The 229337-nt window shown below is 61.6% G+C and carries 203 protein-coding genes, 7 tRNA genes and 3 pseudogenes (2 of these 213 cut by a window edge); 113 read left to right on the forward strand and 100 right to left on the reverse strand.

Going from position 1 to position 229337, the window contains the following annotated elements; translation table 11 throughout:
- Positions 1-543, forward strand: the 3' end of a protein-coding gene (locus C8D72_RS00290; protein WP_115852439.1) for a glycosyltransferase. 927 nt of this gene lie to the left of the window's left edge; only the last 543 of its 1470 coding nucleotides appear in the window; the start codon falls outside the window, past its left edge; it ends in the stop codon at positions 541-543.
- Positions 544-563: 20 nt separating this feature from the next.
- Here C8D72_RS00290 and C8D72_RS00295 read toward each other — a convergent pair whose 3' ends face one another.
- From C8D72_RS00295 to C8D72_RS00305, 3 genes are all read right to left on the reverse strand, one after another.
- A complete protein-coding gene (locus tag C8D72_RS00295; RefSeq protein ID WP_115852440.1) occupies positions 564-1241 on the reverse strand; it encodes a TVP38/TMEM64 family protein in 678 nt (225 codons plus the stop codon).
- Between the two features lie 229 nt (positions 1242-1470).
- Complete coding sequence (locus tag C8D72_RS00300; protein ID WP_115852441.1) at positions 1471-2304, reverse strand: DODA-type extradiol aromatic ring-opening family dioxygenase; 834 nt, start codon at positions 2302-2304, stop codon at positions 1471-1473.
- A 25-nt stretch (positions 2305-2329) separates the two neighbouring features.
- On the reverse strand, positions 2330-2767 hold the full coding sequence (locus C8D72_RS00305) for a DoxX family protein (protein WP_115853552.1): 438 nt from the start codon (positions 2765-2767) through the stop codon (positions 2330-2332).
- A 103-nt stretch (positions 2768-2870) separates the two neighbouring features.
- Here C8D72_RS00305 and C8D72_RS00310 point away from each other — a divergent pair, with 103 nt between their 5' ends.
- A complete protein-coding gene (locus C8D72_RS00310; protein ID WP_170140446.1) occupies positions 2871-3770 on the forward strand; it encodes a LysR family transcriptional regulator in 900 nt (299 codons plus the stop codon).
- Between the two features lie 9 nt (positions 3771-3779).
- Here C8D72_RS00310 and C8D72_RS00315 read toward each other — a convergent pair whose 3' ends face one another.
- From C8D72_RS00315 to C8D72_RS00325, 3 genes are all read right to left on the reverse strand, one after another.
- A complete protein-coding gene (locus tag C8D72_RS00315; RefSeq protein WP_115853553.1) occupies positions 3780-4601 on the reverse strand; it encodes a M90 family metallopeptidase in 822 nt (273 codons plus the stop codon).
- 177 nt (positions 4602-4778) lie between these two features.
- Positions 4779-4988 carry a hypothetical protein gene (locus C8D72_RS00320; RefSeq protein ID WP_115852443.1) on the reverse strand — a complete coding sequence of 70 codons (210 nt, stop codon included), beginning with the start codon at positions 4986-4988 and terminating at the stop codon, positions 4779-4781.
- Between the two features lie 105 nt (positions 4989-5093).
- Positions 5094-6656 (reverse strand): bifunctional GNAT family N-acetyltransferase/carbon-nitrogen hydrolase family protein, encoded by a 1563-nt coding sequence (locus tag C8D72_RS00325; RefSeq protein WP_115852444.1) that lies wholly within the window; start codon positions 6654-6656, stop codon positions 5094-5096.
- 217 nt (positions 6657-6873) lie between these two features.
- On the opposite strand from C8D72_RS00325, the gene C8D72_RS00330 reads away from it, so the two are divergent.
- On the forward strand, positions 6874-8235 hold the full coding sequence (locus tag C8D72_RS00330) for a Na+/H+ antiporter family protein (RefSeq protein WP_115852445.1): 1362 nt from the start codon (positions 6874-6876) through the stop codon (positions 8233-8235).
- Positions 8236-8350: 115 nt separating this feature from the next.
- On the forward strand, positions 8351-9046 hold the full coding sequence (locus C8D72_RS00335; protein WP_115852446.1) for a glutathione S-transferase N-terminal domain-containing protein: 696 nt from the start codon (positions 8351-8353) through the stop codon (positions 9044-9046).
- Between the two features lie 161 nt (positions 9047-9207).
- Here C8D72_RS00335 and C8D72_RS00340 read toward each other — a convergent pair whose 3' ends face one another.
- Positions 9208-10113: a LysR family transcriptional regulator gene (locus C8D72_RS00340; protein WP_115852447.1), complete on the reverse strand. Its 906-nt coding sequence runs from the start codon at positions 10111-10113 to the stop codon at positions 9208-9210.
- 105 nt (positions 10114-10218) lie between these two features.
- On the opposite strand from C8D72_RS00340, the gene C8D72_RS00345 reads away from it, so the two are divergent.
- A complete protein-coding gene (locus C8D72_RS00345) occupies positions 10219-10815 on the forward strand; it encodes a flavodoxin family protein (protein ID WP_115852448.1) in 597 nt (198 codons plus the stop codon).
- A 72-nt stretch (positions 10816-10887) separates the two neighbouring features.
- The gene (locus tag C8D72_RS00350) at positions 10888-11925 is read left to right on the forward strand and encodes an aldo/keto reductase (protein WP_115852449.1); all 1038 of its coding nucleotides are present in this window, start codon (positions 10888-10890) and stop codon (positions 11923-11925) included.
- Between the two features lie 127 nt (positions 11926-12052).
- On the opposite strand, the gene C8D72_RS00355 is transcribed toward C8D72_RS00350, so the two are convergent.
- The 6 genes from C8D72_RS00355 to C8D72_RS00380 form a co-directional block, all read right to left on the reverse strand.
- Positions 12053-12817 carry an RNA methyltransferase gene (locus C8D72_RS00355; protein ID WP_115852450.1) on the reverse strand — a complete coding sequence of 255 codons (765 nt, stop codon included), beginning with the start codon at positions 12815-12817 and terminating at the stop codon, positions 12053-12055.
- Positions 12810-13304 (reverse strand): GNAT family N-acetyltransferase, encoded by a 495-nt coding sequence (locus C8D72_RS00360; RefSeq protein WP_115852451.1) that lies wholly within the window; start codon positions 13302-13304, stop codon positions 12810-12812. The genes C8D72_RS00355 and C8D72_RS00360 overlap by 8 nt, the downstream gene beginning before the upstream one ends.
- 134 nt (positions 13305-13438) lie before the next feature.
- On the reverse strand, positions 13439-15079 hold the full coding sequence (groL, locus tag C8D72_RS00365) for a chaperonin GroEL (protein WP_115852452.1): 1641 nt from the start codon (positions 15077-15079) through the stop codon (positions 13439-13441).
- A gap of 58 nt (positions 15080-15137) precedes the next feature.
- Positions 15138-15431: a co-chaperone GroES gene (locus tag C8D72_RS00370; RefSeq protein WP_115852453.1), complete on the reverse strand. Its 294-nt coding sequence runs from the start codon at positions 15429-15431 to the stop codon at positions 15138-15140.
- A 163-nt stretch (positions 15432-15594) separates the two neighbouring features.
- Positions 15595-16080, reverse strand: a complete 486-nt coding sequence (locus tag C8D72_RS00375) for an FxsA family protein (protein ID WP_170140447.1) — start codon at positions 16078-16080, stop codon at positions 15595-15597.
- A gap of 224 nt (positions 16081-16304) precedes the next feature.
- Positions 16305-16571 carry a ComEA family DNA-binding protein gene (locus C8D72_RS00380; RefSeq protein WP_115852455.1) on the reverse strand — a complete coding sequence of 89 codons (267 nt, stop codon included), beginning with the start codon at positions 16569-16571 and terminating at the stop codon, positions 16305-16307.
- A 162-nt stretch (positions 16572-16733) separates the two neighbouring features.
- Between C8D72_RS00380 and pyrF the strand changes: the two genes are divergently transcribed.
- On the forward strand, positions 16734-17435 hold the full coding sequence (gene pyrF, locus C8D72_RS00385; RefSeq protein WP_115852456.1) for an orotidine-5'-phosphate decarboxylase: 702 nt from the start codon (positions 16734-16736) through the stop codon (positions 17433-17435).
- Positions 17436-17443: 8 nt separating this feature from the next.
- Here the strand turns inward: pyrF and lapB are convergent, their stop codons facing one another.
- The 3 genes from lapB to C8D72_RS00400 form a co-directional block, all read right to left on the reverse strand.
- Entirely contained in the window at positions 17444-18634 is a 1191-nt protein-coding gene (lapB, locus tag C8D72_RS00390) for a lipopolysaccharide assembly protein LapB (RefSeq protein WP_115852457.1), read from the reverse strand.
- Positions 18635-18940, reverse strand: a complete 306-nt coding sequence (locus C8D72_RS00395; RefSeq protein WP_115852458.1) for a lipopolysaccharide assembly protein LapA domain-containing protein — start codon at positions 18938-18940, stop codon at positions 18635-18637.
- A gap of 135 nt (positions 18941-19075) precedes the next feature.
- Positions 19076-19372 carry an integration host factor subunit beta gene (locus tag C8D72_RS00400; protein WP_115852459.1) on the reverse strand — a complete coding sequence of 99 codons (297 nt, stop codon included), beginning with the start codon at positions 19370-19372 and terminating at the stop codon, positions 19076-19078.
- 207 nt (positions 19373-19579) lie between these two features.
- On the opposite strand from C8D72_RS00400, the gene C8D72_RS00405 reads away from it, so the two are divergent.
- Positions 19580-19873: an FAD assembly factor SdhE gene (locus C8D72_RS00405; protein ID WP_115852460.1), complete on the forward strand. Its 294-nt coding sequence runs from the start codon at positions 19580-19582 to the stop codon at positions 19871-19873.
- Positions 19854-20246, forward strand: coding sequence for a hypothetical protein (locus tag C8D72_RS00410; protein WP_115852461.1), 393 nt, complete (start codon positions 19854-19856; stop codon positions 20244-20246). Before C8D72_RS00405 ends, C8D72_RS00410 begins: the two co-directional genes overlap by 20 nt.
- On the opposite strand, the gene C8D72_RS00415 is transcribed toward C8D72_RS00410, so the two are convergent.
- From C8D72_RS00415 to uvrC, 12 genes are all read right to left on the reverse strand, one after another.
- On the reverse strand, positions 20237-21376 hold the full coding sequence (locus tag C8D72_RS00415) for an FUSC family protein (RefSeq protein ID WP_115852462.1): 1140 nt from the start codon (positions 21374-21376) through the stop codon (positions 20237-20239). The genes C8D72_RS00410 and C8D72_RS00415 overlap by 10 nt on opposite strands.
- A gap of 156 nt (positions 21377-21532) precedes the next feature.
- Positions 21533-22558, reverse strand: a complete 1026-nt coding sequence (locus tag C8D72_RS00420) for a dipeptide ABC transporter ATP-binding protein (RefSeq protein ID WP_115852463.1) — start codon at positions 22556-22558, stop codon at positions 21533-21535.
- Positions 22555-23556 (reverse strand): ABC transporter ATP-binding protein, encoded by a 1002-nt coding sequence (locus C8D72_RS00425; protein ID WP_115852464.1) that lies wholly within the window; start codon positions 23554-23556, stop codon positions 22555-22557. Before C8D72_RS00425 ends, C8D72_RS00420 begins: the two co-directional genes overlap by 4 nt.
- A 71-nt stretch (positions 23557-23627) precedes the next feature.
- A complete protein-coding gene (locus C8D72_RS00430) occupies positions 23628-24566 on the reverse strand; it encodes an ABC transporter permease subunit (protein WP_115852465.1) in 939 nt (312 codons plus the stop codon).
- Positions 24567-24581: 15 nt separating this feature from the next.
- Positions 24582-25592, reverse strand: a complete 1011-nt coding sequence (locus C8D72_RS00435; RefSeq protein ID WP_115852466.1) for an ABC transporter permease subunit — start codon at positions 25590-25592, stop codon at positions 24582-24584.
- Positions 25593-25985: 393 nt separating this feature from the next.
- Positions 25986-26921 (reverse strand): S66 peptidase family protein, encoded by a 936-nt coding sequence (locus tag C8D72_RS00440; RefSeq protein ID WP_115852467.1) that lies wholly within the window; start codon positions 26919-26921, stop codon positions 25986-25988.
- A 67-nt stretch (positions 26922-26988) separates the two neighbouring features.
- On the reverse strand, positions 26989-28584 hold the full coding sequence (locus C8D72_RS00445) for an ABC transporter substrate-binding protein (protein ID WP_115852468.1): 1596 nt from the start codon (positions 28582-28584) through the stop codon (positions 26989-26991).
- A 388-nt stretch (positions 28585-28972) separates the two neighbouring features.
- Positions 28973-29059 (reverse strand) — tRNA-Leu (locus tag C8D72_RS00450).
- 64 nt (positions 29060-29123) lie between these two features.
- Positions 29124-29197, reverse strand: a tRNA-Cys gene (locus tag C8D72_RS00455).
- Positions 29198-29260: 63 nt separating this feature from the next.
- Positions 29261-29335: transfer RNA gene (locus tag C8D72_RS00460), tRNA-Gly, on the reverse strand.
- Between the two features lie 84 nt (positions 29336-29419).
- Positions 29420-29968 carry a CDP-diacylglycerol--glycerol-3-phosphate 3-phosphatidyltransferase gene (gene pgsA / locus C8D72_RS00465; protein WP_115852469.1) on the reverse strand — a complete coding sequence of 183 codons (549 nt, stop codon included), beginning with the start codon at positions 29966-29968 and terminating at the stop codon, positions 29420-29422.
- 71 nt (positions 29969-30039) lie between these two features.
- Positions 30040-31875, reverse strand: a complete 1836-nt coding sequence (gene uvrC, locus C8D72_RS00470; RefSeq protein ID WP_115853554.1) for an excinuclease ABC subunit UvrC — start codon at positions 31873-31875, stop codon at positions 30040-30042.
- A 172-nt stretch (positions 31876-32047) separates the two neighbouring features.
- On the opposite strand from uvrC, the gene C8D72_RS00475 reads away from it, so the two are divergent.
- A tRNA-Ala gene (locus C8D72_RS00475) sits at positions 32048-32123 on the forward strand.
- 461 nt (positions 32124-32584) lie between these two features.
- Positions 32585-33028: a CBS domain-containing protein gene (locus tag C8D72_RS00480; protein ID WP_115852470.1), complete on the forward strand. Its 444-nt coding sequence runs from the start codon at positions 32585-32587 to the stop codon at positions 33026-33028.
- Between the two features lie 152 nt (positions 33029-33180).
- On the opposite strand, the gene C8D72_RS00485 is transcribed toward C8D72_RS00480, so the two are convergent.
- The 3 genes from C8D72_RS00485 to C8D72_RS00495 form a co-directional block, all read right to left on the reverse strand.
- Positions 33181-33384 (reverse strand): putative motility protein, encoded by a 204-nt coding sequence (locus C8D72_RS00485; protein WP_115852471.1) that lies wholly within the window; start codon positions 33382-33384, stop codon positions 33181-33183.
- Positions 33385-33437: 53 nt separating this feature from the next.
- Positions 33438-33668, reverse strand: a complete 231-nt coding sequence (locus C8D72_RS00490) for a hypothetical protein (protein ID WP_115852472.1) — start codon at positions 33666-33668, stop codon at positions 33438-33440.
- A gap of 117 nt (positions 33669-33785) precedes the next feature.
- A complete protein-coding gene (locus C8D72_RS00495) occupies positions 33786-33989 on the reverse strand; it encodes a hypothetical protein (protein ID WP_115852473.1) in 204 nt (67 codons plus the stop codon).
- Positions 33990-34160: 171 nt separating this feature from the next.
- Here C8D72_RS00495 and C8D72_RS17285 point away from each other — a divergent pair, with 171 nt between their 5' ends.
- A complete protein-coding gene (locus C8D72_RS17285; protein ID WP_147301483.1) occupies positions 34161-34709 on the forward strand; it encodes a hypothetical protein in 549 nt (182 codons plus the stop codon).
- A gap of 143 nt (positions 34710-34852) precedes the next feature.
- Here the strand turns inward: C8D72_RS17285 and argF are convergent, their stop codons facing one another.
- Complete coding sequence (gene argF / locus C8D72_RS00510) at positions 34853-35770, reverse strand: ornithine carbamoyltransferase (protein ID WP_115852476.1); 918 nt, start codon at positions 35768-35770, stop codon at positions 34853-34855.
- Between the two features lie 394 nt (positions 35771-36164).
- Between argF and grxD the strand changes: the two genes are divergently transcribed.
- On the forward strand, positions 36165-36512 hold the full coding sequence (gene grxD, locus C8D72_RS00515) for a Grx4 family monothiol glutaredoxin (RefSeq protein WP_115852477.1): 348 nt from the start codon (positions 36165-36167) through the stop codon (positions 36510-36512).
- A gap of 123 nt (positions 36513-36635) precedes the next feature.
- On the opposite strand, the gene rnt is transcribed toward grxD, so the two are convergent.
- Entirely contained in the window at positions 36636-37298 is a 663-nt protein-coding gene (gene rnt, locus C8D72_RS00520) for a ribonuclease T (protein ID WP_115852478.1), read from the reverse strand.
- Between the two features lie 255 nt (positions 37299-37553).
- On the opposite strand from rnt, the gene C8D72_RS00525 reads away from it, so the two are divergent.
- From C8D72_RS00525 to C8D72_RS00545, 5 genes are all read left to right on the forward strand, one after another.
- On the forward strand, positions 37554-38774 hold the full coding sequence (locus tag C8D72_RS00525) for an argininosuccinate synthase (RefSeq protein WP_115852479.1): 1221 nt from the start codon (positions 37554-37556) through the stop codon (positions 38772-38774).
- Between the two features lie 115 nt (positions 38775-38889).
- Entirely contained in the window at positions 38890-39210 is a 321-nt protein-coding gene (locus C8D72_RS00530) for an HlyU family transcriptional regulator (RefSeq protein WP_115852480.1), read from the forward strand.
- A 47-nt stretch (positions 39211-39257) separates the two neighbouring features.
- Positions 39258-40979 (forward strand): SulP family inorganic anion transporter, encoded by a 1722-nt coding sequence (locus tag C8D72_RS00535; RefSeq protein ID WP_115852481.1) that lies wholly within the window; start codon positions 39258-39260, stop codon positions 40977-40979.
- 112 nt (positions 40980-41091) lie between these two features.
- A complete protein-coding gene (locus tag C8D72_RS00540) occupies positions 41092-42168 on the forward strand; it encodes a tRNA-queuosine alpha-mannosyltransferase domain-containing protein (RefSeq protein ID WP_115852482.1) in 1077 nt (358 codons plus the stop codon).
- Between the two features lie 116 nt (positions 42169-42284).
- Positions 42285-43685 (forward strand): Gfo/Idh/MocA family protein, encoded by a 1401-nt coding sequence (locus C8D72_RS00545; RefSeq protein WP_211308740.1) that lies wholly within the window; start codon positions 42285-42287, stop codon positions 43683-43685.
- Positions 43686-43733: 48 nt separating this feature from the next.
- Here C8D72_RS00545 and nth read toward each other — a convergent pair whose 3' ends face one another.
- From nth to metG, 4 genes are all read right to left on the reverse strand, one after another.
- Positions 43734-44372, reverse strand: coding sequence for an endonuclease III (gene nth, locus C8D72_RS00550; protein ID WP_115852483.1), 639 nt, complete (start codon positions 44370-44372; stop codon positions 43734-43736).
- Between the two features lie 41 nt (positions 44373-44413).
- On the reverse strand, positions 44414-45433 hold the full coding sequence (rsxB, locus tag C8D72_RS00555; RefSeq protein ID WP_115852484.1) for an electron transport complex subunit RsxB: 1020 nt from the start codon (positions 45431-45433) through the stop codon (positions 44414-44416).
- A 116-nt stretch (positions 45434-45549) separates the two neighbouring features.
- Complete coding sequence (locus C8D72_RS00560; RefSeq protein WP_115852485.1) at positions 45550-47139, reverse strand: sensor domain-containing diguanylate cyclase; 1590 nt, start codon at positions 47137-47139, stop codon at positions 45550-45552.
- Between the two features lie 172 nt (positions 47140-47311).
- Positions 47312-49396 (reverse strand): methionine--tRNA ligase, encoded by a 2085-nt coding sequence (metG, locus tag C8D72_RS00565; RefSeq protein WP_115852486.1) that lies wholly within the window; start codon positions 49394-49396, stop codon positions 47312-47314.
- Between the two features lie 116 nt (positions 49397-49512).
- On the opposite strand from metG, the gene C8D72_RS00570 reads away from it, so the two are divergent.
- From C8D72_RS00570 to C8D72_RS00585, 4 genes are all read left to right on the forward strand, one after another.
- The gene (locus C8D72_RS00570; protein WP_245955100.1) at positions 49513-49977 is read left to right on the forward strand and encodes an ASCH domain-containing protein; all 465 of its coding nucleotides are present in this window, start codon (positions 49513-49515) and stop codon (positions 49975-49977) included.
- Between the two features lie 8 nt (positions 49978-49985).
- On the forward strand, positions 49986-50390 hold the full coding sequence (locus tag C8D72_RS00575) for a DoxX family protein (protein WP_170140448.1): 405 nt from the start codon (positions 49986-49988) through the stop codon (positions 50388-50390).
- Positions 50391-50457: 67 nt separating this feature from the next.
- Positions 50458-50775: a YkgJ family cysteine cluster protein gene (locus C8D72_RS00580; protein WP_115852488.1), complete on the forward strand. Its 318-nt coding sequence runs from the start codon at positions 50458-50460 to the stop codon at positions 50773-50775.
- Positions 50776-50851: 76 nt separating this feature from the next.
- Positions 50852-51523 carry a spermine/spermidine synthase domain-containing protein gene (locus tag C8D72_RS00585; RefSeq protein ID WP_115852489.1) on the forward strand — a complete coding sequence of 224 codons (672 nt, stop codon included), beginning with the start codon at positions 50852-50854 and terminating at the stop codon, positions 51521-51523.
- A 404-nt stretch (positions 51524-51927) separates the two neighbouring features.
- On the opposite strand, the gene C8D72_RS00590 is transcribed toward C8D72_RS00585, so the two are convergent.
- Positions 51928-53304: an NAD-dependent succinate-semialdehyde dehydrogenase gene (locus C8D72_RS00590; RefSeq protein ID WP_115852490.1), complete on the reverse strand. Its 1377-nt coding sequence runs from the start codon at positions 53302-53304 to the stop codon at positions 51928-51930.
- Positions 53305-53494: 190 nt separating this feature from the next.
- Between C8D72_RS00590 and C8D72_RS00595 the strand changes: the two genes are divergently transcribed.
- Positions 53495-53956, forward strand: a complete 462-nt coding sequence (locus C8D72_RS00595) for a tellurite resistance TerB family protein (protein WP_115852491.1) — start codon at positions 53495-53497, stop codon at positions 53954-53956.
- A gap of 56 nt (positions 53957-54012) precedes the next feature.
- Positions 54013-54990 carry an alpha/beta hydrolase gene (locus tag C8D72_RS00600; RefSeq protein ID WP_170140449.1) on the forward strand — a complete coding sequence of 326 codons (978 nt, stop codon included), beginning with the start codon at positions 54013-54015 and terminating at the stop codon, positions 54988-54990.
- Positions 54991-54996: 6 nt separating this feature from the next.
- Here the strand turns inward: C8D72_RS00600 and C8D72_RS00605 are convergent, their stop codons facing one another.
- Positions 54997-56112, reverse strand: a complete 1116-nt coding sequence (locus tag C8D72_RS00605; RefSeq protein WP_115852493.1) for a serine hydrolase — start codon at positions 56110-56112, stop codon at positions 54997-54999.
- A gap of 58 nt (positions 56113-56170) precedes the next feature.
- Positions 56171-57298 (reverse strand): serine hydrolase, encoded by a 1128-nt coding sequence (locus tag C8D72_RS00610; RefSeq protein WP_170140450.1) that lies wholly within the window; start codon positions 57296-57298, stop codon positions 56171-56173.
- Positions 57299-57475: 177 nt separating this feature from the next.
- On the opposite strand from C8D72_RS00610, the gene arfB reads away from it, so the two are divergent.
- The 3 genes from arfB (at position 57476) to dcd (ending at position 59597) form a co-directional block, all read left to right on the forward strand.
- Complete coding sequence (gene arfB / locus C8D72_RS00615; RefSeq protein WP_115852495.1) at positions 57476-57886, forward strand: alternative ribosome rescue aminoacyl-tRNA hydrolase ArfB; 411 nt, start codon at positions 57476-57478, stop codon at positions 57884-57886.
- Positions 57887-58036: 150 nt separating this feature from the next.
- Positions 58037-58843: an iron-sulfur cluster carrier protein ApbC gene (gene apbC, locus C8D72_RS00620; protein ID WP_115852496.1), complete on the forward strand. Its 807-nt coding sequence runs from the start codon at positions 58037-58039 to the stop codon at positions 58841-58843.
- Between the two features lie 187 nt (positions 58844-59030).
- The gene (gene dcd / locus C8D72_RS00625) at positions 59031-59597 is read left to right on the forward strand and encodes a dCTP deaminase (protein WP_115852497.1); all 567 of its coding nucleotides are present in this window, start codon (positions 59031-59033) and stop codon (positions 59595-59597) included.
- Between the two features lie 17 nt (positions 59598-59614).
- On the opposite strand, the gene cadR is transcribed toward dcd, so the two are convergent.
- Positions 59615-60046 (reverse strand): Cd(II)/Pb(II)-responsive transcriptional regulator, encoded by a 432-nt coding sequence (gene cadR, locus C8D72_RS00630; RefSeq protein ID WP_115852498.1) that lies wholly within the window; start codon positions 60044-60046, stop codon positions 59615-59617.
- Positions 60047-60164: 118 nt separating this feature from the next.
- Between cadR and C8D72_RS00635 the strand changes: the two genes are divergently transcribed.
- Positions 60165-62609: a heavy metal translocating P-type ATPase gene (locus C8D72_RS00635; RefSeq protein WP_245955101.1), complete on the forward strand. Its 2445-nt coding sequence runs from the start codon at positions 60165-60167 to the stop codon at positions 62607-62609.
- Between the two features lie 30 nt (positions 62610-62639).
- Here C8D72_RS00635 and C8D72_RS00640 read toward each other — a convergent pair whose 3' ends face one another.
- Entirely contained in the window at positions 62640-63611 is a 972-nt protein-coding gene (locus tag C8D72_RS00640) for an alpha/beta hydrolase (protein WP_170140452.1), read from the reverse strand.
- A gap of 267 nt (positions 63612-63878) precedes the next feature.
- Between C8D72_RS00640 and C8D72_RS00645 the strand changes: the two genes are divergently transcribed.
- Positions 63879-64979, forward strand: a complete 1101-nt coding sequence (locus C8D72_RS00645; RefSeq protein WP_170140453.1) for a YncE family protein — start codon at positions 63879-63881, stop codon at positions 64977-64979.
- A gap of 113 nt (positions 64980-65092) precedes the next feature.
- A complete protein-coding gene (locus C8D72_RS00650; RefSeq protein WP_115852501.1) occupies positions 65093-66238 on the forward strand; it encodes a YncE family protein in 1146 nt (381 codons plus the stop codon).
- Positions 66239-66374: 136 nt separating this feature from the next.
- Here C8D72_RS00650 and C8D72_RS00655 read toward each other — a convergent pair whose 3' ends face one another.
- Positions 66375-66767, reverse strand: coding sequence for a hypothetical protein (locus C8D72_RS00655; RefSeq protein WP_115852502.1), 393 nt, complete (start codon positions 66765-66767; stop codon positions 66375-66377).
- A gap of 268 nt (positions 66768-67035) precedes the next feature.
- A complete protein-coding gene (locus tag C8D72_RS00660) occupies positions 67036-67326 on the reverse strand; it encodes a hypothetical protein (protein ID WP_115852503.1) in 291 nt (96 codons plus the stop codon).
- 276 nt (positions 67327-67602) lie between these two features.
- Between C8D72_RS00660 and C8D72_RS00665 the strand changes: the two genes are divergently transcribed.
- The 5 genes from C8D72_RS00665 (at position 67603) to speB (ending at position 71767) form a co-directional block, all read left to right on the forward strand.
- Positions 67603-67977, forward strand: coding sequence for a winged helix-turn-helix domain-containing protein (locus C8D72_RS00665; protein WP_115852504.1), 375 nt, complete (start codon positions 67603-67605; stop codon positions 67975-67977).
- Between the two features lie 127 nt (positions 67978-68104).
- On the forward strand, positions 68105-68887 hold the full coding sequence (gene modA, locus C8D72_RS00670; protein ID WP_115852505.1) for a molybdate ABC transporter substrate-binding protein: 783 nt from the start codon (positions 68105-68107) through the stop codon (positions 68885-68887).
- Between the two features lie 36 nt (positions 68888-68923).
- Positions 68924-69622 carry a molybdate ABC transporter permease subunit gene (gene modB / locus C8D72_RS00675; RefSeq protein ID WP_115852506.1) on the forward strand — a complete coding sequence of 233 codons (699 nt, stop codon included), beginning with the start codon at positions 68924-68926 and terminating at the stop codon, positions 69620-69622.
- Between the two features lie 36 nt (positions 69623-69658).
- Complete coding sequence (gene modC, locus C8D72_RS00680; RefSeq protein WP_115852507.1) at positions 69659-70723, forward strand: molybdenum ABC transporter ATP-binding protein; 1065 nt, start codon at positions 69659-69661, stop codon at positions 70721-70723.
- 147 nt (positions 70724-70870) lie between these two features.
- Positions 70871-71767, forward strand: coding sequence for an agmatinase (speB, locus tag C8D72_RS00685; protein ID WP_115852508.1), 897 nt, complete (start codon positions 70871-70873; stop codon positions 71765-71767).
- Position 71768: 1 nt separating this feature from the next.
- Here the strand turns inward: speB and C8D72_RS00690 are convergent, their stop codons facing one another.
- Positions 71769-73343, reverse strand: coding sequence for a sensor domain-containing diguanylate cyclase (locus tag C8D72_RS00690; RefSeq protein ID WP_115852509.1), 1575 nt, complete (start codon positions 73341-73343; stop codon positions 71769-71771).
- A gap of 330 nt (positions 73344-73673) precedes the next feature.
- On the opposite strand from C8D72_RS00690, the gene C8D72_RS00695 reads away from it, so the two are divergent.
- Positions 73674-74969, forward strand: a complete 1296-nt coding sequence (locus C8D72_RS00695) for a purine-nucleoside phosphorylase (protein ID WP_115852510.1) — start codon at positions 73674-73676, stop codon at positions 74967-74969.
- Positions 74970-75061: 92 nt separating this feature from the next.
- Here the strand turns inward: C8D72_RS00695 and C8D72_RS00700 are convergent, their stop codons facing one another.
- Positions 75062-76978: a metallophosphoesterase family protein gene (locus C8D72_RS00700; protein ID WP_115853558.1), complete on the reverse strand. Its 1917-nt coding sequence runs from the start codon at positions 76976-76978 to the stop codon at positions 75062-75064.
- Between the two features lie 173 nt (positions 76979-77151).
- Between C8D72_RS00700 and C8D72_RS00705 the strand changes: the two genes are divergently transcribed.
- Positions 77152-77730 carry a histidine phosphatase family protein gene (locus tag C8D72_RS00705; RefSeq protein WP_115852511.1) on the forward strand — a complete coding sequence of 193 codons (579 nt, stop codon included), beginning with the start codon at positions 77152-77154 and terminating at the stop codon, positions 77728-77730.
- Positions 77731-77809: 79 nt separating this feature from the next.
- On the opposite strand, the gene cra is transcribed toward C8D72_RS00705, so the two are convergent.
- Entirely contained in the window at positions 77810-78811 is a 1002-nt protein-coding gene (gene cra / locus C8D72_RS00710) for a catabolite repressor/activator (protein ID WP_115852512.1), read from the reverse strand.
- Positions 78812-79033: 222 nt separating this feature from the next.
- Between cra and ptsP the strand changes: the two genes are divergently transcribed.
- From ptsP to C8D72_RS00730, 4 genes are all read left to right on the forward strand, one after another.
- Positions 79034-81886 carry a phosphoenolpyruvate--protein phosphotransferase gene (ptsP, locus tag C8D72_RS00715; protein WP_115852513.1) on the forward strand — a complete coding sequence of 951 codons (2853 nt, stop codon included), beginning with the start codon at positions 79034-79036 and terminating at the stop codon, positions 81884-81886.
- Positions 81883-82818: a 1-phosphofructokinase gene (pfkB, locus tag C8D72_RS00720; protein ID WP_115852514.1), complete on the forward strand. Its 936-nt coding sequence runs from the start codon at positions 81883-81885 to the stop codon at positions 82816-82818. Before ptsP ends, pfkB begins: the two co-directional genes overlap by 4 nt.
- 91 nt (positions 82819-82909) lie before the next feature.
- Positions 82910-84673, forward strand: a complete 1764-nt coding sequence (locus C8D72_RS00725; RefSeq protein WP_115852515.1) for a PTS fructose-like transporter subunit IIB — start codon at positions 82910-82912, stop codon at positions 84671-84673.
- 177 nt (positions 84674-84850) lie between these two features.
- Positions 84851-86314, forward strand: a complete 1464-nt coding sequence (locus C8D72_RS00730) for a sodium-dependent transporter (protein WP_115852516.1) — start codon at positions 84851-84853, stop codon at positions 86312-86314.
- A 100-nt stretch (positions 86315-86414) separates the two neighbouring features.
- Here C8D72_RS00730 and betT read toward each other — a convergent pair whose 3' ends face one another.
- Positions 86415-88484 (reverse strand): choline BCCT transporter BetT, encoded by a 2070-nt coding sequence (gene betT, locus C8D72_RS00735; RefSeq protein ID WP_115852517.1) that lies wholly within the window; start codon positions 88482-88484, stop codon positions 86415-86417.
- A 281-nt stretch (positions 88485-88765) separates the two neighbouring features.
- Here betT and C8D72_RS00740 point away from each other — a divergent pair, with 281 nt between their 5' ends.
- Positions 88766-89329 (forward strand): O-acetyl-ADP-ribose deacetylase, encoded by a 564-nt coding sequence (locus C8D72_RS00740; RefSeq protein WP_245955102.1) that lies wholly within the window; start codon positions 88766-88768, stop codon positions 89327-89329.
- Between the two features lie 391 nt (positions 89330-89720).
- Positions 89721-90251: a gluconokinase gene (locus C8D72_RS00745; RefSeq protein WP_115852518.1), complete on the forward strand. Its 531-nt coding sequence runs from the start codon at positions 89721-89723 to the stop codon at positions 90249-90251.
- 75 nt (positions 90252-90326) lie between these two features.
- Here C8D72_RS00745 and C8D72_RS00750 read toward each other — a convergent pair whose 3' ends face one another.
- The 10 genes from C8D72_RS00750 to C8D72_RS00795 all read right to left on the reverse strand — a co-directional run bounded on the left by C8D72_RS00750 (position 90327) and on the right by C8D72_RS00795 (position 102234).
- Positions 90327-91247 carry a Gfo/Idh/MocA family protein gene (locus C8D72_RS00750; RefSeq protein WP_115852519.1) on the reverse strand — a complete coding sequence of 307 codons (921 nt, stop codon included), beginning with the start codon at positions 91245-91247 and terminating at the stop codon, positions 90327-90329.
- 57 nt (positions 91248-91304) lie between these two features.
- Complete coding sequence (locus C8D72_RS00755; RefSeq protein ID WP_115852520.1) at positions 91305-92360, reverse strand: aldose epimerase family protein; 1056 nt, start codon at positions 92358-92360, stop codon at positions 91305-91307.
- 91 nt (positions 92361-92451) lie between these two features.
- Positions 92452-93870: a sugar porter family MFS transporter gene (locus C8D72_RS00760; protein WP_115852521.1), complete on the reverse strand. Its 1419-nt coding sequence runs from the start codon at positions 93868-93870 to the stop codon at positions 92452-92454.
- A 200-nt stretch (positions 93871-94070) separates the two neighbouring features.
- Complete coding sequence (locus C8D72_RS00765) at positions 94071-94826, reverse strand: FadR/GntR family transcriptional regulator (protein ID WP_115853560.1); 756 nt, start codon at positions 94824-94826, stop codon at positions 94071-94073.
- Positions 94827-94914: 88 nt separating this feature from the next.
- Entirely contained in the window at positions 94915-95799 is an 885-nt protein-coding gene (locus tag C8D72_RS00770) for an SMP-30/gluconolactonase/LRE family protein (protein WP_115852522.1), read from the reverse strand.
- 65 nt (positions 95800-95864) lie between these two features.
- Positions 95865-96521: a hypothetical protein gene (locus C8D72_RS00775; RefSeq protein WP_115852523.1), complete on the reverse strand. Its 657-nt coding sequence runs from the start codon at positions 96519-96521 to the stop codon at positions 95865-95867.
- A 49-nt stretch (positions 96522-96570) separates the two neighbouring features.
- Positions 96571-97500: a 2-hydroxyacid dehydrogenase gene (locus C8D72_RS00780; RefSeq protein WP_115852524.1), complete on the reverse strand. Its 930-nt coding sequence runs from the start codon at positions 97498-97500 to the stop codon at positions 96571-96573.
- Between the two features lie 48 nt (positions 97501-97548).
- Positions 97549-98496, reverse strand: coding sequence for a magnesium/cobalt transporter CorA (gene corA, locus C8D72_RS00785; RefSeq protein WP_115852525.1), 948 nt, complete (start codon positions 98494-98496; stop codon positions 97549-97551).
- Between the two features lie 115 nt (positions 98497-98611).
- A complete protein-coding gene (locus C8D72_RS00790; protein WP_115852526.1) occupies positions 98612-100132 on the reverse strand; it encodes a chemotaxis protein CheW in 1521 nt (506 codons plus the stop codon).
- A gap of 2 nt (positions 100133-100134) precedes the next feature.
- Positions 100135-102234, reverse strand: coding sequence for a methyl-accepting chemotaxis protein (locus C8D72_RS00795; RefSeq protein WP_115852527.1), 2100 nt, complete (start codon positions 102232-102234; stop codon positions 100135-100137).
- A gap of 312 nt (positions 102235-102546) precedes the next feature.
- On the opposite strand from C8D72_RS00795, the gene doeA reads away from it, so the two are divergent.
- Together doeA and doeB are read left to right on the forward strand one after the other, a co-directional pair.
- The gene (gene doeA, locus C8D72_RS00800; protein ID WP_115852528.1) at positions 102547-103734 is read left to right on the forward strand and encodes an ectoine hydrolase DoeA; all 1188 of its coding nucleotides are present in this window, start codon (positions 102547-102549) and stop codon (positions 103732-103734) included.
- 72 nt (positions 103735-103806) lie between these two features.
- A complete protein-coding gene (doeB, locus tag C8D72_RS00805) occupies positions 103807-104814 on the forward strand; it encodes a N(2)-acetyl-L-2,4-diaminobutanoate deacetylase DoeB (protein ID WP_115852529.1) in 1008 nt (335 codons plus the stop codon).
- Here doeB and C8D72_RS00810 read toward each other — a convergent pair.
- A complete protein-coding gene (locus C8D72_RS00810; RefSeq protein ID WP_115852530.1) occupies positions 104811-105710 on the reverse strand; it encodes a DMT family transporter in 900 nt (299 codons plus the stop codon). The genes doeB and C8D72_RS00810 overlap by 4 nt on opposite strands.
- Positions 105711-105822: 112 nt before the next feature.
- Here C8D72_RS00810 and C8D72_RS00815 point away from each other — a divergent pair, with 112 nt between their 5' ends.
- From C8D72_RS00815 to eno, 4 genes are all read left to right on the forward strand, one after another.
- Positions 105823-106305, forward strand: a complete 483-nt coding sequence (locus tag C8D72_RS00815; RefSeq protein WP_115852531.1) for an Lrp/AsnC family transcriptional regulator — start codon at positions 105823-105825, stop codon at positions 106303-106305.
- Between the two features lie 84 nt (positions 106306-106389).
- The gene (locus C8D72_RS00820) at positions 106390-108072 is read left to right on the forward strand and encodes a CTP synthase (RefSeq protein WP_115852532.1); all 1683 of its coding nucleotides are present in this window, start codon (positions 106390-106392) and stop codon (positions 108070-108072) included.
- On the forward strand, positions 108059-108922 hold the full coding sequence (gene kdsA, locus C8D72_RS00825) for a 3-deoxy-8-phosphooctulonate synthase (RefSeq protein WP_115852533.1): 864 nt from the start codon (positions 108059-108061) through the stop codon (positions 108920-108922). The genes C8D72_RS00820 and kdsA overlap by 14 nt, the downstream gene beginning before the upstream one ends.
- Positions 108923-109127: 205 nt before the next feature.
- Entirely contained in the window at positions 109128-110423 is a 1296-nt protein-coding gene (gene eno / locus C8D72_RS00830; RefSeq protein ID WP_115852534.1) for a phosphopyruvate hydratase, read from the forward strand.
- A 567-nt stretch (positions 110424-110990) separates the two neighbouring features.
- Here eno and fdxA read toward each other — a convergent pair.
- Both fdxA and mutS read right to left on the reverse strand, forming a co-directional pair.
- On the reverse strand, positions 110991-111314 hold the full coding sequence (gene fdxA, locus C8D72_RS00835; protein ID WP_115852535.1) for a ferredoxin FdxA: 324 nt from the start codon (positions 111312-111314) through the stop codon (positions 110991-110993).
- A gap of 166 nt (positions 111315-111480) precedes the next feature.
- Positions 111481-114033: a DNA mismatch repair protein MutS gene (gene mutS / locus C8D72_RS00840; RefSeq protein ID WP_115852536.1), complete on the reverse strand. Its 2553-nt coding sequence runs from the start codon at positions 114031-114033 to the stop codon at positions 111481-111483.
- A 239-nt stretch (positions 114034-114272) separates the two neighbouring features.
- Between mutS and C8D72_RS00845 the strand changes: the two genes are divergently transcribed.
- The 9 genes from C8D72_RS00845 to C8D72_RS00885 all read left to right on the forward strand — a co-directional run bounded on the left by C8D72_RS00845 (position 114273) and on the right by C8D72_RS00885 (position 121570).
- On the forward strand, positions 114273-114776 hold the full coding sequence (locus C8D72_RS00845; RefSeq protein ID WP_115852537.1) for a CinA family protein: 504 nt from the start codon (positions 114273-114275) through the stop codon (positions 114774-114776).
- Between the two features lie 145 nt (positions 114777-114921).
- Positions 114922-116001 carry a recombinase RecA gene (gene recA / locus C8D72_RS00850; RefSeq protein WP_115852538.1) on the forward strand — a complete coding sequence of 360 codons (1080 nt, stop codon included), beginning with the start codon at positions 114922-114924 and terminating at the stop codon, positions 115999-116001.
- A 99-nt stretch (positions 116002-116100) separates the two neighbouring features.
- Positions 116101-116547 (forward strand): regulatory protein RecX, encoded by a 447-nt coding sequence (locus C8D72_RS00855; RefSeq protein WP_115852539.1) that lies wholly within the window; start codon positions 116101-116103, stop codon positions 116545-116547.
- Positions 116548-116820: 273 nt separating this feature from the next.
- Positions 116821-119427, forward strand: a complete 2607-nt coding sequence (gene alaS, locus C8D72_RS00860; protein WP_115852540.1) for an alanine--tRNA ligase — start codon at positions 116821-116823, stop codon at positions 119425-119427.
- Positions 119428-119457: 30 nt separating this feature from the next.
- Positions 119458-120705: an aspartate kinase gene (locus C8D72_RS00865; protein WP_115852541.1), complete on the forward strand. Its 1248-nt coding sequence runs from the start codon at positions 119458-119460 to the stop codon at positions 120703-120705.
- Between the two features lie 208 nt (positions 120706-120913).
- Positions 120914-121111, forward strand: coding sequence for a carbon storage regulator CsrA (gene csrA, locus C8D72_RS00870; protein WP_115852542.1), 198 nt, complete (start codon positions 120914-120916; stop codon positions 121109-121111).
- A 112-nt stretch (positions 121112-121223) separates the two neighbouring features.
- A tRNA-Ser gene (locus C8D72_RS00875) sits at positions 121224-121316 on the forward strand.
- Between the two features lie 70 nt (positions 121317-121386).
- Positions 121387-121463, forward strand: a tRNA-Arg gene (locus tag C8D72_RS00880).
- A gap of 30 nt (positions 121464-121493) precedes the next feature.
- A tRNA-Arg gene (locus C8D72_RS00885) sits at positions 121494-121570 on the forward strand.
- A 120-nt stretch (positions 121571-121690) separates the two neighbouring features.
- On the opposite strand, the gene C8D72_RS00890 is transcribed toward C8D72_RS00885, so the two are convergent.
- The 4 genes from C8D72_RS00890 to C8D72_RS00905 form a co-directional block, all read right to left on the reverse strand.
- On the reverse strand, positions 121691-122716 hold the full coding sequence (locus C8D72_RS00890; RefSeq protein ID WP_245955171.1) for a tRNA dihydrouridine synthase: 1026 nt from the start codon (positions 122714-122716) through the stop codon (positions 121691-121693).
- 153 nt (positions 122717-122869) lie between these two features.
- Complete coding sequence (locus C8D72_RS00895; protein WP_115852544.1) at positions 122870-124501, reverse strand: gamma-glutamyltransferase family protein; 1632 nt, start codon at positions 124499-124501, stop codon at positions 122870-122872.
- 68 nt (positions 124502-124569) lie between these two features.
- Complete coding sequence (locus C8D72_RS00900; protein WP_115852545.1) at positions 124570-125202, reverse strand: IMPACT family protein; 633 nt, start codon at positions 125200-125202, stop codon at positions 124570-124572.
- Position 125203: 1 nt separating this feature from the next.
- Positions 125204-125692 carry a LexA family protein gene (locus C8D72_RS00905; protein ID WP_115852546.1) on the reverse strand — a complete coding sequence of 163 codons (489 nt, stop codon included), beginning with the start codon at positions 125690-125692 and terminating at the stop codon, positions 125204-125206.
- 308 nt (positions 125693-126000) lie between these two features.
- Here C8D72_RS00905 and smc point away from each other — a divergent pair, with 308 nt between their 5' ends.
- The 4 genes from smc (at position 126001) to C8D72_RS00925 (ending at position 133476) form a co-directional block, all read left to right on the forward strand.
- The gene (gene smc / locus C8D72_RS00910; protein WP_115852547.1) at positions 126001-129501 is read left to right on the forward strand and encodes a chromosome segregation protein SMC; all 3501 of its coding nucleotides are present in this window, start codon (positions 126001-126003) and stop codon (positions 129499-129501) included.
- A 221-nt stretch (positions 129502-129722) separates the two neighbouring features.
- On the forward strand, positions 129723-130979 hold the full coding sequence (zipA, locus tag C8D72_RS00915) for a cell division protein ZipA (RefSeq protein WP_115852548.1): 1257 nt from the start codon (positions 129723-129725) through the stop codon (positions 130977-130979).
- 164 nt (positions 130980-131143) lie between these two features.
- Positions 131144-133204 carry an NAD-dependent DNA ligase LigA gene (ligA, locus tag C8D72_RS00920; RefSeq protein WP_115852549.1) on the forward strand — a complete coding sequence of 687 codons (2061 nt, stop codon included), beginning with the start codon at positions 131144-131146 and terminating at the stop codon, positions 133202-133204.
- Positions 133201-133476: a YheU family protein gene (locus tag C8D72_RS00925; RefSeq protein ID WP_115852550.1), complete on the forward strand. Its 276-nt coding sequence runs from the start codon at positions 133201-133203 to the stop codon at positions 133474-133476. The genes ligA and C8D72_RS00925 overlap by 4 nt, the downstream gene beginning before the upstream one ends.
- A 75-nt stretch (positions 133477-133551) precedes the next feature.
- Here C8D72_RS00925 and C8D72_RS00930 read toward each other — a convergent pair whose 3' ends face one another.
- Positions 133552-134862: a 2-hydroxycarboxylate transporter family protein gene (locus C8D72_RS00930; protein WP_115852551.1), complete on the reverse strand. Its 1311-nt coding sequence runs from the start codon at positions 134860-134862 to the stop codon at positions 133552-133554.
- 361 nt (positions 134863-135223) lie between these two features.
- On the opposite strand from C8D72_RS00930, the gene C8D72_RS00935 reads away from it, so the two are divergent.
- Both C8D72_RS00935 and C8D72_RS00940 read left to right on the forward strand, forming a co-directional pair.
- Positions 135224-136879, forward strand: coding sequence for an ATP-binding protein (locus tag C8D72_RS00935; RefSeq protein ID WP_245955103.1), 1656 nt, complete (start codon positions 135224-135226; stop codon positions 136877-136879).
- A gap of 52 nt (positions 136880-136931) precedes the next feature.
- A complete protein-coding gene (locus C8D72_RS00940) occupies positions 136932-137639 on the forward strand; it encodes a response regulator (protein ID WP_115852553.1) in 708 nt (235 codons plus the stop codon).
- Here C8D72_RS00940 and mnmC read toward each other — a convergent pair.
- The 3 genes from mnmC to C8D72_RS00955 form a co-directional block, all read right to left on the reverse strand.
- Positions 137636-139666 carry a bifunctional tRNA (5-methylaminomethyl-2-thiouridine)(34)-methyltransferase MnmC2/FAD-dependent 5-carboxymethylaminomethyl-2-thiouridine(34) oxidoreductase MnmC1 gene (mnmC, locus tag C8D72_RS00945; RefSeq protein ID WP_115852554.1) on the reverse strand — a complete coding sequence of 677 codons (2031 nt, stop codon included), beginning with the start codon at positions 139664-139666 and terminating at the stop codon, positions 137636-137638. The genes C8D72_RS00940 and mnmC overlap by 4 nt on opposite strands.
- Before the next feature lie 194 nt (positions 139667-139860).
- Positions 139861-140160 carry a YciI family protein gene (locus C8D72_RS00950; protein WP_115852555.1) on the reverse strand — a complete coding sequence of 100 codons (300 nt, stop codon included), beginning with the start codon at positions 140158-140160 and terminating at the stop codon, positions 139861-139863.
- Between the two features lie 2 nt (positions 140161-140162).
- Positions 140163-140738 (reverse strand): septation protein A, encoded by a 576-nt coding sequence (locus C8D72_RS00955; RefSeq protein WP_115852556.1) that lies wholly within the window; start codon positions 140736-140738, stop codon positions 140163-140165.
- Between the two features lie 296 nt (positions 140739-141034).
- On the opposite strand from C8D72_RS00955, the gene C8D72_RS00960 reads away from it, so the two are divergent.
- Together C8D72_RS00960 and C8D72_RS00965 are read left to right on the forward strand one after the other, a co-directional pair.
- Positions 141035-141907 carry a PHP domain-containing protein gene (locus C8D72_RS00960; protein ID WP_115852557.1) on the forward strand — a complete coding sequence of 291 codons (873 nt, stop codon included), beginning with the start codon at positions 141035-141037 and terminating at the stop codon, positions 141905-141907.
- 34 nt (positions 141908-141941) lie between these two features.
- The gene (locus tag C8D72_RS00965) at positions 141942-142562 is read left to right on the forward strand and encodes an L-threonylcarbamoyladenylate synthase (protein ID WP_115852558.1); all 621 of its coding nucleotides are present in this window, start codon (positions 141942-141944) and stop codon (positions 142560-142562) included.
- An 84-nt stretch (positions 142563-142646) separates the two neighbouring features.
- On the opposite strand, the gene C8D72_RS00970 is transcribed toward C8D72_RS00965, so the two are convergent.
- Positions 142647-143663: an ion transporter gene (locus C8D72_RS00970; RefSeq protein ID WP_115852559.1), complete on the reverse strand. Its 1017-nt coding sequence runs from the start codon at positions 143661-143663 to the stop codon at positions 142647-142649.
- Between the two features lie 251 nt (positions 143664-143914).
- Here C8D72_RS00970 and C8D72_RS00975 point away from each other — a divergent pair, with 251 nt between their 5' ends.
- Positions 143915-145753 (forward strand): EAL domain-containing protein, encoded by a 1839-nt coding sequence (locus C8D72_RS00975; RefSeq protein ID WP_115852560.1) that lies wholly within the window; start codon positions 143915-143917, stop codon positions 145751-145753.
- 53 nt (positions 145754-145806) lie between these two features.
- Here the strand turns inward: C8D72_RS00975 and C8D72_RS00980 are convergent, their stop codons facing one another.
- A complete protein-coding gene (locus C8D72_RS00980; RefSeq protein ID WP_115852561.1) occupies positions 145807-146718 on the reverse strand; it encodes a CYTH domain-containing protein in 912 nt (303 codons plus the stop codon).
- A 103-nt stretch (positions 146719-146821) separates the two neighbouring features.
- Between C8D72_RS00980 and C8D72_RS00985 the strand changes: the two genes are divergently transcribed.
- From C8D72_RS00985 to glrR, 6 genes are all read left to right on the forward strand, one after another.
- On the forward strand, positions 146822-147502 hold the full coding sequence (locus C8D72_RS00985) for a TIGR00153 family protein (RefSeq protein WP_115852562.1): 681 nt from the start codon (positions 146822-146824) through the stop codon (positions 147500-147502).
- A 46-nt stretch (positions 147503-147548) separates the two neighbouring features.
- Positions 147549-148814, forward strand: a complete 1266-nt coding sequence (locus tag C8D72_RS00990) for an inorganic phosphate transporter (RefSeq protein WP_115852563.1) — start codon at positions 147549-147551, stop codon at positions 148812-148814.
- A 188-nt stretch (positions 148815-149002) separates the two neighbouring features.
- On the forward strand, positions 149003-150340 hold the full coding sequence (gene argA / locus C8D72_RS00995; protein ID WP_115852564.1) for an amino-acid N-acetyltransferase: 1338 nt from the start codon (positions 149003-149005) through the stop codon (positions 150338-150340).
- 741 nt (positions 150341-151081) lie between these two features.
- Positions 151082-152584 (forward strand): sensor histidine kinase, encoded by a 1503-nt coding sequence (locus C8D72_RS01000; protein WP_115852565.1) that lies wholly within the window; start codon positions 151082-151084, stop codon positions 152582-152584.
- 2 nt (positions 152585-152586) lie between these two features.
- Positions 152587-153156 (forward strand): hypothetical protein, encoded by a 570-nt coding sequence (locus C8D72_RS01005; RefSeq protein ID WP_170140454.1) that lies wholly within the window; start codon positions 152587-152589, stop codon positions 153154-153156.
- A 36-nt stretch (positions 153157-153192) separates the two neighbouring features.
- Complete coding sequence (glrR, locus tag C8D72_RS01010) at positions 153193-154551, forward strand: two-component system response regulator GlrR (protein ID WP_115852567.1); 1359 nt, start codon at positions 153193-153195, stop codon at positions 154549-154551.
- On the opposite strand, the gene xseA is transcribed toward glrR, so the two are convergent.
- Positions 154552-155883 carry an exodeoxyribonuclease VII large subunit gene (gene xseA / locus C8D72_RS01015; RefSeq protein WP_115852568.1) on the reverse strand — a complete coding sequence of 444 codons (1332 nt, stop codon included), beginning with the start codon at positions 155881-155883 and terminating at the stop codon, positions 154552-154554.
- Positions 155884-156179: 296 nt separating this feature from the next.
- On the opposite strand from xseA, the gene guaB reads away from it, so the two are divergent.
- Together guaB and guaA are read left to right on the forward strand one after the other, a co-directional pair.
- Positions 156180-157646, forward strand: a complete 1467-nt coding sequence (gene guaB / locus C8D72_RS01020) for an IMP dehydrogenase (RefSeq protein ID WP_115852569.1) — start codon at positions 156180-156182, stop codon at positions 157644-157646.
- A gap of 150 nt (positions 157647-157796) precedes the next feature.
- Positions 157797-159371, forward strand: a complete 1575-nt coding sequence (gene guaA / locus C8D72_RS01025) for a glutamine-hydrolyzing GMP synthase (protein ID WP_115852570.1) — start codon at positions 157797-157799, stop codon at positions 159369-159371.
- 50 nt (positions 159372-159421) lie between these two features.
- On the opposite strand, the gene C8D72_RS01030 is transcribed toward guaA, so the two are convergent.
- Positions 159422-160051 (reverse strand): LysE family translocator, encoded by a 630-nt coding sequence (locus tag C8D72_RS01030; RefSeq protein WP_115852571.1) that lies wholly within the window; start codon positions 160049-160051, stop codon positions 159422-159424.
- A 103-nt stretch (positions 160052-160154) separates the two neighbouring features.
- On the opposite strand from C8D72_RS01030, the pseudogene C8D72_RS01035 reads away from it, so the two are divergent.
- The 3 genes and pseudogenes from C8D72_RS01035 to C8D72_RS17295 all read left to right on the forward strand — a co-directional run.
- Positions 160155-160304, forward strand: a pseudogene (locus C8D72_RS01035) (GMP synthase (glutamine-hydrolyzing)); the annotation flags it as partial.
- 121 nt (positions 160305-160425) lie between these two features.
- A complete protein-coding gene (locus C8D72_RS17290; protein WP_147301485.1) occupies positions 160426-161238 on the forward strand; it encodes a protein kinase family protein in 813 nt (270 codons plus the stop codon).
- Complete coding sequence (locus tag C8D72_RS17295; protein WP_147301486.1) at positions 161235-162020, forward strand: hypothetical protein; 786 nt, start codon at positions 161235-161237, stop codon at positions 162018-162020. The genes C8D72_RS17290 and C8D72_RS17295 overlap by 4 nt, the downstream gene beginning before the upstream one ends.
- A 273-nt stretch (positions 162021-162293) precedes the next feature.
- Here C8D72_RS17295 and C8D72_RS01045 read toward each other — a convergent pair whose 3' ends face one another.
- Entirely contained in the window at positions 162294-162890 is a 597-nt protein-coding gene (locus C8D72_RS01045) for an NUDIX domain-containing protein (RefSeq protein ID WP_115852573.1), read from the reverse strand.
- 106 nt (positions 162891-162996) lie between these two features.
- Here C8D72_RS01045 and C8D72_RS01050 point away from each other — a divergent pair, with 106 nt between their 5' ends.
- Positions 162997-163752, forward strand: a complete 756-nt coding sequence (locus C8D72_RS01050; RefSeq protein ID WP_115852574.1) for a DeoR/GlpR family DNA-binding transcription regulator — start codon at positions 162997-162999, stop codon at positions 163750-163752.
- A 132-nt stretch (positions 163753-163884) separates the two neighbouring features.
- Here the strand turns inward: C8D72_RS01050 and C8D72_RS01055 are convergent, their stop codons facing one another.
- The gene (locus tag C8D72_RS01055; protein ID WP_115852575.1) at positions 163885-165057 is read right to left on the reverse strand and encodes an MFS transporter; all 1173 of its coding nucleotides are present in this window, start codon (positions 165055-165057) and stop codon (positions 163885-163887) included.
- 112 nt (positions 165058-165169) lie between these two features.
- Between C8D72_RS01055 and C8D72_RS01060 the strand changes: the two genes are divergently transcribed.
- On the forward strand, positions 165170-166027 hold the full coding sequence (locus tag C8D72_RS01060; protein ID WP_115852576.1) for a helix-turn-helix transcriptional regulator: 858 nt from the start codon (positions 165170-165172) through the stop codon (positions 166025-166027).
- Here the strand turns inward: C8D72_RS01060 and C8D72_RS01065 are convergent.
- Positions 166001-166495 (reverse strand): GNAT family N-acetyltransferase, encoded by a 495-nt coding sequence (locus C8D72_RS01065; RefSeq protein ID WP_115852577.1) that lies wholly within the window; start codon positions 166493-166495, stop codon positions 166001-166003. The two genes, C8D72_RS01060 and C8D72_RS01065, sit on opposite strands and share 27 nt — an antisense overlap.
- A 48-nt stretch (positions 166496-166543) precedes the next feature.
- Between C8D72_RS01065 and C8D72_RS17485 the strand changes: the two genes are divergently transcribed.
- The 3 genes from C8D72_RS17485 (at position 166544) to C8D72_RS01075 (ending at position 169173) form a co-directional block, all read left to right on the forward strand.
- Complete coding sequence (locus C8D72_RS17485; RefSeq protein ID WP_170140455.1) at positions 166544-166708, forward strand: hypothetical protein; 165 nt, start codon at positions 166544-166546, stop codon at positions 166706-166708.
- 287 nt (positions 166709-166995) lie between these two features.
- Positions 166996-167997: an arabinan endo-1,5-alpha-L-arabinosidase gene (locus tag C8D72_RS01070; RefSeq protein WP_115852578.1), complete on the forward strand. Its 1002-nt coding sequence runs from the start codon at positions 166996-166998 to the stop codon at positions 167995-167997.
- Between the two features lie 171 nt (positions 167998-168168).
- Positions 168169-169173: a virulence RhuM family protein/type II toxin-antitoxin system death-on-curing family toxin gene (locus tag C8D72_RS01075; protein ID WP_115852579.1), complete on the forward strand. Its 1005-nt coding sequence runs from the start codon at positions 168169-168171 to the stop codon at positions 169171-169173.
- A 40-nt stretch (positions 169174-169213) separates the two neighbouring features.
- Here the strand turns inward: C8D72_RS01075 and C8D72_RS01080 are convergent, their stop codons facing one another.
- On the reverse strand, positions 169214-170722 hold the full coding sequence (locus C8D72_RS01080) for a DUF2252 domain-containing protein (protein ID WP_115852580.1): 1509 nt from the start codon (positions 170720-170722) through the stop codon (positions 169214-169216).
- Positions 170723-170979: 257 nt separating this feature from the next.
- On the opposite strand from C8D72_RS01080, the gene C8D72_RS01085 reads away from it, so the two are divergent.
- Positions 170980-172668: a mechanosensitive ion channel family protein gene (locus C8D72_RS01085; protein ID WP_245955104.1), complete on the forward strand. Its 1689-nt coding sequence runs from the start codon at positions 170980-170982 to the stop codon at positions 172666-172668.
- A gap of 353 nt (positions 172669-173021) precedes the next feature.
- Here the strand turns inward: C8D72_RS01085 and C8D72_RS01090 are convergent.
- From C8D72_RS01090 to C8D72_RS01105, 4 genes and pseudogenes are all read right to left on the reverse strand, one after another.
- Positions 173022-174251 (reverse strand): annotated as a pseudogene (locus tag C8D72_RS01090) (PQQ-dependent sugar dehydrogenase); the annotation flags it as partial.
- A gap of 44 nt (positions 174252-174295) precedes the next feature.
- The gene (locus C8D72_RS01095) at positions 174296-174721 is read right to left on the reverse strand and encodes a DUF2231 domain-containing protein (protein ID WP_115853561.1); all 426 of its coding nucleotides are present in this window, start codon (positions 174719-174721) and stop codon (positions 174296-174298) included.
- 245 nt (positions 174722-174966) lie between these two features.
- Positions 174967-176361 (reverse strand): ATP-binding protein, encoded by a 1395-nt coding sequence (locus C8D72_RS01100; protein ID WP_147301487.1) that lies wholly within the window; start codon positions 176359-176361, stop codon positions 174967-174969.
- 14 nt (positions 176362-176375) lie between these two features.
- The gene (locus tag C8D72_RS01105) at positions 176376-177155 is read right to left on the reverse strand and encodes a response regulator (RefSeq protein WP_115852583.1); all 780 of its coding nucleotides are present in this window, start codon (positions 177153-177155) and stop codon (positions 176376-176378) included.
- Positions 177156-177261: 106 nt separating this feature from the next.
- Between C8D72_RS01105 and C8D72_RS01110 the strand changes: the two genes are divergently transcribed.
- Positions 177262-179574, forward strand: coding sequence for a TonB-dependent siderophore receptor (locus tag C8D72_RS01110; protein ID WP_211308741.1), 2313 nt, complete (start codon positions 177262-177264; stop codon positions 179572-179574).
- A 118-nt stretch (positions 179575-179692) separates the two neighbouring features.
- On the opposite strand, the gene C8D72_RS01115 is transcribed toward C8D72_RS01110, so the two are convergent.
- Positions 179693-180955, reverse strand: coding sequence for an MFS transporter (locus C8D72_RS01115; protein WP_115852585.1), 1263 nt, complete (start codon positions 180953-180955; stop codon positions 179693-179695).
- A 204-nt stretch (positions 180956-181159) separates the two neighbouring features.
- Positions 181160-182353: a GGDEF domain-containing protein gene (locus C8D72_RS01120; RefSeq protein WP_170140456.1), complete on the reverse strand. Its 1194-nt coding sequence runs from the start codon at positions 182351-182353 to the stop codon at positions 181160-181162.
- A 302-nt stretch (positions 182354-182655) separates the two neighbouring features.
- Between C8D72_RS01120 and C8D72_RS01125 the strand changes: the two genes are divergently transcribed.
- Both C8D72_RS01125 and C8D72_RS01130 read left to right on the forward strand, forming a co-directional pair.
- Entirely contained in the window at positions 182656-183069 is a 414-nt protein-coding gene (locus C8D72_RS01125; RefSeq protein ID WP_245955106.1) for a YqaA family protein, read from the forward strand.
- A 122-nt stretch (positions 183070-183191) separates the two neighbouring features.
- Positions 183192-184724: an AbgT family transporter gene (locus C8D72_RS01130; RefSeq protein WP_115852587.1), complete on the forward strand. Its 1533-nt coding sequence runs from the start codon at positions 183192-183194 to the stop codon at positions 184722-184724.
- A gap of 67 nt (positions 184725-184791) precedes the next feature.
- On the opposite strand, the gene C8D72_RS01135 is transcribed toward C8D72_RS01130, so the two are convergent.
- Positions 184792-185679, reverse strand: coding sequence for an aldo/keto reductase family oxidoreductase (locus C8D72_RS01135; protein WP_115852588.1), 888 nt, complete (start codon positions 185677-185679; stop codon positions 184792-184794).
- A 314-nt stretch (positions 185680-185993) separates the two neighbouring features.
- Between C8D72_RS01135 and C8D72_RS01140 the strand changes: the two genes are divergently transcribed.
- Positions 185994-187994 (forward strand): mechanosensitive ion channel family protein, encoded by a 2001-nt coding sequence (locus C8D72_RS01140; RefSeq protein WP_115852589.1) that lies wholly within the window; start codon positions 185994-185996, stop codon positions 187992-187994.
- A gap of 83 nt (positions 187995-188077) precedes the next feature.
- Here C8D72_RS01140 and C8D72_RS01145 read toward each other — a convergent pair whose 3' ends face one another.
- The gene (locus C8D72_RS01145; RefSeq protein WP_115852590.1) at positions 188078-188461 is read right to left on the reverse strand and encodes a winged helix-turn-helix transcriptional regulator; all 384 of its coding nucleotides are present in this window, start codon (positions 188459-188461) and stop codon (positions 188078-188080) included.
- A gap of 176 nt (positions 188462-188637) precedes the next feature.
- Between C8D72_RS01145 and C8D72_RS17710 the strand changes: the two are divergent.
- From C8D72_RS17710 to C8D72_RS01215, 15 genes and pseudogenes are all read left to right on the forward strand, one after another.
- A pseudogene (locus C8D72_RS17710) lies at positions 188638-188883 on the forward strand (NAD(P)-dependent oxidoreductase); the annotation flags it as partial.
- Positions 188884-188894: 11 nt separating this feature from the next.
- Positions 188895-189254 (forward strand): NAD(P)-dependent oxidoreductase, encoded by a 360-nt coding sequence (locus tag C8D72_RS17715; protein ID WP_281271595.1) that lies wholly within the window; start codon positions 188895-188897, stop codon positions 189252-189254.
- Positions 189255-189281: 27 nt separating this feature from the next.
- Positions 189282-189749 carry a nuclear transport factor 2 family protein gene (locus C8D72_RS01155; protein WP_115852591.1) on the forward strand — a complete coding sequence of 156 codons (468 nt, stop codon included), beginning with the start codon at positions 189282-189284 and terminating at the stop codon, positions 189747-189749.
- 40 nt (positions 189750-189789) lie between these two features.
- The gene (locus C8D72_RS01160) at positions 189790-190515 is read left to right on the forward strand and encodes an SDR family oxidoreductase (RefSeq protein WP_115852592.1); all 726 of its coding nucleotides are present in this window, start codon (positions 189790-189792) and stop codon (positions 190513-190515) included.
- A 163-nt stretch (positions 190516-190678) separates the two neighbouring features.
- Complete coding sequence (locus C8D72_RS01165) at positions 190679-191278, forward strand: TetR/AcrR family transcriptional regulator (RefSeq protein WP_115852593.1); 600 nt, start codon at positions 190679-190681, stop codon at positions 191276-191278.
- On the forward strand, positions 191275-192504 hold the full coding sequence (locus C8D72_RS01170; RefSeq protein WP_115852594.1) for a multidrug effflux MFS transporter: 1230 nt from the start codon (positions 191275-191277) through the stop codon (positions 192502-192504). The genes C8D72_RS01165 and C8D72_RS01170 overlap by 4 nt, the downstream gene beginning before the upstream one ends.
- Positions 192505-192596: 92 nt before the next feature.
- Positions 192597-193463, forward strand: a complete 867-nt coding sequence (yghU, locus tag C8D72_RS01175) for a glutathione-dependent disulfide-bond oxidoreductase (RefSeq protein ID WP_115852595.1) — start codon at positions 192597-192599, stop codon at positions 193461-193463.
- 176 nt (positions 193464-193639) lie between these two features.
- Positions 193640-195031, forward strand: a complete 1392-nt coding sequence (gene hemG, locus C8D72_RS01180; RefSeq protein ID WP_115852596.1) for a protoporphyrinogen oxidase — start codon at positions 193640-193642, stop codon at positions 195029-195031.
- 104 nt (positions 195032-195135) lie between these two features.
- Entirely contained in the window at positions 195136-196095 is a 960-nt protein-coding gene (gene phnD, locus C8D72_RS01185; RefSeq protein WP_115852597.1) for a phosphate/phosphite/phosphonate ABC transporter substrate-binding protein, read from the forward strand.
- 64 nt (positions 196096-196159) lie between these two features.
- A complete protein-coding gene (gene phnC / locus C8D72_RS01190; protein WP_115852598.1) occupies positions 196160-196975 on the forward strand; it encodes a phosphonate ABC transporter ATP-binding protein in 816 nt (271 codons plus the stop codon).
- The gene (gene phnE, locus C8D72_RS01195) at positions 196972-197778 is read left to right on the forward strand and encodes a phosphonate ABC transporter, permease protein PhnE (RefSeq protein ID WP_115852599.1); all 807 of its coding nucleotides are present in this window, start codon (positions 196972-196974) and stop codon (positions 197776-197778) included. The genes phnC and phnE (C8D72_RS01195) overlap by 4 nt, the downstream gene beginning before the upstream one ends.
- Positions 197775-198587 (forward strand): phosphonate ABC transporter, permease protein PhnE, encoded by an 813-nt coding sequence (phnE, locus tag C8D72_RS01200; RefSeq protein WP_115852600.1) that lies wholly within the window; start codon positions 197775-197777, stop codon positions 198585-198587. Before phnE (C8D72_RS01195) ends, phnE (C8D72_RS01200) begins: the two co-directional genes overlap by 4 nt.
- A gap of 285 nt (positions 198588-198872) precedes the next feature.
- Positions 198873-200150: a dicarboxylate/amino acid:cation symporter gene (locus C8D72_RS01205; protein ID WP_115852601.1), complete on the forward strand. Its 1278-nt coding sequence runs from the start codon at positions 198873-198875 to the stop codon at positions 200148-200150.
- Positions 200147-201307: an N-methyl-L-tryptophan oxidase gene (gene solA, locus C8D72_RS01210; protein WP_115852602.1), complete on the forward strand. Its 1161-nt coding sequence runs from the start codon at positions 200147-200149 to the stop codon at positions 201305-201307. The genes C8D72_RS01205 and solA overlap by 4 nt, the downstream gene beginning before the upstream one ends.
- Positions 201304-202146, forward strand: a complete 843-nt coding sequence (locus tag C8D72_RS01215) for a putative RNA methyltransferase (RefSeq protein WP_115852603.1) — start codon at positions 201304-201306, stop codon at positions 202144-202146. The genes solA and C8D72_RS01215 overlap by 4 nt, the downstream gene beginning before the upstream one ends.
- 75 nt (positions 202147-202221) lie before the next feature.
- Here C8D72_RS01215 and cyoD read toward each other — a convergent pair whose 3' ends face one another.
- From cyoD to C8D72_RS01235, 4 genes are read right to left on the reverse strand one after another with little or no spacing between them, the layout of a single operon-like run.
- Positions 202222-202569 (reverse strand): cytochrome o ubiquinol oxidase subunit IV, encoded by a 348-nt coding sequence (gene cyoD, locus C8D72_RS01220; protein ID WP_115852604.1) that lies wholly within the window; start codon positions 202567-202569, stop codon positions 202222-202224.
- Positions 202566-203210, reverse strand: a complete 645-nt coding sequence (locus C8D72_RS01225) for a cytochrome c oxidase subunit 3 (RefSeq protein ID WP_115852605.1) — start codon at positions 203208-203210, stop codon at positions 202566-202568. Before C8D72_RS01225 ends, cyoD begins: the two co-directional genes overlap by 4 nt.
- Entirely contained in the window at positions 203207-205312 is a 2106-nt protein-coding gene (locus C8D72_RS01230; protein WP_115852606.1) for a cbb3-type cytochrome c oxidase subunit I, read from the reverse strand. The genes C8D72_RS01225 and C8D72_RS01230 overlap by 4 nt, the downstream gene beginning before the upstream one ends.
- Complete coding sequence (locus tag C8D72_RS01235) at positions 205309-206256, reverse strand: cytochrome ubiquinol oxidase subunit II family protein (RefSeq protein WP_170140457.1); 948 nt, start codon at positions 206254-206256, stop codon at positions 205309-205311. The genes C8D72_RS01230 and C8D72_RS01235 overlap by 4 nt, the downstream gene beginning before the upstream one ends.
- Positions 206257-206532: 276 nt before the next feature.
- Here C8D72_RS01235 and C8D72_RS01240 point away from each other — a divergent pair, with 276 nt between their 5' ends.
- On the forward strand, positions 206533-207063 hold the full coding sequence (locus C8D72_RS01240; protein ID WP_115852608.1) for a nucleoside deaminase: 531 nt from the start codon (positions 206533-206535) through the stop codon (positions 207061-207063).
- On the opposite strand, the gene yejK is transcribed toward C8D72_RS01240, so the two are convergent.
- Positions 207060-208058: a nucleoid-associated protein YejK gene (gene yejK, locus C8D72_RS01245; protein WP_115852609.1), complete on the reverse strand. Its 999-nt coding sequence runs from the start codon at positions 208056-208058 to the stop codon at positions 207060-207062. The genes C8D72_RS01240 and yejK overlap by 4 nt on opposite strands.
- Positions 208059-208303: 245 nt before the next feature.
- Positions 208304-208495 (reverse strand): hypothetical protein, encoded by a 192-nt coding sequence (locus C8D72_RS01250; protein WP_115852610.1) that lies wholly within the window; start codon positions 208493-208495, stop codon positions 208304-208306.
- A 234-nt stretch (positions 208496-208729) separates the two neighbouring features.
- Here C8D72_RS01250 and C8D72_RS01255 point away from each other — a divergent pair, with 234 nt between their 5' ends.
- On the forward strand, positions 208730-209320 hold the full coding sequence (locus tag C8D72_RS01255; RefSeq protein WP_115852611.1) for a BPSL1445 family SYLF domain-containing lipoprotein: 591 nt from the start codon (positions 208730-208732) through the stop codon (positions 209318-209320).
- A gap of 82 nt (positions 209321-209402) precedes the next feature.
- On the opposite strand, the gene C8D72_RS01260 is transcribed toward C8D72_RS01255, so the two are convergent.
- Positions 209403-210131, reverse strand: coding sequence for a YebC/PmpR family DNA-binding transcriptional regulator (locus C8D72_RS01260; RefSeq protein ID WP_115852612.1), 729 nt, complete (start codon positions 210129-210131; stop codon positions 209403-209405).
- Between the two features lie 210 nt (positions 210132-210341).
- On the opposite strand from C8D72_RS01260, the gene dbpA reads away from it, so the two are divergent.
- Together dbpA and C8D72_RS01270 are read left to right on the forward strand one after the other, a co-directional pair.
- Complete coding sequence (dbpA, locus tag C8D72_RS01265) at positions 210342-211748, forward strand: ATP-dependent RNA helicase DbpA (RefSeq protein ID WP_115852613.1); 1407 nt, start codon at positions 210342-210344, stop codon at positions 211746-211748.
- A gap of 99 nt (positions 211749-211847) precedes the next feature.
- Entirely contained in the window at positions 211848-212720 is an 873-nt protein-coding gene (locus tag C8D72_RS01270; RefSeq protein ID WP_115852614.1) for a PA4780 family RIO1-like protein kinase, read from the forward strand.
- Here C8D72_RS01270 and C8D72_RS01275 read toward each other — a convergent pair.
- From C8D72_RS01275 to C8D72_RS01285, 3 genes are read right to left on the reverse strand one after another with little or no spacing between them, the layout of a single operon-like run.
- Positions 212710-214629, reverse strand: a complete 1920-nt coding sequence (locus C8D72_RS01275; RefSeq protein WP_115852615.1) for a putative bifunctional diguanylate cyclase/phosphodiesterase — start codon at positions 214627-214629, stop codon at positions 212710-212712. The genes C8D72_RS01270 and C8D72_RS01275 overlap by 11 nt on opposite strands.
- A complete protein-coding gene (locus C8D72_RS01280; RefSeq protein ID WP_115852616.1) occupies positions 214626-215162 on the reverse strand; it encodes a heme NO-binding domain-containing protein in 537 nt (178 codons plus the stop codon). Before C8D72_RS01280 ends, C8D72_RS01275 begins: the two co-directional genes overlap by 4 nt.
- Complete coding sequence (locus C8D72_RS01285) at positions 215159-215818, reverse strand: DUF4142 domain-containing protein (RefSeq protein ID WP_170140458.1); 660 nt, start codon at positions 215816-215818, stop codon at positions 215159-215161. Before C8D72_RS01285 ends, C8D72_RS01280 begins: the two co-directional genes overlap by 4 nt.
- Positions 215819-216075: 257 nt before the next feature.
- Here C8D72_RS01285 and C8D72_RS01290 point away from each other — a divergent pair, with 257 nt between their 5' ends.
- Positions 216076-216645 carry a GNAT family N-acetyltransferase gene (locus tag C8D72_RS01290; RefSeq protein WP_115852618.1) on the forward strand — a complete coding sequence of 190 codons (570 nt, stop codon included), beginning with the start codon at positions 216076-216078 and terminating at the stop codon, positions 216643-216645.
- Positions 216646-216749: 104 nt separating this feature from the next.
- Positions 216750-217106: a DUF3817 domain-containing protein gene (locus C8D72_RS01295; protein ID WP_245955107.1), complete on the forward strand. Its 357-nt coding sequence runs from the start codon at positions 216750-216752 to the stop codon at positions 217104-217106.
- Here the strand turns inward: C8D72_RS01295 and C8D72_RS01300 are convergent.
- Positions 217091-218011 (reverse strand): AraC family transcriptional regulator, encoded by a 921-nt coding sequence (locus tag C8D72_RS01300; RefSeq protein ID WP_115852619.1) that lies wholly within the window; start codon positions 218009-218011, stop codon positions 217091-217093. The genes C8D72_RS01295 and C8D72_RS01300 overlap by 16 nt on opposite strands.
- 239 nt (positions 218012-218250) lie before the next feature.
- Here C8D72_RS01300 and C8D72_RS01305 point away from each other — a divergent pair, with 239 nt between their 5' ends.
- Both C8D72_RS01305 and tadA read left to right on the forward strand, forming a co-directional pair.
- Complete coding sequence (locus tag C8D72_RS01305; RefSeq protein WP_115852620.1) at positions 218251-219318, forward strand: NAD(P)-dependent alcohol dehydrogenase; 1068 nt, start codon at positions 218251-218253, stop codon at positions 219316-219318.
- Between the two features lie 120 nt (positions 219319-219438).
- Positions 219439-219900, forward strand: a complete 462-nt coding sequence (tadA, locus tag C8D72_RS01310) for a tRNA adenosine(34) deaminase TadA (protein ID WP_115852621.1) — start codon at positions 219439-219441, stop codon at positions 219898-219900.
- Here tadA and C8D72_RS01315 read toward each other — a convergent pair.
- Entirely contained in the window at positions 219888-221885 is a 1998-nt protein-coding gene (locus C8D72_RS01315) for a sensor domain-containing diguanylate cyclase (RefSeq protein WP_115852622.1), read from the reverse strand. The genes tadA and C8D72_RS01315 overlap by 13 nt on opposite strands.
- Positions 221882-223369 (reverse strand): membrane-bound lytic murein transglycosylase MltF, encoded by a 1488-nt coding sequence (gene mltF, locus C8D72_RS01320; protein ID WP_115852623.1) that lies wholly within the window; start codon positions 223367-223369, stop codon positions 221882-221884. Before mltF ends, C8D72_RS01315 begins: the two co-directional genes overlap by 4 nt.
- A 267-nt stretch (positions 223370-223636) precedes the next feature.
- Between mltF and purL the strand changes: the two genes are divergently transcribed.
- A complete protein-coding gene (gene purL, locus C8D72_RS01325; RefSeq protein ID WP_115852624.1) occupies positions 223637-227536 on the forward strand; it encodes a phosphoribosylformylglycinamidine synthase in 3900 nt (1299 codons plus the stop codon).
- Between the two features lie 91 nt (positions 227537-227627).
- Here purL and C8D72_RS01330 read toward each other — a convergent pair whose 3' ends face one another.
- Together C8D72_RS01330 and C8D72_RS01335 are read right to left on the reverse strand one after the other, a co-directional pair.
- Positions 227628-227948, reverse strand: a complete 321-nt coding sequence (locus tag C8D72_RS01330; RefSeq protein ID WP_115852625.1) for a putative quinol monooxygenase — start codon at positions 227946-227948, stop codon at positions 227628-227630.
- A 78-nt stretch (positions 227949-228026) separates the two neighbouring features.
- Positions 228027-228440: a hypothetical protein gene (locus C8D72_RS01335; protein WP_115852626.1), complete on the reverse strand. Its 414-nt coding sequence runs from the start codon at positions 228438-228440 to the stop codon at positions 228027-228029.
- A gap of 86 nt (positions 228441-228526) precedes the next feature.
- Here C8D72_RS01335 and radD point away from each other — a divergent pair, with 86 nt between their 5' ends.
- Positions 228527-229337, forward strand: the 5' portion of a protein-coding gene (radD, locus tag C8D72_RS01340) for a DNA repair helicase RadD (RefSeq protein ID WP_115852627.1). Its footprint extends 1004 nt past the window's final position; only the first 811 of its 1815 coding nucleotides appear in the window; its start codon is at positions 228527-228529; the stop codon falls past the right edge of the window.

The raw sequence follows: 229337 nt of genomic DNA on the forward strand, positions 1-229337 counted from the left end.
ACCGGCGTGCGCGAGGTGCTTTCCCACGAGCGCAACGGTCTGTTGCTGCCGGAACAGGACGAGCAGGCATTTGCCCGGGCGCTGGGAAGGCTTTCGGACTCGACGTACTGCCAGAGCCTGCGGGAGGGGGCGATTGCCACGGCGAAGGACTTTGATACCTGCAAGTGCGCCGATCAGTGTCTGGCGGTCTATCAGGGGCTATTGGCAGCGCACCGGACACGGGTGTCGCAGTCGGACAGCGATCAGACGACCTGGGAGCAGGCCCGGGGGCGTCTCGAGGCGGAGTGGAATCTTTTGTGTCACCGCGGCACGGTGCTGCGCCGCGTCTTTGGTGGCTCAAAGCGGGTGGCGCCGCGCATGCGCCCGGCCCCACCCACCGGCCAGCGGGTGCCGCTGGTCGAGGGCAGTCTGACCCCGATGAGTCGCGGGCATGATCTGCGCCCCAGTGCCAGCACCTCGATCACCCCCGATGAGGTCACCCTGATGCAGCTCAGGGATGATCTCGAGAGCAACGTGTCGCACGCCAACGGCGACAAGTCCTGATAGCGCGGCACCGGCAGTGCTCAGATGCGCTGTCGGTGTCGTGAGACCCACCGGAAAAAAAGCCCCAGCACGACCACGCCCACCACCGCCACAACCAGCCAGACAAGATCGTCCAGACTGCGCGATCGGATCAGCTCGCCCAGCCGGCTGCCGGCCACTGTGACGGCTGCCAGTCCCGGCACGATGCCGATGACCGACCCGATCATGTAAATCCCGTAAGGCATCCGACAGGCGCCGGCGATCATGTTGGTAAAGGTGAAGGGGGCCAGCGGCAGCAGGTTGAAAACGATCATGGTGCGAATGCCGTGGCGCGAGACGCTACCGGCCAGACGCTGAATGCGATCACCGCCGTAGCGGGTCAGCAGTTCCCGGCCCAGTCCCCGCCCCAGCAGCCAGGTGGCCGTGGAGGCCATCATGGTGCCCAGCAGCGCATAGAAAAGCCCCCACCAGGGGCCGTAGATCAGACCGGTGGCCCCGACCAGAATCGTCAGCGGAAACATGATCAGGCTGCCGATCGTATAGGTCAGCATCAACGCCGGTGGCGCCCACCAGGATTCACGCAGCCGCATGGTCTCGCCCAGCCACTGCTCAAGCTTCTCGGGCGTGATGGCATCGCCCATGGCAAGCCATTGCCAGAAGCCGGCCAGTGCTCCCATGAGCACAATCACAATAATGACAAGCCACACACGCCTGGTCATGACAACGTCGTCCGCAGCCGATAAGGGCCACGAGTCTAGTCAGGCCGTGCCAGGGCATCAACCGATGTTGTCATCATAATGTCAGGATCGTGTGGCAGGGCGGGTGCGTGATGGCGCAATCGGCACAGTTGCCGCTGGTGATAACCGGCCATGCCGCGTCAAGGGATCTGACGGTGGCATGCCTTTCGGCATGCCATCGGAGGCGAAGCGGTGGCTGTTTGGCAGGGGCTCAGCGCCCGACGCTGACCAGCGAGCGTCCGTGGCGCGGCGTCTCAAAGGCATGCTCGATCGGCGCGCGCTCAAACAGATAGGCATCCATGGCCAGCGCCTGATGCGAGACGACGGCATTAAAGCGCTGCGGCTCGCGGCTGTCGCCTGCGCCCAGCGCCACGAACAGGGGCAGCAGGTGCTCCTCGGTGGGGTGGGCGCGCACCGCGCCCGGTGCCCAGCGGCGATACTCCAGCAGCGTGGCGTCATCGCGCGAAGCCATCCGGTGGCTGATCCAGCTCTGGAAGGCGTCTACATAGCCCGAAACGCCCTCCTCGGGACCGCGGGTATCGCTCAGGTTATGGGTGATGCTGCCCGAGCAGATCAAAAGCGTATCGTCTTCCAGCGCCTGCGCCAGCCGGCGGCCCAGGCGGTAGTGCCAGTCTGGGTCATGACGGACGCTGATGGACATGCCGACCACGGGAATATCGGCCTCGGGATAAAGATGGCGCAGCGGTACCCACATGCCATGATCCAGCCCCTGCCCGGGGTCGATCCAGGACTGCAGGCCGGCGGCGCTCAGCCGGCAGGCGATTTCACGCGCCAGCTGCGGGTGGCCGGGTGCCGGATAGTCAAGTGCATAAAGCGATTCCGGGAAGCCGCTGAAGTCATGCATCGTTGCCGGCTGCTGGCTGCCTGTCAGGCGAGTGGGGAAGCTCGACCAGTGTGCCGACACCACCACGATGCGCGCCGGACGCTCGAGATGACTGGTCAGCGCGAGCCAGGCGCTGGCGCTCTCTCCCTGATGCAGCGCTTCCATGGGGGAACCGTGAGAAATGAACAGAACCTGTGCCATGTCATGGACTCCGGTCGTTGAAGGGTCAGCGCTGTTGGACAAGGCGAGAGAGGGTCAGCCGGCCGTCATCCAGCAGGCTCAGCGCCAGTGCCGTGACAGCGAGAAATACCGGATATTCCCAGCCGCCGTCAGGGGCGGTGAACATCCAGCCATTGGCCAGGTGCGGCATGCTGGCGCCGATCAGTTCAGCGGCCAGGATCAACGCTACCCAGCGTACCCGAACGCCCAGAATCAAGAGCGCCCCGCCGACCAGCTCGAGTCCGGTGATGGGCCATGCCATCCAGGCCGGCAGCCCGATCGAGGCGAAAAACTCCCCGGTGCCTGCCAGAGTCCAGACCAGCAGCTTGGTCAGGCCGTGAGCGATGAACATGGTGCCCAGCGCCAGACGCAGCAGCAGGGTGGCAATATCGTGACCTGCGATGCGGGTGCTGGCAGAAGCCGCGACACTAGAGGTGGTTTGCATAAGCGCATTCTCCGAAATGTTTGAATGCGCGCAGTTTGATTGCTTCCTCGTGCAGGATAAACATGCTAATCAGAGAGTATTGGTTTTCAATTCGGAAACAATCATGGATACGGTAGCAGCCCTCAGGGTCTTTATGGAGGTGGCGCAGCAGGGCGCCTTTATCGGTGCCGCCGAGCGTTTGTCGATGTCGCGCTCCTCGGTCAGCAAGCATGTGGCCTTTCTGGAGCAGCGCTTCGGGGCGCGGCTGATCAACCGCACCACCCGACGGTTGAGCCTGACGGATGCCGGGCGGGAGGTGCTCGCGCGCGGGGAAACCATCGTGCGCGAGCTGGCAACGCTTGAAGGTGAACTGCAAAACGATCAGGCCCTGCCGACCGGCCGGCTTCGTATCAGCGCGCCGCACGCCTTTGGCATTCGCTATCTGGGGCCGATTCTGGCCCGCTATCGCAGGGATTTCCCCGCCGTGACGCTTGAGCTGGTGCTCAGCGACCGCCAGGTGGACCTGGTCGAGGAGGGCTTTGACATGGCGCTTCGCATCGGTGCGCTGGAGGATTCCAGCCTGGTGGCGCGCCGCATCGGTGACGTTCATCTAACGCTGTGTGCCTCGCCCGACTATCTGGCGCGCGCGGGCGCACCGCAGCACCCCTGGGAGCTGTCATCGCATCAGGGACTGCACTATCGCTACGCCCGTCACGGTCAGCGCTGGCATTTCAAACGGGGCGCCAACCACCACAGCGGTACACCCCAGGCCGGCGTGACGGCCAACAGCGGGGAAGTGCTGCGGGACATGGCCATTGCCGGCATGGGCATCACGTTACAGCCCGACTTTCTGCTTCATGAGGCGCTGGCCAGCGGGCAGCTGGTGCGTGTCCTGCCGGATTATGATCACGATGTTCTGGGGCTTTACTGCGTGTATGCCCATCGCGATCAGGTGACCCCCAGGCTTCGCAGCATGATCGATCATCTGCGTCAGTGGTTTGAGGACCATCCGCTGTCCCGGTAATGGTTCCGGTCAGCTCGAAGGCCTGGCGACGTCGTTGTGATCGGATTTCAGAGTGTGGAGGCGTTCCAGCGGGTTCTGGTCGAAGTAGCGCACTAGCAGGGCGTAAAGGTCGGGCCAGACGCCCTCGAGCAGATCCGGGGCACTGAAAAAATACTCGCAGCACACGGCAAAGAACTCGCTGGGGTGTGTGGCCGCGTACTCGTCAATGGCCGGTACTTCGCCGCGCTCGAGCGTGTCCTGCAGGGCACACCAGGCGCGCATGAAGGTGTCGTACCACGTTTTTGGATCAATGTGGGCCGGCAGGGCGGGCTGGCCATCGACGGCCATGTTGCCGGTCATGTCGAGCTTGTGGGCAAACTCGTGAATGATGACATTGAAGCCCTGCCAGTCGCCCGAGCGCTCGATATCCTCCAGCGACAGCACGACCGGGCCGCCCCAGGAGGTTTCCCCGGCGCGCTCATCGTCAAACTCGTGCATGACACCAAAGTCATCAAGCTCCTGCACGTGGCGACGAAAGGCGCCGGGCACCACGATGATCTCGCGGGTGTCCCCCAGCGCCTCGAGTGCCTGACGGTCCGACCAGCCCAGGCCCATCAGCGCGATCTGCGCGGCCATCTCAAGGTGGGCCTCGATGGACCACTCGACCTCGCGGGGCAGTGACAGGCGAAGCTCAAAAAGCACGCGCCAGCTGCGCATCCCCAGGCGCGCCAGCAGGGTCTCCGACAGCCCGGCCAGCAGCGGCAGGGTGGTGCAGACGTTGCGCCATGCCGCATCGGGTAACGGGTAGCGCGCCTGCCAACGCTGCCATTTCTGCTCCTGCCACCATCCCATGGTCCCCTCGCAGACAGCCTGTTGATCGTTATGATGATAATAGTCGTGATGATAGAAGAGGAACGCTCCAGGGATCATTGCAACGTTGAGAAGATCCCGCGCTGGACGTGTTGCCCCATGAAAAAGGGCCTCCCAAAGGGAGGCCCGAGACGCGATGGCGTATCCGTCAGGCTAACATCAGGTGGGCGTCCAACCGCGGCCTTTCATGCAGTCGTCATAGGTCTGATCGTTGTCGGCCTTGTTTTCCATGACCTGGCAATCGGCCTGGTCGGAGTGCAGCTGCTGCGAGGTGCCATCCGGCTTTTGCCAGTCAGGTCCACCGGCGCAGCCGCCGAGCCACAGTGTCGTGAGGGCAAGGGTCGCCCCGGTCATTAACGTCTTTTTCATCATCGCCTCCTGCTGATGGGAGAATTGGCAGGCATGCCTGCCAATCCTTGCAAAAGATTAGAACAATGGCGTGCAAAAACAACGTAAAGTTTACAACCATTTGTCTCAATAGGAATCAGGGTTGGCGCCCGACTTCCATGACCAGTCACGCCAGCGCAGATCAAAGAGGTCCTTGCGCCGGTCCTTCAGGTTGGTCACCGAACCCTCGCTTCTGACCACGCGCAGGCGCGTCAGGTCGAGATCGGAGAACATCACCATCTCGGTATTGGGCGTGGTTTCGGACATGACGGCGTCATGCGGGAAGGCGAAGTCCGAGGGTGAAAAGACCGAGGACTGGGCGTACTGGATATCCAGGTTCTCGATCGAGGGCACATTGCCGACGCTGCCGCAGGCGACCACGTAACACTCGTTTTCGATCGCGCGGGCCTGGCTGCAGTGGCGCACACGCAGGTAGCTGTTTTTGGTGTCGGTCCAGAACGGCACGAACAGGATATCCATCTCCTGCTCGGCCAGCAGGCGCGGCAGCTCGGGGAATTCGACGTCATAGCAGATCAGGATGCCCACGCGTCCGGCATCGGTCTCGAATACCCGCAGCTCGTCGCCGCCTTCAACCACCCAGTCGCGGCGCTCCTGCGGGGTAATGTGCAGCTTGGCCTGACGCTCGATATTGCCGTCACGATGACAGAGATAGGAGACGTTATAGAGCTTGCCCTCGCTGTCTTCCTCCATCATCGACCCGGCGATGATGTTGATGTTGTAGGAGATCGCCATGCGCGAGATTTCGGTCTTGAAACGCTCGGTAAAGCCGGCCAGAAAATGGATGGCCTTGATCTGATCGGACTGATCGGTCAGCCCCATCAGCGGCGTGTTGAAAAGCTCGGGAAAGACGGCGAAGTCGCTCTGGTAGTCGGCCATGGCATCGACATAGAACTCGACCTGCTGCAGCACCTGCTCGACCGAGGCGAACTCGCGCATCTGCCACTGAACGGCGCCCACTCGTACCTGGGTCTTGCGCGACTCCAGCACGCGTGCCACCGGCTCATAGAGAATATTGTTCCACTCAAGCAGGGTGGCATAGCCCTGTGAGCGCTCATCCTCGGGCAGGTACTTCTTCAAAAGCCGCTTGACCAGGAAGTCGTTGGCCAGCTGGAAGGAGAGAATCGGGTCGTAGATCTCCTTGCGCGACACCTGGTCGATGTACTGCGTCGGCGACAGTTCGGCGGCATGCTCGAAATAGTTGGGAATGCGCCCGCCGGCCAGGATGGCGCGCAGGTTCATGGAGCGACACAGGTCCTTGCGCGCTTCATACAGGCGCCGGCCCAGGCGGTAGCCGCGGTAGGCCGGGTCGATCAGCACATCAAGGCCGTACAGGGCATCGCCCTTGGCGTTGTTGAGAATGATCTCGCGATTGCCGATCAGATCATCGTACTTGTGCGGGTTGGAGAAGGTTTCATAGTCGACCAGTACGGTCAGGGCGACGCCCACAATGCGGCCTTCATCCTCGATCACAATCTGGCCGTCGGGAAATTCGGCGATCAGGCGATCAATGGTGTGCTTTTCCCAGGCCCCGCCAATGTCGTTGTAGACGACATCCATCAGCACCTTGAGTTTGGCGTAATCCTCGACTTCAAGATTGCGCAGATTGAGGTGTAGATCATCGATCGACATGGCGATCCTTGCTCCAGAAAACGTCGGTCACGGTAGCGGCCAGTCTAGCATGGGGCGGCCGAAGTACCTGAAAGGGATATCCAGCACGTGATGCAAAGCCCGGGGCGGCTCCAGGGCAGGCGTTTGTGATAGAGTGCGCGCGCCCTTTTGAACGGGGCCAAAACCATCCCGGTCCGCTGTGGTCGGGCCTCACTCTCTGCCTGTGGTTGCTGCGTCAATGAATGCCATTGTCATCTCCATTCTTGTCATGGTCGGCCTGAGCCTTGCGCGCGTGCCGGTCGTGGCGGCCCTGATCGTGGCCGCGCTGTCCGGTGGTCTCTATAGCGGTCTGTCCGTCCACGAGGTGCTTGACGCCTTCAATGACGGCATCGGCGACGGTGCCGGTATCGCGCTCTCCTATGCCTCGCTGGGTGCCTTTGCCGTGGCGCTGGCGCGCTCGGGGATTACCGAAGGCGTGGCGCGACGCTTTATCAGCGCTCTTGACGGTGAGCGCACGCGACCGGAAACGCTCAAGGTGCTGCTGATTCTGGCGCTGCTGGCAGCGGCGGTGTGTTCGCAGAATCTGGTGCCGGTCCACATCGCCTTTATCCCGATCGTGGTGATTCCGCTGCTGCCGGTGTTCAACCGCTTGAAGCTCGACCGGCGGCTGGTGGCCTGCGTGATCACCTTCGGTATTACCGCGCCCTATATGCTGCTGCCGGTGGGCTTTGGCGCCATCTTTCTCAACGATATTCTTTTGGCCAATATCAATTCAGCCGGTGAGGCCGCAGGGCTCGAGATTACCGCCGGCCAGGTGCCGCTGGCCATGGCCCTGCCCATTTCGGGCATGCTGGTGGGGCTTCTGGTGGCCGTGTTTGTCACCTACCGCGGCCCGCGTCGCTATGAGGATCGCGCCGTGGCCCATCAGGCCGATGCGGCGGCGCCCGAGAGCGGCACCGACCAGGGCGATGCCCGCGCCCGGCTCAAACCCTGGCAGTGGGGCGCGCTGGTGGTGTCGATTGCCGCCACGCTTACCGTACAGCTGTGGCTGGATTCCATGGTGCTGGGCGCGCTGGCAGGCTTTGTGGTGCTCTCGCTGGGCGGCGTGTTTCGCTGGCGCGAGCAGGATGGCGTGTTCACCGAGGGCATGCGGCTGATGGCGACCATCGGCTTTATCATGATCACGGCGGCAGGGTTTGCCAGCGTCATGCAGGCCACCGGCGAGATTGATGCGCTGGTACAGAGCGCTCACACCTTTGGCAGCAGCCAGGCACTGGCCGCCCTGATCATGCTGCTGGTCGGGCTTTTCATCACCATGGGGATTGGCTCGTCGTTTTCGACCATTCCGATCATCGCCTCGCTCTACGTACCGCTGGCGCTGAGTTTCGGGTTCTCGCCCATGGCGACGGTAGCGCTGGTGGGCACGGCCGCGGCGCTAGGTGATGCCGGCTCGCCGGCCTCGGACTCCACCCTGGGGCCAACCTCGGGGCTGGCCGCCGACGGTCAGCACGATCATATTCGCGACTCGGTGATCCCGACCTTTGTGCACTACAACCTGCCGCTGATGGCCTTTGGCTGGATCGCCGCCATGATCCTCTGAGTCCGGCGGGCAGCGCTGTCTGAAGACGTAACGTCTGTGCAGTGCGCCCTGACTGCTATAGTGGGGTGTACTGCGACAGCGCGGCTGTCGATCACGCAACGGATAAGGAGGAAGCATGGCACGCATCATGTACGATCTTTGTGGTGAAGATACGGCGCTGCGATTTTCTCCATTTTGCTGGCGCGCGGCGCTGGCCATGCGCCACAAGGGGCTGACGCTGGAAACCCGGCCCTGGCATTTCACCGACACTCAGGACATTGCCTTTTCCGGTCAGGGAAAGGTGCCGGTCATTGTTGATGAAGATGACGAAGTCGTCACCGACAGCTTCGACATCATGACCTGGCTGGATCAGAAATATCCCGGACCTGCGCTGTTCGGTGATGACATGGCGCGCTCGCGGGCCCGCTTTATCAAGCACTGGTCGGAGACGACACTGGCCCCGGCGCTGATGAAAATCGCCATTGTGGATGTGTTTTCGATCATCGATCCAAAGGATCAGTCGTACTTCCGGGAAAGCCGGGAAGCGCGCTTTGGCATGACCCTGGAAGAGTTTCAGGACACCGAGCAGGGCCTTGAGATGCTGGAAAAGGCGCTGCCGCCGCTGCGTGCCCAGCTTGAAGGCTCATCCTTCATTGATGGTGATCATCCGGCGGGTGCCGACTACCTGGTATTCGGGATGTTCATGCTGGCGTATGTGGTCCATGACGGCGCGCTGCTCAAGTCCGACGACCCGGTGGCGCAGTGGCACGAACGCATGCTGGATCTGTTCGGCGGGCTTGCCCGTAACGCACCGCGCGCTGCTTCACGCTGATCCAGGCGTTCAGGACAGGCAGGGGCTCCCTTATGGGGGCCCTTTTTTATGGTCTTTTGTTCATGACATTTTGTCGATGTCACGTCAGCGTAGGGCAAGAACGTCCTGCAAACAGCTGTGGCAAGACAAGTGCCCGGGTCCAGGGTTGCCCACTCAAGCGGCTAATCAAAATAGGGTTCCAATACACTCTCAAGCCAGATCATGAAAGCCCGGACGCGTGGGGAAAGGTTGCGCCGATGCGCGACCACGAGCGATGCCGCCAGCGGTTCGGGGCGTAGATCGGGCAGAACCTCTACCAGGTCGCCGCTTTCAATGTGGTGCGCAAGGGCCAGATAACCGGCCTGAATCAGCCCAACCCCTGCCAGGCCCGCCGCATGATAGGTCTGCACGTTATTGACCTGCATTGCCCCAGGCAGTGCCAGTGATGCATAGCCATTATCCTGCGGATATTCCCACCCATCACATCGGGCGCCGAGGGTCGGCGTGTAGTGAACCATCCGGTGCCCCTGGCTGAGCAGATCATCGAGTGTTTGCGGTAGGCCATGCCTTGCCAGGTAGCCGGGGCTCGCCGCGTTCATCATTCTCAACCTGCCCAGCGAGCGGGCGATCAGCCTGTCGTCAACGATGGGCCCGATACGGATGACACAATCGAACCCTTCCTGAACGAGATCGACCCGGCGATCCGTGCTGGACAGTTCAAGCGCCAGCTCGGGGTTCGCCTCGAGCAGTTGCGGCAGCGCGGGAATCACGACGGTCTTTGCCAATTCGGTCGGCATATCGACGCGTAGTCTCCCCCGCAGAGGGGTATCGCTGCTGGCGAACATGGACTGCATGTCCTCAGCGTCGGCCAGTAGATCACATGCGCGTTCATGGAAAGCACGACCGTCTTCGGTCAATTGCACGCTGCGTGTTGTTCTATGCAAAAGGGCCGTGCCCATCTCTCGCTCAAGCCCACGAATCACCGTCGACACCCGTCCCTTCTGGATGCCCAGACTTTCCGCCGCACGGGTGAAACTCAACATTTCCGCCACGCGGACAAAAATCAAAAGGGCCTGGAGATTGGGCATTGTTCACCCTACAGATAACAGAGCGTTCAGATCGGGATGATTTATAGCGCATTTTGGACTCAGTAGAGTATTCCATGTCGCCCACGCCTCCATAAAGGAATACCCATGAACGCCGCTACACTTCCTGTCCAAACGGTCATCGTTTATCACTCAGGCTTTGGCCACACCACGCGCATGGCGGCGGCCGTCGCCGACGGTGCAGGCACGGGGGCTGTATTGGTGGCCATCGACCCCGAGGGCAATATTGCCGACGATGCATGGCCATCCCTCGCGGGTGCTGATGCCATTGTCTTCGGCTCGCCGACCTATATGGGCGGCCCCAGCTGGCAGTTCAAAAAATTCGCGGATGCCTCCTCCAGACCCTGGTTTGCAGGCACCTGGCACAACAAGATCTTTGGCGGCTTCACCAACAGCGCGAGCATCAATGGCGACAAGCTCAACACGCTTGAGTATTTCGTCCTGCTGTCCGGGCAGCACGCCGGGATATGGGTTGGCCTGGATATCAAACCGGCGAACGTCAAGGCGTCGAAACGCGACGACCTGAATCGTATGGGTGCCTATATCGCGCCCATGGCGCAGACACCTGCCGATGCGTCGCCGGAAGAGATGTCCCCGGGTGATCTGGAAACGGCTCGCCTGTATGGCGCGCGGGTCGCATTGATCGCCGGGCAGTTTCGAGCCGGGAAGTCTCAGCCCCTCTGAGCTCACTTCGGGCCGGCGATGTCGGCCCGGCGTCATGCTGATGTTTGAACCTGCGACTCTGAAGGAGGCGCCATGAAATACAATCGACTGGGCCGTACGGGCCTGTATGTCTCCGAGCTGTGCCTGGGCACGATGACGCTGGGCGGCAATGCCGACGCGGGCATGTGGGCGGCCATCGGGGCGGTGGATCAGGCTGAGGCCAACGGTTTGATTGCCCGGGCGTTGGAGCAGGGAATCAACTTTATCGACACCGCCGATATTTACTCTTTCGGTCAGTCCGAGCGTATCCTGGGTCAGGCAATGAGAGACCTCGGCGTGGTGCGCAGCGACGTTGTGCTGGCGACCAGGACGGGAGGTGTCATGGGGCCCGGACCCAATGATCAGGGGGCATCGCGCGGTCATATCATGGATTCCATTCAGCGAAGCCTGGAGCGCCTTCAGGTCGACCATATCGACCTTTACCAGATTCACGCCAGCGACCCCGTCACCCCAATAGAGGAAACACTGCGGGCGCTGGATGATCTGACGCGTCAGGGGCTGGTCCGCCATGTCGGCGTCTCGAACTGGCACGCGGGCAGGATCGGCAAGGCGCTGGGGCTGAGTGCCGCGCTCAATGCCACACGCTTTGAAACGCTTCAGGCCTATTACTCGATTGCAGGACGGGATATAGAGCGCGAACTGGTGCCCCTCGTTATCGAAGAGCAGATGGGGCTGCTTGTCTGGTCGCCGCTTGCCGGTGGATTACTCTCGGGGAAGTTCGGCCCGGGAGCATCGACTGAGGAGGGGGCCCGGCGCAGTACTTTCGACTTTCCACCCGTGGATCTGAATCAGGCCTGGCCCTGCATCGCAGAAATACGCGCCATTGGCGATGCGCGCGGTATGTCCGTTGCCAGAGTGGCGCTGGCCTGGTTGCTTTCCAGATCCCATGTCACCAGCGTCATCATCGGCGCCAAAAGGATGGATCAGCTCGACGATAACCTGGGGGCGGTCGATGTCGTGCTTACGGACGAGGAGCTGGCGCGGCTGGAGGTTGTAAGTGCCTTGCCGCCCTGTTACCCCGGCTGGATGGTGGAGCACCAGAATGCCAGCCGGCGAGCTGTACCTTCCTGAACAATCCGGGCCTTGAAAGGTTTTTGGCAAGTGCTTCGAAGGGCTGGCACGTCCGCTTTAAAATACGCGAACACCTTCGCCCCTAATGCTGAGGCCTGGAAGGTGACTTTGCCGGACGTTTACGATGTCACGGCTTCTCGGCGGCGTCGACAAGCGCCCGAAGTGCGCCCTGCAACAGCGACAGCTCCTTGCGGGTGGGTGAGGAGCGCTGATAGAAGTTCTGCAGTCGTTCCAGCGTCTGGGCATGGGGCTGGTTGAGAAAACCGGCGTCTTCCAGTGCCGTGGCCAGTGACTGCTGGAAATGCTGCATCTGCTCACGACTTGGTGGCAGGTCCTTTTGGCGGCGGCTCTCCTGTCTGGCAGCATCCCCCTGAACCGGCTGGCGATGTCGAAAGGCGCGATACAGCTCGTGAGCGCAGACCTGAACGGCCTGAGAAAGGTTGAGAATCGGGTAGTCCGGGTTGGCCGGCAGGCTCAACTGATGAGTGCAGCAGGCGATCTCCTCGTTGGTCAGCCCCGAGCGTTCGCGGCCAAACACCAGTGCCACCGGCATGTCCTCGGCCAGCGCCATCAGCTCACGGGCCATCTCGTCACCCTCCTCGAACTGTGGCAGGGCCAGATTGCGCAGGCGGGCAGACAGGCCCACCACCGCGCCACAGTCCGCGACGGCCTCTTCGAGACTTTCCACTACTCGAGCCTGTTCCAGCAGCGCCTCGCCACCGGCGGCCATGCGGGTGGCTTCCTCATCCGGAAACCGGCGCGGATTGACCAGCACCAGCCGTTCAAGCCCCATGGTGTGCATCGCACGCGCCGCCGCCCCGATGTTGCCCGGATGCCATGTCTGCACCAGCACAATGCGAACGTTATCCAGCGTCGAGCGCGGTTCAGTCATGGTGTGCTCCCGAGTTCGCAAACGCTTTCAGGGCGTCGCCTTCGAGACGATAGGAGAGCCACTCCTTGCGGGGCTGCGCGCCGATGGCGTCGTAAAAGTCGATCGCGGGCTGATTCCAGTCCAGCACCTGCCAGTCAAAGCGCGGGCAGTGATTGTCCACGGCGATGCGGGCGAGTGCCTGCATGAGTGCCCGTCCGGCGCCCTGGCCTCTGGCACTTGAGGTCACAAACACATCCTCAACGTAGAGGCCGCGATGGCCCAGCCAGGTCGAATAGTTGAAGAAATAGACGGCAACGCCGACCGGCTGATCATCCTGCAGCGCCATCAGGGCGTAGGCATGCGGACGGTCACCGAAAAGCGTTGCGCGAATCATCGATTCATTAGCTTTCATCTCGTGCTCGGCACGCTCATAGATGGCCAGTTCGGTAATAAAACGCACGATGTCGGGGGCGTCATCGGGGACGGCAGCACGGATGGAAATTGTCATGATAGCGGGCACATACGAAGGTCATGGATAAGTGCGCAAAGCCTATCATGGACATGAAAAAAGATAGACATGAAAAAGCCCCGCATGATGCGGGGCTTTCGAAGTGGCTCGGGGAGCCGGGCTTCGGGGGATGATTACATCATGCCGCCCATACCACCCATGCCGCCCATGTCACCGCCACCGGCAGCTTCCTTCTCTTCCGGGTCATCGGCGACCATGGCTTCGGTCGTGATGATCAGACCGCCAACGGAACCGGCAGACTGCAGGGCAGAGCGCGATACCTTGGCCGGGTCGAGAACACCCATTTCGAACAGGTCGCCGTACTCGCCGGTCTGCGCGTTGTAGCCGAAGTTGCCTTCGCCGTCGCGGACGCGGTTGAGGATCACGGAGGCTTCTTCACCGGCATTGGTGACGATCTGACGCAGCGGGGCTTCCAGTGCGCGGATGGTCAGCTGAATGCCGTGCGTCTGGTCTTCGTTTTCACCCTTCATGTCGCGCAGGCGAGCGGAAGCACGAACCAGTGCGGTACCGCCACCGGGGACCACGCCTTCTTCAACGGCGGCACGAGTCGAGTGCAGCGCGTCTTCAACGCGTGCCTTTTTCTCTTTCATTTCCACTTCGGTGGCCGCACCGACGCGGATCACGGCAACGCCGCCGGCCAGCTTGGCAACACGCTCCTGGAGCTTCTCGCGATCATAATCGGAGGAGGTGTCCTCGATCTGGGTGCGGATCTGGCTGACGCGGGACTCGATGTCGGATTCCACACCGTTGCCGTCGATGACGGTGGTGTTTTCCTTGGACATGGTGATGCGACGCGCGCTGCCCAGGTGATCCAGCGTGGTCTGCTCAAGGTTCAGACCGACTTCTTCAGAGATCACGGTGCCGCCGGTCAGGATGGCGATATCCTGCAGCATGGCCTTGCGACGATCGCCGAAGCCGGGCGCCTTGGCAGCCGCGACCTTGACGATGCCGCGCATGTTGTTGACGACCAGTGTCGCCAGCGCTTCGCCTTCGATGTCTTCAGCGATAATCACCAGCGGCTTGCCGGCCTTGGCCACGCTTTCCAGCGTCGGCAGCAGCTCGCGGATGTTGGAGATCTTCTTGTCGACCAGCAGGATGTAGGGGTCTTCCAGCTCGACCGACATGGTTTCGTTGTTGGTCACGAAGTAGGGCGACAGGTAGCCGCGGTCAAACTGCATGCCTTCAACGACTTCGAGCTCGTCTTCAAAGCCGCGACCTTCGTCAACGGTGATGACGCCTTCCTTGCCGACCTTGGCCATGGCATCGGAGATGATCTGGCCGATGGTGGCGTCGCCGTTGGCCGAGATGGTGCCGACCTGGGCGATGGCGCGGGAATCGGTGCACGGCACGGCCATGCTGCGGATTTCCTCGACGGCCTTGGCGATGGCGATGTCGATGCCACGCTTGAGGTCCATCGGGTTCATGCCGGCAGTCACGCCCTTGAGGCCTTCGTTGACGATGGCCTGGGCCAGAACGGTGGCAGTGGTGGTGCCGTCACCGGCCACATCGGAAGTCTTGGAGGCGACTTCCTTGACCATCTGCGCGCCCATGTTCTCGAACCTGTCCTTCAGCTCGATTTCCTTGGCGACGGAAACGCCGTCCTTGGTGACCGTCGGTGCACCGAAGGATTTTTCCAGAACAACGTTACGACCCTTCGGACCCAGCGTTGTCTTGACGGTATCGGCAAGAACGTTGACACCGCGCGCCATGCGCTTGCGGGCATCATCGGAGAACTTGATCTGCTTGGCGGACATTACGGTAATTCCTCGATTCTATGTTCGTGTAAAAAATGACGTAGACGTAAAAGAGGTATCAGCCTTCGAGCACGCCGAGGATGTCGGACTCGCTCATGATCAGAACTTCTTCACCGTTGATCTTTTCCTTCTCAACGCCAAAGCCATCCTTGAAAATCACCTTGTCGCCGACCTGAACGTCGAGCGGGCGCGTTTCACCGCTATCAAGGATGCGGCCCTTGCCAACGGCGAGGATTTCACCGCGGGTCGGCTTTTCCTGCGCGTTGCCGGGCAGAACGATGCCACCGGAGGTCTTTTGTTCTTCTTCCACGCGACGAACGACAACGCGATCGTGCAAAGGACGGATGTTCATTTCTCACGTTCTCCCTGATTGGTTACATGAACTGCTGGGGACGATCAGGCCGCGGCGCTGGCGCCCCCGGTTTCCGGCGTGACCGGAGTATTTGGGTCGATATCACGACGTAGCAGATTAATGAGGTCTTGTGGTGACGTTTCAAGGGGGCGGGCCAATTTTTTTACTCGCGTCGATCCCTGTCATTGTCGATGATTTCGCCTTCTATTACGCGGGTTTGTGATGACTGATTCGCCGAGGTATCGCGCTCGGTCTGGGTATAGGTGTCACCGCTTTTGTCATGGTTGGGATGATAGCGGTGGACGTTGACGTTGCTGCGCATGAAACGCCCCAGAAGCGCGCTTCGGGAGAAGGGCATCAGACAGAACATGGCGATGACGTCGGTGAGGATGCCGGGCATGATCAGCAACACGCCGGCCATGATCATGGCGGCGCCGCGCTTGAGCTCAAGGCTGGCTACGCCGCCGGTGGCCATCTTTTCCTGAGCCTGGCGAAACGAATCCAGCCCTTCACGACGGATCAGGTGCATGCCAAGTGCGGCGGCCAGCACGATGACCAGCAATACCCAGGCGCCGATCAGCTTGCCCAGCACGAAAATCGAGATCAGATCCAGCAATAAAAAGAAGCCGATGGGTAACAGCAGGGGCATGATGTTTTCACACTCTCGCATTCGATGTGTTCACAGGGCTACCGTACACGCCTTGCACTCCCATCAGGGGAGGCCAGGCACGGCAGGTGTCGATAGCATGGATACTGGCATGTCAGCCACGAGAGGTATATGCCTGGATGGTGACAGGGGACAAAAGTCGGGCAGGAAGGGGCGCCATGCGTAGAGTCAGGGCGGCCGCCGGGAGGCCGCCGCCCAATGGTCGATCAGAGCTCGACGCTATCGCGCAGCTGCTCGACGGTGGTACTGCCGATACCGCTGACGCGGCTCAGGTCATCGGCACTTTCATAGGCGCCATGGGCATCACGGTCGGCAACAATGGCCTCGGCCTTTTTCTCGCCGATGCCCGGCAGGGCCGTTAGTTCGGCCGCGGTGGCGGTATTGATGTTGATGCTCTGCGGCTCGGCCATCAGTGGGGCGGACAGGGACAGCGCAGCGGTGGTCAAAAACATTGCGATCAGTTTGCGGGTCATGCCGGTTTCTCCTGTTGATAAGGTTACCTTGAGTATATCGGCAGGCGTGAATACTTATTTAGGATAATTTTATATAAAGGGTTGTGCCTTGATGGTGATTCGCGGCTATCCCGCTTGCGAGGTACAACCCTTATACTGGCGCCTCGAACTACAGGAGCCTGCATGTCTTCCCCACTGATCATCGCCCTCGATCACGCCAGTCTGGAGGCGGCGCTGCCGCTGGTAGACCAGCTGGATCCACAACGCTGTCGGCTCAAGGTGGGCAAGGAGCTTTTTGTCCGCAGCGGCCCGCAGGCATTGAAGGCGCTGCATCAGCGCGGCTTCGATGTCTTTCTGGATCTCAAGTTTCACGATATCCCCAATACGGTGGCCGCCGCCGTGCATGCTGCCGCCGATCACGGCGTATGGATGGTCAATGTCCATGCCTCGGGTGGTCGGGCGATGATGCAGGCGGCGCGGGACGTCCTTGACCGGCATGCGCTGCCCACGCATTTGATCGCCGTGACGGTACTGACCAGCATGAATGACGAGATGCTTGCCGAGACCGGCGTTGCGCGTACGGCAGGCGAGCAGGCGCTGCATCTGGCCGGGCTTGCCCGGGAGAGTGGCATGGCGGGGGTGGTCTGCTCGGCCCGAGAGGCAGGCGATGTGGCCACGCAGTGTGGCCATGACTTTCTGCGGGTGACGCCGGGTATTCGACCGGCCTTTGCTCAGCGTGATGATCAGAGTCGTGTCATGACGCCGTTTGAAGCCATGCAGGCCGGTAGCACGTATCTGGTGATCGGCCGGCCGGTGACGCGTGCCGAAAAGCCGATGGCAGCGCTTGCGGCCATCGAGCAGGAGCTTTCAACGATGAAGCCGTAGCGGCTGCGCTACTCGCCTTCCAGACCCGTGATGGGCTTGATGGTGCCCCACTGACGACAGCTGGGACAGTGCCAGTAGAGCTGCTCGCCCTGAAAGCCGCAGCTCTTGCAGCGATAACGCGCGCGCTGGGCCATGAGCTGTTCGGTATGACGCTTGAGCAGGCGCAGGTGATCAAGCTCATGTGCCGGAACCTCCTTGAGATAGAGGTCCATCAGATAGTCGATCCCGCGCAGGCTCGGATTGCCTTGAAGCTGCTCACTGACCAGGCGCGTGGCGCTCTCTACGCCATCACGGGCGTGCAGTCGCTCGGCCAGCAACAGCACAAAGGAGACGTAGGGGGCCTTTTCAATCTGATCGTGCAGGAAGTCGATCAGCCCTTCTTCATCGTCGAGCAGGTCAAAGGCGCGCTGGATGGGCGCCAGGGTGATGGGCACCATATCGCTGTCCTGATCGCGAATGCGGCGCAGGGCGCGAATTTCGTTGCGGTAGCTGCCGGCACGGTGCTCGATATCAGCATGAATCCAGTTGGCCCGTACGCAGGCCACATCGATGGAGAGCGCCTGTTTGAGATGCCGGCGGGCGGGGCCGGGGCTGCCTTCCTCGATGGCCTGCTCGGCAAGCTCGCAGTGCCAGTGGGCTGCGGCGCGCCTTAACGGTTCATCCTGACGTATCAGTTGGGGCAGGGCCACCTCCAGTGCCGCCTGCCACTCCTTCTCCCGCTCGTAGAGATCTACCACCAGCCGTTTGGCGGCCGTGGCCGTCTCTTCGTTTTCACACTGGCATATCAGGGCGTCCAGAAGCCGCTCGGCGCGATCAAGCACGCCCAGGCGCATGAAGTCGCGGGCCAGCTCAAGCTGGACCTGTTCGCTTTGTTCGGTGGTCAGGACAGGGCGCGCCAGCAGGTTCTGGTGAATCCTGACGGCACGATCGGCTTCGCCACGCATGCGAAAGAGATTGCCCAGCGCAATGTGGGTATCAATGGTATCGCCGTTGACTTCAAGCGCCTGAACGAAGGTTTCGATGGCGCGGTCGGGCTGCTCGTTGAGCAGGAAATTCAGCCCGACAAAATAGTCGCGTGACAGGTGCTGGCCGGAAAGCGCCCGGTGGCGATAGCGATAGTGCTTTCGCTCCATGCGGCCCAGCCACCAGCCGATGCCGATTGCCGCAACGAGAATAAGGAGCAGCACGGGATCCGGCATTCAGGGGGCTTCCTTGAACTCCTGAACGCGCAGGCGATCAAGCTCCTTGCGTTGTTGCTGATTGTCATGACGAGTGCGCATGAGATTGGTGCGCAGACGCAGATATAGCCCGGACATGGCGACCATCCCCAGCAGTACGCCAGCGACCAGCGCTGACAGCAGCCAAAGAGACAGCGACGCCGGCGGCAGTTCCGCCCAGATGACATCCAGCGGTACGGTCTGCTGGTTGCGCACGGCAAACAGCATGCCCAGCAATACAACGATCAGTGTGATAACAGCAAGTACCACGCCCTTGAGCCAGCGCATAGCAGATCCCTGATTTTCCCTGTCCAATTGAAGGCAGTGTAACACTGGCAGTGGCGTGCAGCGATGTTTACGGCGCTTGCCTGCACGCGTGATGAGGCAGGATAAGGAATGAAATGATGGTGATGCGAGAGGTGATCAAAATCCCTGTTCACGGCTGGCATTGACCTGCTCGCGCAGCTCCTTGCCCGGCTTGAAGTGAGGCACGTGCTTGCCGCTGAGACTGACAGGATCGCCCGTTTTGGGATTGCGTCCGGTGCGTGGCTCGCGATAGTGAAGGGAAAAGCTGCCAAAGCCGCGGATCTCGACACGCCCTCCGTTGGCCAGCGTATCGGTAATGTCGTCAAGAATCAGGCGAACCGCCGACTCTACCTCCTTGACGGATAACTCTGATTGTTGCGCGGCAATCTGTTCGATCAATTCGGACTTCGTCATCGGGGGTTCTCCATCCGTCCTGTCGGGAGCCTTCAAGGGCTTTTTGTTTGTTTTCAGCATAGCCGCTAATGTGAGATAAAACAACGCACTACATACCACCCAAAATTAATGCCGGGGGTGGCGGTCAAAGTTTCAGACAAACATGGGCGTGGCGTGCCGGCTGCGTATAATGGCGCATGGGCCATCGCCATCTGACAGGAGATCAATGTGAGTGAACCAAAAGCCTTTGATGCCACAGCGCGCAAGCGCCTTTACTGGCATTCCCGTCGTGGCATGTGGGAGCTGGATCTGATGCTGGTGCCCTTTTTCGAGAACTGCTTCGATGGGCTCAGCGACGAGGACCAGTACGCCTATCAGGCGCTGATCGCTCAGGAAGACCAGGATCTTTTCCTGTGGCTGATGCGCCGTGAAATTCCCGATGATCAGACACTTGCGCCCATTATCAAGCAGATCGTGGATTATGCCGAAAGCACCCGTACAAGTGACGTTCGCCCGCTCTAGGGTCGCGTTCGGGCTCTATCTGCTTGTCGGGAGCGCCATCGCGCTGGCCTGCGCCCTCTGGCTGTCGATGCTCTGGTCGGGAGTGGTCCTTGTCGTGCTGGGCGCACTGGGGTGGCAACAGGCGGGGCGGGTGCCGCCGCCGCTTCGCACCACCGGCAACGGTCAGTGGGAGCAGTACCGCTACGATCAATGGCAGGGAGTGACGCTCAGGGCCCCACGAGTGGGGCCGCTGTTGTGTGAGGTTTGCATCGAGCGTCGCCGTTACGCGCTCTGGTATGACATGCTGCCGCCCGAGCAGTTTCGTTGCCTGCGCCGGGCGCTTTTGACTGCTTCATCAGGCGATGACCCGTCCTCCGAACCTTCTCAGAGCTGAGCGCCATCCGGGCGCTCGTCGCTCAAACGCCTGCCGCCCACCAGGTGGTGCCGGCTGGCCCGCTTTCTGAGTCTTGAGCTGGGCAGGCGCTGGATATTGCTCAGATAGCCGACCAGGGCACGCGCCTGCCGGGCCAGCTCGCGGTTGAGCCATAGATAGCCGCTGGGGCTGAACAGGGCGCGCCCTGAAGAGGAGCGTCCGGAAAAGGCCCGATTGACGTAGCGCTGCAGATCCAGCGCGGCGATATCCAGATCGATCTCCTGACCGGTGCGGACCTGATGGGCCAGCATCGACAGGTCACGCGCCAGCTGCTGCTGTTCATCGCGCAGCCCCTCAAGACTTTCAATGATGTCGTGACCGTTGCGGGTGTCCCAGTGGGTCTCCAGCAGCAGCTCGACGGTCGAGATCATGCGTCGCTCCAGTGAGAGCAGGCTGTTGAGCTCGCCGCGGCGCAGCCTGCCTTCCTTGTGCACGGCGTCCACCAGAGCGCGCTGCTTGATCAGCTGCGAGGTGGTCTTTTTCATCTCTTCAAGCGCCTGATCGTGATCGGCTTCGGTGGCCAGGGTGTGGGCGTAATAGAGACTCGCCAGCCGGTCGAGGTTGTCGGCCAGCATGAAGCGAAAGAGATCCGTCGCCTTCTGGGGCAGCACGATGATCGTGATGATGATCCCGATGCTGGTGCCCAGCAGTACGTCAAAGGCGCGCCACAGCGCGATGGTCAGATCCTCGTTGCCATCGCCGGTGACCATCAGGATCGTGATGCCAAACATCAGCACGCTGTAGCCATAGCGTGAGGTAAAGGTGGCGTGTAGTGCCACGGCGATGGCGGCCAGGGTCAGCACCTGAATGGTGCCCGGCGGCGCGGACGGAATCAGCAGCAAAGCGACACCCAGAATCCCGCCAAGCGCAGTGCCGATCAGGCGCTGGCCGCCCTTGTCGAGCACGCCGCCGACATGGGGCAGGTTGCCCATGACCATGAGTGTGCTGACCGGCGCCCAGATGCTGTGGGGAATGTTGAAAAGCGAAATGATGAAAAAGGTGACGCTGAGCGCGATGGTGGCCCGCAGCGTGTAAAGATAGTGACGGTAACGATAGTTGAAATAGGGATCGCGAAAGCGTATGCGTGCCATGGGGCGCCGGGCTGGATAAATGAGTATGCCTATCTTATCGTCGAAGAATCCGAAAACTCGAGGAATAATCCTCCTTTACGGGCAATCGGGGCGGCGTTGCGCCGCCCCGCTGTTTATCAGGCCGTCCCGCTGTTTGTCAGACCATCTCGATATGCATCATGCCGCCCCGGTCAGGCGCTTCTCCATGATCTCCTCGGCGAAATGGCAGGCCACCCGGGCGCCTTCGACGTTGCGAAGCTCCGGGCGCTTGTCGGCGCACTCGGGGCGGGCGTGCGGGCAGCGGCGATGAAAGGCGCAGCCCGATGGCGGTGACAGGGGCGAGGGCAGCTCACCGCTGAGCGCGATCCTGGCGCGGCGCTCGTCGGGATTGACCGACGGGGTGGCCGAGAGCAGCGCCTGGGTGTAGGGGTGACGCGGCGTCGTAAACAGCGCTTCGCGCGAGCCGACCTCCACCGGGCGGCCCAGATACATGACCATGACGTTGTCGGCCACGTGTCGCACCACGCTCAGATCGTGCGAGATGAACAGATACGCCAGGCCAAACTCTTTCTGCAGGTCGTTGAGCAGGTTGAGCACCTGGGCCTGGACCGAGACATCCAGCGCCGACACGGGCTCATCGAGCACCAGTACCCGGGGGCGCAGCATCAGGGCGCGGGCCACGGCAATGCGCTGGCGCTGGCCGCCGGAGAACATGTGCGGGTAGCGGTCATAGTGTTCCGGGCGCAGCCCGACGCGGGCCAGCATGTCACGCGCCATGCGCCGACGCTCATCGGCCGGTGTCGAGGTGTTGATCACCAGCGGCTCTTCCAGAATGGTGCCGATGCGCTTGCGTGGATTGAGCGAGCCGTAGGGATTCTGAAACACCATCTGCACGTCGCGGCGCAGCGCGGCCAGGGTTTTTTGATCGGGATTGGCGGCGTCACGCCCGCCGACCGACAGTTCCCCCGAGGAGGGATGTTCCACCAGCGTCAGCATGCGGGCAAGCGTTGACTTGCCACAGCCGGATTCTCCCACCACGGCCAGCGTTTCTCCAGCGTGAAGGGTAAAGCTGACGCCGCGCACGGCGTGCAGTTCGGCGCGGCGCAAAAAGCCCTGGCGCACCTGATAGGTCTGAACGAGATCGCGCGCTTCCATCAAAGGCGCATCGAGCAGGGATTCATCAAGGATGTCGGGTCTGCTCATGGGGCGATCTCCAGAACCTCTTCATTCAGCGGATGATAGCAGCGCACATGACGTGTCCCGAGACCGGTTTCGGCATGGACGGCCTTGAGCGCCGGGCGGCTGGCGCGACAGTCCTGTCGGGCATGGGCGCAGCGCGGATGAAACAGACAGCCCTGGGGGCGGTCGTTGATGCCCGGCACCACACCGGGAATGGTCGGCAGGCGCGCGGTGCCCGGATGGCGCTCTGGCAGTGCGTTGAGCAGCGCCCCGGTATAGGGATGGGCAGGCTCGCGAAAGACATCATGACTGGCGCCGGTTTCCATCAGCTGCCCGGCGTACATGACGGCGACCCGCTTGGCGGCGCCGGCCACCACGCCCATGTCATGGGTAATCAGGATCATGCCCATGCCGCGCTCTTGTTGAAGGCGCAGCAACAGATCCAGAATCTGTGCCTGGATGGTCACATCCAGCGCCGTGGTCGGTTCATCGGCGATCAAGAGCCGCGGATTGCAGGCAATCGCCATGGCGATCATCACGCGCTGGTTCATGCCGCCCGAGAGCTGGTGAGGATAGTCATTGAGGCGCTTGCCCGGCGCCGGGATGCCAACCTGGTCGAGCAGCTCGATGCCGCGCTCGCGGCGCTGGCGGCGGCTGCCGCCTTCATGCGCCTTGATGGCTTCCAGCAGCTGAAAGCCGATGGTAAAGCTCGGGTTGAGGCTGGTGCTCGGCTCCTGAAAGATCATGGCAATATCGTTGCCGGTCAGGCGGCGCCGGGCGCGGTCGTTCAGGGTCTGCATGTCCTGGCCGGCAAAGTGAAAGCGACTGGCCTCGACCCGGGCGTTAAAGGGCAGAAGGCCCATCATCGCCAGCATGGTCACGCTCTTGCCGGAACCCGATTCGCCGACGATACCGAGCACTTCGCCTTCCTCCAGTGTCAGACTCAGATCCGATACTGCGGGGAAGGTCCCTTCATCCGTGTCGAAGGACACGCTGAGCTGTTCAATGTCCAGAAGCGCCATGGTGCTCTCCTGTTGTGAAATGGTCGACGTTTGTCGTTGTTGTCGTGTCCGTGCGGCCTCTGCCGACACCCTCAGCGCTTCAAGCGCGGGTCGAGGGCATCGCGCAGGCCGTCGCCCATGATGTTGAAGGCCAGCACCGTGATCAGAACCGCAAGCCCCGGGAAGGTCACCACCCACCAGGCCTGCAGCACATACTGGCGGGCATCGGCCAGCATGCTGCCCCATTCCGGTGTCGGCGGCTGGGCGCCCAGACCCAGAAAGCCCAGCGCGGCGGCATCGAGTACGGCGTTGGAGAAGCTGAGCGTGGCCTGCACGATCAGCGGCGCCAGACAGTTGGGCAAAATGGTAATGAACATCAGGCGAAACATGCCGGCGCCGGCCAGCCGTGAGGCCATCACGTATTCACGCTCGCGCTCGGTAATTACCGAGCTGCGCGTCAGGCGCACGTAGTGGGGCAGATAGACCACCGCAATCGCCAGCATGGCGTTAAAAAGCCCCGGACCGAGGACGGCGACTACCACCACGGCCAGCAAAAGGCTCGGGATCGACAGCATGATGTCCATCAGACGCATGATGACCGTATCAACCCAGCCGCGCAGAAAGCCGGCCAGAAGGCCCAGCAGCACGCCGATGCCCAGTGACAGTGATACCACGATGACGCCGATGGTCATCGATAGTCGCGCGCCGTGGATCAGGCGACTCAATATGTCGCGGCCCAGATCATCGGTACCCAGGATGAATCGCCACGTGCCGCCGTCCTGCCAGAAGGGCGGGGTGAGCACACTGTCGCGAAACTGCGCGACCGGCGAGTAGGGCGCGACCACATCCGCCAGGCAGGCGATCAATACGATCAGCGCGATAATGACCATGCCGACCAGCGCGGCGCGGTTGCGGCGAAAGCTGCGCCATACATCACGCAGTGGAGAAGGCCGCTTTGGCGTGCTCTCGGTCGTGGTGTCGTCATCGAGTTCCGGCACAGCGGCCGGTGGCTGAGGGGTAACCTGTGTCATGTGTGGCCTCCAGGCTCAGCGACTGTTGCGAATGCGGGGGTTGATCAGCCCGTAGAGCAGATCAACGATCAGATTGACCACCATGACGATCAGGGCAATCAGCAGGATGCCGCCCTGAAGCGAGGGGTAGTCACGCCGTCCGACGGCATCGATCAGCCACTTGCCGATACCGGGCCAGGAAAAGATGGTTTCGGTGAGAATGGCGCCGGAAAAGAGCAGCCCGATCTGCAGCCCGATCACCGTGGTGACCGGAATCATGGCGTTACGCAGGGCGTGAATGGCGATGATGCGCCAGGGCGAGAGCCCCTTGGCGCGGGCGGTGCGGATGTAGTCCTCGCCCAGCACCTCAAGAATCGACGAGCGGGTCATGCGCGCGATCACCGCCAGCGGGATGGTCGCCAGCACGATGGTGGGCAAAATCAGATGGCGCAGGGCATCCGTGAAGGCCCCGGGCTCGCCGGACAGCAGCGTATCGATTAGCATGAAACCGGTCGGCGTCTCGATCCAGTAGTTTGATGACAGCCGCCCCGAGACCGGCGTCCAGCCCAGAATCCCCGAGAAGAAGATGATCAGCAAAAGGCCCCACCAGAAAATCGGCATCGAATAGCCGGTCAGCGAGGTGCCCATCACGGTGTGATCGATGATCGAGCCGCGCTTGATACCGGCAATGACGCCCAGCGGAATCCCCAGCGATACGGCCAGCAGCATGGCGCAGAAGCCAAGCTCGAGTGTGGCCGGGAAAAGCGACAGAAACTCATCGAGTACCGGGTTGCTGCTGATCAGCGAATGGCCCAGATCGCCCTGGGCCAGATTGCCAAGAAAGCTTAGATACTGCTCCCAGAGCGGGCGATCAAGCCCGAGTTCTGCCATCACCTGAGCGTGACGTTCGGCCGAAATGCCGCGCTCGCCAGCCATGATGGCGACCGGGTCACCGGGAATCAGATGGACCAGCGTGAAGGTGACCAGCGTGATTCCCAGCAGAGTGGGGATCAGCATCAGAAGTTTACGAAAGACAAAGCTCAACATAGGGTTATTCCGCCGCCGCGAACGTGTGATCCGTACCTGTCAACGCCGCGCCAACGCGGCCTGTAAGCCGGAAGACGAGGTGATCAGCAGGGGTGGGCAGGCAATGAGAGACGGCGCCGCGCCAGCGCGTGCCGAATTCATGCTTGAAGCCTTGGATGAGGTTCAGCCGTTGCCTGACCGAGAGAGGCGGGCCGCGGGCGTGGCGCGAAGGGTCAGGCGGGTCTTGTAGAGACGACGGGTCGAGAGCGCGTTGGTCATGGTCATGTGTCCGTACTTGTTATTGTTGCTGCTGCAGCGAACCTGCCTCGTAAGCAGGGCTTCAGTAAGGGATAGACCCTATGCGATTCCAGTGAGACTGTCCATGCCCGCAATGGTGCATGGACAGGCGCAAAACTAGAGGGTGCTGGCAGGCGACCAGTCAAGCCCGGAGGCATCCAGTCGCGCCGTCTGGCCCACCGGCCAGGCCCGGTTGTGCTCGCCGTGACCGAAGGGCAGATGGTGATAGAGCGCGATATCGTGCGGTGCCAGCCACTCCTCAAGCACCGCTTCGATGCTGCTGTCACCAGAATCGCACCCGGTAAAACTGCCCAGACAGACCGCGTTCAGGCGGCTGGCATCCAGACTTTCCAGTAACTGGCACAGGCTGCGCTCCAGCCGATAGAGCCGCTCGCCCACGTCTTCCAGCATCAAAATCGAGCCTTCCGGCACGTGCAGCGCGGCCGGGGTGCCGGCAACGCTTGCCAGCGTGGTGAGATTGCCGCCGATCAGTACGCCTTCCACTGGCGCCGTGGGGCCTGCCGCGTGTTCGGCGCTCATGTGTCCGCTCTCGCCTGCCAGCAGCGGGGCGATGCTGGCCATGGCCTCAAGGCGTGCCTGTCGTTCCAGACCATCGGTCTGCTCACACAGGGCGAGTTCGGTGGCGACCGGCGCGTGAATGGCACGGCGAACGCGGGCGTGAAACGCGCTCAGCAGCACACTGATATCGGAGTAGCCCAGAAGCGGCACATCGGGAAGCGCGTCCCAGTTGATGTGATCGATGAGCTGGGCACAGCCGTAGCCACCGCGCAGGCACCACACGGCGGCCACGTCTGCCAGATTGAAGGCGGCGTGAAAGTCTTCAAGGCGCTGTTCGACGGTGCCGGCCAGATAGCGATGCCGCGCGCGGGCATTGTCCATGAGGCGCGGGGTATAGCCCATGGCCGTGAGCAGGGCGCAGGTGGTGTCGATGCGCTCGGCCAATACGGCGCCGGCCGGGGCAATGAGCGCCACGAGGCGCGGGCCATCGCCCAGCGGGCGCAGCTCGGAGAGTTCAGGGATGGGTCGTGTCATGGCACCTGTCCGAAAGGCATGAAAAACCCCGCTCGAATGAGCGGGGCCATATCCTACGCCAGAGACGCTATTCCTCGATATCTACCCCGTAGAAGATGTGTGAGCCAGTCGGCTGCACCTCATAGCCGGTGACGTTGCTGCGGACCGGATCGTAGACGATCGAGTGGGCGATCGGCAGCCAGGGCATCTGATCGCGGAAGATCTCCTGTGCCTGCACGTACAGATCCGAGCGCTCGTCCTGATCGGTGGCGGTGGCCGCCTGACGGATGATGTCGTCGTACTCCTGGTTGCACCACTTGGCGTAGTTGGAGCCGTCGCGCGCGGCGTTGCACGACAGCAGCGTATTGAGGAAGTTGTCCGGATCGCCGTTGTCGCCGGTCCAGCCGAACAGGCCGGTCATGGCTTCGCCCTCGGAGGCGCGGCGCAGATACTCGCCCCACTCGTAGGAGACGATCTCGGCATTGACGCCGATGTTGCGCCAATCAGACTGGATGATCTCGGCCATGCGACGTGCATTGGGGTTATAGGGGCGCTGAACCGGCATCGCCCACAGCTGGGTGCTCAGGTTCTCGGCGCCGGCCTCGGCCAGCAGCTTTCTGGCCTGTTCCGGGTCATACGGGATTTCCTCGACGTTCTCGTCATAACCCCACAGCGTCGGCGGGATCGGGTTTCTGGCCTTCTCGCCGGCGCCCTGATACACCGACTCGATGATCGCATCACGATCCACGGCCATCGACAGCGCGCGGCGAACACGCGGGTCATCAAACGGCGGTTTCTCGGTCTGGAACGAGAGATAGCCTACGTTCAGGCCTTCGGCCGATTCCAGGTTGATGTTGGGGTCGTTGCGCATCGCTTCCAGATCGGCCGGATTGGGGAAGACCATGATCTGGCATTCGTTGGCCTGAAGCTTCTGGAAACGCACCGAAGCGTCGGGGGTAATCGAAAAGACCAGCCGGTCCAGCGGTGACCGGCCGTCCCAGTAATCCGGGTGCGCCTGATAGCGGATATAGGCGTCGCGCTGAAAGCCGGCAAAGACGAAAGGCCCGGTGCCCAGCGGCTGCTGATTCATGCGCTCGGGGTGGCCTTCCTCCATCAGCTGGTCGGCGTACTCGCCTGACAGGATCGAGGCAAAGTCCATCGCCATGTCAGAGAGGAAAGGCGCCGAGGCGCGTGTCAGATGAAAGCGTACGGTGTGGTCATCGACCTTTTCGACGCGCTCGATCAGATCCGACATGCCCATGCCTTCGAAGTACTCATAGCCGCTGCCGACCCCGTGCCAGGGGTGATCGTCCTGGAGCTGACGGTTGAACGAGTAGAGTACGTCGTCGGCGTTGAATTCGCGCGATGGCGTGAAGTAGTCCGTGGTCTGGAATTTGACGCCCTGACGCAGGTGGAAGGTGTAGGTCTGGCCATCATCGGAGACCTCCCACGATTCGGCCAGCGCCGGCTTGATTTCGGTCGTGCCCGACTCGAATTCGACCAGTCGGTTGTAGATGGTGCGCGAGGAGGCATCAAAGGTCGTTCCGGCCGTATAGTGCTGCGGGTTGAAGCCTTCGGGGCTGGCCTCCGAGCAGTAGACCAGGGTCTTGGCATGGGCAGTACCGGTGGCCGCCAGCAGCAGGCCACCTGCCAGCATCAGCCGGCGAGGGATTGTCTGAGTCATGAGCACGTCTTTTGTATATTGTTGGTTTGGACCGGTCGGGTAGGCCGGTTGTCGCCACAAGGCCGACGATGAATCAACCCTGTGGGGGTAACGTCATGACACAACGTCACGCCATGAAACTATGCCGGGGGGATATGGACTGTCAATTGCCACTATCACGGTCAGGCCTGGACCTGTATCTAATAGCGACAGCGAGGGGGTCGCAAAAGACGACATCGGCGCGTTACGTGATGCGATGGGTCAGGGCGTCATTTGAAAGCGTGAGGCAGTCAGACAAAAGGGGAGGCGTGTGTCATCCGCTGATTGAGGGCGTTGAAATAAAACGAACAGCATGAACAGAAAATTGAAATCTGAAAAAAGCGAAAGGGAAAGGTCTTGCTGAAAGATTTGGTGCCCGGAGCCGGAATCGAACCGGCACGACCTTGCGGTCGAGGGATTTTAAGTCCCTTGCGTCTACCTGTTCCGCCATCCGGGCGAGGAGTCGACGGCTAATCTGCTTGAGGCCATCTGGTGCGGCCGAGAATCAGGCAGAAGGGAAATGGAGGCTGGAGTCGGAATCGAACCGGCGTACGCGGAGTTGCAGTCCGCTGCATGACCACTCTGCCATCCAGCCTCAAAACGGTGCGGAAAACGAGATGGCGTTACTCATTGACCTGTCCGTTGATCCCGTAAGGGATGGAGCGGGAAAGGAGATTCGAACTCCCGACCCTCGCCTTGGCAAGGCGATGCTCTACCACTGAGCTATTCCCGCTCAACGGGTGCGAAATATACCGATGTGACAGAATTCTGTCAAACAAAAGCCGGCAAAAAATCGCACCCGAACCACACGTTACGCTCACATGGAACGTGTCAGTTCCGGCCATGCGGCGCGCAGGTACTTGTACATCGACCACAGCGTCAGGAGCGCGGCCAGATATAGCAGCAAGAAGCCGATCTGGGCCAGCAGGGTGCCGGGAGCAAAGCCCAGCAGCAGGATGATCGAGATCATCTGAAAGGCGGTCTTGTACTTGCCGATACTGGAGACCGAGACGCTGGCACGCTTGCCCAGTTCGGCCATCCATTCACGCAGCGCCGAGATGACAATCTCGCGACCGATGATCACCAGTGCCGGCAGCGTGAGAATCCAATCGCTGTAGAACTCGATCAGAACGCCCAGGGCGACGGCGACCATCAGCTTGTCGGCCACCGGGTCCAGAAAGGCGCCAAAGGGCGTGCTCTGGTTCCAGCGGCGCGCCAGATAGCCATCGAACCAGTCGGTCACGGAAGCGATGGTAAACAGCAGGGCGGCCAGCAGATTGCTCGAGCCGGTCGTCAGGTAGAACACGATGACCAGAAGCGGTATGAGTACGATTCTTGTCAGCGTCAAGATATTGGGGATGCTCATGGCACTATCGGTCCTGACCGGGGGTGAAACATACCTGCAAGAGTGCTGGATTCTAACGCCTGATCGCGGCTTCAGCCATGCAGTGCCTGATGAATCTGTGTAGCAAGTTGTGCATTGATGCCGGGAACGCGGGCAAGATCGTCACGAGAGGCGTTGCGAATGCCCTGCAGACCACCAAAATGGCGCAGCAGTTCGCGGCGTCTTTTGGGACCGATGCCGGGAATCTCCTGAAGGGTAGACGAGCGTCTCGCCTTGTCACGTTGCTGGCGGTGTCCGGTGATCGCAAAGCGGTGCGCTTCATCGCGAATATGCTGGATCAGGTGCAGGGCGCCGGAGGTGCTTTCCAGCGTCAGGCTGCGTTCGATGGTGTCGATAAACAGCGTCTCGAGCCCCGGCTTGCGCGTCGTGCCCTTGGCCACGCCCAGCAGCACGATGTCAAACACGCCCTGTTCCTCGAACACCTCGCGGGCCATGTTGAGCTGACCCTTGCCGCCGTCGACGATCAGAATGTCGGGCCTTGGCACATCGCCGCTCTGAATTCGCTTGTAACGGCGGGTCAGGGCCTGGCGCATCGCTGCATAATCATCGCCGGCCGCCACGCCTTCAATGTTGAAGCGGCGATAGTCCGACTTGATCGGGCCACTTTGATCAAATACCACGCAGGAAGCAACGGTCGCTTCGCCGCTGCTGTGGCTGATGTCAAAACACTCCATGCGCTGGGGCGTCTCTTCCAGATCCAGCGCCTCGGCCAGTGCCTTGAAACGGGCATTGAGCTGCTGACGACTGGCCAGCTTGGTGGCCAGATGCTGATCGGCATTGGTTTGTGCCAGTTCCAGCCACTGGGCACGGTGACCACGGACCTGATGGGCAATGCGCAGGCGCCGCTCGGCATGCTCGGAGAGCGCCTCCTGCAGAACCTCCTGATCCTCGACGGCATGCGAGGTCAGCACCTCGGTGGGCATTTCATTGCTCTGGCCCAGGTAGTACTGACTGACAAAGCTGCTCAGTAGCGCCTCGGGGGCAAGATCCAGGCCGTTGTCGGGCATGTGGTGGCGCGAACCGAGCACCCGCCCCTGGCGGATGATCAGCACGCTGACGCACAGTCCGCCCGCGCGTTCGGCGAGGGCAAAGACATCGGCATCGCCGCCGGCGGTATCCACCGACTGTTGGGTCTGCAGGCGGCGCAGCTGCTGCACCTGGTCACGCAAAAAGGCGGCCTGTTCGAACTGAAGCTCCTTTGCGGCCGTTTCCATGTCGGCGTAGAGCTTTTTCGTGACCTGGTCGCTCTTGCCTTCCATGCACATCAGCGCGTGGTTCAGGTCGCGCTGATAGTCTTCCTGGCTGATATAGCCTACGCAGGGCGCGGTGCAGCGATCGATCTGATACTGCAGGCAGGGGCGGCTTCGATGAGCAAAGACTGAATCCTCGCAGTTGCGAATGCGAAAGATCTTTTGCATCAGCGACAGGCTTTCCCGCACGGCGCCGGAGCTGGTGAAGGGGCCGAAATAGCGGCCATCACCACGCTTTTGACGCACGCGACGCAGCTCCAGCGCCGGGTAGGGGTGGCGGTCGCTGGCAAAGATGTAGGGGTAGGACTTGTCGTCCCGCAGCAGGATGTTATAGGGCGGGCGCTGCTGCTTGATCAGGGTCTGTTCCAGCAGCAGCGCCTCGGTTTCGCTGCGGGTCACGGTAACCTGAATGTCCCGAATGCGGCTGACCAGTGCCCGGGTCTTGGCGTTGAGCCCCGTATTGCGGAAATAGCTCGACAGTCGCGCCTTGAGACGCTTGGCCTTGCCGACGTAGAGGACATTCTCGTGTTCATCGAGCATGCGATAGACGCCCGGTGATTCGGTGACCGTTTTCAGAAACTGGCGTGGATCGAACGCCGTGATCACCTCATCATTCATGATGACCTCCGAAAGTGATAGTGCCTCCATTTTAACAGATATCCCCAAAAACACCGTGGCTATCCAGCTGCGTACCTGCGCCCTCATGGCGGCCCAGGCCCTTTTAATACTCATGGGACGGAAAAAGAGGGTTGACGCCTGCGTTCGGGTATCGTAAATTACGCACCGGTTCGGGGCCTTAGCTCAGCTGGGAGAGCGCAACACTGGCAGTGTTGAGGTCAGCGGTTCGATCCCGCTAGGCTCCACCAACCACATCTTCAAAAAGCCGCTTACAGCATCTCGCTGAAGCGGCTTTTTTGTGTCCGTCTGTTATCGCCTGACGCTTTTGGCTTCGACCTGGTTTTGTCCGGCTGTTTATCAGACAGGGGATAAAAGTGGCGCGTGCTGGGTCCGACGATTGCCACGCCCGCTTATCCTACGGCTGTCCCGTCGTCTCTTCATGCCCCTTTAGACCGTTTCTGAGACCGCTTCCTGCCGATATTAATCATCGTTGTCTCATGAACCCCGCTTCTGCCCCTGTGTGTTGGCCGTTCGCTGCCGATAAGAAGGGGAGGGGCAGGTGCTCGGCATGACATGCGTCTCGCAGCGACATCTCCCCCTGCAACGGCGCCCTGGTCAATGGGGCCCTTAAGGCCATCGGCTGCACGATGGGGTGATTGTCTTCGCCACCTTGTGGCTGATGCGCGGACTTGATGCAGGACACATGGACATGACCAGTAGTAAACAGGTTTCGATTGCCGACATCATGAGTCGGAATATCGTGACACTGCGTCTTGAACAGACGCTGCACGATGGTAATGAGCTGATGCGGGAACACCGTATACGCCACCTTCCGGTGCTGGATGAGCAGGGGCATCTGGTGGGATTGCTTGATCAAAAGGTGGTCCTGAAGGAGGCGTTGCGCATTGCCGATAATTTCGGTTCAAGGCGCTTGAGTCATCATCTGGGACAGATCTCCCTGAACGATGTGATCTCCAGAGAGGTGCTGACGCTATCAATCGATACGCCGCTCGTCGAAGCCGGGCAAAAGTTTCTGGCACATCGTCAGGGGGCTCTGCCGGTGCTGGACGCCGAAGGCCGCCTTGTCGGTATTCTGTCGTCAGTGGATTTCGTTCGACTGGCGGTCGCGCTGCTTGATACGTCATCGGGCTGAGCACTGCCAGGGCGGCGCCATCAGACACTCAAGGCAAGCAGGACATCAAATAACAAGTAGGACATCAAATAACAAGTAGGACATCAAATAAAAGGCGCCACCCGGGAGGGTGGCGCCTTTGTGTTACGGCGCAAGTGCAACAACCGCTGCGATCAGGCAGTGGTGTTGATGCGTGTTCCCACCATCCCTTCGGTGGCAAGCTTCGGCATTGTGTCAACCGATGACATCAGCTGCGTCATCTGCTCGGCCTTTCCATCCAGCGACTTTTTCAAAACGCTGGTCTGTACGTCGCTGGTGAGCTGGTGTTGCTGCAACGCCATTGAGGCATTGACCATGCTGTTTACGCTCATGTCCATGGACGCTCTCCTGCATCGAGTGGATCACCGCTGCACCTGCAGCGGGTGGCGCCTTAACCGATAACGGCTTCGGCGGCCTCGGGCGACAGTATCTCGAGCACTTCACACTCTGCCGCCTCGGGCGCAAGACCGGTGATTCTGACCCGGTAATAGTCATGGATGTCGTTACCGCTGGCCGTCGTGCGTGTCACGACGCTCGACATCATGTGGCATTCATCGCCGGGCTGAAGATCCGGCGGCATCAATTCGATGGGAATCCATGCTTTGGTTCCGGTGGCAAGCATAGGTCGCTCCTGATAGGCACCCTGGTCGGACAGCACAGACTGCCCGTATGGCTCTTCTTATCGGCACCAGGCGCACCGGCTTTAACATCCCTTGTTGCCACCGCACGCGGGGTGCCATCAGCTCGTGGGGCCTTCCGGTTCGGCTGGCTGAATGGCAAGTACCTCACACAGGGCTTCCACGGGCCCCATCTCCCTGACCAGCAGCGCGCAGGTCAGGTGCTCTCCGCTTTCGCGCGTCAGGCGCAGATGAAACAGCGTGCCGATGTCGGCATTGTCCGGCAGCTCTTCAAGCGCCACGACCAGTTCGTCTCCGGTGGTCATTTCGTTGCCCTGTTGGTGATGTCCGATGGAGGTATGTCCGGGGTTGGTTAACTGTAAAAATAGTCAGTTTTAACTTGCCGAGAGCCTGTCAGGTCTGGATAATTATCCATATAGGATAATTATTGTCCTATATGGTTGTGTAACACCAACATGCTCAAGAAGGAGGTGTTCATGTGGAACATGTTTTTGGGGCTCTGCGGCAGAATCCCCGTCAGGGTGTTGGTCACTCTGGCCGCTCTGGCGCTGCTGGCAGGCGGGGTCTGGGGCTTTACCCAGCGGCTGGATCAGTGGCGTCAGGCACTTTCCAGTGCCCAGGAAGATGCCCGAAGTGCGCACGAGCTTGCGCAGCGCCAGCAGCTGGTCGCGCGTGCCTGGCAGGCCCATGCCGAACATCTGGCAGAGGTGGGCGCCAGTCGTGAGCGACAGCTTGAAGCAAATCAGCAGGCACTGGCCGGCAAACGACAACAGCTGGAGAGGATAATCAATGATGACCAGACATCAAAGAAATGGGCTGATCACGCTGTGCCTGACGGGGTACATCAGTGGCTGTGTAAGCTCCCCACCACAGACGACACCGGTGATGGTGCCGCCCCCACCCATGCCCCGCTACCTGACGCAGCCGCTGCCAGCCCCGACAGGGATCGACGACATCCGCACCAATCAGGACCTGATCATACTGCTGACGGATTACGAACAGCTTCGGCGGCGCATGAATACTGATCGGGAGAGTGTGCAGAAGCTCTGGGAGGGCATGAAGCTGTCGATGACCAGCGAGATTGCCACAAAAGACAGGGACATCGATGAGCAGGATGAGTAGACAACCATCGACGTCATCGCCCGTGCGATGACGTCGAACAAGCGTCTCAGTCGACGCGACCGACCATCAGAAACTCCAGCAGTGCCTTCTGGGCGTGCAGTCGATTGCCCGCTTCCTGCCAGACAAAGGCGCGTGGATCATCCAGCAGGGTTTCGCTGACCTCTTCACCGCGATGGGCCGGCAGGCAGTGCAGGAACATGACATCGTCATCAGCGGCGTCCAGCATTGCTTCGTTGACCTGAAAGCCACTGAACGACGCCATGCGCGCCGCCTGCTCCTCTTCCTGACCCATGGAGGCCCAGACGTCGGTCGTGATCAGGTGCGCGCCTTCAACTGCGGCACGCGGATCGCGGAAGATCTCGACGCGCGAGCCGGCGGCTTCAAGAATGTCCTGATCGGGCTCGAAACCTTCAGGGCAGGCGATGCGCAGATTGAAGTCAAACTGGCGGGCGGCGTTGATCCAGGAGTGGCACATGTTGTTGCCATCGCCCACCCAGACCGCTGTCTTGCCCTTGACCGGACCGCGGCACTCGGTCCAGGTCTGCACGTCGGCCAGCAGCTGGCACGGATGATAGTCATCGGAGAGCGCGTTGATGACCGGAATGGAGCTGGCATCGGCGAAGGACTCGATGCTTTCATGCGAAAAGGTACGAATCATCACCGCATCGACCATCTCGGAGAGCACGCGAGCGGTATCGTCCACCGGTTCACCGCGTCCCAGCTGGCTGTCGCGCGGCGACAGAAACAGCGCATGGCCACCGAACTGGGTCATACCGGTTTCAAAGGAGACACGGGTACGGGTGGAAGACTTTTCGAAAATCATGGCCAGCGTTCGATTTTTCATCGGCGTGTACACCGGGCCGTTTTCGGCCAGTTCACGCTTGATGGTGATCGAACGATCGATGAGATAGGCCAGTTCCTGAGGTGACAGATCCATCAGGGTAAGAAAGTGGCGAAGGGCCATGTCTCGATGCTCCTGTAGTGCATAACGTTACGGTGATTGAAACGTCGCAGAGCGCCACACCGGGCGTGACGCTCGAAAGGGAGTTGCCTTGTGACGGAGTGCCCCCGTATTCCCGAGCGACGGGCCTTGCGGTGTTGATGCTGCATGAGTGTTGGAAAACCAACGAAAAAGCGCCGCACGAGAGCCTGCGGCGCTTTGAAATATTGCCATTGTCGATGGCGTGAGACGGGTCTTGCTGCACACCGTCGTCCCCATTCATCCTAACCAGAGCCTTTTGGGTGCGCAACTTCATGTGGTTGCCACACCTTGATCCGGGCTGATTTAGCCCCCATGTCGGCGTACACTGAGGCCAGAACATTCATGGGCGCTTGAAGCCCCCTCCTGGAGACCGAACATGAGCGAGACACTCGATACCATCAAGCAGCAGATCAGTGAAAACAGCATTCTGCTTTACATGAAGGGTTCACCGCAGATGCCGCAGTGCGGTTTCTCCGCCCAGGCCGTGCAGGCGCTGATGGGCTGTGGCGAGCGCTTTGCTTTCGTCAACATCCTGGACAACCCGGATATTCGCACCGAGCTGCCCAAGTACGCCAACTGGCCCACCTTCCCACAGCTGTGGCTCAACGGCGAGCTGGTCGGCGGCTGCGATATCATCGTCGAGATGTATCAAAACGGTGAGCTGGCGCCGATGGTCAAGCAGGCGGCTGGCGATGCCGCACCGCAGGAAGGCGACAACGCCTGATCCTGTTTTGTTTGACAGGTCCGTGCGCAGGGCAGGTTGACTGACCTCCGGTCCGTGAACGTTAAAAACCCCGCCTCCCAGGATGCGGGGTTTTTTAATGTCGACTGCACGGGCTGATATGAGTCAGTCGCCGTCCATGCTCTGCTCGCGCAGTGCCAGATCCCAGCCGCCCAGATCCTTGAAGCGGTTGACGATGGCGCAGAAAAGATCGGCGGTGCGCTCGGTATCATAGCGCGCCGAGTGGGCTTCCTGGCTGTCAAACGCAATGCCCGCAGCGCGACAGGCGCGGGCCAGAACGGTCTGCCCGTAGACCAGCCCCGACAGCGTTGCGGTATCAAAGCTCGAGAAGGGGTGGAAGGGGTTGCGCTTGATGCCGGCCCGTTCAACGGCGGCATTGAGAAAGCCATGGTCGAAGGCGGCATTGTGACCGACCAGGATGGCGCGGTTGCACTGATGGGACTTGATTGCCTTGCGTACCGGGCGAAAGATCTCCTCCAGTGCCTCTTTTTCCTTGAGCGCCGCGTTCTGGCGCAGCGGGCTGTCCAGGCGGATGCCGGTAAAATCGAGGGCGGACTGCTCGACGTTGGCGCCCTCGAACGGCTCGATATGAAACGAAAAGGTCTCATCGGGCAACAGATTGCCCTGTTCGTCCATGGTCAGCGTGACGGCCGCTATCTCGAGCAGCGCATCGGTGCGCGCATTGAAGCCGCCGGTTTCCAGATCGACCACCACGGGCAGAAAGCCGCGAAAGCGACCGGACATGAGTTTCGGGACAATATCGCTCATCGCCGTGTTCTCCTGTCGCAGACAGCAGAAGAGGCCATGGGAGTCGGGGACGCGTGTAACCGGGCAGGGCCCGCAGATATGGTGACCGGCACAGGAAGCCTTCTGGTCGAAAGATGAATTCAGTGTGTAGGATCGCAGTGTAGCATTGTGCTCACTGCCAATCCCATCCATCGCACGTGACGCGGTGTTCGCCGCGATCCGGTGACGATATACTCAAGATACATTCAAAGCATGACTACGCCTTAAGGAGCCGGTATGTCCGATGTAAAAAAGGTTGTCCTGGCCTATTCGGGAGGGCTGGATACTTCCGTAATCGTCAAGTGGCTCAAGGAAACCTACGACTGTGAGGTCGTGACCTTCACGGCTGACCTGGGTCAGGGAGAAGAGGTCGAACCTGCACGTGCCAAGGCACAGGCGCTGGGTGTGAAGGAAATTTACATCGAAGACCTGCGTGAAACCTTCGTGCGTGACTACGTGTTCCCGATGTTTCGTGCCAATACCATCTATGAAGGCGAGTACCTGCTGGGCACCTCGATCGCCCGCCCGCTGATCGCCCGCCGCCTGATCGAGATCGCCAACGAGACCGGCGCCGATGCCATCTCTCATGGCGCGACCGGCAAGGGCAACGACCAGGTGCGCTTCGAGCTGGGCGCCTATGCGCTCAAGCCCAACGTCAAGGTCATCGCCCCATGGCGCGAGTGGGATCTCAACTCCCGTGAAAAGCTGATGAACTACTGCGAAGAGCACGACATTCCGGTCGACTTCGCCAAGAACAAGAAAAAATCTCCCTATTCGATGGACGCCAACCTGCTGCACATCTCCTATGAAGGCGGCGTGCTGGAAGACCCCTGGACCGAAGCCGAAGAAGAGATGTGGCGCTGGAGCGTCAGTCCCGAGGCCGCGCCCGATCAGGCCACCTACATTGATCTGACCTTCGAACATGGTGATATCGTCGCCATCGACGGCAAGGCCACGAAGCCGCACGACGTACTGTCCTATCTGAACAAGGTCGGCGGTGAGAACGGCATCGGTCGTCTGGATATCGTTGAAAACCGCTATGTGGGCATGAAGTCGCGCGGCTGCTACGAAACCCCGGGCGGCACCATCATGCTGCGTGCCCACCGCGCGATCGAGTCGATCACGCTGGACCGTGAATCTGCGCACCTGAAAGACGAGCTGATGCCCAAGTACGCCGAGCTGATCTACAACGGCTACTGGTGGAGCCCGGAGCGCAAGATGCTCCAGGCCGCGATCGATCAGTCGCAGGGCAGCGTCAACGGCGTGGTGCGTCTCAAGCTCTACAAGGGCAATGTCATCGTGGTCGGCCGTGAGTCGGAAGACTCGCTGTTTGACGCCTCGATCGCCACCTTTGAAGACGATGCCGGCGCCTATGACCAGAAGGATGCCGAGGGCTTTATCAAGCTCAACGCGCTGCGCCTGCGCATCGCTGCGAAAAAGGGTCGTCTCGACGACTGAGCAGCATGCCTGGTGTCAGGGAAGGGGCCGCTTTTCAGCGGCCCCTTTTATGTCAGACTAAACGGCACATCGCGCACGCCCGGGCGCTATCACCACCTGAATCAGGAGCTTTCTCATGCTTAAGAAACTGTTCGATGCGCTGCGGGGGTCTGGCAGTGCCACCACCGCTGACGAGCCATCTCGTCAGGTGGCCGATACCGTGGCATACAAGGGCTGTGAGATCGTCATTACACCGGCGCCGGCGGGCGGACAGTATCGCGTCAGCGCCCTGATTCGCCGGACGTATGAGGACGGCGAGCCGAAGGAGCTGCGCTTTGAGCGCTCCGACGTGCTGCCCGATCGCGACAGCTGTATCGACATGACCCGCACCAAGGCCGAGCGCTACATCGATGAGCAGGGCGAGCGGCTCTTCGAGGACCCGCATCGCCCGAATTGACGATGGATCAGAGCCCGTATCGCTGTTGCAGAGGAGTCGCATGACGCATGTCCGAGTCCGGTAGACCCGTGCTGTTGCCTGCCGTTTCGCGTTGGCGTCAGCTTTCGACAGCGGATCGCGTCAGCGATCTGATTGCGGGGCTGATTACGGCCGCGCTGCTGGTGCCCCAGGGCATGGCCTATGCCACCCTTGCCGGTCTGCCAGCGCAGGCCGGGCTGTATACGGCGCTGGCACCGCTGGTGTTGTATGCGCTTTTCGGTACCAGCCGCGTGATTGCGATGGGACCCATGGCGCTGACGTCCCTGCTGGTGGGAGAGACACTGCGCGATGCCGATATACCGTTATCTGACTACGTCGAACACGCAGCGCTTCTGGCCGCGCTGGTGGGGGGCTGGCTGCTTTTGATTCATGCCTGTCGGCTGGGGCGTCTGATCGACTTTGTCAGCCCCAGCGTCATGCAGGGCTTTACCACCGCGTCGGCGCTGATGATCGTGCTCTCGCAGACCGGCGATCTGCTTGGGATCGGCGACGCGGCCGGCAACGCCGTCGACCGCGTGCTGACGCTGGCCCGATCACTGGACGATATTACCCCGGGGGCGGCACTGTTTGGCGGCAGTGCCATGGTGCTCTTGCTGTTGATGCGTCGAGGGCTGTCACCGCTGCTCAAGCGCCTGGGCCTGCCGGAGGCGGCGGCCACGGTGCTGGGCAAGACCGGCCCGCTGATCGTTTTGATTCTGGCGCTCGTGCTGGTGCCGCTATGGCCCGGCACGCTTTCGCAGGTCGGTCAGATTCCTGCCGGGCTGCCGCTGCCGGCGCTGCCAACCCTTACCCTGACAGGCGTGGACGCGCTTTGGCTGCCGGCGCTCGGGATCGCGCTGATCAACTACGTCAGCGCCATTTCGGTGGCCCAGACGCTGGCGGCCAAACACCGCGAGCGGCTCTATCCGCAGCGCGAACTCTGGGTGCTGGGCGCGGCCAATCTGCTGGCGGCCCTGACCCGCGGTTTTCCGGTCACCAGCGGGCTGGGGCGCGCGGTGGTCAACGACCAGGCCGGCTCGAAAACACCGCTGTCATCGCTTTATGCCGCGCTGGCGCTGATGGTGGTATTGCTGTTTGCCACATCGCTGTTTGCGCCGCTGCCGCAGGCCGTGCTGGCCGCGATCGTCATTCAGGCGGCCATCCCGCTGGTCGACCCGGGCCCCTTGTGGCGGGCCTGGCGCTATTCACGCGGTGACGGCCTGGCCTGGCTTGCCGCCTTTGCCGGTGTCCTGCTGCTGGGGGTCATGCAGGGGCTTTTAGCGGGAGTGGGCATTGCGCTGGCGCTGCTGCTGGCACGCACGAGCCGACCGCATATTGCCGAGATCGGCCAGCTGCCCGACGGCGGCTTTCGCAACTGCGAGCGCTTTGACGTCGAGCGCCTGCCGCATCTGATGCTGGTGCGACCGGATGCCAACCTGCACTTTGCCAACATGGGCGCACTGGAGCGCTGGATCAACGAGCATCTCTCCGTACGTGACCAGGTGACCGACATGGTGCTGGTGCTCAGCAGCGTGACCCACATCGACGGCGCTGCGCTTCACGCTCTGGAAAGTCTGGATGAGCGTCTGGCGGCGCAGGGGATCGCTCTGCATCTGGCCGAGCTGCGCGGACCGGTACGTGATCAGCTGCGTCATACGGCCTTCATGAGCGATCACCGCCCGCGGGTCTTTTTTACCTGTGCTGCTGCCTGGCAGGCGCTGTCAGACGACGGCATCGAGTTCAATATCTAGGCCGTAGGCCGCCGGGCTGACCACACCAGACGCGCGGCACTCTACAATGGGGCCCTTTGCTTTCTGAGGGCCCCGTTGTCATGTCTTTACTGTCACTGCCGGTACGCCGGCCATGAAGGCGCTTTTGCTATCGGCCTACGCCGCCGACAGCCACCGCTATTGGGCGTGCGGTCTGATGGCCCATCTGGACGCCATCGACTGGACGGCCATCGAGCTGGCGCCGCGTCACTTTCAGTGGCGCGTGCGCGGCAACCCCCTGAGTTTCATGAGCGAGCATGACGAGACGCTCTCGCACTCCTTTGATCTGATCGTGGCCACCTCGCTGGTGGATCTGGCCACGCTGATCGGGCTCTACCCGCACCTGGGGCGGGCCTGGCGCGTCGTCTACTTCCACGAAAACCAGTTCGCCTATCCGCTGGGGCCACAGCAAACGCGGCGTATCGAGCCGCTGATGGTCAATCTCTACAGCGCGCTGGCCGCCGACCGGGTGCTGTTCAACAGCCAGTGGAACCAGGACAGCTTTTTTGAAGGCGTGGACGGGTTTTTGAAGAAAATGCCCGAGCGGGTCACCCCCGTGCGGCTTGAGACGCTCAAGGCGCACTCGGAGATTCTACCGGTGCCACTGTGGCCGCTTGAAGAGGTACCCTCGGCCGGGCAGGGGGCGCCGGCACGGATTGTCTGGAACCACCGTTGGGAATATGACAAGAATCCGGAGGATTTCTTCGCCGCACTTGAAACGCTCTCCGACAAGGGGCTCGAGTTTGAACTGGTGGTGATGGGCCAGGTCTTTCGAAAGACCCCTGAGGTGTTCGAGCAGGCCCGGGCGCGTCTGGCCCGTCACATTACCTGCTGGGGGCACCAGACGCGGGCACGCTATCTCGAGGCGCTGGGCCGAGGCGGCATTGTGGTCTCGAGTGCCTGGCACGAATTCCAGGGCCTGGCCGTGATGGAGGCGGTTCAGCATGGCTGCGTGCCACTGGTGCCGGAGCGACTGTGCTTCCCTGAGTACTACGCGCCCGAGTATCGCTATGACGGCAGCCGCGAGGCGCTGATCACACGCCTGGCGCAGTGGCTGACAGCGCCCGACACGCGCCCGAATCCGCCTGACCTCGGCGTCTGGACCTGGCCGCAGATGGCCGAGCGATACCGCCGATCATTGGATGGATCGCCCGGGGCGGGCGCAGATTAACTGCCCCTGAAGCCCGGCGGCGCGAGCATCTGGCCGGTCTGTCTATTCTGACAGGGGGCGCGGGCGACACGTCAGACGCTGCCCGCGTTAACCGTCATGGATACAGGGAGTGTGTTATGAGCGAGCAGGACCACCATCACGTCGATCGTGATGAAGAGGCCACCTTCAGCATTAACCGTCGTCGATTCCTGCAGGGTTCCAGCGGGGCGCTGCTGGCAGCCGGTGCTCTGGGGCCCGCCTTTGCGCACGCGGCGGCCAGCGGCGAGGGCAGCGCCCGCAGCGGTGGCCGTCAGGCATCCAATGGCCAGACGTTCGATTTTGGCAACGGCGCCACGGCGCCGGAAGGCATCAGCTCGGTACCGGCGTCGGCGACGGGACGTCCGATGCCGACGCTCGATCAGTATGACCCGGTCGCGCCCGATGAGCGTCTGGGCTGGGCGGTGGTCGGTCTTGGCGATTTTGCGCTCAACCAGATCCTGCCGGCCTTTGCCAACAGCACGCATTCACGGCTTGCCGGACTGGTCAGCGGCAACGCCGACAAGGCGCGCCAGATAGCGCAGCAGTACGGCGTGGCCGAGTCCGGCATCTACAGCTACGACAACTTCGATGAGATCAGCGATAACGATGACATCGATATCGTCTACATCATCCTGCCCAACGCCCTGCACGAGGAGTTTACCGTTCGCGGGGCGCAGGCCGGCAAGCACGTGCTGTGTGAAAAGCCGATGGCGCCGACGGTCGAGGCGTGTCAGCGCATGATCGAGGCCTGTCGCGACAACGACCGCAAGCTGATGATCGCCTATCGCGAGCAGTTCGAGCCGCACAACCTGGCGGCGATCAAGGCCATTCGAGAGGGCATGGTGGGGGACGTCAATCTACTGAGCGTCAATGCCGGGGTGTCACTCGACCCGGAGGCGCCCTCGGCGCAGTGGCGCCTCAACAAGGCGCTGGCCGGTGGCGGCTCGCTCTACGACATCGGCATCTATGCGCTCAACGCCTCGCGCTATCTGCTTGGCGAAGAGCCGACGCAGGTGTTTGCGCGCATCCACAGCCGTGAGGATGACCCGCGCTTTGCCCAGGTCGAGGACAACGTCGCCTTTCAGCTGATCTTTCCGAACGGCGCCGTGGCCAACTGCACCTCGTCCTACTCCACGCCAAAAAACAACGAAGCCAGCGTGTTCGGCACGAAGGCCTGGCTGCGCATGGCGCCGCTGTCAAACTACTACAATCATTGGCTGATCGTGGATGATGGCAACCAACGGATCGAGCCGTCCATTCAGGAGATCAGTCAGTTCGCCGCTGAAATGGATCACCTGTCACGGTGCGTGCAGGACGACACCGCGCCGCACGCCTCGGGCGAGGAGGGCATGCAGGACGTTCGCATCATTCGCGCCATTTATGAATCGGCCGCTACCGGCGAGATGGTCAGCATCGAATCGGATTACGAACGCGATCCCAACCTTTTGATCGCGGACAGCCCCAACCTGCCAGATGTGTGGCAGCAGAGCGACAGCTAAGCATATGAGATACGGCCAGCGTCCACCGCGGGCGCTGGCCGTCGTGGCTCAGGCCGGATCAACCTTGTCCCTGTACTCGCACAGATCCTCGATCACGCAGCTGCCGCAGCGCGGCTTGCGCGCCACGCACGTATAGCGGCCGTGCAGGATCAGCCAGTGGTGGGCGTCACGCTTGTAGTCCCGCGGCACGACCTTCAAAAGCTTCTGCTCGACCTGGTCAACATTCTTGCCCGGGGCGAGATTGGTGCGGTTGGAGACGCGAAAGATATGGGTATCCACCGCAATGGTGGGTTCATTAAAGGCCGTGTTGAGAATCACGTTGGCGGTCTTGCGGCCGACGCCGGGCAGCGCTTCGAGCCCTTCGCGGGTACGGGGCACCTCGCCGGCATGATCGCGCAGCAACAGCTCGCACATCGCGACCAGATTTTTGGCCTTGTTGTTATAAAGCCCGAGCGTTTTGATGACTTCCTTCACGCCCTCAAGACCAAGATCGACGATGGCCTGCGGCGTATTGGCAACGGGAAAGAGCCGCGCGGTGGCCTTGTTGACGCCTACATCGGTGGACTGGGCCGACAGCGCGACCGCCACCAGCAGCTCAAAGGGTGATGACCAGGCAAGTTCGGTCGTGGGTTCCGGGTTGGCTTCTTTCAGGCGGCGAAAGATTTCGCGGCGTTTGTCGTTGTTCATCAGCGCTGGTCTAAAAGTGAAGTAACAGGGCGGTGGTGCATTCAGTGACGCTCGGCGTTGTCCAGTGCCTGACAGGCGTCCTGCCAGGTTTTCTCGGCGCGATCGATCAGGGCCTGTGCTGCCTCGATATCTTCCGGGCCGCCCTGACGTCTGGCATGGGCGAGCTGACGGTTGGCCAGTGCCAGTCGCTGCTTGGCCGCCGAGCGAGCGATGCGCAGGGAGTTGAGAGAGCTCGATGAGGCGGTGTCCTGTGCGCTGTCGGTTGACCCAACGCCCGTATCACCCTGCGCCTGAAGATCGGCCAGCTGCTGACGCGCACGCTCAAGGGCGTTCTGGTCCTCCTGATTGGCGGGATCGGCACTTAGACGCTTTTCCAGCCGGCGCACGGTGGCGCTGATGGCCGCCTTTCTGGCCCGGGCATTACCGGCGGGCCTTGAGGAGGCCGGTGCGCTGGTGGAGGGCACATGTTCGCTCTGTTTGCGGTCATCACTGCGCGACTGCTGACGGGCTCGCATGCGCTCGCGGCGGCGGGCGTCCTTCTCCTGGCGCTGGCGCTCGAGGCGGGCATTGCGGTGTTCAAAGCGCCGGCGGCCCTGCTCGGCGCGTCGCGCCAGCCAGTCCTTTTGTTCGCGCTCATCGCGGGTGGCCTGCCAGCCCGGGTGCGCCACGATATCGATACAGTCCACCGGGCAGGGGGCGACACAGAGTTCACAGCCGGTACATTCCGCCTCGATCACCGTATGCATCTGCTTTGACGCGCCCAGAATGGCATCCACCGGGCAGGCCTGAATGCACTTGGTACAGCCGATGCATTCGTCTTCACGAATCACGGCGGCCTTTGGCGATTCGGCGTCTACCTCCAGCGGCACGACAGGGCGCGCCAGCAGTTCGGCAAGCTCTGCGATGGTTGTCTCGCCACCCGGCGGGCAGCGGTTGATGGCCTCGCCCTCGACAATGGCTTCGGCGTAGGGGCGACAGCCGGGATGGCCGCACTTGCCGCACTGGGTCTGGGGCAGCAAATGATCAATATCGGTGACGGTAATGCTGGCAGAGGCGCTCATGCAGATGGTCGACGGGCCCGGAAGTGGTAATCGTTGAAAGTGAGACGATTATACCCGCAATGTCGCCTGCTTCGAACCCGGCGCTGCAATCCCTGCGCTGCTGCCTGGGCGAGCGCCTAGAGGGTTTGGGACTGGTACCAGGGCTCTCTGATGCGTGCGCCCACCTGATTGCGGCCCGCCTGTTTGGCACGGTAGAGGCTTTCATCGGCCAGGCGCATCAGCTCGGCCGGCTGACAGGGCGCCTGAGGCAGACTGATGGCCATGCCGGCGCTGATCGTGACGTGGTCGGCCACCGGTGAGGGCTCGTGCTGCAGGGCCAGACCGGCCACGGCCAGGCGCAGCTGCTCGGCCATGCGCCAGGTCCGCTTGCGCGTCACATCGGGCAGCACCACGATGAACTCTTCGCCGCCGGCGCGCGCCACGATTCCCTGATCATCCACAACCCGATCGAGAATGCGCGCCACCCGCGTCAGGCAGTGATCGCCTTCCGGATGACCGTAATGATCGTTGTAGGCCTTGAAGTAATCGATATCGATAATGATCAGGCCGACGGCGTGGTGGTTCTGGTTGGCCTGCGTCAGTGACTGTACCAGGTATTCATCAAGGTAGCGTCGGTTGAGCAGGCCGGTGAGGTGGTCGCGATGGCTCAACTGTTCCAGCGAGTCGGTACGTGCCTTTTGATGCATTAAAAGATGCTGAAATTCACGTGCCAGACTGCCGAGCTCGTCACGTCGGGCAATGAGGCTGACCGGCAGGGAATCGGAAAACGACTCCTCGCGACGCTGTTCGCGGGTAAAATGGGCAAGCCTGCGGGTCGGCGTCAGAATAATGAGTTCCAGAAGGCCAAGAATCACGATCACCACGGTGAGCAGGACACCGATGGTCCAGAGCATGGCGAAATTGAACGAGGCCGCATTGGCCACAAACTCCCGTCGCGGCAGCGTGGCCTGCAGGGAAAGCTTGTTGTCCCCCGGGGCGGCATCAAGCCATCGGATCGCCAGCAGCTGGTCGTCGCTGATGCGAATAATGGGCGGTGGCTTGACGATCAAATCCGGATGCAGAATCGGTTCAATGGAGATGTCGACGCCGGTCTGATCGCGAGTGGACTCGAACCAGGCGCGATCCATACTGCGCACCACGGCGAGCCAGCCCAGCGGGGGAGCATCGCCGCGTTCGGTCGGCACGATGGGGCTGGTGGCGATCATGGCAGGGGCAGGCACGCTCAGAAGCCATTTATCCAGCTCAGGACGCTGGTGGCGCACATGATCCTGTACCACGGAAAAAATCGGTGACATCCAGCGACAGCTGTCGGCCGCCGAGCTGCAGGTACTGTACTGATCCGTACTGCGATCGTAACCGGCCATCCAGGCCGGCGAGCCATCCATGCGCATGAAGATCATCATCATGTAATTCATGTCATGAAACATTTCCTGACTGAAGCTCTTCTCGACAAACTCTGGCGTATTCCCCCGCATGAAATCGTAGGCATCATCCCAGCTGGCCCAGTCACGGGTCTCGGCGCCCAGCTTTTTCAGGTCGCTCTGCCATGCGCTCTCGACCCGCCCCATTTCCTTGGCCACATAGTCGTCTTCACGCGAGAGCAGACTCGGGTAGACCAGAAAGTGCGCAATGCTCCACAGCGCCAGCAGGGCGAGACCCGCCACCAGCACCAGAGACAGCAAAAATCGAAACCGTAATGAATGCATGCCGTTGGATATCCATTTCCACCTGACATGACCCGGCCAGGAAAGGCGGGCAACCCTTGTCAGCGTACGGACATATCGGCATGTATCGTGATTTTTGAAGACGCGAAGGTGATGAAAAAAAGGCGCCGACCTCCTCGGAGGTCGGCGCCCCTGTTATCGGATTGCGCCGGTATCAGCTCACGCGGCTACCCGGCGTTGCGCCGCTGTCAGGGGAGAGCAGATAGATACCGTCGTCATCTCCGGCGGCAAGCACCATGCCTTCTGACAGGCCAAAGCGCATCTTGCGCGGTGCCAGATTGGCAATCATCACGGTCAGCCGACCCGTCAGCGCCTCGGGGGCGTACTGGGCACGAATGCCGGAGAAGACCGTGCGGGTCTCGCTGCCGATATCAAGCGTCAGCTTCAAAAGCTTTTTGGCCCCTTCGACATACTCGGCCTGTTCGATGCGGGCGATGCGCAGGTCGACCTTCGCAAAGTCATCGATGGTGATTTCCGGTGCGATGGGTTCGATGTCGGCAGCCGGTGTGCCGGCCGCGCCATCACCCGGCGCCACTGCGGCACCTGCCTGAGCGGCCTTCGCATCGTCCTTGAGCTTTTTCTCCACCGCGAGATCTTCCTTTGACGCCTCGATCATCTGATCGATTTTATCGCTCTCTACGCGGGTCATCAGCGGCTTGAACTTCTCGATCGGGTGATCGGTCAGCACGGTGGTGCGGCTGGCCCAGTTCAGTGTCTTGAGGTTGAGGAAGGTGCGGGCACCCTCGGCAAGCCGCGGCACGATCGGCGCGAGATAGACCACCAGCTGGCGGAAGAGGTTGATGCCCACCGAACAGATATCCAGCACCTCCTGCTCGCGGCCGTCTTCCTTCGCCAGTGCCCAGGGCGCCTTGTCGGCGATATAGCCGTTGGCGTCATCGGCCAGTGCCATGATGCGACGCACCGCGCGGGCAAATTCGCGCGCCTCGAAATCGGCCGCGATGGCTTCGCCTTCATCGATAAAGCGCTGTACCAGCTCGGGTTCGGCGCAGGTTGCGGACAGGCGCCCGCCGGATTTTTTCACAAAGCCGGCGCAGCGGCTGGCGATGTTGACCACCTTGCCGACCAGGTCCGAATTGACGCGGGCGGCGAAGTCCTCGAGGTTGAGATCCAGATCGTCCACGCCGGCGGTGAGCTTGGCGGCGAAGTAGTAGCGCAGGTACTCCGGATTCAGGTACTGCTCATAGGTTTCGGCCTTGATGAAGGTGCCGCGGGACTTCGACATCTTGGCGCCGTTGACGGTCACGAAACCGTGGCAGTTGACCCCGGTGGGCGTGCGAAGGTTGGCGCCTTCCAACATGGCCGGCCAGAACAGCGCGTGGAAATAGACGATGTCCTTGCCGATGAAGTGATAAAGCTCGGCGTCACTGTCCTTTTTCCAGAAGCGATCAAAGTCGATGCCTTCACGCTCACAGAGCTGCTGGAAGCTCGCCATGTAGCCGATCGGCGCATCCACCCACACATAGAAGTACTTGCCCGGGGCATCGGGAATTTCAAAGCCGAAATAGGGCGCATCGCGGGAGATGTCCCAATCGTTGAGGCCGGCCTCGAACCACTCCTGCAGCTTGTTGGAGATCTGCGGCTGCAGGCGTTCCGAACGCGTCCACTCCTTCAAAAACGGCTCGAATTTGGGCAGCTCGAAGAAGTAATGGGTCGAACTTTTGACCACCGGCGTGGCCCCCGAGACCGCCGAGACCGGATTGAGCAGCTCGGCCGGCGTATAGGTCGCACCGCACGCCTCGCAGTTGTCGCCGTACTGATCCTCGGTGTGACACTTGGGGCAGGTGCCCTTGACGAAGCGGTCGGCCAGAAACATGCCGCGCTCGGGGTCATACATCTGCTCGACGTCGCGCGTGGCGATAAAGCCGCCATCGCGCAGGGCGCGGTAGATGCGCTCGCTGTGGACGCGGTTCTCTTCCGAGTGGGTCGAGTAGTAGTTGTCAAAGGCCACCCCAAAGCGGGCGAAGTCGGCCTGATGCTCGGCGTTGACCCGGTCGATCAGCTGCTGGGAGGTAATGCCTTCCTGCTCGGCGCGCAGCATGATGGCGGTGCCGTGAGCGTCATCGGCGCAGACGTAGTGACACTCATGGCCGCGACTTTTCTGAAAACGCACCCAGATATCGGTCTGGATGTATTCCAGCAGGTGGCCCAGATGGATCGAGCCGTTGGCATAGGGCAGGGCGCTGGTGACCAGAATCTGGCGCGTGGCGTTGTTCGACATGGTGGCTGGAAGATTCCCGTGACGAACCCGCGGGCGCCGGTATCGACTGCGCCCAGGGGTGGATAGACTGTAAACTTGACCGGCGATTGTAGCATCGATAACCGGAGGCGTTGAGCGTGACACCTGCCCAGTGGCGGTTTTTCCAGCGTTACCGTGATATTTCCGAAGCCGATGCGCATGGCCGACAATGTCGGGTGATCGCAGAAGCCTTCGGCGATACCCCTGAGCTGATCGATGAGTGCGCTCGTTTGATCGATGCTCGAATCAAGCAGGCCAGCTGCGGCTGGATTGAATCCTGGCGGGTTGAAAATGAGCCCCTGCCGAGAGCCGGGCAGTTGACCGTTGTGCTGGACAGTCTCGATGCGCCGGTATGCATCATCGCGCTGACGTCCGTCACGATTTGTCGATTCGATGAGGTGACGCCGGCCTTTGCGGCGCTCGAAGGCGAAGGCGATGGCAGCTACGCCTGGTGGCATCGCGAGCATCTGCGGTTTTTCCAGAATGAGGCGGCCCGTCTGGGCGCTGTTTTTACTGACGCCTCCGAGCTGGTGCTCGAGCGTTTCGAGAAGGTTTTTCCATGACGTACTCCATGCTCGCTCCTGTGACCCCTGGGCAACGCATCGGCCTTGCCATCGTTTTTAGCTGGTTTTGCCTCGGCGGCATCGCCCACTTTGTCTGGCCGGCGACGTTTGCCTCGATCATCCCGCCGGCGCTGCCGTTGAAAATGCCGGCGGTCTTCATTACCGGGGCGTTTGAGCTTGCCGGGGCGATCGGCATTTTGCTGCCGCGCTATCGTCGCGCCGCCGGGCTCGGTCTGGTGGCGCTGACCGTGTGTGTGACGCCGGCCAATGTCTATATGTGGTGGCACGCCGATGACTTCCCCCATGTGCCCGAAAGTCTGCTGCTGTTGCGACTGCCATTGCAGGTGCTGCTGATTGCCTGCATTTTGTGGTCCACGCAGCCGGCCGGCTCAAGACGTCACCGGATGTCGTAAATGCCACCGCCGCTGCGGCTTCGGGTGTGTACAATGGCCGGCCCATACTGACTGATGGCTGTGCGTCATGTCCGGTGATATCCAGCTTGAAAACATCGAGGCGCCCGACGGCGTCAGCTGCTTCAACTGCGAGGCGTGCTGCTGCCGGCTGCTCGTGATGCTCGATGATGATGACCTGGCCCGCGGGGTACCTCACGGTCTGATCGAGGAGGACGAGTGGGGCGGGGTGGTGATGCGCCAGGATGAAGAGGGCTGGTGTGCGGCGGTGGATCGCAACACCATGCTGTGCAGCATTCACCCGCGCCGTCCGCAGGTCTGCCGCGACTTCGAGGAAGCAAGCCTTGAGTGCCGCGAAGAGCGTGCGCTCTATGGTCTGGTGGACTGAGCCGCAGGCATGAAGGCGGCGTCCGGCGCGGTGTCGCCAGCCACCGTTTTTCCCATTTCTCCCTGACAGGTATTTCATGGCCAAGCTGTGTGAGATAGACACTGCCGATATTCCCGGCGGCGGTCAGCTGCGGCTTTTACAGCGCAACGACGAGTTCTCGATTCGGATCGCCGGCAAGCCCGGTGAGCTGATGAATACGCGATTGCACGGCTCCGAGGACGCCCTGGCTGAGCTGGCCTGTGACCGGGTGCGTGACAACCCCAGCGTGCGGGTGCTGGTCGGCGGGCTGGGCATGGGCTTTACCCTGGCCGCGGCGCTGGCAGGCCTGGGCGCCGAGGCCGAGGTGGTGGTCGCCGAACTGGTGCCCGGCGTGGTCGAGTGGAACCGCGGTCCGCTGGGCGCGGCGGCCGGTTACCCGATCCGCGATCCGCGCTGTGAGATCATCGTTGATGATGTGGCCGACGTACTGGCGCGCAGCGAGGGTGGTTTTGACGCCATCATGCTGGATGTGGACAACGGCCCCGAGGGACTGACCCAGCGGGAAAACGATCGTCTGTACAGTGCGCGCGGGCTTGAAGCCATTCAGCGCGCGCTGCGCCCGGAGGGCGTGCTGGCCGTCTGGTCGGCAGGGCTTGATCCGGGCTTTAGCGAGCGGCTCAAGCGCGCCGGGCTCTGTGTCGAGGAGCATATGGTACGTGCCCATCGCCCGGGCAAGGGCGCGCGTCATACCATCTGGCTGGCATGGTAGCCGCGGAGCTGAAAGCCGTAATCTGTTGGGGATGAGATCATCGAGGCATCATGACCTGGCTCACTGCTTCGCTCTGAACTAATCTAATGCCAACGCAGGAACGCGTTAACGGTCGGCTCTGATAAAGGTCGGCCTGCACTCATGACGAAGCAAGGGGCAAGACATGCGCAATATCATTTACATCATCGGTCTGGTAGTCGTGGTGCTTTTCGTTCTGTCCTTTCTGGGACTGCGTTAAACGACGGGCCACAGTCACTGGCAGACAGAGACTGCAAAAAAATGCCCCGGGGGCGGTCACCCCCGGGGCATTCGTTTTTGGCGCATCTTTTGCCACATCGCTCACGGCGTGGGGGCAGTGCGCCCCCTCATGACCGGCGACAGGGTGTCGCCGGTCATGGCCGCTTTTACTGCGCGATCATCAGTGACTTGGTGTTGACGAATTCGAGCATGCCATAGCCGCCATGTTCACGGCCGTAGCCACTCTCCTTCACACCGCCAAAGGGCAGGTTGGGCTGGGCAATGTAGTAGCCGTTGACGCAGACCATGCCGGTATCGAAATGATCGCGGGCCAGACGTACGGCGCGCTCCTCGTCTTCGGAGAAGATACCGCCGCCCAGGCCGTAGACCGAGTCGTTGGCGATGCGCAGCGCATCTTCCTCATCACGGGCACGGATCAGCGACGCGACCGGGCCAAACAGCTCGCCATCGTAGGCCGGCATGCCGGGCGTGACGTTGTCCAGCACCGTGGACGGATAGAAAAAGCCGTCCTCGTCGGGCACTTCACCGCCGGTCAGGCAGACGGCGCCTTTTTCAACGGATTCCTTCACCTGCTCGTGGAGCTGGTCACGCAGATCGCGGCGGGCCAGCGGACCGAGCTGGGTGTTTTCATCGGTCGGATCACCGAACTCGACCTGCTTCATTTTTTCAACGAAGGTATCACGGAACTGCTCATAGACGGCATCGACCACCACGAAACGCTTGGCGGCGACACAGGTCTGACCGTTGTTGGTGATGCGCCCGGTGACGCAGGTCTCCACCGCCTTGTCGATATCGGCATCCTCGAGCACCAGATAGGCGTCGTTGCTGCCCAGCTCCAGCACGGTCTTCTTGAGCTGTTCGCTGGCGGCTGCGGCAACCTTGCGGCCGGTGGCGGCGCTGCCGGTAAAGGTCACGCCACGTACCAGACGGTGCTCGGTGACCTGGCTTGCCTGCTCGTCGCGAATATAGAGCACGTTGAAAACGTCTTCGGGCATACCGGCTTCACGGAAGATCTCTTCCAGCGCTTCGGCGCAGCCCCAGACGTTGGGCGCGTGCTTGAGCAGCACGGTATTGCCGGCCATCAGGTTGGCGACGGTGTAGCGCACGACCTGATAGAAGGGGAAATTCCACGGCTGAATGCCGAAGATAATGCCGATCGGCTGATGCGTGACCAGGGCGCGGCCGCCCGGCAGATCGCGCTCTTCATCGGCCAGCACGCTGGCGGCGTTGTCGGCGCTGTAGTCGCAGATGCCCTTGCACAATTCCAGTTCGGGCGGTGCCTGGCTGATCGGCTTGCCCATCTCCTGGGTCATGAGACGCGACAGGCGATCCTGATGCTCGACCAGCAGCTCGCCGACCCGGCGGACCAGTTTGCCGCGCTCTTCAAGCGAGCGCTGCTTCCAGTCGAGATAGGCCTGATGCGTCTGCTCGATCTTCTGCTGCAGCTGGTCATCGGAGATGGTTTCGAACTCACGGATCGTCTGGCCGGTGGCCGGATTCACGGTTTTAATGGTGTTCGACACAATAACCTCCTTTGGTATGACGGAACGACCCCCAGTGTAGTGCGCCTGCCCCGGGGGCGCCGTGGTGATTACTGTCTGTCCCTTGCCTGATTCTCCAGCGTCGAATCGATTCGCGAGTCAGGCGCGCCTGTACCTTGTCCATAAGGGTGTGGCATAACGACAGGCACCCATTTTGTCAGGAGACAACCACATGCTGGATACCATCAATGAGTTCTTCGAGCGCTTGAACGGACGTTCGCCGGGGGAGCAGGACCATGAGATGACGCTGGAGCTGGCGGTGGCCGCACTGATGTGTGAAGTCATGCGCGCTGACGGTGACATGAAGGCGATCGAGCAACAGACGCTGCGCGACATGCTGCGCCGTCGATTTGATCTGGATGACAGCGCGGTGGAAACGCTGGTCGACATGGCGCATCAGGAGGTCGAGGACTCAGTGGATCACTACCAGTTCGTGCGTCTGATCCGGGACGAATATGACTACCCACAGCGGGTGGCGCTGATCGGTCGGCTCTGGCGTGTGGCCTACGCCGATGGTGCGCTGGACCCGCTGGAGGAGGCGCGCGTGCGCAAGATGGCCGAGCTGTTGTACGTCGACCATGCCGATTTCATCATGCAAAAGCTCGAGGTACAGCAGGCGCTGGGTCTGGCGTAGTATGCTTTTGCCCCTTGCTCATGTTGTTTTCCTGCCACCGCCCACCAGGATGTCCCGTGTTGTTCACTCTCTCTCTTCGTTCGGGCATGTTTTCCTGTCTGGGCATGCTGCTGGCAGGTCTGGCGTCATCAGCTGCTGCCGGGGGGGATGACGTTCCCGATACCCGGCAGCTGCCGCCTCAGGCCTATAACGGCTACCTGGAACAGCACACGGTGCCGCTCTGGGCAGGGGACGTGCCGGACGCGCAGGGCGAAGGCTTTCGTGACCGGCCCACCCTGACCATCTATCCGCCCGGGCAGCAGCCCAACGGGACGGCGGTCATCATTGCCCCCGGCGGCGCCTATCAGGTGCTGTCCGACAATACCGAAGGGCGCCAGATCGCCAACTGGTTCAACACCCGGGGCGTGGTGGCGTTCGTGCTCAAGTATCGGCTGGGGCCGGATTATCCGATGCCGGTACCGCTGGAAGATGCCCAGCGCGCCATGCGCTGGGTGCGCGCCCACGCCGAGGAGTTCAGCATTGACCCGGATCGGGTCGGCATGGCCGGCTTCTCGGCGGGCGGGCACCTGGCGGCACTGACCGGCACGCGCTTTGACCAGGGCGATACCGACGCCGATGATCCGGTCGAACGCCAGCGCAGCCAGCCCGATTTTCTGGTGCTGGGCTATCCGGCGCTGGTGATGTTCAGTGACCCGGACAGCCGGATCGATTATTGCACGCTGATGGGGCTGGATGAGTGTGATCAAAACTGGCGGGAGCGCTACCGTCCCGAGCGACAGGTTACCGGGCAGACACCCCCCACCTTTATCTATCAGACCACCAACGATGAGCTGGTGCCGCCGCAGGGCAGCATCGATCTCTATACGGCACTGGTCAACGCCCACGTGCCGGCCGAGATGCATCTTTTCGGCAACGGGCCACACGGTTCGGGGCTGGGCATGGGAAATGTCGCCCTTGATGGCTGGACCACCCTGCTGGATCACTGGCTGCGTGGTCGTGGCCTCTACGAGCGCGCGCAGCCGTCAGAGCACTGAACCGGCTCAGGCGGCGGTGTCCTCGTCGTCGTCATCATCGGGGGCGAGCATCGTCTCCGTGATGGCCTCACCGATCTGCTTGAACAGTGCTTCGGCGGGCGCGCCCTCGTCCATGTCTTCGATGCAGGCGGCAATCACGATCGCGTTGTCCGGCTCGTCCGGGCGGATCACGCCCATGTGACAGGCACGCTGGTGCTGGGTGCCGGTTTTCTGGATAAAACTCACGTCCTGCGGCAGTCCGCCTTCCAGTCGATAGCCGTCATAACGATCGATCTTGAGATTGTCGAACAGCAGCTCGCGGTGCTCCTCGTTGATCAACTCGCCGCGAACCAGCGCGGTGAGCAGGTCGGCGTAGCCCTTGAGCGTGGCGCTATTGACGCGCGTGTCGTAGTAGCGATCAAAGGCGGTGGTCATGTCATCGGTGTTTAGCGCCTCGCGATCGACGTCGAGGGTGCGCGCCAGTGCTGCCACGCGTTCATCGCCGATCGGCGCCGAGGCAATTTCGACAAGCTGCTCGCGGTCCAGCGTCCGGGCGTCGGGATGGATGTCGCCGTACACGCTGTAGCGCACCTCGGCCAGCGTGGTCAGAGGCTCAAAGTCGCTGCTGCCAAAAAAGCCCTGACGCGTCATCTGCTGAAGCTGGCCATTGAGCGTGTCCACACCGATGGCCTCGATCAGCATGTCGGTGGCGACGTTGTCGCTGTCGATCAGCATGCGCTCCAAAAGGTTGTCGAGGCTGTAGGCCTGACCGGGCTCCACCCAGAGCAGTTCACCGGCGCCATCGATGCGCTGTGAGGCCTCAAGCGTCAGTTCATCGTCCAGCGAGCGTTCGCCTGCCTCGACCTGTTGCAGCAGCACGATGGCGACGGGCACCTTGACCGCCGAGGAGAGATACCAGAGCCGGTCGCTCTTGTGATCAAGGCTCGTATCATCCGCGAGGCGGTGAACATGGACGCCCAGCGTGCCCTCTGCCTCGTTATCCAGCGTGGTAATGCGCTCGCCCAGGGTCTTCACCCAGTTCTCCTCCGGGCGCGTGTCCTCGGCGTAAAGGGCGGCGCTGGACAAGACCAGCAGGCCGGCAGTCACAAATGACCCGGTTCGGGCCGACAGGAAACGTGTCATGTTTGTTCTCGTTGTTCATGAAAGATGATTGGCCGCCAGGGCGAGCCCGGCGGTGGCATCAGCGAAAGACGCCGGATTGCCAGATGGCCTGGCCTACCTCCTTCAATGCCTGTTCCGAGCGCGCCAGCGACAGCGAGCCGCGGGTGCAGGCCACCACCGCAACGCGTTGCGGACCGTCGTCGCTGTCATGAATGGCAATGCCGCCATCGCAGAAGCGGCCGCGCTGGGTGCCGGTCTTGTGGGCAAAGGTCACCGTGTCGGGCCAGGCCGCGCGCAGACGGTTGGTGCCCGTGCGGGTGCGTGCCATGACGCCCATCAGCGCATCGGTGCTTTCGGGCGACAGCGTCTCGCCGCGTGCCAGCCGTGTGAGCAGTCGATCAAGGGCATCCAGCCGGGCGCTGTTGAGACCGGTGGCGTAGTAGCCTTCAAACGCCTCGCTTAAATCGCGGGCGCGAAAATCGCTGACCGGTACGCCAATGAAACGGCTGATCGCGGCCAGACGGGCCTTTTCTTCGCGGGCCTTGCGAATATCAACGAACTCGAGCCCGTCGAGCGCCATGGCGTTGGGGTGAAACTCGCTGTAAGCGTAGCGACGCACATCGGCAAGCGTTGTGATGCGCTCGAAGCCTTCCGGCACCAGTTCAGCCAGATGCTCATTGACGCGCTCGGCCCCGACGCGGCGAATCAGCATGTCGGTTGCGGTGTTGTCGCTGCGGGTGATCATCTGCTCGAGCAGCCAGCGCAGGCTCAGCTGCTCGCCCGCACCGTGCCAGTTGGTTTCCCCGGCGCCGTCCACATAGTCGCTGCGCTCAAGGGTCATGGTGTCATCGAGACTGAGCCTGCCGGCATCGACCTCGTCCATCAGCGCCAGCGCGACCGGTACCTTGACCATCGAGGCCAGATACCAGTTTTGTTCGCCATGAAAGGAGAAGCGGTTGTCATCGTCGAGATCGCGCACGACCACGCCGATCTCGCCCGGATAGGCGGCGTTGATGCGCTCGATATCGCCGGTCAGGCGCTCGGCCCAGTCGACTCGGGGTCTGGCATCGACATGCTCGCTCAGTGACTGCGCGATGACCTGTCCGGGCAGGGCAGCGAGCAACAGCACAGAGGCGATGAATGCGGTCAGGCGAGGGCGACCCGGTTTCTGGATGGCGGATACGGCGGTGCGACAGCGTGCTTCCATACGGCTTTGAACTTCCATGACAACGGGTGTGCTGTTATTGGCGCAAGGTGTCATGGGAGTATAGAGAGCAGACTTGTATATGATGCCTGGCCTCAGGCGCACTTAAGACATCCCGCAAATACTCCCGATGATCCGGGGGACGTATTAAAAGACCTTCGGGTCCGGAAACAGGATTTCATGCAGATATCACGTCACATTGCCATCGACGACAACGACTATGAGCTGCGCGCCATTCGCGCCCAGGGCGCCGGCGGACAGAACGTCAACAAGGTGGCCTCGGCCATTCATCTGCGCATGGACATACAACAAAGCAGCCTCGCACAGGAGTACAAGGACCGGCTGCTGGCGCTGAACGATCACCGCATTACCTCAAGCGGTCTGATCATCATCAAGGCGCAGTCCCATCGCACCCAGGAGCTCAACCGCCAGGAGGCGCTCATGCGCCTTCGAGCGCTGATCAAGTCGGTGGTCTATACCGCCAGACCGCGCAAGGCGACCAGGCCGACGCTTGGGTCCAAAAAGCGCCGGCTCGAGGGCAAGAAACAGCGCGGTCAGAAAAAGGCCATGCGCGGGCGCGTGGATCACTAAGACGAAAGATGCCCTCTGAACGGACGGCGCGTGGCCATATCCGAGTGTTTCACCTGGGATTGTCGGCGGGTGAGGGTTTATACTGTCGCTCGATCATGACATCGCAGGGTTTACAGGCGGTGTCGGCAGGAAATGGACAGGAGACAAGCAGTGCTCGAAACAGTCAAACATGTGGTGGCCGTGGCCTCCGGCAAGGGCGGTGTGGGCAAGTCCACCGTTACCGTTAACCTGGCACTGGCCATGGCCGCTCAGGGCCATCGCGTGGGCCTGCTGGACGCCGATATCTACGGTCCCAGCCAGGCGCAGATGCTGGGCATCGAACCCGGCACCCGACCCACCATGGTCGATGACAAGACCATGAAGCCGATCGAGGCGCACGGGCTCAAGATGATGTCGATGGCGGTGCTGGTGGATACCGAAACCGCCATGGTGTGGCGCGGACCGATGGTCGCCGGTGCCTTCCAGCAGCTTCTGACCCAGACCGGCTGGGGGGAGCTTGATTATCTCTTCATCGACATGCCGCCGGGCACCGGTGACATTCAGCTGACGCTGTCGCAGCAGGTGCCGGTGTCGGGCTCGGTGATCGTCACCACCCCGCAGGACATCGCCCTGCTGGACGCGCGCAAGGGCATCGAGATGTTCCGCAAGGTCAACGTGCCGGTGCTGGGCGTGGTCGAGAACATGAGCACCCACGTGTGCTCGAACTGCGGTCATGAAGAGGCGGTCTTCGGCGAGGGTGGCGGTGCCCGCATTGCGGCGCAGTACGACACCGAAGTGCTGGGCCGGCTGCCGCTGACCATGAGCATTCGTGAGCAGGTCGATGGCGGTCGCCCGACCGTGGTCGCTGACCCCGAAAGCGATGCCGCGCGCTCGTTCATGGCGATCAGCGCCCGCATCGATGAGCAGCTCGGCGCCAAAACGCGCGAAAGCGGCCCGTCGATCAGCTTCGGCGAATAACGCTCAACACCCGCAGCGGCGGCAGGTCGGGCTGGAGACTGCCAGCGGCAGGCTTTAGTCCGGCCGGACGTGCCGGTATCATGGCCGTTTTGCGCGGCATTCAGTACGGCCATCGGCCACGTTAATGTCGCGCTACCATCCCCGGTTTTATCTTTCCTATTTCAGGCATTGCGACAGGACACCCCTCGTGAGCATCAAGGCAGACAAATGGATTCGCCGCATGGCGCAGGAACACGGCATGATCGAGCCGTTCGAGTATGATCAGGTCCGCCATGCCGGTGATCAGCGTGTCATCTCCTACGGTACGTCAAGCTACGGTTACGACGTGCGCTGCTCTGATGAGTTCAAGGTTTTCACCAATATCCACTCCGCCACCGTCGATCCCAAGTATTTCGACGAGAAAAGCTTTGTGGATGTGAAGGGCGATGCCTGCGTGATTCCGCCCAACTCCTTTGCGCTGGCACGTACGGTGGAGTATTTCCGCATTCCGCGTAACGTGCTGACCATCTGTCTTGGCAAGTCGACCTACGCGCGCTGCGGCATCATCGTCAACGTCACGCCGCTGGAGCCGGAGTGGGAAGGGCACGTAACGCTCGAGTTTTCCAACACCACCAATCTGCCGGCGCGTATCTACGCCAACGAAGGCGTGGCGCAGATGCTCTTTTTCGAGTCCGATGAGGTATGCGATACCTCCTACAAGGACCGCGGCGGCAAGTACATGGGTCAGCGCGGCGTGACGCTGCCGCGCACGTAAGCCCTGCAATGGCCCGGCTAGCCCAGATGGGTACTGCTGCCGGGCTCTTCCTCCCACGACATCTCTTCCAGACCGTGCACGATGCCGCAGTCCCCCACGGGGCTGGCATGGCCGCACTTCTTTTGCAGGTTCCTGAGCTGCCCGTGCAGCTGGGAAAGCTCCCTGAGACGCACCTCGACGTGCTGGATGTGCTCATCCAGCAGCGCATCGATGGCCTGACAGTCGCCTCGTGGATCGTCCACCAGCGCCAGCAGCGCATGAATCTCGGCATGGCTCATGGCCAGCGCCCGGCAGTTGCGGATAAAGCTCAGTCGCTTGAGATGGGCCGGGCCGTAATGGCGGTAGTTGCTCTCGCTGCGGCTCGGGGCCGGCAGCAGCCCCTCGCGCTCGTAAAAGCGGATGGTCTGGCTGCTGCAGCCGGTCTCTTTTGCCAGTTCTCCAATCTTCATGGCCTGCTCCCCTGGGTGGCGTGCGCTGCTCGGTAGTTCTTGACCTTATAGTCACTATAGGGTTTTGACTGGTGACTCTCCAGGCCTGCGGGCCATCCCGAAGTTAAAAGGAGCGCGCGTGGCACATCACAGTGAGAAGTCATCGGGCAGCTTTTCTGTCTTTACGCCCGACAACAGTAGTGCATCAACGGGCGAGCATTCGCTGTGCTGCACCCCCCGGCCGCCATCCGCCTGCGGCGAATCTCAAACGCAGCCCTGCTGTGAACCTCAAGCATCGTCCTCCTGCTGCGGCTCGTCGAGTGGCCCGACAGCCTCCAGGGCCACCAACGGTTGCTGTGGCGCTGATGACACCCGGGTGCCGCCTGATGATGACTCCCTCACCGGCAGCGTGCGCGAGGGCGACCAGCTGCGCACCAGCATGCGCATTGCGCAGATGTGCTGTCCGGTCGAGGAGCAGATGATCCGCAAGCAGCTATCCACGCGCGAAGACGTTGAACGCCTGGAGTTCAACCTGTTGCAGCGGGTGCTGACCGTGGTGCACGACCCCCGGGCGCTGGAGGAGATTCTGGCCGACATTCGTGCGCTGGGGTTTGTGCCGGAGCTTGCCGACGAGCGCGGCAGGCTCGGCCGGGCAGAAGAGACGCCCGCCCCCTGGACGCCGCTGATCATGAGCGGTGTTGCCGCGTTTGCCTCCGAGGCGGTTCAGTGGATGGCAGGGCCGGTATGGCTTGCGGCGGCGCTGGCACTGGCCGCCATTGCCGGTTGCGGACTGAACACCTGGCGCAAGGGCTGGATGGCCGTGCGGCATGGCAATCTCAATATCAATGCGCTGATGAGCATTGCCGTGACCGGGGCGCTGCTGATCGGCCATTGGCCCGAAGCGGCCATGGTCATGGTGCTGTTCAATCTGGCCGAGCGGATCGAGGCGCGCTCGCTGGCCCGGGCCCGGCATGCCATCGAAGATCTGATGAAGCTGGCCCCCGAGGTCGCCACCGTGCGCCTGGATGATGGTCGCTGGGAAGAAAGGCCGGTGGCAGATATCGCGATAGGGGCGTTGATTCGGGTGCGCCCTGGCGCCCGTATCGGGCTGGATGGCAAGGTGGTTTCCGGGGCGTCCAGCGTCAACCAGGCCCCGATCACCGGGGAGAGCATGCCGGTCGACAAGGCGCCGGGAGACAGCGTCTACGCCGGGACCATCGTGGACGCCGGTGAACTTGAGTGTCGGGTGACCCGTCGGGCCGATGACTCGACCTTGGCGCGCATTATCAGTGCCGTGGAGCAGGCCCAGAGCGAAAGGGCGCCTACGCAGCGCTTCATCGATCGCTTCGCGCGCATTTATACCCCGGCGGTGGTGGCGATGGCGGCTCTGCTGGCGGTACTGCCGCCACTGCTGGCCGGCGGCGGCTGGCTCGACTGGATCTACCGGGCGCTGGTATTGCTGGTGATCGCCTGCCCCTGTGCGCTGGTCATTTCCACGCCGGTCACGGTGGTCACGGGGCTGGCCAATGCGGCTCGGCGCGGCATTCTGATCAAGGGCGGCGTTCATCTGGAAGAGGGCCGCCGGCTGGGCTGGGTCGCGCTGGACAAGACCGGCACGCTGACCCATGGCCGGCCGCAGCAGACCCACGCCGTGGTGCTGGACAGCGAGAACACTTCACGGGTGGCAGCGCTGGTGCTCGGCCTTGCCCGGCGCTCGGATCACCCGGTATCCATGGCACTGGCCCGTGCCGGGGAGGCCGAGGGTACGGTGCCCGCGCCCTTTGAGGCCATCGAAGCGCTGCCGGGGCGAGGCATCACCGGTCTCAGCGAGGGCCGGCGCTACTGGCTGGGCCATCAGGCGCTGGTGCGTGAGCGAGGCTGTCTGAGCGAGGCGCTCAAGACACAGATCGAGACGCTTGAGGGTGAAGGGCGCACGGTGGTGGTGTTGATGGATGAGACCCGAGCACTCGCCGTTTATGCCGTGGCCGATACGCTCAGGGCCACCAGCCGCGACGCGGTGAACGAGCTGCATCGTCTGGGCGTTCGCACCCTGATGCTGACCGGCGACAACCCCCATGCCGCCGACGCCATCGGGCGCAGTGTCGGCATCGATCGCATTGAAAGCGCGCTGATGCCGCAGGACAAGCTCTCGCACCTCGAGGCGCTGTCAGGGCAGGGGCGGGTGGCCATGATTGGTGACGGCATCAACGATGCCCCGGCGCTGGCGCGCGCCGATATCGGCTTTGCCATGGGCGCCATGGGCACCGACAGCGCGATCGAAACGGCCGACGTGGCGCTCATGGATGATGATCTGCGCAAGGTAGCGGCCTTCATCCGTTTGTCGCGGGCGACCCATCGTATCCTGATGCAGAACATCGCGCTGGCGCTGGGCATCAAGGCGGTGTTTCTCGCCCTCACCGTGGCAGGAATGGGAACCCTGTGGATGGCCGTGTTTGCCGACGTGGGCGCCAGCGTCCTGGTGGTGCTCAACGGGTTGCGGCTGCTGCGCCACGAGGCAAAGAGTGATCAGGACAACGCCGGCGCTGTCACCCCGACCAGGGTCTCGATGGGGGCGCATGCCTGAAGGTGACCCCGTGCCGGCCCCACGGGCCGGTCATGACAGCGTGGCACCGCTGACATCCGAAAGCGCCAGCTTGAGCGAGCGCGCCAGCGCCGCACCGTGGCCCAGGCCCTCGAGCACTTCAAAACGCGCGTCAAGATCGGGCGCGCTGTCCAGCCGGTGTGCCAGCGCCGCCAGCTGGTCGTTAATTTGTTTATCGCTGCCGCCGTTGGCGTAGGGACCGCGGCGTTTGAGTTCGGCATCGCCGCGCATTAACAGCACACTGCCGCGCCGTTCCGGCGGCCATTGAAATCGATCCGCTTCCTCGAGGACCTGATAGCCGTTCCAGTGAAGCGTGGGGCTGGCTACGTACCAGTGATCGAACAGGGCCGGGCGGGTAAACAGCGTGTGCATGACGAACAGCCCACCAAAGGAGTGCCCCCAGATCGCACGCCTTGATGTATCGATGGGCAGATCCTGCTCGGCCTCCTTCATGATGTCTTCATTCAGGAGCTTGATGAAATCATCGGCCCCGCCGCCGCGGCGCTCGGGGTGGCGGTCGTTGATGATCGCGTCCTGACCCGGCCGCTTCGGGGTGTAGTCCCACTGGCGTGCCTCGACATCAAAGCGGGCATCCGTATCGTAGCCCAGCGCAATCAGCACCGGCGGCATGGCGGCATCCATGGCCTTCAGGTCCTGCTCACCGAGTTCAGCCAGTGCGGCATTGCCGTCAAGCAGATAGATCGGCGTGTAGCCGGCCTCGGGCGGTGCCTTTCTGGGGATCGCCACCGTGATGCGGTAGTGGCGCTGACCGTCAGGGCTGGTCAGTCGATGTTCCCGGAAGTCATAAACCTCCGAGCCCTTCTCGACAATGCCCGGTGGCAGCGGCTGGTTGAAGTCAGGCCCGGGGCGTGCCGCGGTCGGCAGTGACCAGAGTGCGCCGGGCAGCAGTGAGAGCAGAGCGCCTGTCGTGGCACCCTTGAGCATTTTGCGTCTGGTGTGATTGCAGGCAGGATGCAGTGTCATATGGTCTCGCAACGATTCATGGTCTCCCCTGTGACCGCGCCACCGACCATTTGCTTCGGTGGCCGTCGGCGCGACGCTCTGATGCATGGTACCAGGTATTGCTAAAACTTTGGCGATGCCGGGTTTTTGACAGATGACAATGTTAATCGTTCTCATTTTTGAGTAAAGTGGCCGCCGAAAAGGTTAAAAAAGACTTATTTCTTGGGGTGGCGGTCGGCACTCCGGGTGCGGACGGTTACGGGATACGGCATGAACAGGGGAGAAAACATGGCGAGGGGTAACACAGGATCATCACGCTGGAGTAACCGGCTGATAGCCGCCGTGGCTGCCGCCGTGGTCATGGGGGTCATCGTTTCGACAGGGGTTGTGGCAACGCCGTCGGCCCCGCAGGTCAGCAAGAGTGTCAAGCTTGACCACGGTCTTTATGAAGCGGTTTACAGTCCCGATCAGCAGCAGTTGCTGGTGGCCGGCGGTGGCTCGCGGGGTGATGAGGATGGCGGGCGCATCTTTCGTCTGAATCCGAAAACGCTGGAGACGCTCGACACCCTTCATACGCCGCGTCAGGTGTTCGGGCTCGCCGTCGACCCGAAGCAGCATCGTCTTTATGCCACCGGCAGCCGGGATGGCTCGCTGACCATCCTTGATGATCGCCGTGGTGAGGTGCTGGAAACGCTGGTGCTGGCGGACCCGAGCCAGCCGGTCCCGGAAGGCGAGCAAAAGCATGCCGAGCCGCGCCATGTGGTGATCGATCAGGACAATGAGCGTGCCTATATCACGGCCGTGGCCAACGACGGCAGGGTCTGGGTGGTCAACACGACAACGCTTGAGCAGGAACCCACCATCGAGCATATCGGCAAGCGTCCGACCGGGCTGGTATTTGATAAAGCGCGTCACCGGCTTTATGTGACGCTGATGGGTGAGAATGCCATTGCGGTGATTGATCTCGACCAGGGAACGCTGATGGACAAATGGCCCACGACCCTTGAAGGGCCGATCGATATCGACATGGATCACAAGCGTCAGCGGCTGCTGATCACCAGTGTGCAGGCAGGCGCGCTTGAGGTAATCGATGCCGAAAACGGTAGCTCACTGGGCAGCTACCCGGCCGGTGACGGGGCGTTGAGTGTGAAGCTTGATCCGGGCAATGATCATGTCTATATCGCCAACCGCAATGCCGGTACGGTCACGGTGCTCGATGGTGAGGATTATCAGGATATTGCAACGCTTTCCACCGGTACGCATCCCAATACGGTCGCCATCGATCCGGCAACGCACCACGCTTTCGTGACCAACAAGGCCGCACGTATGGGCAAGCAGGACGACCCCGACGATGACCGGGGGAATACGGTCACCCTGATCACGCCCTGAGCAGCGGCGATGGCAACGTTGGGTTTTAACTGATAATCATTTACATTCATGTGGCAGGTTGTCACGCCTTGTGACATCCTGACTTACTGGACATTCATTGCAGGGGATTATTCATGCCGGGTATGCCAAAGACTGCTTCACGTTCGGTTCGCCTGTTGCAGGGCGCGCTCATCGCACTGGGAATTGTGACCCTTTCAGCGCCCTGGGCGGTGGCCGGTGAGCAGCCGACCCAGCAGCAAGGGACCACGCAGCAGGACGCTTCCGAGCAGATCGTGACCCAAAAGGACATTGATCAGGGGCTTTACGAGCTGGTATTCAGTCCGTCGCAGCAGTCGATCTATGTGGCAGCGACCGGTGGCTTTGGCGAGGGTGAAAGCGACAACTATGGTGAAAATGAGGGCGGCAGCATCTATCGGCTGAACTCACAGACACTGGAAGTTGAAGAGACCATCGCACTGGATCAAAAGCCCTTCGGCCTGGCGCTGAACGAGAAAACCCATACCCTGTTTGTGGGCCACACGCTGGACAAGAGCGTGACGGCCATCAATCTGGAAGACAACACGACCCGCCATCTGGCGCTGGCCACCGAGGAAGAAAAGGCCCAGGCGAAAGAGGATGATGTCTTCGGTCCCAATCCACGTCAGCTCAGCGTCGATGAGCAGAGCAATACGCTCTACATGACCGGCGTGGGTGACAAGAGCGTGCTGTGGGTCATTGATGGTGACAACCTTGCCCTGACCGATACCATCGAAGGCTTCGGCACCTGGGCGACAGGCCTGGCGGTGGATCACGACGGCCGGCGGATCTATGTCTCCACCATGAAGGACAACGCCGTGCGCGCGGTCGACATGGACAGCCACGAGATCATCGCGCAGTGGCCCACCGGTGGCGAAGGCCCGCTGAATCTGGCGCTTGATGTCGAAAGGCATCAGCTCTACGTGACCAATGCCGGCAGTGGCAATGTCACGGTGCTGGATACGCAAAACGGCAAGCTCAAGGATACGTTTGAAAGCGGTGAAGGGGCGCTGGCGCTGATGCTGGAAGGTGATCGCCTTTACGTGACCAACCGCAAGGCGAAGACAGTGACCATTTATGACCGGGACAGCCACAAGCTGCTGGATACGGTTCAGACCCCGCTGATGCCCAATAGCCTGATGGCGATCTCGGACACCTCCGGCGTCTATGTCTCCCTCAAGCAGCCACTGGATGAGAACCATCAGACCGACAAGCCCGACAGCGTCATCCATATCAAGCCCTGAGTTGTCACGGGTTGATATCACCCGCATTGAAACGGCCTCCCACTCGGGAGGCCGTTCTGCTTTCAGAGCATCTTTGCCGGGCCGGCGCTGCGGCATGATTTGTCGCCGTTGCAGGGCGCGCTGCTTCTGACATGGCTCAGTGGTCGGTATCCGTGTCGCTATCGGCGCTCCCGCCGCTGTTCACGCTGCCCCCACTGTCAGCGCTGGCACCGCTTTCAGCGCCGGTGTCGTGATCCGTGCCGGTGTCGTTATCGGCATTGGCGTCGGTATCGCTGTCCGTATCCGCTCCGATATCGGTATCGCCCCCGGCGTCAGCGACGCTGGCGGCACCGAAATCATCGGTATGCTGCTGGTTCCCGGCACCGTCGCTGTAGCCGTCGGGCTGTTTGCCCTGACCGGGGTTGATGGCATTGGGAGAGGCGTTTTCCTGAGTCTGGCTCTGCTGTTGAACGTTGCTGCTGGTATCAACGGCCAGTGCCGGCGTGGCGGCAAGCGCCAGAATAAAGGGGGCGATCCATGCTGCTTTCATGCGGTTTCTCCTGTGATCGGGTTCACCATTTAGCGTGTTCAAAACGCGCTGAACGGGGGCCCGAGATACTGCGACATCGAATGCAGGTTGCCGTGCATCCGGTAGACACAATATAGATCAGAAGAGGGAAGATGCCTGAGCAGCCAGAGAAATCTTCGGGATGACGCAGGGTGACAGGGAAATAGGAGAGTTATGTGGGGCAGGTGACAAAAACATCAGGGGGCGCAACACCGGATGCTGCGCCCCCTGTCGATCAGAGAGCTGTCGATCACGAATCCGTGTCGGTATCCGTGTCGGTATCCAGATCCATGTCGTCGTTGTCAGTATCGGTGTCCAGATCGCTGTCAGTATCCATGTCGCCGGTCTGACGCGTCATCTGGCCGCCGTTGTCTGCATCGGCGTTGCCCATGCCGGAGTCCATGTTGCTGGAAGTAGTGCCCTGCTGCTGCATCTGACCATCCTGCATCTGACCGTTATCGGTGTCAGTATCCATGTCATCGGCCAGCGCGGGAGTTGCTGCCAGTGCCAGTACGAAGGGTGCAAGCCATGTCGCTTTCATGATGTCTCTCCTGTCCTTGGGAAGAATCTCAACAGGCCCTGTAGCCTGATGACAAAAACCCTGGTTGGCTTGAGGCGAGAACGCAAATCGCAACGCTTCCAAAATTATGTATATGAATTAATTTTTAAGATTAAGTTATTGATAATAAATAAAAAAATTTTCTTACAAAAAGATTAATTCGATGGTTTTCGCAGCGGGCAGTAGGGTTTGCATGGTCTGCAGCAGTCACCGGCGCATGTTATAACGGCGACCTTCTTCTGAAGAGGTAATGTCGTCATGGCCATTGATGCGTCCGGTCCGGCAACGAAGCTTCGCCTGGTGTTTGAAGGCGGCCTCGTGCTGGGGCCGGGCAAGATTGATCTGCTGGAAGCCATCCGCGATACCGGCTCCATTTCGGCCGCGGCTAGGCAGACCAACATCAGCTATCGCAAGACACGTCATCTGATCGATGCCCTCAATACAGCCTTCAGTCAACCGCTGGTGCGCTCCAGCAAGGGTGGTGCCTCTCATGGCGGTGCCCATCTGACAGCGCTGGGTCAGGAGCTGGTGGCGCGCTATCGTCATGTCGAGCAGCAGACGATCTGTGCGGTGACGGCCCACTTCGGTGATTTTGACAGCGGTGTCGCCGACACCAGTGAGCACGCCGAATAGCCGGCTGAACGTATGCCTCCCCCGGTGATTTTCCTTCGGGATTGAGCCCTGTTTTTCGATGTGCAAAGATAAGCATATCGGGTAGGCCCCGTGCTGATTCCCAACGCCTTTCAAGGAAGAAGTCACCATGATCAGACCCCTGGCCGCACTGACGACCGCCACGCTGTTTTTGTCCTGCAACGCTGCCGGCGCCGCAGAGCGCATTGATGTTCAGGCTGCCGCCTCGCTGACGGATGTCATGAATACACTGATCGAGCAGTACGAACAGGACCATGACGTGGATATCGTGCCGGTGTATGCCTCTTCTTCGACGCTGGCGCGCCAGATCAGTCAGGGGGCACCGGCGGATGTCTATCTCTCGGCCAACGAAAAGTGGATGGACTGGCTGGAAGACCAGGGGGAGCCGATCCACGAGCGACGCGATCTGCTCAACAACCGTCTGGCACTGATCACGGCAGAAGGCAGCGATATCCAGGACTTCACACCGGACAGTGACCATCCGCTGGTGCAGTATCTGGACGACGGCGATCGCATCGCGGCAGGGGATCCGGCGCACGTCCCGGCCGGTATCTACACACAGCAGGCCCTGGTGCATCAGGGGCAGTGGCAGGTGCTCGAGCCTCGGCTGGCCCGTGCCAGCGACGTGCGCGGCGCGCTGGCGCTGGTCGAGCGTGGCGAGACGCCGCTGGGTGTGGTTTATGCCACCGATGCCATGGCGGGCGAGCACGTGCATCAACTGGGGCTTTTCCCGGCCGACAGCCATGACCCGATTACCTATCCGGCCGCGCTGATTGGCAAGGACCCGAGTCCGCAGGCGCGCGCGTTTCTGCAGTGGCTGGGCAGCGATAAGGCGGCCAGTACCTTCAAGCAGTACGGGTTTGAGGTCAACGAATCGAATGAAACGAGCTGATCGACGCCCGACTCGCGCCGATACGAGGGCGTCAATGTGCTGACACCGCTTGAAATCGAGGCTCTGCAGATCAGTCTGCAGGTCGCCGGTACGGCGCTTTTGATCATCATGGTCCCCGGCATTGCCATGGCATGGCTGCTGGCCCGCCACGAGTTTGTCGGCAAGTCTCTGCTTGATGGCATCGTTCATCTACCGCTGGTGCTGCCACCGGTGGTGGTGGGCTATCTGCTGCTGGTGGTCATGGGACGCCGCGGGGTCGTGGGTGGCTGGCTTTATGAGCATCTCGGGCTGTCGCTGCCCTTTACCTGGCAGGGCGCGGCGCTGGCAGGCGGCGTCATGGCTTTCCCACTGCTGGTGCGCGCCGTCAGGCTGTCTCTTGAAGCGGTGGACCCACGGCTTGAAGCGGCGGCCCGAACGCTGGGCGCCTCACGGCTGCGGGTCTTTTTCACCATTACCCTGCCGCTGGCGATACCGGGGCTGGTCACTGGCGCCGTGCTGGCCTTTGCCCGGGCGCTGTCGGAGTTTGGCGCCACCATCACCTTCGCCTCCAACATTCCCGGTGAAACCCGCACGCTGCCGCTGGCGCTGTATTCGCTGATCCAGACGCCCGGCATGGAAGATGCCGCGGCGCGGCTGTGCGTGATCTCGATCGTGGTGGCCATGATCTCGCTGGTGGCCTCCGAGTGGCTGGCGCGACGCACCCGGCGGCGCATGGCCGGCCGGGACCGGGGGTAGCCATGACACTGACACCGACACCGCGAGGCGACCGCCATGCTTGAGCTGTGTCTCCAGCACCGTCAGGGCGACTTTGACGTTGATGTCGATATCACCGCCCCCGGCCAGGGTGTGACGGCGCTTTTCGGCCACTCGGGCAGCGGCAAGACGACGCTTTTGCGCATGCTGGCCGGCCTGGATCGCCCGGACAGCGGGCGTATTGCGCTCAACGATCGAACCTTTGTGGATACCGACCGGCGCACCTTCGTGCCGCCCCATCAGCGCCGGCTGGGCGTGGTCTTTCAGGAGGCGCGGCTCTTCCCCCACTACCGGGTGCGCAGCAATCTGACCTATGCGCGGCGGATCACGCGCGGCGTGGCCTTTGATCGGGTGGTCGAACTGTTGGGAATCGAGGCGCTGCTGGATCGCATGCCGGGGGCGTTGTCGGGCGGCGAGGCGCGACGGGTAGCGATCGGCCGGGCGCTGCTGGCCGAGCCGGACATGCTGCTCATGGACGAGCCCCTGACCGGGCTGGACGGGGCGCGCAAGCAGGAGCTTTTGAACTATATCGTGCGTCTGACCCGCGAGATCGACCTGCCGATCCTGTTTGTCAGCCACGACCCGGAAGAACTCATGGCGGTGGCCGAGCAGCTTGTGGTGCTGGATCGAGGGCGGGTCATTGCCAGCGATTCAATGGAGACACTGCTGTTGCGGGGCGACATGGCCCCCTGGCTGGGCGGGTTTGAGGCCAGCTCGCTGCTGCATGGTCAGGTGCGCGCCCACGATCACCACTACCACGCCACGCGTGTGACGCTCGCCGATGGGCAGCGCCTGACGCTGCCATTGCTTGAGTGCCCCGAGGGGGGCGACGTTCGTGTTCGCGTGCGTCGCCGTGATGTGGCCATCGCGCTGTCACATCAGGGGGACAGCAGCTTTCGCAACCAGCTCGAGGCGGTCATTGTGTCCATGACGCCGGGGGCCACGGGCACGCTGGAGGTGACGCTGGCGCTGGGCGATCAGCAGCTGCAATCGCGCGTGACCCTGGAGGCTGGTGAAGCGCTCGGGCTCAGGCCGGGGCTTGCGGTGGTGGCACTGATTCGAAGCGTCAGCCTGGCCGGCTAGCCTGACAATTTTCCGGCGCGCCTGACGGGTCTGAAACAGGGGCGATGGCGTGTTCTGCGAAACCGTTGACCTGCCAGAGGGCCGGCCTCAGGATGCGATTTTTCGTCATCACCTTTTGTGCGTTGTACGCCGGAACAGGGGAATGTCATGTTTGGTCTGCCGTATCAGGGTATCGCCACCTTTTTGAAAGCGCCGCAGGACAGCGCGCGGCCCTTTGCCTTTCTAGGGCTGCCCTATGACTGCTCGGTCACCTTTCGCCCGGGGGCGCGCATGGCGCCCAACGCCCTGCGCCGGGCCAGCATGATGCTGACCGACGGCCGTCACCCCGAGTTCGAGACCGACCCCTGCGAGCTGGTCAGCGATCTGGGTGATCTCGATATCATGCAGGTGGGGCAGCATGACGCGCTGCGACGTATCGAGACCGGGGTCATGGCGGCATACGAGCAGGCGCCGAATCAGACGCTGTTGTGTGCCGGCGGCGATCACATGACCACCCTGGGCGTGCTGCGCGCGCAGCGTCGCCTTCAGGGGCAGCCGCTGTCGCTGATTCACTTCGACGCGCACTGTGACACCTGGGCCAGCCACTTTGGCGATGACATCGGCCACGGCACCTTCCTGCGCAATGCCATCGATGAGGGACTGGTGGCCCCGGAACGTACCCTGAGCCTGGGGCTTCGCTCGCCGGTCGAGCCGGCCACGCGGGACTGGCTGGCCGAGCAGGGCGGGCAGTGGCTGAGCTCACGGGATCTGATGCGGCTCGACGGCGAAGCGCTGGCGCAGAAGGTCCGTGACCGCATGGGCGAATCACCGATCTACATCACCTTTGACATTGATGTACTGGATCCGGCTCATGCGCCGGGGACCGGTACGCCCGAAATCGGCGGCATCACCACCATGAAGGCGCTGGAGCTTCTGGAAGCCCTGCGCGGCTTCAACCTGATCGGCATGGATGTGGTGGAAGTCTCGCCGCCCTATGACCCGCAGGAGATTACGTCACTGGCAGCGGCCACGCTTTTGTGGACGTTTATCGCCATGCGCGGCTAGCTCACGAGGGCGCAGCGCACCCCACGGCGTTGCGGCTGCTTTTCTTGATTTGATAGAGCGCCTCGTCGGCCTGTTTGATCAAGGCCTCGCCCGACAGCGGATGCTCGGGCGAGGAGATGGCCACGCCGGCACTGATGGTGACGTATCTGTGAGTCGGCGAGGGCTCATGGGGCAGGCACTGGGCCTCCATGGCCGTACAGACGCCGCGGGCAATGTCCATGGCGCGATCCAGGTCAAAATCGGGCAGCACGATCACGAACTCCTCGCCGCCGATTCGCGCCACAAGATCCGACTCGCGCTGGAAGATATCGCCAAGCGTCTCGGCGATGGTCTTCAGGCACTGATCGCCCTCCGGATGGCCGTAAAAGTCGTTGTAGAGCTTGAAATGGTCGACATCGATCATGATCAGTGCCACCGGGCGCTCAAGGCGATGCGTCAGGGAGAGGATGCGCGGCAGCTGACGGTCCAGCAGTCGCCGATTGCCCAGCCCCGTCAGGGCATCACGGTTGGTCAGTGCCTTGAGATGCGCGTTGCGTTCGTTAAGCTCCTGAATCAGCGTTTGAAACTCTCGCGCCATGATGCCCAGTTCGTCACCGCGGGCCTGTAACCAGGGCGGTGGAGCGTCCAGATGCTCGCCGGGTGACTGGCGCAGGGCGCTGGCATAGCGGGAAAGCTCGGTAATCGGGCGCAGCACCATGGCGCGAAACACCCACAGCATGATCACCATGAGCACCAGCAACAGCGCCAGCGCGCCCAGCATGGTCAGGTTAAAGCGCTGGATGCCATCGCGCAGGCCATCGCGGTCAAGACGGGTGGTCATCATGACCTGATAGCCGGGTGTGGCACTGTCGCGCAGGAGCGTGAGACGCAGGCTGTCGTCACTGATCGAATCAATGGCCACCACGGGGGCGTTGTTTCCGGCGGTCATGTCCTGACGAACGGCAGAGAGCGTCAGGGTCGAGGCCGTGTCTGCCGGGTCGAGCTGCCACTGCCCGGGCAGAAAGCGCACCAGCGTCAGCTTGCCTGAAGACAGCGTGCTGGCTCGATGGGCAATGGGCCAGGTGCTCAAAAGGCCAAATGCCGGGCTAACGCCCATGCGCGCCGTGGTGTCGGTCTCGGGCAACTGTCTCTGGATCTGGCGTACCTGGTCAAGGGCCCACTGACATTCGCCTGTCGGTGTGGCGCAGGAGGTAAAGGCGCCGGTCACGGGGTTGCGCCCGGCCACCCAGGTGACGCCGTCGTGGGCGTTGGTGATCAGCATCAGGTCGGCACCGTGCTCGTCAAACACGGCCGAGGTGATATGCGTCTGCGGGAAATCCGGCAGATGGTTTTCCATGAAATCCCGCGTGCTCGCCCAGCTGGCCCATTCATGGGCCATGTCGCTGAGCGTCCGGGCATGGTGGTCAATGCTCATCTGTAGTGCGTTGGCGTAGACGTGAGCGCTCTGGCGTTCCTCGCTGATCAGATTTGGAATCATCAGTTGATGGAGAATGAACACCAGAATGCTCATGACCAGCACCAGCATGATCGAGAGCGTGATGATGAACCTGTTGCGCAGTGAGTTCAGATAGGGCACATCGACGATTCCGGCTGATGCGATTTAATAGCGCATTAAAAAATGCTCCGGGCCTGAAAGCTTTCGTTTTTAACGGCGCTGTGACCGGAATCTTGATGCCATGACCGGGGATCGATTCCGGGGCAACGCCCCGGGGCACAGTCCCGTGACAGGCCACGGCGACAGTGGCAGAGCTGGTGCTCTAATTAAATTAATTTCAATTAGCCCGGACGGGGTTGTCATCGAAGCATTTTTTATATCCCCGTCCTGGACGACTGTCCTGACGGCATATTGCCGGGCGCGAGGATGTGAGATGATCACGACCATCTCGAGGAAACAGCAGGTTACGTCATGAGTTACCCCCGTTTGCTGGCAGCCACCCTGTTGGCCCTGCCGCTCTCGCTCCCTGCGCTGGCTGATGCGCAGGAAGACCATCAGAACAGTGCGAGCGCCGATGTGACGCAAAAAACCGATTCATCAACCACCGATGAAGCGTCTTCCCGTCGTGCGCGTGCTGATGAAACGACCTCTGAAGAGGAGGGTGGCAGCGCCGACACGGCCAGCGCCGGTGAGCCGCCAGAGGCCGATGACGGCCCGCGTCATGTCAGGGCCATGGTGATTACCACGTTCGGCCCCGAGCGCCGGGCCTGGGCCGATCGGCTGTCACCGACGCAGGAGATCAGGGTGCCCGGGCTGCACGGCTCGTTTGGCAGCGTCAGCTGCAACGATGATGATGTCTGTCTGATGACCACCGGCAAGGGCTATGCCAATGCCGCGACCTCCATTTCCACGGTGGCCTTCTCGCCGGAATTTGATCTCACCGAGAGCTGGTTTCTGATCTCGGGGGTGGCCAGTATCGACCCACATCAGGGCACGCTGGGCTCGCCCACCTGGCCGCGCTATCTGGTGGATGTCGGCATTCAGTGGGAGCTCGATGCCCGCGATATTCCCGACGACTGGACCACGGGCTATCTGAGCATCAATACCCATACGCCCGCCCAGGACCCGCATCAGGAGTACGGCACCGAGTTCTATCATCTGGATGATGCGCTGGTGGATCGCGCCGTAGCGCTGTCAAGGGGCGTCGAGCTGGCCGATAGCGACAATGCGGCGGCCTACCGTGAGCACTATGATTATGCGCCGGCCAATGAAGCGCCCAGCGTCGTGCAGTGCGACAGCGTTTCCAGCGATACCTGGTGGTACGGCAACCGCCTTGCCGACCGCGCCGCACAGCTGGGTGAGCAGGTCGCCGGCGAGGAGGCCACCATCTGCACCGGCCAGCAGGAAGACAACGCCATTCTGACCGCGCTCAAGCGCGCCGATGAGGCCGGGCGACTCCAGCGCGAGCGCACCGCCGTGGTACGCGCCGGGGCCAGCTTCAACCGTCCCTATGAAGGGCTCTCCGACGCCGATGGCCTGACCGGCTATGCCAAACAGGGCGGCTACACGCCGGCGCTGACCAACATGGTACGCGCCGGCTATCCGCTGATTGCCTCTATCGTTGACGACTGGGAGCACTGGCAGGCAGGTGTGCCGGCAAAGGCCGCGGAGGACAATGATGCAGCGGCTGCCCCCGAACAGAAGGCAACGGCAGGTGATGGCGATGAAGACGACACGGTCGGCGATGAGGAGAGCGCGTCGAACTGAGCCCCTGTGGCAACTCGGGCAGGTCTGACCACGCCCGGCACTTGCCGGGCGTTGCGCTGTCCGCCCGGCATGACACCGACGGTAAATGGCCTTCAGTCGTCGCGCTCAAAGCGCACATCATGACCGTCGCCTCCCAGCTGCATGATCTCCCGGGGGCAGCCATGCTCATCCAGACGCAGCAGTCCGATACCGGCCTTGTTGACCAGCCGCTCTCCCGGGGAGCGGCTGTCGGGCTGGCGGGGCTTGATCACCATGTGGCGGCGCTTGGTCAGCCAGTTGACGGGAGACCAGGGCGCAAACAGCCAGCGATTGATGCGATCGAAGGTATCCAGCAGGGTGTCGGGAAATTCGTTGCGGATGCCGCTGCTGGTGATCTGCCAGATGCGGGGGCTGTGATGCTGTTCTCGCAGCTGCACATCGTAGGCAAAGCTGTAGTGCACATCGCCTGACAGGACGATGAAATTCTGTGGGGTATGGCGATGGCGAAAGATATTGAGCATGACGTAGGCGGCGCTGCGGTGGGACATCCAGTTCTCGGCGTCCACCAGTAGCGGACGGTTGAGCCAGACAAACACCTGCTGCACTGTCTCGATCAGCTTGACGCCAAAGACCGGTGCCGGCGAGACCATGATGATGGCGTCGTGTCCCATGAGCTCCTGCTGCAGTTCGGTCAGGGCCTCCCAGTCCATCAGCCCCGAGGGCTTGTGCAGGCCACGTTCACTGCGCCAGCGTCGTGTGCGGGTATCCAGCACCACCATGGCAGGCCGGGTGGGCAACGTATAGTGCCAGCGCTCGAAGCGCAGCAGGGCCTCAATCAGGGCGTCATGCTGCGGCTCATCGGGCATCCGGCAGTACGCCTCCAGCTGCGCCATCATGTCGCCGTCAAAGTGCTCTGGGGCATTGCCCCAGCCCTGACAGATCAAATAGCCGATCAGGGCGTTGCCCATGATGCGTCGTGAAAAGGGATGTCCCAGTGCAGTGCGCTCCCACTGGGCGGTCAGGTTCCAGTCATCGGTCACGTCATGATCGTCAAAGATCATCCAGGTCGGCAGACGGGCCAGCACGCGCCGTACCGCGGGCAGCTCCGCGATAAAGTGATCCAGCGCGGCACGCTCCGTTTCAAAGAGTGCCGCCGTTTTGTCATCAAGGTCTGGACGCTCGATAGCGATGAGCTGCCAGGGAATGGGCGACCAGACCAGCAGATACATGGCCAGTATTTCGCCCAGGCTGATCAGATGGTTGTCGGCACCGGCCGCGGTAAAGATCGGTTTTTCCTTGCCGCGAAAGAAGTAGCGCTGCAGCAGCCGGTTGTCAGGGGTGGCCGGCAGCAGCCGATTGCGCTGGTACAGCCAGGGGGCCTGCAAAAGCGTTCGGCTGTCGCTGATTTCCGCCGATTCAAAGTGTTCGTGATAAAGCCCCAGCCGCTCCACGAGCGCATTGATGGCCAACAGCATGGGGCCTGCGACATCGTCGGCATAGATCTGGTCGCCGGTCATCATCAATAGTGATGGCCACTGCTCGGGAGTGGCGCGCCGGGCGTGCAGCTCCCGGTCCAGCCGCGCCAGGCCATCAGGAGCATCATGGTGCGGCCGACGACAGGAGCCGTGGGCGATGGAGGCCAGTGTCATGGCATGCCGCACGGTCAGCAAAGCTTCTCCCTCGTGACACAGCTGTGGCGCCCATTCGGCAATGCCATGACACTGCCCCTGGTCCTCGATCAGCAGGTCGTAGCGCAGTATCTCGCCTTCATCGAACGCCGGGCAGATGGCGACGTCGATCATGTGCACCACGGCATGTTCACCGATGCGCAGCCGGCGGCACTGAGATTCATCCAGACGCAGGCGCACTGAATGTGCCGGGTCGCGCTCAAGGATCAGCGTCAGCGTCAGGGCTTTGGAGGCCACCAGCCACAGGGTCATGCGCTCGGGCAGCAGGCGGCGCAGCATGGGGCCTGCCAGCACGTCGGGCAGGGGCTGCGGAACAATCTTTTCTGGCGCGACTTCTGACATGATCACCACGCGGACATCAGGGGTTGAAGAGGACCAGAACACGGCACCGGCAGGGTCGGCAATGACCGGTCACGGCAGGAATCGATTTTGTGTGAGCCTGAATGTGAGTGGTCGCGCTTATACTCTGCCGACTAGAATTAATTTCAATCAAGTTTGGTGTGGAGCAGCGGGGCATGAAGATCATCCTGATGCGGCATGGAGCGCCGCGGGTGCGTTTTGACGAAAAGATGGCCGCTGCTGATTTCAGACACTGGGTGGCCCGCTATCAGCTGGCGGGCCTGGATGAAGTTACGCGCTGCGATCGCGCCCTGACCATTGCCCGGGAGTGTGCGGCCGTGGTCTGCAGCGATCTGCCAAGATCGCTGGAATCGGCGCTGCGTCTGGAGGCGGGCAATATTGTCTACAGCGACCCCCTGATGCGCGAAATTGATCTGCCGCACGGCAGCGGGCGCTGGCCGACGCCATCACTGCCGACCACCTTCTGGCTGGTGGCCTTTCGCGCCCTGTGGCTTTTGGGCTATCACGGCAACGCCGAAGGGCGTCGGGAGGTCTTCAATCGCGCCGATGCCGCGGCCAGCAAGCTGGTCGAACTGGCCGGCGAGCACTGCTCGGTGCTGTTTGTTGGTCATGGCATGATCAATCATCTGCTGGCACGCGAGCTGCTTTCCCGCGGCTGGCAGGGGCCCAAAAGGCCCGGCCGTGCGCACTGGCAGTACGGTGTCTATGAGTATCAGGGCCAGGCCATCGCCTGACCCGTCCCTTGTCCGAGCCCCTGTCTTTTCTCCGAGGCCCTGTCTTTTGTTTAAGGCAGGCACTCTGGCCCGGGGCTTCTCAATTCCGGCGAATCAGGGTTCGCTCAACGTTGACGATGCCGGGGTGACGCCGGCCTTCAATGGCCTCCAGTACACTCGAGAGTGCCAGGGTTGCAATACGCTCATGATCCTGCTGCATCGAGTTGACCTTGAGGGGCAGAAAATCCAGCAGCCGGTCATTACCGAAGGTCGCCATCTGCAGAGGGTGCGCCTGCAGCGTCTCCATCGAGTATTTCGTCAGCAAAACGTCCAGCGCGCCTTCCAGCAGCGTATAGGACGCTGTCACCAGCGCCTGGGGCAGGCCGTGGTGCTCAAGATGCTCGCGCATGAGCGCCATGCCCGTCTCCCGATCGTAGCGTGCGCCGCAGTGAAGATGCGCGCGTTGCGTTGGCCCGCCATGGGCTGCCATTGCCGCCCTGAACCCTTCCCGGCGCTCAAGGGTATTGGCCAGTCCCGGCAGGGCGTCGAACCAGACAACTTCCTGCACCGCGGGTGAGAGCACGGTCCGGGTCAGGCTCATGGCGGTCCGGCGGTTTTCACTGATGATGCAGGGCATCAGCGTGTCATCGAGCGCCCGGTCCACGGCCACCACCGGCATCCCGGCGCTGATCAGACGCTGATAGCAGGCCTCTCCCGGCGGCAGGCTCGAGGCCACGATCAAGGCGTCACAGCGCCGGGCCTGCAGGGCGCTGAGCAGTTCGCGCTCGGTGTCCGGGTCATCGTTGGAGCTGACCATCAACAGCTGATAGCCCGCCCGGCGCGCCCCCTGTTCCAGAAGCTTGGCCAGCCGCGCATAGCTGGTGTTTTCAAGGTCCGGCAGCACAAAGCCCAGCGTGCGGCTGACCCCGCGGCGCAGGGCGGCCGCCTGAGCATCCACCCGATAACCGTGCTCCTCGATCACCGCCATGACGCGCTTGACCGTCGCCTCGCTGATGCGGTGCTGGCGTGACTTGCCATTGATGACATAGCTTGCCGTGGTGCGTGATACGCCGGCCAGGCGCGCAATCTCTGCAAGCGTCATGGTGTTATTTCCCGATATGAAAGGCGTGGGGCTGTCGATACGACGTAGGTCCATACCGTTGGTGCTTGATTCACCGCTCGATCTCTTTCAGCATTACGGCAAGGAAAAGGTGACACGATTCAGCCATGCTGTCATGACCTGTTTCATGCCGTTCTGCGCTCCAGGTGCCTCATTTGATGGCGCCGATCGCGCAGATTTGCCACTCACAAGGATCAATACGCCATGCTCACGCTGAAAAGTGATGCCGTTTTGCTCAATCAGCACGCCAGCGACTGGCGTGATGCGCTCCATCAGGCCGGCCAGTCGCTCATGGAGGGCGGGCTTGCCCGCGAAGGCTATCGCGATGCGCTGTTCGAGCGCGAAGAGCAGGCCTCGACCTGGCTGGGTAACGGCATCGTCATTCCCCACGGTACCCAGAAAAGCCGTGAGCATGTGCTGGCCACCGGCGTGCGCCTTCTGCAGTTTCCAGAAGGTGTCGAGTGGCACGACGGCAATCGGGTGCATTTGATCATCACGATTGCCGCGCAAAGCGATGAGCACCTGGACATCCTGCGCCAGCTCACCCACGTACTCGACCGTGAAGGCGTGGCCGACAGGCTGGCGCGCGCTGGCGACGCCGAGGAAGTCGTAAGCCTGCTGTCAAAGGCTCCGGTCACGGCACGCCTGGATGGCGACACCATTATTCAGGGGGTGCCGGCGCGCTCGTCGCTGGAGCTGACGGCGGCTGTCGCGGCACGCCTTGAGCAGCTGGGCTGCGTGGATCGCCGCTTTGTGGGCGATATCCTGGGCCAGCAGGCCATCTCGCTGGGCCAGCAGCTGTGGCTGGTGCGCAGCGCCACGGGTGTCATCCAGCCGGCGCTGGGGCTGGCCCTGCCGCAGGCGCATATCGATGGCGTGGCCGGGGTCTTCTGTCTGGCCGAAAGCGGCAACGCCCACGATGTGCTGCTCGACCGGCTGGTGAGCGTGCTGGAAGAGGGCAAGGGCGAGGAGCTGGCGCGGCTGGGACGGGATGCGCTGCTCGCGCGGCTGTCCGGCGAATCGGCCAGCGCCGAAACCGTCCGGGTCAGGGTGCGCAACGCCCACGGCCTGCATGCTCGTCCGGCCAAGCAGCTGGTCCAGATCGCCCGCGCCCAGAAGATGCCGGTGCGCGTGCGGCTGGCCGAAGGCGGCAATGAGGCGGTCTCGGCGGCCAGTCTGACCAAGGTCATCGGTCTGGGGGCGCGTCGTGGCCAGATGCTGATCTTCTCGGCCGAAGGCGAAGGCGCCCGTGAAGCCGTCGATGCCATGGCCGAGGCGCTGCGTGGCGGGCTGGGCGAAGAGGTCACGCCGCTGGGGGAAACCAGCGATGCGCGGCCGTCGCGCAACCGCCAGACCCCACGTGAGCCGGTGGTGGCACCGGCCGCCGATACGCCGCTGGCGGCCGTGCCCGCCTCCCCCGGCATGGCGATCGCCCCGGTGTTCGTGATGCGCCCGCCGGAATTTCATTACGAGGAGACCGCCTCTGACCGTCAGCTGCAAAAAACGCGTCTGGGCGAAGCCATTAGCGAGGCCGAGCAGCAGCTTGAAGAGATGATCCGCGCTGCCGGCGGCGAGGTGGCCGAGATTCTCTCCATGCACGAAGAGATGCTGGGCGACCCGGAACTTCGCGAAGCCGCCTATGAGGCGATCAACGAAGGCAAGAGCGCCGAGGGCGGCTGGTGGCGGGCCATCGATGTGGCCGCCCGCGCCCAGGAAGCGCTGGCCGATCGTCTGCTGGCCGAGCGCGCCGCGGATCTGCGCGACGTCGGCCGGCGCGTGCTGGGCAATCTCTGCGGGGTGAAGATGCCCGATCCGCCGACCCATCCCTACATTCTGGTCACCGACGATGTCGGGCCTTCCGATGTGGCGCGACTGGATACCTCGCGGGTACGCGGCATTCTGACCGCCCGCGGCGGGGCGACCTCCCACAGCGCCATTCTGGCCCGCGCGCTGGGCATCCCGGCGGTCGTCGGTGCCGGCGAGACCATCATGGCATTGGAAAACGGTATCGACATGATTCTCGATGGCGAGCGCGGCCGCGTCATTCCCTCGCCTGCCCCCGAGCGTCGTGCCCGTACCGAACTCTCCATTCGCGAGCGTGAGATCCGCGAGCGTGAAGCCTTTGGCGTGCGTTTTGACCCGGCCATCACTCTGGATGGCCATCGCGTCGAGGTCGCCGCGAACCTCGGCAACACCGCGCATGCGGCGGACGCCGTCGAGCGCGGGGCCGAGGCGGTAGGCCTGTTGCGTACCGAGTTTGTCTTCATGGCGCATCCGCAGGCGCCGGATCTGGAGACCCAGATCGCCGAGTACGCCCAGGCCTTTGACGCCCTGGGACATGATCGCGCGCTGGTCGCCCGCACGCTGGATGTCGGCGGTGACAAGCCGCTGGACTACTGGCCGGTGCCGGCAGAGGACAACCCCTTCCTGGGGCTGCGCGGCATTCGCCTGGCGCTGACCCGCCCGGACGTGCTCGAGACCCAGATTCGTGCCCTGTTGATGGCGGCCGGGGATCGACCGCTGCGCATCATGTTCCCGATGGTCAAGGACGTGGAGGAGTTCCACGCCGGCAAGGCCATCTTTGATCGCGTCCAGGCCGAGGTACAGGCACCCGATGTGCAGCTGGGCGTGATGATCGAAATTCCCTCCTGTGCGCTGCTGGCCCCGAGCCTGGCCGAGCATGTCGATTTCTTCTCGATCGGCACCAACGACCTGACCCAGTACACCCTGGCGATCGACCGCGGCCATTCCCGCCTGTCGGCCCAGGCCGACGGTCTGCACCCGGCGGTGCTGCGTTTGATTCAGCTGACCGTCGACGCCGCCCATGCCAAAGGCCGCTGGGTCGGCGTGTGCGGCGAGCTGGGGAGCGACCCGCAGGCAATCGGTGTGCTGATGGGGTTGGGTGTCGATGAGCTGTCGGTGTCCAGCCGCCAGATTCCGCTGGTCAAGCAGCGCATCCGCAGCCTGAGTCTGGAAGAGAGCCGGGCGCTGGCGCTGCGCGCGCTGGCCTGCCCGACGGCCGCCGAGGTGCGCGCCATGCTGGAGTCGCTGACATGAGCCGGGTACTGACGCTGACGCTTAATCCGGCGCTGGATCTCTCCATTCGCCTGACCGCGCTGTCGCCGGGCAGCGTCAATCGCTCGCAGGAGAGTTCGCTGACGCCGGCCGGCAAGGGCAACAACGTGGCCTGCGTGCTGGCCCGCCATGATCATCAGGTGGTGGCCGGCGGCTTTCTGGGCCGGGACAATCAGGCGCCGTTCGAGCGGGCCTTTCTCGAGTGGGGCGTGGAAGACCGCTTCGTTCGGGTCGCCGGGGAGACCCGGGTCAACGCCAAGCTGACCGAAGCCGATGGGCGCGTGACCGATATCAACGGCCCGGGCGCGCTGGTGGATAAAGCCGCCATGGCCCGTCTTCTCGACGATATCGAAGCCGGTGCCGAGGACATCGATGCGGTGGTCATCTCCGGCAGTCTGCCGCCGGGCGTGACGCCCGACTGGCTGGCGGCCCTGATCGGGCGCCTCGGGACGCAGGGGCTGCCGGTGTGGCTGGACAGCAGCGGCGGGGCGCTGGTGCACGGCGCCCGCGCGCGTCCCACCCTGATCAAGCCCAACGAACATGAGCTGGCCGAGTGTGTCGGCCGGCCGCTGGCAGACGAGGCGGCGCTTTTGACAGCCGCGCGTGAACTGCAGCGCGGCGGCATCGATAACGTGCTGCTGTCGCTGGGCGCCGATGGCGTGGTGTGGCTGTTTGATGGCGGGGCGCTGCGGGCACGTCCGCCGCGGGTCGAGATCGTCAGCACCGTCTGCGCCGGCGATACGCTGCTGGCCGGCGTGCTGCATGGCGTGCTGGAAGGCTGGCCGCGGGAGCAGACGCTGCGCTTTGCCACGGCCCTGTCGGCCGACGCCGTGCGCCGCATTGGCGTGGGGCGCTCGGATGTCGAGGACTTTACCGCCTTGTGCGAGGCGGTCTCCATCGAGGTGCTGACATGATCACGCCCCCGATTTCTTTTGAGCTGCCTGCTGATGACAGGCGCGGTCAGCATGGCGACCAGTGGTTGGCACTGGCACAGGAGTGGTTTGCATGAATATTGTTATCGTCACGGCCTGCCCCAGCGGCACGGCGACGACCTATCTGGCGGCGCGCCGGCTCGAGCAGGCCGCGCATCGGCTGGGCTGGCAGACAGCGGTCGAGATGCAGGGCCAGTTTGACCAGGCCCCCTTGAGTGATGAGCAGATTGCCGCAGCCGACATGGTCGTGGTCGCGGCCAGTCGGCCCGTCACACTGGCACGCTTTACCGGCAAGCCGCTCTATCGCGAGCGCCTGGAAGCCGCACTGCCGGACCCGGATGGTTTTCTGTCCCGCGCCCGCGAGCAGGCAGCGCCCTGGCAGGGCAGTGAGGACGACGAGGCTGAGGCGAGTGCGGCACCGGCGGCGGCCGCAGGCAGCAAGGTCAAGCGCATTGTGGCGGTAACCGCCTGTCCGACCGGGGTGGCCCACACCTTCATGGCTGCTGAGGCGCTGGCCGAGGCCGGGCGTACGCTCGGCCATCAGATCAAGGTCGAAACCCAGGGGTCGGTCGGGGCGCAGAATCAGCTCACCGAGGAAGAAATTAAAGAGGCCGACATCGTACTGCTGGCCTGTGATATCGAGGTCGATGACGAGCGCTTTGCCGGCAAGCCGGTCTATCGCACTTCCACCGGCACGGCGCTGAAAAAGTCACAGCAGACCATCAATGACGCGCTGGCGGGAGCCGCAGTGGAAAGCGAGGGTAGCGCCCCGGCCGGCGGCGAGCGCAAAAAGAGCATGAAGGAGCGGGGCGTCTACAAGCACCTGCTGACCGGGGTGTCCTTCATGCTGCCGATGGTGGTCGCCGGGGGGCTTTGTATCGCGCTGTCGTTCGTGTTCGGCATCGAGGCGTTCAAGGAAGAGGGCACGCTTGCCGCGGCACTGATGCAGATTGGCGGTGAGACGGCCTTTGCCCTGATGGTGCCGGTACTGGCGGGCTATATCGCCTACTCGATTGCCGACCGACCGGGGATTGCGCCCGGCATGATCGGCGGCATGCTGGCAAGCACCCTGGGGGCCGGCTTTATTGGCGGCATCATCGCCGGTTTTCTGGCCGGTTATACCGCGAAACTGATCGCGCAGAAGCTGAAGCTGCCGGCCAGCGTTGAATCGCTCAAGCCGATTCTGGTGATCCCGCTGCTGGCGAGTCTGGTGACCGGGCTGGTGATGATCTATCTGGTCGGCACGCCGGTGGCCGGCATGCTCTCGGCGCTGACCGATTTCCTCAACAACATGGGCTCGACCAATGCGGTTCTGCTCGGGCTGTTGCTGGGCGCGATGATGTGTGTGGATCTGGGCGGGCCGATCAACAAGGCGGCCTACACCTTTGGCGTGGGGCTGTTGTCGACCCAGACCTATGCACCGATGGCGGCGATCATGGCCGCCGGGATGGTGCCGGCGATCGGCATGGGCATTGCGAGCTTTCTGGCACGCTCGAAGTTTGCCGATACCGAGCGTGACGGTGGCAAGGCGGCCTTTGTGCTGGGGCTTTGCTTTATCAGTGAAGGGGCGATCCCCTTTGCCGCCAAGGACCCGCTGCGTGTCATTCCGATCTCGATTGTGGGCGGGGCCATGACCGGGGCGCTGTCGATGTACTTCCAGATCAAGCTGATGGCGCCGCACGGTGGATTGTTCGTGCTGCTGATTCCGGGCGCGGTCAATCAGGCGCTGCTCTATCTGCTGGCGATTGCCGTGGGCTCGCTCTTTATTGGCGTTGTCTATGCGCTGCTCAAGCCGGCTCAGCAAAAGCTCGAGGTGCCGGAAGGGGCTTCTGCCTGAGCCAGCGATGATTCATGAACGCGGCAAGTGTCCTTCAGGGGCCCCATTGGGGCCCTTTTTTGTGGGCATCCATGGAAAATCATGACGGTTTCGGGCCAAAAGGGGGGCGACACCATTACAATGCGGGCCTGATCGACAAGAGGGCCGCGCAAGGCCGACAACAGACAGGGAACACACATGACAACAAACAATGGCACCGGCGGTGTGCTCTGGGCAGGGCGCTGGGGGTTCGTACTGGCCGCGACGGGCTCCGCCGTAGGGCTTGGCAACATCTGGAAATTCCCCTACATGACCGGGGAGTACGGCGGCGGCGCCTTTGTACTTGTTTATCTGCTGTGCATCGCGGCCATCGGGGTACCGCTGATGATGGCCGAAATCGCCTTCGGGCGGCGCGGGCGCGGCAGCCCGGTCGAGGCCGTCAAGCGCGTGGTGGCCGAATCCGGCGGCGGCTCCGCATGGTCGATTCTGGGCTGGATGTCGATGATCTGCGGCTTCATGATCCTGAGCTTTTATGTGGTGGTGGCCGGCTGGTCACTGTCGTATCTCTGGAAGGCGGTCAGCGGCGGGCTCAATGCCGACAGCGTCGAGGGCATGGCGGCGATCTTTGAGGACAATAACGCCAGCCCGCTCAATCTTGGCTTCTGGAGCACGCTCGTCACGCTGGTCACCATGCTGATCGTGGGCAAGGGCGTGCAGGAAGGCATCGAGCGCAGCGTGCGCTGGATGATGCCGGGCATGGTGGTCATGCTGGCCATTCTGATCGGCTTTGGCATATTCTCCGGCGGCTTTGGCCAGGCAGTGGATTTCCTGTTTGCCTTCGAGTTCGGCCAGCTCTCCAGCGAAGGGTTGCTGGCAGCCATGGGCCACGCCTTCTTTACCCTGTCGCTGGCAGCCGGCGCCATCATGGCGTACGGCGCCTATCTGCCGGCGGGCAAATCCATTGCCCGCACGACCTTTACCGTGGCGATCTGTGACACGCTGATCGCGTTGATGGCAGGGCTTGCCATCTTCCCGATCATCTTTGCCAACGGCATGGACCCGGCCGGCGGCCCGGGACTGATCTTCATGAGTCTGCCGCTGGCCTTTGCGCAGATGCCGATGGGCACGCTGCTGGAGATCGTCTTTTTCGTGATGCTCACCATGGCGGCGCTGACCTCGGCCATTTCGATGATCGAGGCCACCATTGCCTGGCTGGTGGAGAGCCACGGTATTACCCGCAATCGGGCGGCCTGGAGTACCGGCATCGTGCTATGGCTGGTCAGTACGCTGGCCATGCTGTCGTTTAATCTGGGGGCTGACTGGACGCTGGGCGGGCGCACCTTCTTTGACTGGCTGGACTATCTCACCTCGCGCTTTTTGATGCCGCTGGGCGGGCTGGGGCTGGCACTGCTGGCCGGCTTTGCGCTCAAGGACCGGCTGCTGCGCGATGAGCTGGGCCTTTCATGGGGGGGCCATGCGCTGTGGCTGTTCATGATTCGCTACGTCTGCCCGCTGGCGATTGTGGTGATCTTTATCGATGCGCTTGGCATCATGACGCTGGAGATGGCCACGCAGTGGCCCTGGGGGCTGGCGGCACTGACGCTGTTTGTGGTGATCGGTGAGTGGCTGAGCCCGCGGCTGCGCCGGCAGCCGGCACACTGAGACCGCCTGCGCTTATATTGATGAGCGTGTGATGTCGATGAGAATGTGAACGAAAAGGGCCGCCCGTCGAGGGCGGCCCTTTTGCTTTGGCGTGATGTCTTCAGGGGGCTGGCGGCATGGCCGGATCATCCGGAATGTTGGCACTGTTGCCCGGTGCCTCACGCGTCATGTGCAAAAACTGCAGGTGGCGTTCGTACTGATCCAGGATGTCGTTGATGAGCTGGTCACGACTGAAGCCGATCAGGTTGTAGCCCTGGCTGCCTTCCAGCAGATAGACCTCAAGCCGATAGTAGCGCGACCGGGTTTCGTTGGCGCGACGGGCAAACGAGGGCATCGAGAAGGCGCGCGGCCAGATCTGATAGGTGAAGTTCTGCTCATTGCCCAGTGCGACATTGAGCTCCAGGTGCAGCTCGTTACCTTCGGCCTTGATGACTTCCGCCTCGAGGCCCTGTTCGGAAAGCTCCTGTGCCACGGCCTCCATGGCAGGGCGGGCGGTTGTGTTGATAAAGGTGCTGGCCTGACGCTGGCTGGGGAAGTGCATGGCGCGATTGAGACGCTGACGCCAGTGGCGTGTGCCGCGCTCACCGCCGGCACCGGTACGACTCGATAGACGCCCGGCAAGGCTTGCGCGATGGCTGTCCTCCTTGAAGGCCTCGCTTTTAAAGGAGCGATAAAGCCCGGCCATGACAAAAAAGATCACAAAGGAAAAAGGCAGTCCCATGATGACCACCATGCCTTGAAGCGCGGAGACGCCACCGGCCATCAACAGTGCCAGAGTGAGCAGCCCGATCGTGACCGACCAGAACACGCGCAGCCAGGCCGGCGCATCGTGATGCACGCTGGAAAGACGCGAGGTGAAATTGCCCAGCACCAGTGCCCCGGAGTCTGCCGAGGTGACATAGAACAGCATGCCCAGAAGGGTCGCCAGAGACGCTGTCCAGGTGACGCCCGGATACTGCTCGAGCAGCCCGTAGAGGGACTGTTCAGGGCTTGTCATCGCAATCTGACCGAACTCGGTGGCGCCACCCAGGATGCTCTCGATCGCGCTGTTGCCGAAAATCGAGATCCACATCAGGGTGAAGATAAAGGGAATGGTGAGAGTGCCAACCACGAACTCGCGAATGGTGCGCCCGCGTGAGATGCGGGCCAGGAAAAGCCCGACAAACGGCGCCCAGGCCACCCACCATGCCCAGAAAAAGAGCGTCCATGTGTTGAGCCAGTCGGTCGGACGGTCAAAGGCGAAGGTATTGAGCGTCATGCCCATGAAACGATTGACGTAGTCGCCGATGTTGAGCACCAGCGCATTGAGCAAAAAGACCGTGTCGCCGGCAATCAGTACATAAAGCAACAGCACCACGGCCAGAATCACGTTGAGCTCGGAGATGCGCCGGATGCCCTTGTCGACCCCGGAAACCACCGAAATGGTGGCCAGAATGACCGACAGCGCGATCAGCGCCCCCTGGACGTAAAGGTTCTGGGGCAGGTCGAACAGATAGGTCAGTCCGTAGTTGAGCTGTACCACCCCGATGCCCAGGCTGGTGGCAATGCCGAACACCGTCCCGATGACGGCGGCGATATCCACCGTGTGGCCGATGGCGCCTTCTACCCGCCGGCCAAACAGCGGGTAGAGTGCACTGCGAATGGTCAGCGGCAGGTTATAGCGGTAGCTGAAATAGGCCAGCGCCATTCCCATCAGAGCGTACATGCCCCACCCGGTAATCCCGTAGTGAAACATGCCCCAGACCGTAGCCTGACGCGCAGCTTCCAGCGTACCGCCCTCACCGGTAGGCGGTGCCAAAAATTGGGTGACGGGTTCGGCCACGCAGAAAAACAGCAGATCAATGCCGATGCCGGCGGCGAACAGCATCGCCGCCCACGACCCCAGGCTGAACTCCGGACGGGAGTGCTCCGGCCCCAGGCGGATACTGCCAAAGCGGGAGGCAGCGACAAAAATCACGAAACCCAGATAGAGGGTCGCAGACAGAAAGTAATACCAGCCAAAGGTATTACTGATCCATTCAAGCGTCGCAAAAATAACGGTGTTGGCGGTATCAGTGAAAAACATTCCCCAGAGGGAAAACACCACGATGCCAAGGGCAGAGCCATAAAAGACGATCGGGTTCAGGGCATCTTCCTGTTGCTCGGCCGTATCAATGTGTTTGACGCTCATCGAAGGATTCTCCTTGTTGACGATGCGGTAATGAATAATTCATGAACGTCGCCCTCGTGACCCGGGAGATCCCCGGGCCACGAGGGCGCTGACCCGAATTTTATTAATTGATCGTTCAATTAAAATACAGCCTTTACAGCAAGGCTTCAATTGACGTCACAAATCCTGGACCATGGCAGGGGGCAGGGCGTTGTCAGGCTTTCATCAACCATAATGAAGGTATGTTTTCATTTGAGGCCTGTTTTCGAAGGTCAGTTTTCGAAGGTCTGAGGAGAGATGCCATGACGACGCCCATGACGTACATGAGCGGCAGGCTGCAGGTGATGCAGGGCGATATCACGGCGCTTGAGGTGGATGCCATCGTTAACGCGGCGAATCACTCGCTGATGGGCGGCGGCGGCGTGGATGGCGCCATTCATCGTGCCGCCGGCCCGGAGCTCAAGAAGGCCTGCGAAGCCCTGCGTCGCGATCAGTGGCCGGACGGCCTGCCGGATGGTGAGGTGGCGCTGACGCCGGGATTCAATCTGCCGGCCCGCCATGTGATTCACACCGTGGGGCCGGTGTATGCCAAAACGATCGACAAGTCGGATCTTTTGGCGAGCTGCTATCAAAAGTCGCTGACGCTGGCCGGCGAGCAGGGGATGAATACCATCGCCTTTCCGGCGATCTCGACCGGCGTCTATGGCTATCCGTTTGATCAGGCCTGCGAGATCGTGCTGGGCGTCATGGCCGAGAGGCTGCCTCACAGTGACCTGATCGCCACGCTGTGCTTTTTTGGCGAGAAGGATCTGGAAGCCTTTCGCAACGTGGCCAGTCGACTGGGCTATCAGCGCGACCGCGGGTAAGCGGCCGCCGCACCGCGCCGGGTTGAGTGTCGCTGTGTCTGCGCCTGTGAGGTATCGGGGGAATCCTCGTCAATGCGGCGAGTGTCTTGAAAAATATCGGTACCTTAAGCAAACGTTCATTAGCGCGGCAGACTCACAATCCCGGGAACCGGGCGGGCAGACATGGAAGCCCCCGGTCAGGAAAAACATCAGGTTAGCCCGGTGCTGTGGCGCCTGAGAGCTTCATCAATGCAGAAAAGGCAAAGGGCAGCGACGTCGTTCCTGGACCAAGGTCTTGTATGCGAAAGTCGCCCCGGGACAATGGTTCGGTTGTAACCCTCTGATGCCTTTGCAAGAATGTTGCGATAACGCGCGCAGTGACGCCCTTACCCCGTAATGAGAGAGACCCGGCATGGTAAAACAGTTCGATCAGCGTCATCGGCAATCACGACGCATTCTGATCATGGGGGTCTCCGGATCCGGCAAGTCGACCATCGGCGAGGAAGTGGCCGACAGGACAGGATGTGAATACATCGACGGCGACAAGTATCATCCGCCGGAAAACATCGAAAAGATGACCAAGGGGGTTTCGCTGACGGATGAAGACCGTCAAGGCTGGCTGGAGGCGCTGGCGAACCTGTATGCGCAGCACCGCAGGGATGACAAGAGCGTCATGATCGGCTGCTCTGGCCTAAAGAAGTCCTATCGCGACATCCTGCGTCAGGGCGACCCCGATCTGGTCATTCTCTTTCTGGACGGCAGCTATGACACCATTTTGCAGCGCATGCAGGAGCGCCAGCACTTCTTCTCGCCGGAGATGCTGCAGACCCAGTTTGACACCCTGCAGCCGCCCGGCAGCGATGAGGCGATCAGCATCGATATCTCGAAGTCGTTTGATAATGTGATCGATCAGTGTGTCAACGAGCTCGAAGCGCTCGACTAGCGTTCAAGTCATATCACGACATGACAGGGCCCCGGTCGCCGACAGGCAATCGGGGCCCTGTCTCGTTAACAGACGCTATTCAATAAAGGCCTCGACGCTCTGGCGCCGCCCCAGCAGGAAGGCGTCTGCCACGTGGCGAAAGGGCGCCACGTCCACGTCACTCTGCCCTGTGCGGATCAACTCGGCAAAGCGCATGTAGAGCCCTGCATATTCGACATCCTCACCGTCTACCACGCGCTCGCCGTTGATGCTCAGCTGGCTGCCACCCTCGTCTAGGACCAGCGTGCCATCATCGGTCTCGACCGTGATCTGCCAGGTCTGCGGACCGGTCTGGCGCCAGTCAAAATCGGCGTGGATGGGCGTGTCATGAACATCGGTGAATTCGAGCGTGGCACCGATCGGTGACTGACAGTTTTCCGGCACTTCAAGCGTTGCCTCACGCAGGAAAAAGGCCTCGGGCAGCACATGCGTGGCGATCGACAGCGCGTTGATGCCGGGGTCAAAAACGCCCAGGCCGCCCGGCTCCCACACCCACTGCTGGCCCGGGTGCCACTGGCGCACATCCTCACGCCACTGAATGTCGACCCCGGTCACGCGGCGATTGGACAGCCAGTCGCGCGCCTGCTCGATGCCGGCGGCTTCACGGGCATGCCAGGTGGCATAGAGCGTCACGCCCTTGTGTTCGGCGCGCCGCACCAGGTCCTCGACTTCACTGAGGCTCACGCCCGGCGGCTTTTCCAGCAGCACGTGCTTGCCGGCCTCGATGGCAGCCACGGCCTGGCCGTAGCGCACCTGTGGCGGCGTGCACAGCGCCACGGCTTCAATGTCCGGATGGGCCGACAGCAGCGTGTCGAGATCCTGATGGTTGTCGACGCCCTCAAGCGTGGCATTGCGACTGGCAATGGCGGTCAGCTCAAAGTCCTGGTTGTCCCGCAGGGCCGGCAGATGCTGGTCCCTGGCGATCTTGCCGAAACCGGCAATGGCAATAGTGGTCATGACTTGATCTCTTGTCCTGGGTGGGCCGGCAGCCCTTCACGGCTGCCTGGCCCGGGGTTAAAACGTCAGTCGGTAGCAGGTGTGCTGGCGGTAGCGCTCGCCCGGGTCAAGCCGGGTCGAGGGAAAGTGGCTGTGGTTGGGGGCATCGGGAAACTGCTGCGCCTCCAGGGCCAGACCGCCGAAGGCCTCGATCGGATGACCGTCGTGATCCAGCAGCGTGCCATCCAGACCGATGCCGGTATAGAGCTGCAGCGAGGGCTGATCGGTAAAGACGTCCAGACGCCGACCGCTGCGCGGCTCGGTGAGCGTGGCATGGGGCTTTCCCTGCGGGGTTTTGTCCAGCACCAGCGCCACGTCATGACCGCCGGCCCGGGCGAGCTGCTCATTGGGCACCTGCTCGCGTTCGCGCGGCGTGGCGGGCGTTAGAAAGTCATAGGGGGTCTCCGCGACCGGCGCAATCGTGCCGGTCGGGATCGAGGCCTCATCAAGTACCAGGTAGTGGCCGGCGGCGCATTCGAGGCGGTGATCGCGCACGTCGCCCCGGCCGCGCAGATTGAAATAGGCGTGGTTGGTCAGACTGACGACAGTCGGTTTCGAACTCTGCGCCTCGTAGTCGATGGTGAGCCGATTGGCCTCATCAAGGCTGTAGTGGACCGTCACGTCCAGATCGCCCGGAAAGCCCATGTCGCCGTCGGGCGAACGAAGGCTCAGGGTGACGCCGATCCGGTCGGCCTCTTCAAACAGCACACCGTCAAAGCGCTGAAAACTCAGTCCTTTCGGGCCGCCGTGCAGGACGTTGCGGCCCTCGTTGGGCGGAATCCGGAACGTCTGACCATCGAGTTCAAGGCTCGCCCGGCCAATGCGGTTGGCATAGCGCCCGACCACCGCGCCGAAGTAGGGATGCGGTTTCAGATACTGCGCCGGATCATTAAAGCCCAGCACCAGATTGACCGGCTCCCCGCTCTCCCGATCGGGCACTCTGAGGGCCTGAAGGGTGGCGCCGTAATCGAGGATATCCACCTGCATGCCGGCACTGTTGCGCAGCCTGAAGCGCTCAAAGGGAGTACCGTCATCGTGCTGACCGATCCGGTCGCTTTCACAATGCAAGGGCATGAATCACTCCACGGTCGTTTGAATACAAAAGCGTTTGAAGGCGATAGCCGGGCAGTATAGAACCCATGCCCGGCTCGTGGCAGTTCGAAGCCTACCCCCGTGCCGTCTGGCCGATGTGGCGAAGCCGTCGGCCGGCCATCAGCGACTGTTCGATTTTCTCGAGCGCCACGCCGCGGGTCTCGGGCACCAGCATCAGGGTCACCGCAATGAAGGCGAAGTTGAGTGCCGCGTAGAGCCAGAAGGTGACCGCGTTGCCCAGCACGTTGATCAGCGTCAGGAAGGTGGCGCCGATGATCATGTTGGCCACCCAGTTGGTGACCGTGGAGCAGGCCACACCGAAGTCGCGCCCCTTGAGCGGCTGAATTTCGGAGCACAGGATCCAGACCATCGGCGCGGCCGACATGGCGTAGCTGACCACGAAGGTGCCGAGCAGTCCCAGCGCCAGGTACTGGGTGGTTGCCCCTTCAAGGCCGTACTCGAACAGCCCACCGAGCGCCAGCATGCAAAGCCCCATGATGGTAAAGCCGGTGTAGAGCAGCGGCTTGCGCCCGGCGCGGTCAACCAGGCCCACGGCAATCAGGGTCGCCAGCGTCATGACAAGGCCGATCACCACCGTGCCCCAGAGCTGCTCGCTGGCGCTGTCAAAGCCGGCCATTTCAAGGATGCGCGGGGCGTAATAGAGAATGACGTTGGCGCCGGTGAACTGCTGCATGAACTGCAGCGTGATGCCAAGGCCGGTTGAGCGCCGGAAGTTGGGATTGCGCTTGAAAAGCTTCCAGCCCGATTCCCCCACCTTCAGATTGTCGCGAATGCGTGACATCTCTTCATCAACGCTTGCGCTGTCACCGCCGCGCAGGCGCATCAGGACCTGGCGGGCCTCGTCAAAACGCCCGCTGCTGGCCAGCCAGCGTGGGCTGCGGGGCAAAAAGAACATGCCGAGCAGCAACAGCACCCCGGGAATGGCAATGATGCCCAGCATGCCGCGCCAGTTGCCCGAGTAGCTAAACAGGGTGTTGGTCAGATAGGCGAGCAGAATGCCGCCCATGATCATCAGCTGATAAAAGGAGATCAGCCGGCCGCGAATGTGCTCTGGCGCGATCTCGGAGAGATAAATGGGCGCCACATAGGAGGAGATGCCCACGGCCAGGCCCAGCACCAGCCGCGCCACGATCAGCATCTCCGGCGACACCGCCAGCGCCGAGAGCAGCGCGCCGGCGACAAAGACCAGCCCGCTGACGGTCAGGGTGAGCTTGCGCCCCATTTTGCGCGACAGGGTGCCACTGGCACAGGCGCCGAGGGCGGCGCCCAGCATCATGACGCTGACAATGATCTCCTGCTGGTGATCGCTGACGCCGAAATCCTGTTCGATAAAGGGCAGGGCACCGGAAATGACGCCGATGTCCATGCCAAAGAGCAGACCGGCCAGCGCCGCAACGCCACCGATCATGTAAACGGTCGACATCGACGGGCGCGCGGTGTGGCTGCGTGACTCGCCTGATGTCGCGGTCATGGATGATTTCATAAGCTACCCCGAAGGAGGTCACTGCGTGTATGGCAGATATTAAGATCAACAACAGGGTTTGTATGTTGGACATTTATTGAAAATGCTCAACATAGACTTTGGCCTCCTCGACCTTGGTCCAGGATCCGGGGCCGCTGGGTGAGGGCGATACACTGCGAGACAGGTTCGGACAGGGGCGGGAGACAGGATCAGCCGACGTGAGGGGCGTTCAGAGGCAGATGTACCGGTGTGGGCGCCGGCGTAATGTCCATGTTCAATGCACGGGCCGTATTTTCCAGCACGGTGAGGGCGGCGTGATAGGCCTCATCGGGCTGGCGCATGCGAACGGCATCCATCAGGCGCCGATGGCTTTCGAGGCTGTGACCGGGGTCAAGCGTGCGCGTATTGCTCTGCGATACCAGCAGGTGAATAGAGGGTCGCAGCACGTGGGAGAGCTGGGACCAGACGATGTTGTGAGTGGCGTAATAGAGGGCGACGTGGAAGGAGACATCGCAGTGATCATGACGTGTGGTGTCTTCCTCCAGGTGGTGATGCTGCATGCCCTCGAAGGCTTCCTCGATGGCGACCAGATCCCGGGCCGTGGCGCTGCCGGCGGCCATCATGGCCACCCAGGGTTCCACCGTCAGGCGAAAGCTCAGGATCTCGCGCTGGATCTCCAGATGCGGCCCGGCAAAGCGGGTGAGCCAGTCCGTAACGGCAGGATCCAGAATGTGCCACTGCGAAAACTCGCGCACCCGTGAGCCGTAGCCGGAAATACGCTCGATGATGCCGCCGTTGACCAGTGCGCCCAGATGACGACGTACCACGTTGCGGCTCAGGCCGGACTGCCGACAGATCTCCAGCTCCTTGGGAATGAAATCGCCTGGCTGATAGCGCCCGTCAAGAATCTCCTTGATCAGCTGATCGGCCACATGGTGCGCGTCATGGGGGGCGGTGTCTTTCATGTGATTCTCGAGGGCGGCAGCATCAGGATAAAACATATCACGGGCCGGACCCCCGATACGCAGAACCGCATCGGGGGCAGGGCGCGGCTCAGGTCGTATCGCCGCCGGTGTCTCGATAGCGATGGTCGGGCAGACCCGGTGTCGCCACACGCATGGAGAAAAGCGAGCCGGCGTCGGGATACTGATCCAGCGTGGTCTGCTCCATGCCCTGACGGGCGCAGGTGACATAGAGCGTGCGAAGATCGCTGTCGCCAAAGGCCACCTTGGTCGGGTTGGGTGCCAGCAGCGGCAGGGTTTCCACCACATTGCCCTGCTCATCGAAATGCACCACGACGCCGCCACCGTACATGGCGGCCCAGTAGTGACCGGCCTCATCGATGGCCGCACCGTCCGGTGAGCCCGGCAGGGCCAGTGCTCGGGTGTCGGCAAAGAGCTCCGGCTGGCCCAGCGTGCCCTGGTCGATATCCAGCGGATAGCGATAGATACGATGGGTCGGGGTGTCGCTGAAGTAGAGCCAGCGGTTATCCGGGCTGACCGCGAGGCCGTTGGAGATGGTCACGCCGTCAACATGCTGACGCACGTCGCCCTGGTAGCTGAAAAGCGCTGCGGTGGGCTCCGACTCCTCAGCGTTTTTGGTGCCGATCCAAAGCCGGCCATGGGCATCGCAGTAGCCATCGTTGCACCAGCTGATGTCCGGATTCTGAGGGCCTTCGACCAGCTGATGCTGTTTCTGCCCCCGGTCATCCAGCTGCCACAGACCCGAGCGAAAGGCCGCCAGGTAGCCGCCTTTATCGTTGGGGACGGCGTAGGCCAGCGGCTCGTCAAAGCGCCAGACCTGATGCTGATTGGTGTCGGGGTCAAGCTGATGCAGCTCGCCGCCCAGAATGTCGACCCAGTGAAGACGCTGCTGGTAGCCGTCCCAGTGGGGCCCTTCGCCCAGCGCCATGGTCAGTGTCAGATGGGGTTCCAGCATGTTCCCTCCGTGGTATCAGTGTTGGATGTTGTTCTCTGATGAGCGCCCGGGCCCATCAGCGTGGCCTATGGCGTCTCCAGACCGGTCAGCTTTAGCCGTGCGCTCAGTGTGCCATCGCGGAAATAGTCCGTCTGCACAAGAAGGCCCGGATAGCGTGATGTGAAATAGAAGTGCATGCGTCGATCGGGCTTGTCCGTGTCCCATGCTTCAACGTGGCGCGTCTGCCAGCGCCCCTGGGGCACCGGCATTTCCGGGTCGTCGATGACCCGCCAGGCCATGTCGCGCTCGCGCTCCTTGTGATCGATGTATTCAAACGTGCAGGGGTCGGCGCGGCGCCCGCGACACGAGGGCGCATCAAACGCCTGCCGGCTGAGGGTAAACAGCGCTGCCTGGCGGTCGGGCAGCCTGGCGAGCTGCTGCTCATCGAGCCGGTAGGTGTCACCAAAGCCGAACAGGCGGTAGCGGCTGTAAAAGCTCCAGGGCGCTACGGCGTCGTCATCGCGCAATTGAAAGCGACTGTATTCATAGCCGGTAGCGATCTTGATCGAGGCGTGCATGGTGGTGCGCCAGCCGCTTTCGTCGGGTTCGAGCTGATGGGTCATGTCGGCGTTGGGCCAGCCGTCAATGGTGAGGTGATATCGGGCCTCGAAGGGCTTGATCTCCTGCGCCTGGAGTGGGGTGGACAGCAACAGGGCTATCAGAATCAGAAAAACACGACGCATGGCGTCTCCTGTCAATCGGGGGCAGGGTGCATCTCACCGGGCCCGAGCATCAGTAGCCCGTAGCGGGATCAACGGTCCTGATGCGCTCACCGCGGGTCAGGGCAAGAATATCGGCGGCAAACTGGCGCGCGCCCTCACTCACGTCGGTGGGTGCGGCCACGTGCGGGGTCACGATGACCCGCGGGTCCTGCCAGAGAGGGTGCTGCGCCGGCAGGGGTTCGTCGGGGAACACGTCCAGCAGCGCGCCACGCAGATGATCCTGCTTGATAAGCCTGAGCAGCGCGTCCGGGTCCAGCGTGGTGCCGCGCCCGGCATTGATGACCACGGCCCCTTCGGGCAGTTGGGCAAGACGCTGCTCGTCAAGCAGCCAGCGTGTCTCGGGCGTATCCGGCAGCAGACTGACAATCACCTGCGAGGTGTTTAAAAGGGTGGTCAGTCCGGCATCGCCATGATGGGTGTCGACCCCCTCGCAGTGTTTCGGGGAACGACTCCAGCCCTGCACCTCGAACCCCTGAGCACGTATTCGCTGCGCACAGGCCTGTCCGAGCGTTCCCAGCCCCACAATGCCGACGCGCCAGGTGCTGCGATCGGCCAGCGGCTGCGCCTGCCAGTGGGTATCCAGCTGCTGGCGGCGGTAGCGGTCCATGTCCCGATAGAAGTGCAGGATGCCATAGAGCGCGTAATCGGCCATCAACCTGCCCATGCCGGCATCGCGCAGGCGAACGATTGGCACCTCCGGCAGCTCGGGAAGGCTCAACAGGGCATCCACCCCGGCGCCGGCATTGAAGATCGCCTTGAGGGAGGCATCCTGACAGGCCAGCAGCGAAACCGGCGGCTTCCAGACCACCAGGATATCGGCCGGACCTTCGCCGGCCTCCTGCGTGGTCGCGATGTCGATGTTTGGCAGGGTCGGACGCAGTTCGCGCGTCAGCGCCGCCTGCCAGTGCTGTGCCTCGGGGGCGTGAATCAGAATGCGCATGGTGTCTCCCCTTGTACGTGCCCACCAGCATCGGTCGGCATTGGTGAATCAGAGCCAGCCGCGATGCTTGAAGTACAAAAAGGGCGTCAGGCCTGAGATGAACATGACAAAAATGGCAAAGGGATAGCCCAGCGGCCAGTGCAGTTCCGGCATGACATCAAAGTTCATGCCATAGATGCTGGCGATCATGGTGGGCGGGAGAAACATGACCGAGGCGATCGAGAAGATCTTGATGATCTGGTTCTGTTGAATGTTGATAAAGCCCTGGGTCGTGTCCATCAGGAAGTTGACCTTGTCGGACAAAAACGTGTTGTGGGACATCAGGGCGTCCACGTCCTGAAGCACCTCGCGGGCCTGCTCCTGAAGCTCCGGATGGCGACGCAGATGGCGCAGCAGAAAGTGCAGCGAGCGCTGGGTGTCCATCAGACACAGGCGGATCTTGCCGACGCTGTCCTCGACCTTGGCCAGACGATCGATGGCATCCTCGAGATCGGAGTCCTCGACTTCCAGCACCTGATGGCTGACCTGTTCAAGGTCGCGGTGCATGTCCTCGACGCTGTCGGCCAGGTTCTCCACCTTCTGCTCAAAGATGGTCACCATCAGCTCCTGGGGGGAGCCGGCCTCGATCTGGCCGCGACGCGCGCGCAGGCGCAGCAGTCTGAAATCGGCCAGGTCCTCCTCGCGCAGGCTCAAAAGCCGCTGGGGCTGAAGAATGAAGGCCACCGTGGTGTTCTGGTGCTTGCCTTCGTTGCGGGTCAGAAACAGGGAGTGGACGTGGAGGCCGTCGGCGTCGGCAAAATAGCGCGCGGAAGACTCGATCTCCTCCACGTCGGTGCTGCCGGGCAGTTCCTCGGCGAGAAAGGGGGTCAGGGCCTGACGCTCACTGTCACTGGGTTCCTGAGCATCGATCCATGTGGCCTGTGACAAACGCTCGTCGAGCGCGTCGTCGGCCAGTTCGTGGATGGTATGCTGCTCAAGGCTGTAGGTCCTGATCATGATGACATTCCGGCGCAGTATAAATGGCCCACATGATCACAGAGCGGGGGGGTATTGCCAAAGACTTTAGCAATCCCTGCCCCGCGATATGACCCGCCAGGAAGACCTTTCGTTTTCAGGCAGACAGCGCCGGCGAGGCCGAGTCAATCATGCTGCAGTGATGGGATGAGTTGATATCCACCAGCAGTGCCGCCAGTGTTTCCAGACACAACACCGACAGGACTTTCTTGTGGGCCCCGGTGCCCACCACGATCAGCCGCTTGCACTGTTCAATGGGCGGTGTGCCGATTTCCTGCTCGCCACGCCAGCGAATAATCAGGCTGTCCGCCGGGGCATCGAGATACTCGATATGGCGCGCATTGTCGATCATGAAACCGACCCGGTACTCGCCGCAGGCCACGATCAGGACATCCGTGGCCGGCGTCTCATGAGGGGTGTTCAAAAGCTGGCGCAGATCAACCAGCGAAACCGCCTGGCCACGGTGTGCCAGCGTGCCGGTCCAGCCCTCATCGGTACGAGGGCTGGGCGTGAAGTCCTCCGGCATGGCGATCACTTCACTGAGCTGCTCCAGAGGGGTTACAAACTGTCCAAAGGCATCAAAATGAACAAAGGCAAAACGGCGATAGGGCACTTCCCCGCGGGTGGCATGGCCTTCCCGGGGAATATACATCGCGGCCAGCGTCAGGATGTCGGTATCCCTGGCAAAGCGTGCGGCATCCACCAGCAGTGATTCGCCCAGCTGAGGGTGGTCGATCATCCCGGCAATGGTGGCATCAGGATGGTCATGGGTCTCGGCCAGCGCCATGACGTCATCAGGGTTATAAGTCATCATTCGGATCACCTGATTCACGCACAGGGCCAGCGGTTGCTCGCGTACGGCGACCACGACCATCAACCGGCCTTCCGGGCGGGGCTGATCATCAAGCCCTGCCAGTACTCGCGGATCAAAGACCGCCAGAGTCTGACGGCGCAGCGTGGTGGTGCCCATGAAGCCGGACACGTCCATCACCGGCGCTGACAGGGTATCCAGCGGCTGAATCTCGCGCACCATGGCGGCCGGCAGACTCAACCGAATGCCACCACAGTCGATCAGCAGGGCGCGTTCGATATTGATCTTACGATCCGCAGGCTGTCGGGTGCCCGGGTGCTCTTCATGATCGTGATGTGAGGCACGCGCCAGCATCATGCCCGGCAGCGCAAACAGGGCGTCAAGGTCCAGCACGTATACCAGCCTGTCGCCATCGGTGAAGGCTGCCGGCGTCAGAGGCGTGGCGTCTGATGTGGCGTAGTCCAGCGGCTGCATATGTTCGGGCAGGACCTGAGCGATACCGTGGATGGCATCCACGCGCAGGCCGAAATGGCCCTCCTGCCAGCGCACGATCGCCACCTGATCGTCGCGCTCGCGGGTGCCCTGACTATCATCCAGTTGCAGCAGGCGTGCCAGATCGATGACCGGAATCAGCTCATCACGCAGTTTGAATGCGCCCAGGGCGAAGGCCGGTGCCATGGGCGCCGGCGTCAACGCATGGGGCAGGGCAACCACTTCGCGCATGACGTCGGTGGACAGGGCCACGTTGCTCTGGCCAATGCCCAGCACGCCGAAGGCATCCGATGACGTTGTTGGCGCTCTGGTCATGATCAGAGACTCTGGGAATCGGTGGAAGAATGGCGCTTGTCGTGCGCCGTGGCAGCGTTGAGCTTTTGAATGGCCTGCGCCACATGATCGGCATTGTCGAGCTGCGCCCGGGTGGTCCGGGTGATTTCATCCACGGCACTGCCGGTTTTCTCGATACCGTCGACAATCTTGTCAAAGGAGGTCCGGGCATCGCGCGACACGATATTGCCTTCTTCGATGCGGCGACTGGACTCGCCCAGCAGGCGATTGATCTGGCGCGTGGCATCAGATGACTTCTCGGCCAGTTTCCTGACCTCATCGGCGACGACCGAAAAGCCCAGGCCGTGCTCGCCGGCACGGGCGGCCTCGATGGCGGCGTTGAAGGCCAGCAGGTTGGTCTGATTGGCGATCTCGCCGATCACCTTGACGATGGCATCGACATCCTCGGAAGCCTTGCGGATGGCGTCCATGACCTCGACCGAGCGCGCCAGCGTGTTGCTGCCGTGACGGGCTTCTTCCTGAGTGGTATGCGCCAGCTGCTGGGTCAGCTGCGCATTCTCGGCAATGGCGTTGATCGACGTGTTCAGGTCGATGATGCTGCTGCCCATCGAGGCCGCCTGATCCCTGATGCTCTCTTCAAGCGCGACCTGCTCGGTAATATCGGTGGCAAACTTGATGATCTTGTAGACCTGGCCGCTGGCATCAAAGATCGGGTTGTAGGTGCCCTGGATCCAGACGCGCCGGCCAAACTTGCCCTGGCGACAGAAGCGGCCGCTGAAATATTCACCGTTGCCGAGTTTTTGCCAGAAGTCCCGGTACTCGGTACTGGTGACGTAATCATCGTTACAGAACATGCGATGGTGCTGGCCCTGCACTTCATCCAGGGTGTAACCCATGGTGTGCAGAAAATTGCGATTGGCGGCGAGGATGTTGCCCTTGAGATCGAACTCGATCACCGCCTGGGCGCGATCAATGGCCTTGAGGCGGCCTTCGAATTCGGCGGCTTCCCGTTTTTTGGCGGTGATATCGGTGGCAAACTTGACCACCTTGAACGGGCGGCCGTCCATATCAAGAATCGGGTTATAGGTGGCCTGCAGCCATACTTCCCGGCCATTGCGGCCCAGACGACGAAACTCGCCGCTCATGGGCTTGCCGCGATTGAGTTCATCCCAGAAGTGGCGGTAGTCATCGCTGCTGATATGGGTTGGATCACAGAACATGCGGTGGTGCTGGCCGCGAATGTCATCAAGGCGATAGCCGATGGCGCTGAGGAAATTCGCATTGGCATCGAGCACATGGCCTTCGAGATCGAACTCGATCACGGCCTGGGCGCGGCTGATCGCATTGACCTTGCCTTCAAATTCCGCGTTGGCCAGCTTGCGGCCTGTAATGTCGGTGGCAAACTTGACCACCTTGTAGGGCCGACCCACGGTATCGAGAATCGGGTTGTAGGTCGCCTGCAGCCAGATTTCGCTGCCGTCCTTGCGAACGCGCTTGTATTCGCCGTAGGCAAATTCGCCCTGCGCCAGTTCCTTCCAGAAATTGCGATATTCCGCCGTACGGATATAGGCCTCATCACAGAACATGCGGTGATGCTCACCGATGATCTCGCTGGACCGATAGCCTACCGCCGTCAGGAAGTTGTCATTGGCCGACAAAATGTTGCCATTGAGATCAAACTCGATCACGGCCTGGGCACGGTTGATCGCTTCTACCTTGCCTTCGAACTCGGCATCACGCTGTTTCTGGGCGGTGATGTCGGAAGCGAACTTGATGACCCGTACGGGGTTGCCGCTGTCATCGACAATGGGGTTGTAGGTCGCCTGCAGCCAGATCTCCCGGCCGTCGTTGCCAAAACGACGGTACTCACCGGCGTCAAACTCACCGCGGCCGAGCTTCTGCCAGAAGGCCCGATACTCGGGAGAGGCGCTCTCTTCCGGGTCGCAAAAAATACGGTGATGCTTGCCTTTGATGTCCCCGAGGCTATAACCCACTGTGGTCAGGAAGTTCTCGTTGGCATCGATAATGATGCCCTCCGGCGTGAACTCGATAACGGCCTGGGCGCGGTCGATGGCAGCGCGGAAATAGTCTTCTTTGCTGACAGTGCTGCTGGTATCGCTCATGTGAGGTCGATCTCTCAAAAAGGCGTCCTGATCACCTGCAACTCAGGGCGTTATGGAAACAGGGCAACGGTGAATACGCGTCTTGACGCCATATCGACCTGTCCATGAGGGCACTTTAATTCAAATTGATTATTGTCTGATCCTGTCCAGGCGGGGCGGACAGCTTTTGACCCAAACGCCTGGAGAGGGCCAGACTGGCTGAAGGTGGAGTGGATGGCATGGCAAGCGCGCGCGTCCTGCACCATGCTTGTTTCTGGAATGCCGTTGAATACAACAAAGGCCTGGTCGTCGCACCGGGAAAAGCGAGCGCCAATGACTGACATTGCACTTCCCTTTACACGCGAGGAGTACGCTCAGCGTCTGGCACGGGTGAGAGCGGCGATGGCGCGTGCCGAGCTGGATCTTCTGATCGTGTATGACCCCTCCAACATGGCGTGGCTGACCGGCTATGACGGCTGGTCATTTTATGTGCACCAGTGTGTGCTGATCAGTCTTGACCAGGAGCCGGTCTGGTACGGCCGCCGTCAGGACAGCAATGGCGCGATACGCACCTGCTACATGGATCCCGAGACCCATGTGACCTGGTATCCGGACTACTACGTCCAGAATCCCGACATGCATCCGATGGAGTACCTGTCGCAGTCGATTCTGCCGCAGTGGCAGTGGCACCGCGGGCGTATCGGTGTCGAGATGGACAACTACTACTTTTCGGCCAAGGCCTATACCAGTCTGCTGGCCAATCTCCCCGAAGCCACGCTGGTGGACGCCAACGGACTGGTCAACTGGTGCCGGGCGATCAAATCACCCACCGAGATTGAATACATGCGGGTGGCCGGTCGCATCGTGGATGAAATGCATGCGCGCATTCTCGACATGGTCGAGCCCGGCCTGCCCAAGAGCCGGCTGGTGGCCGAAATCTATCGGGCCGGCGTTGAAGGGGTCGAGGGCCATGGCGGTGACTACCCGGCCATCGTGCCGCTTTTGCCAACCGGCAAGGATGCGGCGGCCCCGCACCTGACCTGGGATGACGCGCCGTTTAAAAGCGGCGAGGGCACCTTTTTCGAGATCGCCGGCGTCTACAAGCGCTACCACGCGCCATTGTCGCGCACGGTGTTTCTGGGGCGTCCGCCACGAGACTTTCTGCGTGGCGAGTCGGCGCTGCTGGAGGGCATCGAAAACGGTCTCGAGGTCGCCAGACCCGGCAACCGCTGCTGTGATCTGGCCATGGCGCTGGGGGCGGCAATGGACAAGTGGGGCTTTGACCGCGGCGGCGCCCGCTGCGGCTACCCCATCGGGTTGAGCTATCCGCCCGACTGGGGCGAGCGCACCATGAGCCTGCGCCCGAGCGATAACACCGTACTGGAACCCGGCATGACCTTTCACTTCATGCCAGGCATGTGGATGGACGACTGGGGCCTTGAGATTACCGAGTCGATCCTGATCACCGAGACCGGGGTAGAAACCTTCAGCAACTTTCCCCGCCAGCTCTTCGTCAAATAGCGCGCCCGCGATCGGTGCCCGAGCCACTTTTGGAGGCACCGGGCGCGCGCACTACAGGGAGTAGCACTGCTCATGCGTCCAAGTCCCATTTCCGCCACTGTCGATTTTGATGCCGATGGCGTCCAGCACGGCTTTTTGAAGCTGCCGGTCTCCCATGACGAGTCTGCCTGGGGGGCGGTCATGATCCCGATCACCGTGGTCAAAAACGGTGACGGGCCCACGGCGCTGCTGACCGGCGGCAATCACGGCGATGAGTACGAGGGCATCACGGCGCTTTTGAAACTGGCCCGGCGCCTGACGGCCGAGGAGGTCACAGGCCGTGTGATTATCGTGCCGATGATGAACCAGCCGGCCGCGCAGGCGGGGCGTCGAACCTCGCCGATGGACCGTGGCAACCTCAATCGCAGCTTCCCGGGCGACCCGGACGGCGGGCCGACCAAGCAGATTGCCGACTATTTCACCCGCTATCTGGTGCCGATGTGCGACGTCGCGCTGGATCTGCATTCGGGTGGGCGGACGCTGGATATCCTGCCGTTTGCCGCCGCCCATCGCCTTGATGATCTTGACCTTGAGCGCCAAAGCCTCAAGGGCGCGATCGACTTTGGCGCCTCGACCGCCATCATGATGTATGAGCTGGATGCCGCGGCGCTCTACGACACGGTGGTGGAAAGCCAGGGCAAGGTACTGGTGACCACCGAGCTGGGCGGTGGCGGGACGTCAACGCCTGCAAGCATCGAGATCAGCGAGCGGGGCGTGCGCAACTTTCTGATCTTTGCCGGCATTACCGAAGGCGAGATCCAGCGTCCACCGCGCCAGCAGTATGTCGAGATGCCGGATGCCTCCTGTTATGTACAGAGCGAGCACGCCGGGCTTCTGGAGATGACCTGTGCCCTCGGTGGTCTGGTACGCCAGGGTGAGGTGGTTGCCCGCATCTGGGACATCACGCGTACCGGCGCCGAGCCGGTGGAGTATCGTGCCAGCCGTGACGGGCTGGTACTGGCGCGGCGTTTTCCGGCGCGCGTCGAGATGGGCGATACCCTGGTGGTCATCGGGGAGATGGTCGACACCCTTGAGCGCTAGCGGGCCGGCGACCGACGCCCCGGGCGGCGTTCGGCGACCACCAGCGAGACGCCGGTCATGACGATCACGGCGCCCATCACCTGGGCAGGCGTCACGGGAGCGCCCAGCAACCAGGCGCCCCCGGCCATGGTGACCAGCGGCAGCAGATTGAGAAAGATCGAGGCGCGGGAGGGGCCGACCTCAAGCACGGCGCGATTGTAGAGCACCAGCGCGACCAGGGAGGGCCCCAGCCCCAGATAGAGCAGCGCCCACAGGGCGTCGGATTCGAGCGTCAGGCGCTGCGCCTGGCCGAACTGCTCGACAATGGCCGGCGGTGTCAGGGCAAGCGTTGCCAGCAGCATCAGCGGGACCAGACTCGTATAGAAGGGCAGATCCGCCATCCAGCGTCTGACGGCCAGGGTGTAGATGACCCAGCAGCCGATGGCGGCAAGCATGATCATCTCGCCCGTGCCCCAGCTGGCAATGATCCGTTCGGGATGGCCGTTGGAGACCACCCAGACCGTGCCCAGCACCGAGATGATGACGCCCAGCCATTGACGAGGGCGCAGGCGCTCACTGAAAAAAAGCGCCATGCAGGCGGCCGTGACCACCGGAATGGCCGCCTCCAGTACCGCCACATTGGTGGCGCTGGTGTGGTGAAGTGCGCTGTAGAGAAAGGCGTTGAAAAGGCCAACGCCGCTGAGGGCGATGACCAGCAGGCCGCGCCAGTGGGGCAGGATACGACGGCGCGCACGCCATGCCCGGGGCCCCAGAAAAATCAGCACGACCAGCGTGGCGATCAGTACCCGGCCCAGGGCCAGCGTGAAAGGGGGCAGCAATTCGGCCGCCGCCTTGCCCACCAGGATATTGCCGGCAAAGAGGAGCACGACCAGCATTAACAGCAGATAGGCACGCATGTGGTTTCCAGACAGTAACAGGATGGACGGACACCTTCGCACGGCCCGGCGACCGGTACAGCCCGGGGCACCAGGCAGGCGAAGAAGGCCCCCTGACCCGACGCGGTGACCGATGAAACTCGATCAATACGATTTACGCATTCTCGACATTTTGTCCCGTGATGGGCGCATTACCAAATCGCGGCTGGCCGAAGCGATCAATCTGTCGGTCAGCCCCTGCTGGGAGCGCGTCAGACGCCTGGAGCGTGCGGGTATCATCGAGGGCTACAGTGCCCGTATCAGCGATCAGGCTCGGGTAGCACTGACCTCCGTGTGGGTGCAGATCGAACTGGACAATCACAGCATGAGCGTGTCCGAGCGTTTCGAGCGCACCATGCGTGAGACGCCGCAGGTCAGTGAATGCGTGGCCGTGGGCGGCGGGGTGGACTATCTGGTGCTGATCGAGACCGAAAGCATCGATCAGTATCAGCGCCTGATCGACCGCTGGCTCATGGATGAGCTCGGCATTCACCGCTACTTCACCTATATCGTGACCAAGTCCATTAAAAAGGCGTCATCCCCGCTGATCCGGCTTCGGGCCGACAATGCAAATTGAGCGCGCCGACGCTTTCGCGTAAACTGATCTCCCATCCTGGTCCGCCTTTCTGGCCGACCTTCGCCCAGCATTAACAGGTTCCCCATGACGACGCGATATATTTTCGTGACCGGTGGCGTTGTGTCTTCTCTTGGTAAAGGCATCGCTGCAGCTTCTCTGGCCGCTATTCTGGAAGCCCGTGGCCTGAAGGTCACGATTCTCAAGCTCGACCCCTATATCAACGTCGATCCGGGCACCATGAGCCCTTTTCAGCACGGTGAGGTATTTGTCACCGAAGATGGTGCCGAGACCGACCTTGACCTGGGCCACTACGAGCGCTTTATCCGCTCGCGCATGACCCAGGCCAACAACTTCACCACCGGTCGTGTCTATGAACACGTGCTCAAAAAGGAGCGCCGTGGTGACTATCTGGGCGGCACCGTTCAGGTCATTCCGCACATTACCGACGAGATCAAGCGCCGCGTGAAGGCCGGTGCCGAAGGCTATGACGTGGCGATGGTCGAGATCGGCGGCACCGTGGGCGACATCGAATCGCTGCCGTTTCTGGAAGCCATCCGTCAGCTGCGCAGCGAAGTCGGCTCAAGCCATGCGCTGTTCATGCACCTGACGCTGGTGCCCTATATCAAGACGGCCGGCGAGACCAAGACCAAGCCGACCCAGCACAGCGTCAAGGAGCTGCGCTCGATCGGCATCCAGCCCGATATTCTGCTGTGTCGTAGCGAAGTGGAGCTCGAGGCCAGCGAGCGCCGCAAGATTGCGCTGTTTACCAACGTCGATGAGCGTGCCGTCATCCCGATGCAGGATGCCGACACCATCTATCGCATCCCGCTGATGCTGCACGATCATGAGCTTGACGACATCGTGTGCGACAAGCTGCGTCTTGATCCGCCGGCTGCGGATCTTGGCGAATGGGTCAAGGTCCTTGATGCCAAGCTCAACCCGCTCAAGACCATCAACATCGCGATGGTCGGCAAGTACATGGAGCTGCTGGACGCCTACAAGTCGCTCAACGAATCGCTGATGCACGCCGGCATTCAGACCCGCGTGAAGGTCAATATCGACTACATCGACTCCGAAACCATCGAGCGTGAAGGCGTCGAGCGTCTCGAAGGCAAGGATGCGATCCTGGTGCCCGGTGGTTTCGGCTCGCGCGGCGTGGAAGGCAAGATTGCCACGGCCCGCTATGCACGCGAACACGGCATTCCCTATCTGGGGATCTGTCTGGGCATGCAGGTGGCGGTCATCGAGTTTGCCCGCCACGTGGCCGGCTGGCGCGATGCCAACTCCACCGAGTTTACCCACGACACCCGTCACCCGGTGGTGGGCCTGATTACCGAATGGATCACGCCGGAAGGGCGGATCGAAACCCGCGACGAGACCTCGGATCTGGGCGGCACCATGCGTCTGGGCGGCCAGAGCTGCGTACTGACCGAAGGCTCGAAGGCGCGCGAGATCTATGGCAGCGAGACCATCATCGAGCGTCATCGCCATCGCTACGAGATCAACGATCAGTTCGTGGCCGATCTGGAAGCCGCCGGCATGGTCTTCTCCGGGCGCAGCGTGGATCAGTCGCTGGTGGAAATGGTCGAACTGCCGGATCATCCCTGGTATGTTGCCTGTCAGTTCCACCCCGAATTCACCTCGACACCGCGCGATGGGCATCCGCTCTTCACCGGCTTTGTCAACGCCGCACTGACGCATCGCGCGGCGCGTACGCACAAGGCCGGTACGCGTGATCAGCAGGAGCGTGACGATGACAGGCACTGAGACAGCAGCGCAGAAAACCGTCGCCATTGGCGACATCACGACCGGTAACCAGCAGCCGCTGACGATCTTTGGTGGCATGAACGTGCTGGAATCACGGGACATGGCCATTGAGGTGGCCAATGCCTGGGTCGAGGCCACCAGGGTGCTGGGCATCCCGTATGTCTTCAAGGCCAGCTTTGACAAGGCCAATCGTAGCTCGATCCACTCCTATCGGGGGCCGGGCCTTGATGAGGGGCTCAAGATCCTTGATGAGATCAAAAGCCGCTTCAATGTGCCGGTGCTGACCGACGTTCACGAGCCGGATCAGGCGCGTGCCGTGGCCGATGTCTGCGACGTCATCCAGCTGCCGGCCTTTCTGGCCCGTCAGACCGATCTCGTGGTAGCGATGGCCAAAACCGGTGCGGTGGTCAACATCAAGAAGCCGCAGTTCGTCGCCCCGCACGAGATGCGCCACATCATCACCAAGTTCGAAGAGGCCGGTAACGACCGGCTGATTCTGTGTGAGCGCGGCTCAAGCTTTGGCTACAACAACCTGGTCGTGGACATGCTGGGCTTTGGCGAGATGAAAAAAACCGGCTATCCGGTCTTTTTTGATGTCACGCACTCGCTGCAGCAGCCGGGCGGTCGTGCCGACAGCGCCGGCGGTCGGCGCCAGCAGGTGGTAGAGCTGGCCCGGTCGGGTATCGCCACCGGCATTGCCGGGCTTTTCGTCGAGGCGCATCCCGACCCGGACAATGCGCGCTGCGATGGCCCCTGTGCATTGCCGCTGGATCGGCTGACGCCCTTTCTGGAGCAGATCAAAATGCTCGATGGGGTGGTCAAGCATTTCGATCCCATCGACATACGCTAGTATTGAAACGCCGGTCCACATGACCGGCGTTTTTTATGGGTCGGCCGTATCAGGTCGACATCGACTTTTGACCCTGGTCCAACAAGGGTCTTGAATACACTGGCATGGCAGGCAGACGACTCGCTTTCTATGCTTTCATGACGCGTTCATTCGAGTCCGGCTCGTCGGGTACGGGCCGGAAGTTTAACCAGTGAGGATGCTTTAGATGGCCGAGATTGTTGAAATACATGGACTCGAAGTACTCGATTCGCGCGGCAACCCCACCGTCATGGCCACGGTCACGCTGGCAGGTGGTATCAGCGAGCAGGCCTATGCGCCGTCCGGTGCCTCTACCGGCTCGCGTGAGGCGCTGGAGCTGCGCGATGGCGACAAGTCACGCTATCTGGGCAAGGGCGTCACCAAGGCCGTTGAAGCCGTCAATACGGTAATCCGTGAGCGCCTCAAGGGCATGGATGCCAATGATCAGCGTGCGCTGGATCAGGCCATGCTGGAGCTTGATGGTACCGACAACAAGGGCAATCTGGGCGCCAACGCCATTCTTGCCGTATCACTGGCCGCCGCACGCGCCGCAGCGGCCGAGAAGGGCATGCCGCTGTACGCCCACATCGCCGAGCTGTACGGCACGCCGGGTGAGTACAGCATGCCGCTGCCGATGATGAATATCATGAATGGCGGTGAGCACGCCGACAACAACGTCGACATTCAGGAGTTCATGATTCAGCCGGTCGGGGCCAAGAGCTTCGCCGAAGGTCTGCGCATGGGCGCCGAAATCTTTCATGCTCTCAAGAAGGTGCTTTCCGGTCGCGGACAGTCCACTGCCGTGGGCGATGAAGGCGGCTTTGCGCCGGATCTGGAGTCCAACGCCGACGCGCTGGGATCGATCAAGCAGGCGGTCAGCGACGCCGGCTATCAGCTTGGCACTGACGTGACGCTGGCACTCGACTGCGCGGCATCTGAATTCTACAAGGACGGTCAGTACACGCTCTCCGGTGAGAACAAGAACTTCACCAGCGAAAGTTTTGCCGACTACCTGGCCGATCTGGTCGATCAGTACCCGATCGTCTCCATCGAGGACGGTCTGGACGAGTCCGACTGGGACGGCTGGAAGGCACTGACCGACAAGCTGGGCGATCGTGTGCAGCTGGTGGGCGATGACCTGTTCGTGACCAACACGCGCATCTTCCGTGAAGGCATCGACAAGGGCGTGGGTAACTCGATTCTGATCAAGTTCAACCAGATCGGCTCGCTGACCGAGACGCTGGATGCGATCAAGATGGCGCGTGATGCCGGCTATACCGCCGTGATCTCCCACCGCAGCGGTGAAACCGAAGACACAACGATTGCGGATCTGGCCGTCGGCACCTGCGCCGGGCAGATCAAGACCGGCTCGCTGTCGCGCAGTGACCGTGTCGCCAAGTACAACCGCCTGTTGGTAATCGAGGATCAGCTGGGCGGCAAGGCACCCTACAGAGGGCTTGCCGAGGTGAAGGGTCAATCCTGATTTTTCGACTCTGAATCATTAAATTTAATCCGACTGCTTCTTGCAGTCGGATTTTTTATGTGTGCTCTATATATTCGACGAATCCTGGACGATTGTCTTGACCCGAGAGGGCCGCAGAACCCACCATAAGTGCATTCGGAACGATCCGATTAAGGATATGAAGTTTCCTTCCTACTTAAACATCTGATCTGCATGGTTTTTTCACTAGAAAAAAACATCTGGATCGTTATTTTTTCTGATTAGCTCTCTTTTAAAAATCTTTTTATCGATCAGCAATGCTGATCGTGTCTTCACCTGACGGCGGCAAATGGATCGCCCCGTTCAGGCAGCCGCCGACAATATCAGTTTATGGCGCGCTGAGTATCGAACGGACTCGATCTCTCAGCAGGGAAGACGCCAATGGATGTAGAGCCAATGGAAAGGCTCAAGGATGCAGGAAGCAAGGGCGGCCCGATCGGGCCGCCTTTTTTATGCGTAAAACGTCAGTGGAATCGTGAGAAGGTCGAGCACATGCAAGGGATGCAAGGGTAGGAAGTGTCGGGACGCTGGCGGCCCCGACAGAAAGGATCAGCGCGTCAGCTTGTCGATCTTGCCTGGCACACCGTTCCACTCATCGGCATCGGCAGGTGGATCTCCGCGCTCATTGATGTTGGGCCACTTCTCGGCCAGATCAGCGTTGATCTCGATGAACTTTTCCTGGCCTTCCGGCAATTCGTCTTCCGAAAAAATGGCTTCGGCCGGGCACTCCGGCTCACACAGGGCGCAGTCGATGCATTCATCGGGATGAATGACCAGAAAGTTGGGGCCTTCATAGAAGCAGTCGACCGGACAGACTTCCACACAGTCCGTGTATTTACATTGAATGCAGTTCTCGGTGACGACAAAGGTCATGTCACGAACTCCAGGGTAGCAGGCGGTCACGGCCCGTACAGGGACAGGCTGTGCTGAAAAGGGGTGTGGGGCGGCCCACGAAAGGGGCCTTATTCTAGAAGGCGCGCCCGCCCGGCGACAAGCCGCTTGTGATGAAAGCATCCTGACCGCCGGGCAGCAGCGGGCATTATTTTAACCTGTCACGCCATTCATAAAGCCACTCCTGCGCCTGACGTGGTGACAGGGTGTCCAGATCAAGCTGTGACAGTGCCTCGACCATCGGATGCGGGGCGCTGGCAAAAAGATCATCCTGCTGCGGTGCTGTCGTCTCTGACGTTGATGTCCTGGCCAATGCCTCAGGGCGTTCGCCGTCCTGAGCCTCCAGTGCCATGAGCTTTTCACGAGCACGGGCAATCACGGTGCGTGGCACGCCTGCCAGCTGCGCGACCTGGAGCCCGTAGCTCTGGCTGGCAGGGCCTGGCTCGACCCGGTGCATGAACACGATGCCGTCGTTATGTTCGGTGGCATTGAGATGCACGTTGGCCACGCCTTCGGCCTGCTCGGGCAGGCTGGTCATTTCGAAGTAGTGGGTGGCAAACAGCGTGAAGGCGCGTGTGCCGGTCAGATGCTCGGCGGCCGCCCAGGCCAGCGACAGGCCATCGAAGGTGCTGGTGCCGCGGCCGATCTCGTCCATCAGTACCAGGCTGTGGTCGGTGGCGTTATGCAGGATGCTGGCGGTTTCGGTCATTTCGACCATGAAGGTCGAGCGCCCGCCGGCCAGATCATCCGAGGAGCCGATGCGCGTGAAGATACGGTCGATCGGCCCGATCTCGGCACTTCCGGCCGGCACGAAGCAGCCCGTATGGGCCAGCAGGGCGATCAGCGCATTCTGACGCATGAAGGTCGATTTACCGCCCATGTTGGGCCCGGTAATCACCAGCATGCGGGTGGCATCATCAAAGTGCAGATCGTTGGGCACGAAAGGGTGGCTCGACACGTGTTCGACCACCGGATGGCGGCCGTCACGAATGGTCATGCCGGGCGCCTCGCGCAGTACCGGACAGACCAGCGACAGCGTCTGCGCCCGCTCGGCAAAGGCGTGCAGCACGTCCAGCGTGGCCAGCGCCTGCGCGGTGCGCCTCAGCGTTGCCAGCTCGGCATTGAGCGTTTCGAGCAGGCCGTCATACAGCAGTTTTTCCCGCGCCAGTGCCCGGGTGCGCGCCGACAGCGCCTTGTCCTCGAAGGTCTTGAGCTCGGGGATAATAAAGCGCTCGGCGTTCTTGAGCGTCTGGCGACGGATATAGTCCGCCGGTACGTCGCGCGCCTGGGCCCTGGGTATCTCGATGTAGTAGCCGTGAACGCGGTTGTACCCCACCTTGAGGCCGGCAAGGCCGGTGCGCTCGCGCTCGCGGGTTTCCAGCTGGACCAGGTAGTCGCCGGCGTTTTCCTGCAGGCTCCTGAGCTCATCGAGCTCCTCGTCGAAGCCTTCTCGAATGACGCCGCCGTCGCGGATCACGACCGGCGGGCTGTCGATCAGCGCCCGGCTCAGCGTGTCGGCAAGCGCCGGGTAGGGCACGATGTGACGGGAAAGATCGTCCAGTGCGCTGCCCCGGGCAATGCTCTCCAGGCGTTCGGACAGTGCCGGCAGCGCATTGAGGGCATCGCGAAGTCGGGCCAGGTCGCGCGGACGAGCGCTGAGCAGGGCCACGCGGGCCAGGATACGCTCGATATCGCCGATGCCGCGCAGGATGTCGTTGAAAACTTCGACATGGTCCTCTTCCCCCAGAAGCGTCACGCCCTGCTGCCGGGCGTTGATCTGATCCCGGTCGCGCAGGGGGCGATTGAGCCAGCGGCGCAGCAGCCGTGCGCCCATGGGGGTGGCGGTGGTATCGAAAACCGAGGCGAGCGTATTGTCCTGACCGCCGGCCATGTTCTGATCGATTTCCAGATTGCGCCGGCTGGCGGCATCGATGACCACCGAGTCGTCGCGGTTTTCAACGCCAATGGCGGTAATGTGCGGCAGCGCGGTGCGCTGGGTGTCGCGAACATAGTCGATCAAAACGCCGGCAGCGGTCAGTGCCCGGGTCATGTGATCACAGCCAAAGCCCGACAGGTTCTGTACCTGAAGCTGGTCGCAGAGCAGACGTCGCGACGTTTCCAGATCAAAGTGCCAATCGCTCTGGCGCTGCAGGCCGGGACGCTCATCGAGACGTGCAGGCAGAGGCAGGCTTTCCATCACCAGCAGCTCGGCCGGATCAAGCCGGTGCAGCTCGGCGAGCATGTCCCCTTCACCTTCGACTTCCAGCACGCTGAAGCGGCCGCTGGAAAGCTCGAGCCAGGCCAGCCCCCAGTGATCATTATCACCGTGCAGGGCGGCCACCAGATTGTCGCGACGCTCATCGAGCAGCGCTTCATCATGCAGGGTACCGGGAGTGACGATGCGCACGACGCGGCGTTCAACCGGGCCCTTGGCGGTCGCCGGGTCGCCGATCTGCTCACAGATGGCGACCGATTCGCCCATGCGCACCAGTCGGGCCAGATAGCCTTCGGCGCTGTGATAGGGCACGCCCGCCATCGGGATGGGGGCACCATTGGAGGTGCCGCGGGCGGTCAGCGTAATGTCCAGCAATGACGCGGCGCGTTTGGCGTCGTCATGGAAGAGTTCGTAGAAATCTCCCATGCGATAAAACAGCAGCACATTGGGGTGCTCGCGCTTGATACGAAAATACTGCGCCATCATGGGCGTTGGTTGGGACTCGGTCTTGCCTGCCACGTGAAATTGACCCTGTCCAATGACGTGTGAGGTGAAAGGCACGAGACTATCATGATCCGCTGCCTCCCCTGTATTGCTATAGTGCAGACAGTGGACGTTCCACGCTTGCCGGATGGGCGATGGCATGGCGTACCCACGTACCCATTGTCGGCAGTGATCGCGTACCATGTGGCCATCTGAAATCGATGTGATCGGCGGGAGTTGTCATGGCAACAGCATCAGGCATACAGGAGCTGGCCAGTCGATTGTGCCGGCTCTGTCAGCAGCAGCGGGTGGTGCTCACCACCGCCGAGTCCTGTACCGGTGGCGGCGTCGCGCGGGCCATTACCGATGTTGCCGGCAGCTCGGCATGCTTCGAGACCGGCTATATCACCTATGCCAACAGTGCCAAGCAGCGCCTGCTGGGGGTGTCGTCGGTCTCACTGGAGCTGTTCGGGGCGGTCAGCGAGACCGTGGTCCATGAAATGGTGCGGGGGGCCTGTCGGGACAGCGGCGCCGATCTGGGCGTGGCGATCAGCGGTGTGGCAGGACCGGGAGGCGGTACGCCGGACAAGCCGGTCGGTACCGTGTGGCTGGCCTGGGGTAATGCCACCCAGAGCCAGGCCCGTTGTTATCAGCTCAACGGGGAACGCCTTGAGGTGCGTCGCGAAGCCGTGGCCCTGGCGCTCAAGGGGCTGGTCGAGCGACTCGAAGAGAACTCCTTTGATTAAAGTGCGTCTGCACTGATGCCATGAGTATGTGATGAAATAAGTCATCAAAAAGGATATGACAGACCACCTTTTTGGTTTAAAATACTGGATAAGCATACAGTTTAATGACGTGTCAGCGTCAGGCTGACCCGACAGGAGGGCCAACATGGCACAAGATGATAATCGCTCCAAGGCGCTTAATGCAGCGCTATCCCAGATTGAGCGTCAGTTCGGCAAGGGTGCCGTCATGCGGATGGGCGATACGCCCCGCGTAGCCCTTCCCGCCGTCTCTACCGGCTCGCTCGGACTGGATATTGCCCTTGGCATCGGCGGCCTGCCCTATGGGCGTATCGTCGAGATTTTCGGGCCCGAAGCCTCGGGTAAAACCACCATTACCCTGTCCGTCATCGCGCAGGCACAAAAGCAGGGCAAGACCTGTGCCTTCATCGATGCAGAGCACGCGCTGGACCCCGCTTACGCCGAAAAGCTGGGCGTCAATCTTGATGACATGCTGGTGTCCCAGCCCGATACCGGTGAGCAGGCGCTCGAGATCTGCGACATGCTGGTACGTTCCGGCGGTGTGGACGTTATCGTGGTCGACTCGGTCGCCGCGCTGACACCGCGCGCCGAGATTGAAGGCGAAATGGGTGACTCCCACGTCGGTCTTCAGGCACGTCTCATGTCGCAGGCGCTGCGCAAGGTGACCGGACACATCAAGAATGCCAACTGCATGGTGATGTTCGTCAACCAGATCCGCATGAAGATCGGTGTCATGTTCGGTAATCCCGAAACGACCACCGGCGGCAACGCGCTCAAGTTCTATTCGAGCGTGCGTCTGGACATTCGTCGTACGGGCTCGGTCAAGCAGGGCGATGAGGCCGTGGGCAACGAAACCCGCGTCAAGGTCGTCAAGAACAAGGTGGCGCCGCCGTTTCGTCAGGCCGAGTTCCAGATCATGTACGGCAAGGGCATCTACCATGCCGGTGAAGTGGTCGATCTCGGCGTTCAGTGCAGCCTGGTCAACAAGGCCGGTGCCTGGTACAGCTACAAGGGCAACAAGATCGGGCAGGGCAAGGCCAATGCCGCCCAGTATCTTGAAGACAACCCCGAGGTCATGCAGGAGATCGAGGACGCCATTCGCGCCCAGCTTCTGACGACTCCGAAAGCGCAGGAAGAAGAAAAGTCAGCTGATGCAGAGGCTGAAGCCGAAGCACCGGCAGATGCCAGGGACGACGAGCTGCTGTAGGCCGCTATTGTCCGAAGTGGTATTTTTTAAGGGGGCACGCTCAATGGAGCGTGCCCCTTTTGCTTTAATGCATGAGACAGACAGACAGGGAGGGCGGTGATGTCACAGAGAACGCCTTATGAAGAGGCCATCGCACTGCTGGCCCGGCGTGAATATACCCGCAGCGAGCTCGAGGAGCGCCTGCTGCGTCACGAGCATGCCCCCGAGGAGGTCACGGCACTGCTGGACCGTCTGGCTGCAGACGGCTTTCAGTCTGATGCACGGTTCGTTGAGCATTTCGTGCGCTCGCGCATTGCGCGCCTGCAGGGGCCGCGCAAGATCAGCGCCGAACTGGCGGGTCGCGGTATCGAGCGCGAGATGATTGCGCAGGCACTGGAAGAGAGTGAGGCTGACTGGACATCGCTTGCCGCCGAGGCGCTCGAGCGCCGCTTTGACGGGCCCGGAGACGACATGAAGGCGCGTGCCAAACGCCAGCGCTTTCTGGCCTCAAGAGGGTTTGACGGCCAGCAGTGCAGCAGCGCCCTGCGACAGGCCTGGCCCTCATGACAACCCGACTTGGCATGTCACGCCCGGCATGAGGCAGAATGGAGCGCATGCGGAGTGTCGCACCGAGGCTCGACATACTGATACATTAAGCCGCCAAAATTCGTCTCACTGTGCGCATGAGCCTTATCGCATGAACTACAGGCGAGACCGAAAGATCATGAGGGTCGCACCTCGAGGCGCATGTTGACGACAGGTGATGGCCCTTCGGGCATCATCCGATGCATCACTCGTGGCCTCATTTAAAAGACCTGACCCACCGTTTACGGGAAGCCCATGAAAAGCGCCGACATACGACAAGCATTTCTGAATTTTTTTGAACAGCACGGCCATACCCAGGTGCCTTCCAGTTCTCTGGTGCCTGACAACGACCCCACGCTGCTTTTCACCAATGCCGGTATGGTGCCTTTCAAGGACGTCTTTCTGGGACGTGATCCCAGACCCTATGTGCGGGCAACGTCAGCCCAGCGCTGCGTCAGGGCCGGCGGCAAGCACAATGATCTGGACAACGTCGGTTATACCGCGCGCCATCACACCCTGTTCGAAATGCTGGGCAACTTCAGTTTTGGCGACTACTTCAAGCGCGACGCCATCCATTACGCCTGGCAGTTTCTGACCGTCAACCTGGGGCTGCCTGCCGAAAAGCTCTGGGTCACGGTGCATGTCAGCGACGATGAAGCCGCCGATATCTGGCTCAACGATGTGGGCGTCAGCAGCGAACGCTTCTCAAGACTTGATGAAGACAACTTCTGGCAGATGGGCGAGACCGGCCCGTGCGGGCCGAGTTCGGAGATCTTCTTCGACCACGGTCCGGAGGTGTTTGGTGGCCCGCCGGGAAGCCCGGATGAGGACGGCGACCGCTACATCGAGATCTGGAACCTGGTCTTCATGCAGTATGACCGCGACGCCCAGGGCACCATGACGCCGCTGCCCAGTCCCTCCATCGATACCGGCATGGGGCTTGAACGCATCGCTGCGGTCATGCAGGGCGTGCACTCCAACTACGAGATCGATCTTTTCAAACGCCTGCTGGCCTCTGCCGCCGAAATTACCGGCCAGAACGATATCCACCAGCCGTCGCTGCGTGTCATTGCCGATCACATCCGCTCGTGTGCGTTTTTGATCGTCGATGGTGTCATGCCCTCCAATGAGGGGCGTGGCTATGTGCTGCGTCGCATTATTCGTCGCGCCGTACGTCACGGCCACAAGCTGGGCGTGCGTGAGTCATTTTTCCATCGCCTGGTTGCGGCCCTCGATGAGGAAATGGGCGAGGCCTACCCCGAACTGCACGCGCGTCGTGAGCAGATCGAAAAAGTGCTGCTGAAAGAGGAAGAGCAGTTCGCCCGGACGCTGGATAACGGCATGCGCCTGCTCGAAGAGGCGCTGGCCAATCTCGACTCGAACGAGCTGGACGGCGAGACCATCTTCAAGCTGTATGACACCTACGGCTTCCCCTACGATTTGACCGCCGACATTGCCCGCGAGCGCGATATCGCTCTCGATGAGGCCGGCTTTCAGCGCGAGCTCGAGGCCCAGCGTGAGCGCGCCCGCGCCGCCAGTCAGTTTGGTGCCCGGCTTGAAGCGGATATCGATCTGGAGGGTGCGACCGAATTTGTCGGGCGTGACCGTCTAGCGGGCTCGGCGCAGGTGCTGATGCTGCTCAATGATCAGGGGGAACAGGTCGAGCAGCTCGAAGCCGGCCAGAGCGGCGCCGTGGTGCTGGACGAGACGCCCTTTTACGCCGAGTCCGGCGGCCAGATCGGCGATCGCGGCACCCTGACGCTACCGGGCGTCGTGTTCAACGTGCGCGATACCCAAAAGCGCGGTCAGCACTTTGTGCATCTGGGGGAGGTGAGTGACGGCGTCATGCCGGCGCAGGCCGCGGTAGAGGCCCACGTTGAGGTGCCAGCGCGTCATGCCATCATGCGTAACCACTCGGCCACGCACCTGCTGCATGAGGCGCTGCGACGCGTACTGGGTACGCATGTCCAGCAGAAGGGCTCACAGGTGGGCGATGAGCGGCTACGCTTTGACTTCAGCCACAACGAGGCCGTGACGCCGGACGAGCTCGAGCGGGTCGAGGCGATGGTCAATGATGAGGTCATGGCCAACACGCCGGTGACCACACAACTGATGACGCTGGATGAGGCGCGAAAGCTCGGTGCTCAGGCCCTGTTTGAGGCCAAGTATGGTGAAAGTGTGCGCGTGTTGACCATGGGCAGCGATGATTTCTCCATCGAGCTCTGCGGCGGTACCCACGTCATGCGCACCGGCGACATCGGTCCGGTTCGGCTGGTCAGCGAAACCGGCGTTGCGGCAGGGGTGCGTCGCATCGAGGCCATCTCCGGACACACGGCGCTGCGCTGGTTTCGTGATCAGCAGTCATTGGTCACGCGCCTGGCCGATCAGGTGCGCGCGCGTCCCGATCAGCTCGAGGCGCGTGTGGGCACGCTTTTGGAGCGCAATCGTGAGCTCGAGCGAGAGCTTGAGCGCAACCGCGCCAAACTGGCCAGCCAGGCCGGCAACGACCTGCTGGACGCCGCCGAAGAGATTGGTGGTGTGCGTGTGCTGACCCGTCAGCTCGAGGGTGTCAGCGCGAAGGAGCTGCGTGGCGTCATGGATCAGATGAAAAATAGGCTCGGTTCCGGCGTGATCGTTCTGGCAGTGGCCGGTGATGACAAGGTCAATCTGATTGCCGGCGTCACGAAGGATCTTGTGGATCAGCTCAGCGCCGGCAGTCTCGTCAGTGCCATTGCCCCTCTGGTGGGCGGTCGCGGTGGCGGTCGCGCCGACATGGCGCAGGCCGGCGGTAGCGACGTCAGTGGCGTGGACAGTGCCTTGCAGGCAGCGCGTCAGTGGGTATCCAAAACACTTGAGAAGTGATGGTCCAATACATCAACTAAAGGGACATCTATGGCGCTTTATGTACAAAAATTCGGCGGCACCTCGGTAGGCAGCGTCGAGCGCATCAAGGCGGTGGCCGAGAAGGTCAAGGGATTTCGCGACCAGGGCCACCAGATCGTGGTGGTGGTCTCGGCCATGAGCGGCGAAACCAATCGCCTGATCGAAATGGCCTCGCAGATCAACGAAGAGCCCACGCCGCGTGAAATGGACATGCTGGTCTCGACCGGCGAGCAGGTGACGATTTCGCTGCTGGCCATGGCGCTTCATCAGCTGGGCGTGAAGGCGACGTCCTATACCGGTGCCCAGATAGGCATTCGCACGGACAGTGCCCATACCCGCGCCCGTATCCAGCGTATCGAGACTGACGACCTGCGCGCCGATCTCGACGAAGGTCAGGTCGTGGTCGTGGCAGGTTTCCAGGGCGTTGACAGTGAGGGCAACATTACCACGCTGGGTCGTGGCGGCTCCGACACGACCGGGGTGGCACTGGCTGCCGCGCTCAAGGCCGATGAATGCCAGATCTATACCGATGTCGATGGCGTCTACACCACCGACCCGCGCGTATGCGACAAGGCGCGCCGACTGGAAAGCATTACGGTCGAGGAAATGCTGGAAATGGCCAGTCTGGGCTCCAAGGTGCTTCAGATTCGTGCCGTGGAGTTTGCCGGCAAGTACAACGTCCCGTTGCGCGTCCTGTCCTCTTTCGAGGAGGGCCCGGGAACCCTGATTACTGCAGATGAAGAGATTTCCAACATGGAAGAGCCGCTGATCTCGGGTATCGCCTTTAACAACAACGAAGCCAAGCTGACCGTGGTGAGCACACCCGATGTGCCGGGCGTGGCCTCGCGCATTCTGGGGCCGATTTCCGATGCCAACATCGAAGTCGACATGATTGTGCAAAACGTGGCACCCACGGGCGGCTACACTGATTTCACCTTTACGGTGGCGAAAAGCGATTTTCGCCAGACTCAGCGCATCCTGCAGGAGCAGGTGATCCCCTCACTGGGCGGGGGAGAAGTGCGCGGTGACGACAAGATCGCCAAGGTCTCGCTGGTCGGTGTGGGCATGCGTTCGCATGCAGGTGTTGCCACCCGGATGTTCAGGGTGCTGGCTGATGAGGGTATCAATATCCGCATGGTGTCGACTTCAGAGATCAAGATATCTGTCGTTATAGACGAAAAGTTCCTTGAGCTTGCCGTACGTGCACTGCATACCGCCTTTGGCCTTGACAGGGCCGATGTGAGCGAAGAGCACTAAAAATCGCGGTAATCCCGGGTAACAGGGTGGTGCTTGCGGGGCTTTCTGCCACACTGAACCAGTAATCGTGCACCGTAAAAGATGAGCAGCGGGATAACACAGGTTGGATCATGGTTCGGCTTGTCGCATAATGCCCCGCTTAATTCAATCCGGTGCACGATCTATATGAATATATGTATAGGGAAGCAGCAATGAAAAGGAGGTCGCAATGCTCATCCTGACTCGCCGCGTGGGTGAGACACTCATGGTCGGCGATGAAATTACCGTGACCGTGCTCGGCGTCAAGGGCAATCAGGTCCGCCTGGGTGTTAATGCACCCAAAAATGTCTCCGTGCATCGTGAAGAGATTTACCAGCGTATCCAGCATGAAAAGGATGACAACGACAGCGACAAGGGGCCTGTCTGAACAACGTCTGTCCGCGCGGATATCCAGCCGAATATATTGAATCATAAGATTTTTTGACTTGGGGCTGGACAGGGAAGGTTAAACTCGGTAATATGCGCGCCGTACCGATCGAGGAGAGATGGCCGAGTGGCTGAAGGCGCTCCCCTGCTAAGGGAGTATAGGGTTTATAGCCCTATCGAGGGTTCGAATCCCTCTCTCTCCGCCATTATCGGTATCGAATGTTGAAAGCCCGCTCTGACAGGCGAACACGACATTCAATCTGCAGTACTTTTGTTGCGCCCGTAGCTCAGCTGGATAGAGTACCTGACTACGAATCAGGTGGTCGGAGGTTCGAATCCTCCCGGGCGCGCCATCAGCTTCAGATGTTTCAACTGTTTTATCTGCGCCCGTAGCTCAGCTGGATAGAGTACCTGACTACGAATCAGGTGGTCGGAGGTTCGAATCCTCCCGGGCGCGCCAGATTTCAAAGCCCTGTCCGAAAGGACAGGGCTTTTCTGTGTTCTACCCTTTGAAATCCTGCGTCATGACCAGGCCGGCGTGACCGGCGCTGATCTTCAACACGTGTCGTTTTCGATGCGATCAGTCCGGTATGACCGCCGAGGTCTCCGGCAGCGGTGTCTCTTGTTGCAACGCCATCATGAAGTCCTCCAGCGCCGTAATACGCCGAAGTCGCTGGAAATGCTCACCGGCCTCACTGTCGTGTTGACGCATGATGTTGAGCCACTGCTTCAAAAGCGAGACCACGACCTTCGAGGGCAGGGCAGGGTCGATACGCTGAGCATAAGCGGCCAGAAAGGCGCTGCGGTCCTGCCAGCGCGTTGCCGGCAGGCGCTCCCCCGTTTGCTGCCAGTGACGAATGCGTCTGGCCAGCCATGGGTCGGCCAGCGCTGCCCGCCCCAGCATGACGTCCTGACAGCCGCTGACCTCACGCGCGCGCCAGTACTCTTCCAGCGTCCAGATGTCGCCGTTGACCACCACAGGTACGCCCGCCTGTTCGCGAATGCGAGCCACCCATTCCCAGTGCGCGGGGGGACGATACCCCTCGCGACGCGTGCGGGCATGCACCACCAGACGCTGAGCGCCGCCGTCCTCGGCGGCGCGGGCGCACTCAAGGGCCAGTGTCTTGTCCTCAAAGCCCAGCCGCAGTTTGGCCGTCACCGGTACACCGGTCCCTTCAAGCGCCTCATGAACCCCCTGTACGGCTCGGTACACGCGTTCGGGGGAGCGTAACAGCGCCGCACCCCCGTCATGGCGGTTGACCGTCTTCGCCGGACAGCCAAAGTTCATGTCGATCACCGGGGCACCCAGTGCCGCGGCGACCCGGGCGTTCTCACCCAGCTTGTCGGGCTGTGAGCCCAAAAGCTGAAGATGAACCGGTGTGCCGCCGGGTGTCTGGCTGTCGCGATCCAGCTCCGGGCAGATGCGCTGAAAGACCCTGGGCGGCAGACGGGCATCCGTGATGCGCACGAACTCGGTCACGCTCCAGTCAAAGCCGCCCGGTGCGGTCAGAAGCTCACGCGTGAGCGCATCGATGACGCCTTCCATGGGCGCGAGGCCGATCAGGCCGGCTCGAGAAGTGTCGGCCGTGGCGGTAGCAGGGGGCATGGCTGGCATGGCAGGAGGTCCGCGATAGTCGTGACTGGCGCCGCCATCATAGGCATGTTGGTCGCAATGACAAGCACCGCGCATCCTTTCAGAAGGTCCAAAGCTCTGCAGGCCGTGACAGCATGGCCGCAGAGCGCGCCTCGGGAAGGGGCCCTAGAGCACGGCAATGGCCGAGTCGGTACGTGGCTCGGTGCCGCCGCACAACACGCCGGTGCCCGGGTCACGAAGGATGATCTGACCGCGGCCGAAGCCTGTCGAATCAAAGGCGTAGTCGATCTCGTGACCGCGCAGCGCCATTTCGCGCAGCAAATGAACCGGATAGCCGTGCTCCACGCTGATCCGGCGCCCGCCGGTCCACTGCCAGCGCGGGGCGTCCAGCGCCGCCTGCGGATTGAGGCCGAAATCGAGCAGGTTCATCACCACCTGCATGTGCCCCTGAGGCTGCATGAAGCCGCCCATCACCCCAAAGGGGCCCAGGGCCTGGCCGTCCCGGGTCAAAAAGCCGGGGATGATGGTATGAAAGGTCTTCTTGCCGGGCGCGACCACGTTGACGTGATCGACCTCCAGGCTGAAGCCATGCCCGCGGTTGTGCAGGGCGATACCGGTGTCCGGCACCACCACGCCCGAGCCGAAGTTGTGATAGTTGCTCTGAATGAACGAGACCATATTGCCGTCACCGTCGGCCGTGGCCAGATAGACCGTGCCGCCGGCATGAGGCGCGCCCGGGCTCGGATCCATGGCGGTCTCGGTGATCTCGTTGCGGCGGCTGTCGGCGTAGCGCGCACTCAACAGATTCTCGATACAGGTGGTCATGTGCTCGGCGTGGGTCACGAAGGCGTGACCATCGGCGTAGGCCAGCTTGATCGCCTCGCACTGACGGTGCAGCACGCTCAGGTCGTCCCGGCTGTGCAGATCATCAAAGCCTTCCATGATGTTGAGCCCCATCAGCGCCACGATGCCCTGACCGTTGGGCGGAATCTCCCACACGTCCACGCCGCGGTAGGTCACGCTGATCGGGTCCACCCACTCGATTTGATGCGCCGCCAGATCGGTCGCGCGTAGATAGCCGCCGGTGGCGCGCGAAAAGGCATCGATCTTCTCGGCCAGTTCGCCACGATAGAAGCTTTCGCAGCGCGTTTGTGCCAGTGATTCAAGCGTTTCGGCGTGACGTTCGCTTTTAAACATGTCGCCGGGCTGCGGGGCGTGGCCCTCGGGCGTGAACAGCGCAAACCACTCCTGCGTGGCAGCGTCGGTAAATACCGGGCGAAAGCACTTGTCGGCGCGCTGCCACTGCTCGCTGATCGCGGGTGAGACCGGAAAGCCTTCACGGGCCAGCCGAATCGCCGGGGCCAGCAGTGCCTCGAAGGGCAGTTTGCCAAAGCGCTCGGACAGCGCCGCCCAGGCCGACGGCGTGCCGGGGACCGTGACCGGTGTCCAGCCATACAGCGGCATCTGCTCGTGACCGGCATCAAGCACGGCGTCGCGGGTCAGCGCGCCCGGGGCGACGCCGCTGGCGTTGAGACCGTGCAGCTGACCACTTCCGTCCTCATCCTGCATCCACACCAGCGCGAAGGCATCCCCACCGATGCCGTTGCCGGTAGGCTCGACCACGGTCAGCGCCGCGGCGGTGGCAATGGCGGCGTCCACGGCATTGCCGCCCCGGGAGAGAATATCGCGCCCGACCTGGGCGGCCTGAGGCTGGGAAGCGGCGACCATGCCGTTGCGGGCATAGGTGGCGCTGCGACAGGAGGGGTAGGGGTTTTGATGCGAAAAGGTGTGATGCATGAAGACGCCCTTTGGGGATTGTTGTCGGTCAAACGGCAAGCCTTGCGGTATTTCCCTGTCAGTCGCGCTCAGGCCGGTGCCGGCGGATCATCGTGACAGACCAGTCGTCCCTTGAGGCGGGAATGGAGGCCCTCGATGTCGGGGGTGCGATCCATCGGCCAGGCAAGGCCGAGCGTGACACCCTCGGCATCATGCAGCGCCTGGTCGATGGGCGCCTCGTTGAGCTCGGCCCAGCGGCGCAGCTCGTGTTCCAGCGCAAAATCCGTGGTCAGCCACAGCGCTCGGCGGGTGACGTATTCCTGCGTGGGCAGGGTCTCGAGGGCCTGCAGCAACGATTTCGAATAGGCCCGTACCAGTCCGCCGGTCCCCAGTTTGGTGCCGCCAAAGTAGCGGATAATGACGGCGCTGATCTGCCCGAGGCCGCTGCCTTCGAGCACCTGATACATGGGCCGACCGGCCGTGCCGCCGGGCTCGCCATCATCGGAAAAGCCAATGGCGTTTTGCTCACCCGGCGGACCGGCGATAAAGGCCGAACAGTGGTGCGAGGCATCGGGGTGATCCAGGCGTGCCTGATCGATCAGCTGCTGGGCCTGCTCGGGGGTTGCGGCATGGGCCACGCGAGCGGTGAAACGGCTCTTTTGTACCTCAAGGCTCTCTTCATGCCAGGGTGCGCGGGCGAGGTCGGGAATGGGGTAGCGCATGTCAGGTGGCATTAATGGGCGTGTTGGCCGGGCGACGGGCCACACCCATCACCAGCCCCAGCACCTGAATGTCATCGTTTTTCAGATAGATCGGCGCCATGGTGTTGTTGGCCGGCTGCAAACGCACGCCCGACTTGTCGATGTAGACCTTTTTGAGCGTGACTTCCTGATTGTTGATCAGCACCACCGCCGTCTCACCATTTTCAGCGGATTCGAGCTTTTCGATAATGATGATATCGCCATCATGAATGTTGCAGTCGATCATCGAATCGCCGCGTACCCGCAGCGCATAGGTGTTGCGACGCACCATGCGCGAGGGAATGCGCACCGTCTCATCGTCGGCACAGGCCTCCATCGGCATCCCGGCCGAGACGGTCCCCAGCAGGGGTACGTCTACCAGTTCGCTGGCGTCGATCTCCTCCCAGGCATCCTCAACCAGCGGAATGTTGGGCATGCGGTGCAAAAAGCGTGGCTCGGTATGGGCTGACATAAGGCAACTCCCTGCAGGGGTATCCGATGGGCTGACACATGACCGGCGACACGGGATGCGTCGTCGCAAGGATAGCGTGACACGAACGTCACCCTGAAGGGGATGCGTGCAAACGGTGTCACGAGCAAGGCTACCAGGGTAACCGAAACCCTTGGGTGGCGGTAGTCGTTGACATGGAGAAAGCGCGTCAATCGTAGTAGAGTGGCGCGCTTTGCCGCGGCGCTGTTCGGTGCCTGCGACGCCTGCGACGCCTGCGTGTCGCCGCCCGGCGCCCGCCGATTGACCTGTTCCCGGAGCTGTCCACTGGAATGCGCCTGACATCGATCAAACTGGTCGGCTTCAAATCCTTTGTCGACCCGGTGACGGTCCCCTTTGATACCGACATGACGGCCATCGTTGGGCCCAACGGCTGTGGCAAGTCCAATGTCATCGATGCCGTGCGCTGGGTGATGGGCGAATCGTCGGCCAAATACCTGCGCGGCGAATCGATGGCCGATGTCATCTTTAACGGCTCGACCGGACGCAAGCCGGTCGGTCAGGCCTCGATCGAGCTCACCTTTGACAATCGCGAAGGCAAGCTGGGCGGGGCCTGGTCACAGTACGCCGAAATCGCCGTGCGCCGTCTGGTCACCCGCGATGGTCAGTCCCAGTACTTCTTCAACGGCCAGAAATGCCGCCGCCGCGATATCGCCGATCTCTTTTTGGGTACCGGGCTGGGCCCGCGCTCCTACGCCATCATCGGCCAGGGCATGATCTCGCGGCTGGTCGAGGCGCGCCCGGAGGAGCTGCGCGCCACCCTGGAAGAGGCCGCCGGCATCTCGCGCTACAAGGAGCGGCGCCGCGAAACCGAAAATCGCATGCGTCGCACCACCGAAAACCTCGAGCGACTCGACGATCTGCGCGAGGAGCTCGACAAGCAGCTCGAGCGACTCAAGCGCCAGGCCGAGGCCGCCCGACGTTACCGCGAGCTGAAAGGGCGCGAGCATCGCCTCAAGGGCGAGCTGGCCCTGATTCGCGCCCGCGCCCTTCGTGAGCAGCAGCGCACGCGCGAGACCCGGGTCCGCGAGCTTGAAAACAGCGTCGAGCGCAACGTGCTCGGCATGCGCGAAAGCGAGAATCGCCTCGAACACTCCCGCAGCCAGCATGACGCGCTGGCAGAGACGCTGGATGCGCGCCAGCGCGCCTTCTATGACACCGGCGCGGCCATCGCGCGTCTGGAGCAGCAGCTTGAAAGTGCCCGGGCCCGTGAGCAGCAAAGCGAGGCCGACATTGCCGCCATCGATCGTGACCTGACCGATCTTGCTCGTCTGGCCGGGGAAGACGAGGTTCGCTATCAGAAAATCACCACCCGCCTTGAAGCATTGGCCCCCGAGCTGGACGCCGCGCGTGAGGCTTACGAGATGGCCGAGGCCGGGCTTGAAGAGGCAACCGAGCGCGAGCAGGCCGCACTGGAAGCCTGGGAGGCCTTCAACGAGCAGCACCAGCAGGCCACTCGCAGCGCCGAGCGCGCCCAGAGCGAGGTGCAGCGTCTCGAGGGCGTGATCAACGATCTCAATGCGCGCATTGCTCAGCGTCAGAAGCAGCGCGACGAACTGCCCGAGCAGGCAGCGCTCACTGAAGCGCGCGAGATGGCGGCCGAGCAGCTGGCGGAAATGGATCTCGAGATCGAGGCGGATGAGGCGCGACGGCTTGAACTGAGACACGCCCTGGATGACGTGGAGGCCCGGCTTCAGACGCTGGGCACCTCACGCGATGACCACCATGCCCGGCGCAGTGCCCTGCAGGGGGAGCGCGCCTCGCTTGAAGCCCTGATTCGCGCCGCGCTGGACAGCGGCGATGAGGCCCTTGATGCCCATCTGGACGCGCATGATCTTGCCGGCGCGCCACAGCTTGCTGAGCGCCTCCAGGTCGACAGCGGCTGGGAGGCGGCGGTCGATGCAGTGCTGAAGCCCTGGCTGGCGGCCCGTACCACCGATATGGTCCGCGCGCAGGCGGCGGTGCAAACCCTGGCAGGGGGCGCGCTGACGCTGGTCGACGACACTCTGTCGGCCTCTCCGGTGCCGGCGGGCTCGCTGGCGGCCCGAGTTACCGGTGCCGAGGCGCTGGGCGAAGTGCTGGGGCAGGTCAAAACGGCCGAGGATGATGACAGCGCCTGGCAAGCGCGTGAGCATCTGACGTTCGGGGAGAGCGTGATTGCGCCTTCCGGGCTCTGGCTGGGCCGCCACTGGGCGCATCGCAAAATCGATGATGACCAGACCGGCAGTGTCGTGGCCAATCGCCAGCGTCGCGATCGCATCGATGCCGAGCTTGCCGAGCTGGACGAGCAGATGGCCTTTGATGAGGCGCAGATCGAGCAGCTTCGCAGCCAGCGCAGCCGGGACAGTGAGGCGCTGGAGGCGCTCTACGCGCATCAGCGCGAGCAGCAGCAAAGGCGTCAGCAGCAGGCGCTGGAAGCCTCACAGCTGGGCACCCGGCTTGAGCATCTGCGCAGTCGTGACAGCGAGCTGGAAGAAGAGCTTGCGGGCCTGCGTGAGCAGCTCGAGGAGCAGCGTCTCAATCATGAGCAGGCACGCGAGCAGTGCGACCAGGCGCTGGACGCCCTTGAGGGCAATGACGCCCAGCGTCAGCAGCTGGAGCGACAGCGCCGTGAATCCCGCGAGGCGCGCGAGGCCGTTAACGCCCGTCTGGCGCCGTCGCGTGAGGCCATCAATACCCTGGAGCTTGAACGTCAGCGATTGAGCACGGAGCTTCAGGGCATCGAGGGTCAGCGTGCCCGCGCCGGGGATCAGCGCGCGCGTCTTGAGGAAAAGCGCGAGATGCTGCGAGCGCAGCGTGAAGAGGCGCTCGAGCCGCTTGAAACGCTGCGCGAATCGCTTGATGAGTCCCTGCATCAGCGCACGTGTGAGGAGCAGCTGCTCAACGAGTGTCGTGATGAGGCCAGTGCCATCGGCAATACCATGCGAGAGCTCGAGCAGAAGCGTCAGGAGCACGAGCGCGAGCTGGAGACGCTGCGTGAGCAGCTGGAAGCCGAGCGCATGGATGTTCAGGCGCTGCGCCTCAAGGCCGAAGCCCAGGAGCAGCAGATCACGGAGCTGGGCCACGACAGTGCGGCCCTGGAAGAGGGGCTGGCCGCCGGTGCCGGTGAGCAGGTGTGGCAGGACGAGCTCGAATCGGTCAGCGACAAGATTCGTCGTCTGGGGGCGATCAACCTGGCCGCCATCGAAGAATATGAGCAGCAGCTTGAGCGGCGGGACTATCTTCAGGGTCAGCATGATGAGCTGACCGAGGCGCTGGATACCCTCAGTCAGGCGATCAAAAAGATCGATCAGGAGACGCGCACGCGCTTTCGTCAGGTCTTTGAAGAGGTCAACGAACGTCTGGGTGAGCTCTTTCCCCGCGTGTTTGGCGGCGGGGCCGCCTGGCTGACCATGACCGGCGAGGACCTGCTGGAAACCGGGGTGGCCATCATGGCCACACCGCCGGGCAAGAAAAACAGCACCATTCATCTGCTCTCGGGCGGAGAAAAGACGCTGACGGCGTTGTCTCTGGTATTTGCGATCTTCCAGCTCAATCCGGCACCCTTTTGCATGCTCGATGAGGTGGATGCCCCGCTGGATGATGCCAACGTGGGCCGCTATGCAAAACTCGTGCGTGAGATGTCACAAAACGTGCAGTTTATCTACATTACACACAACAAGATTGCCATGGAGGCAGCAGACCGCCTGATGGGCGTCACCATGCAGGAGCCGGGCGTGTCGCGTCTGGTATCGGTGGGCGTGGAAGAGGCCGCCGAACTTGCACAGGCGTGACATCACGGGCGAACGCTTCCGGGATCCTGAATGCCGGGACCTGGCCGCGGGGAGTTTCGCAGGGATATAATCGAAGGGCGATTGCGCAATATGGCTTGTTAACGTCATATTGCTGTCATCGGACGACAACTTTCACACCGTGAAGGACATTCGTCCATTTATTCGAAAGGCGATCGCGCCATGTCCGGGTTTGGCATGGTGCCAACAACAGGCATGATTACATGGAATTGAGAGAGTGGCTCATTATCCTGGGGCTGGTTCTCGTCGCCATTATTCTGGTGGACGGTATACGGCGCCTGCAGCGCCAGCGGCGTGGCCTGCGCATGGATCTTTCACGCGATATCGATCGCAGCGCACCGGCACGCGATCAGGAAGATATCGAGCGTGAAGAGCGCATGAACTGGGAGCTGCCCAACGGCGGCGCCCGCGTGATCTCCCCGGAGGAGCACGAGTTCGATGATCGTTTCGATGAGCCCGTCATGGCGCCACGGGAGCGGGATATCGATCGTGCTCATGACGACGATGACCTTGATGATGAGCGCGATATGCCGGCCTACCGGGCTCGCGAGCCTCGTCCCGCGTCGCGTGAATTTGATGACCCCTCGGATCATGAGTACGAGGATGACGACGTGATGGACGAGCCGCCGCGTCGTCGCGATGAGTTTGCCCGTCGCCTGAAGTCGGTCTTTCCGTTCGGCGAAGGCAAGCGTGAGCCGCGCCAGGAGGCGCGTCCGACCGAGACACGTCGCGACAAGGCCCCGTCGATGTCCGAGCGCCCGGCCTATCGCGATGATGAGCTGGATGACGAGGATCCCCTCTTTGCCCGCAGTGAGCGACGCGACCCGCCGCCGGCAGAGTTCGGGTTCGACCGTGACGAGGAGGTCGCGCCGCGTTATGAGCGTGAGCCCGAATCTGAAGAGGTCGCGCCCTCGCGCGAGCAGTTTGACAGCGACCGCTGGGCGTCACGCCATCCGGTACTCGAGCGCGCGGCGCGCGGCATGATCGAAGGCGAATCGGCGCGCACGGCGCTCGCCGATGCCGAAGAGATCGTGGTCATCAGCGTCATGTCCCGCGATGAGGACGGCTTCCACGGCCCCGACCTGCTTCAGCTGGTACTGGCCTGCGGACTGCGACTGGACGACCGCGGTGTCTTCCACCGCTTTGAAACCGAGTCCAGCGAGAGCCCGCTGCAGTTTTCGATGGTCAACGTCGTCAAGCCCGGCACCTTTGACCTGGAGGTCATGGAAGAGGACGCCACGCCCGGGGTGACCTTTTTGATGCCGATGCCCAGCGCCGAATCCTCGCGCGAGGCGTTTGAAGCCATGTTTGAAACGGCCATGGTGCTGGTGCGCAATCTGGGCGGTGAGCTCAAGGACGAAAACCACAGCGTCATGACGGCCCAGACCGTCGAGTTCGCCCGTCAGCGCGTGCATGAGTTCGAGCGTCGCTGGCGGCTGCACCGTCATCAGGTGCAGTGAGGGCGTCACGGCTAGGTGTACGTGTCATGGGGGGCCTTCGGGCCCCCCGATCATTTCAGGGATGTCGCATGTCAGGGCCCTGTCGATGTTGAGGCATGCTGACCCATGTTGCTGTCGCCGGGCGTCACGCCCGATGACCCTGTCAAACGGAACAAATCACTGCCATGTGTGCAAAAAAAAGCGCTGACCCGGTTATTGATGAGATCAGTACCCTTCGTGCGCAGCTCGAGGAAGCCAACTACCGCTACTATGTCGAGGATGCGCCGAGCATTCCTGACGCCGAATACGACCGCATGCTGCGGCGGCTGCAGGAGATCGAGGCCGAGCATCCGGATCAGGTAACGGCGGATTCGCCCACGCAGCGTGTCGGTGCCCCGCCTGCCGAAGGCTTTCCCGAAGTGCGCCACGCCGTGGCCATGCTGTCACTGGATAACGCCTTTGACGAGCAGGAAGTCCGCGCCTTTGCCCGCCGGGTCGGCGAGCGGCTTGAAACCGACGAGCAGGCGATCACCTTTTGCTGCGAGCCCAAGCTGGATGGGCTGGCGGTGTCGCTGGTGTATGAAAACGGGCTGCTGGTGCAGGGCGCGACCCGGGGCGACGGCCGTACCGGCGAGGGCATTACCGCCAACCTGCGTACGCTCAGATCCATACCGCTCAGGCTGCGGGGCGATCACCTGCCGGCCCTTCTTGAAGTGCGCGGCGAGGTCTACATGAGCCACTCCGGCTTTGAGAAACTCAATGACGAGGCGCGTACCCGAGGCAGCAAGGTGTTTGCCAACCCGCGCAACGCCGCCGCCGGCAGCCTGCGCCAGCTCGACCCCAACATTGCCGCGGCCCGGCCGCTGGAGTTCTGCGCCTATCAGGTCGCCCGCATTGATGACGAGTGGCTCAAGCCCAGCCACTCGGCGTTGATGCAGCAGCTTCGTGACATGGGATTTCGCACCAGCCCCGAGATCGATGTGGTCACGGGCGCCGATGGGCTGGTCGATTTCTGCGACAGGATGGGCCGCCGCCGCGAGCGGCTTGATTACGACATCGACGGTGCCGTGCTCAAGGTCGATGACCTGCGCGCCCAGCGCGAGCTCGGCTTTGTCTCGCGCGCGCCGCGCTGGGCGATGGCCTTCAAGTTCCCCGCCCAGGAGCAGACAACGATCATCCGCGATGTCACCTTCCAGGTCGGTCGTACCGGTCGCCTGACGCCGGTCGCACGTCTGGAGCCCGTACAGGTGGCCGGCGTGATGGTCTCCAACGCCACGCTGCACAACATGGACGAGATCGAGCGACTCGATGCCCGCATTGGCGACACCGTGGTCATTCGCCGGGCGGGGGACGTCATTCCACAGATTGTCAGCGTGGTGATGGATGCCCGCCCCGAGGAGGTTCACGCCATCGAGATGCCCGAGCAGTGCCCGGTCTGTGGCTCGCGCGTGGAGCGCATCGGTGACGAAGTCGATGCGCGCTGTTCGGGCGGACTTTTCTGCCCGGCCCAGCGCAAGGAAGCGCTGAAGCACTTCGCCAGCCGCCGGGCGCTGGATATCGACGGGCTGGGCACCAAGCTGATCGACGCGCTGGTCGAGCGCGAATGGGTGACAACGCCTGCGGACCTGTTTCGTCTCGAGGCCGAAAGACTTGCCGAGCTGCCGCGCATGGCGCAGAAATCGGCCGACAACCTCGTGGCCTCGCTTGAGCGCTCACGGCACACCACGCTGCCGCGCTTTATCTATGCGCTGGGCATCACCGAAGTCGGCGAAGCGACCGCCAATGCGCTGGTGCTGCACTTTGGCGAGCTGCAGCGGATCATGGACGCCTCTCGTGAGGCGCTGGAAACGGTGGCCGACATTGGCCCGATCGTTGCCGGCCATATTCACAGCTTCTTTGCCGAGGCGCACAACCGCGAAACGATCGAGGATCTGATCCGGGTCGGGATCGACTGGGAAGAGGTCGAGGTTGGTGAGCGTGAGCAGCCGCTGGCCGGCCAGACCTGGGTACTCACCGGCACGCTCGAGGCGCTGACCCGCGATGAGGCGAAAGCGCGGCTGGTCGCGCTGGGTGCGAAAGTCAGCGGTAGCGTGTCGAAGAAAACCCATGCTGTGGTGGCTGGCGAGGCGGCCGGCAGCAAGCTTGAAAAGGCCCGTCAGCTGGGGGTCGAGGTCATGGACGAGCAGACACTTCTGAACTTTCTGGGCCAGCATGAAAGTGCCCCTTCATCGGAGAAAGCCCCATGAGCAGTGGACGATTTATAGAAGTACCCTCGCGCATGCTGCCCGCCGACACCCTTGAGCGGCTGCTGGCCGAGTTCGTCACCCGGCAGGGGTATGACACCACCGATACCGGTGAGGGCGAACGTGGCTGGATCGGCGAGGTGCGCGCCCAGCTCGAGCGCGGCGAGCTTTTGATCGTGCATGATCTGCAGACCGAGCTGACCGAGGTCATGACGCTGGAGCAGTGGCGCGCCTTTGGCCGTCAGGTCGCCGATGACGAGGAAGAGGGCGATTAACGTCCTCGGGAAACGTCAGGGATAAAAAAACGCCGCCCTATAGGGCGGCGTTTTTATTGCGGCGCAGGTGCCTTGTCAGGTAAAGAGCAGCGGCACCAGAATGCTGGAGACCAGCAGGATCAGCGCCCCGCCCAGGCGTGACGAGATCTGGGCAAAGGGCATCAGCTGCATGCGGTTGGCCGCCGACAGCACCGCCACATCGCCGGTGCCGCCCATGTTGGCCATGCAAAGCCCGGCCGTGATGGCGGATTCGATCGGATAGAAGCCCACCAGACGACCTACCAGACCCGCACCAAAGGCGGCGCCGGCGACCACGGCAAGGACGATCAGGACATAGGTGATGGAGATGGCATCAATGACCTGGCCCAGGTCGGTATAGGCGATACCAATGCCGAACAGCAGGGCAAAGGTCCAGTTTCTGGCCACAAAGCGGAACCACTGTGCCGCCGAATCGTTGATGTTTTCCGGCAGCAGGCCGCTAATCTTGACCAGCGCGACCAGAATGATCATCAGCGCGTAGGGGTGCAGCGGAATAAAGGTACCCAGAATCTCGCCGGCGACATAAAAGCTCAGGGCCGCCACGACGCCGATGCCCAGCTTGCCAAGCTCCGGCGTGGTCTCGCTTTCATTGATTTCCACACCCGGCATCATCTGGCCGTTGCCGGTCAGTGACGGGACGCGCTTGCCCAGCCCGTTGAGCAGCCCGGCAATGATGATGGCAAAGACGTTGCCCAGCGCCAGGGCCGGCACCAGAATCGAGATGTAGTAGCTGGCCGGCTGGCCCAGCAGCTGTTCATAGATCTGACTCAGCGGCACGGCGCCGGCACCCATGCCGCCGCCCATGATGGGCAGGGTGATCACGACCACGGCGTCCTGCGGCGAAAAGCCCAGCAGCAGGCCCACGCCCATGGCAAAGAGCGCTGCAAAGAGCACCGAACACAACAGCGGCAGGGCGAAGCGCGTGCCGACCTTGACCAGTACTTTTGAGTCCATGCCCAGGATGCTGCCGGTGATCAGGGCTGCGATGTAGAAGTTGAGAAAGCCGCCGCCTTTCATGAAATCGGCAATATTGTCGCTAACGGTCTGGGGTAGCCAGCCCAGATAGACCAGCGTTGCCGCACCGAAGATGGCCAGAATGGCGCCACCGCCCAGATAGCTCTTGACGATCGGCAGACGGTCGCCGATGAACCCCAACAGCTCCCCTAGGACCATCATGGCTGCCAGAGCGCCGATCATGCCGGTCGGGAGCGCGTCCAGCATCATGGCGACGATCAGTATGGCCAGAACAACGGCGAACAGGGGCAGCGATAGGCCGAAAATACGCCAGGAGGCAACGGGCGTCGTAGAGGGGGTGTTGTCTGCCCTCGCAGTGTCAGGCTGTGACATGGCAATGACCTGTTGTGTGTAAATCAGGAAACGGATGGGATAACGGATGTGCTGTGTCAGGGCAGCATCGCGATGATATAGACAAGCCTCTGACAGACTGACGCGAGGATTACGGACGCGCCGCCTGTGACCAAGTTTTATGAATTAAAGAAAACTTTTTGAAACTAATGAAAATGCGGTGCAGTGTCGGCTCATAACGCGACGCGCCATGAAATAACACCAAGGTTTAATCGCCTTTGGTCGTAATTCCGGACAGGCAGTACAACGAGACACGTGCGCGTTCTGGCACAATCGTTCTGGCACAATAGAGCAGAGATGATCAACGCTGACCCAGATGCGACCCATAGGACATGCCCCGAACGTGAATGAACATCCCTGGCCGCGTAAATCGCCGGTTCGCCTCAATACACTGGCAGCCCTGCTGGCCTTCATCACCATCATGGCGTCACTGATCGTGGCCTATGGCGTGTTCAGTGATCAACTCTGGCGCAGTATCACGCGTGTTCAGCAGGAGCGTGTGGTCAATGTGGCCACCACCCTGTCCCGCAGCAGCGAGGTGATCGAGGCGTTGCGCAGCGACGAGCCTCCATCGCCGGATTCCGACATCGAGCAGCGCATGGAAGCACTGCGCGAACTGCTCAACGTCAATTTTATTGTCATCGTGGACCCGCAGAGCATTCGACTGACCCATCCCAATCGAGAATGGATCGGCCATCATTTTCGCGGTGGCGATGAAGGCCCGGCGCTGACCGGTGAGCACTATACCTCGGTGGCGGTGGGGACGCTGGGCACCAGCATTCGTGGGTTCGCGCCCGTACGCGATGACCATGGGGATATCCTTGGTGCCGTGTCGGTAGGCGTGACGCTCTCGCATCTGGCACCGCTGCGCGAGGCGTCGCACAAGCGATTGCTGTTTCTCTTTCTGGCGATTCTCGCGATCGGCGGGCTGGGTTCGGCGTGGCTGGCACGCACCATTCGCCGGCGCCTGATGGGCATGGAACCGGATGATATCGCCCGCCTGGTGGCCGAGCGGCGGGTCACGCTGGACGCCATCCATGAAGGGGTCATCGCCGTGGACGCCGAGGCCCGCGTGACGCTGATCAACCCCGCGGCGCGCGCGCTGCTGGGGGATGTCGAGACCAATGGGATTCAACAGGGGGAAACGCTCGAAGTGCTGTTGCCCGGCAGCGGCCAGCAACCGCTCAGCGACCGGGCGATGATCAACCGCCGCATGCATTTGGGCGGGCGCGCCTTTCTGGGCAACTATCAGCCGATGCTGGCTGACGGGCAGCTGGTGGGTGCGGTCATGACCTTTCGCGACAGCCACGAGATGCAGGCGCTGGCAGAAGAACTGACCGGCGTGCGGCGGTACGCCGAAGCCCTGCGCGCCACCACGCATGAGTTCAAGAACAAGCTGCATGTCATTCTGGGGTTGGCCCAGCTCGAGGATCTGCCGGCGCTGCGACAGTATCTGCGCGAGCTGGTGGACTACCGCCACGCCGTGTCGGAATCGATTGTCGAGCGCGTGCGCGAGCCGGTGCTGGCAGGGTTTCTGATCGGCAAGCAGAGCGAGGCTCGTGAGAAGGGCATCACGTTAAGCGTTGAGGCCGAAACCCCCATCCCCCAGGCCAGTGACGGCGCCACGGTGCATGCGCTGGTCAGCATCATCGGCAATCTGCTGGAGAATGCCTTTGAGGCGCTCGATGCGCACGATGATCCCAGAGTCGCCATTCACATGGCACTGGAGTCACGCACGCTGTCGCTGCAGATTCAGGACAACGGCGCCGGTATTGCGCCCGAGCGCCAGGCACAAATATTTGAGCACGGGGTCTCCAGTAAGGGCGAGCGCCGCGGTCTGGGCCTTTTTCTGGTTCAGGAACAGATCGACGCCGTTGAAGGGAGTCTGTCGCTTTATTCCTCGCCCGGGCACGGCACGCTGATCGAGGTCAGCTACCCCTACCATCCTGCCAATGGTGCCTCGCACGCTGACGCGGCGAGCGGGCGAACACGTCAATGATCGAACACACCGGCCCGTCGGGCAGGTTCATCAGGTTCAAGAGCAGCCACGCATGAGAGTACTGATCGTAGAAGATGACCCGATGGTCATGAAACTCAATGTCGACTACCTCACAAGGGTCGGCGAGATGCAGCTGGCGGGGCGCTGCAGTGATGTGACCACCGCGCTGGTGGTGCTGGAGCGCGAGAGCGTTGATGTGGTGCTGCTGGATGTCTATCTGGGCAAGCGCAGCGGTCTGGAGATCGCCGGCTGGCTGCGCGAGCGCGATATCGACACCGACATCATCCTGATCACGGCCGCCTCGGAAACCGAGACCGTTCGCGAGGCCCGTCGGCTGGGCGTCAACGACTTTCTGGTCAAGCCGTTCGAGTTCAAGCGGTTTCGCGAGGCACTCGAGACCTGCCGGCAGCGACGCGAGGCGCTGGATGTCCTGAGTGATCAGGTCGATCAGCAGACGCTGGATACGCTGTTTCGTGCCGACAGCAATGCCCCACGGCGCCTTAACGGCCTGCCCAAGGGATTGACCGCCCATAGTCTGGCGCAGGTCTGTGAGGCCATTCTGGCGCTGTCTCAGGACGAGTTTTCCACCGAAGGGCTGGCCGAGGTGGCCGGCATGTCGCGGGTGTCGATCCGCAAGTACCTCAAGTATCTGGCCAACCTGGGGCTGCTCACCGAGTCCTTTGCCTATGGCCAGGTCGGCCGCCCTTCGTTTTCCTACCGCTGTCTGGACCGGGAGGCGCTTGAGCGCATCGTCAGCTAGTCAGCCGGCATCTCGCGACGAATGATGGCGCGAATCAGACGCCGCCCCGGATTGAGGTGATCCACCAGTGAATCGGGCAGCGGCAGGGGCTCCTCGCAGATGCGCGAGGCCAGCAGTTCGGCGACCAGCGGGGCGCTGACCAGTCCGCGCGAACCATGGGCAAGCGTCACCCACAGCCCCGACTGATAGCGACCCGGCACGTCCGGCACCCGCGTGGCATCAAAACCCAGGTTTGCGTACACCTCTTGCCACTGCGCCACCTGCGGCAGGCCCCCGGCGTAGGGAGACTTGTCGGGACTGGCGCAGCGAAGCCCGCTGCGCGAGGGCAGGGTCGGCGCGTCCTGCAGTGCCCGGGCCAGCTCGGGCAGAGTGCGCTCAAGTTCGCTCAGGTTGAAGGCGTCATCCTCGTCGCGCAGCGTCAGATCGCGATCGTTGGGCGAAAACGAGGCGCCCAGACTCTGCACACCCGCCCACGCCGGCGGGGCGTAGCCGCCGGCACAGACCACGCAGCGCGGCGACAGTGACTGTGCTGTCTCATCCAGCGAATAATGGCTGACCTGACCGCGCACGGCCTGCAGCGGCAGAAAGCCGGATGCCGACAGCCGGCTGGCCCCATCGGCGCAGGCCAGCACCACGTGATCGGCGCTCAGACGCTTACCATCACTGAGCGCCAGCACATGGCGCGCCCCGTCCTGATGGATCGCCTCAAGGGTCGCCTGGTGCTGCGTAATGCCGGGCGTTGCGGCCAGCTGCGCACAGAGCCGCTCCGGGCGCACCCAGCCGGCACCGGCATAATACAGGCCGTGGCGTACGCCCTCGGCCAGCGTCTGCCCGGCAAGCGTTTGCGCCTCTTCCCGGCTGACCCCTCGCACCATGCTCTCGGGCAACTGCCAGTGCTCGAGACAGCGCCGCTGGCGCTGGGCTTCCCGGTCGCTGGTGGCCAGCTGCAGCACACCGCTCGGGTGCCACAGCACGTGCTGCGGGTCGATCCGGTTCAGAAAGCGCTGCGTGTATTGCAGCGCGGCGAGATAGAAGCGGCTCTGGTTGTCGACCTCGGCCGCCGGGCGGATATAGAGCGCGCCCTGACGATTGCCCGAGGCGCCGCTGCCGGGCGGATTCGGGTCGATCAGCGTGACCCGCCGGCCGCGCCGCGCCAGCGCGTGGGCAACGCTGGCCCCGGCAATGCCGGCACCGATCACGGCGATGTGATCATCATGCCCGGCCGGGCGCGGTGCGGCATCAATATGCCAGGGCGTCAGGCGCCGCCGGGTCTGCTGACGTGGATGCATCGGCGGCGGTGTGGGCATGTGACCGCTGAGCATCTCGCGCTTGCGACCAAAGCCTGGCACCTTGCGGATCTCGAAGCCGGCCTGGCGCAGCCCGCGCTTGACGATCCCGGCACAGGTGAAGGTCGCAAACGTTGTCCCTTCACGACTGGCGCCGGCCAGCGCCGCAAAGAGTCTTTCCGACCACATGGCCGGGTTTTTGGACGGCGCAAAACCATCCAGAAACCAGGCGTCTACCCGGCCTTCCAGCTGTTCAAGGCTTTCAGCGGCGTCGCCAAAGTGAAGATCCAGCGTGATGCGCTCGTGCAGTACCACGCGATGAATGCCGTGCAGGGCCGGTGGCCACTGATCGATCAGCGTGCGGACCAGCGCGGCGACATCCTCGTGATGACTCAGGGCGCGCGCCAGGTCCTCGCGTGTGAACGGATGCTGCTCGGTGGAGACGATATGCAGCCGCGCCTCGGCGGGTGCCCGGGTCAGAAAGTCGTGGGCGGCACACAGCACGTTGAGCCCGCTGCCAAAGCCGGTCTCGCCGATCACAAAGGGACGGGCCTGATGCCAGTCGTGCCAGCGCTCGAGCAGATGGTTGCCGGCTAAAAAGACATGCTCGGTTTCGCGTCGGCCGTCTTCACGCGAGAAGTAGACATCACCGTAGTCGACGGCTTCAGGGGCGTTATCGTCGCGCCAATGAAGCCGGGCCGGCTGCAGGGCGAAGGGCGGCTGGTAGTGATTAGAGGACAAGGGACAATACCGGAGCGGCGTCTTGGGTGATCAAATTTTGAACGATTTCTGGCAGGCCTGTCACCATCACGCTTTGCGCAATGTGTTCGCGGGGATCGCACAATGTTGTCACAGGCTTATCCACGCAGAGTGTGCATAACAGAAATCCTGTGGATAAACGCGTGCGAGCCCCGCGAAACCGGGGCCTTTCCGGTTCAGGGCAGTACTTTTTTAAACGGTCGGACGCTGACCTGTGCATAAACGCCTGCGCCGACGTAAGGGTCGTCGTCCGCCCAGGCGCGTGCCTGCTCCAGGGAGTCGAACTCGGCCACGATCAGGCTGCCGCTGAAGCCGGCATTGCCCGGATCACTGCCGTCCACGGCGGGAAACGGCCCGGCCAGAACCAGACGCCCCTCGTCACGCAGGGCCTCAAGGCGTGCCAGGTGCTCGGGTCGCACACTCTGTCGCGCCTCGAGACTTTCATCCACATCTTCTCCGATGATGACGTAAAGCATGCTCACTTCTCCTTTCCGTAGGGATCGGTGCCCTTGATCGTCTTCTCGTCACCGGGCAGATGACGCGCGATATAAACGCCCTGGATGATGATGAACAAAAACGTCAGCCCCATCATGCCAAAGAGCTTGAAGTTGACCCAGACTTCCTCGCTGAAATGGGTAAACACCGCGATATTGACCGCGCCCATGGCCAGAAAGAAGGCCACCCAGGCCAGATTCAGGCGCATCCAGACCGGGGAGGGCAGGGTCATGTTCTTCTCCATCATCCGCTCGATCAGCGACTTGCCGCCAAACAGCGGCGAGAGCAGAAAGGCGACGGCAAAGAGCCAGTTGACCACGGTCGGCTTCCACTTGATGAAGTCGCCATCGCCCAGAATCACGGTGGCCCCACCCAGCAGCACGACCAGTGCCAGCGTGACCAGATGCATCTTTTCGACCTTGCGCCAGCGCCACCAGGTAAAGAGCACCTGCGCGATGGTGGCCGGAATCAAAACGGCGGTGGCCAGCACGATATCCTTGGTCATCTGATAGACCACAACGAAGATGGCGATCGGCAGAAAGTCGATCAGCATTTTCATACACAACACTCCTGAAAAAATGCCAGCGGCAGGGCTCTGGGCAGAAATACGGGCATTCATTGATTCCTGGGGACGTCCGGCGCAACATGGCCCGCATTCAGGGCCGTCACCGGACGGCCACGCCGTTATACCACGCAGACTTCGCTGCCACCGATTTTGCTGCTATCGATTTTGCTGCTACCGAGAGGCCAATGAACGAGCAGGATACTACATCGTTATCCCCTGACCCCGGATCGCCATCCCCTGACCCCGGATCGTCATCCCCTGACCCCGGGTCGTCATCCTTTGACCCCGGCATGAGCCTGGAGCGGGCCCGCCATATCGATCTTCACCTGCACTCCACGGCCTCCGACGGCAGGCTCTCGCCGCAGGCGCTGATGGATCTCTGTCATCAGCGCGGCCTGTCGTGCGCGGCGCTGACCGATCACGATACCATCGATGGCGTCGAGGCGGCAGCACAGCAGGCCCGGGCCCTGGGGATGACGCTGGTGCCCGGTGTCGAGCTGTCCACCCGCTGGCAGGGGGTGGGCATTCACGTGGTCGCGCTGTGGCATGGTGAGGCTCGGCCGCCGATGACCGCGCTGCTCGAACGCCTCGCCCATGCCCGTCATGACCGGGCGCTGGAAATTGCCACCCGGCTTGAGAAGGTCGGTCTTGAGAACGCTCTTGAGCGGGCACGTGAACAAAGCGGGGGTGCCCGGCTGCTGGGCCGCCCGGACTTTGCCCGCGCACTGGTGGCGGCAGGGCTGGTGCCGGACATGGCGCGCGCGTTCAAGCGCTATCTCGGCTCGGGAAAGACTGGCGATGTGAAGGTGCACTGGCCCACACTGGAAGAGACCCTTGAGAGCGTTCGCCTGGCCGGCGGTGTGGCGGTGGTGGCGCATCCGCTGCGCTATGGGCTGACCCGGCGGCGGCTGGGGCTTTTGCTGGATGAGTTTACCGCGCTGGGTGGTGAAGGGGCCGAGCTGATCAGCGGCTATCAAAACGATGACCGCGGCCGTGATCTGGCCTCGCTTCTTGCCAAACGAGGGCTTTATGCCTCGCTGGGCAGTGACTTTCACTATCAGGGCGGGGCGCTGGCCCCGGGTACCCTGAGTGCCGCACCACGCAGTCAGTTGATACCCATCTGGCAGCATCCCCGGCTGGCGCCCGCCTTTGACGGTTTGTGAACGCCATTTCTTGCCAGACCCAGGAGACCATCCCATGAGCCAGTTCTTTTCTTTGCATCCGGAAACCCCGCAAAAGCGCCTTTTGACCCAGACGCGCGAGATTCTCGAAAAGGGCGGGGTGATTGCCTATCCCACCGACTCCGGCTACGCGCTGGGCTGTCTGCCGGGCAACAAGAAGGGTGTTGAGCGGATCAAGCGCCTGCGTAACCTTGATGACAAGCACAACTTCACCCTGATGTTTCCCGATCTCAACGAGATCGGTACCTATGCCCGCATGGACAGCCCCGTTTTTCGAGTGCTCAAGGCCCACACGCCGGGCGCCTATACCTTCATTCTCGATGCCACCAACGAGGTGCCCAGGCTGTTGCTGCACCCCAAACGCCGCACCATCGGCATTCGCGTGCCCGATCATCGCATCACCCGCGATATTCTGGAGACCGTTGGCGCGCCGCTGATGAGCGTGACCTTCATCGCGCCGGACGACACGCAGCCCATGACGGATGCCGAAGAGATTCGCGACCGCTTTGGTTCGCAGCTTGATGCCATCATCGACGGCGGTGCCTGCCCGATGGAGCCAACCACGGTGCTGGACATGCGAACGCTGCCGCCTGAAGTGCTGCGCCAGGGTCGCGGGGACACCAGCGCCTTTGGCTGATCCATGGCCCTGCCAATCGATCGAGCGCATCAAACAAACCTGCAGGCCATCCTGCAGGTTTGTTTGATGACGACAGGGCGGCGGCTAGCGCTGATCCGGAGGGAGATCGTTTGACCCCGGATTGCTGTCTTCATCCGGCCCATCACGTTTGTCCGACGCATCGTTGCCGTCATGGGAGGGCGAGGTGCCGTCGCGCTCCTGCTCCAACAGCTTCATCTCCTCGTCGAGGGCGTCTCGCTCACTCTGCAGTTCCTCGATCTCGTCGTCGAGCTCCTTGCGTTTGGGATCCTCGGCTTCCTCATCGAGTCCGCTGCCGCAAAGCCGACAGTATTTGGCATCGCGCTCATGGCCTTCGTGGCCACAGCCCGGGCAGGCTTCGTCGGAATAGTGGTTACGCCGGATCGAGCGCATGACCTCGGCGGAGAAGACGCCGGTGGGCACCGCCAGAATCGAATAGCCCAGAATCATCATCATCGCCGAGATGAACTGCCCCACGGGCGTAATGGGCGAAATATCGCCATAGCCCACCGTGGTCAGCGTCACCACCGCCCAGTAGATGGACTTGGGAATGCTGGTAAAGCCGGCCTCGACCGGCTCGATCAGATAGACCAGTGCGCCGAAGACAATGACCAGCGACATGACGGTCATCAGGAACATCAAAATCTTTTGGCGGCTGCGCTCCAGGGCTTCCAGCAGCAGGTTGCCTTCGCCGACAAACTCCATCAGACGCAGTACCCGGAACAGGCGCATGATGCGCAGTACCCGGATGACCAGCAGTGCCTGGCTGCCGGGAAATATCAGACTCAGCCAGGAGGGCAGGATGCTGAGCAGATCGATGATGCCGTAGGTGCTGCGGGCATAGCGCACCGGCCGGTCCAGACAGTAAAGACGCAGCAGATACTCGACTGTGAAAATCCCCGTAAAGGCCCACTCGGCGACCATGAAGGCTTCCCCATAGCGCGCCTGCAGACTGACCACACTGTCGAGCAGGATGATGACGACGCTGACAATGATCATAATGATCAGGGCAATATCGAAGCCCTTGGCGGCTGGCGTATCCGATTCAAAGATGATCTGAAAGATACGATCCCGAAGCGTCATCTGTTTTTCGTGGGATTCGCTGCTCACCGGCGCTCCGAAGTTCTTGTGTGGAGGAAAGGCGTTTGCGCCTGTGGGGGTAACGCCGAAAAATCATGCCATGACGCTTCAGCAAACGCAGCCCCCGCCGTTAAACACAGCAATAAGTCTGACCGCTATCGCCTGCAGTATCCCGGGTCGCCCGTCGAAAGGGGTGACGAACAGTGCACGATACGGTCCGTCGCCAGTCAGCAACAACATTCACGGGGTGCGCCATGCGTCGTACGGTGCAGGCATTATGTCACGATATTCGCGATCTGGCCGATGAGCTGGCGGCAGAGTCCGCCTCGCTCGACGAGAAGCGGCTGACCCACCTGTCGACATGTCGCCGTGCCCTGTCTGACCTGCTTCAGACCACCCCGATACCTGAGAATGCCGGCGCGGCGCTGGACAATATCCCGCTGTCACAATATGAGCGCATGTTGCTGTGTGAGCATGATGTGATCTGGCACTGGGAGGCGCAAGGCGATGCCCTGACGCTGTCATCGCACTGGCAGGCGCTGTATCACGGTACGCCTGCAGACTCTCTGACGCAGTGGTGTCAGACGCTGCACCCCAGGGATCGTGACCGCGTACACGCGCTGTGCCACCAAGCGGCGTCCGCACAGGGGGTGTCGCGCGTTGAATGTCGCCTTCGTGATGGTCAGGGGCAGTGGCGTTTCATACGTCTGCGCATCGTGGGGAACGGCGCAGAGGGCCAGCCGGGCCTGACCGGCGTGGTCAGTGACATCACCCATGAGCGCTATCGCGATCCGGTGACCGGGCTTGGCAACTCCGAGCTGCTTAACCAGCTGCTGGAAGATGCTCTGGCGGATACCGCGGGCACGCGTCACGCGCTGGTCAAGATCACCATGGTCAATGCCACGCTTTTGAGCGAGTCCGAGCATTTCAATAACACCCGCGAACTGGAAACCCGCATTGCCGATCTGTTGGCCGACCTGCTGCCCGCGGGCCGTTTGATCGCGCTGCCCGGTTTCAGCTATGCACTGGTGACCCCCTTTCAGTGCCAGACGGCGCTGAAGCGCTTTCTCGAGCCGCTTCAGCAGATGCTGGGCATGCCGCTGGAAACCCCGACGGGACGCGTATGGCTCTCCCATGTGGTAGGCGTGGTGCCCTTCGATGGCGGCTGCCATGTCGGCGCGGAGACACTGAGAAAACGGGCGCGTCTGACCGTCAATAACGCTTCCGGTACGGGGGTGGGCGGTATCCATTACTACAGCGATGAGCTGTATGAGCGCGCCCGTCGCGCCAGTCGCGGCGAGCAGCTGATCCGTGCGGCACTGGCCTGTGATGGCGTGCTGTGTTTTCTGCAGCCCATTGTCAGCGTCAGGGAAGGGGGGAGGGTTGTCGCCTTTGAGGCGTTGATGCGTCTGCGCGATGGCGAAGAAGGGATCGCCCTGCCGGGGGCATTCATCGAGGCCGCCGAATCCACCGGCCTCATCCATCAGCTCAGTCAGCAGCTGATCGACAAGGCGCTGCACATTCTGGTGGACCCGGCCTTTACCGACCGCTTTGGGCAGGATTTCGTGATTAACATCAATCTATCCCGTCATCAGCTCAAGGACGTGATGCTGGTCGATGACATGATGACGCTGATTCACAAACACGGCGCCGACCCCAGGCGCGTCAATCTGGAGATCACTGAATCGGCCGTGCTGGCAGAGCCTGCCATTGCGCTGCGCAATCTGGTCCGGCTGCGCGAACACGGCATTTCCATCGCCCTGGATGACTTTGGCAGCGGTTACTCGTCGCTCTCGCAGCTGTGTGAACTGCCGTTGGACTGCATCAAGATCGATCGCCGCTTTGTGATGGATCTGGAGCATGAGCCTCGCAAGCGCCATGTGATGACCTCGGTCATCGACCTGTGCCGCCGCCTGGAGTTTCGTGTGGTGGTAGAAGGTGTCGAGGAGTGCGCCACGCTCAGGACGGTATGCGACATGGGCGCCGAGCAGATCCAGGGCTTCATCTATGCCCGGCCCATGCCGTCTCAGGACGTGCTGGGCCGGCTCAATGCCACGCTGTTACCGATGCCATCGCAGCCGGTATCGCTTTAAAACGCTAACGTCCCAACCCCCCTCGAGCGGCCCGTGAGGGTTGCCGTAATGGCCTACTGACGATACAGGCGCTGCATCAACAGCAGCCACTGTTGCCCGAAGCGTACATCCAGCCAGCCGGGGCGGGACAGCGACTCACCAAGGCGGCCGGCAAGGGTCGCCACTTCCGGGTCATCATGACGGGTCAGGTTGAGCAGTGTCTGGCGCGCGGCATACAGGAATGCCTGCTGCTGGCTGTCCTGCCAGGCATCAAGGGCCAGAATCGCCCGCTCCAGACACTGATCCGGCATGTCGAGCGCGCAGGGGGGCAGCTGCCACTGCTGCTCGCGCAGTGAAGCGGCCCGCGCTGCCTTGCTGGCGTTGGCCGGGCGCAGGGCGCAGTGCTGGGCCAGCTGATCGGCCAGCGACCAGAGGGCGCTCTCTTCGCCATCCTTGAGCTCAAGCTCGATCTCATGGATGTCGACCTGTTGCTCGCCCACGCGTATTTTACCGATATCCAGTGCCAGCTCGATGTGGCTGCCTTCGTGTTTCAGCAACCACTGGGTGCGCTGAAAGTCGGTGCGATAGACCCCTTGTAGTGCCTCTCGAACCTCGCTGTTCTCAAAGGGCGTGACGCCAAGCCCGGCCAGCCACTCAAGGTCCAGACGTTCCTCACTGCGCGGCGTTTCCCATTCACCGCGGGTGTGCAGCCCGCCTTGGCCGTCGCCGGCGGTCTTGACCGTCTGCACGAATGTCTGACCGTCGCCGCGCAGACGCAGGGCCACACGGTGCGCTTCAAGGGCCAGTTCCGGTGTGTCGTAATAGACATTGGCCAGGCGGTGCGTCTCGGGGGGCGTATCCGTGAGCAGGGGGTGGGCCATCAGGGCGTCAACGCTGTCGCGACCCAGCGCCAGCTTGAGCTCTACCTCCTGCGGGCCATTCGTTGCGTTGGTGACGGTATTGTCGCTTTGCGTGCTCGAATTCATGTGTCAATTCGCTCTATCCGGGGGCCAAACGTTAAATTTTCATGACGCAGGGAGGTCAGATAAATATACTGGTGGCGCCATTTTTCATTGCAGTGAAATCACCATGGTGTCATCCAATCCCTTTTCAGCACTGTTCGGCCGGTCGCCGTTTCAGCCGCTGCTTGAACATATCGACAAGACTGTCGAGTGCGCCGACCTGTTGCCGATCTTCTTTCAGGCGACGCTTGAGCAGGACTGGGAACGTGCCGGCGAGATTCGTAATCGCATCAGCGCAGGCGAGCATGACGCCGATGAGCTGAAAACCCATATCCGCATGAATCTGCCCAACAGCATCTTTTTGCCGGTATCGCGTTCCGACCTGCTCGAACTGATCAGTGTACAGGACAAGATAGCCAACAAGATCAAGGATATCGCCGGGATCATGCTCGGGCGTCGCATGCGTATTCCTGAAGCGATGGAGGATATCTTTCAGGAGTACCTGCGCATTGCGGTCGCCACGGTCCATCAGGCGCGCCAGGCGCTGGCCGAGCTGGATGATCTACTGGAGTCGGGTTTTGGACGCAATGTCTCCGATCTTCTGGGCGATCAGATCCGCAAGCTTCATGAACTCGAACACCAGGCCGACGATCAGCAGGTCATGATCCGGCGCCGCCTTTTTGAGCTGGAAAAAGAACTGCCGCCAATCGATGTCATGTTCCTTTATCAGATCATTGACTGGATCGGTGAGGTTTCCGACCGCTCTGAACGCGTAGGCAGCCGCCTGCAAATCCTTTTGGCCCGATAGGTGCACGCCACCATCGGGTAGTGAAGTTCGGATAACGACATTTCCTATGACCATCATCGCACAGCATGGCGAGCTCTTTATTCTTCTCGCCTGCGTTTTCGGCTTCTTCATGGCCTGGGGCGTTGGCGCCAATGATGTTGCCAATGCCATGGGCACTTCGGTCGGCTCAAAGGCCATTACCATTCGCCAGGCGATCGTCATCGCCATCATTTTCGAATTTCTGGGGGCCTGGCTTGCCGGCGGTGAGGTCACCTCCACCATTCGCAACGGCATCATCGATCCCACCCTGTTGAATGAAGCGCCGCAGTATCTGGTCTACGGCATGCTGTCATCGCTGCTCTCGGCCGCCATCTGGCTGATGATTGCCTCCAAAAAGGGCTGGCCGGTGTCCACCACGCACTCCATCGTGGGCGCCATTGTCGGTTTTGCCGTGGCCGGGCTCGGCCCCGCCTCCGTGCAGTGGAGCGCGGTGGGCCAGATCGTCTCGAGCTGGGTCACCTCGCCCTTCATTGCCGGGGTGCTCGCCTTTTTGCTGTTTCGCTCGATTCAGACCCTCATCTTTGAAAACAAGGACCCGCTGGCGGCGGCGCGTCGCTATGTGCCGGGCTACATGTTTCTGGTCGGCTTTATCGTGGCGATGGTGACCCTGCTCAAGGGCCTGAGCCATGTGGGGCTTGATCTCACCTTCACCGATGCGCTGCTCTGGGCCATGGGTGTGGGTGCGATCATTACACTGCTGGGTATTCTGCTGGAGCGGCGTATCGGCCACGAGCCGCGCAAGAACGACCGTTTCAGTTTCTCGGGCGTGGAGCGCATCTTCGGCCTTCTGATGATGTTTACCGCCTGTGCCATGGCCTTCGCGCACGGCTCCAACGACGTGGCCAACGCCGTAGGGCCGCTGGCGGCGGTAGTCAGCGTCGTACAGACCCATGGTCAGATTGGCGGCAATGCCGCGCTGCCCTGGTGGATTCTGATTCTGGGCGGCGGCGGTATCGTCTTTGGTCTTTTGACCTATGGCCACCGCGTGATCGCCACCGTCGGTACCGGCATTACCGAACTGACGCCGTCGCGCGGCTTTGCCGCAACGCTTGCCGCGGCGACCACGGTGGTGATCGCCTCCGGCACGGGCCTGCCGATTTCGACCACGCATACGCTGGTCGGTGCGGTGCTGGGCGTGGGTCTGGCACGCGGCATGCGGGCCTTGAATCTGCGCGTGCTGGGCACCATCGTGATCTCTTGGCTGGTCACGCTGCCGGCGGGTGCGGCGCTGTCGATCATCTTCTTTTTCATGCTCAAGGGCATGTTCGGCTAGACACCCCTCAAGGGTTGCAAAATGCCAGGCCGCCGTGATGTACGGCGGCCTTTTTTATGCCCCGCAATTTTTGTGCCCCGCAACCGGCGATGTCACCCGGGCCTGCGTCATGGCGCCAGCTGCTTTAAGATAAGGGAGCCTTCACAACCGTGAGGCCCCATTGATGCCTGCCTGACCATGGAGCCGCCTTGGACATCTCATTTCCCTTTGCCGACTGGTTTCGAAACTCATCGACCTATATCGATGCCCACCGGGGACGTACCTTTGTGGTACTGATCGAAGGAGAGGGGCTGACGCCCGAGCGTCGCGCACCGCTGATTCAGGATCTGGCACTTTTGCATATCCTGGGGGTGCGACTGGTGCTGGTCTTTGGCGTGCGCGCCCAGGTGCGACAGGCGCTGGAGGCGGCGGCGCTGACGCCACAGCGTCATCAGGGCCGATTCGTGGTCGATGAAGACTGCATGACGCTGATCGAGCGCGAAGTCTCGACCCTGCGTCTGGCCATTGAAGCCAGGCTCTCGCCGGGGCTGTCCAACACGCCGCTGCATGGCGTCGAGATCAATGCCATCAGCGGCAATCTGGTCATGGCCAAGCCGCTGGGCATCCGGGAAGGCGTCGACTTTCTGCGGGCCGGCGAGGTGCGCCGCGTGCGCAGCGACGCCATTCGCACCCTGCTGGATCAGCGCTCGCTGGTGGTGCTGCCGCCGTTGGGGTACTCCAGCACCGGCGAGGTCTTTGATCTGGACGCCGCTGATATCGCCCGTCACGCCGCCATTGCCCTCAAGGCCGACAAGCTGATCATCGTCGGTCGCGCCGGTGGGCTCTACAACAGCCAGGGCCGGCTGATGCGTCAGCCGAATCTGCAGGAGGCCCAGTCGCTGGTTCGTGAGCATGAAAATGCCGAGCTTGCCGAACATGTGCATGTTGCCTGCGATGCGGCGCGTCAGGGGGTCGGGCGTACGCATCTTGTTTCCTGGCAGGATCGTGATGCGCTGCTGGCAGAGCTGTTTACCCGTGACGGGGTTGGCACCATGATCACCCGTGAGCGCTACGAGCAGCTGCGCAGCGCCCGAATCGATGATATCGGCGGGCTTTTGGAGCTTTTGCAACCTCTGGAAGAGCGCGGCATGCTGGTGGCGCGTTCACGCGAGCGGCTGGAGCAGGAGATCGAGGATTACGTGGTCATCGAACGTGATGGCATGGTGATTGGCTGTGCGGCGCTGCACCCCTACCCGGAATCGGACAGCGGCGAGCTGGCCTGTGTGGCGGTGCATACCAGCTATCGTGGCGGTGAGCGTGGCGACCTGCTGCTGGACGGTGTCGAACAACGCGCCCGCGAGCAGGGGCTGACCGCACTGTTTGCCCTGACGACCCATACCCTGCATTGGTTTCTGGAGCGAGGTTTTGTGCAGGCAGACCTCGAAGCACTGCCTCAAAAGCGACGCCAGCACTATAACCCGCAGCGTAATTCCCGAGTGCTGCTCAAGACCCTGACCCCCTCCACCATGCCCAGCGCTGGTAGTTGACCCGGTACCGGTGCTGCTGTCGCTGTTTAAAGACAAAAACCAGAGCGTTTGTCGTCAACCGGAGACAATAGAAAATTTAATAAAAACAGTAATTTATATTTTATTTGCGCTGGTAATGTCGCCATATGGCGACATTTTTGGCTCGAATGACTCTCCTGTGGTAACAATCGTTGCCGATTTCTGCTGTCGAATTTGCTTAATGTCCTGTTTTATATGGAAAAATATTATGATGGCACGTTCTTGGCTATAAGTCTGGACATGGCAGTACGGCGTATCAGGATGGGCCGATCACACAATGGCTTGTCGTGATATGCCCCTGCTGGGAGCGCTCTGCAGGGAGGCATCAGGCAGCGTTGGTAGAGAGTGCCATGGCATGGATGCCATCCCCGGGCAGACTTTCAAGAGCACCGCACTGGTGGTGTTTTTGATCAGGAAGAAGCCGCAGGCGCTATCGAAAGCCTGAATGCCAATCTCGATAGCGTGGCTTCGGGCCCCTCCAGGCCCACGGTGATTTGGCCCTGCATGGTCAGGCGGGCAGGGCCATATCACCACATTACCCTTCAGTTCCCTGCGTATATTGAGAGCCGGCCCTGCCGGCTCTTTTTTTATCCGGCAGGGTAAATGAAACTGAATGAGTGAAAAGTGTATACGGACGTTATCGAACGGTGAGATTATCGGTTATTCTCTCCCCGTTCCGAAATACTCCTTCTTAACGGCTCGCCTGTCGGAGACTGTCAACTCATGGCTTCTCGAATAAAGCGTCGATGGCGTCCCAGATCTCTTCTTCAGCAGGTACTGACGGCCTTTTTGCTGGTCATGCTGCCGATCGGTGTGTTGATTCATCTCGCCGGCCAGAGCTTTTCCCAGCTTTCCGAGCTGGCTGACGTCAGTGCCCGCGAGGCAGTGGATGAAACCCGTCGTGCCCGTCAGTTGACCAATCTGTCAACGGATATGGAGCGCAGTGCCCGTCAGTATGCGGTGCTCGATGATCAGAGCCTGCTTGAAATCTACGGTGAGCGCCGCGCACGCTATAGTGATCTGCTCAACGAACACGCCGCTTTCATGGGGGACAGCCCCCTGATGCAGTCGCTGCGCCAGCAGTTGACCGTGCTGGAGACCCTCCCCGCGCCCGGGGAGGAGAGCCTGAGCGCGCAGCTGTCCGAATTCAGCCGCTTTACCTCCACCACGGAAGCGCTTGCCGAGGCGACCCGCAGGCAGGTTGATGCGCGCATTGACGAGATCCGTACCCAGGCCGATCAGGTCACCACACGCTTGTGGCAGGCCACACTGGCACTGGTCTCATTCAGTCTGGTGCTGATCCTGTTTTTCACCTGGCGTATCATTCGCCCGATTCGCCAGCTCGAGCAGCGTATTCTCGGCATCGGGGGCAACGGTGACACCGAAGAGACGCCACCGATCCAGGGCCCGCTGGAGCTGGTCAATCTGGAAGAGCGGCTTGAATGGCTGTCGGGGCGTCTGCGGGAGCTCGAGGAACAAAAGCAGCAGTTTTTGCGTCACATGTCTCATGAGCTCAAGACACCGCTGGCCAGTATCCGTGAAGGTTCGGGGCTTCTGGCCGATGGCGTGGTAGGGGAAATGAGCCAGCGCCAGCGCGAGATCGTGCTGCTGATCGATGAAAGTGGTCAGGAGCTGCAGACGCTGATCGAGCAGCTGCTGGATTACAATCTGCTGCAGCAGAATCGCCGCCTTAACGTTACGCGTTTTGACGTGGCAAGCGTCATCCATGAAGTGCTTTCCAAGCACCGGCTGGCGCTGCAGCAAAAGGGCATGGTCGTCGAGGAGCGTCGCGCACCGCTGTACTGGCAGGCCGACCGCGCCCGGACCGCGCGGATCTTGGATAACCTGATCTCCAATGCCATTGCCTACGGTGATGACGAGGGGCGGCTCTATATCTCGGCCAGTGCCGACCAGCAGCATCTGACGCTGGACGTGGCCAACAGCGGGCAGCCGATCAGCGAGCGTGACCGCGGTCATCTGTTCGAGCCGTTCTATCAGGGCAGTTCGCAGCGCAAGGGGCCGCTCAAGGGGTCCGGCATCGGACTGTCGGTCGCCGCCGAGAGCGCCCGTGCCCAGCACGGCACACTGAGTCTCATCGAGGATTCGATCAACGGCTGTGAAGTCTGCTTTGAGCTGGTACTTCCCTGGATTTTGGAAGAGGCTTCACAGGACAACCCATCTTTACCCCGGACCGCAAGGGAAAGGGCGACGATGGCAAGGATATGACAATGAAGCACAATCTGATGGCAGGCAGCGCCCTGTTGGCGACCATGCTGCTGAGCGGATGCGCCATGTTTGGCGATCGCATCCCCAGCGCCGCCGAGGAAGGGTGTATTACCCGTGGCATTCCCACCATGGTGGATGACGAGTGCCTGCTGCCGACGTGGGTCGCGTTTGGTCGCGCTGCGCAGACCGGCACACAGCAGTGGCGCGATGAAGTGCTTCAATACATGGACAGCGATACGCCCCGGGGCGGACTGGCACGTGCGGTGGTCTTTTCCCAGGAGGATGCCGAGCACTGGCCGACAGGCCTTGAGCTGTTCAAGCGCTATACCCCGCAGGCACCCGAAAGCATTCAGCCGCTGCTTGAGCAGTGGCAGCGGGATCTGGAACGTCGCACCGAACTTCAGTCCGGACTTCAATCCAGGCTTGATGCACAGCATAATCGCAGCCATCAGGGTAACAGCCGACAGCGACAGCAGATTCAGTCGCTGGAGCAGGAAAACACCGAGCTCAAAAAGAAACTGGACGCCCTGACCGCGATAGAGGAGAGCATGAACGCCAGGCAGACCCCCTGAGCGCTCCTCGCGTGTCGGGTGTGCAAGGAGACATACGTGAAAACTGCCCATCTGCTATTGGTCGACGATGACCCGAGTCTTTTGAAGCTCCTGGGCATGCGTCTTGAAAGCCGTGGCTATCGGGTCAGTACCGTTGAAAGCGGCCCCCAGGCACTGTCACTGGTCGAACAGCAGCGTCCTGATCTGGTGTTATCGGATCTGCGCATGGATGGCATGGACGGCATGGCGCTGTTTGGCGAGATTCAGTCCCGCCATCCGGGGCTGCCGGTCATCATCCTGACCGCCCACGGCTCCATTCCCGAAGCCGTCAATGCCACCCGCCAGGGGGTGTTCGGCTTTTTGACCAAGCCCATTGATCGAACCGAACTGTTTTCACTGGTGGACGAGGCGCTCATGCAGACCTCGCCTGCCAGCGATGAGGCAGATCCCGCCTGGCGCCGCGACATCATTACCCGCAGTACCGTCATGGAGCAGGTGCTCGAGCAGGCCGGCAAGGTCGCCGGCAGCGATGTCAGCGTGCTGCTCTCCGGTCCCTCCGGCTCCGGCAAGGAGCTTCTGGCGCGTGCCCTGCATCGCGCCAGCGCCCGCGCCGAACGTCCCTTCATTGCCATCAACTGTGGTGCCCTGCCAGAGCAGCTGCTGGAAAGCGAGCTGTTCGGCCATGCCCGCGGCGCGTTTACCGGGGCGGTCAACGCTCATGAGGGGCTCTTTCAGGCCGCCCACGGCGGCACGCTCTTTCTCGATGAAATCGGTGACATGCCGATGTCGCTGCAGGTCAAGCTGCTGCGGGTGCTGCAGGAGCGCCAGGTGCGCCCGCTGGGCAGCACGCAGAGCGTCGATGTGGATGTGCGCGTTATCTCGGCCACCCATCGTGACCTCAACGCGGCGATGAACGAGGGCACCTTCCGCGAGGATCTTTTCTACCGGCTCAACGTGGTCAATCTGCGTCTGCCGGCCCTGCGCGAACGCCCCGAAGACATTCCGATTCTGGCGCGCTATCACCTGGAGCTGGCCGCCGACCGCCACAAGCCATCGGTGAAGGGATTTTCAAAGGAGGCCATCAACCTGCTGGCCTCGCACGCCTGGCCGGGCAATGTGCGCCAGCTCGTCAACGTGGTAGAGCAGTGCGTGGCGCTTTCGAGCGCGCCGATCATTGCCCATGCGCTGGTGGCCCAGGCACTGGCCTCGGAGGACAACGCGCTGCCGTCGTTCAACGCCGCGAGAGCCGGCTTTGAACACGGCTATCTGGTCAAGGTGCTCAAGATTACCGAAGGCAATGTCACTCAGGCGGCACGCATTGCCGGGCGCAATCGCACCGACTTCTACAAGCTGCTCGCCCGTCACGAGCTCGACCCCAACAGCTTCAAGCCGGTGTATGCAGCAGGGCAGCTCTGATCAGCGCTTCAGCCGCCGCTTCACTTCCACCTTCAACCGGCCCTCGCCCAGACGGGCCGTGAGCACTTCGCCGGGCGTGGTGTCGTTTGATCGGCGCACCACGCCGGAGGACGATTCCAGGATCGCGTAGCCACGGCCCAGCACGGCCAGCGGGCTGACAGCATTGAGCTCGCGCATCAGGCCTTCCAGCTTCTGACGCTGGGCGTTGAGCTGGCGCTCGGGGGCGGCCATCAGGCGCTGCTCCAGCGCGTCGAGCCGTTCGCGTCGGTCGCGCAGCGTGCGCTCAGGGGAGGCCTGCTGCAGTCGGGCCTGATCACTGACCAGATGCTGACGAGACTGATCCAGCCGCCAGGTCATGGCGCGTGTCAGGCGTGCCTCGAGATCCTCAAGGCGTTGACGCTGCGCCTTCACACGCTCGCCGGGGTGGCGCAGGCGCGAGGCGGCGTGATCCAGCCGCTGGTTCCACTGATCGAGCTGGCGCTGCTGGGCGCTCGTTAGACGCTGCGTCAGAGTCGACAGCCGCTCCAGAATGTCGCGGCGATCCGGCACCAGCCGTTCGGCGGCGGCCGAGGGCGTCGGGGCGCGAACGTCGGCGGCCAGGTCCGACAGGGTGGTGTCAATTTCATGACCCACCGCGCTCATCACCGGGATCGGACTGGCCTGAATGGCACGCGCCAGGCGTTCATCGTTGAAACACCACAGATCCTCCAGACTGCCGCCGCCGCGGGTGATCAGCAGCGCATCGAAGCGCCCGTCACGCGCGGCGGCTTCCAGCGCGCGGATCATGGCCGGGGCCGCCTGATCGCCCTGCACCGGTACCGGCAGAATGCTCACCTCGACCAGCGGCCAGCGCGCCTGCAGCACGGCCAGCACGTCCTGAAGGGCGGCGCCGCTGGCGGAGGTAATAATACCCAGCTGCTGGGGCGGGCAGGGCAGTTCACGGGCGTTGTTGAAGACGCCTTCGCCCTCGAGTGTTGTCTTCAACCGCTCCAGCGCGGCCAGCAGGGCACCGCGGCCGGCCTCCTGCACGGCCTCCACGATCAGCTGATAGTCGCCGCGCGGCTCGAAGATCGAGACCTTGGCCCGAATGCGCACGCTGTCGCCTTCGCGCATGGGGGCGGCAACAAAGCGCGCCCGGTTGCGAAAGAGCGCGCAGCTGACCTGGGCGCGGTCATCCTTGAGGGTGAAATAGAGATGGCCCGAAGCCGGGCGTGACACCCGCGACAGTTCGCCTTCGACCCACACCTCGCCAAACGTGTTTTCGAGCGAGGCGCGCGCGCGTCGGTTGAGTTCAAAAACACTCAGGGTGTCGTTCGGTGAAGAGGTGGGCATGGCAGCTACCTGCAGGGTGGTTCGATTCAATGGCCATAGTTTCGCGCAGACAGTCTCGCACGAACCGTCTCGCACGGACTGTCTGGCACGGGCAGTCTGGCATGTGCAGGGATCGGTGTCTGCCGGCGTCGCCGTCCGGGGCGAGCGGCAGGCTTCAAATCCTGAAAAAGCCTGCGTGCATGGCACCAATAGCGTGGCGCTGGCGGCATGTGCGTTGTATGGGCGGGCCGCAGGCGTTAAAATGCTCGATTAATTATTTCCCGCCGCCTGTACAACCCACTCAGTGGACGCCAGTTATGCTGCGTATAGCTCAAGAAGCGCTTACGTTTGACGACGTATTACTCGTTCCCGGTTATTCCGATGTACTGCCGAAGAACGTCTCTCTGAAATCCCGCCTGACCCGCAACCTCGTCCTCAATATTCCGCTTGTCTCCTCCGCCATGGATACCGTGACCGAAGCTCGTCTGGCGATTGCCATGGCGCAGGAAGGCGGCATCGGTATTGTGCACAAGAGCATGTCGATCGCGGCTCAGGCCGCTGAAGTGCGCAAGGTCAAAAAGCACGAAAGCGTGATCGTGAAGGACCCCGTCACGGTCAGCCCCGACGCCAAGCTCACCGATCTTCTGGCCATGGCCGAAGAGTACGGCTACTCCGGCTTCCCGGTCGTGAAGGGTGAAGAGCTGATCGGTATCGTGACCGGCCGCGACATGCGCTTCCAGCCCAACTACAGCGACAGCGTCGAGGCCATCATGACCCCGCGCGAGAAGCTGATTACGGCGAAGGAAGGCACGCCGCTGGAAGATATCAAGCGCCAGCTTCAGGAACACCGCATCGAGAAGATCCTGATCGTCAGCGACGACTTCCATCTGCGCGGGCTGGTCACCGTGCGCGACATCGAGAAGGCGCGCACCTATCCGAACGCCGCCAAGGACGAGGACGGTCGTCTGCTGGTCGGCGCCGCGGTCGGCACCGGCGAAGACACCGGCGAGCGTATTCAGGCCCTGCATGATGCCGGCGTTGACGTGATCGTCGTCGACACCGCCCACGGCCACAGCGCCGGCGTGCTCGATCGCGTGCGCTGGGTCAAGGAGCACTTCCCGTCGCTGCAGGTCATCGGCGGCAACATCGCCACCGCCGCGGCGGCCAAGGCGCTGGCCGAAGCCGGGGCAGACGGCGTCAAGGTCGGCATCGGCCCGGGCTCGATCTGCACCACACGCATCGTCGCCGGTGTCGGCGTGCCGCAGATCACCGCGGTCGCTGATGTGGCCGAAGCGCTCGAGCCCTATGACATTCCGCTGATCGCCGATGGCGGCATCCGCTTCTCCGGCGATATCGCCAAGGCGATCGTTGCCGGTGCGCACTGCGTGATGGTCGGCAGTCTGCTGGCGGGCACCGAAGAGTCCCCCGGCGAAATCGAGCTCTATCAGGGCCGGACCTACAAGGCCTACCGCGGCATGGGCTCGATGGGCGCGATGTCCCAGACCCAGGGCTCGTCGGATCGCTACTTTCAGGACAAGAACGAAGGTGTCGAGAAGCTCGTACCGGAAGGCATTGAAGGTCGGGTGGCCTACAAGGGCCTGATGAGCGCCATTGTCCATCAGATGATGGGCGGCCTGCGCGCCTCGATGGGCTACACCGGCTCGCACGATATCGACACCATGCGCACCGTGCCGGAATTCGTTCGCATCACCAGCGCAGGCTTTGCCGAATCGCACGTTCACGACGTGCAGATCACCAAAGAAGCGCCGAACTACCGGAGCTGATGGCATGCGCTGCCCGCGTGGGATCATGACCCTCATTGATCGATACGCGGGCAGGGCACGTTCACCGGCTGCCGGGCAGTTCAGTATCAAGAGCGGGAGGCGAAAGCTTCCCGCTCGCTGTTTATATCCTCGCCGTAGTAGAGAGATCCCATGACCGACATTCACGCCCACAAGATCCTGATTCTCGATTTTGGCTCCCAGTACACCCAGCTGATCGCCCGCCGCGTGCGCGAGATCGGGGTCTATTCGGAAGTGCGCGCCTTCGACATCACCGAAGAAGAGATCCGCGAGTACAACCCCAACGGCATCATCCTCTCCGGCGGGCCGGAGTCGGTCGCCGAGCTGGACTCCCCGCGCGCGCCGCAGTGCGTTTTCGAGATGGGGCTGCCGGTGTTCGGCATCTGCTACGGCATGCAGACCATGGCCGCCCAGATGGGCGGCGCCACCGAAGGCTCGGACAAGCGGGAATTCGGCTACGCCCAGATCAGCGTCTCCGCCGAAGACGATCTGCTCGGTGGCATCAAGGACCACATCGGTGATCGCGGCGATGCACTTTTGGACGTGTGGATGAGCCACGGCGACAAGGTCGCCCGCGTGCCCGACGAGTTCGAGATCACCGCCTCGACGCCGAGCTGCCCGATCGCCGCCATGAGCTGGGCCGACAAGCGCCTCTATGCGGTGCAGTTCCACCCGGAAGTGACCCACACCACCCAGGGCCAGCGCATTCTGGAGCGTTTCGTGCTCGAGATCTGCGGCTGTGAGCGGCTCTGGACCCCGGCGAAAATCATCGAAGACCTCGCCGAGCGTGTCCGCGAACAGGTCGGCGACCGTCACGTGCTGCTCGGCCTCTCCGGCGGGGTGGATTCCTCCGTGGTGGCAGCCCTGCTGCACAAGGCGATCGGCGATCAGCTCACCTGCGTATTCGTCGACAACGGCCTGCTCCGCAAGGACGAAGGCGCCCAGGTCATGGACACCTTCTCCCAGCACATGGGCGTGCGCGTCATTCGCGTCGATGCCGAAGACGAGTTCCTCGGCCGGCTGAAAGGCGTTGATGACCCGGAGCAGAAGCGCAAGCTGATCGGCAACACCTTTATCGACGTGTTCGACCGCGAAGCCGCGAAGATCGACGGCGTCGACTTCCTCGCTCAGGGCACCATCTACCCGGACGTGATTGAATCCGCCGCCTCCAAGACCGGCAAGGCGCATGTGATCAAGTCGCACCACAACGTCGGCGGCCTGCCGGAGACCATGAAGCTCAAGCTGGTCGAACCGCTGCGCGAACTGTTCAAGGACGAAGTGCGCAAGCTCGGCCTCGAACTCGGCCTGCCGTATGACATGGTCTACCGTCACCCGTTTCCCGGGCCGGGCCTGGGCGTGCGCATTCTCGGTGAGGTGAAGAAAGAGTACGCCGACATCCTGCGCGAGGCGGACGCCATCTTCATCGAAGAGCTGCACAACTTTGACTGGTACCACAAGACCAGCCAGGCCTTCGCCGTGTTCCTGCCGGTGCGCTCCGTCGGCGTGGTGGGGGATGGCCGCCGCTACGAATGGGTTATCGCCATTCGCGCGGTCGAAACCATCGACTTCATGACCGCCCGCTGGGCGCACCTGCCGTATGAGCTGCTGGAGAAGGTCTCCGGTCGCATCATCAACGAGATCAGCGGCGTGTCCCGCGTGACGTATGACGTGAGCAGCAAGCCACCCGCGACGATCGAGTGGGAATGAGGGTGTAGCAGCCTGACTGAGTTGAAAAGCCCGCCAATTGGCGGGCTTTTTTATGCTCGGCTGCCGAGCAGGCGTAGGCCCATGCCGATAAACAGCATCCCGGTCAGGCGATTAAACCGTGCTTTCCAGCGTTGGCCGCTGAAGTAATGGCCGATCCTTTTAACGCCCAGTACATAACCGCTGTGCACGGTAATGACGATGCCGGCAATGGTTAGATACATGATTGCGAACTGCCCCGTCAGACCGTGCGCGTGGTCAATGAACTGCGGCAGGAAGGCAGAGAGAAACAGCAGCGTTTTGGGATTGCTGATCGAGACCAGAAAGGCCTCCAGCCACAGAGAGGAATGTCGCCGTGATGGCTCGATGGTTACCGCCGCGTCAGAGCGCTGCTTTCTGAATGACGCCAGCAGCTGCCTTGAGCCTAGAAACATCAGATATGCCGCACCGATTACCTTCAATATCGTAAACGCTACGGGAAGCGTGCTGAGCAGCGTACCGATCCCCAATGCGACTAATGCAATCGTGATGAGCTGGGCTATGAGATTGCCGGTCAGCGCAATCAACACGCCCGGCACGCCGTGGCGCAGGCCATTACGAATCACCAGCAGCACATTGGGCCCCGGCGACAGGGTGACCAGCAAATAGGCCAGAAAGAATGCCAGCCAGAGATGCAGAGACATACGGTGCTTTTCCTTGTTGTTATCAAGCGAGCCGCTGAACTGCGAGTGTGCGATGGGGAGGAGCGTTTGTCACTTATATAATAAATGGTTGCCCTGCGCGCGGGTCGAAACCATCGACTTCATGACCGCCCGCTGGGTGCACCTGCCATATGCACTGCTGGAGTAGGCCTCCGGTCGCATCATCAACGAGATCAGCGGCGTGTCGCGTGTGACCTATGACGTCAGCAGTAAGCCGCCCGCGACGATTCAGTAGGAATGAGGTTGTAGTTACCTGACAGAATGACAAAGCCCGCCAATTGGCGAGCTTTTTTGTTGTTTTTTTAAGGTGCCGTTATGATAAAAAGTAGAAAGCTATAGTTAACCAGAGAAAAGCAATGACTTTGAATGAGGGCGTTCTCCTTGCAGGTATGGAGTTGTCGAAACTTCCTTCGACATGGGGCATATATAAAGGAGATGTAGAAAAAAGTAATGGCGAAATTGTAAGTGTTTATCTTAAGCCTGCACTTCCTCCTAGGCTTGCATTTAGAGAGTTTTTTGCTGCTTTTTTTGCAAAGTTAATAGATATATCTACTCCAGATCCTTACTTGGTTTTTATTCCAGAGGATTATGGTTTGGTAATAGGAAAGCGGAATGTTTCTGGAAGTTATTGTTTTGCTATGGAGATTAAGCAATACCCAGATATGAGTCGGAATTTTTCTGGAGAATTTTTTAATAATAGAGCATTTTCAGAAAGTTTCCTTAGAAGAGGTGATGTCGCTTTAATGGGGATTTTTGATGAAATTTTATATAATCAAGATCGCCATCATGAAAATGTATTGTTCGATGGTGAAAATATATTTCTAATTGATCATGAGTATATTCTGGATGGGGATTGTGGAAATTCAGAGTTAGGGGCTAAAAATTGGATGTGGTCTATTGCAAAAAATGCAAGTGAGTTGAGTTTTAAAAGAGTGGAAAAAAAGGTTTTTGAGCTGTTGAGGATCAAGGGTTATGAAAAAATGCCGAATGTTGCTTATCATAATTTATGGAAGCAGTTGCTCGAGGTTCACAACAAGCTGGGGGTTAATAAAAGAAATGCCCTTAAGCTTGATGCGTTAATTTATTGTCGTCGTTCTAGAAACGTGTTGAGTTTAACTAGAAGGACGCACGATAGTCATAAATTAAACCAATTGGGTTTTCCTGTATGAAAGACAAAGTTGTTTTGAATTGGTGGCCAATATATTTAGAACCCATACTCGACTCAGACGAAAAAATTTGTGTTGGTGTTTGTTATGAAAGCCCGCTTGAAGGTTTTTTTTATAAAAAAACTTTAAAGAAAAGTTTGTCAGATGCCTTTTTTAAAGAGCGAAAATCTGCAGTTTCGAATTTGGCAGAATATGCATGTGAATATGCGATCGATTTGCTAAGAAAACAAAATAAAATCGAGGGTTTGGAAGTTGCCCCTGGGATCTATTTGGGTAGGAAGAGGTTGGCTGAAGGTTATGAACTCCATGAGATTCATACAAGAGTATTGCGCAAGGTTTCTTTTTTCAGTTATCTGGATTTTTATCAAAAACAAGCTGTAAGTTCGGAGGCTCAGAAAGGTTTTGCTGATTTTGTTCAAGATCATTTGCTGAAAAGAAATTCTAATTTGGCTGCCTTTTTTAATCGCCAGCTTCGAGTATCTGGAGCAGTTAGAACTTTTGATTTTGCAGATAAAGCTGGCAGGTTGGCTACTAATTTTTACGTCTTTCAAAGAAATAGTAGGATATATAAAGCTGAGGTTTCATGTTTAGAGTTAAGCATGGTGAAGAGTAGTTATAAAAAAGTTTCTTTGGTGGCAATGGTTGATCCTGATTATAATTCCAAAGCAAAAAGGTTAAGAAGCTATAAAGAAGTAGAGGGTGTGGCTGAACATTTAAATGTTTTTTTTAGGGTAGTCGAAAGCCCGGAGGAAGCAGCAAACTATTTGCAGGAAAATGCAGCTTGAAAATTTATAGTTAATTATCATTGTCGAAAAAATCTTAGTTATTACCCAGATGGCTCAATTGATGCCGCCGGCCCATGTCTCGATCTGCGCCGGAATGTAATCCTTGGAGACCACTTCAAATACGGCGCGCTGAAAGAGTGCGAGCGTGACATCGGCGTCATCAACGGTGTAACGGCAAACGAAGATAGCAGGCAGGTCGCTATGGTTTATGAGTCACAACACTTACTGACTCACCGTACGAGCTGGTGAGCCAGTAATGATTGAAGGGAAATCTCAAGCCGCACTAACCGTCGCCACACGCAGCGCCGCATGCTGCAACAGCATGATAGTTTTGCCATCGACAATCTCGCCGGTGCGAATCATCTCCAGCGCCTTATCCAGAGGTAGTTCCAGCACTTCGATATCCTCGCCTTCATCCTCAAGCCCGCCACCCTTGCCGGTTTTCAGACTGTCGTCGTAATCGGCGATAAAGAAAAAGAGCTTCTCCGTAACCGAGCCCGGGCTCATAAAGGCTTCAAACACCTTCTCGACGTGCTGAATGCGATAGCCGGTCTCTTCCTCGACTTCCGCGCGAATACGCTCCTCGGGCGAGGCGTGATCCAGCAGGCCCGCCGCGGTCTCGATCAGCATGCCGTGATGGTTGTTCACAAAGGCGGGGAAGCGAAACTGGCGCGTCAGTACTACCGTCTGTCGCTCGCGATTGAACAATAAAATGGTCGCGCCGTTGCCGCGGTCATAGGTTTCCCGGCTCTGGCGCTGCCAGGTATTGTCCCGCCGTAAATAATCAAACGTGGTCTTTTTCAACGTGTACCAGTCATCCGACAGGACTCTGGTCTCGATGATGTTTACCCGGTGCTCGGTAGCGCTCATGGTGTTTTCTCACGGCATGACAGAGAAAATCATGTTATCGTGCGGTTTCGTGCAAAAACAAGATAATTCGTGCAGAGAGTCCACTCGTGCAAAGAGCCAATAGCGCATGCTGACCCATCAACGGAAAAACGAGATTCTGGCGCGCCTGAAGCGGGAAGGGCAGGTGATCGCCAAAACCCTGAGCGAAAGCTTTGGCGTATCGGAAGACACCATCCGGCGTGACCTGCGCGAGCTGGCCGCTGATGGACTGTTGCAGCGCGTGCATGGCGGTGCGCTGCCGGCGTCTCCGGCCGTGGCGGATTTCGCCCAACGCCAGAGCATCGAGTCGGACACCAAGCGCGCCGTTGCCGCGGCCGCGGCCAAAATGGTGTCACCCGGTCAGGTGGTGATTCTGGATGGCGGCACCACGGCGGTGGAGATGGCCCGACAGTTGCCGCGGGACTTGACGGCCACGGTGGTCACCCACAGCCCGAGCATTGCCGTCGAGCTGGTCAATCATCCGGGGATCGAGGTCATCATCATCGGCGGGCGGCTGTTCAAGCACTCCATCGTGACGGTGGGTACGGCCGCCATGGAGGCGCTGTCGCACATTCGGGCGGATGTCTACTTCATGGGCGTGACCGGCGTGCACGCCACCGCCGGTTTGAGTACGGGCGATCTGGAAGAGGCCTACATGAAGCGGGCGCTGTCAGCCCATGCGGCCGAAACGGTGGTGATGGCGTCTTCCGACAAGATCAATGCCGCCTCGCCGTACATGATCGGCGAGCTGAACCTGGCCAGTAGCATCATCGTGGAAAAGAGTACGGAGGCGGCCTTGACCGAGCCGCTGGCCGCTGCCGGCGTTACGATCGTTTTGGCCTGACGCGCAAGGCGCCAGGTATCTGTCGGCTCGGATCAAATGCCTATTTTGTGCAGTGCGTCAGTACTGACTGGTTCCGGGAAAGTGGCAGCGGCTCATTGGCGGTGCCACTTTCCCGTTTTGTCAGTGTAAGCTCTAAGCTCTTGTTGGTAAGGCTGATTTCCTGCTGACTCCAAACGAGCAGACGCCCAATCCAAAAAGCCCCAGCACACCGGCCCCCACAGCCAGCCCCCACACAGGCCATCCCAGCGAGAGCCACACGCCACCGGTTCCGGCGCCCAGTGCACTGCCGAGATAGAGCGCGGATTCATTCAGCGCTACGGCCAGATGGCCATCGCCGTTGCTTTCCCGCGTCGTCATGAGTGCGCTGTTCTGCGGTACCTGTAGCGCCCAGCCCACGGCGCCCCAGATTACGACGGGCAAAAGCCCCAGCCATGAGTTCAGCGAAAGCGCCAGTGGCAGGGCGATGAGAGACAGCCCCAGCAGCGCCATGATGCCGGTGGTGATCTGCATGTTAGTGAACCGATCGGCCAGCGACCCGACCAGAAAACTGCCCAATACGCCACCTACCCCCCAGACCCACAAAAAGGGCATCACGCTCTGCGCGGTATAGGCCCTGATCAGCGGTGCCATGAAGGTATAAAGCCCGAGACTTGCCACGGCGGCCAGCAGTGAAATGCTTAAAAGCCGTACCACATGACCATCCTTTAAAATGCCGAGCTTCTGCTTGATCGAACTTTGGGCTACCGGCGACAGGGCCGGCAGCCATCGCATCAGACCGAGCAGCGCGACGGCCCCGATCAGGCTGATTAACCACAGCGCCGCCTGCCAGCCGAGTTGGTTTGCCAGCCAGAGCCCGGCTGGCACGCCAAGCACGGTGCCGCTGGCCATGCCACCCATGATGATGGCGATGGTGCGTCCGCGCTGGTGATCAAGGGCCAGCCGTGAAGCGGCGGCGATGCCCAGCGCCAGATAGGTGCCGGCGGACAAGCCTGCCACGGCGCGCAGCACCATGAGCGTGATCATGTTCGGAGCCATGGCACTCAGCGCATTGGAAACGACGAACAGCGCCAGCATGGCAAGCAGGCCGGCACGCTGACGATGGGTGGGCAGTAGCGCCACCATGATGGGTGAGCCGATGGCATAGGCGAGCGTAAAGGCCGTCACCAGCTGCGCGGCGAGTGCCGTGGTCACGGCAAAATCCTGCTCGATCAACGGGATGAGTCCCGCTGTCACGTAAGAGGCCATGCCAAGTGCGAAGGCACCGGCGGCAATCAAACAGGTAATAATGTTGGATACGGCAAACATGGGCGCACTCCGGAAGACCAGTCTCAGGTCGGTTGAGGAAAGTGAGCCGAGTTTGATGGTAGGGTGAGGGGGTTACAATTTAACCACTTATGCTATTACTACGAGTAATCCCATGACGCCTTCCCGCACGCTGGATCGCACCCGCCACGAATTGGCCCAGTTTTTGATGACCCGGCGGGCGAGGGTCTCGCCGCAGGAGGCCGGTCTGCCGACCGGACAACGCCGTCGAACGCCGGGCCTTCGTCGTGAAGAGGTTGCAGCACTGGCGGGGGTTGGGGTCACCTGGTATACGTGGCTCGAGCAGGGCCGCGAAATCAACGTCTCGGCCCGGTTTCTGGACAATCTTTCCCGCGCGCTAAGACTCGATGCCGCCGAGCGGCGCCATCTGTTTCTGCTCACCCATCAGCGCCCGCCGGTGGAACCCGGCCAGACCTGGTGCGAGGTGCCTTCGCTGATAAAACGCCTCATGGCGGATCTGCCGCAGCGGCCCTGTTACGTGCTCAACCTGCGCTGGGACGTTTTAACGTGGAACGAGGCAGGGGATCGGCTGTTCAACTTTTCTGATCAGCCGCCCGAGCAGCGCAATCTGTTGTGGATGCTGTTCACCGAGCCCGCCATGCAGACTCTGATTGACGACTGGGACAATCAGGCAAGCGCCATTCTTTCCAGCTTTCGACGCGATTACGCCAGGGCCTCTGATGACCCGGCCATACAGTCGCTGGTGCAGATGTTAGAAGGCGTCTCGGCAACCTTTAGAACGCTCTGGCATCAGCACGATGTGCATGCACCCTGTCAGGGCAGGCGCTGGCTGAACATCGAAGACATCGGGCCGGTCGAGTTTGAGCATACTTCCCTGATCATCGATGAATCCCGCCATCTGCGGCTGGTCTATTACGCCGCACTTGAAGGCCAGCCCGGCGTGCCACGTCTGCTGGAAAGGCTGTCAGGCAGTGGCGGCGGTGCCGTGTAGCACTTTCTCCATCCAGAAGTTCTTCAATACCTCCCCACGGCGTTTCATCGTCTGCTTTGTTACGACGTTAAACCCCCGCGCCTCGAAAAAGGGCCGGCCGGCCAGGCTGGCCTCGGTCGTCACGCGCGTAATCCCACGCCGTTGGGCCGCCTGCTCGACAACACTTAAAAGCGCACTTGCCACGCCGCGGCGCTGATAATCCGGGCTGACAAACAGCATATCGAGATGGCCCCTGTCCGTGAGGCTGGCAAAGCCCGCTGGCGTGTCATCGATCATGGCGAGCCATGTGGACTGGCGCGCAAGCGTTATGGCCCAGAGGGTCCGGTCGATGCCGCCGGCCCACGCTTCAAGCTGCGCCGGGGTGTAGTCCCGGGCGGCCACTTCCCGCACGGCGCGTTGAAAAAGGGCGAGCGTGATATCGGCGTCATCGGCGCGGTAGTCACGAATGCCTAAAGTGTCCGTCGCCATGGCAGCTATCCTTGAACAAAGCGTTTTGGTACGAGCCGGGAGGCTGTCATGAGCACACTATTGAACAACTGGCCGTTCATTGTCGGGCTGATCCTGTTGCCGATCGGGGTGGGCATGGTGGTGGTCGGGGGTTATGTTCGCATCTTTCGCGCGGTACTGGTGGGGGCAGGGCTGCTGCTGGCGGCGGCCGTCATCCTGCTGATGAGCCCATAAACGCACCGCTATCCATCGCGCACTGCACGCCGCGAACCGAAAGAAGGCGCCTCACCCGGGGCGCCTTCTTCGTTTCATCAGCATCGGTTAATACTTATGGCGCATTGATCCTGCGCTGGCGCATCGGCAACGCTTGTATCGCGATATTGCTATATCCGGTTTTCCTGAACGCCAATGCCGGCCGGATGGAGGCCAGCGTTATCGCCCCATGGTCATCGCTTATCCCGCCGCGTCGAGCCCGCGATGATCCCGCTTCGCGCTCCTGCCACCAGCCAAAGAGATTGCCCATGAAAGGGTTGATACCCATTACCACCTCACTGCTGCTCGGTGCTGGCCTGCTCTCCACCGTGCACGCCGCTCAGGTCGAAGTGCATGATCCCGTTATGGCCCGCGAAAATGGCACGTATTACGTGTTCAGCACCGGCCCCGGCATCGATATCTACGCCTCCGACAACCTGAAACAGTGGCGCCATGCCGATCGCATTTTCAGCGGTGAGCCGAGCGACCCGCCTTGGGCGACGTCGGTCGCGCCGGCGTTTGACGGCCATGTCTGGGCGCCGGACATCGTCGAGAAAAACGACCGCTATTATCTCTACTACTCGGTGTCGGCGTTCGGCAAGAACACCTCAGGGATAGGCGTGACCGTCAACGAGACGCTCGACCCCGAGGCCGAGAACTATCAATGGCAGGATCAGGGCCTCGTGCTGCAGTCCGAACCCGGTCAGGAGAACTGGAATGCCATCGATCCGGCGGTCATCGAGGATGACAACGGCACGCCCTGGATGAGCTTTGGCTCGTTCTGGGGCGGGCTGAAGCTGGTGCAGCTTGATGAGGACATGACAGGGCTCGCCCAGCAGGGAGAAATCCTCGATCTCGCCACGCGCCCGAACAGCGAGGAAAACGCCATCGAAGCGCCGTTCATCTTCAAAAGGGACGGCTACTACTACCTGTTCGCCTCCTTTGGGTTCTGCTGCCGCGGGGCGGACAGCACCTACCGGCTGGTGGTGGGGCGCAGTGACAGCGTGCAGGGGCCCTATGTGGATAGAGCGGGCGTGTCGATGATGGAAGGCGGCGGCACCCTGGTGCTGGAGGGCACCGAGGACTGGCCCGGACTGGGGCACAACGCGGTCTACACCTTCGATGACCGGGACTATATGGTGTTCCACGCCTATGAAGCCGCCGATGACGGCATCCAGAAGCTGCGCATTCTGGAGGTAGACTGGGACAATGGCTGGCCGGTGGTCGACCCGGGCGATCTCAACGCCAACACCACCGAGCTGATCGAGTAATCCTCCAAGAGGCAGGCAGCAAGCAGGGCGGTCGTTCATGCGCCGTTCTGCCGTGGCCTGTCTCTGCTCACCGTAGAACCCTATCCAGCGGCATCAACGCGCTCCGGGCACGAAGCGCCTGACGGGACATGATAGGGGCACGCAACCGTGGCATTTCGGGACAGAGCCGATATGAGTGAATCACTGCAGATTCTGATTTATGAGGATGCCGAAAAGGCAGTCGATGTACGGCTGGACGAAGGTCGCGAAACGGTATGGCTGACGCAACGGCAGATGGGCGAGGTCTTCGACACCACGCCCGAAAACGTACTCATGCACCTCAAAAACATCTATCGCGATGAAGAGCTGGCCGAGGAAGCAACTACTAAGGATTTCTTAGTAGTTCGGCAGGAAGGCCGCCGAAAGGTGCGCCGTAACCTTCAGCATTACAACCTCGATGCCATTATCTCCGTTGGGTATCGCGTCAACTCACGCCGGGCAGTTCGCTTTCGTCAATGGGCCACGCGCATTCTCCGAGAGCATCTCACCCGAGGCTGGACGCTGCACCAACAGCGTTTTGAGGCCAACGCCCGTGAGCTGGAAGCCGCAATGGCACTGGTGCGCAAGGCAGCGAACAGCCCGGCACTGGATCTGCCGGGTGGCCGCGGGCTGGTAGATATTGTCGCGCGCTACGCCCAGACATTCCTGCTGTTGCAGCGCTATGACGAAGGGCTATTGAGCGACCCTGAAGTGCAGGCGGGCGGTCGGCTTCCTTCGCTCGAGACAGCCCGCCAGGCGCTGGATGAGTTGAAAACCGAGTTGATGGGACGGGGGGAAGCGACCGCGCTGTTTGCCCGGGACCGGGGTGACGGGCTGGCCTCGCTGCTGGGCAACCTGGATCAGTCCGTTTTCGGCGAGCCGGCCTATCCGAGCATCGAATCAAAGGCCGCGCATCTGCTCTATTTCGTGATCAAGAACCACCCGTTCGCCGACGGCAACAAGCGCAGTGCGGCCTTTCTGTTCGTCGACTTTCTGCATCGCAATGATCGCCTGCTCTCATCGACGGGGGACCCTGTGATCAACGATGTCGGCCTGGCGGCGCTGACGCTGCTGGTGGCGGAGTCCGACCCCGCCAACAAGGAGACCATGATCCGACTGATCATGAACATGCTGGCGGGTAGCATCGCGGCGGCATGAATCGCTAAAGGCTGCCTGTCATGCCGGTCTTATAGGCCGCTCACCGATATACCATGTCCAGCTGCGTAAACGCCCCACGCGCGTGATCCTCCTGGAACAGCGCGTGGTCGCGGCGGACGCGCTCGGCGCCCTCTTCGGCAAACATCACCATGTCCTCGGTAAAGAGTTCTTCCGGCCCGATGGCCTCAACAATCGCCGGTTCGATGTCGTAATCCACCCGGCCGGCCTCATCGGAGAGGGCGTGTACGCCAGCAAGTACCTGACCGCAGATGCGGGCGTACGCTTTCCAGTCGCTTTTGGACAGGTCATCCAGGTCGATGCTGTCGCGAAACGGGGCGCGCTCGCGCGATAGATAGCTCTGGCCGTCGAATTCGATATGGCCGTAGAAGCGGTCGCCGCGAATCAGATGCACTGCCTGGGCGTGGCTGATGCGCTCGGCGCGGGTGTTCATCTCGTGGCCATTGGGTGGCACCAGTCCGGTCAGCGCCGAGCGCCGGGCCTGCTTGTACTCGATGATCAGGTCATCGGTGCCGTCACCCTTTGGACCCTCGATCAGCACGTAGTAGCGATCCAGCCCCAGCGAGGCGGTGCCCTGGCCGCGACGGATCGCCACGTCCTTCACCCGCATGTCCGCGCCATCGGATGTCCGGGCGCGCGATGGCACTTCGATATCGTTGTCCCGGATCAGTCGGTCGGTGATCTGCTGAAACTCCTCAATACGAGAGGTGATCGGTACCAGCTTGTCGCTTGAGCGAAAACGCCGGCCGGTCTCGTCGAGATAGTCGTCCCTGAGCCATTTGGAACGCTTCTCATGGGCGCTCTTGAACAGTTTTCGAATCAGCTTCGGGGCGTTGTCAAAACGCATCTCCTCATCCTGCTCGGTGGCCTCGCGGGCGAGGCGCGCCATGGCATCGATATAGCCTTTAATGAAATGGCGCACGATCTTGCTTCGATGTTTGGGCTTGAGCTCGCCCTCGGTCTCGGCGGCAATCATGAAGCCGGTGGCGCCGCGCTTGAGATCCCAGGTGAAGGGGGCGTAACAGGCTTCGTCAAAATCGTTGACCGAGAAGATCGGGACGTTGTTGACGTTGGGCATGATGCCAAAGTTCTCGGGATGCACGTCGCCCAGCGCCAGTACGGTGGGCATCCAGGCGTCATCGCCGGCCATGTCGCGATAAAACAGCAGCGCCGTGCCGCGAAAGAACGAAAAGAGTGAGTCGGAGAGCTGATCAAACTTGAGCGCGGTCTCCTCGGTGCCATCGGCGATGCGGGTCTGATGATCCTCACGCAGGGTCTGGCGCACGTGCAGGCGCCGATCAAACCCGGTGAGCACACGCGGGCGCAGGATGAACTCGCCGTCCGCCACGGCGCTGGCCAGCCGGCGAAAGGTCTCAAGCCGGGTGCCCACCGCCAATGATTCCTGTGCCGGGCCCTCGCGTTCAAGGGCGGCGGCGAGCTCCGCCTTGCTCATTGATGAGCGGCCTTCAATCCCGCGCTGCTGTGCCTGCTCATAGAGCGCCCTGCGAGTCTGGCCTGTCTCTTCGGTCATGCTCACCTCCTGATGGTCCTGATCGTGCTGGTTTTGATCGTGACGGTTCTGATCTTGATCGCCCCATTCGTGATCGCTGCCAAAAGGGGCGCTGATGCACTCAGCCTGGTCGATAGGTGAGCGAGACGCTCGGGCCATTGTCGAGAGGCAATGAATGGCGCGCACGGCGGCAACTCGCGTTAAGCTTGGCGCTGCCCGGCGCGCAATGCCCCCGGCAGATACCTTCATTGATGACTCATAACTCCGGTAACGCAGGCATGATGATAAAAGGACTGTGGCGGGTATGGCTGGTGGCGGTTGCAACACTGGTGTTGTCAGGCCTGTGTCAGGCGCAGGAGAGCGGCAGCGGAGAGGCGGGCTGGTACAACATCGAGTCGCTCAACGTCGGGCTCGAGGGAGACACTGAAAACAAGAGCCTTCGAACGCCGCGTGAAGCCATGCGCCATTTCATGCATCTCACCGAAACCGGCGATTTCGCGGGTGCGGCGCACATTCTCAATCTGGGCGATCTGTCGCCCGCGGATCAGCGCGAGCACGGCGCGGCGTTGGCGCAGCAGCTGGCCGAGGTGTTCCGGCGTGGCAAGTCGATCAATATCTCCAGGCTGTCGGCGCGCCCGGATGCCGTGATCGAGGATATCTCTGGCAAGGATCCGCGGGCGGGCAAGGCGCGTCGGGATATCGAGCTGGCCTCTCTCGAGGCCGGGAAAGATGCCTACGATATCCGTCTGGGACGCTATCAGGTGGGCGATGACGAGCCGGTCTGGCTGATCACGCCGGAGAGCGTGGCCTCCATCTCGACACTATATGATCGCTACGGCCCGTCGCGTTTCGAGACCTATATTCCCGAGACGTTGAAGCGCAATGTCGGGTTTTTGCGGCTGTGGGAGTGGATCGCCATTCCGCTGGTAGTGCTGGCGATCGCGCTGATCGGCAAGGTTGTGCACGCCCTGATGACCATGCTGACGCGGCTTTTACCCTCCGGCTCACCGAGCATCTTCATGGTCCAGATCCGAAGCCCGGTGGCGCTGATCGTCATGGCGCTGGTCATGCAGACCCTGATCGATTTCGTGGTCTCCTTTTCGGCCGTGGTGGCCACCACGCTGCGTGTGACGCTGACCATCGTCATGGCCTGGGGTATCGGGGTGATCGCGCTGCGCATGATCGACACCTTCATGCTGCACATGACCCGGCGCATGGCCGGCGAGATCGATGACTCCAAGCCCCGGGACGAGCGCAAGCTTCTGACCACGCTCTATGCGTTGCGCCGCGTCATCATTCTGATCATGGTCATTCTGGTCACGATCTATGTGCTCGGGCAGGTGCGTCTGTTCGAGACGCTGGGGCTGTCAATTCTGGCCTCGGCAAGCGTTTTGGCGGTGCTGGTGGGTATTGCCGGGCAGGCGGTGCTGAGCAACATCCTGTCGTCGTTTCAGCTCTCATTGGCCAAGCCCCTGCGCATCGGCGATCTGGTGATGTTCGAGGGCCAGTGGTGCTACGTCGAGAGCATTTTCTACACCTACATTCTGCTGCGGGTGTGGAACGAGCGCCGTCTGATCGTGCCGGTGACCTACTTTGCCTCCAAACCCTTCGAGAACCTGTCGGCCAAGAGCACCATGGAGTATCGAAGCCTGGATCTGGTGCTGCACCTCAATGCTGATGTGGCCTGCCTGCGTGAGAAGTTTCTCGAGTTTGCCCATGAAGAGGAGAACGTCATCGAGCATCACAAGCTGCTGTGCAGCGTCACCGCCCAGACCGCCGCAGCGCAGACCATCACCTTTTTTCTGATGACGGTGGACCCGCTCTCCGGCTGGTCGGCCGAGGTCAGCATCCGGGAAAAGCTCATGACCTTCATTCGCGACAACCATCCCGACTGGTGGCCGCGTCAGGTGGTGGTATTGAGCGAGCAGGACATCGCGCGGGGAGAGACGGTGGCGCAGCGTTCGTAACAGCGTCAGCAGGCCGCAGCCAGGGTGAAAAAATGCCCCGGGGGTGGCTCCCCGAGGCATGAGGTGGTGCGCTGATCAGTGCGTCACCGCGATCAGGTCGCCGTTGTGGAAGGCTCTTCCGTGGCGTCGTCCTGCGTCTCCGGCGTGTCAGTCTCATCGTCCGGTGCGTCGGGCGTTTCAGCCCCATCCGGCGATGCGTCGTTCTGCACATCGGACGGGTCAGCATCGTCTGCCGGCGCGGTCTGCTGCGCCTCCGGCCTATCGGCATCGGGCGTGGCCGGTTCGCTCTCCGGCATGGCGTTGTCGTCGTTCGCTGCAGTCGATGCTGGCCGCGTCGAACCGGCGTCATCGCGGGTGACGCGCCATACGGCGTTGGTCAGGTCATCAGCCACGATCACGGACCCGTCCGGGGCGATGGTCACGCCCACCGGGCGGCCACGGGTGCGGCCATCGTCGGTAAGAAAGCCGGAGACGAAGTCGACCGGGTCACCGGCAGGTTCACCGTTTTCAAACGGCACGAAAATGACGTTGTAGCCGACGGGCTCGGCGCGGTTCCAGCTGCCGTGCTGGCCGATAAAAACGCCGTCGCTGTATTCGCCGCCCACCTGTGGCGTGGAGAAGGCGATGCCCAGCGGCGCGCGGTGAGACCCCAGGCTGTAGTCCGGCGCGATGGCTGACTCGACCTTGTCGGGGTTTTCCGGCTTGACGCGCGGGTCGACGTGCTGACCCCAGTAGCTATAGGGCCAGCCGTAGAAGCCGCCATCCTGAATCGAGGTCAGATAGTCCGGCACCAGATTCGGCCCGAGTTCATCACGCTCGTTGGCCACCGCCCAGAGGGTGTCGGTGTCCGGCTGAAAGGTCAGGTCCGTCGGATTGCGCACGCCGGTGGCGTAAGGGCGATGCGCACCGGTCTCGGCGTCGATCTCCCAGATCTCGGCGCGGTCGACTTCGGCTTCCATGCCGCGCTCGGTGATGTTGCTGTTGGAGCCGATGCCGACGTAGAGATACTCCCCGTCGGGGCTGGCGGTCAGCGCCTTGGTCCAGTGGTGATTGATCTCGGCCGGCAGCTGCGCGACCACCTCGGGCGGACCGCTGGCCTCGCTCTGGCCCTCCTCGTAATCAAAGCGCACCAGCGCATCCTGATTGGCAACGAACAGACCGTCGTCTGTCAGGGCCAGCCCATAGGGAGCGTTGAGGTTGTCGGCAAAGACCGACTGCTCATAGCTGCCGTCGCCGTTGGGGCGCAGTAGCGTCAGCCGGTCGCCGCTTTCCACCGAGGTGTTGCCCTGATCCTTGATGATGCCGGCGATAAAGTCCTTGGGCTTGAGGCGGGGGGCATTACCGCCGCTGCCTTCGGCCACCAGAATATCGCCGTTGGGCAGCACCAGCGTCTGGCGCGGCACCTTCAGATCCGTGGCGATCGCCGTGATCGAGTAGCCCTCGGGCACTGTCGGTTTGGTGTCCCCCCACTGGGCCGGTTTGGGCACCGTCATGTCCGGCAACAGCCCGCGCTGTGGCTCCGGAAGATCGGGGTTGGGGCCATATTGATTTTCGGCCGCCAGAGCGCCGGCGCTACCGGCCATCAGCGCAATCGCCAGCGGTGTGGTCAGGCAGAGTCTGGAAAATGTCATTGTTTTACCTTCACGCCAGTGTTTGAAAAGCCAATCCAGGTGGCGACCAGGGCCAGCACCATCACGATGATCGACAGGATAAAGCCGGTGGGCATGACGGCCCAGGCGTCCATGGCGTGCATCAGCGCATTGATAAAGCCCAGCACGAAGCTCACCACCAGCAACGCGATATAAATGAGGCCGCGGCGGCGGTTGCCGGCGCTAAACAGGCCAAAAATGCCGCAGACAAAGGCCAGTCCGTTACATACGAGAGCGCCGGCAATCAGCCAGGAGGAAAAGTTGGCCCACTGGATCTCGTAGCTTGCCATATAGGCGTAGTCGCTCAGCATAGCGCCAAGAAAGAGCACGAAGGTGCCGGCAAGCACCACCCCGTGCAGCGGGTTCAGTCCGCGTCGATAGGTCGTTTCGGCAGCAGCAGTCAAGGCAAACCCCCTGAAATCATTGAATGAAGCCATGTACCCGGGCGGCATCTTTAATTGTCATGGCACCCAGCTACAGCGTAGCCGGTTTATGGCCGTATCAAGGAAGCACTTTCGACCTGGACCGAATCTGAACGTGTTCTGAGTAAAAAGGATGCTGCAGTAAACGGCGCATTCAAACGCCCATGGCGCGTGTTCAGGGTATCCCGGGTGAAGGCGCTTTCCGGGGCCCGCCTTTTGAGGATCTCTCAGGGACGGTGGGTGGGCAGGGCGATCACGACCCGCAGGCCACCGCCGGCGCGGTTGGTCAGGCTCAGCCGGCCCTGGTGCGCCATCACGATACTGCGCGTGATACCAAGCCCCAGGCCGTAGCCGATGGTTCCGGCGGCGTCCGAGGTTTCGCCGCGTACATAAGGCTGCACGATGTGGGTGAGATGCGCCTCATCGATGCCGGGGCCGTCATCCTGGATCTCGACTTCGACCCGGTCGTCGATCCGGCGCAGCGCCAGCCGTGCATTGCCGGCGTAGCGCAGGGCATTGTCGATCAGGTTGTGCAGCACCCGACGCAGGCTCGGCGCGTGGCCGGTGACCATGGTCGCCGGCGCGCCGTTCCAGCGGACATCACTGCCGGTCTCGGCGAATTCGTCCACCACCTCATTGATCAACCCGGCCAGATCGAACGCAGCGTGGCCTTCGGGCGCTGCGCCCTGGCTTGCCGGGTCCAGCAGGGCGGCGATCAGCGTTTCCATCTGATCGATATTGGCAATCAGCTTTTCCCGCAGCGATGCCTCACTGATGCTCTCCACCCGCAGGCGCATGCGCGTGAGCGGGGTGCGCAGATCGTGAGAGACGGCAGACAGCAGCTGCGTGCGTTCACCCATGAGATCGATCAGCTGTTGCTGCATGACATTGAACGTCTCGGCGGCCTGGCGCATCTCCCTTGGTCCCTCGATGGGCAGCGGCGGCTGGCGGATGTCATGGCCCAGTGACGAGGCGGCGCGTACCAGACGCCGCAGCGGGCGGGTGCTCAGACGCACCACGACCAGCGCCACCGCGATCAGCGCCAGCGCGCGCAGCAGATAGACCCGTAGGGCGTAGTCGCCCAGCACCTGCCAGGCGGGCCGGCCATTCCAGCCCCGCGCCTGAATGGCCTGGATGTGCAGCCACTGCCCGGAGGCCAGCCGCAGCTGAAAGTTGAAATGTCCGATCACCCGGGAGAGACCAAAGAGGCTCGACCAGGTGCCGGGCTGACCGTTCTCATCGTGGATCTCCACGTCCAGCAGCGACAGTTGCAGCGCATCGCCCACTTCACGGTGCAGGGCGTCCTGCAGCAGGCGCTCCACGTTCTCCTGGGCATCGTTCAGGTGCGGCGTCATGGGCAGCGGTGACGAGCGCTGCTCGACATGAAAGGTCTCGGAGGTCGGCAATGGAAACGACGGGTTCTCGTTGAGTCGTTGAATGACCTCCACGGTACGAAACATCACCAGCCGCGCCGGCGCTTCCAGCACCTGGCTGTAGCGCACGTCATACCAGATGCTGCTGGAGAGCAGCTGGATCGACAGGCCGCCGATCACCAGAATCAGGCTCAGCCGGGCGAACAGCGAGTCCGGCCATAAGCGGCGACACCACCTGAATGCACGCATCACTTCGGCACGCCTCACTCCGGCTGGGAGGGCAGCTCGAGCAGATACCCCTCATTGCGGATGGTGCGAATAAAGCGTGGGCGGCGGGCGTTGTCCTCCAGCATGTGGCGCAGCCGGCTGATGCAGACATCGATCGAGCGATCATCCGGGTAGTACTCGCGTCCGAAGGCGCGGTGGCTCAGGGTATTGCGACTGACGATCCGGTTGGGAGCCTCGCTGAGCGCCTTGAGCACCATGAAATCGGAGCGCGGCAGATCAAGGACGCGGTCCTTTGGTGAGTGCAGTCGGCGGGTTTGCAGATCCAGGCGCCAGCCGGCGAAACATCTTGCGCTTTCTCCATGGGTGGCGTCGGGTGTTGGGGGCTGGCGCTCCCGGCCCGGCGCCTTGCGACGCAGCACGGCGCGGATGCGGGCGAGCAGCTCGCGTGGGTCGAAGGGCTTGCACAGATAGTCATCGGCGCCGATCTCAAGACCAATGATGCGCTCGGCGCAGGCGCCGCGCGCGCTGATCATGATCACCGGCAGACCGCCCTGATGGCATAGGTCGCGGCACAGGCTCAGACCATCCTCACCCGGCAGCATGAGATCGAGAATCACCAGATCCACGCTGTCATCCATTTGACGCCACATCTCACGCCCGTTGGCCGCGGGCCGGGTGCGATAGCCCATGCCAGCGAGATAGTCGGTGATCAGCTCCCGGATCTCGTCATCGTCATCCACCACCAGCACCAGCGGGCATTCATGGTGCTGCTCGGCATCCGCGGCCGGGTCCGTCACGTCTCCAATACAATCCATTACATCTGCCTCACAGAGCCAAAGGTTCTCAGCCGGAAGCGCCAATATAATCGTGGCCCCCAGAATGGTAAATGCTAATCATTATTATTTTCACAAAGGGTCATTCATGAACAATCGCGCTTCACAGGCATCCGGGAACGCCCTCGAGGGGAGAGGGGCGCCGCTCGCCGGAGCTATTGCTGCCACGCTGGGCGGCTGCATGTTCGGTACGACGGTGTATGCGCAGCCGCCTGCCGACACCGCTCGGGACGCCTCGCAAGTGCAGCTGGCGCCCATGACCATCGAGGCGGCCAGCTATCAGGACGGCTTTGCCAACAGCTATACGGTGCCCGAGACCCGCAGCGCCACCGGGCTGAATCTTCTGCCCAGGGAGACGCCGCAGTCGGTGACCAGCATCACGCGCCAGCAGATGGATGACCGTCGGGTGGTTGATCTGGAAGACGCGCTGGAGTTGACGCCCGGCATCAGTTCCAGCAAATCGGAGGTGGGTGCGCGTACCGACTATCGTGCCCGCGGCTACAGCATCAACAACTGGCGGGTGGATGGCCTGCAGTTCCCGGGGGACTCGGGCTTTAGCGGTGCCGGTAATGCCTTGAGCATGGACCTGTACGAACGCGTCGATATCGTGCGCGGGGCCAACGGCCTGCTGGGCGGCACCGGGGACCCGTCCGCCACCGTGGACCTGGTGCGCAAGCGCCCGCAAAAGGCGTTCGGCGGCAGCGCCTATGCCTCCTATGGCCGCTGGGACAAGGCCCGCGTCGGCGCTGATCTCAATGTGCCGCTCAACGAGGATGGCAGCATCCGTTCGCGCTTTGTGGTGACCCAGCAGGAAGGCGATTCGTTTCGCGATAACGAATCCAATCGCAACCGGGCAGCACTGGCCAGCTTCGAGTTCGATGCCAGCGAGGACACCACGCTGGGGCTGGGCTATCAGTACGAATACCGCAAGACCCGTGGGGCCGGCTGGGGCGCCAATGTCCCGATCTGGTTTGCCGATGGTGAAGTGACCGACCTGCCGCGCAGTACCAACGTGGCGCCGCACTGGAGCTTCGCGCAGTCCAGAATCAATACCGAATTTGCCTCGCTATCGCACTCGTTCAATGACGACTGGCAGCTCAACGTCGAGATTGCTCAGAGCGATATTGACGCCCTGAACCACCTGGCGGTAGCCAAGGTCAATCGTAATTCAGCGCGGGAATATGTCGGCTACTGGAACCAGGATGGCAGCGGCGCCATTCTCAACGGGATCCATCAGGACCGGGAGACCCGCCAGCGTTCTGCACGCTTTGATCTAAGCGGTAAATACGATCTGCTGGGACGCGAGCATGACGTCATGTTCGGCTACAGCGAAAGCCGCACGCGTGATCGCAGCTATGAATCGGACTGTGTGATGAGCAGCAACACGACCACCATCGAGTCGCCGGGCTGCATGTTCCGCGCCAACGGGCTGGCCATTACCGACTGGCGTGACGGGGTCGATGACGACTTCAACATGGACGCCTCCAAGACCGGTCGCTCGCAGGTCACCAAAACGCGACTGCGCGGTGTGTACGCGGCCACGCGGTTGAACGTCACCGAACCGCTGTCGGTGATCCTGGGCGCGCGTGCCAGCTACTACAAGACCGAAAGCCGCGATTACGAGGGCGAGCGCACCAGCAGCCAGCAGGAAAACGGCGTCTTCACGCCCTATGCCGGTCTGGTCTATGACCTCTCGGACCACTATTCGCTGTATGGAAGCTATACCAACATCTTTACCCCGCAGACCAGCGAGACCAGCAGCGGTGATCGGGTCAAGCCGCTGGAAGGGGACAGCTATGAAGTGGGCGTAAAGGGCGAGTGGTTCGACGGTCGTCTGAACGCCTCGGCGGCCTATTTCCGCACCCGGCAGGAAAACGCCGCCGTGCGGGACGGTGGCAATCTGACGCCGAGCGGCGGTCAGGCCTACAAGGCCGGCACCGGCAACGAAACGGAAGGGGTCGATCTGGAGGTGGCCGGCGCGATCACGCCAAACTGGGATGTCTACGGCGGCTACACCTATCTGCACTTTCGTCGGGTGGATTCCGACGGTCGCAGCGACCCGTCGCATCTGTTCAAGCTGTCAACGACGTATCAGCCCGCAGGCCTGCTTGATCGCTGGACCTTTGGAGGCGGCGTCTACGCCCAGAGCAATATCAGTGCCATTTCAGGTCCGGCGGGGCGGCCCACCGAAGGTGTGAGCACCGGCTCGACGCCTGCCAAATGGCCGGGCTATGCCATCTGGAACGCCATGGCAAGCTATGACCTCACCGATGCCACCAGCGTGACGCTCAACCTCGATAACCTGTTCGACAAGCACTACTACGAGCGTTATGGCTTCTATGCCGGCTCCATTTATGGTCAGCCGCGCAGTGCCACGGTGACCCTGAGCACCTCGTTCTAACGTTCGGCTGCGACCCGGCAGTCCCTATCATCATGCCGGCCCGGGTCAGACCCGGGCCGGCATGATGCGTTGAGATGCGGCGATCACACTGACGGCAGCGCTCGCCGGCCAGGTGTACTTACCGGTCGGATGTGTTCGCAGGCCAGGCGTGCTCGCTGTCGTCGGCCGTGTTTCGACGACGTTCGGTCACTCTGGCGCGCAGCGCGACCACGGCAGCGCCCAGCCCGGCGGCGCCGGCCACCAGCATCGCCCAGCGCGGGCCGGCGTGATCGGCAATGGCGCCCACGATCGGCGCGCCGATCGGCGTGCCGCCCATGGTGACCGCGGTGCGCAGTGCCATGACGCGCCCGCGCATGGCCGGTGTGGTGGTGAGCTGCATGGTGGCATTGGAGGCGGTCATGAAGGTCAGCGCCGACAGCCCGGTCAGCATCAGCGTGATGGCAAAAAGCCACACGCTGGGGGCCAGCGCGGCCAGCGTGCAGAACACGCCGAACGACAGCGACGACACCAGCAACAGCCCCATGCGCGGCTGCTCGCGCCGGGCGGCCAGCAGCGAGCCGGTGACCGAGCCCACCGCCAGGCAGGTGGTCAGCAGTCCGTACTGATTGGCGTCGCCGTCAAAGACGCTCACCGACATGGTCGAGATAAAAACCGGGAAGTTGAAACCGAAGGTGCCGATCAAAAAGAGCATGAACAGCAGCGCGCTCAGATCGGGGCGGCCCCTGACGTAGCGAAACCCCTCGGTCAGCCCGCCCGGGCCCCGGGTGGCGCGCTCGCCGACCACCAGCTCGTTGACGCGCAGCAGACACAGCGCGCCCAGCACGCCGGCAAAGGAGAGCGCGTTGATGATAAAGAGCCAGCCGGTGCCCGCGGCGGCAATCAAAAGCCCTGCCACCGCCGGGCCCACCATGCGCGCGGCGTTGAACGAGGTGGAGTTGAGCGCCACCGCGTTGGCCAGCAGCTTCTCGCCGACCAGGTCGTTGACGAACACCTGCCGCGCCGGGGCATCGAAGGCCGTGACGCAGCCCAGCGCCAGCGCAAAGCCATAGACCTGCCACAGCGTCACCGCACCGGTGAGGGTCAATATCCCCAGACCCAGCGCCAGCAGGCCCTGCAGCGCCTGGGAGAGCATGATCAGGCGGCGGCGATCGAAATAGTCCACGGCAAAGCCGGACAGCGGCAAAAGCAGCAGCTGCGGGCCGAACTGCAGCGCCATGGTGATGCCCATGGCGCTGGCGTCATGCGCCGTCAGTACGGTCAGCACCAGCCAGTCCTGGGCGATGCGCTGCATCCAGGTGCCGACATTGGACACCAGCGCACCGCCAAACCAGAGCCGGTAGTTGTAGACGCTCAGCGAGCGGAAAAGGCGACGGTCAGGCATGGCGCGCCATGCAGGCCGGAGCAGAAAACACCATCGAAAAGCGGTCGGTCATGAAGGGATCGTGATCGTCAATGCAGAAGTGAATGGTTGCCAGGCCGCATCCGGGCCGCGGACATTGCGCGGTGGATGGGCCGGCAAGTGGGTCACCAGTGTAGCGGGTTTTGGGGTGCGGGCATGGTCCGGTAGCGTATCTTCTGCAGACGATCAGGTGCGGCCTGAAGCGTCAACGCGTCCGTCGCGTTCGACATCAGCAGCGTGCGGGTGGCCGTACGCCTGATACACCACCTGGTTGCGGCCGTTGGCTTTCGCCTGATACAGCGCTTCATCGGCGTGCTTTAAAAGATGTGCGCCGCCGTAGTCATGGGCATTGGGCACACTGTGCTGGAGGCTAGACACGCCAACGCTGATGGTGACGCGCGCCCCGGCCCCCAGCGGTTCATTGGCGATGTTCAGGGCCTCAATGGTGGCGCAAAGCCGCTGGGCCAGCTGCCGGGCCCCAGTTTCATCGGTGCCCGGCAGGACAACGGCGAACTCTTCGCCGCCGTAGCGCACCAGCAGATCGGGGGCTCTTGAGATCACGCCCTGCGCGGCTCGGGCGATCTGTTGCAGACAGCGATCGCCCCCGGCGTGGCCGTAGTGATCGTTATACCGCTTGAAGTGGTCGACATCGAACATGATGACCGAGAGTGCCTGCTGGCGACGCGTGAGACGCGCCCACTCGCGTTCCAGTGCTACATCGAGCGCCCGTCTATTGGCCAGGCCCGTCAATGGATCGGTGTTGCTGAGCGTTTCCAGATAGCGGTTGCTCAGCGTCAGCTCGCCCTCGGCGTGATCGATCTGCCGGCGAAAGAGATACAACACGATGCCTGAAAGCGTCAGCGCCCCTGCCACGCTGAAGGCATACATCGCATTGACCCACGGGGTCGGTACCGGGGTGATAACGGTTGCAGCGGTAAACAGAAAGTGCGTAATCACATACTGCACGCCAAAAAAGGCCATGATGGCGGCGTATACCCGTATGTTGGGACGTTTGTAGAGAAAGGCCGATATGGAGGCGAGGGTGAAATAGTACAGATTCACCCCGGCCTCGGTGCCGATAAACCAGGTCACGACAAACAGCTGGCTGCAGCCGTTGGCCAGCAATACCGTACTGGCCAGGTGATGCCACCGCTGATGATTCAGCGGCAGCACCGATAAATATCCCGCGATAAAAAACAGGTTGGCGACGAAGACCCCCCGATAAACCGCAACCTCGTAAACATAATAAAAAAGCTGGTAGGGAAGGGTCGCGGCGATGCCAAAAAGCCCCAGCTGATTGCACAGGGCGATCTGGCGGCGTACCCCGCGTGGGTAGCCTGAAATGCCGGGTGACCAGAGTTTTTTGAGCGTGCTGATCATCGTTTTGCCTTGTACGGTCTGTGAGCAGAGCAGGGAAGCGCTCCTGTTCACGCCCGACAGGTACTTGCGTTGCCATGGAGTGTTATGGCCTTTCATGGGCACGACGGTGTCCTGAAGGCCGGTCGTTCGCCTCTGTCGGAGGTCATCAGCAATACTTGAGGGCCTCGACGGCGATCCTCTCATTATGGAAGTGATTAAGACGTTTGAGGAGTCGGGTTTAATTCCCGGCAGTGGATATTCGAGAGGGGCTGGCCTGCTTGTCTGCCATGTCCTTTCTGTCGGGGCGCCTCATGGAGATGTCATTGCTGGATATCAGTCAGACCGGGCTATTCGCATCGGCCTTTCTCTCGGCCACGCTGTTACCGATGGGGTCAGAAGCCGTGCTGGCCGCGCTGCTGCTCAGGGGCGGCTCACCCGTCACCCTGGTGCTCATTGCCACTGTCGCCAACGTGCTCGGCTCGCTGGTGAACTACGCCATGGGCTACTGGGCCAATCAGGGCTGGCTGGCACGCCAGAAGCCGGGAATCATGGCCCGTGCCGAGCAGCGTTTTCGTCGCTACGGGCGCTGGTCGTTACTGCTTTCCTGGGTACCGATCATCGGGGATCCGCTGACGCTGATCGCCGGGGTGCTGCGGGTCAATCTGTTCTGGTTCTTGTTACTTGTGACCTGCGGCAAGGCGCTGCGCTATATCGTGTTGAGTATGCTGATTCTTTAGGTCCGGACGCTGCGGTCGTCGCCAAACTGTTGTTGGGCTTAATAAAAGCGGGAGCAGGCGCGCTGTTTCTTTAGGATGGCGCGCCGAAACCCACAGCCAACATCTCTATCGGTGGTCGAACAATGAACAACCAGAGCCAGCGAGTGGGCCTTTTGCAGCGCCTGCTCAACTCCATCGAACGTACGGGTAACCGCCTACCCCATCCCGTCACTCTCTTTGCTTTGCTGGCCGCACTGGTCGCGATCGTCTCGGCGGTGCTGTCGCTGTTCGGGCTGGAAGTCGTGCCGCCCGGCGGCGGGGAGGCCGTGGCGGTCAACAATCTGCTCTCCGCGGAGGGCATCCGCTATATCTTCGGTTCTCTGGTCGATAACTTCATCGGCTTTGCGCCGCTCGGCGTTGTGCTGGCGACCATGATCGGCATCGGCATGGCCGAGCGTACCGGGCTGATCAGCGTACTGCTACGCGGCTTTATTCTCTCCATTCCCAAATCGCTGATCACCTTCGGGCTGGTGTTTGCCGGCATCATGTCGAGCGTCGCTTCCGATGCCGGCTATGTGGTGCTGCCGCCGCTGGGCGCGATGATCTTTGCCGCGCTCGGTCGTCACCCCATCGCCGGGCTGGCGGCGGCCTTCGCCGGCGTTTCGGCGGGCTTCAGCGCCAACCTGCTGCTGTCGGCCACCGATGTCATGCTGGGCGAGCTGACCATTCAAGCCGCTGCGACAATTGATCCGGCCTACGCCGGGTCGCTCAATCTGGCGATGAACTACTACTTCATCATCGTCTCGACCTTCTTTCTGGCCATCATCGGCACGTTGATCAGCCAGTTCGTGGTCGAGCCGCGGCTGGGCCGCTATGAGGGCGACTACCAGGGCGAAGAGTCCACCACCATCACGGCGCTGGAAAAGCGCGGCATGAAATGGGCCAGCATCGCGTTTGTGGTCACCCTGGCCCTGCTGGCGCTGTTGATCGTGCCGCCGGGGGCGCCGCTGCGCGGTGAAGGCGGGGCCATCGTACAGTCGCCCTTCATGAGCGCGCTGGCGGTGGTGCTGCTGATTCTCTTTTTCGTGCCCGGGCTGGTCTATGGCATCGTCACCGGCGCGGTCAAAAACGATACCGACGTCGCCAATGAGCTCTCCAAAACGATGGCCGGCATGAGCATGTTCATCATGCTCGCCTTTACTGCCGGTCAGTTTGTCGCCTGGTTTGCCGAGTCCAACCTTGGCACCTTCATGGCGGTCTACGGCGCGGAGCTTTTGCAGAGCATCAGTCTGACCGGCATTCCGCTGCTGATCCTGTTCGTACTCATCGTGGGCTTCATCAACCTGTTCATCGGCAGCGCCTCGGCCAAGTGGGCGATCCTGGCGCCGGTGTTCGTGCCGATCATGATGCAGCTGGGCTACTCGCCGGAGCTGACCCAGATGGCCTACCGCGTGGCGGACTCTTCCACCAACATCATCACGCCGCTGATGACCTATTTTGCGTTAATCATCGCCTATGCCCAGCAATACGACCGCGACATTCGCATCGGCTCGCTGATCGCGGTGATGCTGCCCTATTCGATGGCCTTCATGATGTTCTGGACGCTGCTGTTGATCGTTTGGCTGCTGCTGGGGCTGCCGCTGGGGCCCGGCTCCGCGATTCATTACGGCGGCTGACGCTGCTTGACCGGCCGCCCCGGCGATACAGGCGGCGGCCGGAAACGAGCATGGGCGCCTCACGCCATCAGTCGCTGGCGCGCGCCTCACCCTTGCCGATACCCTCTAGCACGGCCAGTTCGGCATGCGGGAGCAGCAGATTGGCAGCGTCCAGATTCTCTGCCAGATGCGAAAGCGATGAGGTGCCGGGAATCAGCAACAGATTGGGCGAGCGTTGCAAAAGCCAGGCCAGTGCTACCTGCATCGGTGTGGCCTCGATGCGCGCGGCCACCTCGTCAAGCGCATCCGACTGCAGGGGCGTGAAACCGCCCAGTGGGAAGAAGGGTACGTAGGGAATGTTCTGCGCGGCCAGCTCATCGATCAGCGCGTCGTCCTGGCGCTGGGCCAGGTTGTACTGGTTCTGCACACAGGCCACCTCGCCGCTCTTTTGCGCCTCACGCACCTGGGTGGCGGTCACGTTGCTCAGTCCCAGATGGCGGATCAGTCCGCGCGCCTTTAGCTCGAGCAGGGTGGTCCAGGGCTCTTCCAGCGACCCCTCTGCCGGGCCGTGGGTGTCGATCATGCTGCGCAGATTGACCACCTCCAGCGCCTCGAGCCCGAGATTTCTCAGGTTGTCCTCCACGGCGCGGGTCAGCTCTTCAGGAGAGAGCGCCGGCAGCCAGCCACCGTTCTCGTCGCGGCGGGCACTGACCTTGGTGACGATGTGCAGTTGATCGGGATAAGGGTGCAGCGCCTCGCGAATCAGCTGGTTGGTGACGTGCGGACCATAGAAATCCGAGGTATCGATATGATCGACACCGGCCTCAACGACAGCCTGCAGTACCCGGCGCGCCATGGCCGGATCCTTCGATGGTCCGAAAACGCCGGGCCCTGTCAGCTGCATGGCGCCATAGCCCATGCGACATACCTGCCCATCGCCCAACGTATAACGTCCTGCACCGCTGATATTGATCATGTGTGTTCTCCTTGACAGGATTTGCCGGCTGACCTATGAGGGCATGGGGCACGAAAAGGACCATGGCCAGTGTAGTCCTGCCCGTGACGGCGGTACGTACTGCAGTATCGACAGGGGCGCCGTAATGGCGTCATCTCCCGACGAATCGATCGAACGCGACATTTTTTCAACACAGATCAGGGACTGACGTTGTCACAGTGACTACCCTGTGCGCCGGCCACCAATCGTCCGGGGGCCACTGCCGCCATGTCTGATGATTCACATCCATTAGGCGGTATGGAGGGGACGTTCCATTCAAAGGAACTGGCGTACGTATGAAGGCAAATGATGTATGGCGAGTGTGGCTGCTGGCGGCAGTGATGCTCATGTTGTCCGCCCTGTGTGTGAGTCAGGCACAGGCGGCGCAGGAGGGAGATAACGAAGCCGGGCGCTGGTTTTCAGTCGAGTCGCTGAACACCGGACTGGGCGAGCCGCCTGACCATGTGCAGCGGGGCTCGCCACGCGAGACGATGCGCAGCCTGATGGAACTGACTCAAAAAGAGGATTTTGCCGCGGCAGCGCATATTCTCAATCTTTCCGAGCTGAGCCCCCAGGAGCAGCGCGAAAAGGGCGAACGACTGGTCCAGGAGCTGGGTGTGGCACTTCGCCGTGGCGAGTGGCTGAGGGTATCCGGACTCTCCGGGCGTCAGGACGCCGCCATCGAGGACCCTTCGGGGCAAAATCCCCGCGCCGGTGTGCCGCGTCGTAATATTGAGCTGGCCTCCTTTCAGGCCGATGGCGAAACCTATGATGTTCGTCTGGCCCGCTATCGGGTCGACGGTGAAGAGCCTGTCTGGCTGATCATGCCGGACACCGTGTCATCGATTCCGCTGCTGTATGACGAGTACGGCCCCTCCGGCTTTGAAGACTATATTCCCGATCGTCTCAAGACCTCCCTTGGCATGCTCAAGGCCTGGGAGTGGATTGCCATTCCGATCGTGTTGCCAGCGATTGCCCTGTTGGGATGGGCGATCTACAACCTGGCAGGGCTGGTCGCCCGCTGGCTGCCTGAAGGCGGCTCCCGAAGCTTTTTTACCGATCGGATCAGAGGGCCTCTGGCCTTTATTGTCATGTCGCTGGCCACCCAGATGCTGCTGGATTACGTGGTGTCCTTTTCGGCGGTCATCACCACGACCCTTCGCGTGCTGTTGATCCTCGTTCTGGGCTGGGCTGCCGGAATAATTGCGCTGCGTCTGGTGGATACCATCATGGTCCGCATGATGCGGCGGTTCATGGGCGAGATTGACGATACCAGCCCCAAGGAAGATCGCCGGCTGCTCACATCGCTCTATGCGATGCGCCGAATCATCATCCTGATCATGGTCACGGCGGTCTCGGTCTTTGTGCTGAGCCAGATTCAGATCTTTGAAACGCTGGGGCTGTCCATTCTGGCCTCGGCCAGTGTAGGGGCGGTGCTGGTGGGTATCGCCGGCCAGGCGGTGCTGAGCAATATTCTCTCGTCGTTTCAGCTGGCACTCGCCAAGCCCATACGCATCGGTGATCTGGTGATGTTCGAGGATCAGTGGTGTTACGTCGAGGGCATCTTCTACACGTTTATCCGCCTGAGGGTCTGGAATGAACGTCGTCTGCTCGTGCCGGTCACCTACTTTGCCTCAAAGCCGTTTGAAAACATGTCGGCCCAGAGCACTCACGAGTACCGATGCCTCGAAATGAAGCTTCATCTGAGCGCGGACATCGGTCGTATCCGGGAGAAGTTCGTTGAGTTTGCCAAGGAGGAGGACAGTGTTGTCGAGCATGACAGGCTGCTGTGTTACGTGACCGGACAGACCGATATGGCGCAAACGATTGCCTGCTATCTCATGACCACTGACCCGATGAGCGGCTGGACGGCGGAGATGTTGATCAGGGAAAGACTGCTGGCCTTTGTGCGGGACAACCATCCCGAGTGGTGGCCCAGAGAGGTCATGGCGGTCGGACGCCACGATGTTGCCTTTGGTAATGTGTCTGAGGCTCGCGATGCATCGGCAGACCGTAGTGACAGCGAACAGGGCGCTGACGAAGACGTTGATGAAAACACTGAAGAAGGTTTCAAGGAAAACGCCGAGGAAAGCCCCGGCAGCGACGATGAAGAGGAGACCAGGCAAGGCGCCCGGGAAGGGATTGATAAGGACAGTAAAAAGGGCTTCAAAAAGGACGCCAGTGAAAGCCCCGGCAGTAGCGATGAAAGGAACGCCGCAACGGATCTTAGAAAAAGGGATATGGAAAAGGGTCGAAAAAGATCTGAAAGGAATGCCCGGGGGGATCGTTCCCAATAGGGCCGGTCGCCAGGCGCCGTCGAAAGCCGGTGCCTGACGTCATTTCGTTTCCCTTTTCGAGGGGGCGCTGTGCTTTCGTGTCATCAACGCTGTTCCGGGTTCGCCTGATATCGAGTGCGTGCCTCAACAATGGCGCGGTGGTGCGACTCCGCCCAGGCCACCAGCTGCTGCATGGGCTCAAGAAACGAGCGCCCCAGGTCTGTCAGGGCGTATTCCACCCGCGGCGGCACCTCGGGGTAGAGCGTGCGGGTAATAAAGCCGTCCTGCTCGAGCTGCTTCAATGTGCGAGAGAGCATCTGTTTCGAGATGTCACCGATCTCGCGCATCAGGGCATTGAAGCGCAGGGTTCCGGGCGCCAGTGCCTCCAGTATCAAAAGACTCCACTGATTGCCGATGCGATCAAGCACATCTCGAATTGGGCAGGGCTGTTCGAAAACAATCTCTTCGCCGTCAGATATCGTTGTCATGATCTCTCCATCAAGGGTGTTGTTTATTGTTCATCAGGGGGTGCAGCGGTCACATTTATGTGACCGGGTCAGGCGGCGATGACTTCTTGCGCCGCCTTCGGAACTCACATAGGTTTAGCTTACGGTCTGTCTTTTAGACCATCTATTGGGTAGGAACTCAAGCAGGAAGGTGACTCATGGCAAAGGTGGCATTGATTGGGGCATCGGGTAATGCCGGCTCACGACTTCTGAGCGAACTGTCCGAGCGTGGGCATCAGGTGACGGCCATTGCGCGCAATGCGGACAGGATTGCGTCGCTGCCGGGCGTGACGGCAAGGCAGGGCGATGCCGATGAGTCGCAGGCGCTGGCAGCACTGCTTAAGGGGCATGACGCCGTCATCAGCGCGGTGAACTTCAAGACCAATGACGTGAAAACGCTGGTCGGTGCGGTGCGGTGCGGGATGCCGGTGTCACGCGCTATCTCGTCGTCGGCGGCGCCGGCAGCCTTGAGGTCGCTTTTGAAGAGAAACTCATCGATCAACCGGATTTCCCCGATGCCTACCAGCCCGAGGCGCGCGCCGGCGGCGAGTTTCTGGACTTTCTGCGCGGCGTGGAAGATCTCGAGTGGACCTTTCTGTCGCCTTCTGCCGAGTTCGTGCCCGGCGATCGCACCGGTCAGTTTCGACTCGGCCAGGATCAGCTTTTGACCCATGAGGGCGGCTCCAGCATTTCCTTTGAAGACTACGCCGTGGCGATGGTCGATGAGCTGGAAAACCCCACCCATGTTCGCCAGCGTTTCACCGTCGGCTACTGATCAATCCAACCCTTCTGGAGCATTTGCATGTCGTTACTGAAATCCCTCGGCGTGGCCACCACCGCATTGATGCTGGCCATTCCTGCGGTCTCGTTTGCCCAGTCCGAGTGCGATGTGGATCAGGAAGAGTCCAATCGGGAACTGGTGGTGGACTTCTACAACCAGTTTTTCAACGAGCATGAGACTGAAAAAAGCGGTGAGGTGCTGGCAGGCGACTATATCCAGCACAATCCGGAGGTGCCTGACGGCAAGGCGCCCTTCGTCGATTACTTCTCGGGTTACTTCAAGGAAAATCCGGACTACAAAAGCGAAATCATGCGCAGCGCCGCCGATGGCGATCTGGTCTGGCTGCATGTGCACTCGACCAACGGTGACGAGGATCAGGGCGAGGCCGTGGTGGATATTTTCCGCGTCGATGACGGTAAAATCGTCGAGCACTGGGACGTGATTCAGTCGGTGCCGGAAGAATCCGCCAACGACAACACCATGTTTTAAGCAGGACATGTCCTGAACCGTAGAGCCTCAGGGAGATGACATGATAAAAGCCGCAACCGTTGAAGACGCCGCGTACCGGGCCATGGTGGTGGGTGCCTCCCGCGGCATCGGGCTGGGACTGGTGCGCGTGCTGCTCACGCATGGCTGGCAGGTGACGGCCACGGTGCGCGACACTGCCCGCACGCCGCCGGCGCTGTCAGATCTGCAAAAGCAGCATGACGTCGCGCTCGAGATCATCGAGCTGGATCTGGGCCAGTCCTCCCGGCCTGCTGAACTTGCCCAGTCGCTCGGGCCGCAGGCGCTGAATCTGCTGGTGATTTCGGCCGGCATCATGGGGCCGGATCATCAGCGCGCCGAGCAGGCGAGTCGGGAGGAGACCGGCGAGCTGTTCGATCTTAATGCCATGGCGCCGCTACGGCTGGCCCGTGCGCTGCTGCCTGCCATGACGCCTCAGGGAGTGATCGGCTTTTTAAGCTCCCGCATGGGCAGCGTGTCGCTCAATGATTCAGGCGACCGCGAGCTCTATCGGGCCAGCAAGGCCGCGCTCAACAGCCTCACGCGCGGCTTTGCCGTTAACGAGGCGATCCCTGCTGGGGTCGGCGTGCTGAATCTGCATCCGGGCTGGGTGCAGACCGACATGGGCGGTGATGATGCCCCGGTAACGGTCGAGCAGAGCGTCACCGGGCTGGTGAAGGTGCTGGAAGGTGCGCTGGGTCGGAGCGAGCAGCGGTTTGTGGACTTCGAAGATCAAACGCTCACCTGGTAATGATCCAAAGCGTCAGCGATAGGAAATGGCCCATCAGGGCCATTTTTTTAAATGACCAGGGCTACCTACCGGTCGGTAGCCTTTTGTGTCAGGATGCGCGGCCCGGCGTTTGAACTCCTTGTGGCAAGCGTTACCGGGTTACCGATTTTCTGGAGTAGCGACAATGTCATCCACCATCACACCGGCACTGCGACGGGTGCTCAACGCGGCAGTGATTCAGTTTGCCCGGCATGGCTATGAGGGCGCCTCACTGTCCGGCATTGCCCTTGAAGCCGGGATTCGCAAGGCGTCGCTGTATTCGCATGTCAAAAACAAGGACGCGCTATTCATGGCGGTCTTTGAAGACGCGCTTGAAATGGAAGCGCTCTTTGCCCGGGAATGCTTTGCCCGCCCTGAGCCCGGGCTTCCAGGACAAAACTACTGCGAGTCGCTGCTGGCGCGCTACGCCGATTCCGAGCATTTCCGCTTTCTGCTGCGGACCTCCTATATCCCGCCTGCGTCCCTCTTTGACGAGCTTCAGGAAGGCTATGAAGTCTATATGCAGCAACTGCTGGCGGACTTTACGACCGCACTGCGCCGCCATCTCGGGCAGATTTCCGACCAGGATGCCGAGGTCATGGGGCATGCCTGGATGGGCATGGTCGACAGTCTGCACGTGGCCCTGATCTATATCGGTCAGGCGCGTTTTGAAGCGCGCCTCAACGCCCTGGAGCGTCTCATGGGTGACAGCATCGCAAGGCTTGAACAGGGAGAAACGCCATGACTCAGCAGACGGCTCGGGCTGACGCCTATCAGGGAAACATCGGGCTTTCGCTGGTGATACTGCTGGCGCTTTTGACCGCGCTCGATGCCATGGCCATCGACATGTACCTGCCCGGCATGCCGATGATTGCGCAGACCTACGGCGTTTCGGCCGGCAGCGTGCAGCAGACCCTGTCCGTCTTTCTGGCCGGCCTGGCGCTGGGTCAGTGCCTGTATGGCCCGCTGCTGGAGCGTTTCGGGCGGCGGATGCCGCTCATGGTGGGGCTGGTGATCTTTGTGGCGGGTTCGGTGGCCGCTGCCATGGCGCCCACGCTCGAGTGGCTGCTGGTCGCACGCTTTGCCCAGGCCATCGGCGCTGCCGCCGGGCTGGTGGCGCCGCGCGCCATCGTGGCCGATCTGTGTGACGTCAAAAGCTCGGCCAGAATCTTTTCGCTGCTGATGCAGGTGATGATGATCGCCCCGGTCGTGGCGCCGATGATGGGTGGTTTCATGCTCGAACACGGCGGCTGGCGGGGCATCTTCTGGGTGCTGGCGGTACTCGGCATTACAGGGCTGGTGTGGGGGCTGGTCGCTATCCCTGAATCACTGGACCCCGAGCGTCGGGTGGCGCTGAGCGTGAGCAGCGTGGTGCAGGGCTATCTGGCCCAGTCGCGCCGCCGGGTCTTCATGGCCTACACACTCGCCGGTGGTTTCGTGCTGGGCTCGCTGTTTACCTACATCAGCGCGGCCACCTTCGTGTTTACCGAGCATTTTGGCATGACGCCGACCCATTTCAGCTATCTGTTTGCCGCCAACTCGGTGGGGCTGATTCTGGGCGGGACGCTGGCCAACATTCTCGCCGGTCGTGGCATGACGCCGGCGCGAGTGACCTATCTCGGGCTGGGCGTCCACGCGCTGGCCGGCGGGCTTCTGGCACTGGCCGTCGCGGCCGGCATGGGTACCTTTGAGGTCTATGTCGCGCTGCTGGCGCTGGCGGTCGCCGCGCTCGGGCTGGTGTTTGGCAATCTGACGGCGCTGACCATGAACCATGGCGGCCGACAGGCGGGCGTGGCCTCGGCATTGATGGGCACGCTGCACTACCTGCTGGCCGCCGGCGTGGGTTATGTCGTCAGTCTGGCCACGCAGGGGCCGGCGCTGATGCCGCTGACCATCGCGATCTGCGGCGTTATGGCCATTGTGATGTGTGTGCTGGCAGGGCGGCTGATTCCGCGCGAAGCTGGCGAATGAAAACAGTGGTCGATGCCTTTTCATTAACACGCTATCTTTTCTCCTGACGCCGGGTGCCAGGCACCCACATACAAGCGACAAGGAAATGACTCATGAGTGAACAGGAATACACGCCGCCCACGGTCTGGGAACCCAAGGAGAGTGGCGGCAAGTTTGCCAGCATTAACCGTCCGGTCGCCGGGCCTACCCATGACAAGGCGCTATCGGTCGGCAAGCATCCGTTTCAGCTTTACTCGCTGGCCACGCCCAACGGTGTGAAGGCCTCAATCATGCTCGAGGAGCTGCTGGCACTGGGCCATGAGGGCGCCGAGTACGATGCGTGGCTGGTCGATATCGGCGAAGGGGACCAGTTCGGCAGTGGCTTTGTCGAGGCCAACCCGAACTCCAAGATTCCGGCGCTGATGGATCACACCACCGAGACGCCCACACGGGTGTTCGAATCCGGCTCGATTCTGCTCTATCTGGCGGAGAAGTTCGGCGAACTGCTGCCCGGTGAGCACGTGGCACGCACCGAAACCATGAACTGGCTGTTCTGGCAGATGGGCAGTGCGCCGTTTCTGGGCGGCGGCTTCGGCCACTTCTATGCCTACGCGCCGGTGAAGCTCGAGTATCCGATCGACCGCTACACCATGGAAGCCAAGCGCCAGCTCGACGTGCTCAACCGCCATCTGGCCGATAATCAGTACATGGCCGGCGATGACTACACCATTGCCGACATCGCCATCTGGTCCTGGTATGGTCAGCTGGTGCTGGGTCGTCTGTATGACGCCGCCGAGTTCCTGCAGGTGGAGAGCTATGAGCACGTGATGCGCTGGGCGAAGGATATCGATGCCCGCCCGGCCGTGCAGCGCGGTCGCATGGTCAATCGCACCTTCGGCGAGCCGGAAACCCAGCTCCACGAGCGCCACGATGCCAGCGACTTCGACACCAAAACGCAGGACAAGATTGGTCAGAACTGATCGCGTCCAATCCTGAACGACAAGAAGCCCGGCTCCGTGCCGGGCTTTTTGATGTCTGCAGCCTGAATGCGCACGCTGGCGGCAACGTGTCGCGTGTCATCTGTCGCCCGGAACGACGGCGCTGCGTATGCTGTTGTCATCAAGAAAATGGATGAACCAGGCAAGGGGAAGCACCGATGGAAGAGGGCAGCGTGAAGGATGATCGCCACGATGTGATCGTGATCGGCGGTGGCGCGACCGGGCTGGCGGCGGCGCGCATTCTGGCCCGACGCGGCAAACGGGTGGCGCTGCTGGAGCGCGAGGCGCGCGTGGGCGGCAATATCAGCAGCCGCAGTGATGGTGACTGGCAGACCGAGATCGGCCCCAACACGCTGATCATGAAGCCCCCACTCTACAACCTGCTTGAGGAGATGGATCTGCTCAAGGAAGCGCAGTCCGCCGGGCCCCAGGCCCAAAAGCGTTTTGTGGCCATGGATGGTCGGCCGGTCGCGCTGCCGACCCACCCGCTGCGCGCCCTGAATAACCCATTGATCGGTCGCGAAGGCTGGTCGCAGATCGTGCGTGAACCCTTTGTCAAACGCAGCAGTGCCCCTGAGGAGAGCCTGGCCGGCTTCGTCGAGCGCCGTCTGGGCCGGCGGGTGCTGGAGCGGATGGTCGATCCGTTTGTGTCGGGCGTTTATGCCGGTGACCCGCAACGGCTCTCGGTGCAGGCGGCCATGCCACGGCTGGTGGCGATCGAGCGTGAATACGGCTCGCTGATTCGCGGTGGAGTGGTGAAGTTCTGGCAGTCGCGCCGGGCCGAACCTGCCATGCCCACCGAGTGGCGGGGCAAGCTGGTGAGCTTCCCTGCGGGGCTGGGGCGCCTGGCCGAACGGCTCGGTGAAGAGATCGAGGCCCACGGCGGCGAGATCGCGTGTCAGTGTGACGTGGCCGCCATCAGCAAAGTAGATGATGGCTGGGAGGTGATCGACAGCGAGGGGCGCATCCGGCGCACCCGCGAGCTGGTGCTGGCGGTCTCGGCACCCGTGGCCATCCAGCTTCTGGCGCCGCTGGACGAGGCGCTGACCGCGCCACTCAATGAGATCGCCTATCCGCCGGTCAACGCGGTGGCGCTGGGCTTTCGCCGCGAGGACATCACGCATGCCCTCGACGGTTTTGGCGTGCTGATCCCGAGCATCGAAAAGCGCCGCACGCTGGGGGCGCTGTTCTCCTCGACCATCTTTGACGGTCGTGCCCCGGACGGGCACTGCCTGATCAACGCCTTTATCGGTGGTCGGCGTCAGCCTGAAGCGGCCGAGGGCAGCGATGCCGACCAGGTGCAGCAGGTCCTCTACGATCTGCGCGATCTGCTGGGCATTCGCGGTGACCCGGTCTGGCAGCAGGTCAGCCGCTGGCCGCAGGCCATTCCGCAGTATGAGCTGGGCCATCTGGATCGGATCAAGCGGCTGGATCAAGCGCTGGAACATCACGATGGTCTTTCGCTGGTGGGCAACTGGCGAGACGGTATCGCGGTGGGGGATTGCCTGGAAAATGGCCGTCTGCTCGGCGAGCGACTGGCCGCCGAATAGTCGAGACGGCAGTGGAATCGGTGCAACCGTCGCCGCTGTCGTTGTCCTGTCATATTCATTGCCCAGGATTGTCATCTCTATAGAACAATCCGGGGAATGAACTCATGCGAACGACCTCCTTTAGCGCGCTGGCTGCCTTTCTGCTGGCCCTGCCGCTGGCGCAGACGGCTCAGGCCGATTTTCAGTTGAGCAGCCGCTACAGCGACAGCGACGGCGACATGGTCGCGGATGTGCCCACCGATTCTTCGCAGTGGCGCGATCCGAGCACCCTCATCTTTGCCTACACCCCGGTCGAGGACCCGGCCATGTACGCCGACGTGTGGTCAGGTTTTCTCGATCACATGAGCGAGGTGACCGGCAAGCGGGTGCAGTTCTTCCCGGTGCAGTCCAATGCCGCACAGATCGAGGCGATGCGCGCCGGCCGTCTGCATGTGGCCGGCTTCAGTACCGGCACCACACCGCTGGCGGTGGCCTGCGCCGGCTTTCGCCCCTTCACCATGATGGCCGCCGAGGATGGCGCCTTTGGCTATGAGATGGAGATCATCACCTGGCCGGGCTCCGGCATTGACGATGTCGAGGGTCTCAAGGGCAAGGAAATGGCCTTCACGTCTGAAACCTCCAACTCGGGTTTCAAGGCGCCGTCGGCGATTCTGGATGCCGAGTTCGGCCTCCAGGCCGGACGCGACTACGAGACAGTGTTCTCCGGGGCGCACGACAGCTCGATCCTGGGGGTCGTCAATCATGACTATACCGCCGCGGCGATTGCCAACTCGGTGCGCGATCGCATGGTCGAACGCGGCGTGGTACAGGCCGATCAAATGACGACGCTCTATACGTCGCAGACGTTCCCGACCACCGGCTATGGCGTGGCCCATGACCTCAATCCCGAACTGCAGGAGAAGATTCAGGAGGCCTTCCGGACCTTTGACTGGCAGGGCTCGGGGCTTGAGAAGGAGTTTGGCAGCGGTGGCGAGTCGCAGTTTGTCGAGATCAACTTCAAGGACGACTGGGAAGTGATTCGCACCATCGATGAGGCCAACGGCGTGAGCTACGAGTGCGGTTGATGTCTATGGCGCCACTCATCCGGCCGGGCGATGGGCGCCCGGCCGCCACTCATGGAGGCGTGTCATGCTGACCCTCAAGGGGCTCTCCAAAACCTATCGCACCGGCGACAGTGCTCTAAACGAGGTTTCCTTCACCGTGCCGGGCGGCCAGATCGTGGGCCTGATTGGCCCTTCGGGGGCCGGCAAGTCGACCCTGATTCGCTGCATCAACCGGCTGGTCGAGCCCACCGCCGGCCAGGTCCTGCTGGGCAATATCGACCTGACGCGACTGGGTGGCGCCGGGCTTCGCACCCAGCGCCGGCGCATCGGAATGATCTTTCAGGAATATGCCCTCGTCGAGCGCCTGACCGTGATGGAGAACGTGCTTTCCGGCCGACTCGGCTATGTGCCGTTCTGGCGCAGCTGGACGCGTCGTTTTCCGGCCGAGGATATTCAGCGCGCCTGGGCGCTGCTGGACCGCGTGGGCCTGATGGCGCACGCCAACAAGCGCGCCGATGCACTCTCCGGCGGCCAGCGCCAGCGCGTCGGTATCGCCCGGGCGCTGGCCCAGGAGCCGGAGCTTTTGCTGATTGATGAGCCCACCGCCAGTCTTGATCCGCGCACCAGCCGCCAGATCATGCGGTTGCTCACCGATATCTGCGCCGAGCGCCATCTGCCGGCCATCGTTAACATCCACGATGTGCCGCTGGCAAAGCAGTTCGTGCAGCGCCTGATCGGGCTGCGCGCCGGCCAGGTGGTCTTTGACGGCGCGCCGCAGGCACTCGATGAGGCCATGCTGACGCATATCTATGGCGAGGAAGACTGGCAGCCGGCCGCGCCGGAGGAGGATGACGCGCCACCCGAGCCGACCATCACCGACGCGCGGGCGCTGGTCTCATGAGCACCTCGAACTATCCGCGCCACTGGAAGCGCCCACCGCAGATCATCCAGCACCCGGGCTGGCGGCTGGGGCTGGGGATTGCCGCCATGGTGTATCTGGTGCTGGCGATCGGCTCCCTGGAGATCGACTGGCAGCGGGTCAGCATCGGCCTGGAGCGTGGCCAGCGCTTCGTGGTGGGCTTTCTGCAGCCGGATTTTGTCAGCCGTCAGCGCGATATTGTGCAGGGGCTGAGCGAGAGCCTGACCATGACGCTGACCTCGACCGTGGTCGGCATTCTCATATCGATCCCGATCGGCATCGGCGCGGCGCGCAATCTAACGCCGCGGCCGGTCTATCTGGTGTGTCGCTCTATCATTGCGGTCAGCCGCTCGCTGCAGGAGATCATCATCGCCATCTTTTTGGTAGCGATGTTCGGTTTTGGCCCCTTTGCCGGATTTCTGACGCTCGCCTTTGCCACCATCGGCTTTCTGGCCAAGCTGCTGGCCGATGATATCGAGGAGGCAAGCCACGCGCAGCTCGAAGCGATACATGCCACCGGCGCCTCCTGGTGGCAGATGATCAACTACGCCGTCGAGCCGCAGGTGCTGCCGCGCCTGATCGGGCTGTCGCTCTATCGCCTTGACATCAACTTTCGCGAAAGCGCGGTGATCGGCATTGTCGGCGCCGGCGGCATCGGTGCGACGCTCAATACCGCCATCGATCGCTACGAGTACGACAGCGCCGGTGCCATTTTGCTGATCATCATCGCCATCGTGATGGTCTCGGAGTACACCTCGGGGCTGGTGAGGAAATGGGTACAATGAACGAGCCACAACACTACTCGCAGCTGTGGCAGTGGCGCACGCCGCGCGTGCAGCTGCTGCTCTGGGCCGGCTGGCTGGCGCTGGTGGCACTGTTTGTCTGGTGCTGGCAGGTGATGACCCAGGACACCATCTGGGCGTTCGTGCTGGATGCCCCGGCGCAGGCCGCCGATATCGGCAGTCGGATGGTGCCACCGCGCTGGGGCTATCTGCCCGAGCTGATGGCGCCGCTGTGGGACACGCTCAATATCGCCACCCTGGGCACGCTGGGTGGGGTGATCATGGCCGTGCCGGTCGCCTTTCTGGCTGCGCGCAATACCACCCCGAGCGTGGCGCTGGTGCGCCCGGTGGCGCTTTTCATCATCGTGACCTCGCGCTCGATCAACTCGCTGATCTGGGCGCTGCTGCTGGTCGCCGTCATCGGCCCCGGGCTGCTGGCCGGCATCGTGGCCATCGCGCTGCGCTCGATCGGCTTTGTGGCCAAGCTGTTGTATGAAGCGATCGAGGAGACTGACGCCCGCCAGATCGAAGCCATTGCTGCGACCGGCGCCGGTCGTGCCCAGGTCCTCAACTACGCCTACCTGCCACAGCTGCTGCCGGCCTTTTGCGGCATTTCGGTCTTTCGCTGGGACATCAACATCCGCGAAAGCACGATTCTCGGACTGGTCGGTGCTGGCGGTATCGGGCTCAAGCTGCAGGCCTCGCTCAACGTGCTCGCCTGGCCGCAGGTCACCATGATTCTGCTTTTGATCCTGGGCACGGTGGTGATCAGCGAGTGGGTCTCGGCGCGGATTCGACGGGCGATTATTTAGCTCTGATAACGACGGCAGGTGGACGGCAGCATAAAGTAGCGCCCCGGTATCCCGAATACCGGGGCGCTACTGCTTGAGTCCGACAGGTATGTCGCGACAGGAGACGTGACATTACCGCCTGCAGTTAGTGCTGGTGGGAATAAGCACATGCGCCCCTGCTGTACTTTCTTGCCCGCACGTTAATGGCATAATCCCCGCCCAGAGAAAAGCGGCTGTCTGTCAGGCCGTGACCGGTGTCCGTTCGACGCTGTGGTCAAGGCTGTTTCCCGTCTTCAAGGATGTCTGATGAAAACCCTGTTTCGCGCCTATCTCAAGGCTTCCCTGATCCTGCGCGTGACGCTGGCGCTGGTGCTGGGGGTGGTCGCCGGCCTCCTTGGCGGCGAGTACGTCACCTGGCTGGCGCCGCTGGGCGATCTGCTGCTGCGTCTTCTGCAGTTTCTGATCGTGCCCATCGTGCTCTTTACCCTGATGGTGGGTATCAATCAGGCCAATGTGAGCAGCATGGGCCGCATCGGGCGCAAGGTGTTGCTCTATTACGTGGTGACCACGGCGCTGGCGATCATGGTAGGACTGGCCGTGGCGACGCTGTTCAATCCCGGGCAGGGCATGACGCTGGACAGCAGCGCCAGCGTCAGCGTGCCGGAGAATCCGGGGCTGGTGCAGGTGCTGTTGAATATCGTGCCCAGCAACATCGTCTCGGCGTTTGCCGAACCCAACCTGCTGGGGATCATCTTCACCGCGGTGGTGTTTGGTCTGGCGCTACTGTTCATGCGTGCGTCCAGTGAGCAGCGTGAGATGGGCGACAATCTCTATCGCATTCTGGAAGGACTCAACGGTGTCACCATGAAGGTGATGGCGGGCGTGTTGCATGTCGTGCCCATCGGCGTGTTTGCGATCGTCGCCAACACGGTCAGCCAGCAGGGGCTCGAGACCATCCTGTCACTGGGCAACATGGTGATGGTGCTCTACATCGCACTGGGTGTGCATCTGCTGGTCTACTGCGTGCTGATGAAGCTTTTTGGCGTGCGCCTGCGGGATTTCTTTCGCGAGGCGCGCACGCCCATGGCGACCGCCTTTGCCACCCAGAGCAGCACCGGCGTGCTGCCGCTGAGTCTCAATGCCGCCAGTCGCATGGGGCTGCCGCAACCGCTGTACGGTTTCAGCCTGCCGCTGGGCGCGACCATCAACATGGACGGCGCGGCCATTCGTATTGCCATTTCGGCGGTGTTTGCCGCCAACGTGATGGGGACGCCGCTGGATCTGACCACCATGGCCGAGATCGTGCTGATCGGTACGCTGATTTCGATTGGTACCGCCGGGGTGCCGGGAGCAGGGATCGTGATGATCGCGACCGTCTTCTCCCAGGTCGGTCTGCCGATCGAGACCGTGGCCCTTCTGACCTCGATCGATGCGCTGGTCGGCATGGGCTGCACGGCGCTTAACGTCACCGGTGATCTGGCCGGTACGGCGCTGATCGCGCGCAGCGAGCGCAAGGAACGCAAGGCAGTGTCAAAAGCGAAAAGCGGCCCCGCCGAGTCCGCCAAAAGGGAGCCGCGGCTGTGACGACCACCACGGATTACCTGATCATCGGTGCCGGCAGCATGGGGCTGGCGACTGCGGACTGGCTGGCCCATCACACTGATTCCAGCGTGCAGCTGCTCGATGCCCACAGCCCGCCCCATACACAGGGTGCCCATCACGGCGAGACGCGGCTGTTGCGTCAGGCCTACGGCGAGGGCAGCAGCTACGTGCCGCTGGCCAAACGCGCGCTGGCGCTCTGGAAGGCGCTTGAAGCCGAGAGCGGCGAATCACTCTTTCTGCCCACCGGCGTGATCAACATCGGCCCGCCCGAGGCGCCCTTTATCGGGCAGGTCGAGGCCAGCGCTCGACAGCACGGTCTGGCGCTCGACAGTCTGAAGGGGGATCAGGTTGCTCGGCGCTGGCCCGGCTGGGCGCTGGACGCCACCATGAATGGCGGCTTCGAGGCTGAGGCCGGTGTGCTGTACGTGGAGCGTATTCTGGCGTGCTGGCGCGCCCGCGTTGAGCGCAGCCCGAACGTTGCGCTTGAAACCGGTGCCCAGGTCATGCAACTGGCGCGCCGCGAGCAGGGCGGCTGGGAGGCGATCTGCGCCGATGGCCGACGCTTTACCGCCGAGCGGGTGCTGCTTTCGGCGGGGCAGCACATCGCACCGCTGATGGCAGAACTGGGCGTTGATTTGCCGCTCACCCGGGTGCGCAAGACCTTTGCCTGGTATGACTGCGACGCGCGCTACGCGGTGGACAATTTTCCGGGGTTCAGCCTGAACACGCCTTCCAGCGGCGTCTATTATGGTTTTCCCGATATCGACGGGGCCGGCTTCAAGATGGGCCGCCATGACAGCGGCCAGCCGCTACCGCCCGGCGAGGCGATGGCCGAGTTTGGTGAGTTTGAGGATGACGTCAGCGAACTCCAGCAGGTAGTGGATCGTTACTTTCCCGGCGTTGGTGCACTGCGCTTTGGTGCGGTGTGTCAGTACATCCGCACGTCCGATGAGCATTTCCTGATCGATGAGCCGCTGCCCGGATTGATCGTGGCCGGCGGCTTTTCCGGTCACGGCTTCAAGTTTGCCAGCGCGCTGGGCGAGGCACTCGGCATCTGGCTGGCTGAGCAGCGTCGCCTGCCAGAGCTGGCCCTGTTTGAAATGGCGCGCTTTGCATCGCCGGGGCGCCGTCCTGCATGAGCATTGCGCCTTTCAATAGACTGACCTGTCCGCTCGATGGTGCGCCGCTTTGTCGTACCGAGTCAGGCTGGTGCTGCCCGCAGGGCCATACCTTCGATGTGTCGCGTCAGGGACACGTCAATCTGCTGCCGGTACAGAAAAAGCGCTCGCTTGATCCGGGGGACAGCAAGGCCATGATCGTCGCCCGGCGGCGCTTTCTGGAGGCCGGCCACTATCAGGGCATTGCCGAAGCCGTCAGCCGCCGGGTACTGGCTCAGGCACCTGAACATGACCGGCTTGCCGTGCTGGATGCCGGCTGTGGCGAGGGCTACTACCTGCGGGCGCTCGCAGACGCCGGGGTGGTGCAGCATGAGCTTGCGCTGCTGGGGCTGGATATCTCCAAGTGGGCGGTGCAGGCCGCGGCCGGGCGTGACAAGCGCATGCAATGGGTGGTGGGCAGCAACGCGGCGCTGCCGGTGCCGGATCACAGCCTGGATGTGGTGCTGTGCATGTTCGGCTTCCCGACGCCTGCCGAGTTTGCCCGCGTGCTCAAGCCCGGCGGGCTGCTTTTGGAGGTCGAGGCCGGGCCGGATCATCTGATTGAACTGCGTGAAATCATCTATCCGACGCTCAAGGCACCCCGCGAGCCTCGGCAGACGGCTGAGGTTGGATTTTCAGCCGATACGGTGGAGACCGTGCGCTACGCACTGTCGCTGGACAGCGCCGAGCAGATTGCGGACCTGCTGGTCATGACGCCGCATCTCTATCGTGCCAGTGCCGAGGGGCGCGCACGGGCCGAGGCCCTCACCCATCTGGATGTCACGGTGGATGTGCAGCTCACCAGCAGTCTGCGTCTTTAACGGGGTCGTATCTCGCAAGACAGCCCGGCCATGGCCGGGCTGTCTTGTATCGAATGCGCGCCTTGCGACCCTTTTTCAGGGCATCATGCCGGGCAGCATGCGCTTGTAAAGATCAAACAGAATCCACAGCGTGCCGCCGCACAGGATCACCAGAATCAGCACGGTGAAGAGAACCAGCAGTAGGTCTTCGCGCTTGTTTTTGGCCAGCGTAATGTGCATGAAAAAGCGCAGATGCACGATGACCTGGGCCAGCGCGCAGCCCCCGATCGTGAGCCACAGCGTCATGCGCTCGACATCGGCGAAGGCGACCAGCCCAAAGGGGATCAGCGTCAGCACCAGCGCCAGTCCAAACCCCCACAGATAGCTTCGCTGCTCGGTTTTGCACTCGCGGGCTTCCTGCTCGTTGAGTTGGCGCGTACTCATGACAGCCCTCCCAGATAGACCAGTGAAAAAATGCCGATCCAGACGATGTCCAGGAAGTGCCACAGGATCGCCAGGCGCAGAATGCCGGTCTTGACCGGAGCGTCCAGGCCGTGGACGGCCATCTGACCCAGAAGGGCCACCAGCCAGATACAGGCGCCGGTCACGTGCAGGCCATGCAGCGGCACCAGCGAGAAAAACGCCGACAGATAGCCGCTGCGCGAGGGCACGCCGCCCTTGTCGAACATGCTGTGAAAGTCCTTGAGCTCGAAGAACAGAAACGCAAGGCCAAGCGCCAGCGTGACCAGCAGCCACACCACCAGGCGCGCCTTGTCTTCGCGGTACTTGAGGGCAAGGGAGGCCATGCCGAAGGTGACGCTGCTGACCAGCAGGATCATGGTCTGAATGAAGGCGCTTTTGAGTTCGAAAAGCTCTTTGGGCCCCGGCCCGCCGGCGGTGCCGCCCAGCATGGTGACGTAGGTGGCAAACAGCAGCCCAAATAAAATCAAATCGCTCATCATGAACACCCAGAAACCGAACACCATCTCCTCGCGGGTGTCCTCTTCCTGGGCGTGCGCCGGCCCCAGATTGAGGCCGGGATGGCGACTGTTGCCTTCAAGCGCGCGAGTGTTGCCTGAACTCATTGCACGGCTCCCTCGATGGGTGGCACGGGTCGACCGTGATTGGAGGTGGTCTGCTCAAGCGACCGGTCGATCGGGTGGGTCAGCCTGACCTGTTCCAGCCAGTGCTCGTGGGTGCGCTGTACTTCACAGGCTGCAATGGTGCGGGTGGTGGTGCGCCCAAAGCCGCGGGCGATGACGGCGACCAGCGTTACCAGACCCGCGCCGATCACCAGCCACCACATGTACCAGGTCAGGCCAAAGGCCATGGCCAGACCGGTGATGCCAATGATTACGCCCATGGCACTGTTGGCCGGCATTTCGATATCGTCGTATCGATCCGGCGCCTGCCAGCCCTGGCCGCGGTCCTTCTCGGTCATGAAGGCATCGATGCTGTAGATTTCGGGAATCACCGGGAAGTTGTATTCCGGCGGCGGTGATGAGATGCCCCATTCCAGCGTTCGGCCATCCCAGGGGTCGCCGGCAAAGACGTTGTTGGCGTGACGGTCGCGAATGCTCACCCATAGCTGGATCAAAAGGCACAAAAGCGCCGCCAGGATCACCAGGGCGCCGATACCGGCGGTAATCATCCAGGGCACATACTGCGGTTCGAAATACGCCACCGAGCGACGCGGCATGCCCATCAGCCCCAGCACGTAGAGCGGGAAGAAGGCCAGCATGAAACCGATGATCCAGCAAAAGGCGGCCCGGTAACCCCAGCGCTCTTCCAGACGAAATCCGAAGGCCTTGGGGAACCAGAAGTTGGTCGCGCTGAGCATGCCGAACAGGAGCCCGGGGATCAGCATGTTATGAAAGTGGGCAATCAGAAACAGCGAGTTGTGTACCTGATAGTCCACGCTGGGCGTGGCGAGGATGATGCCGGTCATGCCGCCCAGCACGAACAGCATGATAAAGCCGATGGCATAGACCATCGGTACCGACAGGCGGATGCGCCCGCGGTACATGGTCAGCATCCAGTCATACACCTTCACCCCGGTGGGAATGCCGATCAGCATGGTGGCGATGCCGAAGGCGGCGTTGATGTGCGCGCTCTGGCCCATGGTGAAAAAGTGATGCAGCCAGACGGTAAACGACAGGATCGCAATGCACATGGTGGCAATGACGAGGATTTTGTAGCCGTAGATGCGCTTGCCGGAGAAGGTGGCAAAGATCTCGGAGAAGATGCCAAAGGGCGGCAGGATCAGAATGTAGACCTCGGGGTGACCAAAGGCCCAGAGCAGATTGACGTAGTTCATCATGTTGCCGCCCAGATCGGTGGTGAACATGTGAAAGTCGAGATAGCGATCCAGCGCCAGAAGCCCTGTGGCCACAGTCAGCGGTGGCATGCCAAAGATCATCAGAATCGCCGTGCACAGCGCCGTCCAGGTAAAGAGCGGCATGCGAAAGAGCGTCATGCCCGGGGCGCGTTTTTTGAAGATGGTGACGGCGAAGTTGATGCCGGTCAGCGTCGAAGAGAGCGTGGAAAGTGTCACCGCCCAGAGCCAGTAATCGACCCCCGCGCCGGGATTATAAGAAAGCTCCGTAAAGGGCGGGTAGCCGGTCCAGCCGCCGGTGGAAAAGGGCGCCAGTACCAGCGAGATCATGGTCAGGGCCGCGCCGGCCGCCGTCAGGCCGAGACTTATCTGGTTCATGACCGGAAAGGAGAGATCCCGCGCGCCGATCTGCAGGGGCATCACGTAGTTGATAATGCCGGTCAGAAACGGCATCGCCATGAAAAAGATCATGATCGTGCCGTGGGTGGTAAAGAGTTCCCCGAAATGCTCGGCGGTCAAAAAGCCGCCATCGAGCCCCACCGCCTGCTGAGCGCGCATGAACACGGCCTCAATGATGGCGCGTGACAGCATCACAAGGGCAATGACGATAAACATGATGCCGATCTTTTTATGGTCGGGGCTGGTCAGCCACTTCGACCACAGGTACTTCCACTTGCCAAGCCAGGTCACCAGCACGATGGCCGCCAGTATCCCCAGCACCACCATGCCGGCCGCGCCGGTGGCGATCACGCCGTTGATGATGCTCATGGCCGAATGATCGTCCAGCATGCTCCAGAAGGGCAGCGCGTCCCAGCCAAGACGGCCAAAAATCAGGCTCGTTGCATCGCTCATGGCTGCGCCTCCTTGTGCTGATGTGAGGACGATTGCGGGTCGGAAGCGGAAGATGTGTCATCGTCTGGGGGTGTTTGAATCACGCTGGTACGGGTGGCCCCCAGCTGCGGCGGCGAGACATCAGTCGTTGACCAGTCGATGGGCGAGCCCTCCATGATGATATGGAAGAGCCCGTCCGGCACCGGCGCGAAGCGAATCACCGCGTCGCTGTCATGCGTATCAAGACCGAGGGCGCGCGCCGCATCGCGGTTGTCACCCTTTTGCGCGATGATTTTGTAGGCACTTTGATTCAGCGGTTGCCCCTGCTCCCGGGTGCGCTGAACAAAGTCGTCAAAGGCGTCATCATCCACGGCGCGGGTAATAAAGCGCTGGCGGTGAAAGCCCTCGCCGTTGTACTGCATGTTCTTGCCTTCGAAACGGCCCGGGTGATCCGCCTTGAGGTGTAGCCGGGTCACCATGCGGTTCATGACATCGATCTGGCTGCCCAGCGCCGGGATAAAAAACGACTGCAAAACCGTGGCCGAGGTGAGCGAAAAGGCGATTGGTCGATCCACCGGGATAACCAGCTGACCCATCGTGGCGATCCCCTGGTCGGGATAGATGAAAAGCCATTTCCAGTCGTAGCCCACGACCTGTATTTCCAGTGGCGGCTTGTCGCCGGCAATGGGTCGGTAAGGGTCAAGCTCATGGGTCTGGCGCCAGACATAGACGCTTAAAATGGCAACGATCAGGATCGGTACCGCCCACATGACGATATCCAGCCAGCGCGACATGTACCATTTGGGTCGGTACACCGCGTGGCCGCGATAACGATAGCGCCACAAAATCAGCGGCGTCTGTATGATGACCGGGATCACCACGATCATGACCAGTGCGATGACGACCCAGAAATGATAACGCTGTGCCTCGGCGACCTGTCCCTGCGGGTTCATGAAGCCGGGCATGTCAGCGCCGCAGCCTGACAGCGCTACCAGGGGAAGCAGTACCGGGAAAAGGTGCAGAGCGCATCTTCCGCCCTGGCGTAAAAAGTATCCTGTGCGTCCCTTCACGGACATATCTCCTCAATCCTTGATACGAGATAGTTCCCTATGTCTCGACGTGCTCCGAGTCGGGCACCACTATAGCCAGACATTGTCGCTTAAGCATTACTGAAGGTTACGATCGGGGCGTTTTTTGATCCCGTTCGACACGTCTCAATCCCAGGCAAGGAAGCGCATCACATGATCAATGAAGAGAGTCACAGGCATCTTGAGCGCTGTGTAGCGCTGGCGCGCGAGGCCCTTGAGGCCGGCGATGATCCCTTTGGCAGCGTGCTGGTCGATGGCAGTGGCGAGGTGTTGCAGGAAGCGCGCAACTGCGTGGTGACAGGGGATGCCACCGAGCATCCGGAGCTTGCGCTGGCGCGCTGGGCGGCGGCGCACATGACCCCCGAGGCGCGCGCCCGTGCCACGGTCTATACCTCAGGCGAGCACTGCCCGATGTGCGCTGCCGCCCACGCCTGGGCGGGGTTGGGGCGTATTGTCTTTATCAGTTCCTCGGAGCAGCTGGGCGAATGGCTTGCGCAGCTCAAGGCGCCGGCCTCACCCGTGCGCATGCTGCCCATCCACGCGATCGCGCCTGAGGTGGTGGTAGAAGGGCCGGTCACGGCGCTGGTGGATGCCGTTCGGGCACTGCATGAAAGACGCCATCGCACGCCTCACAACACGCCCCACAAAAGGGTCCTGCCGTTCACTGGATCGTTTGAACGCTAGCCGCGCTGATCGAGCAGCTGCGCCTTCAGCTTGTCGGGCACCTTCTTGATGATCAGCCGGTCCTGCGTCTCGTTGTACTCGATGCTGTCGCCGAGCAGGTGGGAGTCAAAGCTGATCGACATGCCGCTGGCGCGCCCGGTAAAGCGGCGAAACTGCTGCAGGGTGCGCTTGTCTGGCGGGATTTCCGGAGAGAGGCCGTAATCCTTGTTGCGGATGTAGTCATAAAAGGCGTCCGGACGTTCGTCATCCACCAGGCTTGAAAACTCCTCGAGGGTAATCGACTCACCGCGCTTTGACTGATCGCTGGCGTAGTCGATCACCGCATCGGTCTTCTCGCGACTCCGGGACTCATCCATCGACTCGCTTTCGACATAGTCGCTGAAGGCCTTGAGCAGGGTGCGGGTCTCGCTGGTGGCATCCACGCCCTCGGTGCAGCCGAGAAAGGCCTGAAATTCTTCGCTGAGCTTCTTGCCGCCGCGATCGCGGGTGAAGGCAATATATTGCTTCGACTGACCGGCCTGCCACTGGGTCAGGTCGATGCGTACGGCCAGCGTCATCTGGTTCAGGTTGAGCTGGCGGCCCGTGGTGACATTGAACTGCTCATCGAGCGTGAAGCCCTCCCGATAGTGGAGCAGGGCCACGGTCAGAAATTCGGCTTCGCCCTGGCGGGCATGAACGAACAGTAGCGGGCCCCCGGTGGGAAGATGCTCATCAATCAGCGTGCGAAAGCCTTCGGCGCCCTGCTGTGTAAAGGCGACAAAATCGAGATTGCCGGCCAGGTACTCGCTCAAGGATTTGGAAAACGCGCTCTGCGACCCGTCACCGTTAAAATGCCCCCAGCCCTTGGTCTTGCCGTTGAAGGTTGCATTGAAGTGGTTGAGCAGGCTCTCCATGGCCGCTGACTCGGCCATGGGGGATTGTGCAGCGCTGAGTGTCGCGTTCTGGTCGTCGGCGGACTTGTCGAGATGATGGACGATGCTTTGAAGAATCGGCATGACAATGATCCGGCAGAAAATGTGGCGCGATGATAACGCGCCAGAGGCCTCAGGGGCAGGGCAGGTCCTTGAGGGCCATCGCCGGGGGCGGCATGATGGCCACATGATGCTCTCAAATATTCGTGGTTATCGTCGTGAGGACTTCAGCGACCGGCGCGACCCGGTCGGCGGCGCCTGAATACAGCGTTATCTGTTGTCTGCGCTACCGTCCGAGGCAATGCCCATCGCATCGCGGAACGTGTCGATCACATTGCCGCCTGGGGTTGAGCGCCGTCCTGGTGAGTAATGCTGGTCCCGGCCTGGGTCTGGGGCTGACCCTGTGTCAAAGCGGTCTGACCCTCGCTGGTATTGGATGGTGAGGGCGCGCCGGCGAAAACCGTGCCGTAGATCAGCAGAGTGGCGGCCGCTATCGCCAGGCATTTGTCAGTCAACATCATGGTGGTGAAACTCCCGATCCCGAATCATGTCGTCAGCCCTGATCAACTTGAAGCGATATCGTGACTGTTTAATGACAATGGTGGTCGGGAGAGGAAGGCGTCTTTATATGGGCATTTTTCAGATATGCCGGTCGAAACCGCGTTTCTGGTCTATACCTCCACAGAGCGTTACCCTTTTTAATCCCACCGTAAGATTTCGAAACGGTGCATTTTGTATGGCAAGGAGGCCTTTATATGTCACGTTTTTCCCGCTTTACCCGCGCCGGTGCCCTGGCGCTTGCCGCTGTGCTGGGGGCCACCACGCTGTCCGCCTGTACCACGACCAGCCCTTCCGATCGCCAGAGCCAGATGGCCAAGCGCGCCGAACTTGATCAAAGCGTGCAGGAGACGCTTGATCGGTTGTATCGCACGGCGCCTCAGGCCCGCAATCTGGTGCAAAAATCGGAAGGGGTGCTGGTATTCCCGGGCGTGCTCGGCGCCAGCTTCGTGTTCGGGGCCAGCCACGGCGATGGTCAGCTCTTGATCGATGGGGCGGAAGCCGGCTACTACACCACCACCAGCGGTTCGATCGGGTTTCAGGCCGGCGCTCAGTCGCAGGCCGTGGTCTATCTGCTGATGACCGAGCGGGCGCTTAATCGTGTACGCAGTGATAACGGCTGGTCGGTGGGGGCCAATGCCGGAGTCGCCGTGGCCGATATCGGTGCCAACGGTCAGATCACCAACAATACCGCCAATCAGGAAGTCGTCGCCTTTGTCATGAACAATCAGGGCATCCAGGGTGGGGTGTCGCTGGAAGGGGCGAAAATTTCCAAGGTGGGTCGCTAACCTCAGGTATCGAGGGTGCTGCTCGCCTTTTGAAAATGAAAAACCCACCGGCTGGTGGGTTTTTTTGATGCATGCGCGGGCGTCAGGCGTTCTCGGGCAGCTCGGCGTTGTGGAAGACGTTCTGTACGTCGTCCAGATCATTGAGCATGCCCAGAAATTTCTCGAGCTGTGCAACATCCTCGCCTTCGACCGGGGTCGCGGTCTGCGGGACGAACTGGATTTCATCCGTTTCAAAATCCATGTCACCGAAGGCGTCCAGCAAGGCCTGCTTGGCTTTGGCATATTCGGTGTGCGGGGCAAAGACCGTGAGTCTGCCGTTTTCGTTTTCGATGTCGCTGACATCAACATCGGCTTCCATCAGCGCCTCGAGCACGGCATCGTCATCCTCGCCCTTGAAGGCAAGAATGGCGCTGTGATCGAACATGTGGCTGACGCTGCCTGGCGTGCCGATCTTTGATTTCGTCTTGGTAAAGACGCCGCGCACATCGCCGAAGGTGCGGTTGGGGTTGTCGGTCAGACACTCCACGATCACCATGCAGTTGCCGGGGCCAAAGCCTTCATAGCGTGCCGGCGAGAAGTCCTCACCGCCTGCGCCATTGGCCTTGTCGAGCGCCTTGTCGATGACGTGTGAGGGCACCTGATCCTTCTTGGCCCGCTCGATCAGACCGCGCAGCGTCAGGTTACCCGACGGATCGGTACCACCTGACTTGGCGCAGACATAAATTTCACGCCCGTACTTGCTGTAGACCTTGGTCTTGGCGTCGGCCGTTTTGGCCATGGATTCCTTGCGGTTCTGGAAAGCCCTGCCCATATCGAATTCCGTTCCTTGATTACCATTATGCGGCGATTTTACGTTAACCCCGCCGGGAGCGAACAGCGTTATTTGAAGCGACCCGCGTCGGGGCAGGAAAGCACCCGACCCGCGGATATTGAGCATCGGCTCTGTTATGCTGCGCGCCCTGCACATATTGCCTTGCATGACGGCAGTCCCTTCTCTAACAGCCTACAAGGATTTGTCCTCATGTCGAATGATGCCCCCGGCGCCGTGACCGACTTTGCATCGCTGGCCCTGCCGCCTGCGCTTTCGGATAACCTGGCAACGCTGGGCTATCACGCCATGACCCCCATCCAGGCCGAAAGCCTGCCGCTGATGCTGGCCGGTCGGGATGTGATCGGCCGCGGGCGCACCGGCTCCGGCAAGACCGCCGCCTTCGGGCTGAGCCTTCTGGCGCGTCTGGATGTGAAGCGTTTTTGCGTACAGTCGCTGGTGCTGTGTCCGACGCGCGAGCTGGCCGATCAGGTCGGTGAGGAGATTCGGCGTCTGGCCCGCGGTCTTCACAACGTCAAGGTGCTGACCCTGTGCGGCGGCGTGCCGATCGGACCCCAGCGGGAGTCGCTGTTTCACGGGGCCCATATCATCGTGGGGACGCCCGGGCGGGTCGAGGACCACCTGCGCCGCGGCTCACTGAGTCTTGAAGCCCTGAACGTGCTGGTGCTGGATGAAGCCGATCGCATGCTCGACATGGGCTTTCAGGACGCACTCGATGCCATCATCGAGGTCACCCCCCGTCGTCGTCAGACGCTCCTGTTCAGCGCCACCTGGAGCGAGTCGCTGGCGCCGGTCGCCGCCCGGGTGATGCAGGACCCGACGACTGTCGAGGTGGACACCGATCACGACGAGCAGAGCATCCGGCAGCATTTTTACGCCGTCGACAACGATACGGCGCGCCTTGAGGCGTTGAGACGTCTTCTGCTCAAGTACCGTCCGGCGTCCAGCGTGGTGTTTTGCAACACCCGCCGCGAGGTGCAGTCAGTCAGCGATGCCCTCAACGATCACGGCTTTGACGCTACAGCACTGCACGGTGACATGGAGCAGCGCGACCGCGACCGCACGTTGATTCTTCTGGCCAACGGCAGCATCTCGGTTCTGGTGGCCACCGATGTGGCCGCCCGCGGGCTGGATATCGAGGCCCTGGATGCGGTGTTCAACTATCAGCTGGCCCATGACATGGAAACGCATGTTCATCGGGTCGGACGCACCGGGCGGGCCGGCGGCCAGGGCACGGCGCATAGCCTGGTCGGCGAGCGCGAACGCACGCGGCTGTCGCTTTATGAGGCGCAGCAGGACGAGCCAATCACGCTTGAGTCGCTGCCGGAGGCGAGCGTTTTGACGCGCACACCGTTCAGGCCTGCGATGGCAACGCTGATGATCGATGCCGGCAAGAAGCAGAAGATTCGCCCGGGCGATATCGTGGGGGCACTGACCGGCGAAGCCGGTATCGATGCCACCCAGGTAGGCAAAATAAAGGTGCTGGAGCGAAGCGCCTGGGTGGCCGTGCAGCGCGAGGTGGCAGACGCTGCGCTGAACCATTTGAACAACGGACGCCTCAAGGGGCGCAGCTTCCGAGCGCGTCGGGTGACGCGCTAATCATCGATATCAGGTACGAATCATGTACGTTGCGTGCCGATATGGTCATCATGATTGTTGTGCCAGACTCGTCATGACAGGAGCGGACAAAGAGGTCGCATGAAAATTCCCAAACGATTACAGCCACTGGTAGATGATGGGCTGATCGATGACATCGTGTTTCAGCTTCAAAGTGGCAAGGAAGCTCAGGTCTACGTGGTGCGCTGTGGCAGTGAGCTGCGCTGTGCCAAGATTTTCAAGGAGGCCAGCAAGCGCAGTTTCAAGCAGGCCGTTCAGTATCAGGAAGGACGCCAGGTCCGTAACAGCCGCCGGGCAAGGGCCATGTCCAAGAAAACGCGCTATGGTCAGCGCGAGCAGGAGTCCGCCTGGCTCAATGCCGAGGTCGAGGCGCTGTACCGGCTCTCGGACGCCGGCGTGCGCGTGCCCGAGCCGCATGGCTTCGTCGATGGCGTGCTGCTCATGGAGATGATCGTTGATGACGAGGGCGACCCCGCGCCGCGTCTTGATGACATCAAGCTCAGTGAAGCGCAGGCGATCGAGTACCATCACCGCATCGTGGTCGATGTGGCGCGCATGCTGTGTGCCGGGCTGGTGCATGGCGATCTGTCGGAATTCAACGTGCTGGTCGGCCGTGAAGGGCCGGTCATCATCGATCTGCCGCAGGCCGTTGACGCCGCCGGCAACAACAATGCGCCGCGCATGCTGCTGCGGGACGTGGACAACATGCGCCGCAGTTTTGGCCGCTATGCGCCATCGCTTTTGAACACCGACTACGGGCTCGAGATATGGTCACTCTATGAGGCCGGCGAACTTCATCCCGACTACCCGCTGACCGGCACCTTCGATCGTGACAGTGCCAGCGTGGATGTCAGTGACCTGCTGGAGGTCATCGAGGACGTGCGCGAAGAAGAGGAAGATCGCCGGCGTCGCGAGCAGGAGCAGGAAGAAGAGGACCGGGACCTCAGTCAATAAGCGGCTGATGCGACGGTGGCGGCATTGCACTCGAGTGGAGCAGTGCCGTCATGGCCTCCTCGCCGAGCGGGCGGCTGAAGTGATATCCCTGCAGGCAGTGCGCGCCGAGTTCGCACATGATGCGTGCGACCTCGGCCGACTCGATCCCTTCTGCGGTGACATCCAGACCGCAGGCCTGGGCAATCTGAATGATGGCCCGCACGATCGTGATGTCCCGCTCGGCGTGCTCTTCGGCCAGCTTGAGCACAAAGCTCTTGTCGATCTTGAGGATATCCAGCGGCATCCACTGCAGATAGCTCAGCGCACTGTACCCGGTGCCGAAGTCATCAAGCGCCAGTCTGACCCCGAGCTGGCGCAGACGGGCCAGACGGTTGAGCACCGCCTTCTCGGCGCTGATGTAAAGGCTCTCCGTAATTTCCAGGATCAGACAGCTTGCCGGCAGGCCACTTGTCTTCAGCGCGTCGATGACGTGGTTGACGAAGGCTTCTTCACGCAGCTGTATCGGTGAGACGTTGACCGAGATGTTCTGGAAAGCCTCCTGTTCATGACGCCATCGTGCAGCCGTGTGGATGACGTCATGCAGCATTTGCCGCCCCACCTCGCGTATGAGTCCCTGCTCCTCCAGAAGGGGAATGAATTCGGCAGGGCCGGGCGCATCGGGGGCCTGCCAGCGCAGCAGCGCTTCAGCGCCCACAATCCGGTAGTCGCGCGAGACGATGGGCTGAAAGAACGCCACAAATTCCTGACGGGTGACGGCCTGGCGCACGCGCATGGCCAGCTGCTTGCGCCGCTCGAGCTGCTCGGCAATCTCGGCATCAAAGCGGCGCAGGCTGGTACTGCCATGCTCGCGGGCATGGCTCAGGGCAGTATCGGCTGCGTAAAACAGGGCGTGACCGTCGCTGGCATCCTCGGGATAGAGGGCAAGGCCGGCACTGAAGGCCGGATCGATACGGTAATGATCCAGCATCAAGGGTTTGGTCAGATCGGCCAGCAGATCCCGGACGATGGTGCCGGCATGGGCGGTGTCGATCAGGGGCAGCAGCAGGACGAATTCATCGCTGCCCAGACGGGCCACGCTGCGACTCAAGGGTTCATTTTCGAGCCGACGCGCGATCTCGAACAGGTAACGGTCAGCGATTTCATGACCGTAGTCTTCATTGATTTCGCCAAATCCGGCCAGATCGATATACAAAAGCGCCATCGGTCGCGTATCGATGGTGATGGTTTCAAGATCCCGAAAGAAGGCGGCTCGATTCAGGGCGCCGGTCAGGACATCACGCCAGGCCATGCGCTCGATCGCCTGCCGGTCGCGCTCGCTCTTGTAGATATGAGCCAGCTCGCGCACCAGCGCCAGCACCATCTCCTGGCTGAAGGTGGTGTCTTCATCGTCCCGATAGGAGAACAGCTCCAGCGCGCCCATGCACTGTTCACCGATGCCGATACCGCAGAGAAGACGCCGATGCATGTTCTCCGGCCAGCGCTTCTCGTGAGTGATGCGCTCATCCATGAGGATGTCGAGCGGGCTGGCCTGTTCAAGCCACACCCGTGCCGAGGCCGTCAGGCTGACTCCGGGGCGGGTTAGCGGGTTTTCGCCCTCACACAGGGCAGAGACACGCACCGGCGGGGTAATGTTGTCAAAGGGCTTGTAGACGACCCGACAGTAGCGCCAGGCGGTATGTTTCAACAGTGCCTTGAGGGCCTCTTTGGTGGCCTGACGAAGACGCATGCCACCGTGGGCATGGGTGGCAACCTGTGAGATGGCCTGAAGCTTTAACTGCTCGCGATAAAGTCGACGCGTGCTGGTCTCGGCAACCTGCTCTGCATCACGGCGGGCCTGACGCTCACGCGCCAGCTGCCGTTGCAGGCGTTCGATGGTGTCGGAGAGGCTTTCCGGTGGTGGTTTTTTCATCGGATCGTAATGCGAAAAAGGCAGTGCTCATCACCGCGGTGGCGACACTGGATATGGTCGATCTCAACGCTTTCGTTGAAATAATCACTACAGCCCTGCATGAGCCCGTGGGCAAGGCTGCAGATGCCGCGCGCCGAACGATATTCCATCACCATGCTGTTGGTGGATACCTCATGATAATGAAAGACCGGTACAACGGCATCGGGGTGATACCTGACCACCTCCGGATGGATGACATTGTTGAGTGCCTTGAGCGTGGAAAATGTCGTGTTAAAGCGCTCAAGCATGCCCGGATAAAAACTGCCAAGACGCGGCAGCATCTCTCGCCCCATCCAGTGAAGACATTGCTGAGGCGTCATGCCCAGGTGGTGACTGGCCGCACCCACCAGAGCAAACATATCCTGATCGTCGTAGTTGCCAAGCGATGAATAGGCGCCGCTGACCCGGGCATTTTCGAGCAACGCCTCCCAGGTCTGTTCGTTAAAGCGACTGACCACGATATCGTTAAACATGTTGAAAATAATGCCCTTCATGCCCTGACTCCCTTCGTGGTCATCCATGCCTGATCATATGCTGGCTGCCTCACCATATCGGCCAAACGATGACGGGCTGAAGCCTGATCGGTGTCGCCGCGAGAGCAGGCCCTTGCCATGTCCAGATGCTCTTCAAGGCCCGGCAGTGCTTCATCGGCGAACTCCTTGAGCTCGGCATCATCAAGCATCTCGGAGGCGCGCTTGGAAAAGGCAACGGCTTCTTCATGCGCTTCTACCTGAAGGTCGGCAAAGCTTGCATCAAACGAGCTGCCATCCTGAACCATCAGCCTGGGAGCACCGGTCAGCGCGGTCATGTTGGCCGTGGAGGAGAGATCGAGATCCTTGTTCTGGGCAATGGACTTCAGCTTGTCCTGAACCTCGGTATGATCCTTTTGAAGACGCTCGGCCAGCTGGCGGGTGTCAGGCGAGATGTCGTCCTTGTCGAGTGCCATTTCGGCCGCATTAAGCTCACCGCTATTGATGGCAGAGGCGCCGTCGGCAAAATTCTCTGGCGTCATCTCTTCCTGATTCTGCTCCTCGACATGGTCCTGCTGTTCCATGTTCTGATTCTGCTCGTCTGCCTGGGCGAGCGGTACGGTGGCACCAAAAACCAGGGCCAGCGTGCCGGCAAACAGGGCGTTGCGTTGATTGAACATGTCAGTGTCCTTGACGTTGTAACGTCCCATGCCCGTAATAATCAAAACAGGTGATGTGTTATATTCCTGTAATTAAACATTAAAATTATCTAATATTATTGGTGCTGTCTTTCTGACGGGTCATTTTTCAATGAAGTGCGTGAAGATGGCACGGGCAATGGTTTGAGAAAGCCGGGCAGGGGTGGCTTTATCCAGGATCACGCATATAGTGGAAGACCGAGCACTCCTGTTGACACGACGCCTCCTGAAAAGCCGATATGTTCCATCATTCGATCAATGAAACGTTGTCCCTGTCGCTGCTTCACCCCCACATGGCGCCTGAACTCTACCGACTGGTGGCAGACAACCGGGCCCATCTGAGCCCGTGGCTGGGCTGGGTGGCGCATACAGTATCGCCGGCCGACAGCGCCGGATTCATTCGTCAGTCGCTGCACGATTACGCTGACGGCAAGCGTTTGATCTGCGGCCTCCATTATCATCAGACGCGCCCTGTGCTGGTGGGGACGATAAGTTTCAACGAGATTTTGCCGGCCACCGGCCGGGCCAGTCTGGGATACTGGCTGGGAGAGCGCTGGCAGGGGCAGGGATTGATGACGCTTGCCTGTCAGGCGATGACGCGGCTGGCGTTCGAGCATTACGGTCTGGAGAAGGTGCAGATCTCGGCGGCGACGGGCAATACTCGAAGCCGGGCCGTGTGTGAGCGTCTGGGCGCCACGCTGGAAGGTGTGATCACGCGTGCTGAAAGCGTCAACGGGGTCGTGCATGACCATGCCGTCTATGGCCTGTTCCGTGATTCGATGGCATTACAGGTCGAGGCGGGGGAGTGATGGCAGGCGTCAGCCAAGGATAGCGGGTAGCGCCACGATGCCTTCCTTCATTAAAGTAACCTCATGACCCTTTCCCAACGCATACCGATTCAAGAGAGCCACCATTGAATACCCCTGAACTGATCCATACCCGAATGAAACGCCTGCGGCTGGTGTCGATACTGGAAGGCACGACGCTGTTGCTGCTGATCGTGGTGGCTGTACCGCTCAAGCATGTTGCGGGCATGCCGCTGGCGGTTTCCATCATGGGGCCCATCCATGGCGTTGCCTTTCTCCTCTATCTGTCCGTGGTCTTTCGAGTGGTGTCCATGGGCGGCTGGAATGGTCTGGATATCGCGCGGATGATCCTGGCGGCTTTCATTCCCTTCGGTGCCTTCATCAATGCCCCCTTCATGCGCCACAAGGAGGCGGAACTGGCGCGAATGGCCAATGAGCGCACGGCCGATCACTCAGCGCCCTGACGCTCCAGGCGTTGATCCCCCACCGGCTGGTTGCCGAAATAACGCTTGTATTCCCGACTGAACTGCGAGGCACTCTGATAGCCTACGGCGCCGGCGGCACTGCTGACGTTGTGGGTTCTGGCCGCAATCATGGCGCGCGCCTTGAGAAGGCGAATGCGTTTTTGATACTGCAGGGGCGACAGATGGGTAAAGCGCTTGAAGTGATGATGAAAGGCTGAAGCGCTCATGTTGACCTTCTCGGCCAGCGTCTCGACGGACAGTGGCTGCGCATAGTCGCGGTGCAGCGTCTCGAGCGCATGGCCGATGCGCCCATACTGGGTCTGCTGCAACAGCTGGCGCAGTGACTCTCCCTGTGGCCCCCTGAGTGCCTCGAACAACACTTCCCGGATACGCTGTCGGCCCAGTGCGCGGCACATGGTTTCATCGTGCAGACACTCCAGCAGATGCATGACGCCATGGGCCATGGAAGAGGTCAGCGTCACGGCCGCCATGGGGTCGGGAGGCGACACATTGTCAGAGGCTGTCGGCATGACCTGGCTCAGCTCGCCGAGCATGATCATGTCGATGCTGATAAAGACCCCCAGCAGGGGGGCCTGAGGTGTGGCCTGCGTCTCGCACTCAAAGGGAACCGGCATGGCCTGTACCAGATAGTGCCCCGCGCCATAGTGGATCACACGCTCCCCCAGATATCCCACCTTCTCGCCCTGAACGATGATGATCAGCCCGGGCTCGTAGACCAGCGGCGTGCGCTGATGACTGCCGTGCAGGGCCATCAGCTGTACACCCTCAAGGGCGGTGGGAATGTAACCATCCCGATCGATCAAGGGGGTGATCAGATCGCGCATGGTTTGATGGAGAGTATCGGGTGCAGCATCGTGGGCTGCGTGGAGGGGGGCATCAGACATGGGACAAAGAGCTCCTTGATTCTTGGCAGTGCCGTCGTTTGGTGTGAGTAGTGGCAGGATTGTGCATATAAAACGTCAAAATGATACCTTGTAACGTTAATTCGCGCAGGAATAGGCAAATACAAGGCAGGACCGTGTATGGCATGACAGTGATTTCGGGATCAGACTGGGACCACTTGAAGATACCTGCTCGAAGGTGGGTATCCAGTTTTGACGCATTACGCGCAGGAGAAGTATTCATGTCGACCCCCGCCAAGGGCTATGCCGCCCATAGCGCTGAAACACCGCTCGCTCCCTGGAGCTTTGAGCGCCGTACGCCGCGCCCCGACGATGTCTCCATCGAGATCATGTACTGCGGCGTCTGCCACAGTGATCTTCACTTTGCCCGCGATGACTGGGGCATGGCCGCCTATCCGGTCGTCCCGGGGCATGAAATCGTGGGCCGTGTCACCGCCGTGGGCGATGACGTCACGAAGTACAAGGCAGGCGATATCGTGGGCGTGGGCTGCATGGTGGATTCCTGCCGTCAGTGCAATTCCTGCAGCAGCGGTCTTGAGCAGTACTGCGCCGAAGGGTTCACCATGACCTATGGCAGCCCTGACCGGCACGACAATACTCTGACCCAGGGCGGCTATTCCGACTCGGTCGTGGTCAGCGAGCGATTCGTGGTGCGCATGCCCGAAGGCATCGATCTCAAATCCGCCGCACCGCTGCTGTGTGCCGGGATCACCACCTATTCACCGCTCAAGCACTACGGCGTCAAGCCGGGCGACAAGGTGGGTGTCATCGGTATGGGCGGTCTGGGCCATATGGGTGTGAAGCTTGCCAGTGCGCTGGGCGCCGAGGTCACGCTCTTTACCCGCTCCGAGTCCAAGGTCGCCGAGGCGAAAGAGCAGGGCGCCGATCATGTGGTGATCTCCACCGATGATGAGCAGATGGCCGCCATCACCGAGACCTTTGATTTCATGCTCGATACCGTCCCGGTTCAGCATGACATCAACCCCTACCTCAATGCGCTCAAGCCCGACGGCACGCATATTCTGGTGGGCCTGCTCGAGCCTATCGATCCGGCCGTCAGCGGCGCCAATCTGGTCTTTCGTCGCCGCGTGCTGGCCGGATCGCTGATCGGCGGCATGCCCGAAACCCAGGAAGTTCTGGAGTTCTGCGCCGAACATGGCATCACCTGCGATGTCGAGATGATCAACATTGATCAAATCAATGAAGCCTGGGATCGCATGCAAAAGGGCGATGTGCGCTATCGCTTCGTGATTGACATGGCCTCCATCAAGGAAGAGAACGCGGCCTGATCCAATAGTTTCGCAGCACGATGCTGTCACGTTCAAACCGGTGCCCCAGGGCGCCGGTTTTTTTATATCATCATGCACGGCCCATACGGGCGGCAGACTCACCACTGACGGAAGCGATTCATGCACAGCAACGAATTCTATATGCACCGGGCACTGGATCAGGCTCATCTGGCGCTGGCCGCGGAAGAAGTGCCGGTCGGTGCGGTCGTGGTCAGTGCCGAAGGCGAGGTTATTGGTGAGGGGTTCAACGCACCGGTCGGGCGACACGACCCGACGGCGCATGCCGAGGTGCAGGCACTGCGTGACGCCGGTCGGCGTACCGACAACTACCGACTGACCGGCTGCACGCTGTATGTCACGGTCGAGCCCTGTCTGATGTGTACCGGCGCCATCATTCATGCCCGCATCAAGCGGGTCGTCTATGGTGCGCCGGAGCCCAGAACCGGCATGGCGCAGTCAAGGGCCAATCTCTTTGCCCAGCCCTGGCACAATCACGACGTCGAAGTGGTGTCAGGCATACTGGCAGCGCCTGCCCGGCGGCTTTTAAAGACCTTTTTTGAAAAGCGCCGTCAGTCTTCCTGAGTCTCCGGGGGCCGGGCATCCAGTGCCCCGGCGACTTCGACACGATTGCGGCCTGCCAGCTTGGCACGATAAAGCGCCTGATCCGCGGTCTGGATCAGATCCGACAGGGCGTCGCTGGCGCGGCGGGTGGTAATCAGCCCGGCGCTGATGGTGACAGGGGCACGCGCATCATGTCTGGGCAGGGCCAGCCTCTCGATACCGTGACGAAGCTGCTCGCCAATCTCTGCCGCCTTCCCGGGCGTGACCCCCGGCAAACAGGCAATGAATTCCTCGCCACCGAAGCGAGCCAACAGCCCCCCATTGGCGGTCACGAGCGCCTGAAGTCGGTGTGCCACGCGCTTTAGATAATCATCCCCCGTGGGGTGCCCCAGTTGATCGTTGATCTGCTTGAAGTGATCGATATCCAGCAGAATGACCGTTCTGGGCCGTGAGGCATCAAGAGCGTCGACCCACTGGCTGAAGTAACGCCGATTGGGCAGCCCTGTCAGTTCGTCATGCTGCGCCAGCCACTCCACTTCCTGGTGCAGGGCGATGCGCTTTTCCACCTCGCCGCGCAGCCGATAGTTGGCATCCTTGATGCCGCTGTGGCGCCGGCGCAGACGGTGATGAAAATACATCAGCAGATAGATCATCCAGGTAAAGATCAGCCCGGTGATTAACACAATGGCCGGCAGTTTGGAGCGCTCGTCAAACAGCCGGGCGTAGCTTGCCTCGGCACAGATCGTGAAGTTGCTCTGTCCCAGCTGCAAAATATTGCAGTGCTCGAGCATGCTCAGGGTGTCGCGGGTGTCGGAGCTGTAAAGCGTGTCGCCGCCCTGCATGACCCGAATGCGAAAGTCGTGGTTGTCCCGGGCGTCATCGAGTGTGGCGAAAAGACGGGCCGGGTCGACCACGAAGGCCGCCGCGCCGTGGATGGCAGTGCTGTCGAGATCACGAACGGGCTGATAAAGGATCACGCCACGGCCGCCGTTGGTCAGATTAACCATGCCGGTCGCGCTGGCCTTCCCGCGCAGGGCACCGGCCAGCGCGTCGTCGTCATCGTTTGAAAGCACATGATGACCCAGCAGCGGCTGATTGGTGCGCCGCGGATAGGCATGCATGATGCGTGGCCCCTGACGGCTGATATAGGCAATCGTTTTCATGTAGCCAAAATGCTCGACAAGGCGTCGGGCACGATGGGTCCAGGCACGGCTGGAAGGGGGGCCGCCGGCGCTGTCCCAGCTGATGGCAAAGCGTTGCATGGCCTGGTCGCTGACGTTGATCTCCTGCCCGAGGCGCTCGCTCAGGGTATCGATGCGCGTGCGGGCCACCTGATTGACCTCACGAATGTTCTGACTGTTGTGATAGTGCCAGAGCACCAGCAGTACCAGTAATACGGCCATTGAGGCGGCCAGTGCAATGCCGGTAGCGCCGGGGCGGTGTGGCGACCATTGCGCAGCGGCCTCGGCGGTCAGCAATAACCCGATGGCCAGCAGGGTGAGCGTTGACAGCGACACTTCATGCAGCGAAATGAACCAGTGCTGCTCGATCAGGTGCATGCCTGTCAGAATGGCTGCCATGGCAAGGGCGATGGGCGCAATTCCTCCGGGGCGAGAGGGAAAAAGCGGCAGCAGCAATAAAAGCAGCAGCACCAGGGTGATCAGGATGGAAGGGCGAAGGGAGTAGAAGGGCACCTGGCCGGGCCAGTGATCAAATAGCCGCGCCCACTGCCCGTAATTCATGACGCTGTCCGGCAGCACAAAGGAGCCCAGTAGCGCCAGCAGTGGTATCAAGGTGGCGGCGGTCACTGTCAGAGCAAAAGGCTTCAGGAGATGAGGGTGCCACTTTCCGGCGACGTTCATCGCAAGCCTTGACAGCATGACCATACCCACCATGGCCAGCAGCAGATGTTCCAGAGCATGCGTCAGCCACCATCCTGTCACGACGCACGGCAGGGCAAGCAGGGTCAGTAACAGGTCACCATGGCGGGTGAAAAGGGCTCTCATGGAACAGGCGGCACGGTCTCAAAGACTGGAGTGGTGGTGTTGCTGGCGGTAGCACGCTCAAGCGATGAGAATTGATGCTGACTGCGTTCTACCCAGCCCAGAATCTCTTCGTAACGTTTGATGTTGCGCACATAGAGTGCGGCCACACTACCACGGGCAAAGCCGTGTTCCACGCGATTATACCAGTGGCTCTCCTGCAGGAGGGGCAGCATCTTTCTGATCGTGTCCCACTGATCGGGATCGAAGCCCTGAAGACGTGCCAGCCGTCGCGCATCATAGAGGTGGCCAAGCCCCAGATTATAGGCGGCCAGGGTCATCCACGTCCTGTCCGGTTCAGCAACCTCTTCCGGGATGCGGTCATGCAGATAGCGCAGATAGCGGGCGCCGCCGTCAATGCTCTGCTTCGGATCCTTGCGGTTGGACACGTTCATGTGCCGGGCAGTGTCCCGAGTCAGCATCATCAGCCCCTTGACGCCCGTGGGGGAGACGGCATCCGGCTGCCAGTGCGATTCCTGATAGCCCACGGCCGCCAGAAGCTTCCAGTCAAAGCCGGTGTTGCCGGCGGCACGCTTGAACTCGGGCATCCATTGATCCAGATGTGTCTGTGCCTGAGCGATAAAGCGCCGCGCACCGACATATTCAAGGTAGTCATCGTGGCCGAAATACTGCTGCGTCAGAAGTTCCAGATCGCCGGAGCGCCGCATCTGATGGATAAAGGCATTGGCACGCTCCACCAGGGAGGGGTCAGTACTGGCCGGGAAGGCCCATGCCAGGGTAACGGGCTCGCCGATGGTCAGCGCGCTGGCCACGTCCGGAAAGAACAGGCGGCTTAACTTGAACTCGTGCGCATAGACCACCGCCGCATCAAGCTCGCCGCTTTCCACCATTTTCAGAAGATCCGTGGTTTCAATGTCGGGGCTTTCCCGCCAGGTCAGGGACGGATGCGTTTTCTGCAGTTCATGTAGTACCTGACTGGTGCCGGCACCGGCGACCGTGCCAATGTCCAGACCGTCCAGATCCTCGATCGTTTTGGGCGTTGTCATGCCGCGCCGATACGCCACCATGGGCTGCATCGACATGATCGGCTGAGAGTAGGTCACGTCCTGGCGCTTTTGACCCAGCACCAGGCCTGCCGCCCCGATGTCGGTACGGCCATCGGCAACATGGTTCAGCACACCGTTGATGTGGTGATCATCCTCTACGGCAAGACTGACCCCCAGATCGTCGGCAAACCGGCGGAAAAGCTCGAACTCGAATCCGGTCGGCCCCTGTCGCCCCTCGTAAAAGGTGGTCGGTGTATTGCGTGTGGCAATGGCCAGAAAATCGCGCTGCTGGATGTCAGACAGTGTGGTGCGGGGCATCATGGACGCTGGCATCATTTCTGCAGACCACGTCGAGATCGCGCGGGCAGGCGTCAGCAACAGCAAAAGCGCTGCCACAAGCCCTGCAATCCTTCGGGTTGTGCGTAGAAAGTGCCTGTACATGGGGAGAAACGGCCGTTTGAAAGAGGCCTCAAGATACCGACGAGGGATGGCCCCGGCTAGTCGATGGGTCTTACCTGCACGATAGTCTCAGTCTTTCGACTGATATTCGCCCATTGGGCTCTTGCCTGGTCGACCTTCGCCTCACGGGGCGCTTTCCAGTATGATGACGTGCTCGCCGCCTGGCGCTGTTTCAATACGGGGACAGCGGCAACCTGTGTCCCCGCACAACACCTCATTTCCTGTCAGTCAGTAGAGGCTTCGTTCGTCATGCTCGAACTGCACGGCCAGAGTGCCCTTTCTTCCTTCCGTCACGCCCGTCTGCTTGCCCGTCTACGTGAGGCGATGCCGGGCGTGACAGGCGTGCATGCGATGCACCGCTATTTTCTGGACGTCGAGCAGGCGCCGGGGGCCGAGGCACTCGAGCGTCTTTGTGCGCTGCTGGAGGCCAGTGACAGTACCGCCCCGGTCCCGGCCGGCGCTCTTTATCTGGTCGTGCCGCGCTTTGGCACCGTCTCGCCGTGGTCTTCCAAGGCCACTGATATCGCCCATAACTGCGGGCTGCACGAGGTGCGTCGCATCGAAGCCGGCGTGGCCTACTTCATCGAAACCGACGCGCTGCCGTCAAGAGAAGAGGTCGAGGCGATCCGTCAGGTGCTGGCCGATCGCATGACGCAGACGGTGCTGGTGGACGCAAGCGATGCCGCAAAGCTGTTTCAGAGGCATCAGCCTGCCCCGGAAAGCCATGTCGATATTCTCCATGGCGGACGCGAGGCGCTGATGGCGGCCAATGTCACCCTGGGTCTGGCACTGGCCGAAGACGAGATCGACTATCTGGTCGAGTCCTTTACCGGACTTGGGCGCAACCCCAGTGATGTCGAACTGATGATGTTTGCTCAGGCCAACTCCGAGCACTGCCGCCACAAGATCTTCAACGCCGACTGGCGCATTGACGGACAGGCGCAACAACACTCGCTGTTCGGCATGATTCGCAATACGCACCAGTGCTCGCCGGACAACGTGCTGTCGGCCTACAGCGACAACGCGGCCATTATTCGTGGTCATGAAGCGGGGCGCTTTCTGGCCGACAGCCGGGACTTTCGTTTTGTGACCCATCAGGAGCCGATCCACATCCTGATGAAGGTCGAAACGCACAATCACCCGACGGCCATTGCCCCCTATCCAGGGGCGGCGACCGGCGCCGGCGGCGAGATCCGTGACGAGGGCGCCACCGGTCGCGGTGGCAAGCCCAAGGCCGGCCTGACCGGCTTTACCGTCTCCAACCTGCGTATCCCCGAGCTGTTACAGCCCTGGGAGGCGTTTGATTACGGCAAGCCCGAGCGCATCAAGAGCGCGCTGGAGATCATGATCGAGGCGCCCATCGGCGCGGCGGCATTCAACAACGAGTTCGGCCGTCCGGCGCTCAACGGCTATTTCCGTACCTATGAGCATGATGTGGTCGGCCCGGCCGGCGTCGAGCGGCGCGGCTATCACAAGCCCATCATGCTCGCCGGCGGCTATGGCAGCGTGCGCGATGAACACGTGCTCAAGGGCGAGATCGCCGTTGGGGCAAGGCTGATCGTCATGGGCGGGCCGGCCATGCTGATCGGGCTGGGCGGCGGGGCGGCCTCATCGGTGGCCTCCGGCAGTACCAGCGATGCGCTGGATTTTGCCTCGGTGCAGCGCGATAACGCCGAAATGGAGCGCCGCGCCCAGGAAGTCATCGATCGCTGTATCGCGCTGGGCGAAGACAATCCGATCAGCTTTATCCATGACGTGGGGGCCGGCGGTCTGTCCAATGCGCTGCCGGAACTGGTCAAGGACGGCGGTCGTGGCGGACTGTTCAATCTGCGCGAGGTGCCCAGCGCCGAGCCGGGGATGACACCGCTGGAAATCTGGTGCAACGAGGCGCAGGAGCGCTATGTGCTGGCGGTGGCACCGGCATCGATCGAATATTTCGAGTCGCTGTGCGCGCGTGAGCGCTGCCCGTTCGCCGTGGTCGGTGAGGCGACCGAGGCGCACGAGATCACGGTGGTGGACAAGCACTTTGAGAGCCGCCCCATTGATCTGCCCATGAGCGTGCTCTTTGGCAAGCCGCCGAAAATGCAGCGCAGCTTCGAGCGCCGCGAGACCGCCCAGCCGCCCCTGATGCTGGACAATCTGGACCTCAACGAGGCCATGGACCGGGTGCTGCAGCTGCCGGCGGTGGCCTCCAAAAGCTTTTTGATCACGATTGGCGACCGGACCGTGGGCGGCATGAGCGTGCGCGATCAGATGGTCGGCCCCTGGCAGGTGCCGGTGGCGGACTGTGCCGTCACCACGGCCTCCTTTGATACCCACGCCGGTGAGGCGATGGCGATGGGCGAGCGTACCCCCACGGCGCTGATTTCATCGGCCGCCTCGGCACGTCTGGCCGTGACCGAGGCGATCACCAACATCGCCGCGGCCCCCATCGAGGCCCTTGGCGATATCAAGCTGTCCGCCAACTGGATGAGTGCCGCCGATCACGAGGGCGAAAATCAGGCCCTGTATGACGCGGTCCATGCCGTGGGCATGGAACTCTGCCCGGCGCTGGGCATTGCCATTCCGGTCGGCAAGGATTCGATGTCGATGCGTACCGCCTGGCACGACGGCGAGCGCGACAAGTCCGTGACGGCACCGCTGTCGCTGATCATCTCGGCCTTTGCCCCGGTCAGTGATACCCGCAGGACCCTGACCCCGCAGCTCGACCCGGTTGATACCACCGAGCTTGTGCTGATCGATCTCGGCCGCGGCAAGAACCGTCTGGGCGGCTCGGCCCTGGCTCAGGTCTACGGTCAGCTGGGCGCGCACGCACCGGATCTGGACAAGCCCGAGGATCTGGCCGGCTTTTTCAACGCTGTCCAGAAGCTCAATCGTGACGGCCGGCTGCTGGCCTATCACGACCGCAGCGACGGCGGGCTGCTGGCAACGCTGGCCGAGATGGCCTTTGCCGGCCACTGTGGTCTTTCGGTCACGCTGGACAGCCTGGTACTCGATGCTCACCAGGCCACCGCGGCGCTGTTTGCCGAGGAGCCGGGCGCGGTGATTCAGATCCGTCGTGACGAGTTCGATGCTGTACAGGCTGTGTTTGAAGAGGCCGGATTGGGCGAATGTGTCCATCGCATCGGTGCGCCGACGCAGGATGACCGCTTCTCGGTGACGCTCTATGACAGTGCGCTGATCGAGACCACGCGAGTGCACGCCATTCGCCGCTGGGCAGAAACCAGCTATCAGCTGCAGGCACGACGTGACAACCCGGAGTGCGCTCGTCAGGAGTTTGACGCCCTTGACGAGACCCGTAACCCGGGGCTGCATGCCAGCCTGAGCTATGACGTTGACGAAGACGTGGCCGCACCCTTTATCAACCAGGGCGCAGCCCCCCGGGTGGCGATCCTGCGCGAGCAGGGCGTTAACGGCCAGCTGGAGATGGCGTGGAACTTCACCAACGCCGGTTTTGAGGCCATCGACGTTCACATGTCGGACATTCTGGAAGGGCGCGTGGATCTGGCCGACTTCCAGGGGGCGGCGGCCTGCGGCGGCTTTTCCTATGGCGACGTACTGGGCGCCGGCGGCGGCTGGGCGAAGTCGATTCTCTTCAGTGAGCGTGGCCGCGAGCAGTTCACGCGCTTTTTCGAGCGCGAAGACACCTTTACGCTTGGCGTGTGTAACGGCTGTCAGATGCTCTCTCAGCTCAAGTCGCTGATTCCGGGGGCCGATCACTGGCCGCGCTTTGTACGCAACCTCTCCGAGCAGTACGAGGCGCGCGTGTCGATGGTGCGCGTCGAGTCGACACCGTCGCTGTTTCTGGCCGACATGGCCGGCTCACGAATGCCGATTGCCGTGGCGCATGGCGAAGGGCAGGCGCAGTTCCGTGACAGCGCTCATCTGCGTCAGGCGCAAAGCAGCGGCACGGTTGCGCTGCGCTATGTCGACAACTTCGGCGAGGTCACCACCGGCTATCCGGCCAACCCCAACGGCTCGCCGTCGGGCATTACCGGTCTCACCTCGCAGGATGGCCGCGTCACCATCATGATGCCGCACCCCGAACGTGTGGCGCGCGCCGTGACCAACTCCTGGCGCCCGGAAGAGTGGCGCGAGGCCGGCGGCTGGATGCGCATGTTTCGCAATGCCAGGAAGTGGGTGGGCTGAGCATGCCCGGCCTCAGATACGTCTGAGGCAAACCTGCGATGAAAAAAAAGGGCCTCCAGAGGAGGCCCTTTCATGTGCGATGGCGTCACACTCAGTTCTGAGGACGCTCGGCGGGGCTCAAAAAGCGTACCGTCGGTTCCTGTTCAAGCAGCGGGTCGGTGCCTTCCTTGAACGGCTGGTAGTGGGGCATGGCCATGTGGTTGTCAAAGGCGGCGCGGTCGGTGTAGACCTCATGAAGAATGACGGTGTTGCCATCCTCTTCCGGCACCAGCACATCAAACTGATGGCAACCGCTTTCGTTGGCCAGCGACTCGTTGGCGTCGTTGTGGGCCAGCGCCAGAAACGCATCGCGCTGGCCTTGCTTGATTCGAAATTCCGCCAGAACGACAAAATTGGCATTGGTCGCGCTCATCATGATTCTCCCTGCAGCTATTGAGTGTTTCGAAAACAGTATGCGGCCTGCGGCGTTGATGCGGTCTCGGGCGCAGCGTCAATGGACTCTGGGCGCCGGCCCCATGCCCATGCGTTCATGAAATTCGGCGACCGCGCTTCGCAGCAGCTCCAGAAGACCCGGTACCAGAGCCACACCCTGTTCGGGACCTTCTACAAACTGCTCCACACTGACATGAACGGCTTCGCCGTGGATGACGACCTTGGCCGCCTTGATGGCATTCATGACGTCATTGGCAATGTCGAGCAGCTGGGCGCGGTCGGTACCGGCGTCGGCCTGCCAGATGCCGGGTAGCATCAGCTGAAAAAAGGCCGGCTCGTCCTCGGCCACGACCAGCACGAACTCCAGGCTTTCAAGCGTGATACGTGCGGCGTGAGTATCGATGGCTTCCACCTGGAAATCCATGGCGCCCAGGCCTTCAATGTAGTGCTCGATCTGTGTGTTGGCCTGCATTGTGCGCCTCTTCGGTCACCAGAGGTGACGGTTTTAAACATCCAGCCAGTCCCGGAACTCAAGGATCACAGGATCAGTATAAGGACATGTCAGCGTCTTTAACGACACCCCCGCAGCTACGCCCTTATCAAAAGGAGGCCGTCGAGCGCGTCGTCGGTCATTTTCGCCGCAGCCACGACCCGGCCGTGGTGGTACTGCCCACCGGCAGCGGCAAGAGTCTGGTCATTGCCGAACTGGCGCGGATCGCCCGCGGACGCGTGCTGGTGCTGGCCCATGTGCGTGAACTGGTGGCACAGAATCATGCCAAATATGAGGCCTATGGGCTCAGTGCCGATATTTTCAGTGCCGGCCTCGGGCGACGGGACTCGCACCGCCAGGTGGTCTTTGGCTCGGTACAGTCTGTCATCAATGCCCTTGACGCGTTTAATGATGGCCAGTTCACGCTGCTGGTGATCGACGAATGCCACCGTGTGGCGCCCATGGTAGAGGACAGCACGGACGGCAAGCGTCGCCAGCAGCCCGGCAGTTACCAGCGTGTGATTGATCATTTGCGGGCGAGTCGGCCGGATATCAAGGTACTGGGCCTGACGGCGACCCCCTACCGACTGGGGCAGGGCTTCATCTATCACCGCCATTACCACGGTATGGTGCGTGGCCCGGAGACTTCCTTTTTCTGCGACTGCGTGTTCGAGCAGCCCCTGCGCGTCATGGTCAAACAGGGCTATCTGGCCGAACCCCGACGCGTGGATGCCGCCATCGCCCGCTATGACTTTTCGCAGCTGTCGCCGCGTGTGGGCGGCCAGTACGCCGAATCCGATCTTAACCGGGTGGTCAGCGGCAATCGGGCCACGCCCGTGATTATCGAGGATGTCATGGCCAATGCCCATGACCGTCAGG

The organism is Kushneria indalinina DSM 14324 (genome assembly GCF_003385845.1).
GTDB classification, from domain to species: domain Bacteria; phylum Pseudomonadota; class Gammaproteobacteria; order Pseudomonadales; family Halomonadaceae; genus Kushneria; species Kushneria indalinina.

Excerpts from the sequence above, each read along its gene's own strand:
- C8D72_RS00295 (WP_115852440.1), bottom strand. The coding sequence starts at position 1,241 with ATGACCAGGCGTGTGTGGCTTGTCATTATTGTGATTGTGCTCATGGGA.
- C8D72_RS00300 (WP_115852441.1), bottom strand. The coding sequence starts at position 2,304 with ATGGCACAGGTTCTGTTCATTTCTCACGGTTCCCCCATGGAAGCGCTG.
- C8D72_RS00305 (WP_115853552.1), bottom strand. The coding sequence starts at position 2,767 with ATGCAAACCACCTCTAGTGTCGCGGCTTCTGCCAGCACCCGCATCGCA.
- C8D72_RS00310 (WP_170140446.1), top strand. The coding sequence starts at position 2,871 with ATGGATACGGTAGCAGCCCTCAGGGTCTTTATGGAGGTGGCGCAGCAG.
- C8D72_RS00315 (WP_115853553.1), bottom strand. The coding sequence starts at position 4,601 with ATGGGATGGTGGCAGGAGCAGAAATGGCAGCGTTGGCAGGCGCGCTAC.
- C8D72_RS00320 (WP_115852443.1), bottom strand. The coding sequence starts at position 4,988 with ATGAAAAAGACGTTAATGACCGGGGCGACCCTTGCCCTCACGACACTG.
- C8D72_RS00325 (WP_115852444.1), bottom strand. The coding sequence starts at position 6,656 with ATGTCGATCGATGATCTACACCTCAATCTGCGCAATCTTGAAGTCGAG.
- C8D72_RS00330 (WP_115852445.1), top strand. The coding sequence starts at position 6,874 with ATGAATGCCATTGTCATCTCCATTCTTGTCATGGTCGGCCTGAGCCTT.
- C8D72_RS00335 (WP_115852446.1), top strand. The coding sequence starts at position 8,351 with ATGGCACGCATCATGTACGATCTTTGTGGTGAAGATACGGCGCTGCGA.
- C8D72_RS00340 (WP_115852447.1), bottom strand. The coding sequence starts at position 10,113 with ATGCCCAATCTCCAGGCCCTTTTGATTTTTGTCCGCGTGGCGGAAATG.
- C8D72_RS00345 (WP_115852448.1), top strand. The coding sequence starts at position 10,219 with ATGAACGCCGCTACACTTCCTGTCCAAACGGTCATCGTTTATCACTCA.
- C8D72_RS00350 (WP_115852449.1), top strand. The coding sequence starts at position 10,888 with ATGAAATACAATCGACTGGGCCGTACGGGCCTGTATGTCTCCGAGCTG.
- C8D72_RS00355 (WP_115852450.1), bottom strand. The coding sequence starts at position 12,817 with ATGACTGAACCGCGCTCGACGCTGGATAACGTTCGCATTGTGCTGGTG.
- C8D72_RS00360 (WP_115852451.1), bottom strand. The coding sequence starts at position 13,304 with ATGACAATTTCCATCCGTGCTGCCGTCCCCGATGACGCCCCCGACATC.
- groL (WP_115852452.1), bottom strand. The coding sequence starts at position 15,079 with ATGTCCGCCAAGCAGATCAAGTTCTCCGATGATGCCCGCAAGCGCATG.
- C8D72_RS00370 (WP_115852453.1), bottom strand. The coding sequence starts at position 15,431 with ATGAACATCCGTCCTTTGCACGATCGCGTTGTCGTTCGTCGCGTGGAA.
- C8D72_RS00375 (WP_170140447.1), bottom strand. The coding sequence starts at position 16,080 with ATGCCCCTGCTGTTACCCATCGGCTTCTTTTTATTGCTGGATCTGATC.
- C8D72_RS00380 (WP_115852455.1), bottom strand. The coding sequence starts at position 16,571 with ATGACCCGCAAACTGATCGCAATGTTTTTGACCACCGCTGCGCTGTCC.
- pyrF (WP_115852456.1), top strand. The coding sequence starts at position 16,734 with ATGTCTTCCCCACTGATCATCGCCCTCGATCACGCCAGTCTGGAGGCG.
- lapB (WP_115852457.1), bottom strand. The coding sequence starts at position 18,634 with ATGCCGGATCCCGTGCTGCTCCTTATTCTCGTTGCGGCAATCGGCATC.
- C8D72_RS00395 (WP_115852458.1), bottom strand. The coding sequence starts at position 18,940 with ATGCGCTGGCTCAAGGGCGTGGTACTTGCTGTTATCACACTGATCGTT.
- C8D72_RS00400 (WP_115852459.1), bottom strand. The coding sequence starts at position 19,372 with ATGACGAAGTCCGAATTGATCGAACAGATTGCCGCGCAACAATCAGAG.
- C8D72_RS00415 (WP_115852462.1), bottom strand. The coding sequence starts at position 21,376 with ATGGCACGCATACGCTTTCGCGATCCCTATTTCAACTATCGTTACCGT.
- C8D72_RS00420 (WP_115852463.1), bottom strand. The coding sequence starts at position 22,558 with ATGAGCAGACCCGACATCCTTGATGAATCCCTGCTCGATGCGCCTTTG.
- C8D72_RS00425 (WP_115852464.1), bottom strand. The coding sequence starts at position 23,556 with ATGGCGCTTCTGGACATTGAACAGCTCAGCGTGTCCTTCGACACGGAT.
- C8D72_RS00430 (WP_115852465.1), bottom strand. The coding sequence starts at position 24,566 with ATGACACAGGTTACCCCTCAGCCACCGGCCGCTGTGCCGGAACTCGAT.
- C8D72_RS00435 (WP_115852466.1), bottom strand. The coding sequence starts at position 25,592 with ATGTTGAGCTTTGTCTTTCGTAAACTTCTGATGCTGATCCCCACTCTG.
- C8D72_RS00440 (WP_115852467.1), bottom strand. The coding sequence starts at position 26,921 with ATGACACGACCCATCCCTGAACTCTCCGAGCTGCGCCCGCTGGGCGAT.
- C8D72_RS00445 (WP_115852468.1), bottom strand. The coding sequence starts at position 28,584 with ATGACTCAGACAATCCCTCGCCGGCTGATGCTGGCAGGTGGCCTGCTG.
- pgsA (WP_115852469.1), bottom strand. The coding sequence starts at position 29,968 with ATGAGCATCCCCAATATCTTGACGCTGACAAGAATCGTACTCATACCG.
- uvrC (WP_115853554.1), bottom strand. The coding sequence starts at position 31,875 with ATGAATGATGAGGTGATCACGGCGTTCGATCCACGCCAGTTTCTGAAA.
- C8D72_RS00480 (WP_115852470.1), top strand. The coding sequence starts at position 32,585 with ATGACCAGTAGTAAACAGGTTTCGATTGCCGACATCATGAGTCGGAAT.
- C8D72_RS00485 (WP_115852471.1), bottom strand. The coding sequence starts at position 33,384 with ATGGACATGAGCGTAAACAGCATGGTCAATGCCTCAATGGCGTTGCAG.
- C8D72_RS00490 (WP_115852472.1), bottom strand. The coding sequence starts at position 33,668 with ATGCTTGCCACCGGAACCAAAGCATGGATTCCCATCGAATTGATGCCG.
- C8D72_RS00495 (WP_115852473.1), bottom strand. The coding sequence starts at position 33,989 with ATGACCACCGGAGACGAACTGGTCGTGGCGCTTGAAGAGCTGCCGGAC.
- C8D72_RS17285 (WP_147301483.1), top strand. The coding sequence starts at position 34,161 with ATGTGGAACATGTTTTTGGGGCTCTGCGGCAGAATCCCCGTCAGGGTG.
- argF (WP_115852476.1), bottom strand. The coding sequence starts at position 35,770 with ATGGCCCTTCGCCACTTTCTTACCCTGATGGATCTGTCACCTCAGGAA.
- grxD (WP_115852477.1), top strand. The coding sequence starts at position 36,165 with ATGAGCGAGACACTCGATACCATCAAGCAGCAGATCAGTGAAAACAGC.
- rnt (WP_115852478.1), bottom strand. The coding sequence starts at position 37,298 with ATGAGCGATATTGTCCCGAAACTCATGTCCGGTCGCTTTCGCGGCTTT.
- C8D72_RS00525 (WP_115852479.1), top strand. The coding sequence starts at position 37,554 with ATGTCCGATGTAAAAAAGGTTGTCCTGGCCTATTCGGGAGGGCTGGAT.
- C8D72_RS00530 (WP_115852480.1), top strand. The coding sequence starts at position 38,890 with ATGCTTAAGAAACTGTTCGATGCGCTGCGGGGGTCTGGCAGTGCCACC.
- C8D72_RS00535 (WP_115852481.1), top strand. The coding sequence starts at position 39,258 with ATGTCCGAGTCCGGTAGACCCGTGCTGTTGCCTGCCGTTTCGCGTTGG.
- C8D72_RS00540 (WP_115852482.1), top strand. The coding sequence starts at position 41,092 with ATGAAGGCGCTTTTGCTATCGGCCTACGCCGCCGACAGCCACCGCTAT.
- C8D72_RS00545 (WP_211308740.1), top strand. The coding sequence starts at position 42,285 with ATGAGCGAGCAGGACCACCATCACGTCGATCGTGATGAAGAGGCCACC.
- nth (WP_115852483.1), bottom strand. The coding sequence starts at position 44,372 with ATGAACAACGACAAACGCCGCGAAATCTTTCGCCGCCTGAAAGAAGCC.
- rsxB (WP_115852484.1), bottom strand. The coding sequence starts at position 45,433 with ATGAGCGCCTCTGCCAGCATTACCGTCACCGATATTGATCATTTGCTG.
- C8D72_RS00560 (WP_115852485.1), bottom strand. The coding sequence starts at position 47,139 with ATGCATTCATTACGGTTTCGATTTTTGCTGTCTCTGGTGCTGGTGGCG.
- metG (WP_115852486.1), bottom strand. The coding sequence starts at position 49,396 with ATGTCGAACAACGCCACGCGCCAGATTCTGGTCACCAGCGCCCTGCCC.
- C8D72_RS00575 (WP_170140448.1), top strand. The coding sequence starts at position 49,986 with ATGCTCGCTCCTGTGACCCCTGGGCAACGCATCGGCCTTGCCATCGTT.
- C8D72_RS00580 (WP_115852488.1), top strand. The coding sequence starts at position 50,458 with ATGTCCGGTGATATCCAGCTTGAAAACATCGAGGCGCCCGACGGCGTC.
- C8D72_RS00585 (WP_115852489.1), top strand. The coding sequence starts at position 50,852 with ATGGCCAAGCTGTGTGAGATAGACACTGCCGATATTCCCGGCGGCGGT.
- C8D72_RS00595 (WP_115852491.1), top strand. The coding sequence starts at position 53,495 with ATGCTGGATACCATCAATGAGTTCTTCGAGCGCTTGAACGGACGTTCG.
- C8D72_RS00605 (WP_115852493.1), bottom strand. The coding sequence starts at position 56,112 with ATGACACGTTTCCTGTCGGCCCGAACCGGGTCATTTGTGACTGCCGGC.
- C8D72_RS00610 (WP_170140450.1), bottom strand. The coding sequence starts at position 57,298 with ATGGAAGCACGCTGTCGCACCGCCGTATCCGCCATCCAGAAACCGGGT.
- arfB (WP_115852495.1), top strand. The coding sequence starts at position 57,476 with ATGCAGATATCACGTCACATTGCCATCGACGACAACGACTATGAGCTG.
- cadR (WP_115852498.1), bottom strand. The coding sequence starts at position 60,046 with ATGAAGATTGGAGAACTGGCAAAAGAGACCGGCTGCAGCAGCCAGACC.
- C8D72_RS00640 (WP_170140452.1), bottom strand. The coding sequence starts at position 63,611 with ATGACACTGCATCCTGCCTGCAATCACACCAGACGCAAAATGCTCAAG.
- C8D72_RS00645 (WP_170140453.1), top strand. The coding sequence starts at position 63,879 with ATGGCGAGGGGTAACACAGGATCATCACGCTGGAGTAACCGGCTGATA.
- C8D72_RS00650 (WP_115852501.1), top strand. The coding sequence starts at position 65,093 with ATGCCGGGTATGCCAAAGACTGCTTCACGTTCGGTTCGCCTGTTGCAG.
- C8D72_RS00655 (WP_115852502.1), bottom strand. The coding sequence starts at position 66,767 with ATGAAAGCAGCATGGATCGCCCCCTTTATTCTGGCGCTTGCCGCCACG.
- C8D72_RS00660 (WP_115852503.1), bottom strand. The coding sequence starts at position 67,326 with ATGAAAGCGACATGGCTTGCACCCTTCGTACTGGCACTGGCAGCAACT.
- C8D72_RS00665 (WP_115852504.1), top strand. The coding sequence starts at position 67,603 with ATGGCCATTGATGCGTCCGGTCCGGCAACGAAGCTTCGCCTGGTGTTT.
- modA (WP_115852505.1), top strand. The coding sequence starts at position 68,105 with ATGATCAGACCCCTGGCCGCACTGACGACCGCCACGCTGTTTTTGTCC.
- modC (WP_115852507.1), top strand. The coding sequence starts at position 69,659 with ATGCTTGAGCTGTGTCTCCAGCACCGTCAGGGCGACTTTGACGTTGAT.
- speB (WP_115852508.1), top strand. The coding sequence starts at position 70,871 with ATGTTTGGTCTGCCGTATCAGGGTATCGCCACCTTTTTGAAAGCGCCG.
- C8D72_RS00695 (WP_115852510.1), top strand. The coding sequence starts at position 73,674 with ATGAGTTACCCCCGTTTGCTGGCAGCCACCCTGTTGGCCCTGCCGCTC.
- C8D72_RS00700 (WP_115853558.1), bottom strand. The coding sequence starts at position 76,978 with ATGTCAGAAGTCGCGCCAGAAAAGATTGTTCCGCAGCCCCTGCCCGAC.
- C8D72_RS00705 (WP_115852511.1), top strand. The coding sequence starts at position 77,152 with ATGAAGATCATCCTGATGCGGCATGGAGCGCCGCGGGTGCGTTTTGAC.
- cra (WP_115852512.1), bottom strand. The coding sequence starts at position 78,811 with ATGACGCTTGCAGAGATTGCGCGCCTGGCCGGCGTATCACGCACCACG.
- ptsP (WP_115852513.1), top strand. The coding sequence starts at position 79,034 with ATGCTCACGCTGAAAAGTGATGCCGTTTTGCTCAATCAGCACGCCAGC.
- pfkB (WP_115852514.1), top strand. The coding sequence starts at position 81,883 with ATGAGCCGGGTACTGACGCTGACGCTTAATCCGGCGCTGGATCTCTCC.
- C8D72_RS00725 (WP_115852515.1), top strand. The coding sequence starts at position 82,910 with ATGAATATTGTTATCGTCACGGCCTGCCCCAGCGGCACGGCGACGACC.
- C8D72_RS00730 (WP_115852516.1), top strand. The coding sequence starts at position 84,851 with ATGACAACAAACAATGGCACCGGCGGTGTGCTCTGGGCAGGGCGCTGG.
- betT (WP_115852517.1), bottom strand. The coding sequence starts at position 88,484 with ATGAGCGTCAAACACATTGATACGGCCGAGCAACAGGAAGATGCCCTG.
- C8D72_RS00740 (WP_245955102.1), top strand. The coding sequence starts at position 88,766 with ATGACGACGCCCATGACGTACATGAGCGGCAGGCTGCAGGTGATGCAG.
- C8D72_RS00745 (WP_115852518.1), top strand. The coding sequence starts at position 89,721 with ATGGTAAAACAGTTCGATCAGCGTCATCGGCAATCACGACGCATTCTG.
- C8D72_RS00750 (WP_115852519.1), bottom strand. The coding sequence starts at position 91,247 with ATGACCACTATTGCCATTGCCGGTTTCGGCAAGATCGCCAGGGACCAG.
- C8D72_RS00755 (WP_115852520.1), bottom strand. The coding sequence starts at position 92,360 with ATGCCCTTGCATTGTGAAAGCGACCGGATCGGTCAGCACGATGACGGT.
- C8D72_RS00760 (WP_115852521.1), bottom strand. The coding sequence starts at position 93,870 with ATGACCGCGACATCAGGCGAGTCACGCAGCCACACCGCGCGCCCGTCG.
- C8D72_RS00765 (WP_115853560.1), bottom strand. The coding sequence starts at position 94,826 with ATGAAAGACACCGCCCCCCATGACGCGCACCATGTGGCCGATCAGCTG.
- C8D72_RS00770 (WP_115852522.1), bottom strand. The coding sequence starts at position 95,799 with ATGCTGGAACCCCATCTGACACTGACCATGGCGCTGGGCGAAGGGCCC.
- C8D72_RS00775 (WP_115852523.1), bottom strand. The coding sequence starts at position 96,521 with ATGCGTCGTGTTTTTCTGATTCTGATAGCCCTGTTGCTGTCCACCCCA.
- C8D72_RS00780 (WP_115852524.1), bottom strand. The coding sequence starts at position 97,500 with ATGCGCATTCTGATTCACGCCCCCGAGGCACAGCACTGGCAGGCGGCG.
- corA (WP_115852525.1), bottom strand. The coding sequence starts at position 98,496 with ATGATCAGGACCTACAGCCTTGAGCAGCATACCATCCACGAACTGGCC.
- C8D72_RS00790 (WP_115852526.1), bottom strand. The coding sequence starts at position 100,132 with ATGACCAGAGCGCCAACAACGTCATCGGATGCCTTCGGCGTGCTGGGC.
- C8D72_RS00795 (WP_115852527.1), bottom strand. The coding sequence starts at position 102,234 with ATGAGCGATACCAGCAGCACTGTCAGCAAAGAAGACTATTTCCGCGCT.
- doeA (WP_115852528.1), top strand. The coding sequence starts at position 102,547 with ATGACTGACATTGCACTTCCCTTTACACGCGAGGAGTACGCTCAGCGT.
- doeB (WP_115852529.1), top strand. The coding sequence starts at position 103,807 with ATGCGTCCAAGTCCCATTTCCGCCACTGTCGATTTTGATGCCGATGGC.
- C8D72_RS00810 (WP_115852530.1), bottom strand. The coding sequence starts at position 105,710 with ATGCGTGCCTATCTGCTGTTAATGCTGGTCGTGCTCCTCTTTGCCGGC.
- C8D72_RS00815 (WP_115852531.1), top strand. The coding sequence starts at position 105,823 with ATGAAACTCGATCAATACGATTTACGCATTCTCGACATTTTGTCCCGT.
- C8D72_RS00820 (WP_115852532.1), top strand. The coding sequence starts at position 106,390 with ATGACGACGCGATATATTTTCGTGACCGGTGGCGTTGTGTCTTCTCTT.
- kdsA (WP_115852533.1), top strand. The coding sequence starts at position 108,059 with ATGACAGGCACTGAGACAGCAGCGCAGAAAACCGTCGCCATTGGCGAC.
- eno (WP_115852534.1), top strand. The coding sequence starts at position 109,128 with ATGGCCGAGATTGTTGAAATACATGGACTCGAAGTACTCGATTCGCGC.
- fdxA (WP_115852535.1), bottom strand. The coding sequence starts at position 111,314 with ATGACCTTTGTCGTCACCGAGAACTGCATTCAATGTAAATACACGGAC.
- mutS (WP_115852536.1), bottom strand. The coding sequence starts at position 114,033 with ATGATGGCGCAGTATTTTCGTATCAAGCGCGAGCACCCCAATGTGCTG.
- C8D72_RS00845 (WP_115852537.1), top strand. The coding sequence starts at position 114,273 with ATGGCAACAGCATCAGGCATACAGGAGCTGGCCAGTCGATTGTGCCGG.
- recA (WP_115852538.1), top strand. The coding sequence starts at position 114,922 with ATGGCACAAGATGATAATCGCTCCAAGGCGCTTAATGCAGCGCTATCC.
- C8D72_RS00855 (WP_115852539.1), top strand. The coding sequence starts at position 116,101 with ATGTCACAGAGAACGCCTTATGAAGAGGCCATCGCACTGCTGGCCCGG.
- alaS (WP_115852540.1), top strand. The coding sequence starts at position 116,821 with ATGAAAAGCGCCGACATACGACAAGCATTTCTGAATTTTTTTGAACAG.
- C8D72_RS00865 (WP_115852541.1), top strand. The coding sequence starts at position 119,458 with ATGGCGCTTTATGTACAAAAATTCGGCGGCACCTCGGTAGGCAGCGTC.
- csrA (WP_115852542.1), top strand. The coding sequence starts at position 120,914 with ATGCTCATCCTGACTCGCCGCGTGGGTGAGACACTCATGGTCGGCGAT.
- C8D72_RS00890 (WP_245955171.1), bottom strand. The coding sequence starts at position 122,716 with ATGCCCCCTGCTACCGCCACGGCCGACACTTCTCGAGCCGGCCTGATC.
- C8D72_RS00895 (WP_115852544.1), bottom strand. The coding sequence starts at position 124,501 with ATGCATCACACCTTTTCGCATCAAAACCCCTACCCCTCCTGTCGCAGC.
- C8D72_RS00900 (WP_115852545.1), bottom strand. The coding sequence starts at position 125,202 with ATGCGCTACCCCATTCCCGACCTCGCCCGCGCACCCTGGCATGAAGAG.
- C8D72_RS00905 (WP_115852546.1), bottom strand. The coding sequence starts at position 125,692 with ATGTCAGCCCATACCGAGCCACGCTTTTTGCACCGCATGCCCAACATT.
- smc (WP_115852547.1), top strand. The coding sequence starts at position 126,001 with ATGCGCCTGACATCGATCAAACTGGTCGGCTTCAAATCCTTTGTCGAC.
- zipA (WP_115852548.1), top strand. The coding sequence starts at position 129,723 with ATGGAATTGAGAGAGTGGCTCATTATCCTGGGGCTGGTTCTCGTCGCC.
- ligA (WP_115852549.1), top strand. The coding sequence starts at position 131,144 with ATGTGTGCAAAAAAAAGCGCTGACCCGGTTATTGATGAGATCAGTACC.
- C8D72_RS00925 (WP_115852550.1), top strand. The coding sequence starts at position 133,201 with ATGAGCAGTGGACGATTTATAGAAGTACCCTCGCGCATGCTGCCCGCC.
- C8D72_RS00930 (WP_115852551.1), bottom strand. The coding sequence starts at position 134,862 with ATGTCACAGCCTGACACTGCGAGGGCAGACAACACCCCCTCTACGACG.
- C8D72_RS00940 (WP_115852553.1), top strand. The coding sequence starts at position 136,932 with ATGAGAGTACTGATCGTAGAAGATGACCCGATGGTCATGAAACTCAAT.
- C8D72_RS00950 (WP_115852555.1), bottom strand. The coding sequence starts at position 140,160 with ATGCTTTACGTCATCATCGGAGAAGATGTGGATGAAAGTCTCGAGGCG.
- C8D72_RS00955 (WP_115852556.1), bottom strand. The coding sequence starts at position 140,738 with ATGAAAATGCTGATCGACTTTCTGCCGATCGCCATCTTCGTTGTGGTC.
- C8D72_RS00960 (WP_115852557.1), top strand. The coding sequence starts at position 141,035 with ATGAGCCTGGAGCGGGCCCGCCATATCGATCTTCACCTGCACTCCACG.
- C8D72_RS00965 (WP_115852558.1), top strand. The coding sequence starts at position 141,942 with ATGAGCCAGTTCTTTTCTTTGCATCCGGAAACCCCGCAAAAGCGCCTT.
- C8D72_RS00970 (WP_115852559.1), bottom strand. The coding sequence starts at position 143,663 with ATGACGCTTCGGGATCGTATCTTTCAGATCATCTTTGAATCGGATACG.
- C8D72_RS00975 (WP_115852560.1), top strand. The coding sequence starts at position 143,915 with ATGCGTCGTACGGTGCAGGCATTATGTCACGATATTCGCGATCTGGCC.
- C8D72_RS00980 (WP_115852561.1), bottom strand. The coding sequence starts at position 146,718 with ATGAATTCGAGCACGCAAAGCGACAATACCGTCACCAACGCAACGAAT.
- C8D72_RS00985 (WP_115852562.1), top strand. The coding sequence starts at position 146,822 with ATGGTGTCATCCAATCCCTTTTCAGCACTGTTCGGCCGGTCGCCGTTT.
- C8D72_RS00990 (WP_115852563.1), top strand. The coding sequence starts at position 147,549 with ATGACCATCATCGCACAGCATGGCGAGCTCTTTATTCTTCTCGCCTGC.
- C8D72_RS01000 (WP_115852565.1), top strand. The coding sequence starts at position 151,082 with ATGGCTTCTCGAATAAAGCGTCGATGGCGTCCCAGATCTCTTCTTCAG.
- C8D72_RS01005 (WP_170140454.1), top strand. The coding sequence starts at position 152,587 with ATGAAGCACAATCTGATGGCAGGCAGCGCCCTGTTGGCGACCATGCTG.
- xseA (WP_115852568.1), bottom strand. The coding sequence starts at position 155,883 with ATGCCCACCTCTTCACCGAACGACACCCTGAGTGTTTTTGAACTCAAC.
- guaB (WP_115852569.1), top strand. The coding sequence starts at position 156,180 with ATGCTGCGTATAGCTCAAGAAGCGCTTACGTTTGACGACGTATTACTC.
- guaA (WP_115852570.1), top strand. The coding sequence starts at position 157,797 with ATGACCGACATTCACGCCCACAAGATCCTGATTCTCGATTTTGGCTCC.
- C8D72_RS01030 (WP_115852571.1), bottom strand. The coding sequence starts at position 160,051 with ATGTCTCTGCATCTCTGGCTGGCATTCTTTCTGGCCTATTTGCTGGTC.
- C8D72_RS17290 (WP_147301485.1), top strand. The coding sequence starts at position 160,426 with ATGACTTTGAATGAGGGCGTTCTCCTTGCAGGTATGGAGTTGTCGAAA.
- C8D72_RS17295 (WP_147301486.1), top strand. The coding sequence starts at position 161,235 with ATGAAAGACAAAGTTGTTTTGAATTGGTGGCCAATATATTTAGAACCC.
- C8D72_RS01045 (WP_115852573.1), bottom strand. The coding sequence starts at position 162,890 with ATGAGCGCTACCGAGCACCGGGTAAACATCATCGAGACCAGAGTCCTG.
- C8D72_RS01050 (WP_115852574.1), top strand. The coding sequence starts at position 162,997 with ATGCTGACCCATCAACGGAAAAACGAGATTCTGGCGCGCCTGAAGCGG.
- C8D72_RS01055 (WP_115852575.1), bottom strand. The coding sequence starts at position 165,057 with ATGTTTGCCGTATCCAACATTATTACCTGTTTGATTGCCGCCGGTGCC.
- C8D72_RS01060 (WP_115852576.1), top strand. The coding sequence starts at position 165,170 with ATGACGCCTTCCCGCACGCTGGATCGCACCCGCCACGAATTGGCCCAG.
- C8D72_RS01065 (WP_115852577.1), bottom strand. The coding sequence starts at position 166,495 with ATGGCGACGGACACTTTAGGCATTCGTGACTACCGCGCCGATGACGCC.
- C8D72_RS17485 (WP_170140455.1), top strand. The coding sequence starts at position 166,544 with ATGAGCACACTATTGAACAACTGGCCGTTCATTGTCGGGCTGATCCTG.
- C8D72_RS01070 (WP_115852578.1), top strand. The coding sequence starts at position 166,996 with ATGAAAGGGTTGATACCCATTACCACCTCACTGCTGCTCGGTGCTGGC.
- C8D72_RS01075 (WP_115852579.1), top strand. The coding sequence starts at position 168,169 with ATGAGTGAATCACTGCAGATTCTGATTTATGAGGATGCCGAAAAGGCA.
- C8D72_RS01080 (WP_115852580.1), bottom strand. The coding sequence starts at position 170,722 with ATGACCGAAGAGACAGGCCAGACTCGCAGGGCGCTCTATGAGCAGGCA.
- C8D72_RS01085 (WP_245955104.1), top strand. The coding sequence starts at position 170,980 with ATGATGATAAAAGGACTGTGGCGGGTATGGCTGGTGGCGGTTGCAACA.
- C8D72_RS01100 (WP_147301487.1), bottom strand. The coding sequence starts at position 176,361 with ATGCGTGCATTCAGGTGGTGTCGCCGCTTATGGCCGGACTCGCTGTTC.
- C8D72_RS01105 (WP_115852583.1), bottom strand. The coding sequence starts at position 177,155 with ATGGATTGTATTGGAGACGTGACGGACCCGGCCGCGGATGCCGAGCAG.
- C8D72_RS01110 (WP_211308741.1), top strand. The coding sequence starts at position 177,262 with ATGAACAATCGCGCTTCACAGGCATCCGGGAACGCCCTCGAGGGGAGA.
- C8D72_RS01115 (WP_115852585.1), bottom strand. The coding sequence starts at position 180,955 with ATGCCTGACCGTCGCCTTTTCCGCTCGCTGAGCGTCTACAACTACCGG.
- C8D72_RS01120 (WP_170140456.1), bottom strand. The coding sequence starts at position 182,353 with ATGATCAGCACGCTCAAAAAACTCTGGTCACCCGGCATTTCAGGCTAC.
- C8D72_RS01130 (WP_115852587.1), top strand. The coding sequence starts at position 183,192 with ATGAACAACCAGAGCCAGCGAGTGGGCCTTTTGCAGCGCCTGCTCAAC.
- C8D72_RS01135 (WP_115852588.1), bottom strand. The coding sequence starts at position 185,679 with ATGATCAATATCAGCGGTGCAGGACGTTATACGTTGGGCGATGGGCAG.
- C8D72_RS01140 (WP_115852589.1), top strand. The coding sequence starts at position 185,994 with ATGAAGGCAAATGATGTATGGCGAGTGTGGCTGCTGGCGGCAGTGATG.
- C8D72_RS01145 (WP_115852590.1), bottom strand. The coding sequence starts at position 188,461 with ATGACAACGATATCTGACGGCGAAGAGATTGTTTTCGAACAGCCCTGC.
- C8D72_RS01155 (WP_115852591.1), top strand. The coding sequence starts at position 189,282 with ATGTCGTTACTGAAATCCCTCGGCGTGGCCACCACCGCATTGATGCTG.
- C8D72_RS01160 (WP_115852592.1), top strand. The coding sequence starts at position 189,790 with ATGATAAAAGCCGCAACCGTTGAAGACGCCGCGTACCGGGCCATGGTG.
- C8D72_RS01165 (WP_115852593.1), top strand. The coding sequence starts at position 190,679 with ATGTCATCCACCATCACACCGGCACTGCGACGGGTGCTCAACGCGGCA.
- C8D72_RS01170 (WP_115852594.1), top strand. The coding sequence starts at position 191,275 with ATGACTCAGCAGACGGCTCGGGCTGACGCCTATCAGGGAAACATCGGG.
- yghU (WP_115852595.1), top strand. The coding sequence starts at position 192,597 with ATGAGTGAACAGGAATACACGCCGCCCACGGTCTGGGAACCCAAGGAG.
- hemG (WP_115852596.1), top strand. The coding sequence starts at position 193,640 with ATGGAAGAGGGCAGCGTGAAGGATGATCGCCACGATGTGATCGTGATC.
- phnD (WP_115852597.1), top strand. The coding sequence starts at position 195,136 with ATGCGAACGACCTCCTTTAGCGCGCTGGCTGCCTTTCTGCTGGCCCTG.
- phnC (WP_115852598.1), top strand. The coding sequence starts at position 196,160 with ATGCTGACCCTCAAGGGGCTCTCCAAAACCTATCGCACCGGCGACAGT.
- phnE (WP_115852599.1), top strand. The coding sequence starts at position 196,972 with ATGAGCACCTCGAACTATCCGCGCCACTGGAAGCGCCCACCGCAGATC.
- phnE (WP_115852600.1), top strand. The coding sequence starts at position 197,775 with ATGAACGAGCCACAACACTACTCGCAGCTGTGGCAGTGGCGCACGCCG.
- C8D72_RS01205 (WP_115852601.1), top strand. The coding sequence starts at position 198,873 with ATGAAAACCCTGTTTCGCGCCTATCTCAAGGCTTCCCTGATCCTGCGC.
- C8D72_RS01215 (WP_115852603.1), top strand. The coding sequence starts at position 201,304 with ATGAGCATTGCGCCTTTCAATAGACTGACCTGTCCGCTCGATGGTGCG.
- cyoD (WP_115852604.1), bottom strand. The coding sequence starts at position 202,569 with ATGAGTACGCGCCAACTCAACGAGCAGGAAGCCCGCGAGTGCAAAACC.
- C8D72_RS01225 (WP_115852605.1), bottom strand. The coding sequence starts at position 203,210 with ATGAGTTCAGGCAACACTCGCGCGCTTGAAGGCAACAGTCGCCATCCC.
- C8D72_RS01230 (WP_115852606.1), bottom strand. The coding sequence starts at position 205,312 with ATGAGCGATGCAACGAGCCTGATTTTTGGCCGTCTTGGCTGGGACGCG.
- C8D72_RS01235 (WP_170140457.1), bottom strand. The coding sequence starts at position 206,256 with ATGCCCGGCTTCATGAACCCGCAGGGACAGGTCGCCGAGGCACAGCGT.
- C8D72_RS01240 (WP_115852608.1), top strand. The coding sequence starts at position 206,533 with ATGATCAATGAAGAGAGTCACAGGCATCTTGAGCGCTGTGTAGCGCTG.
- yejK (WP_115852609.1), bottom strand. The coding sequence starts at position 208,058 with ATGCCGATTCTTCAAAGCATCGTCCATCATCTCGACAAGTCCGCCGAC.
- C8D72_RS01250 (WP_115852610.1), bottom strand. The coding sequence starts at position 208,495 with ATGATGTTGACTGACAAATGCCTGGCGATAGCGGCCGCCACTCTGCTG.
- C8D72_RS01255 (WP_115852611.1), top strand. The coding sequence starts at position 208,730 with ATGTCACGTTTTTCCCGCTTTACCCGCGCCGGTGCCCTGGCGCTTGCC.
- C8D72_RS01260 (WP_115852612.1), bottom strand. The coding sequence starts at position 210,131 with ATGGGCAGGGCTTTCCAGAACCGCAAGGAATCCATGGCCAAAACGGCC.
- dbpA (WP_115852613.1), top strand. The coding sequence starts at position 210,342 with ATGTCGAATGATGCCCCCGGCGCCGTGACCGACTTTGCATCGCTGGCC.
- C8D72_RS01270 (WP_115852614.1), top strand. The coding sequence starts at position 211,848 with ATGAAAATTCCCAAACGATTACAGCCACTGGTAGATGATGGGCTGATC.
- C8D72_RS01275 (WP_115852615.1), bottom strand. The coding sequence starts at position 214,629 with ATGAAAAAACCACCACCGGAAAGCCTCTCCGACACCATCGAACGCCTG.
- C8D72_RS01280 (WP_115852616.1), bottom strand. The coding sequence starts at position 215,162 with ATGAAGGGCATTATTTTCAACATGTTTAACGATATCGTGGTCAGTCGC.
- C8D72_RS01285 (WP_170140458.1), bottom strand. The coding sequence starts at position 215,818 with ATGTTCAATCAACGCAACGCCCTGTTTGCCGGCACGCTGGCCCTGGTT.
- C8D72_RS01290 (WP_115852618.1), top strand. The coding sequence starts at position 216,076 with ATGTTCCATCATTCGATCAATGAAACGTTGTCCCTGTCGCTGCTTCAC.
- C8D72_RS01300 (WP_115852619.1), bottom strand. The coding sequence starts at position 218,011 with ATGTCTGATGCCCCCCTCCACGCAGCCCACGATGCTGCACCCGATACT.
- C8D72_RS01305 (WP_115852620.1), top strand. The coding sequence starts at position 218,251 with ATGTCGACCCCCGCCAAGGGCTATGCCGCCCATAGCGCTGAAACACCG.
- tadA (WP_115852621.1), top strand. The coding sequence starts at position 219,439 with ATGCACAGCAACGAATTCTATATGCACCGGGCACTGGATCAGGCTCAT.
- C8D72_RS01315 (WP_115852622.1), bottom strand. The coding sequence starts at position 221,885 with ATGAGAGCCCTTTTCACCCGCCATGGTGACCTGTTACTGACCCTGCTT.
- mltF (WP_115852623.1), bottom strand. The coding sequence starts at position 223,369 with ATGTACAGGCACTTTCTACGCACAACCCGAAGGATTGCAGGGCTTGTG.
- purL (WP_115852624.1), top strand. The coding sequence starts at position 223,637 with ATGCTCGAACTGCACGGCCAGAGTGCCCTTTCTTCCTTCCGTCACGCC.
- C8D72_RS01330 (WP_115852625.1), bottom strand. The coding sequence starts at position 227,948 with ATGAGCGCGACCAATGCCAATTTTGTCGTTCTGGCGGAATTTCGAATC.
- C8D72_RS01335 (WP_115852626.1), bottom strand. The coding sequence starts at position 228,440 with ATGCAGGCCAACACACAGATCGAGCACTACATTGAAGGCCTGGGCGCC.